Origin of the sequence: Plantactinospora sp. WMMB334, from assembly GCF_049179095.1 — a bacterium.
In the GTDB taxonomy this organism is placed as follows: domain Bacteria; phylum Actinomycetota; class Actinomycetes; order Mycobacteriales; family Micromonosporaceae; genus Plantactinospora.
Genome location: NZ_JBMHME010000002.1, coordinates 633,058 through 863,743 on the forward strand (window position 1 = coordinate 633,058; position 230,686 = coordinate 863,743).

The window sequence follows — 230,686 nt, forward strand, 5'->3', positions numbered from 1 at the left end:
GCAGGGACGCGGACGATCGCCGTACTCTCCGCACCGAAACGGTGCAGCTGCCGGCGCTCGCCTGGCAGTACGCCGATGGCGCCTGGGCCACGATCGAGTCGGACAACATCGGTGAGCGGGGTGTGCCGGCGCAGATCCAGCAGCAGCTCGCCGAACGGTTCGCCGTGGGCCAGCCGACGCAGGCGCGGCTGCCCTACCGGGCGAGCTACCTGCCGGCGGGATGGCAGCTGGTCAGTGCCGGTCGCAGCCTGGTGCCGGGCGACACCGCGGTGTCGCTCGCGCAGTACGCCAGGCAGGCGCCCGACGTCGGCTCCCTGACGACCCGGGTCGACCTCGACGATCCGGAGGCGCCGTACCTGCGGGTCAGCGTCGCGCCGGTGGAGACCGAGGGACCATACGCGCACCCGGTGACGCCGCCATGCTCCACGGAGGGGCACTTCTGCGACGTGAAGATCGACAGCCGGTACTACGCGGAGGTCCACGACCAGTCCGGCACGCTGTCGACGGACGAGATCGAGAAGATCGCCGAGGGTCTGGAGTTCGCCGATCCCGCCGAGCCGGGCGGCTGGTATCCCGTGGCCGGCGGCTGATCCGGGCGGGACCCGTCCGGTTCGCCGCCCTTGACCGGTCCGGGCTCGGTGCCGTACCCCGGCCGAGCCCGGACCGGCGCCTCGGCCGAGCCCGGACCGGATGTCCTCAGTAGACCCACACCGCCGCGCCGATCGGCAGCCGGTCGCGCTGCCAGAGCCGATCGATGGCCGGCAGTGACACCCGGACGCGGCCGTGCGAGGCCGGGTGCGGCGGCACGTCCGGGTAGCCGTGCACCGCGATGCCGTCCTCGTGGAAGTACTTCGACCGGTAGAGCCGGCCGAGCGGCCCGGGGTCCCACCCCTCCACCTGCCGGGAACCGCCCCTTGGCCCGGCCGTTCCCGGACGGCACCCGCGGCGGCGCCGGTCAGCTCTTGACGGAGCCGGCCATCAGGCCGCCGATGAACCAGCGGCCGAGCAGTACGTAGATCACCAGGTTGGGCAGCGAGGTGATGAACGCGCCGGCCATCGAGGCCGCGTAGTCCGGGGACTGGGCGCCGGCCAACGCGTTCAGGGCGATCGTGATCGGTCCGTTGCGGGTGTTGGAGAGGAAGATCGCGAAGAGGAAGTCGTTCCAGGCGGAGGTGAACTGCCAGATGATCGCCACCACGAAACCCGGGGCGGAGAGCGGCAGGATGACCGACCAGAACGTCCGCAGCACGCCGGCACCGTCCACCCGGCCGGCCTCGACCAGGTCCTCCGGGATGGTGGTGGCGTAGTAGTTGCGGAAGATCAGCGTGCAGATCGGGATGCCGTAGACGCAGTGCACGAAGACCAGCGTCGGGATGCCGGGCGGCAGGCCGATCGTCGTGACGATCTCCCGCAGCGGGATCATCACCGCCTGGTACGGGATGAACATGCCGAAGAGGATCAGCGTGAACACCACGTCGGCGCCGGGAAAGCGCCAGCGGGAGAGCACGAAGCCGTTCGCCGCGCCGAGCAGCGACGAGATGACGGCCACCGGCGCGGCGAGCGCGACCGTGCGCAGGAACGAGGGACGTAGCGCGTCCCACGCCTTCGCCCAGGATTCCAGGGTCCACTCCCGGGGCAGGTTCCACTGCCCGGAGACGCCGATCTCGGCACCCGACTTGAAGCTCGTCACCACCAGCACGTACGCGGGCATCAGGACGACCATCAGGAAGAAGAGCACCAGGGCGTACTTGACCAGCCGCCCGGCGGCGGTCATCGGCGCCCGGCGGCCGGCGCGGGTGCCCCGGGCCGGTGGGCGGCGGACCGCGGCGGGCGGCGGCGCGGGGTTCGTCGTGGCGGTCATGAGCGCCTCTCCGCCCGGTTGACGTAGCGCAGGTACGGCACGACCACCACCGCCACGATGAGCAGCAGGATCACGCTGATCGCGGCGGCCTTGGCGTAGTCGCTGGTGAGCAGCGCCTGCCAGACGTAGACGGCCGGCACCTCGGTCAGCCACTGTGCGCCGGAGACGCTCATGATCAGGTCGAACATCTTCATGGACATGTGGCCGACGATGATCAGTGCCGAGAGCGCGACCGGGGTGAGCTGCGGGAAGATCACCCGCCGGTAGAGCTGGAAGGTGGAGGCGCCGTCGACGGCCGCGGCCTCACGCAGCTCGTGCGGTATGCCACGGAAGCCGGCCAGGAACAGGGCCATCACATACCCGGCTATCTGCCAGATCGCCGGCATCGCCATCGCCGACATGCCCCAGGTCGGGTTGGTCCACCACTCGCTCCGCAGGAAATCCAGGTGCATCGCCTGGAAGAGCCAGTTGAGCCCGCCGGCCCGCTCGCCGGTGCTCGGGTTCATCAGCCACCGCCACACCACCCCGGAGGCGACGAAGCTGATCGCCATCGGGAAGAGGTACACGGTGCGGAAAAAGCCCTCGCCGCGTACGCCCCGCTCGAGCAGGAAGGCCCAGAGCAGGCCCAGCAGCATGGCGCCGGCCAGGAAGACCACGGTGAAGACGGCGAGGTTCCGCAGCGAGTGCACGAACCTGCCGTTGATGTCCTCGGTGAAGAGATAGACGTAGTTGTCCAGCCCGACGAAGCCGCGTGAACCGAGCGCGTCGTGCTGGTCCGAGAGGGAGACTTTGACCGTCCAGCCGATCAGGCCGTAGACGAAGATCGCCAGCAGTATCAGCGAGGGCGATATCAGCAGGAGGCCGGGCCCCCACTGACGCACGTTCCGCATCGGGCAACTCCTGGTATGGGTGGAGAGGTGGGCGGCGTGCGCGGGCGGGGCGGTGCACCGCCCGCCCCACCCGCGAGGTCAGCCGGCGCCGTACCGGGTCGCGGCCTGCGCCAGCGCGTCCTGGAGCGCGCCCGCGTCCCGGTCGGTGGAGAACTTCGCCACGGCGGAGTTGGCCGCCTCCAACATGCCCTGCGAGCAGGCCGAGCCGTGCGCGCAGGACGGCACGGGCGTGGCCGTCCTCCAGTCGGCCATCGCGGTCTGCTGGTACGCCGGGTAGTTCGCCGGGTCGGCGTCGGTACGCGCCGGGATGGAACCCTTCTTGGTGTTGAACTCCCGCTGGCCGTCGCTGCTGCCGACCGTGCGCAGCCAGCACCGCGCGCCCTCCGGGTTGGGGGCGCCGCGCGGCAGGGTGAACGAGTCGGCCAACCACTGGAAGGTCTCGCCGTTGCCGGGGAACGTGAAGTAGCCGTAGTCGCGGAACCCCTTCGCGTCGAGGTCGGCGGCCTCCCAGTCACCCATCAGCTGGAAACCTGCCTGGCCGTTCATCAGCAGCCGTTCCGCGTCGGTCCAGTCCAGCGCGTCCCGGTCGCCGTTGGCGTAGCCGAGCAGCCGGTCGTAGTCGGCGATCGCCCGGGTGACGTCGGCGCCGCGCCAGTCGGTGCCGCCGTCCCAGAGGCCGGTGAACCTCTGCGGGCCCAGGTCGGTGATGAGCACCGTCTCCAGCAGCATCAGCTGGGTCCAGTCCGTACCGACCGCCAGCGGGGCGCTGACGCCGTTGGCCCTGACCGCGTCCAGCGCGGCGATGAACCCGGCCATCGTGGTCGGGGTCTCGGTGACGCCGGCATCGGTGAGTACCTGCTTGTTCGTCCACACCACGTTGGCCCGGTGGATGTTCGCCGGCACCGAATAGATCTTGCCGTCGTAGGTGAGGTTCTCGATGAGTCCGTCCGGGAACGCCTCCCGGAGACCCCATTCGTCGTAGCCGGCGCTGAGGTCCTCGAGCTGGCCGGCCGTGATGTAGTCCACCAGCTCCGCGCCCGCGTGCGCCTGGAAGGTGTCCGGCGGGGAACCGGTCTGCAGGCGCGAGGCGAGCACCTGTTTGGCGTTCGCTCCGGCGCCGCCGGCAACCGCGCCGTTCTCGAAGGTCTGTGCCGGGCACTGGTCGTCGAAGACGCCGACGAGCGCGTCGAGCCCGGCCTTCTCGCCGCCGTCGGCCCACCAGGTGAAGACCTCGACCGCGTTGTCGTCACCGCCCCCCGCGTCGTCGCCGCAGGCGGTGAGCGCCAGCAGCGCGGCCATGGCCGCGGCCGTCATCGCGGTCAGTCGTGAAGATCGCATGGTCCCTCCCTGTCGTGGTGGGCGGGCCGCCTACCCCATGGGCAGCCGTTCCAACCATCGACGGATGTCGATGCATTGGAGTCCTCCGGCGGCCACCGCCGGGTACGCATGTTTCGGCTGTGACCGGGCGGGTAGCCGCGCCGGCGACCGTCCGGACTGAGCGGGGCGGGATGGCCCGGCCCGGATCACCCGTCCCCAGGACTCGAAGGAGAAGAGGTCATGGCAGACGAGAGGGCGACCCTGGTCCGGCTCCCGGACTCGGACCGCATGCTGGCCGACCCGGCCGAGGACGTCCGTGGTCGAAAGGTCCGGGACACCGACGGAGAGGAACTGGGCACGGTCGAGGAACTGCTGGTCGACGCCGGAGAGGGGCGGATCCGTTTCCTGCGCGTCGAGCACGGCGGGATCTTCGGCTTCGGCGCCACACCGTCCTTCATTCCGGTGGAGGCGGTCGAGGGCGTCTCCGACGACGAGGTGACGGTGGAGCAGGCGCGGGAGCGGGTGGCGGGCGCGCCCCGCTACGACCCCGACCTGGTCGACCAGCAGCCGTACTACGAGAGCCTCTACGGCTACTACGGCTACCCGCCGTTCTGGACCCCCGGTTACCTGTATTCCGGCTTCCCGTACCACCCGTCCCGTCCGGCGGCGACCGGGGAGGTGCGGCACGGCGGCACCCGAGGGTGACCCCGCGGAAAGGAGGTGGACGTCGATGACCGACCTGTCCGACGGGCCGGGCCGCCCGATCGGCAAGGTCCGCGCCGGCATGCGGGTCGTGGACGCCGAAGGGGAGATGGTGGGCACCGTCACCCAGGTCACCGTCGGCGACAGGCCGGCGGGCGGCGGCATCCGGCCCGACCGGGAGACGGACGGCTGGGCCGCGGGCGTGTTCGGCGGGGACGCACCCGACCTGCAACACCACCAGGCCGAGCGGTTGATGGCCGGCGGCTACCTGCGGGTGATCGGCACCGGGGTGCACGGCGTGGACCGCTACGTCGCGGCCGACCAGATCTCCGAGGTCGACGACCCGACGGTGTTTCTCCGGGTGGGCCGTGACCAGCTCATGGCGGAGCACTGACGGCGGAGCAACGACGGCGGAGCACTGACGGCGCGGGCGTGGCTCAGCGCCGCGCCTCCTCGGCGCGGTGCCGGGCCGGCCCCGCCGCCTGGGTGAGGTTGAGCGCGGTGTTCACCAACTGCAGGTGCGACAGGGCCTGCGGAAAGTTGCCGACCAGGCGCGCGGCGTCCACGTCGTACTCCTCGGCGAGCAGGCCGACGTCGTTGCCGACCTCCAGCAGGCGTTCGAAGGTGGCCCGGGCGCGGCCGAGGTCGCCGCGAAGCAGGTAGTTGTCGGCGAGCCAGAAGCTGGCGGCGAGGAACGCGCCCTCGCCGGGCGGAAGGCCGTCCGCCCCGGTGTCCCGGCCGTGCCCCGCTCCGGGGTGGGGCTCGTGCCGGTAGCGCTGGACGAAGCCGTCCCGGCACAGGTCCCGCTCGATGGCGGCGACGGTGCCGACGATCCGGGGGTCGGTGGCCGGCAGGAAGCCGACGGGTGCCATCAGCAGCAGCGCGGCGTCGACCTCCGGTGAGCCGTACGAGCGGGTGAAGGTGTTGCGGCCCGCGTCGTACCCCTTGGCGCAGACCTCGTCGAAGATCTCGGCGCGCAGCCGACGCCATCGCGGCACCGGCCCGTCCAGGTCGAACCGCTCCACGTCCTTGACGGCGCGGTCCGCCGCCACCCACGCCATCACCTTCGAGTGGGTGAAGTGCCGGCGCGGCCCACGGATCTCCCAGATGCCCTCGTCGGGATCGCTCCAGCGCGACTCCAGGAAGTCCAGCAGATCCCGTTGCACCCGCCAGGCGTCCGGATCGGGCTCGATGCCGCTGGACCGGGCCTGGTGCAGGGCGTCCATCAGTTCCCCGTACACGTCGAGCTGGAACTGGCCGGCGGCGGCGTTGCCGATCCGCACCGGTGTGGAACCGGCGTATCCGGGCAGCCAGTCCAGCTCCATCTCGGTCAGGCGTCGCTCGCCGTGCAGGCCGTACATGATCTGCATCTGGTCCGGGCGCCCCGCGACCGCGCGGAGCAGCCACTCCCGCCACGCCACCGCCTCCCGGGTGTATCCGGCGTCGAGGAAGGCGAGCAGCGTGAAGGTGGCGTCGCGGATCCAGCAGTACCGGTAGTCCCAGTTGCGGACGCCGCCGAGTCGCTCGGGCAGCGAGGTGGTGGGCGCGGCGAGGATCCCGCCGGTCGGCGCGTAGGTGAGCGCCTTCAGCGTGAGCAGCGACCGGATCAACGGGTCCCGGTACCGGCCGCCCACGGTGCACCGGTCCGCCCAGCCCTGCCACCAGTTCCGGGCGCCCGCGATGGCGGCGGCGGCGGGCGGGACCGGTCCGGCGGACTCACCGTGCCGCAGGTACGTCAGGCACAGGTCGACGGAGTCGCCCGCGTGCAGCCGGAAGTGCCCGGAGAGGGTGCCGTCCCGGAACTGGAGCGGCACGGGCGAGTCGACGGCGACCGTGTGCGGGCCGGCGATGGCCGTGACCCGGTCGCCGTCCCGGCGCAGCCACGGCTCGGTGAGCCCGTAGTCGAACCGTAGCCGTATCTCGGTCTCCACCTCGACACTGCCCCGCACTCCCTCGACCCGCCGGATCAGACTGTCGTGCGCGCCCTCCACGGGCATGCAGTCGGTCACCCGTACGGCGCCGCCCTCGGTGGTGAAGTCGGTGGCCAGTACGAGGCTGTCGCCGAGATAGCGTCTGGTCGCGCCGGTCCGGCCGGCGGGTGACAGGCTCCAGCGCCCATGCGCCGGCTCGCCGAGCAGCGCGGCGAAACAGGCGTCCGAATCGAAGCGCGGCAGGCAGAGCCAGTCGACGCTGCCGTCGCGGCCGATCAGGGCCCCGGTCCGGGTGTTGCCGACGAACGCGTAATCCTCCAGCGGCAGGGACATCTCCCCATCCTCTCCAAGCGGTGACCGACCGGTGGTCCTTTCCGGGCAGCGGTCACGCGGTGCCGGGTCCGGTGCCGGGTGGCGTTGCCGGTTCGGGCCCGGTGCCGGTGTCGGGGTTGGTCTCGGTCTCGGTGTCGGTGTCGGCGGACAGGTGTTCGCGGAGCTGCTCCAGGGACTGGCGGATCAACCGGGAGACATGCATCTGGGACATCCCGACACGGGCGGCGATCTGCGTCTGCGACAGGTTCTCGAAGAACCGCAGATACATGATCGTCCTTTCGCGTTCGGGCAGGGTGCAGAGCGCGGGATGGACGACCAGACGGGCCTCGGCCCGCCGGTAGCTCGGGTCGTCGTCGCCGACCCCGTCGAGCAGGACCTCCGTGCGTACGCCGGGCCCGTCCAGCGACAGGGCGTCGTGGCAGGTGGCCGCGTAGAGGCCGTCGATGAGTTCCTCCTCGGCGACGGCCAGGTGGTCCGCGAGCTCCGCGAGGGTGGGCGAGCGGTGCAGACGTTGCGCCAGCACGTCGGAGGCGGCGGCGATCCGCCGGCGTAGCTCCTGGAACCGGCGGGGCACGTGCACCATCCAGGTGAAGTCCCGGAAGTGCCGTTTGACCTCGCCCAGGATGGTGGGGATGGCGAAGCCGAGGAAGTGCTCGCCCACCGCCGGGTCGTACCGGTCGACGGCGTTGACCAGCGCGAGGGCCGCCACCTGGCAGAGGTCCTCCAAGGGCTCGCCGTGGTTGCGGTAGCGGCGCACCAGCCGGTGCGCGATCGGCAGGCTCAGCGTGATCACCTGTTCGCGCAGGCGTGCCCGGGTCTCGGAGCCGGGCGGCTCGGCGCACATGCGGTGCAGCAGGCGATCGATCCTCGCCTCGGTGCGGGCACGCTCGGTCGCATCGAACCGGCTGGGTCGTGGGGCGGTCGGGCGGGCGGCGGTGGCCGCGCGCGGGGTGACGGCGGTGGTCATGGGGTACTCCTGCGGGCAGCGGCCGGCGTCCTCGGCGCGCGCGGGGGCGCGGTGTCGAGGTGACGCCCGGCCGGAAGGGCCGTGGGCAGGGGCACCCTGGTCTCGAGTGCCGTCAGGCGGCGGACGGCGCGCTGCCGAACCCGCTCGCCTGTCGAGTCGACCGCTCGGAGCGTCGTGCTCCGGGGAATCGGAGCGTCGTGCTCCGGGGAACTCGTGCTCCGGCGGCTCCACCGAACGCTATCCCATCCGACGCCCGGGGCGGGCCACGGCCGCCCGCTGTCACACAGCTGTCACAGAACCGTGCGGTCGCGTATGCACGGACCGCCGTCCGTCGGCCGTCTGCGCGCCGGGCTCCCAGTCGCTGGCCCGCGCCGGGCGGTGCGGTTGCCGGAGAAGTCCCTGTTACACACCTGTGATGCGATTGTGCCGGCAACTACACGTTATCCCGGCCTTCACCGGGAAAACCTTTCTGCGAGGAAACCTCGTCGAGGGGGAGACCTTCCGAAGGGATTGCAGGAGGCACCGCGAAGCAGCCTTCCGGCGCGCCAGGAGGGAGACGCACCTTGTCCGACCGGGAGAATGCGGCGCGTTCGTTGGAGGCCACGGTGGCACGGCTCCGTGCCGAGGTCGCCGGGCTGCGGCGGGCGATGCGGCACCGCGCCATGATCGAGCAGGCCAAGGGCGTCATGGCGGCCCGGCTCGGCGTACCGCCGGAGCAGGCGTTCGACCACCTGCTACGGCTGTCCCAGGACACGAACACCAAGGTCACCGGGGTGGCCGCCGCCGTGGTGGGCACCGCCACCCCCGAGCCGGCGTCCCCGGCACCCGAGCCGGTGGTAGCCGAGGAGTTGCGGATACGGGTGGCCGAGGAACTGTCGCTCCGGCAGCCCCGCCGGCCGGTGCCGCCGCAGGCGCGTCCCCCGGCGGTGGAGGCGCTGCACAGCCACCACCAGATCGTCGGGGCGCGGGCGGCGGCGGCGCGGGACTACGACGAACTCGCCGAGGCGCTGGTGCCGGCGACACCAGGCTGGCCGCAGCCGCGGGCGGTGCTGATCTGCGGGCTGGAGCCGGACGGCGCACTGCGCCTGCTCGGTGGGCACGGGATGACCGTGGTGCAGCGGTCGCAGTGGAAGCGCATGCCGCCGCAGTTGGAGGTTCCGGTGACCCGGGCGGTGCGCTGCCGGGCACCGGTCGTCGCGAACACCCCGGGCGAGGTCAAGCAGGAGTTCCCGGCGCTGGCCGACAGCAGCGACCCGCCGTCGGCGGCGCTGGCGTTGCCGCTGACGGACGGCGACGAGGTGATCGGCAGCGTCGGCCTGAGCTGGTCCGGCCCGTTGGAGCTGGAGGCCGGCGCGGAGCGCTATCTGTTCGCGTTGGCCGGCCCGGTCGGCGCGCGTGCCCGGGAACTGGCGGCCGGCCCGGAGAGCTTCCCGGAGTTCGGCGAGCCGTGGCTGCCCATCCCGCTGGAGGCGATGCACAACCCGGCGGTACTGCTGAGCCCGCTGCGGACCGGCTCCCCGGTCGCCGCCGACTTCCGGGTGAGCCGGGCGAACACGTACGCGCAGGCGCTCTGCCGGGAGGCCGGGATCGACCTGGCCGGCGCGACACTGCTCTCGCTGTTCCCGTACGCGGGCAGCCAGGACCTTCTGACCGCCTGCCGGGAGGCGCTGGCCGGGACGTCGCTGCGCCATCTGGACCCGGTCCGGCTGCGCCCGGCGGACCTGTGCGGCCGGGCCAGCGACAGCCTCAGCGCCCGGATCGCCGCGGTAGCGGACAAGGTACTGCTGGTGTGGCATCCGCACACGACGGCGGAGTCCAGTTACGAGCAGCTGCTGCGGGCCGAGGCGGTCTCCGGGGTCGGCTCGTTCCGCCGGGATCCGTCGGACGGCGTGCTGCACCTCTCGCCGTACCTGCGGGAACTTCTCGGTGTCGACGACGGGGGACTCAGCACGCTCGACACGGTCGTCGACAAGCTGCACCCGGCGGACCGGGCGGCGGCACGACGGCTGCTGGCGGAGCCGCCGGCCGGGAACGGCGACGTGCGGGCGAATCAGGAGTTCCGTGGGACCGGACGGCTCGCCGGCCGGTCGCTGCGGGTCGGCGTGGAGTCGCCCGGAAGTGGCGCGGGTGACGCGGCGATGCTCGTCGGCACGGTCCAGGACGTCACCGAGGAGCGGCTGCTGCGGGCGCGGATGCGCCAGCACGACGTGGTCCTGGCCGGACAACGCCGGGCGGCCGCCGCCCGGGACGGCCGCGCCGCGGCCACGCTGCCGGCACCGGAGCCACTGGCCGGCCCGGACGTGATCGCGGACGGCGCCGGCACACCGGCGCGGCGGAGCGCCGGTGCCCACTGGTACGACGCCGCGGAGCTGCCCGGCGGCGACATCTTGCTGGTGGTGGGACACGTGCCGGGGGAGGAGACCGAGGCCGTGGTCGATGCCGGGCGGGTGCGGCAGGCGCTCCGCTCGTACGCGCTGGTGCGGCAGGAACCGGCCGAGATCCTCGCATCCGCCAACGCCCTGCTCCGGTTCGACCGTCCCGGGCTGACGGCCGGCGTCGTGCTGGCCCGGTACACCCCGGCCGGCCGCTGCCTCCGCTGGGCGGCCGCCGGGCGGGCAGCCCCGGTTCACTTCCGAGGCAGAGACCCCGGCTCCGTGCTGGCCGGCACCGTCGGCCCGCCGCTGGGCACCGACCCGGCAGCCGCGTACCGGGAGGGGACGCTGGCGGTCCGCTCCGGCGACCGCCTGCTGCTACACACCCATGGACTGGCGCACCGGCCGCCGGGGGACCGGTCATCGCTGCTGGATCGGATCGTCCACGCCGGAGCCCGGATCCGGCCGGAGGCGGTCACCGCCCTGCTCGACGGGGCCGCCCACGGCGACGACCTCTGCGTGCTGCTCGCCCGCTTCCGCACCGGCAGCGCCGGCCCCACCGACACCGGCAGCGCCAGCGCCGGCAGCGGGGCCGCCGGCAGCGGGGGCGCTGGCAGCGGGGGCGCTGGCAGCGGGGGCGCTGGCAGCGGGGGCGCTGGCAGCGGGGGCGCTGGCAGCGGGGCCGCCGGCAGCGGGGGCGCTGGCAGGTCTGGCGGCACCGGCGGCGCCCGCCGGCGGTGAGCTGGCCTACCGGCGCCGCCTGACGCCGGTCCGGAACCGGACCTCCAGGAAGGAAACCTCCGCAGGCTCGGCGAAGTGCCGACCGTCCACGGGATCCTGACGTACGAACCGGGGCACTCCCACCCGGACGGCCACGTCGAACGGGCCCTCGCCGGGCACCCTGGCGTTGGTTCCGTACTGGTGCAGGAACGGGTGCCACAGGAAGGGCAGGTCGGTGGTGAACAGCCCGTCCCCGTCGGAGAGGACGGTGAGAGTGACGTCGAGCTGTGGCACGAACCGGCCGTCACCGGCGTCGGCGACCACGACCGTCAGGTGGGTGTTCGCGCCGGGGGGCGGCTCGGTCCAGACGAGCCGGCCGTCCCGGGCCGCGTACGTGCCCTCGGCGGCCCCGGTGCTGAAGCCGATCAGGTAGCCGCCGGCACGGGCCTCCCGGATGCCGTTCTCGACAGCCATCGCCTCGACCGCCAGCCGGTACGCCTCGCCCTGGACGGCGGCGATGTCCAACTGGCGCGGAATGATCTCGTCACCGGTCCGCATCGGGGGTGTCGCCGGGTCATCCATCAGCCAAACCTCCGCTCCTTCGATGGGCGGACCTGCGACTAACCTCCACCGGACGAGCCAAACACGATCCTCCGGCGGACGGTCGCACGTGATGGCATGATTGCCGGCCGTCGGGTCGGTCCTCGCCGGGGCATCAAGACCGCTAACATTTGCTCTGCGATTGGCGTGTCCTTCGGCGTAATGCGCCGAATTGTCGGATGCTAGGGGCAGTACCGATCACCCAGGGTGGGTTGCATGGAACCTTCGGCCGAGAGTGCTCACTTCGACCTTGTCGATCTGACCGGCGTGAGCCTGGCCAAGCTCAACGAGTTGCCGCAGACCGTCTTCGTCGGCTCGTTGCGGAGGATCCTCGAAGACATCGAAGAGCCCCACGACGTGGTGGCCGGGTGGAACTCGGCCATGTAGGCCATGCCGCCAGTGCCTCCCCGACCACCCGCCACGAACCGGCCCACGGAGCCGACCCGCTCGACGCCGCCGGCTGTCCGTGCGGAGGGGCGAGGGGTTCCGTTCCGCGAATACGTCGTCAAGTTGCAGTCGCGCTGCAACCTGGCCTGTGACTACTGCTACATGTACGAGTTGGCCGACCAGAGCGCCCGCAGGGCGCCCGCGATCATGGACGGTGCCGTTTTCGACCGTGCCTGCGAGCGGATCGCCGAGCACGCCGGCACGCACGGACTCGCCGGGGTACGAGTAGTGTTCCACGGCGGAGAGCCGATGCTCGCCGGCTCCGCGCTGCTGGCGGAGCGGGCCGGCCGGCTGCGTACGACATTGCCGGAGCGGACCGTCGCCGAGGTCGCGGTGCAGACCAACGGCGTGCTGTTGACCGACGCCGACCTGGATCGGCTCGCCGCCGCCGGGATACGCGTCGGGGTGAGCCTCGACGGCGGTCGGGCCGCCAACGACCGGCACCGGCGCTACCGCGACGGGCGAAGCAGCTTTCCGGCGGTGGACCGGGCCCTGCGGATGCTACGTGCCCGGCCGGAGGTCTTCGCCGGCATCCTCTGCGTGGTGGACGTCGAGAACGACCCGGTGCACACCTACGAGGCACTGCTGGAATACGACCCGCCGATTGTGGACTTCCTGCTGCCGCACGCGCACTGGGACCGTCCGCCCCCCGGTTGGCACCCCGGCACCACCCGGTACGGCGACTGGCTGATCGCGGTCTTCGACCGGCAGTACGGCGCACCCGTGCAGGAGACCAGGGTGCGCCTCTTCGAGGAGCTGATCCGCCTGTCGTTCGGTGCCCCCAGCCGGACCGAGACGGTGGGACTGAGTCCCGTCGCCACCGTGGTGATCAATGTGGACGGCGCCTACGAGCAGGTCGACACGTTACGGTCGACGTACCCGGGCGCCGTCCGTACCGACCTGACCGTCTTCGCCGATCCCCTCGACGCCGCGATGCACCATCCGCAGGTGCGCGCGCGCCAGGCCGGGGCGGCGGGACTTGCCGACGACTGCCGGCGGTGTGCCGTGCATCTGGTCTGCGGCGGGGGCTACTACCCTCACCGCTACCGTGCGGCGTCCGGCTTCGCCAACCCCTCGGTGTACTGCGCGGACCTGGAGCGGCTGATTCGCCACGTCGTGGCGCGGCTCCGCAGTGATCTGACCGGCCTGAGGGATGGTACCCATGCACACGCATCACCTGGCTGACGCCGAACTCGACCAACTGGGCCGCGGCCTGGCCGACCCGGCGCTCATCGACCGGCTGCGCGCCGGCCAGCTGAGCAAGCGGATGCTGCATCTGCGACTGCTGCTGGACGGGCTGCCGGAGCGGAGCCCCGTACACGAGCACTTCGCGCTCCTGGTCGCCGCGACCCGCCGCCGGCCCGAGCTCGGGCCGGCCGCCCTCGCCCACCCGCACCTGGGCACCTGGCTGGCCGAGCAGCTCCGGCGGCTGCGTCGTGGCCGGGACGGCGCGGCCGCACCGGCGGATCTCGACTATCTCGGCGGCGTGGCGGTGGAGGCGGCGGCCCGCGCCGGCCTGGACTTCGACCTGACCCTCACCCCGCGCGACGGCACGCTCGTGCTCCCCGGCCGGGGAATGGCCCGGGTCGACCCGTCGGGGCCGGCAGTCGTCCGCCACCGTGACGGCGTCCTGCGGGTCGGGGCGGCGACCGTACCCGCCGAACCGGGACGCGACACGGAGAACTGGCTGGCGGTGCGGACGCTGCGGGCCGAGAGCGAAGGACTCGACGTAACGCTGCTCCTCGACGACCTGGACCCGTTCCGGGACCGGCACCAACTCGGCGCGGCCGCCCGGCTCGACGAGGTCGAGGTACGGCACTGGCAAACCGCGCTCACCTCGGCGTGGTCGATGCTGACCCGGCACCATCGCCAATACGCCGAAGGCATCGCCGCCGGCCTGACCACGGTGGTGCCGCTGGACGCGCCGCACAGCACCGCCGGGGTGAACGTGACAAGCATGGACGCCTTCGGTGCCACGGCGATGACCCGGCCCGCCGACGGCATCGCCCTCGGGCTCGGCCTGGTGCACGAGTTCCAGCACGCGAAGCTCGGTGCCGTGCTCGACGTCGTCGAGCTGTACCAGCGGGACGAGCGACCCCGCTACTACGCGCCCTGGCGCGACGACCCCCGGCCGCTCGGTGCCGTCCTCCAGGGCGTGTACGCGTTCCTGGCGGTCACCGACTTCTGGCGGGTCCAGCGCACCGTCCTGACCGGAGGCCCGGCCCAGCTCGCGGAGGCCGAGTTCGTCCGCTGGCGGGACAGGGTCTGGCGGACCCATGACACCCTCGTCAGGGCGGACCGGTTCACCGCACCCGGACGGCGATTCCTCACGGCGATGCGGGCGGTGCAGGAGCTGTGGTGGAGCGAACCGGCCTCGCCGCTGGCACAGCAGTTGGCCCGGGACGCCGCCGCCGACCACTGGGTGGGCTGGCGGCTGCGCAACCGGCGGCCGGACCGGGCGGCCGTGCTCCGGCTCGCCGACCTCTTCGATGCCGGAGAGCCGTGCCCGGCCCGCTGGGTGGAGGTGCGCGTCGAACCCCGGGCGGAGCGGCTGCTCACCTTCAGTGCCCGGCTGGACCTGACCCGGCTCGGGCTGACCGATCCGGCGCGGTTCGCCGCACTCTGCCGGGAGCCGGACCCGGGCTTCTCCGTCGGCGACCTGGCGCTGGTCGGCGGCGACCTGGCAGCGGCCCGGGACGCGTACCGGGCGCAGATCGCGGTGGGCGAGGATCCGCTGGACGCGTGGATCGGCCTGATCCTGGCCTGCCAGCGCGACGAACGGTATCCGGTGCGGCTCGACTCTCCCGAACTCTGCCTCGCCGTGCACACCGAACTGCGCCGCCGGGGCCGCGAGGCCGACCCGCTGGAGCTGGCCCGCTGGCTGGAGCCGGTGACCTGCGACGAGGACGGCGCGGGCGAGCGGACCTGGGGACCGCTCGTCCAGCCACGCCGTACGCCTGTCGCCGCTACGTCGGAGGCGGCTCCAGATCGCAGTTGAGCCGGTTCTCCTCGGTCAGCGCGATCGTGTTGGGGTGGGTGTCGCCGAGGACCCGGCGGAACGTGGGTAGCACCGAGCGGCGCAGCTCCTGTGCCGCGGCCCGGTCGCCGTCGGCGGTGAGACTCGTCGCCAGGTTGTTGGCGACCGCCAGCGTGTCGGGGTGGTCGGGGCCGAGGAGTTGCCGGAGCAGTTCGTAGTCCTGCTCGTCGGTGCGGCGGGCCGCCGGGTAGTCACCCTGGTGGTAGAGGCAGTTGCCGAGGTTGATCCGGGCGGCCAGCGTGTACGGGTGGTCCGCCCCGGCCACCGCCGTGAAGCGCTGCACCATGTCCTTGTTCAGCTCGTACGCCCGGTCCGTCTCCCCGCTCTTGCGCAGGAAGATGGCGACGTTGCTCCCGTACGCGAGCGTGAAGAGGTGGTTGTCGCCCATGGTCTGCCGGTACCACTCGTACACCGGCTGGGCGCGGTGCAGCGCCGCCTCGTCGTTGCCGAGCGCGGAGTCGTCGCAGGCGAGGTTCATCGCGCATGCCTGGACGTCGGGGTGGTCCGGGCCCTGGAAGAGCCGCCGCGAGCGGTTCAGCGTCTCCTCGCTCAGGGCGTGCGCCTGCGCGAACTTTCCGATCTTCCGTAGCGTCACGGCGTAGTTCTTGATAGCCCGTAGCGTCTCCGGGTGCTCCTCGCCGAGCACCTCCCGGTGCGCCTCCACGGTCTGCTCCAGCACCCGGCGCGACTCGTGCAGGTCGCCGATGTCGCGCAGGTCGCGTCCGTAGTTGCCGGCACTGTAGAGGGTATTGGGGTGCCGGTCGCCGAGCACGGCGCGGCGCCGGTTGAAGGTGTCCTCGTCGAGTTGCAGGGCCCGGCGCAGGTCACCGACCAGCCGCAGCGACACGGCGAGGTTGTGCGCCGCGTTCAGCGCAAGCGGGTTGAACTCGCCGAAGACGTCCCGGGCCAGCGGCTCGGTCTGCTCGTCGAGGTCGCGCGCCTCGACGAAGCGGCCCAGCGCGCGCAGGTCGCCGGCGAGGCTGCCGGCCGCCATCAGCGTGTACGGGTGGTCGCCGCCGAGCGTGCGGAGCAGCCGCTGGTGCACGTCCTGGTCGATCTCGTGCGCGGCCGGATACTGCGCCCGCAGCCGCAGCACGTTGGCGAGGTGGAAGCGCATCAGCAGCGTCTGCGGGTCGTCCGCGCCGAACCGTTGCTGCCACTGCGCGATGCTGGCGGTGGCCAGCTCCTCGCAGGTGGTGTAGTCGACGCGTTTCCAGAGGTAACGCGCCATGTCAAGAAGCAGTTGGCGCACCTCGGGCTGTTCGGAGCCCATCGTGCCCGGCGGCACGATGTGCGGCCACAGGTCCGAGTAGAGGGTCCAGTTCTCCGGCCGGTCCGGGTCCTTCCGGTTTGCGGCCGCAAGGATCGCGTGCACGTGCTCGCGGTTGCCGGCCGCCTCCTCCGGTGGCAGCGAGGCCCGGATCACCGCCTGGACCAGCGGGTGCAACTGGATGCTCGTCTGCCCGGTGTCGTCGGAGTCACCGGCCCGCCGCCACTGGTCGGCCCGGACGCCGGACCGCCCGGCCTCGATCCGGGCCAGCGCGTACCGGCCGATCTCCCGGATCGCCCTCCCCATCAGCACCGGGTCGCGCAGCGTCGGGTCGTACGGCACCAGCACCGACACGAAGCGCTCGCTGTAGACCAGCCACATCGGGATCGGCTCGGCGGCGAAGAACGCGCAGATCTCAAGGAGCTTCGCCGAGGCCGGGCTCCGCTCGCGCAGGCTCTCCAGTGAAACCAGCCACGGTTGTGCACCGGTCTCCTGGTAATCAGGTGGCAGCTCCTCGGAGAGCATCTGCGGGAGCTGGCGTTCGAGCCGCTCGAGGTACTGCTCCACCGGTTCGCCGGTGGTCGCCAGCCAGGCCCCGGCCTGCTCGACGGCGAGCGGCAGGTCGCCGAGGCGCCTGGCGACCACGGAAGCCTCGGACTCGGAGAGGTGATTCGCCCGGCGCCGGAGGAACGCGGTGCTCTCCATCGGGCTGAAGACTCCCACTTCCACCGTCTTCGCCTTTTCGGCCCACGCCTGGTTACGGGTGGTCACCAGAGTGTGCCCGGGCCCCTGCGGAAGGATGTCCCGCAGTTCGGCGGGATCCTCCGCGTTGTCGAGAACAATGAGCCACCGCCGGTACGGCTGGCCCCGGCGCAGCGCGTTGAGCACGTCGGTCACCCGCTCGGAGACGCTGCTGCCGGCCGCCACGCCGAGCTGCTCGGCGAGTTCGGCCAGCGAGGCGCGTACCACGCTCGGCTGCCGGGCAGAGATCCACCACACCACGTCGTAGTCGGCGCGGAACCGGTGCGCGTACTCCAGGGCGGTCTGGGTCTTGCCCACCCCGCCGAGACCGTACAGTGCCTGGGGCAGCACCACGGTCTCCGTGGTGGACAACCGGTTGCGGATGTCCTCGAGCAGAGCCCGGCGGCCGTGGAAGGCGACGTTACGCGGGGGCACGTTCCAGATCGGCGGCTCGGAGTTGGGAAAGCGGTGGCGTTGTCCGACGCCCGGCTCGGGCGCGGACTCGTCCCGGCGCTGCGGCCGGGGGCGGTCGAATGCCTCCATCAGCCGTTCGCGGGCCCGTTCCTCGCTCAGCCCGGCGAGTTCGACCGGCTCGCGTTCGGTGAACGGGGCGGGCATCCGGGCGTTGTCGAGCCGGACCGCGACCAGGTAGCGGCGACTGTCCAGCGGCTCCCGGTCGATGGTCTTGTTCCACAGCTCGGCCGCGTTGGGGGACTGCACATAGTCCTGGGAGAGCAGGATTATGATCTGCCCCGCGCCCTCCGGTCCGCTGACGTCGGTTTCCACGCCGGCGGCGGAGAAGTCCACCTCCCGCATGATCACCCGCAGGCCGGTCTTGGTCAGCTCGCCGGCGATCCACTCCGCCCACATCCGGTCCACCGCCGCATAGCTGATCAGCAGATCCGTCCCGGTACCGGCGCGCACCCGCTCGAAGGCCGGCAGCCAGCGTCGGCGCTGGCGTTCCTCCATCGGGGTCAGTTGCGCCACGCGGCCGTTGCTGACTTCCCGGGTCAGGCGCTCGTATGCGGCGAGCAGGGTGCCTTCCTGCCGGGACCGGTCCCCGAACGGCGCGAGGATCTCCTCGTACGCGTAGAAGGGCTTGTACGGGATCTCGATGTCGCCCCAGTACTCGTCGCTCTCCTCTGCGGTCAGCCGGGGCAGAAAGGTTGCGAAGCTGCGCCGGGCGTGATCCCGGCCGGCCTCGAGCTTGACCTGCTCGGCGTCCTCCACCCGCATCGGCACGGGCAGCAGCCGGGTCTTCCTGCCATCGCGCTGGCGCATGATCGAGCGAGCCACCGCCACCGCACCGTCGATGCTCTGCTCGTTCATCGTGAATGAGGCGACCACGGTATCGGGCAGCCGGACCGTGCAGATGCCGGCGCCGTCACCGACCCCGGTGCGGCTGTCGACGAGCACGTAGTCGTAGTTGTCCCGCATGCTCTTCGCGAGTGCGTCGAGGAAGACGTTCCCGCCGAGCCGTTCGAAGAACGCGGACCAGTCGAAGGTGACGACCGCCGTGGTGTACGTCGAATCCTGCCGCCCAGCGGGAAGCAGGTCGAGGTAACCGGCCTTGCGGCGCTCCTCGCCCGGACCCGCCGGGGGTGGCTCGAAGTTCCAGTCCAGCGAAACCGCGAAGCGCAGCACGTCGGAATAGGCCGAGATCCAGCCCGGATCCTCGTTGTCGGCGAGCGGCTCGAGCATCGCGTCGGCGTAGTCGCGGACCATGTCGATCACACCGCGCGACGATTGAAGGTGCTTGTCGAGCAGGAAGGGATGGAAATAGCGGTGCAAGCCCGGCGACTCCAGATCCCAGTCAACGGCGAGGACCCGTTGACCGGAACTGGCGAGGATCCAGGCCACATTGGCCAAGGCCATCGTCCGGCCCGCCCCGCCCTTGTACGAGTAGAACGTGATAATGCTGCCGGGAGGTCTCGGACCGCTTCCTGGCGTGGTCGTGTTCGCGGATGTCACCTGCACACCTTCTGTCAGCTCGGATTCATCCAGGGGCCGTCCACACGTGCGTGTTCGGTGCTCACCGGCCCCTCCAGCACTCGCTTCACCGTACCCACGCTGTGCACGCGGTTCCGCGCGGCCTCGAGGACGTCGGGAAGTGCTTGGCCAAAGGCCACGTGGGTCGGGATCGCCGAGCGGTACAGTTCGTCGTCGTTGGCCAATTTGCCGAACATGCCCCGGCATGCCATCGACAGATCCGGCCACTGCTGGCGGGTTTCCGGGTCGTCGCGGCTTTTCGGGATGAGAACCGCGGTGATCGGCACCCGGTCGTTTCCCCCGCTCGTCAGGGCACGCTGTATTTCGTCGAACCGGGTCACCCAGGCGTCGACCAGCAGCACGATGATCTGGTTGTGCCGGTGCGCGTGCGCGGCTCGGATCGAAAGCTCGTCCAGGCTGGCTACCCGGACATTGACGCTGTGAGTCTCGGCGATCCTGCACGCGTACTCGACAAGCGGGCTCAACAGCGGTGGCCGGTATGGCGCCCAGTCGATGGCGCGGTCGCCGTACACGTCGAGCGCGGTGCGCACGGTGCCCATGTCGACGCGTGGCAGTGCCACCACGACGATGTGTGTCGTAAACGGCCTATCGTCCAGGCTCGAATCGCCATCCGACTCCCAGAGATTACGGTGAAAGGCGCTCGGCAGGGTCGCGAAATCGGCCGCCGCAACACTCTCGGCCAACCGGTGCGTCTCCACGCTGTTGACGATCTGCTCGGCTAGTTCGAACGTGAACGCGCGGTAGTCGTCCCGGAGCCGTTGCAGTCGCATGAGCTGTCGAATGCCCAACTGCCGGTAGGTGTCGCCGAGCGCGTCGGAGAAGTATTGGATGGGCTCGGCGACCGGGTGCATCTTCGACGGTACGGTCGGAACCCACATCAGTGGTTTGAGGAGCGAGGAGTCTGCCTTTGTTACCGACTCATAGCGATGTGTGCGGTCGGCGAATGCCTGCCACTCCTGGCCGCAGGACGGACTCTTGAAGTAGCGCGGCGACATGAGTGCGAGAAATGATCGGCATGAGGAGAGCGCTTCGGAGAGCTGTCGGGGCCAACGCTCGCCCACCTGGATGCTCCGATCGACGAAGCCGACCACCGCATCGCCGGGCAAACCGGCCCGGAGTCGCACTTCCTTGCTGAGGTCCTGAAAGAAGCGCTGGACAAGTTCATCCTCCTCACCTCGCGCGTAACTGAGGAAGAAGTAGAGCACTTGACCTCCGAGGGTGCGTGGCCCGTGGCCGGGCAGATCTGAATTGGTGATCCATCCTCACTGTGCGGGGGCGTGGCGCCGAGTATAGAGGGTCCCGTCACCGGGTACGGGTACGCGAATTGATCAATAACGGCTGGTGAAAGAACGAACCGAAACCGATCAAGAACGGGTGGGGCGGACGGCCGGCCTCGGGAAGTGACCTGTGCGCATACTGTCGAGCGGGTGCACCGATGGGGCACGGAGCACCGGGTCGCCGACACGGGAGGGCGGTGAAGCGGTCCGGGTCGGGTTGGCAGCGCCCGGCGGCACCCTCGGCTAATGAGGGAACCGCGTCCAGGTCACGGCGTGGTGGGCCCGCTGCCGTACCGGAAATCGTCCGTCGAGCCGTACGCGGCCAGCCCCATCGCCGAGAGTGAATCGTGCCCCGCGTTGCCGGCGACGAACGCCCGGAACGTGGCGTGCGCCGGCTCCGGCAGATGGCGCCGGACATCGTCGAGAATCCGACTCAGGGTGCTGCCGAGGATCCGCGCGCTGTGGCTCACCGCGGCGAGGACGACGAGATTGTCCCGGGGGTCCGGCAGCCGGGCGTCCGCCATGCCGAGCGCCACGACCGCCCGGCGCAGCGGGAGGACCGATCCGGTCCGGACCGCGATCGCCGCCATCCGCTGCCCGTACGCGCTGAGCACGCCCGCCGCCCTCGGCCGGACCGCCTCCAGCATCCGCCGCCGCTCGCCCGCCGGAGCCCCGAGATAGTCGAGAACCACGGACTCCACCACGGCGTCCCGCCCGTCCGGCAGCCCGACCGCAAGATAGCCGTCGAACTGCCGGCCGAGCAGGTGCGTCACCGTGGGTCTCGACATCACCCGCCGATTCCTACCGCGGCGGTGGGACGAGGTGGTCGCCCTGCCACCGGTATCCGTTGTCCAGCAGTTGCTGGATCTCCCGCGCGAAGGTGGACGGCTCGTGCCGACCCTTGTGCCAGTAGTTTCCCTTGGTCAGCGAGCCCACGTAGACCGTACCGCGCTGGTTGACGATCGACTGGATCCAGGCGTCGTTGAACTGGGCGTTCCACATCGGACGCGGGATGTCGAAGAAGGCGTGTCCCGGCCATTCCCGCACGACGGCGTTCTCCGGCCAGCGGCCGATGACCGGTATCCCCTGGCTCGGATGCCACCGGTACTGCGCCGGCAGCACGTCGACCGGCGCGGGCACCGGCGCCCACACGTAGTCGCGGCAGGAGTTGTGCACCAGTACCGCACCGGCACCCCTGCCCACGTAGTAGGTGTGGTGCACGGCGACGGTGAGGTTGTGCACGGTGGCCGGCTCGGTCCGGTGCCCGGTCCGGGTGATCTGGACCCAGCTTCCGGCGCCGGTCCGCAACCACTGCCCGACGCGCAACTCGCCCGCCTCCACCCACTGCCGGAGGTCGGCCACCCAGAACGGATGTTCGGCGGTGGCCCGCAGCGTCGTCGGGGCCACGCCGCCCCGGCCGTCGGGATCGACCGTGACCTCGACCAGGCGTTTGACGCCGGCACCGGTGAGGATGTCGGTGACCGGCTCGGCGCTGGTGGTGCCGGTGGCGGGATCGGTGGCGAGCACCCGGTCGCCGACCCGGACCTGCTCGATCGGGCGGCTCGTGCCGTCGGCGAGCAGCACCGGCGTACCGGCGGTGAAGCTGTTGCGGCCGCAGAGCTTGATCGCCGAGACGAGCCGGGCGAAGGCGCCGTTCTGGGCCTGCGCCTCGACCGCGGCCCGCTCCAGCATCGCCGCCGTACGCACGCTGACCGCCGTACCGGCGACCACGCCGACACCGGCCGTCGGCAGGCCGACGAGTTCCGGCGCCAGGATCGGGGTGAACGCCTGTAGCAGGGCGGCGCAGACACCGACGCAGTAGGCGATCCCGACCGCGACGGCCACCCCGGCGAGCACCGCGATCTCGGCCGCCGCCAGTGCCGTGAAGAGCGCGGTCGCCATGGTCAGGACCGCGGTGACCAGGGTCAGCTCCTGGTTCAGCTCGAACTGTGGGTTCAGCACGTCCCGCAGGCAGGCGTCGTACGCCTGGCTGCCCTCCTGGTAGAGCAGCTCGCAGACGCCTGCGTTGAGGTAGGCGACCTTGGCCGGATCCTTGACGATCTTCTCGACGTTGCTGAGGCAGGTCTCCTTGTCGATGTTCACCGCCTCGCACCGCAGACCCTGCTGGTACGCCCACGCCGCCACCTCGTCGGCGGCGGCCTGCTTCGCGGCGTGGAACGCCTCCGCGTACGCGGCCCGGGCCTGCTCGGCGTCCTTCTGCGCCGCGATCGCCGCGTGGTACGCGTTCGTGGCGGAGGTGAACGCCTCCGAGGCGTAGCTGGCGGCGTGCTCGGCGGAGGCGTGCGCCCAGGCCGCCGAGCGGGCGGCCCGCCTCGCGGAGGCGTTGGCCGAGTTCGCCGCCGCGACGGCGGTCCGGGCCGAGGCGGCGGCGCGGTTCGCGGCCTCCTGCGCCCGCGCGGCCGACTGCTGCGCCCGCCGGGCGTGGTCGGCGGCCCGCGCGGCAGACTCGGCCGCCTGCCGGGCGTAGTCGGCGGCCCTGCCGGCCTCGTTCCGGGCGGTGGCCGCCGTGGCCTGCGCCTCCAACGCGCTCTGCACCGCGACCGCGGCCACCTCGGCGGCCTGGGCCAGCAGCGCGGAAACCACCTCGTCGTGCGCGGCCGCGTCCTGGTCGCGCTGCGCAGCCGCATGCCGCTCGACATCCAGGAAGTGGGCCAGGAAGGCGGGTGGTCCGTCCAGCGCGATCTGCGCGGCGGCCTTGAGTTCCGGGCCGCCGCCGGCGGCGGCCAGGATCTGGTTGACTTCGACCCGCTGGTCGGCCGCTGCCGCAGTGAACCGGCCGACCTCCAGGAACTGCCGCAGCGCCTCGCCGGTGCCCGCGTCCAGCGCCCGCTGCGCGTGTTCCACCGTGACCACGTCGCCGGCGTCCCGGGCCGCCGCCTGCACCTGGTTGACCGCCAGCCGGTCCTCGGCGGCACGCCCCGGATAGTCGCGGGTGCGGAGAAACTCCGCGACGTCCGCGTCCGAGCCGTCCAGCGCCGCCTGTGCGCCGGCCCGCATCGCCGGGCTGCCGGTGGCCATCAGGCCGGAGAGGGTCGCCCGGTCGTCCTGGCCGGCCGCTGCCACGACCCCGGCGTGCACGAACTCCAGCGCGATCGCGTCGGCGCCGGCCAGCGCGTCGAGGGCCGCCGCCCGGGTCCAGGCCCCGTCGGCGCCGGCCAGCGCGAGGGCGACCTGCCGCGCGCCGCGTACCGCCACCGCTTCGGGCGTCGCCGGGTCGGTCGCCTCGGCGATCAGCCGGTCGACCTCCGCCGAGCGGCGGGCCGCCTGCGCGGCGTCCCAACCGGCCCGGACCTCCAGCCGGTTCACCTCGGCGGCGGCGGCGAGCGCGGCCTCACGGCCCTGCTCGGTGCTGATCCTCAGGCGTTCGGCGTCGGCGGCGCGGGCCGCCTCGTACACCACGTTGGCCTGGGTGGCCGCGTCGACGGCGGCCTCCGCGGCCCGTACCGCCGCGTTGGCGTGGTTGGTGGCCCGGACCGCCGCCTCGGCCGCGTTTCCGGCGTGGTCGGCCGCGTCCTCGGCGGCGGCCGCGGCGGCGTTCGCGTTCGCGGCCGCGCGGTTGGCCGCGTCCCGGGCCGCGAACGCCGCGTTCGCGGCGGTGCCGGCGAAGGCGACGGCCGCCTGTGCCGCCCGGGTCGCCCGATCCGCGTTGGCCCTGGCCCGGGCGGCGGCGGCCCGGGCCACCGAGGCGTCGGCACCGGCGCTGGCCGCGAAGTTGCCCGCCTCGATCGCCGCCTCGGCCGAGTCGGCCGCGTGCTGGCCGGCCGAGGCGGCCGCCGACGCCGCCTCCCCGGCGTGCCGGGCCGCCACCCCGGCCGCGGCCGCCGCCTCGGCCGCCCGCTGCGCCCCGACGGCGATGTCCCGGGCGTAACCGGCGATGGCGCGCGCCTGGCTCGCCTTTGACGCGTCCGTCGCGGCCAGCGCCGCCGAGTGGTACGCCCGGGACGCCGCCTGCCCGGCCCGGGACGCGGCCGTGGCCGCCCGCGCCGCGGCACCGGCGGCCACCCGGGCCGCCGCGCTCGCCGCCCGTGCCGCGCCGACCGCCTGCTGGGCCGCGTGCGCCGCCCGGTCCGCCGCGTCGGCGGCGCGCCGGGAGGCGGCCGCCGCCTCGACCGCGTCGTCCTGGGCCCGGGCGGTCGCCTCCGCCGCCGCCCGCGCCGCCTGTCGGGCCGCCGCCGCCTCCGCCACCGCCCGATCCGCCTCGGCCCGGGCCGCCCGGGTCTCCGCCTCGGCGCGGGCGCCCGCCACCTCCGCCGCGCGGACCAGGTCGGTCAGCGTCTGCGTCTCCTGGTCGCGGGCTGCCGCCACCGCCCAGTCGACGTCGATGAACCTGGTCAGCGCCTCGACGGTGCCGGCGTCCAGCGCCCGCTGCGCGCCGATGCGCACCTGCGGGCCACCGGTCGACAGGATCTGGTTGACCCGCAGCCGCTGGTCGGTCAGGTGCGGCTGCCGCCACCCCGAGTCCAGGAAGGTACCGAGCGCCGCCGGGTCCGTCGCGTCCAGCGCCCGCTGCGCGGCCGCCCGCAGCTGCGCGCCGCCGGAGGCCATCATCTGGTCGACGCGTACCCGCTGGTCGGTCCACCAGGGTTGCTGCCAGCCGGACTCCAGGAAGGCGCCGAGCGCCGCCGGGTCGGTCGCGTCCAGCGCACGCTGGGCGGCACCGCGTACCGCCGGGCCGCCGACGGCCATCATCTGGTTGACGCCGAGCCGGTCGTCGACCCGGCCGCGCTGGCTCCAGCCGGAGTCCAGGAAGGCGCAGATGTCCGCGTCGCCGCCGAGCAGCGCCTGCTCGGCGGCGACGCGCACCTGCGAGCCACCGGTGCGCCAGGCCATCACCACGGCGTCCCGGTCGCAGCCGGTGGCCGGCGGGTCGGCCTTGGCGGGCGCGGTACGCGGCACGCCGACCAGGGCGAGCAGGACGGCGAGCACCGTCAGGGCGGCGACCGCGGGGCGACCGCGATCCGTGCGGACCGGTGTGCTGCTCATCGTGATCACGTCTCCTCGACGTCGACCGGGTCAGGCGGGGACCCGCAGCTCCAGCAGGGTCGTCGGTTCGTTGTTCGGGTCGGCGCCGATGCCGACCTGGGTGCTGCCGGACGGGTTGACGGTCACCGGGGTCGCCGGGCCGGAGTCCGTGGTCACGACGGCGGTCATCGGATGGCCGTGCCCCGGCTGCTGCCCGTCACCGCGGATCTCGTAGACCCCGGGCACCTCCAGCACCAGCCGCCCGACCGGCGCGGTCACCCTGAAGCAGATCAGGCCGGCAGCGTCCGGCCCGATCTGTTCGGTGGTCCAGACCTTGACGACGCCGACGTTGCCCACCGGCGGGGTCGCGCAGTCGGCGAGCAGGATGTGGCCGTCACCGGAGACGAGCCGCACGTTCAGCGACGCCAGGATCGCCGCCGCGTCCGGATAGCCGAAGTGCTCCACGATGGAGGTCTCGTCGTCGGCGGCGGGCGACACCGTCACCGGCATCAGCGGGGCCAGCTCCCGCCCCCGACCCACCACCCAGGCGGTGTGCCCGCCCGGCCGGTAGAGCAGCAGGTGGTTCGGGCCGCCGGAGTGCTCGTCGTCGAAGGCGACGATCCGGTCCCTGCTGTCGGCCAGGTCGTAGCCGCCGATCCCGGCGTTGCTGCTGAAGACGGCGTTGAAGGCGTTGCCGGTGCCGTGCCGGAGGACGAAGGCCGTGCTGGCGCCGGGGCGGTAGAGCACGAGCTCCCCGCAAACGCACGGCCGGGTGGGCAACCCCACCCGCCCGACCCGATGATGCGAGCACCGAACCGCGGCGCGGCTTCATCTCGGCTTCATTGCCGTGTCACGAGAGCAAGTCAGGAGGTGAGCGACGGCGGCGCCGGTGACCAGGATGGACGGGCACCAGCGCACGACGTGCGTCCGGCCGTGACGGCCGTGGCGACGATCCGGGGAGCCGTGCCACCGGGAGGATGAGATGCCCATCGAGGACCTCGATCCGCAGAAGCTGGACGCCCGCGAGCTCGCCCTGCTCGTCAAGGCGACCTCGACCGAGGAGCTGCGGGAGCTCATGCGTGGGAGCCGGCGCCGGGCCGTGCTGGACACGGTGCTCGCGCGGATGCCGGGCGTGTTCCGGGGCGACCGGGCCGGCGACACATCGGCGGTGGTGCACTGGAGGATCGGCGACGGCCCGGACGGTGCCGTGGACGTCTACGAGATCGTCATCGACGATGGCGCCTGCGCGCTGTCGACGGCACCGCAGCGGCAGCCGAAGCTCACGCTGACCGTCGGCGCGGTCGACTTCCTCCGCATGGTCACCGGGAATGCCCACCCGGTGACGCTGGCGATGAAGGGAAAGCTGAAGACGAAGGGCGACCTCGCCCTGACCGCGAGGTTTCCACAGCTGTTCGACATTCCGCGGGTCTAGGGCTCCGGCGTCAATTCTCTCCGCTGGCGTCGGCGGCTCTGTCTGGGTGTCGATTACGCCCGTAGGGCCGCAAGACCGGAGATGCGGCGGGCTCGGACCGCGTGCCAGGGTGATTCCAACGAGAATGCGCCGGCAATCGGCCGGCATTTCGTGTGTAACGCGGTGGGAGGCGAGACGAGAATGACGATTACCGGGCCCGCGACAGCGGCCGCAGAAGCAGACCGTGCAGCGATAGCGGCGGTCCCCGCCCGTATGGTGGAGATCTGGGCGAAGCACGATGCCGAGGCATTTGCCGAGCTTTTCACACCGGAGGGCGTCCTCATTCTTCCCGGGGTCTACCGGAAGGGGCACGACGAGATCCGCGCATTCATGGCGGCGGAGTACGCCGGCGCCTACCGGGGCACCCGTGTGACGGGTCAGCCCGTCGAGGTCATCCCGCTCGCGCCCGGCGCGGTGGCGCTGACCACAGTGGGTGGGGTACTGGCGCCGGGTGAGTCGGAACTCTCCGCCGAGGCGGCCATCCGGGCGTCCTGGATCCTGGTGAAGCGCGGTGACGCGTGGCTGTTGGCGGTCTACCACAACTGCCCGCGCGACCCGGCCCGATAGCCCAGGAGCGCCCGAGAGCCCAGGAGCGCCCGGCAGCTCGGGAGCGCCCGGCAGCTCTGAATCCGCCCGACAGCCCAGGAGAGGTGGCAGACGCATGAACGAGACAGGAGTGGTCCCGGACCTCGTCGCAGAGGGCGACGACGTGGACCGCATGGTGCGGGGGCTCGACGCGCCCGAGTGGAGGCTGCCGACCCCGGCGCCGGGCTGGACGATCGCCCACCAGATCGCCCACCTGGCCGCCACCTTCCGGATGGCGGCGCTGGCGGTGGCGGATCCGGACCGGTTCACCGCGATGACGGCGCGGCTCGGTGGCGACTTCGACGCCAACGTGGCGCACGCGTTGGCGGAGTTTCTGGCCGAGCCGCCGGACGTGCTGTTGACCCGCTGGCGTGCCGAGCGCGCCCGTGCGGAGCAGGCTCTGTCGGCCGTGCCGCCGGACCACGTCGTACCCTGGCTCGTCCGCCCGCTGCCCGCGGCGGTGCTCGCCTCGGCCGGTCTCATGGAGCTGTTCGGGCACGGCCAGGACATCGCCGACGCACTCGGCGCACGGCGGGAGCACAGCGACCGCGTCGGTCACCTGGTCGCCTTCGCGGTGCGCACCTGGGACTTCGGCTACCAGGCGCGCGGCCTCACCACTCCGGACGTCGCGCTCCGCTTCGAGCTCACCGCGCCCTCGGGCACGGTGTGGACGTTCGGCCCGGCCGGTGGCGAGAACCGGATCAGCGGCCCGGCGGTCGACTTCTGCCTGCTCGTGACCAGGCGCCGGCACCGCGACGATCTCGGCCTGACGGCGACGGGCGCGGAGGCCGACCGGTGGCTCGACATCGCGCAGGCGTACCGCGGGCCGGCCGGTCCGGGGCGGCGTCCCGGCCAGTTCGCGACGCCGGTGGGGTGAATCGACGCGGTGCATCGAGGTCGCCCGCGCCCTACCGGTGCGCGGGCGACGCCGCGTCGAACAGCTCGGCCGCGAAGTGTTCCTGCGCCATCCGGCGCACGGTCGCGAGCGCGGCGTCGAGCAGAACCATCCGGATCACCGCGGCGGCCCGGTCGGCGCTGGCGCTCTTCGACGGGAGCAGGTCGAGCTCCTGGAGGACGAGCCGCTCGGCCGCGGCCGCGTACGGGCTGAAGAATTCCATGTCGCAGTCGCAGCCGAGATGGCGCAGTGTCACCACCACGTGCGCCAGCCTGCCGGCCACCTCCGGGTCGACCTGCCAGCCCAGCCTCTGGATGAATCCGTCGACGTCGGAGCGGACGCCGCCGATCCCGTTGACGGTGTCGAGGGGCGGCTGCTCCGGAAAGCGTGCGCGGTTGACGACCGCGTACAGGGCCGGAACCGACAGCTTTTCGTCGTTAATGGCTGCGAGCAGCTCGCCGATGGTGGATAGGTCGAGCTGTCCGATGTTCGTGAAGGCCCTGATGAGACGGATCCGGTACAGGTGTCTCTCGTCGTACTCGGCCTGGTTCCGCTGGGTCGGTACGCCTCTGGGGAGCAGGCCCCTGCGTAGGTAGAATTTGATCGTGGCAACTGGGACTCCGGTCCGCCGGCTGAGGTCGGAGATGCGCATCAAGCCCCCCGCAGGTGTTGCTTATGGTTCCTGTGGTGCCGCACCGCACCTGGCTGAGCTCGCCAAGATTATCAGTGACGTCAATACGTTCCTTTGCGTTGGTATTGATGGCCTTGCCCGGAATGATGATTTCCATCCGGGTGGCGTCTTCGGTGGTGGGCCGGGCCGCCGTGCCGGGGGACGGGTCGGGGCCAGGAGTTGCGGCCAGTGCCGTGTTCCGGGCGTCGAGCAGGGCCAGCAGCACGGGTGGGTCCAGCGTGCCCGCCGGCTTGAGGGCCAGGTCTGCCTGGATGAACGTGTCGCGACCGATGGTCAGCGGACCGTTCGTGGCGACGGAGACCGAGCCGTCCGCGCCGTCCGGCTCGCCGATCGCCGCTCGCGGATCGCCGGTCACCTCCTGGGCCAGCAGATACCACATCCCGGGCGGCACGCTGTCGAACCGGTACTGGCCCGGCCCGGACAGAATCGCACACCGCACCGGCCGCCCCTGGGGAATTCGGTCGGGGAAGAGTCCGACGAAGATGAGACTGCCTTTTTCCTGATGAGCGGGCCACACGCGTCCGGAGACCCGGCCGGACGAACGTCCGTCCATAGTGGCGTGCGGATCGAGAGATATGTGCGGCGCGAAGCCAGCCCGCTTGCGGTAGGCTGTCGGCGACATTCCCACACTTCTGCTGAAACGGGTACTGAAGGTGCCGACGCTGTTGTACCCGACGCGGACACTGATGTCTGCTACATTTAACGTTGTTGACACCAGCAGATCTTTTGCCCGTTGCAATCGCAGAGCCGACAGGAAGCGACCAGGAGAGACGCCGGTGGCGCGCTGGAATATCCGGGTAAAGTGGAACTTGCTGAACATCGCGGCCCTCGCGATGTCGTCCACAGTGAGCTGTTCTCCGAGGTTCTCGCGCATAGCGGCGATAGCGCGTCCCACGGCCTGCTCGATCGGGTCGTCCACCCCTGCTCCTCTCGAAATCTCGAATGGTCGCCTTTTATCGAGTTACCCAAAAAGCGTCGGCAGTGGCCGAACCAGCAGAGAGGTCGAGAGCAGACAAGGCATGACGGCCCCGGCCGCCCGTCGGCGTCAGTCAGTGGGTAGATAACAGAACGATTGTCGAAGCTCCTGGCCCCCGGTGCTTCAGGCTTCCTTGCCCCCGTCGATGAGTTGCGCCACATCGAGGTTAACTTAACGAGCCCCGTCGCAGCAACACCATGATTTACGAACATCTATGCTTTGCGCAATCGCGAAGTGGAAATTGGATAGCGGTGCGCACCGCTTCGCGGGGCGTAGCTGCCGTGTCATCTTCTGGAAACGTCCAGGTCAATTCTGCCGTCCCGCCGGCGGTGCCGACTCGGCCCGCCACAACCTGGCGCCGATGGCACGGGCCGCGGCGAAGCTGGCCCACGACGTGAATTGGACCAGCCCCGCCTCGTCGAGACCGCTGCGGACCTCGTCGACCAACTCGCCGGTCACCCGGTAGGGAGCGAACGCGGTGAGCAGGCCGAGCCGGGCGGTCGCCCGCTCACGCCGCGGCACGCCCCCGATCGCCTCGTCCAGCCAGGCCGGCGCGCGGAGCCCCGGTTCGACGCCGACCCGGCCGGCCAGCGTGGTCAGCACCAGCCCTCGTACCCCGGCGGTCGCGGTCCGCCGCCCGCCCTCCTCGAAGGCGGCGGCGGCCCGGGCGAAGGCCGCCGCGATCGGCGGCCGACCGGCGGCCCAGGACAGCTCCGGCGGGAGTGGCGCGTCGGGCAGCAGATCCAGCGAGGTGCCCGGCGCGGGACGCCGGCGCGCCAGGCCCCCCATGACCAACCTGGCACCCCGTCGCACCACGCCCAGCGCCGGAGCCGGCACCGGCGGCAGCGGCGACTCGGTAAGGAAGAGGCTGACCATCCGGTTGAGGTAGTGGAAGGTCACCGCCACCCCGATGACCTCCGGCGCATGCCCGGGCGGAAAGGGTGCCGGCCGGCCGGTGGCCTCCGGCGTCCCGCTCGCCGCGGCCCAGCCGACCAGCTCGCGCAGGCGCGGGTCGGCGACCGCATCGGGCCGGCCGGCGACGACGGCGGCGGCGTCCCGCCCGGACGACAGGCCCGCCAACGCCGCCCCGTGCACCTCGACGCAGTACGGGCACCGGTTGGCCACCGACACCGCCGCCGCCACCGCCTCCTTAACCGACCGGCCGACCAGGCCACCCGCCAGCAGTGACTCCCGCAGCATCAGCCAGCTCGCCGCGAGTGCCGGCGGTGCGGGCGCGTGCAGCCCGATCGGCGGTGCCACCATGCCGAAGTCGGCCTCCATCTGCCGGTACACCTCGGCCACCAGGCCACTCTCGGCACCCGGTGCGACCGGGGTGACGTGCCGGATGTGCGCCGTGGACGCCCGGCGCGCGACGCGTGCGAACAGCGATCCCACGGCGCACCCCCGTCATGCCGTCCGGGCCAGGGCAACCGGCGAGGTCGTGCCGGTGCCGGGTCCGGGTGCGCCGTACCGCACGGCGACACCCCGCTCCTGGGCCGCCCGCACCACGCCGGGCATCGCCCGCTCGGCCAGCGCCGCGATGGTGAGCGCCGGGTTCACCGTCAACGCCCCCGGCACCGCCGAGCCGTCGGTGACGAAGATGCCGGGATGCCCGCGCAACTCGTGCCGGTCGTCGAGCGCCGAGGTCTCCGGGTCGTCCCCTATCCGGCAGGATGCCAGCGGATGCACGGTGTACGCGCCGACCAGGTCGTTGGTCCACGGTGCCACCCGCGCCAGGCCGTCGCGTTCGAGGATGTCCTTCACCTCCGCGTCAGCGAGCGACCAGCCACGCCAGGTGTTGGGGGTGGGCCGGTACCGCAGCGGCCCGTCACCCAGCATCTGCATCGAGAGCCGGTGCGCGTTGCCGGTCTCCGGCGGCGGCCCGAAGACACCCTCGTTGTCGTCCTCGGACATCGTGAAGACGGTCAGCCACGACTGCCAGTGCCGCAGCATCTCCTTCTTCTCCAGACCGAACCAGGACGGACCGGTGGCGCCGGGCACCTGGGCCAGGATGGTGCCGAGCCCGGGCGGGAAGTACAACTGCTCCAGCGAGAAGCGCTCGTACTCCGGCAGTCGCCCGTCCAGCCGGTCCCAACTCGCCACCGTCGGTCCGCGGCCGATCTGGTACGCCGCGTAGGCGTGTCCGCCCGGCCGCGACAGTCCCAGCACCTCACGCACCCGGTCCTCGTCGAAGACGGCCGTGTTGAGGCGTTCGCCGTTGCCGGAGAAATACCGGCCTACCGCGTGCGGCATCGGGCCGAGGGCGGCCTCCGAGCGCTGCAGGATCACCGGTGTCGCGCCGGCACCCGCCGCGAGGACGACGAGCTTGGCGTCGATCGCGCCGCTGTCGTGCAGGATCCGGTAGTCCTCGGTGTCGACGATCCGGTAATGCACCCGGTAGCCGCCGTCGTCGTTCCTGCTCAACTGCTGGACCTCGTGCAGCGGCCGGATCTCGGCGCCGTGGGCGAGCGCGGCCGGCAGGTAGTTCAGCAACAGCGACCGCTTGGCGTCGAACCGGCAGCCGGCCATCATCCAGTTGCAGTTGACGCACTCGTCCAGGTCGACGGCGGCGGGCGGCGGGTTGGCGGTGCGGCCGGCGTGCGCACAGGCCGCCGCGAAGAGGCCGCCCGCGTACGGGACCCTGTCCCAGGACTGCTGCGTGATCGGCAACGCCTCGGCGACCCGGTCGTACCAGGGGTCGAGCCGCTCCCGGCTGATGGTCGCCGGCCACATCCGGCGGCCGATGCTGCCGTGCCGTTCGAAGACGAACCGCGGCGCCCGGGGCATCGTGGCGAAGTAGACGACGCTGCCGCCACCGACACAGTTGCCACTGAGCACGCTCATCCCGTCGCCGACCACGAAGTCGAAGACCCGGGTGTACGACGAGCCGAGCTTGTAGTCGTGGTCGAACTCCTCCGCCCTGAGCCAGGGTCCGCGTTCCAGGACCACGACGCGGGCTCCACCGGCGGCCAGATGGTAGGCCGCGATGGCGCCGCCGAAGCCGCTGCCGATCACGACCACGTCCGTCGACTCCGTAGCTGTTGTCATGCTGGATCACCTGTCACCGTCGTCTGCGGATGATGTGGGGCCAGAGCCCGTCCGTACGAGTACTCCGGAAACCGGAAAAGACCTTCGGCATCCGGCGGAAAATAGCCGATCGTCAACAGTCCGGGGTGCCTGTCGGCGAATGCCTCGGCGGTGCTGATGTGCGCGGCGCTGTCGAATGCCATGTTGCTGAAAAGTGCCAGAGCCACCCACATCTGCTTTTCGGGATGCTCGGGTGAGGTGAGTTCCCGCACCAGCGCGGTGCGGTGTGCGAAGGGCAGTGCGACGAAGGCGGGTACCTCCTCGTCGAGGCGGAGGCCGTGCGTCGCGGCGTAGCCGGCGGCGTGGTCGTTCAGGGTGTAGACCAGCGAGTCCAACGCCTCCGCCAGCCCGCCTCCGGGCTGTTCGAGCAGGTCGAGTGCGCCGGCGGCGACGGCGCCGCCGGTCGAATCGGCGCCCGCGACGGCCCGGTCGTCGGGCGACCGTTTCGGCCCCGGGACGATGGTGTCGGCGAACGCCTCTATGGTGGCGGTGCGGGCCGGTCCCGCGTCGTGTTCGTCGGGCTGCACGGCATTTTCTCCTCTCGTGAGGGAGTCTGTCGTGGATTTGAAAGACGGGCCCGGATGGTCGGGACATTCCGGTCCGTCAGTCGACAATCCTCCCGATACGGGGGTGGGAAATCATCTTCTGCGTTGCGCTGGCCACGGGCGCCGGAAAGCCGTGCTTCGGGGCCGCGACAGCGCACGGCGGAAGACGGAATTTCGACAGGGCCGCGCCACGATGGGATGAGCTGTCCACGTTATCGGATTAGGAGCACGGTATGCCGATGCTCGGTTCGCTGCGCCGTTTGGCGTTGACGCCGTCCTTCGCCGGGGTGGGTTTCTCCGCACGCGGCTTCCCGGTCCGGGCCACCGATGCGACCCGCCGGCTGGAGGCGATTCCGCAGGCGGTGCTCTGCGGCTTCGAGTGGGCGATCGAGGTGCGGGCCGGCTGGGAGGTGGAACGCCGGCTGGAGATGGTGGAACCCGAGCTGCGGGGGTTCGCGTACGAGGGTGCCGCGATGGCGTACACGGTGCGCGACGCGATGGCGGGCGGTCGTGGTCACCGGGCGCGGGACCTGCTGCGCGGCGCCGGCCGGCCGCACACCTTCCTCACGTACATCGGCATCGGTTTCGCGATGGCCCGGCTGCCGCGGTTCCTGTGGCGCAACGTGCTGCCCGACCTGAACGGGGTGCCGTACTACCCGACCATGAGCTGGCTGGCCGTCGACGGGTACGGCTTCGACCGGGCCTACTTCGAGACCGAGCGCTGGGTCACCCGGCAGGGCCGGCCGGCGCCGTACCCGTGGCAGGGGCGGGCCGACTACTTTCCCCGCGCCGTCGACCAGGGCATCGGCCGCGCGCTCTGGTTCATCCACGGTGGAGTGTCGCCGGACGTGGCCGCGGCCGTGCGGCGCTTCGCCACCGGCCGCCAGGCCGACCTGTGGAGCGGTGTCGGCCTGGCGGCCACCTTTGCCGGCGGCAGCGACGCGGACGGCCTCGCGGTGCTGCGCCGGGCGGCCGGTGACCGGCTCCCGCAGCTGGCGCAGGGCGCGGTCTTCGCGGCCAAGGCCCGGGACTTCGCCGGCTTCGTGCCGGCACACACCGGGCTGGCCACCGGGGTCCTCACCGGGATGACCGTCCCGGCCGCGGCTGCGCTCGCCGACGACGTGGCGGCGGACGGCTTCGCCGCCGGCCCCGAGCCCGCCTACGAGATCTGGCGGCAGCGGGTCGAGGCGCAGCTGGCGTCCCTCCTGCACGGCACGCCGAGCGAACGGTAGCGCCGGGTGGCGCCGGCCCGTACCGTCACGGCGCGAGCGGCCGGCGCAGCCACAGCAACGCCAGTACGCCGAACGCGACGAGCCCGTCGACCACGAGCAGGAACGCGCTGACCGGATCGATCTCGTGCGAATGACCGCCGGTGGGTATGACGGCCCGCAGCGGTGCGGGCGGCTCTCCGGTGCCGACACTGAAGCGCAGCAGGCCGGAGGCCGCACCGCCGTCGGTGAACTCGACGTGGTAGGCGACGACCACGTCGCCCGGGGCGTCGACCTCGATCGGCTGCCAGACGGTCCGGCCGGGCCCCACCACCGGGCTGCCGCCGGTCAGGGCGGAGCCGCTACCGTCCAGGACGGAGACGTGGGCCTCCGCCGGTGGTTCGGAGAAGGTCAACCGTACGCCGCGGGGCCCGGCGGAGAGTACCGCCTGGTCCCGCGGCTCGCTCGAGACGAGGCCGCCCTGGGCGTCGGCGGCCGCCGGCGCCGCCAGCAGGACGGCGCCGGCGAGACCGAGCAGGGCCAGCGCGAAGGCTGCGGCGGCGCGGGACGGCATGACCGGTCAGGCCGCCGACGGCGCGGGTTCGCGGGAGCTGCTCCGGGCGACACAGCTGCACGTGGTCGCGGCCAGCTCGGCCCGGTTCGGGCGCAGGTGCAGGTACATCGCGATCATCATCGGGATGAACACCACCGAGTTGTAGAAGAGGTGCAGCTCGACCCGGGCGAGGACCAACTGGACGACGCTGGTCGGCTGGGCCGCACCGAAGAACGTGACCCCGGCCTGTGCCTGGACGAGCAGCAGCAGGTGTTCGATGTGGTGCCAGAACTGGATGACCAGCGCCACCGTCCACCACGTCCGGGCGCGCCCGACGAAGCCCGGCCGCAGCAGGAAGAGACCCACCAGCATGACGAGCGCGTAGCCGTAGTGCAGCCATTCGGAGGTGACCAGCCAGGGGAAGAACTGCCCCAGCACCCCGCGCGCCTGTGGTCGTGGCATGCCGAGCACCCAGATCTGGTACGCCTGCACCAGGTGTTCGGCCCAGTGCGCGATGACGACGAAGAGGTAGAGATTCAACGCCGCCCTGTGATGGCTTCCGTTGATCCGGGCGATCGGTCCAGATGGCGGGGCGACCGCCGAACCGCTGACCATGGGTGTCTCCTCCCGCGGTGAACTACCGGTTCCGGCCGACCGTAGCCGCCACCTCGGGGCCGCCCGTTCTCTCAGGTTGCTCAGTGCCGGGCGGCCGGAGCGCATCCTGGGAGAACACCGTCGCGCTCCGTCACCGCATGCTGTCGATTACGGGAAGAGTCGGGTACCGCAGGGGAGGCGCGATGACCCGCCGGATGACCGCCGAGGCCGGACGAGCCGAGGCGACGGATACGACGGACACGACGGATACGACGGGGACGCGGGGAACGACGGGGAGCGCACGCCCGGCACCGCGCGCGACCTCCATGTTGGTCAACGGCCACGTTCCGCGCCGGCGGTGGCTCGTGCTCGGGTTGAGCGTCCTCGGTGGCTTCCTGCTCACCGTGGTCTGGTCCGCGGAGTTCGTCGACCGGACGATCGGCGACGGCGTGGCGGACTCGCTGCTCGGCCACGACGCCCGGGAGACCCCGATCGCCGGCATCGGCGCCGGGTTGGCGTTCGCCCTCGTCTCCGGACTCGCCGGCACCTTCACCGCCTGCAACATCGCCGCGTTCGGTGCGGTGGCTCCGATGCTCGGCACGGGTGGGCGCTGGAGCCGGCTGCGGCACATGTTCGCGCCACTGGGTTGGCTGTCGGTGGGAATGATCGCGGTATCGGCCAGCTACGGTGTGGTCGTCGGGCTGGTCGGCACCGCGATGCCGCAGTTCTCGACGGCCGCGAACACCCCCGGCGGACTCTCCGCCCGCAGCGTCCAGTCGCTGCTGGTCTTCGGCGTCATCGGTCTCGCCATGACCTACCTGGGCCTCGCCGCCCTCGGCATCGTCCCCGACCCGTTCGCGCGGGTCTCGCGGCGCTTCCCGAACGCGCCGATGGTCTTCCTGGGTGCGCTGATCGGCGGGTTCCTCATCGGACGCCCCTTCGCGCTGTTCCGGCAGATGTTCCGGGACGCGGCGGAGAGCGGCAACCCGCTCTACGGCGCGCTCGCGTTCACGTTGCAGTCGATCGGCAACATCCTGGTGATGGCGGTGCTCTTCGCCATCGTGGCGTTGGTCAGCGGATCGGGCCTGCGGCGGTGGCTCGCGGCCAGGCCGAGCCGGATCGCCACCGTCACCGCGGTCGCGCTCCTGGTGGCCGGCGTCTTCACCTTCCTGTACTGGGACGTCCGGCTGCTGGCCCGCCGCGAGATCATCCCCTGGTACCCGACCGCGCCGTGGGCGTAGCGACGTCGGCGCACCGGCGGTAGGTCATCGAGGGCGCAGGAGGGGAAAATGGTTGCCGGTCGGGTCATCTCGTCTGTCGTCCAGCGGCAGGTCAAGTACGTCAGGACCGTGCCACCCGCGAACGCCGACGGGCTGGTCGCGGCGGTCTACCGGCAGGTGGCGGAGGAGATGCGGCTGGTGGTGCCGCCGGTCCTGCTGCACTCGCCCGCGCCGGAGGCGCTGGCCGGGTACTGGATGTTGATGCGGGAGCCGTTGCTGGCCGGGGGCGCCGTCGACCGGCTCGGCAAGGAGGCGGTCGCGGCGGCCGTGTCGGTGGCGAACATCTGCCCGTACTGCGTCGACATGCACAGCATCGGCATCTACGACCTCGCCAGCGAGCACGACGCGGAGGCCGTCGCAGGCGACCGGGTGGACGAGGTCGCCGACCCCCGGATCCGGGAGCTGGCGGCGTGGGCCCGGACCGCGCACCAGCCGGACGAGGCGGCGGTACGGCCGACGTTCTCGCCGGCCGAGCGCGCCGAGCTGGTGGGGGTGACGGTGGGCTTCCACTACCTCGGCCGCATGGTCAACGTCTTCCTGGCGAACTTCCTCATCCCGCCGAGGCTGGGCCCGCGGGCCCGCCGTCGGGTCAAGCACGGGATCAGCCTGCTGCTCAGCGCCTCCCTGCGGGAGGTGCATCCGGCGGGCCGCTCGGTGCCGCTGCTGCCGGCGGCGCCACTTCCGCCGGACGCCGGCTGGGCGACCGGGCGACCGGAGATCGCCGAGGCGGTGGCCCGGTCGTACGCCGCCTTCGAGCGCGGCGGCGAGCGGACCCTGTCAACGGCGGTGCGGCAGCTCGTGACCGACCGGCTCGCCGGCTGGCGGGGTGAGGAGGCGGGCCTGAGCCGCCAGTGGTGCGAGCGGCTCGTCGCCGGACTACCGGCGGTCGACCGGGCCGCCGGGCGCCTGGCACTGCTGACCGCGTTCGCCTCCCACCAGGTGGACGAGGACACCGTGCGGGAGTTCCGCCAGACCGAGCCGCGGGACGCCGCCCTGGTCGAGGCGGCAGCCTGGGCGAGCTACGCCGCCGCGCGGCGGATCGGCGCCCTGCACGTCGCCGACCGCGTTCACTGATTCCCGCCGACCAATTATTTCCGCGGGCGCCGCCATTCCTGGTAACCGGGTGTCGGCCTGCTCGGAAACAATGACGAGAGCATCTCTGAAGAAAACCGCAGCAAGGCGGAAGAAGACTCGATTCGGTTGCTCTGCGAAGCTTGGTCGCAAACCACCGACCAACGGCCACCGAAATGCCTTGGGGGTAGAGTTGACAAGTGTTTGGCGAGGGCTGCGGCGGCGCATTCTGACCCCGAGTACCTCAGCAACCAGGCTGGACGTACGCGGCTTCCACGAGAAGGACGCGGCCTCCAAGGAATTGCTGGAGACGATAGGGCGTACCTTTCTGACCGGCTTCTCGCACGCGGCGGAGGCGCGTACCGCGAGCGAGGCGGAAGTGGGACTCGAACGGGTCGCGATGCGCTTTCGTGGATTCGCGTACGAGGGTGCCGCGATGGGTTTCGCCATTCGCGACGCAATGCCGTTCAGTCGTGGTGACAATGTCTCCCGATTCCTCGCCGGGCGGGGACACTGGCACCTCTACATGGCCTATGTCGGCATCGGCTGGGCAATGGCGCGGCTGCCCCGGGCGCGCTGGTCGCGGGTCGTGCCGACCGACCCGGTCCTGCGCTGGCTCGCGCTGGACGGGTACGGCTTCCACCAGGCGTACTTCCACACCCGGCGGTACGTGCACGAGCGCTACCAGCACGACCGCTTCCCGTGGCCGGCCGACGGCCCCCGGTGGTACGCGAGCCGGGTGCTGGACCAGGGCGTCGGCCGGGCGCTCTGGTTCGTCTGCGGCACCGCCCCCGATCTCGTCGTCAGGACGATCGAGACGTTTCCGCGGCACCGGTGGCCGGACCTGTACTCCGGCGCCGGCCTCGCGGCCACCTATGCCGGTGGGGCGGACGAGTCCGAGCTGAGGATCCTGTGGGACGCGGCCGGAGAGTGCCGCCCCCAGCTCGCCCAGGGCGCCGCCTTCGCCGCCGCCGCCCGGATGCGCGCCGACCTGGTCGTGCCGCACAACGAGGTCGCCGCCCGGGTCTTCTGCGGCATGTCCACGGTGGAGGCCGCCCGGCTGAGCGACGGGAACCGCCCGGATGCCCCGGTGCCCGGCGACGAGCCGGCCTACGAGGTGTGGCGGCGGCGCATCGCCAACGAGTTCGTCTCTATCGGAAGGTGCTAGCACATGGCGCACAAAGCTGGCTGGCTGCGCAGGCAGCTGCCCGGGATCGTCGCGGTCGCCCTGATGGCGACGCTGTTCCAGGCGGCCCGGCTACCCACCGCCTCCTCCGCCGAACTGGAGAGCATGGCGAGCCGGTTCGGGTTCACACCGTACGCGGTGGCGATGCCGGGCGGCTTCCCCCAGCAGACCGTCCGCAGGGTGAACAAGGACTACCGGCACATCGACGCCTGGATCTCCTCGGTCGGCGCCGGCATCGCCATGAACGACCTCGACGGCGACGGGCTCGCCAACGACCTCTGCATCAGCGACCCGCGCATCGACCAGGTCGTGGTGACGCCGGTGCCGGGTGCGCGGGCGGACCGGTACGCCCCGTTCGCGGTGGACCTCGCGGCGGTGCCCGCCGCACGGGCGTCGGCGCCGATGGGGTGCGTCCCGGGTGACTTCAACGAGGACGGGCGGATGGACCTGCTCGTCTACCTGTGGGGACGTACGCCGATCCTCTACCTGGCCCGGTCCGGCGCCACCGTCCTCGACCCGTCGGCCTACCAGGCGGTCGAGCTGGTGCCCGGGGCGAGCGGGCGCGGGTACGCCGGCCCGCTCTGGAACACCAACACGGCCGCGGTGGACGACTTCGACGGCGACGGCCACCTCGACATCTATGTCGGCAACTACTTCCCGCACGGTCCGGTGCTGGACGACACCAAGGCCGGCGGGGTGGCGATGAACCGCTCGATGTCGCACGCGTTCAACGGCGGCGAGGACTACCTCTTCCGGTGGACCGGCGCGACCTCGGGGGCGCAGCCCACGGTGACCTACGAGATGGTCCCGGACGCGCTGCCGCGAGACGTCTCCAAGGGCTGGGCGCTGGCGTCCGGCGCCAACGACTTCGACGGCGACAACCTGCCGGAGCTCTATCTGGCGCACGACTTCGGCCCGGACCGCCTGCTCTACAACCAGTCCACCCCCGGGCAGTTCAAGTTCTCGGCCGTCAAGGCGCCCCGGGAGCCGTTCGTGCCCAACTCCAAGCGGGTGGGTGCGGACTCCTTCAAGGGCATGGGCGTCGACTTCGGCGACATCGACGGCGACGGTCTCTACGACATCTTCGTCAGCAACATCACCACCACCTTCGGGCTGGAGGAGAGCCACTTCACGTTCGTGAACACCGCACAGAACGTCGACGACCTGCGCGCGCGGTTCGACGACGGGAAGGCGCCCTTCGAGGACCGGAGCGCGCCGCTCGGCCTCGCCTGGTCCGGCTGGGGCTGGGACGTGAAGCTGGCCGACTTCGACAACAGCGGCGAGTTGCAGGTGGCCCAGACCACCGGCTTCCTCAAGGGCGAGGTCAACCGTTGGCCCCAGCTCCAGGAGCTGGCGATGACCAACGACGGCCTGCTCGAACACCCGTCCTTCTGGCCTCGGCTCGAAGCGGGCGACGACATCGGTGGTGCCCAGCGCCTGCACTTCTTCGTGAAGGACCGGGACGGGCGCTACACCAACCTGGCCGAGCAGCTCGGCCTCGGGGTGCCGGTGCCGACCCGGGGCATCGCCACCGGCGACGCCGACGGCGACGGCCGGCTCGACTTCGCCGTCGCCCGGCAGTGGGACGCGCCGGTCTTCTACCGCAATCAGAGCCCGTCCCCGGGCGCCTTCCTGGGGCTGCGGCTCACCCACCCGGCCGCACCGACGACCGGCACCACCGGCACGACGGGCGGGACCGGCGCGCCGTCGGCCGCCGGCGGTGCCGACGCGGCGGTGCCGTCCGGCGCCGCCGAGCCGGCGACGGCCCCGGAGCCGGCGGACGCGCTGCCGGCACCCGGGTCCCCGGTGGTGGGCGCGCAGGTGACGGTCACCACCGAGGACGGGCGGACGCTGCTCGGCCGGGTGGACGGCGGCAGCGGGCACGCCGGCAAGCGCAGCCACGAGGTGCACATCGGGCTCGGCCGCGACGTCAGCGGACCCGTGCGGGTCCACCTGCAGTGGCGGGACCGCGCCGGGCAGGTGCACCGACAGGACCTTCGACTGGAGCCGGGCTGGCACGCGCTCGAGCTCGGTACCCAAGCGCTGGAGAGGTAGACGGAGATGGCCGAGAAGACCAAGAATCCACCCCGGCACGACCCGAAGGTGATCAAGGCGCTGCGCAACTTCGCCATCTCGATCACCGTGTTCAACATCCTCGGCTACACGGTCTTCGGCTTCGAGCAGCCCTGGACCTGGCCGTTCATCGCCATCCTGACCGGATACACGATCGAGATCGTGCTTGAGGTCATCGGCGCCCGGTCGGAGGGCCGGGCCCCCCGGTTCCTGGGCGGCGGGGTACGCGGAATGGTCGAGTTCCTCTACCCGGCGCACATCACCAGCCTCGCGCTCAACATGCTGATCTACGTCAACGACCGGCTGCTGCCGATGATGTTCGGCATCGCCGTGGCGATCGGCGCCAAGTGGGTGCTGCGGGCGCCGGTACGCGGCCGGCTGCGGCACTACATGAACCCGTCGAACTTCGGGATCACGATGATCCTGCTGCTCTTCCCCTGGGCGAGCGTCGCGCCGCCGTACCACTTCACCGAACACGTCGGCGGCGTGGTGGACTGGATCATCCCGGCGGTGATCATCCTCGGCGGCACGATGATCAACGGGATACTCACCGGCCGGATGTGGCTGATCCTGGGCTGGCTCGGCGCGTTCGCGCTACAGGCGGTCTTCCGGGGGCTCGTCCTGGACACCTCGATCACCGCCGCGCTGGCGATGATGACCGGCGTCGCCTTCGTGCTCTTCACCAACTACATGGTCACCGACCCCGGCACCAGCCCGTCCCGCCCGGCCTCGCAGATCGCCTTCGGCGCCGGGGTGGCCGTGGTCTACGGCTTCCTCACCGGCGCCGGCATCGCGTACGGGATCTTCTTCGCCACGGCGATCGTCTGCCTGGTCCGGGGCGGCTTCCTCTGGTCGGTCCACTTCGTCAACCAGGCCCGCGAGCAGCGGGAGGCGGCGGCCACCGCCGCGGCCGAGGCCGTGGTCGCGCCCGTCGAGGTGGCTCCCTCCCCGAACGGCCGGGAACCCGTCGCGGAGCCGGCCGGCACCGGGCCCGCCGGCAAGGAGGTGGTGACCGCATGACCAGGATCGCCGTCGTCGGCATGGCGTGCCAGTACCCGGACGCCACGTCGCCGAAGGAGCTGTGGGAGAACGCACTCGCCGGGCGACGCGCCTTCCGGCGCCTCCCCGACCAGCGGATGCGGCTGGAGGACTACTACGACGCGGATCCGACGGCACCGGACCGCTTCTACGCGAGGACGGCGGCGGTCATCGAGGGCTACCGGTTCGACCGGATCGCCTACAAGATCGCCGGAAGCACCTACCGTTCCACCGACCTGACCCACTGGCTGGCGCTGGACACGGCCGCCCGGGCACTCGCCGACGCGGGCTTCCCGATGGCCGAGGGGCTGCCGCGCGAGCGCACCGGAGTGGTCGTCGGCAACACGTTGACCGGCGAGTTCTCCCGCGCCAACCAGCTGCGGCTGCGCTGGCCCTACGTCCGGCGGATGGTCGCCGCCGCCCTGAAGGACCAGGACTGGGACGACGACCAGCTCTCGACCTTCCTGGACGACTTCGAGGAGACCTTCAAGAGCCCGTTCCCGGCCATCGACGAGGACACCCTCGCCGGTGGGCTCTCCAACACCATCGCCGGGCGGATCTGCAACCACTTCGACCTCAAGGGTGGCGGCTACACCGTCGACGGCGCCTGCTCCTCATCGCTGCTCTCGGTCGCCACCGCCTGCAAGACCCTGGTCGACGGCGAGGTCGACGTCGCGGTCGCCGGCGGGGTGGACCTGTCGATCGACCCGTTCGAGATCATCGGGTTCGCCAAGACCGGCGCCCTGGCCCGGCACGAGATGCGGGTCTACGACCGCAGGTCCAACGGCTTCTGGCCGGGCGAGGGCTGCGGCATGGTCGTGCTGATGCGCGAGAAGGAGGCACGGCGGGCCGGGCACCGGGTCTACGCCACCGTCGCCGGCTGGGGCATCTCGTCGGACGGCAAGGGCGGCATCACCCGGCCCGAGGTGAGCGGCTACCAGCTCGCCCTGCGCCGCGCGTACGAGCGGGCCGGTTTCGGCATCGAGACCGTCGGGCTCTTCGAAGGGCACGGCACCGGCACCGAGGTCGGCGACGCGACCGAGCTCACGGCGCTCTCCCTGGCCCGGCGCGCGGCGGACGCCGGGGCACCGCCGGCCGTGATCAGCTCGATCAAGGGAATGATCGGGCACACCAAGGCGGCGGCCGGGGTGGCCGGCCTGATCAAGGCCGCGATGGCCGTGCACCACCAGGTGCTTCCGCCGGCCATCGGCTGTGTCGAGCCGCACGAGCTCCTCGACGAGGAGGCGGCGGCGCTGCGGGTGCTGCGCCAGGCCGAGCCGTGGCCGGCCGGCACCACCGTGCGGGCCGGGGTCACCGCCATGGGCTTCGGCGGGATCAACACGCACATCGTGCTCGACCAGAGCGATCGGGCGCGCCGGGTGCCCTTCGACACCCGCACCCGGGCGCTCGCCTCCTCAGTGCAGGACGTGGAACTGCTGGTCGTCGACGGCGGCACCCCGGCGGAACTGCGTACCCGGTTGGGACAGGTGCGCGACTTCGTGCCGACCCTGGCGTACGCCCAGCTCGCCGACCTCGCCGCCACCCTGCACCGGGAGCTGCGTGGCGGGCCGTACCGGGCGGCCGTGGTGGTCTCCTCGCCCGACGACGCGCAGCGGCGGCTGGGCGGCCTCTGCGAGGCGCTGGACGCCGGCGAGACCAGCCTCTTCACCGCGGACGGGCGGGGCTTCCTCGGCCACGCCAGCGGGCCGGGCCGGATCGCCTTCCTCTTCCCCGGCCAGGGCTCCGGCCGGGGCACCAGCGGCGGTGCGCTGCGCCGCCGCTTCGCCGAGGTGGCCGAGGTGTACGCCTCGGCGGCGCTTCCCGAGGGCGGGGACATGGTGGCGACCTCGGTCGCCCAGCCCCGGATCGTCACCGGCTCGGCGGCGGGACTGCGCGCGCTGTCGATGCTCGGTGTCGAGGCCGCCGCCGCCGTCGGGCACAGCCTCGGCGAGATCTCGGCGCTGCACTGGGCCGGCGCGCTCGACGAGGAGGCCCTGCTGCGGATCGCCTCGGTGCGCGGCCGGACCATGGCCGAGCACAGCGCCTCGGGCACCATGGTCGGGATCAGCGAGTCCCCGGAGGCGGTGCAGCCGCTGCTGACCGGCCTGCCGGTGGTGATCGCCGCCTACAACGGTCCACAACAGACGGTGGTCGCCGGCACCGCGCCGGACCTCGAGGAGCTGGGCCGTCGGGCCGACGCCGCCGGGATCGGCTGGCGCCGGCTCTCCGTCTCGCACGCGTTCCACTCGCCGCTGGTCGCGCCCGCCGCCGAGGTCTTCGCCGGACGGCTCGCCGAGGAGCGGGTCGGCCCGGTCGGGCGGCGGATCGTCTCCACGGTCACCGGCGAGCCACTCGCGCCGGAGACCGACGTGCCGGCGCTGCTGCGCCGCCAGATCACCGACCCGGTCCTCTTCACCCAGGCGGTGAAGCTGGCGGCGAAGGACACCGACCTCTTCGTGGAGGTCGGTCCCGGCCGGGTGCTCAGCGGGCTGGCGGCGGCGTCCACCGACACACCGGCGGTGGCGCTGGACACCGACGACGAGTCGCTCGCCGGACTGCTCGCGGTGCTGGGCGCGGCGTACGTGGTCGGCGCGGCACCGGTGCACGCCGGACTCTTCCACGGCCGTCTCGTCCGGCCGCTCCAGGTCGGCGCCGAGTTCACCTTCTTCGCCAGCCCCTGCGAGGCGGCGCCGCCGATCAGCCTGCGCAGTGCCGTCCGCCGCACGGCGCCGGCCGAGGCCCCGGCCGCGCCCGACTCCGTGGAGCACACCGGAGAGTCGATAGTGGAGCTGTTCCGCCGGCTCGCGGCGGAGCGGGCCGAGCTGCCGCTGGAGCTGGTCCGGGAGGAGAGCCGGCTCCTCGACGACCTGCACCTGAGCTCGATCACGGTCGGGCAGCTCGTCAACCAGGTGGCCCAGCAGGTCGCCGTGGCCGCCCCGCAGGGGCCGACGAACTTCGCCACCGCGACCGTGCGCGAGCTGGCCGACGCGCTGGCGGAGCTGGCCGAGACCGCGCCGGGCGGAGACGCCGGTCCGTCCACCGTGGTGGCCGGCGCCGCGGCCTGGTCCCGGGCGTTCCGGGTCGACCTCGACGAGGCCGGGCCGCCGCCGCGCGGCGAGCCCGAGGCCAGCGGCCGGTGGCGGGTGTACGCACCCGCCGACAGCACGCTCGCCGAGCCGCTGCGGCACGCGCTGGAGCGCGCCGACGTCGGCTCCGGTGTCCTGGTCTGCCTGCCGCCGGACTGCGCCGAAGAGCACCTCGAGTCGGCCCTGCTCGGCGCGAAGGCGGCCGCCACCGGCACCGCCGGCAGCCGGTTCGTGCTGGTGCAACACGGCCGGGGCGCGGCCGGCCTGGCAAAGACGCTCCGGCTGGAGGCGCCGCAGGTGCGTACCACGATCGTGCACGTGCCGCCGGCACCGGAGGCGGTCGACCGGGTCGTCGCCGAGGTGCGCGGCACCACCAGGTTCGCCGAGGCGTACTACGACGCGGCCGGGACCCGGCGGGTGCCGACCCTGCGCCCGATGCCGGTACGCCCGACCCGGGTCGGCCAGCCGCTCGACGGTGGGGACGTGCTGCTGGTCAGCGGCGGCGGCAAGGGCATCACCGCCGAGTGCGCGCTGGCGCTGGCCACCGACACCGGTGCGACGCTGGCGATCCTCGGCCGCTCCGACCCGGCGGACGACCCCGAGCTGGCGGCGAACCTGGAGCGGATGGCGGCGGCCGGCGTACGGCTGCACTACGCCCGCGCCGACGTGACCGACGCGGCCCAGGTGCGGCAGGCCGTCGCCGAGGTGACCGCCGTGCTCGGCCCGGTCACCGCCGTGCTGCACGGCGCGGGCCGCAACGAGCCGGCGGCGCTGACCAGTCTCGACGCCGAGGCGTTCCGCCGCACCTTCGCGCCGAAGATCGACGGCCTCCGGGCGGTGCTCGACGCGGTCGACCCCGGCCGGCTGCGGCTGCTCGTCACCTTCGGCAGCATCATCGGCCGCGCCGGGCTGCGCGGCGAGGCGCACTACGCCACCGCCAACGAGTGGCTCGCCGACCTCACCGCCGAGGTGGCGGCCCGGAATCCCGGCTGCCGCGCCCTCTGCCTGGAGTGGTCGGTCTGGTCCGGGGTGGGGATGGGGGAGCGGCTCTCCGTGGTGGAGGGGCTGTACCGGGACGGCATCACCCCGATCACCCCCGACGACGGCGTACGCCTGATGCGCCGGCTGCTCGCCGACCCGGACGCCCCCGCCGTGGTGGTGGTCAGCGGCCGGACCGACGGGATCGACACCGTCCGCCGGGACGTCCCCGAGCTGCCGCTGCGGCGCTTCGTCGACCGCCCGCTGGTCCGCTACCACGGCGTCGAGCTGGTCACCGAGGTGGAGCTGAACCCGGGCACCGACCGCTACCTCGGCGACCACCTCCTGGACGGCAACCTCCTCTTCCCGGCGGTCTTCGGGATGGAGGCGATGACCCAGGTGGCGGGGGCGGTCACCGGGCGGGACACCGTGCCGGTGCTGGAGGAGGTCGAGTTCCCGCGCCCGATCGTGGTGCCGCCGGACGGCAGCACGACGATCCGGATCGCCGCGACGGTCGTCGACGACGACACCGTGGCGGTCGTGATCCGCAGCGCCGAGACCGACTTCGCCGCCGACCACTTCCACGCCCGGCTCCGCTACACCAGCGACCCGGTGGCCGAGGGCCCGCCGGAGCAGGTCGGCGACGGGCTGCCACCGGTGCCGCTGGAGCCGGACCGGGACCTCTACGGCGACACGCTCTTCCAGGGCAAGCGGTTCCACCGGCTGCGGCGTTACCACCGGGCCGCTGCCCGGCACGTCGACGCCGACCTGGCGGTCGACCCGACGGTCGACTGGATCGCGCCGTTCCTCCCCGGTGAACGGCTGCTCGCCGACCCCGGCATGCGGGACGCGCTCATGCACGGCAACCAGGTCTGCGTGCCGCACGGCACGCTGCTGCCGGCCGGCATCGACCGGGTCCACCCCGCCGGGCAGGCCCTGGACGAGGTCGACGAGCTGCGGTTCTGCGCCACGGAGCGCAGCCGCGACGGCGACACCTACGTCTACGACATCGCGGTGCGCACCCCGGACGGCACGGTCGTCGAGCGGTGGGAGGGGCTGCGGCTGCGCGCCGTACGGAAGAAGGACGGTCGGGGTCCGTGGGTCGCGCCGCTGCTCGGCCCGTACCTGGAACGGGCCCTGGAGGACGTCGTCGGCGCCCGGATCGGGGTCGCGGTGGAGCCGGAGCCGGCGGCGCCGGCCGGCCGGGACCGCCGGCACACCGCGGTGGCCGCGGGCCGGGCCCTCGGCGGCCCGGTGGAGGTCCGGTACCGCCCGGACGGGCGGCCCGAGGTCGACGGCGACCGGACGATCTCGGTCGCGCACGGCGCGGGGGTGACGCTCTGCGTCGCCGCCTCCGGGATCCTCGGCTGCGACGTCGAGCCGGTGGCCGAACGGGACCCGGCGGACTGGCGGGCGCTGCTCGGCCGGCACACCGGTCTCGCCGAGCTGGCCGGCACGGAGCTGGGTGAGGACACGCACACCGCCGCCACCCGGATCTGGACGGCCCTGGAATGCCTCGCCAAGGCGGGCCTGCCGGCGAACGCCCCGCTCACCCTGGGCGCGGTACGCCGCGACGGGTGGCTGGTGATCGCCTCCGGCACGCTGCGGATCGCCACCCTCGCGACGCGCCTGCACGGCGTCGCCGCGCCGGTGGTGGTCGCGGTACTGACCGACGGGTGGTCGTGACGGTATGGACACGTACGACGGGTGGTCGTGACGATGGACAAGTACTACGAGTACCTGCACACCGTGGGGTTCGAGGAGACGAACCTCGTCGGGAACGTCTACTACGTCAACTACCTGCGCTGGCAGGGCCGGTGCCGGGAGATGTTCCTCAAGGAACGGGCCCCGGACGTCCTGGCGGAGCTCCAGGCCGACCTGAAGCTCTTCACGTTGCGGGTCGACTGCGAGTTCTTCGCCGAGATCACCGCCTTCGACGAGCTCGCCGTCCGGATGCGGCTGGTGGACCTGGCGCAGACCCAGATCGAGTTCGGCTTCGACTACCTGCGGCTGGACCCGGGCGGCGGGGAGACCCTGGTCGCCCGGGGGCGGCAGCGGGTGGCCTGCATGCGGGGGCCGAACGGCGCCACCGCGCCGGCCCGGGTGCCGGAGTCGCTGACCCGGGCGCTGGACGCGTACCTGCCGGCGGGGAGTCAGCCATGACGATCCAGGCAGGCAAGTCCGTCGACGCCCAGTCGTTGCGCCGGGCGTGCGGGGCGTTCGCCACCGGCGTCACCGTGGTCACCGTCGGCGGCGGGGTGCCGCACGGCATGACGGCGAACTCCTTCGCCTCGGTGTCGCTGGAGCCGCCGCTGTTGCTGGTCTGCATCGACCGAAAGGCGATCATGCACGGCTGTCTCGACGGCACGAGGTCGTTCGGGGTATCCGTGCTCGCCGCCGACCAGGAGGCCGTCGCCCGGTACTTCGCCGACCGGCGGCGGCCGCTGGGCGCCGCCCAGTTCGACTCCGTCGACTGGTGCCCCGGACCGGTGACCGGCGCGCCGTTGATCTCCGGTGCGCTGGCGCACTTCGAGTGCGACGTCTGGCGCAGCTACGACGGCGGCGACCACACCATCTATCTCGGCAGCGTGCTCTCGGTCGGGCAGCCGGAGGGCGCCGACGCGCTGGTGTTCCTGCGCGGCCGCTTCGACCGGACCGGCCCGGCGGCCCGTGGCACCGGGGTGAGCGAGGTGAGCACGCCGTGTCCCTGACCGTCCCCGTCCGGGTTCCGCCGGGCCCGCCGGCCCGGTCCGCGCCGAAGCTGCTCTGGAAGCTGGTCCGGGACCGGCTCGGACTGATGTCCTCGGCGGCCTCGGCGTACGGCGACGCCGTGCGGATCGCCATGGGCCCCAAGGTGCTCTACTTCTTCAACCATCCCGACCACGCGAAGTACGTGCTGGCGGACAACCCCGGCAACTACCACAAGGGACTCGGGCTGGCCCAGGCGAAGCGGGCGCTCGGGGACGGGCTGCTGACCAGCGAGGGCGAGCTGTGGCGCAAGCAGCGTACGGTGATCCAGCCCGTCTTCCAGCACCGGCGGATCGCCCGGCAGGCCGGGGTGATCGCCGAGGAGGCGGCGGAGCTGCTGGCCCGGCTCCGGGCACACCGGGGCAGCGGTCGACCCGTCGACGTCGTACGCGAGATGACCGGGCTGACCCTCGGCGTGCTCGGCCGGACCCTGCTCGACGCCGACCTCGGCGCCTTCCGCTCGCTCGGCCACGCCTTCGAGTCGATGCAGGACCAGGCGATGTTCGAGATGGTGTCGATGAGCGCCGTGCCGATGTGGGTGCCGCTGCCGCACCAGCTCCGGTTCCGGCGGGCCCGTGCCGAGCTGCAACGGATCGTCGACGAACTGGTCCGGGAGCGGACCCGGGACCCCTCCGGGGACGACGCGCTCTCCCGGCTGGTCGTCTCCACCTCCGGGGAGCGCGACCCGGCCGTCGGCCGGCGGCGGATGCGCGACGAACTGGTCACGCTGCTGCTCGCCGGCCACGAGACCACGGCCAGCACGCTCGGCTGGACGTTCCACCTGCTCGACCGGCACCCGCAGGTGCGGGAGCGGGTCCGGGCCGAGGCCCGGGAGGTACTCGGGGACCGGCTGCCGGAATACGAGGACCTGCACGGGCTCCGCTACACCTCGATGGTGGTCGAGGAGGTGATGCGGCTCTACCCGCCGGTGTGGATGCTCTCCCGGCTGGCGCAGGAGGCGGACGAGGTGGGCGGCTACCGGGTGCCGGCCGGCGCCGACGTGCTGATCTGCCCGTACACCCTGCACCGGCATCCGGCGTTCTGGGACGACCCGGAGCGGTTCGACCCGGAGCGGTTCGACCCGGCCCGCGCCCAGCCGGGGCACCGGCCCCGGTACGCGTACATCCCGTTCGGGGCCGGTCCGCGGTTCTGCGTCGGCAACCACCTGGGGATGATGGAGGCGGTCTTCGTGGTCGCCATGGTCGCCCGGGACCTGCGGCTCAGTCAGGTGCCCGGCTACCGGGTGGTGCCCGAGCCGATGCTCTCGCTGCGGATCCGGGGCGGACTCCCGATGACCGTGCACGCCGCCTGACCGGCGCCTCGCACGGCTCGTACCCATATCGAGGATGCTCGACCTATCGGCCGGCCGGCCGGGACTGGACGATGCGACGTGCTGGTGATGGTAACCGGAGGCACCGGATTCCTGGGCTCCCACTCGGTGGCGGAGATCCTGCGCGCGGGTCACCGGGTGCGCCTGCTGGTCCGCGACCCGGCCACGGTCGCCCCCGCCCTCGGGCCGCTCGGCGTCGACCCGGACGGTCCCGAGGTGTTCCGGGGCGACGTGACCGACCCGGACGCCGTCGCCCGGGCGGTGCGGGGCTGCGACGCGGTGCTGCACGCCGCCTCGGTCTACAGCTTCGACAGCCGGGACCGGGCCGCGATGCGGGCGGTCAACGTCCGCGGCACCGAGCTCGTGCTCGACGCCGCGGTGGCGGCCGGCGCCGACCCCGTCGTGTACGTGTCGAGCTTCGCCGCCCTGCTCCCGGCCGCCTCGGCGCCGCTGCACCCCGGGTCTCCGGTCGGGGCGCCGCGCGAGGCGTACATGGCGACCAAGGCCCGCGCGGAGGAGGTGGCCCGGCGGGCGCAGCGGGCCGGTGCCCCGGTGGTGATCACCTATCCGCTGGCCACCCTCGGCCCGGACGACCCGAAGCGGGGCGACCAGGCCACCCGGGTCCGCAACGCCCTGCGCGGCCTGATGCCGATGTGGCCGTCGGGCGGCTTCCCGGTCGGCGACGTCCGGGACGTGGCCCGGCTGCACGCCGCCGTGCTGACGCCGGGCCGGGGACCCCGCCGGTTCCTCGCCCAGGGCCGGTACGTCAGCACCCGCGAGTTCGTCCGGGTGCTGCGCCGGGTCACCGGCCGCACGCTGCCCGCGCTGCACCTCCCGGCCGCTGCCATGCTGCCGGTCGGTGCGCTGACCGACCTCGTCCAGCGGCTGGTGCCGGCGCACATCCCGGCGGAGTACGGCGCCATCTACACCTGCCGGGTCGGCCGCGACGTCGACACCACCGCCACGGACCGGCTCCTCGGCCCGGCACACACCACCTTCGAGACCACGCTGCGCGACACCGTCCGCTGGCTGCACCGGGCCGGGCACCTCCCGGACCGGCTCGCCGGCACGGCCGCCGTACTGGAGGCGACGTGATCATTTCCGACGGACAGTGGCGGGAGACCCGGGACGCGATGCTGCGGGCCGGTGACGGGTTCGCGGAGCTGCTCGACGCCGCGCCGGACCCGGCGGCCCGGGCGACCCGGTCGTGGTCGGTGGCACAGACGGCCGCGCACATGGTCTCGCTCGCCTGGGCCTGCGAGACCATGGTCGAGCCCGGCGCCGCCGCCCGGGACGCCGCGCTGGAGCGGCAGCTCCGGGCGACCCAGGTCGACACCGTCCGGGACTTCAACGACCTGCTGCTGCGCCGGTACGTCCTGGAACGTGACCTCGCCCCGCTGGCGGACCGGCTCCGCGAGCACGTCCGGGTGGTGCTCCGGGCCACGGACGGGCGCGATCCGACCGAGGCGGTCGACTGGCTGGGCGAGTCCCGGCTCCCGCTCGGCGGCCTGCTGGCGCACCTGACCAACGAGCTGCTGATCCACGGCTGGGACATCGCCCGGGCCGGCTCCCTGCCGTGGCGGATCCCGCCCCGCGACGCCGGCCTCTTCATCGAGCTCTTCCTCGCCGGCGTCACCTCGTACGGCTACGGCGCCCTGCTCGACGGCACGGCACCACCGCCGCCCCGGCGGATCGCCGTGCAGTTCCGGTCCCGTCACACCAGCCCGGTCACGATGGTCCTGGACGGCACCGGCCGGCACCCGGGCAACCGGGGTCGGGTGACGATCGCCGAGCCGGGCCCCGGCGACGACGTGCGGCTCTCCTTCCACCCGCCCACGCTGAACCTGGTGCTCTTCGGCCGGATGTCCCGGCTGCGGGCGGCGCTGACCGGCCAGCTCGTCGTACGCGGCCCGCGCCCGTGGCTGCTGCCGGCCTTCCTGCGCACCGTCCACATGCCGGACAACTGACCGACCCCACATGCCGGACAACTGACCGAATCCACATGCCGGAGAGCCGACCGACTCCACACCACATGGCGGAGAGCTGACCGGCCGGGCCGCGCACGACGGTGCCACGGTGTCACCGAGGTGACACCGTGGCACCTTGTCCGATGCGGAGCTGCCGCGTGCGATGCGGAGCTACCGCGCCACCAACCGGGCGAACGCGCGGAGGTCGTCGACGAAGAGGTCGGGCTCCTCCAGGGCGGCGAAGTGGCCACCCCGGTCGAACTCGTGCCACTGCACGATGTTCGGGAACGCCGCCTCGGCGAAGCGCCGGACCGGCCGGGCCGAGTCGCGGGGGAAGACGGCCACGCCGAGCGGCACGGGCAGCGGCGGCGGCGCGGCCGGCGGGGTCGGCGCGGTCGGCAGCTGGTCGGCCGTCTCGTAGTAGAACTGGGCGGAGGAGCCGGCGGTCGCGGTCAGCCAGTAGACCATGACGTTGGTCAGGATCCTGTCCCGGTCGATCGCGTCCTCGGGAACCTTCGCCGAGTCGCTCCACTCCCGGAACTTCTCCACGATCCAGGCGAGCTGCCCGACCGGCGAGTCGGTGAGGCCGTACGCCAGCGTCTGCGGGCGGGTGGCCTGGAGCAGCATGTAGCCGGAGCCGTCGGCGAGGAACCTCGCCAGCAGCTCCAGGCGTTCCCGGTCGCCGGGTGCGAGGCCCGCCAGCGCCGCGGGGTCCGGCGGGGGAGCGGTGAAGAGGAAGTTCACGTGCGCCCCGGCGACGTGCTCGGCGTCGAGCCCGGCGAGGGTGAGCGTGATCCAGGAACCCACGTCGCCGCCCTGCGGGATGTACCGCTGGTAGCCGAGACGCCGCATCAGCTCCGCCCACGCGGCGGCGATCCGGGGGACGTTCCAGCCCGGCTCGCGGGCCGGTCCGGAGAATCCGAAGCCGGGCAGGGCCGGGATGACCAGGTGGAAGGCGTCGGCCGGATCCCCGCCGTGCGCCCGGGGGTCGGTGAGCGGGCCGATGACGTCGAGGAACTCGACGACGGAACCGGGCCAGCCGTGGCTGATCAGCAGGGGCACCGCGGTCGGCTCCGGCGAGCGGACGTGCAGGAAGTGCACGTTGGCTCCGTCGATCTCGGTGGTGAACTGCGGGTACGAGTTCAGCTTCGCCTCCGCCGCCCGCCAGTCGTAGCTGGTGCGCCAGTAATCGGCCAGCTCCCTGAGGTAGTCCAGCGGTACGCCCCGGTCCCATCCGCAGTCGGGCATCTCGGCCGGCCAGCGGGTGTCGGCCAGCCGACGTGCCAGGTCGTCCAGGTCGGCCTGCGGGACCGCGATCCGGAAGGGTTTCATGCGCTCACCCGGCCATAGAGGTGGACCGGGACGTCGCGGCGGCCGTTCATGATGAAGGTGCCCTGCGGTTCGAGCTGGTCCTTCGGCGTCGCCAGCTCGAGGTGGGGGAAGCGGTCGAAGAGCGCCGGCAGCATGATCAGGGTCGCCAGCTTGGCCAGCCGGGCGCCGAGGCAGTAGTGCACGCCGTGGCCGAAGGAGAGGTGCGTCTTGTCCCTGCGGGTGGCGTCGAAGACGCAGGCGGTCTCGCCGTGCAGCTCCGGGTCCCGGCCGAGCCCGGCGTAGTCGATCATCACCGGGTCGCCCTGCTCGATCGTCACGCCGCCGATCTCGAAGCGCTCGGTGGCGAAGCGGAACGGCAGGTGCGCGACGGGGGACTCCACCCGCAGGGTCTCCTCCATCACGTCGTTCCAGGACACCTCCCCGGCCGTCAGCCTGGCGCGCAACGAAGGATCGTCGAGGACCGCGACGATGGCGTGGCTGAGGGAGTTGACCATGGTCTCCGAGCCGGCGCCGAGCATCAGGTGCAGCGTCCCGATCAGCTCGTCGTCGGTCAGCCGCCCGCCGTCCTCGTCCCGGGCCGCGATCAGCGCGGTGGTGAGGTCGTCGCCGGGGAACTGCCGCTTGTGCACCACGAGATCGGCGATCGCCTTGGTCCACTGGTCGACGTTGGCGGCCGCCTCCTCCGGGGTGATCCTGGTGTCCACGTTGACGTGCCCGCCGCGCAGCACGTCGGCACGGGACTCCTCCGGCACGCCGAAGAGGTCACACATCATGATCGCCGGAAGCGCCTGGCAGTACCGGGTCTTCAGGTCCACGACCTCGTCGGGGCCGGCGGTGGCCAGCGCGTCGAGGAGCTCCTTCGCCGTCGTCTCCAGCTGCGGCGCCATGGCCTCGACCCGGCGGGTCGTGAACGCCTTGAGGAGCAGCCCGCGCAGCCGGGTGTGGTCGGCACCGTCGTGGGTGGCCATGTTGTCCATGACCGCCCAGGTGATCAGCGGCCAGTCCGGCGGGATCTCCCCGTCGATGAACGCGGGCCAGCTCCGGCGCGGGTTCTTGGAGAACCGCTCGTCGATGAGAATCTGCTTGGCGAGTTCGTAGCTGTGCACCGACCAGGCGAGGACGCCACCCGGGAGTTCCACCCGGGCGATGGGACCTTGCTCGCGCAGCCGATCGGTTTCCGCGTGGGTGTCCTGACCCTGCGGGTCGAGGACGTAGGGGCAGACAGCCTGTTCCATGGTCGGTACCTCCCGTGGCCGATCCGCGTCGTCAACCGGATGTGAGCAGCGGGCACCGGGAATCAGGAAGACCGCGGTCGCTCCTGCGCCGCTCGATCGGTGCCCGGATGCCCGGATCGCTCGATCACGTCTTCACCATAGACGCCGGTCAGTGTGGATCATTCTTCCAACTTGCTGGCCTGCCGGCCGCGCCGACCGCGCCCGACCGGGGCCCGTGACCAGGCCGGTCGTTGCATCATGGAGCCATGGAAACCGACGGCGGCCTCGCCGACCTGCTGCGCCGGTCGGCGCCCCAGGTGCTCGCCACGCTCGTGCGCCGGCACGGCGACTTCGACGCCTGCGAGGACGCGGTCCAGGAGGCGCTGCTGGCAGCCGCGCTGCAGTGGCCCGTGGAGGGTGTGCCGGAGAGCCCTCGCGGGTGGCTGACCACCGTGGCGGCGCGCCGCCTCACCGACCAGTACCGCAGCGAGGTCGCCCGCCGGCGCAGGGAGGCGACGACGGCGGCGCGGCTGCCGGCGGACGAGCAGTGGGTGCCCGGCCCGGACGCCGAACGCCCGGAGGACCAGGACGACACCCTGCGACTCCTCTTCCTCTGCTGCCACCCCTCGCTCTCCGCACCGGCCCAGGCAGCGCTGACGCTGCGCGCCGTCGGCGGCCTGAGCACGGAGCAGATCGCCAGGGCGTTCCTGACCAGCGAGTCGACCATGGCGCAGCGGATCCGCCGGGCCAAGCAGCGGATCAGGGCCAGCGGCATCCCGTTCCAGCTGCCACCCGGGCAGGAGCTGCCCGACCGGCTGCGGGTCGTGCTGCACGTGCTCTATCTGATCTTCAACGAGGGTTACACCGCGACCTCCGGGCCGCAGTTGCAGCGCGGCGAACTGACCGGGGAGGCCATCCGGCTGACCCGGGAGGTGCACCGGCTCCGGCCGGCGGCCGGCGAGGTCGCCGGGTTGCTGGCGCTGATGCTGCTCACCGACGCCCGGCGCGCGGCGCGTACCCGGGTGGACGGCACGCTGATCCCGCTCAGCGAGCAGGATCGCAGCCGCTGGGACCAGGCCGCCATCCGGGAGGGGATATCGCTGCTGACCAGCACCCTGCCGACCGGACCGGCCGGGCCGTACCAGCTCCAGGCCGCGATCGCGGCCGTGCACGCGGAGGCGGCGCGCGCCGAGGAGACCGACTGGCCGCAGATTCTCGCCCTCTACGACCTGCTGCAGCGGGTCTCGCCGAGCCCGGTGGTGGCGTTGAACCGCACCGTGGCGGTGGCGATGGTGCACGGCCCGCAGGCGGCGCTCGGCCTGCTCGGCGGGCTCGCCGCCGACGGCCGGCTCGCCGGGCACCACCGGCTGGAGGCGACCCGGGCGCACCTGCTGGAGATGGCGGGCGACCACCCGGCCGCGCAGACGTGTTACCGGCTGGCGGCGCGCCGGACGGCGAGCCTGCTGGAGCGGCGCTACCTGGAGGACCGGGCGGCCCGCCTGGTGGGCGGGGAGGCGCGGTAGCGGTTTCCGGCGTGGGGTGTCGTCACCGGCCCCCGGCCGCCGTCACCCGTGCCAGAACGGCCGCAACTCCACGGTGCCGATCTGGGCGCCGGGATGGGCGGACGCCACCTGGACCGCCTCCTCGAGGCTGGCGCACTCGATGACGTCGAAGCCGGCCAACTGCTCCTTCGTCTCGGCGAACGGGCCGTCCGAGACCAGCAGCTCACCGTCGCGTACCCGCACCGTCGTGGCCTCGCTGGTCGGGCGGAGGCGGTCGCCGATCACCCGTACGCCGCGGGCCTGCAGGTCCTGAACCCACGCGGTCGCGGCCCTGACCTCTGCCTCGGCCGCCTCCGGGCTCGGCTGGACGGACTCGTCGACGCACACCATCAACAGGTACTTCACCGTCGCCACCCTTCGTGAAGGTCAGGTCACCGCCGGGAGGCTATCAGCTTCCGGCGCCCCCCGGAGACCGGACACGTGCGGCGTATCCGCGTGACAGCAACGGCGAAGATGCGCGGCATCCGGCCGTGGTGTGACAGTCGCCTGGACGGTGGCGGAGCCCCGGGAGGTCCCCCTTGAACGAACATGTCGGTGACCGGGCGGTGGTGCTGGGCGGGAGTGTCGCAGGACTCTTCGCCGCCCGGGTCCTCGCGGACTTCTACCGCACGGTGACGGTGGTGGACCGTGACCAGTTGGTCGGCGCGACCGGTCCGCGCCGTGCCGTGCCGCAGGGACACCACATCCACGGACTGCTCGCCAGGGGCCAGCAGATCCTGGAGGAGCTGTTTCCGGGCTTCACCAAGGAGATGGCCGCCGGTGGCGTCCCGACCCGCGACTTCGGTACCAGCCTGGGCTGGCACTTCAACGGGCGGATGATCCGCAAGGTGGAGACCGACCTGGTCTGCATCTCGCCCGGGCGCTGGCTGCTGGAGGAGCGGATGCGGGCCAGGGTCGGCGAACTGTCCAATGTCGCCTTCCTGGACCGGACCGACGTCGTCGGGCTGGAGGCGAGCCCGGACGGCGGCCGGATCACCGGTGTCTCGGTGCACCGGCGCGACGACGACGGGCCCGGCGGCCGCCAGTCGCTTCCGGCGGACCTGGTCGTCGACGCCACGGGGCGTGGCTCGCGAACCCCGCGCTGGCTGGCCGAGCTGGGCTATCCCCGGGTCGAGGAGGAACAGGTCCGGATGGACCTGACCTACACGACGTGCGACTTCAAGGCGCCGCTGGCGACGGACCCGATCGGCGACGACATCGCGATCATCTCGGTCGCGACCCCCGGCAACCCGCGCGGGGCGACCTTCGCCCGGCTGCCCGGTCGCTACTCGGTCTCGCTCAACGGGATTCTCGGCGACCGGGCACCCACCGATCCGGAGGGTTTCCTCGAGTACGTCCGCTCGCTCCCGGTGCCGCAGATCTTCGAGTCGGTCCGCCGGGCGGAGCCGCTGACGACCCCGGTCTCCTTCCACTTCCCCAGCAGCATCCGCCGCCGCTACGAGCGGCTGGCGCGGTTGCCGGAGGGGCTGCTCGCGCTGGGTGACGCGGCGTGCGTCTTCAACCCGATCTACGCCCAGGGGATGACGGTGGCGGCGATCGGGGCGGTCGTGCTGCGCCAGTACCTCGCCGGCGGCGCGCGGCGGCCGCAGCGGTACTTCCGCGACCTGGCCCGGGCGATCGACCCGCCCTGGGACATGTCCGCCGGCGGTGACCTCGGCTTTCCGGGCGTCGCCGGCCGCCGCACCCTCAAGGTGCGGATGGGGAACGCCTACATGCCCCGGTTGCAGCGGGCGGCCACCGAGGACGCGGTCGTCTCGCACGCCTTCATGCGGGTGGCCGGTCTCGTCGACCGGCCGGAGACCCTGATGCGACCCGCGATGGTCTCGCGGGTGTTGTTTCCGGCCCTGCGCCGGTCGAACGGAGGTTGAGCCGGCCCGTCGGCCGCCGCCAGCACCGTCGCTGCGCCGACCGTCGTGCCGATCGGTGTAACGAGGAGGAGCGGAGATGGAACCAGCCGGGGTAACCGCAACACCCGCCGGGCACGGCGAGCGCGACCCGCGTCGCTGGAGCGCGCTCGTCGTGCTCTGCTGCGCCAGCTTCATGGTGATTCTCGACTCGCAGATCGTCATCGTCGGCATGCCGGCGATCCAGTCGGCGCTGGCCCTGGAGGCCAGCGCGGCGCAGTGGATCCTCACCGCCAACCTGCTCACCTTCGGAGGTCTGCTGCTGCTCGGCGGACGCTCGGCGGACCTGCTGGGCCGGCGCAGGATCTTCATGGCCGGCCTGATCGGCTTCCTGCTCACCTCGCTGATCTCCGGTTTCGCCTGGAACGCCGAGGTGATGATCGCGGCCCGGGCCGTGCACGGGGTCTCGTCGGCGATGATGGTGCCGAGCGCGCTGTCGATCCTCATGCGCACCTTCGAGGAGGGGGCCGAGCGCAACAAGGCGATCGCCGCCTGGTCGGCCGTGGGCGGCATCGGCGCCACCACCGCCATGCTGGTCGGTGGCTGGCTCACCAGCAACCTCGGCTGGGAGTCGGTGTTCCTGGTCAACGTGCCGGTGGTGCTGGTCCTGCTGCTGGTCAGCCCGCTGGTGCTGCGGGAGAGCCGGGACCACGGGCGGCGCCGGACGTTCGACTTCGCCGGCGCGCTGACCAGCACCGCGGCGCTGGTCGCGCTGGTCTACGCGATCTCCGAGGCGCCGGCGGCGGGCTGGTCGAGCATGCGGACCACCGGCCTGCTCGCCCTGGTCGTCGTCCTCGGCGTCACCTTCGTCGGGATCGAGGCGCGGTCCAGTGCGCCGCTGGTGCCGCTGCGCACCCTGCGGATGCGGACGGTCGCGACGGGGAACCTGCTGATGGCCGTCGTCGCGATGCTGGTCTTCTCGCTCTCCTTCCTCTCCTCCCTCTACGGGCAGCAGGTGCTCGGCTACTCGGCCATCGAGTACGGCTTCCTGGGCTCGATCATGCCGGTGATGGCCGTCGTGGGCGCGTACGTCGGGCAGGCGGTGGTCACCCGGCGCGGGTTCCGGCCGGCCGCCGTACCCGGTGTGGTGATGCTCGGCGCCGCGTGCGCCCTGTTGATCATGATCAACGTTCGGGGTGACTACCTCGGCGACCTCTTCTTCCCCTTCGTGATCTTCGGTCTCGGCCTGGGCGTCGCGCACACGACCGCCTCGATCGTCGCGCTCACCGGGGTCGCGGAGGCGGAGTCCGGCCTGGCCTCCGGGCTGGTGCACGCCGCGTTCCAGGTCGGCGGCGGGTTCGGTATCGCCATCGTGTCGACGGTGGCCGTCTCCTTCTCCACCGGGGCCGACCAGCCCAGCGCGCTCACCAACGGTTTCCGGGCCGGCTTCGTCGCCTGCGTGGTCTTCGCGGTGGTCGCGCTCGCCTTCGCGCTGGCACTTCCGGCCCGCCGGGTGGCGGCACCCGCCCCGGCGGACGACGAGATCCGACCCGCGCCGGTCGCCGGAGCGTAGTCCGGCCGCCGGTGTGTAGTCCGGCCGCCGGTGTGTAGTCCGGCCGCCGGTGTGTAGGCCGGTCGTCGGAGCGTAGTCCGCACAGGACTCTGCGGGGCCGCAGGACGTCCGCCGGAAACTCCTCCCGGTTGTCGTCCTCCGGCCCCTCGGCTCCGACCTACCTATGAAAGCCCGTCGAGGCGCAGGAGGAGAGCGAGATGAGCGACGTACAGGTGGCGTCGAGGGAAGACTGGCTGGTCGCCCGCAGGCAACTGCTGGCCGACGAGGAGGAGGCCGCCCGCCGGCTGGCGGAGGTGGCCGCGCAGCGGCGCGCGCTGCCGGCGGTGCGGCTGGAGAAGAAGTACGTCTTCGACGGCCCGGACGGCAAGGTCGAGCTGCTCGACCTCTTCGCCGGGCGCCGCCAGTTGATCGTCTACCACTTCATGTTCGATCCGGCCTGGGAGCACGGCTGCAAGTTCTGCTCGTACCTGGTCGACAACATCGGACACCTGTCGCACCTGCACGCCCGGGACACCGCGCTCGCGCTGGTGTCCCGCGCGCCGTTCGCGAAGATCGAATCGTTCCGGGCCCGGATGGGCTGGGGCGTGCCGTGGTATTCCTCCCACGGCAGCGACTTCAACTACGACTTCCACGTCACCCTGGACGAGGCGGTGGCTCCGGTCGAGTACAACTTCCAGGACCGGGCCACGCTGGAGCGGACCGGGGGGCCGACCGAGGGCGAGGCGGGCGGACTCAGCGTCTTCGTCCAGGAGGGCGGCGCGGTCTACCACACCTACTCGACCTACGGGGAGGGCGCCGCGCTGCTGCACGGCATCGACAACTACCTGGAGCTCACCCCGCAGGGCCGTCCGCTCATCCAGGACAAGGCCGGCTGGCTGCGCCACCACGACCGCTACTGAGGATGTGGTCCCACCTATGAGCGATCACCTTCTCGAGGCGGCGGAGGCGGAGGAGCGGCAGCCGATCGGCGCCGCCGTGGCGGCCCGGGCCCGCTGGGCCGTCACGGCCGTGTTCTTCGTCAACGGGCTGCTGATGACCAGCTACATTGCCCGGCTGCCGGGGTTGAAGGCCGAGCACCGGCTCAGCGACGGCGAGCTCGGTCTGATCCTGACGGTCTACGGCGTGGCCGCAGTGCTCACGATGCAGTTCGTCGGGGTCTTCGTGGCCCGGTTCGGCAGCGCCCGCGTCATCCGGTCGACCCTGGTCGGCCTGCCGGTGGTCCTGGTCGCGGTGGGCCTGGCCGGCGACGCCCTCCAGCTCGCCGCGGCGGTGCTCGTGCTGGGCACGGTGATGGGGGTCCTGGACGTCGCCATGAACGCCCACGCCGTCGCGGTGGAACGGGTGCGGGGCCGTCCGATCATGAACGGCTGCCATGCGGCCTGGAGCGTCAGCGCGGCGACCGGCTCGCTGCTGGCCGCCGGGTTCACCCGGGCCGGCGTCTCGCCGACCGGCCACTTCCTGGCGGTCGGCGCGGTGCTCCTGGTCGTCGGCCTGCTGATCACCGCATGGCTGCTGCCGCCCTCGGCCGACCACGTCCCGCGCTCCCCGGACCGCAAGCGGGTACGGGTGGGCTGGCGGGCCGGCTGGACCAGGACGCTGCTGCTCTTCGGCGTGATGGGCTTCGTCACGATGGTCTCCGAGGCCACCGTGATCAGCTGGAGCGGCGTCTTCCTGCACGACTACCACGGTGCGACGCTCGCGCTCGCCCCGCTGGGCCTCACCGCGTTCACCGCCTGCCAGACGGCCGGCCGGCTCGTCGGTGACCGGCTGCACGTGCGCTACGGGGCGCCGGCGCTCTTCCGTGCCGGCGGCGTCGTGGCCGTCTGTGGCCTCGTGGCCGTCCTGCTGGCCCCGTCGCCGGGGGCCGCCATCGCCGGCTTCGGGCTGCTCGGTCTCGGCGGGTCGGTGTTGCTGCCCCTGGTCTTCAGCGCGGTCGGGCACGCCGGCGGCGACGGACCGGGAGCGGCGACGTTCATCTCCCGGTTCAGCACCTTCACCTACGCGGGCATCCTCATCGGTCCCGCGATGGTGGGGTGGTCCGCCGAGCTGGTCGGCCTCGGCTGGACCCTCGCCGGGCTCGTGCCGTTGCTGGTCGGCGTGGTGCTCAACGCCCGGTTGATCGCCTTCGCCGACCGCGACCGTCCGGTGCCGGCGGCGACCTGACGGGTCACGCATTGCGCACTCGGGAAGGTGCGTGCTTGGTGCCGAAATGTCACGTTACTAAGTGGGCCGGCCGGGTCGGCCGGCCCACTTCTGCCGGAGGTCTCAGGAGGTCATGGTGTTGAGAACCGACGTTCCACCGAGGACGGAGAAGGACGTTCCGTCAGGGCTGGAAACCGCCGTTCCGCAGGGAGTGGAACTTGTCCGGCGGACCGAGGAACTCGTACCCCTGTTGCGGTCGCACGCGGCCTGGACGGACCAGCACAGGCGGCTACACGACGAGGTCATCGAGGCGATGTCGGCCGCCGGGATCTTCCGGATGCGGGTGCCCGCCCGCTACGGCGGGTACGAGAGCGACGCCGGCACCGTCCTCGAGGTGATCAGCCGGATCAGCGGCAGCGACGGCTCGGCCGGGTGGAACGCGGCCGTGTGGTCGATCAGCAACTGGATCGCCGGCCTCTTCCCCGACGAGGCGCAGGACGAGGTCTTCGCCGAGCCGGACGTGCGGGTCTGCGGGGTGCTCAGCCCGACCGCCGGCGCCGAGCCGACCGAGGGCGGCATCGTGGTCAACGGACAGTGGCGGTTCATCAGCGGCGCGCTGCACAGCCAGTGGCAGGCGATCCTCGCCATGGGACCCGCTCCCGACGGCTCGCAGTGGCCGCTGCTGGCGTTGGTCCCGATGTCGGAGCTGGAGATCGTCGACGACTGGCACACCGCCGGGCTGCGGGGCACGGGCAGCGTCACCACGGTCGCGAAGCGGGTCTTCGTGCCGCAACACCGGATCATGCCGATGGTGGCGATCCTCTCCGAGCAGTACGCCTCGCAGCGCAACGCCGGGTCGCCGCTGTTCCGCCAGCCGCTGATCCCGACCGGCTGCGCCACCTTCGCCGCGACCGCGGTCGGACTGGCGAAGGCCGCCCTGGAGGCGTTCCTCGACCGGCTCGGCGAGCGGAAGATCACCTACACCGAGTACACCAGCCAGCGGGACGCGCCGATCACCCACTTCCAGGTAGCCGAGGCGGCCACGAAGATCGACGAGGCCGAGTTCCACGGCCGGCGGCTGACGGATCTGCTGGACGGGAAGTACGCCACCGGTGAGGCGTGGCAGCTCGTCGACCGGGTGCGGGCCCGCGCCGGCCTCGGTCGCGTCTTCCAGCTGACCAGGGAGGCGGTCGGGGTGCTGAAGACCGGCAGCGGCGGCACGTCCATCTACGACGACGTGCCGATCCAGCGCATCGACCGGGACATCCAGACGCTCAACATGCACGCGCTGATGCACCCGAACACCAACGCGGAGCTGTACGGGCGGATCCTCTGCGGGCTCCCGCCGAACACCATGTACCTCTGACCCCGGGACACACCGGACGAGCAGGGAGGGCTGGCGCAGGCGCCAGCCCTCCTGTCGTCGTGTACGGCCCGGCAGGACCTCCGTGCCGCTCAGCTGAAGCAGCGGACCTCGCGCCCGACGCGGTGCGCCTCGGCCAGCAGCCGGTCCTTCCAGCGGTCCCAGAGACCGGCGAGCCGGGACGTGATGACCACGACGTCGACGGAGCGCTCGGCCAGCGGGGTACGCAGGCCGAGCGCGTGGTGGCCGGCGTGCCGCCCGTCGCGTACGGCCCGGTCCAGCAGCTCCCGGTCGAAGTCCATGACCGTGGCCGGCCGCAGGGAGTCCGGGAGGTGGCCGCCCGCGCCGACGACCGCCACCGTGCCGGTCGGCGAGCTGCCGCGCAACGCCTGCTCGATCTCGGCGGCCACGTCCAGGTCGCGCACCTCCCGGGTGTGCCGGAGCAGGTCGGTGTAGTCGTCCTCCCACGGCCAGAAGAGGTCGTCGTCGACGAGCGCCCAGCCGATCTCGATGACCGGCTCCGGATGCCGGGCCACCAGGCGGAGCATGTTCCGCTTGAACTGGTCGAGCTGCTCGCGCCGCTTGCGCTCCTGCAACCCCTCGATCACCCACGCCGAGCGGTCGAACCGGATCGGCAGCCCCCTGCGGTGCAGCAGGTAGCCGAGTTCCAGGTCCTCGACGGCCCAGCCGCGGTGGCCCTCGTCGAAGCCGCCCACCGCCCAGAAGTCGTCGGCACGCACCGAACAGTTGATGGTCCAGAAGACCTGCCACGGGATGCTGCGCCGCTCCAGGTCGTCACCGCACCGCGCGAGTATCCCCTCCCGGAGGTCGAGGAACTCCGGCACCTCGCCGTAGCGGCGTACCGCCTCCTCCGGCGGGTACTGCCGGACGATGTCCGGCACCTCCCACATCGGAGCCTCCGGGTTGTATCCGTAGGCGTACCCGAGCAGGGCGCAGCGCGCCGCGTCGTCCTGGTGGGCGAGGAAGTGCCGCCGGACGAAGTCGGGCCCGGGCAGCGCCCCGGTGTCCAGGAAGACCAGGATCGGCGACGAGGCCAGCCGCGCCCCCTCGTTCCGGGCGAGGGCCACCCGGTTGTCCTCGTCGGCCTGGAAGTGGTATTTCAGGCGCAGCCGGTCCGAGAAGGACCGCGCCACCGACGCCGAGTCGTCCGACGACCCGTCGTCGGAGACCACGACCTCGAACTCCGGCGTGCCCGGCCGCTGCCGGGTCAGCTGGAGCAGCGTGTCGTGCAGTTGGTCGCGTCGGTTGTAGGTGGGGATGACGACCGAGACCTGGGGATCGGTTACGGGTGACGTCACGGCGGGATTCCCTCCGGTTAGATTCCAGCGCGTCCGGACGATCAGAACCTGAGCAGGACCTTGCCCAGGTAGGCGCCGTCGAGCAGGGACGTGATGGCGGGGATCAACTGGTCGAGACCGTCGACGAAGGTCTCGTGCAGCACCACCCTGCCGTCGCGGACCAGCGGAGGGAACTCGCGTTCGAACTCGGGCAGCAGGTCCAGGTGGTCGTTGGTGGTGAAGCCGATCAGGTTCAGCCGCTTGCCGATGACCATCTGCATCGTGCGGTGCCCGTGCGGGCGGCCGGTGCTGTGCTCCTCCGAGCTTCCGCAGAGCAGGATCCGGCCGTGTGGGCGCATGGCGTTGAAGGCGCTGTCGAGTTGCCAGCCGCCGACGTTGTCGTAGTAGACGTCGACCCCGCCGAGCTTCTCCGGCCAGCCGTCGTGGTAGTCGAACGCCTCGTCGTAGCCGAGCTTCTCGGTGACGAACCGCGCCTTCTCGGCGGAGCCGACGCTGCCGACGACCCGGGCGGCCCCGTAGATCCGGGCCAGTTGCCCGACCACGCTGCCGACCGCGCCGGCCGCGCTGGAGACCACCACGGTGTCGCCCTTCTCGATGCCGATCCGGCGCACCCCGCAGTACGACACGATCGCCGAGCTGAGATGGTGCGAGATCGACGGGTACCGGCTGGTGTCGAGGACGGTGAACTCCTTGGCGTCGGCGACCGCGTACTCCCGCCACGCCATGTGGTGCAGGACCACGTCGCCGACCCGGAGGTCGGGGCCGGCCGACTCCACCACCTCACCGATGGCGTGCCCCCACATCGGCTCGCCGAGCTGGAAGTGCGGCACGTGCAGATCGCTCAGGTCACGCATCCGCTGGAGCAGGCCGGGGTCGATCGCCATGTACATGTTGCGGACAACGGCCTGCCCCGGGCCCGGTGCCGGCACCGGCACCTCGACCATGGCCACCTCACCGGGCACCGGCAGGTCGTCGGGGGGGCGGGCGATCAGATGGATCTCACGGCTGACGGTCACGGTCGGCTCTTCCCTCCGAGACGGGGCACGTCGCAGAGCGCGGCGGCGCGAACACTCACGGAAATGAGAATATCGACGTGCCGGATCTGACCAACTTCGAAAAAGCGCAGTTGCCCGCCGGCGTCGGCGACGAGGACGCCGGCGGTGCCGGCCTGCGACCCGGCGGTCAGGATCCCCAGTACGGGACCCAGACACTCTCCGGGCTGAAGCCGCCGAAACTGGCCAGGCTGGAGTTGCCGGCCACCTGGTACGGGCCGCCGAGGCAGTCGTCGTTCATGAACATCGCGGCGCTGCCGCTGTGGGTGTTGACCGCCGAGTGGGCCCGGTCGGCCCAGCCGCGATCGACCAGGCTGACACAGGTGCCGCCAGGGACGAGCGATGTCAACGGCAACATCTCGCCGGTGAAGTTGGAGCCCTCGTAGAGACAGAGCGAGCGGGACGGACAGGGATCCGCGCGGTGCGCGGACGCCGGGCCGGCCGTGGCCGCCGTCGCGGTGGCGAGCAGGGTCACCACCGAGACCGTCGTGACCAGCAGCGCCGAGCGCAGGTTTCCGGTCGACACGGTTACCTCCTTCATATCGCCGTTGACTGAAAAACCGGATCAGTCGGCTCGACCGGCCGGCGACCCGGCCAGACACACCGGGAGCGTCCACGGCTGGCAGAAGGTGCGCGTGACCGGAGGATGCCGACCCTGTCGCCGGTACTCCAGAATCGTCGTATCGAACCGAACGGCGAGGCACCTCCTGGCGTGCGCTTGCCGCGCAGGCAATCGCGTCAGACGCGGTCGTCGTTGAGGACGCTGCTGCACCGGCGGATCGTCCCGAGGTGCAGCCGTCCGGTCAGGGCGGGTGGCAGCAGCCGGCCGGCGAGCCGGGCCGGTGCCGCCGGTGGCGCGTTGGTGATCTCGCTCGCCGCCAGCCGGGAGATCCGGCGTACCCGGCGGCTCCGGATCCGCTCGTACCGGCGCAGGGCGGTGACCGGGTCACCGGGTGTGCGCAGCGCGCGGCGCAGCAGCCAGGCGTCCTCCAGGGCCTGGTTGGCGCCCTGGGCCTGCGACGGCGGAAACGCGTGCGCGGCGTCGCCGAGCAGGGTCGACGGGCCGGTGCCCCAGCGGGTCGGCACCTGGTGCAGGACGTGCGGGTATGCCTGCACGTCCGACTCGGCGAGCCCGGCCAGCAGTTCACCGACCGGCTCGGCATAGGAGGCGAACCTGCCACGCAGCCACTCCAGCACCGGCCGGTCGGCGGGCGCCGGCACGGGTACGTCGAACCACCACTGCAGCAGTCCGCCGCCGGCCGGCATCAGACCGCAGAGCCCGGCCGGGCCGACGAGGCAGCGGGCGGTCACCCCGCCGGCCAGCCCGGGTAGTGCCATGGTCAGGCCCTGCCAGCTCACCCAACCGTTCCGGCTCGCGGGTGCCGGGTCCAGCACCACCCGACGCACCGCGGAGCGGTAGCCGTCGGCACCGACCAGCACGTCCCCGGTGAGCACGTTGCCGGTCGGCGCGTCTCCGGTGGGCGCGTCTCCGCCGTCCGGGTGCCGGGTGGGCGCGTCTCCGCCGTCCGCGTCCCTGGTGGGCGCGTCCCTGGTGGGCGTGTCTCCGGCGGGCGCGTCCCTGGTGGGCGCGTCTCCGGCGGGCGCGGGCCGGGCCAGGCCGGTGACGGTCACGCCGCCGGTCACCACTCGCAGGTCGGAGACGGCGCATCCGTAGCGCACGGTCCCGGGCGGCAGGGCCCCGGTGAACCGGTCGAGGATCGCGGCGCGGGGCACGGTGGCCACGCCGTAGCCGGTGCGGCGGCGCATCACCCGCAGATCCGCACGCCCGAAGGGGCGGCCCTGCGGGGTGTGGAACTCCAGGGTCTCGACGTCGCCACCGAGCCCGTCGAGCGGCACCCCGAGGTCGGCGGCCGCCGCCGCGCCGTTGCTGAAGATCGTCACCGCCGCGCCGTCGGTGCGCGGTCCCGGTGCCCTTTCCAGCACCCGGACCCGGTGCCCGTCGGCCACCAGACCGTTCGCCAGGGCCAGCCCGCCGATGCCCGCACCGACGATGATCACCTCCACGACGACACCCCCGTCCATCGCGATCCGTTCCACTACGATCGTTGTACTACGGATGGTGTCATAGTATCGGGGCGTGCCACCACCCAACCAGCGCCGCCGGGCGGCCCTCGCGGACGCCGCCATCGCGCTGCTCGCCGAGTCCGGCGTGCACGGCGTCACCCACCGGGCGGTCGAGAGGCGGGCCGGACTCCCCACCGGCACGGCCTCCAACTACTTCCGCAGCCGGGAGGCGCTGCTGGTCGCGGCGGCCGAGCGGGTCGGTGAGCTGCACTACGCCGACATGGACGCGGCCGGATCGACGTACCGGCCGCCGCCGGCCGCCGGTACCCGGGAGCGCGCGGCGGAGCTGATCGCCGGATCACTGCTCACGGCCGCTACCGTGCACCGGGACCGCTACCTGGCGATCTTCGAACTTCGGCTGGAGAGCCTCCGCCGGCCGGCCCTCGCCGACGTGCTGCACGGCCTGCTCCGGCGCTCGGTCGCCGTCACCACCGGACACCATGCCGACCTCGGCCTCCAGATCCCGCCGGAGGCCGTGCCGACGCTCGTCACGCTCTACGGTGGGGCGCTGTTCACCCTGGTGAGCAGCGCGCCGGACGAGATCACTCCGGAGCGGACCCGGGAGGTGGCGACAGCGATCGTCCGGGCCGCTCTCGGCTGAGCTCCGGACCCGGAGCGGCGGCGCCCGGAGCGGCGGCGGCGAGAAAGTCGGCGAGCACCTCGGTGTGGGTGGAGAAGGCCAGCTCGGCCGGGGCGGTGAGGACCAGCCACTCGGTGGCCTCCTCCGTCGGGGTCGAGGCGGGCAGCGCCTCGGCGGACCGCGTCGGCAACACGCCGAAGACCATGATGGTGCCGCCCGACGGGGCGCTGTGCACCGCGTACGGCCGTACCGTCTCGGCGGCGGCGATCAGGCCGGTCTCCTCGCGGAGCTCCCGGACCAGCGCGTCGCGCCAGTCCTCGCCGTACTCGATGAAGCCGCCCGGGAGCGCCAGCAGCCCCAGCCCCGGCTCGATGGCCCGGCGCTGCACCACCACGCCGACGCCGTCGGCGGTCGACACCGGCAGGATCGCCACCGCCACCGGAGCCGGATTGCGCCAGGTCGTCTCGCCGCAGCCGGCACAGACCCTGGGCCAGTCCACCGCCGGATAGGCGGCGCCGCAGTACGAGCAGTGCGAGTGTGCGACAGCGGTCACGGGGAACGAGGTTACCGGGCGGGGGATCCCCGCCGCCGCCGTGCCGGAGCCGACCCCGGCGGGTCGGGTCCCGGCGGGTCGGGCCCCGGCGGGAGAGCGGACGCGGCGACCGGATGCGGCTATCGTGCGGGAAACGATCAACGTTTGATGATCGGGGTGTGCCGGTGGGATGGCTCCGGCTCGTGGCCGACCGGTTCCGCCAGGGCTGGCTGGGAGTGGTCGAGGCGACACTGGCCGCGACCGTCTCCTGGGCGGTCGCGGCGGCGCTGCTCGGCCATCCGCAACCCTTCTTCGCCCCGGCGGCGGCGCTGATCGTGCTCGGCCAGGCCCGGGGGCAGCGGATGCGCCGGGCCGTGGAGGTGGTGCTCGGGGTCGCGGCCGGAGTGCTCGTCGCCGACCTCGTGGTGCAGGCGCTCGGCCGGACCACCTGGACCGTGCTGACCGTCGTGCTGCTCACCGTCGGGCTCGCCGTGGCGATCGGCGCGAGCAGCGTCTCCGTGGTGCAGGCCACGGTCTCCGCCCTCTACCTGGTGACGGTGCCGCCGTCGACCGACGCGCTGGTGCCGTTCCGGTTCGTCGACGCGCTGATCGGCGGGCTCGTCGCGCTCGTCGCGAGCCAACTGTTCAGCGCCCGGCAGCCGCTCGCCCCACTGCTGGCCGAGGCACGGCAGACCTTCGCCGCGCTGGCGGAGCTGCTCACCGGGATCAGCGAGGCGCTGGACCACGACGACGAGCCGGCCGCGGTGGCGGCGCTGCACCGGGCCCGCCAACTGGACGCGGCCGTGGACCGGCTCCAGACGGCGGTGCTGGCGGCCGGAGAGGCGTTGCGCCTGCACCTGCGGCGGCGCCGGCACATCGGGCGGGTGCACGCGCTGGAGGCGTCGAGCCGGCAGGTCGACTACGCCGTACGCAACCTGCGGGTGCTGGCCCGGGCCGCGGTGGCGCTGACCCGGCTGCCGGTGGCGAACCCGCCGGAACTCGGCGCCGCACTGCGCTGCCTCGCCGAGGCGGTACGCCGCGCCGGCGAGGCGCTCGCGGCCGACCTGACCGGGCAGGACGAGGCGGCCGACCGGTACGCCGAGGAGACCGACGTCGCCGCGCTCGACGCGGTACGCACGGCCGGGCGGCTGCTGCTCACCCCGGAACCGCCGCTGCCGATCATCATGATCGTGGGGCAGATCCGGGCGACCGCGATCGACCTGCTCCGAGGCGTGGGCGCGGACGACGTCGCGGTGCTGGCCCGGGTCGACGAGGCTCTGGGACTGCCCCCGCTGTAGACGGGGCTCTGGGACTGCGCCCGCTGTAGGGGACTGCTCCCGCTGTAGGGGCCCGTCCGTCCCCGCTGTAGGGGACCGCCACCGCTGCGCGGCGATGCCGGGTCATCCGGCCGGCGCATGCCGGCGTACCGCCAGCAGCGCGACGTCGTCGACGGGCTGTTCGACCGCCAGGGTGGTCATCACGGTGACGCAGACCGACTCGGCCGGCCCGGGGTGGATGGCGGCGCGCAGCCGGTCCAACCCGACGTCGATGAGCTCGTTCCGCCGCTCGATCAGCCCGTCGGTGTAGCAGACCAGGACGGCGCCGGGCGGAAACTCGACCGAGGTGCTGCGGCGGTGCTTCGGGCGTCCGATGCCGAGCGGCAGGTCGACCGGGAGGGGGACGGTGTCGACCGGCTCTCCGGGGGTGGCCAGTATGGGCGGCAGGTGACCGGCCAGCGAAACGCGCATTTCCGTCCGGTCCGGGCTGACCAGCGTGTAGAGCACCGTGGCGAGCTTGCCCGCCTCGAAATGCTGGATCTTGTGATCGAGCCGGGTCAGCGCGTCGGCGGGGTCGTCACACTCCAGGGCGTAGGCGCGCAGCGCGCTGCGCAGCCGTCCCATCACCACGGCCGCCGGCAGCCCGTGTCCGGAGACGTCGCCGACGACGATGCCGAGCCAGCCGGTGGGGAGGCTGAAGACGTCGTACCAGTCGCCGCCGATCCCGGTGTGGTGCCCGGGCACGTACCGGGCGGCCATGTCGACGCCGGCCGCCTCGGGTAGCCGGGTCGGCAGCAGGCTGCGTTGCAGGGCGAGCGCGGCCGTCCGGTCGATGTTGCCCAGCCGGGCCTGGCTGGCCAGGCTGGCGCGGTCGGCGACCAGTTGCAGCAGCCGGATGTCGTCGGCGTTGAACCGTCGTGGTGTGAGGCCGCCGACGTGCAGCACACCGACGAGTTCGGTGCCGGCGAACATGGGCACGCCGAGCATCGACCGGATGCCCTTCTCGTGCAGCAGCGGGTTGACCACCGTGGCCGGGGTGACCTCCTCGAGCACCACGGGCTGCTTGTCCTGGGCGACCCGGCCGGCGAACCCTTGGCCGACCGCGACCCGGAAACCCTGCCGGACCTCCTCCTCCAACCCCTTGGCGGCGGTGGCCACGAGCTGCTGGGCGTGCTGGTCGAGGAGCAGGATCGTGGCGGTGTCCACCTGGAGGAGGCCGCAGATCCGCGCCAGCAGCTCGTCGAAGAGGTCTTCCACCTCGAGCCGGGACAGTGTCGAGTCGGTCACCGCCTCGATCCGGCGCAGCCGTTCGTCGGCGCCGGAGTCATCCGCCTCGATCACGCCGGAAAGCGTAGCCTCTGCCGAGGGGTAGCGGTGCTGCTGGACGGTCGGTTCGGCGTGGACCGGCCCGGCGCGGCCGGAGAACGGACATAGCCGACGGGAACCCCCGTGATCCAGGAATCCCGGGACGACTGGTCGGGCCGAGCCGGCTTCGGAGAGCGGTTGATTCGGGTGTCGGTCCGGCGATCCGGCGCCGCGCGGTTAGGGTGGCGGCAGATCGTCCCGATCGACAGTTGCCAACCTGCCGGAGGAGGCGGAGGCCCGATGCGGCTTGGCCTACAGATCCCCAATTTCACCTGGCCGAACGGTCCGGCCGAGCTCGGCGCCGACCTGGCCGCCGTGGCCCGGACGGCAGATCGGGTCGGCTTCGACTGCGTCGCCGTGATGGACCACTACTTCCAGATCCCGGCGGTCGGTCCGAGCGAGGCCGACATGCTGGAGGCGTACACCACGCTCGGGTTTCTCGCCGCACACACCGAGCGGGCCACCCTGCTGACCCTGGTCACCGGGGCGCACCACCGGCCGCCGGGCCTGCTCGCGAAGATCCTGACGACCCTGGACGTTCTCTCCGGCGGGCGGGCGATGCTCGGCATCGGGGCCGGCTGGAACGAGGAGGAGTCGCGCGGGCTCGGCTTCCCGTTCCCGCCGCTCGCCGAGCGCTTCGAGTTGCTCGAGGAGACCCTGCGGTTCCTGCTCCAGATGTGGTCCGACGACGACGGACCGTTCCGCGGCCGGCACGTCCGGGCCGAGCGCCTGCTCAACTCGCCGCAGTCGCTGTCCCGGCCGCACCCGCCGATCATGATCGGCGGAGGCGGGGAGAGGAAGACCCTGCGGCTGGTCGCCAGGTACGCCCAGGCGTGCAACCTGTTCAACAGCCCGGAGCTGGCGCACAAGCTCACGGTGCTGCGGGAGCACTGCGAGCGGGAGGGGCGCGACTACGACACCATCACCAAGACGGTCTACCAGTTCATGGACGTCGGGGAGAACGGCGAGAAGACGAGCGAGCTGATCGACGAGCTGCGCCGGCTGAGCGAGCTCGGCTTCGACATGGCCATCGGCGCCGTACCGCAGCTGCCCCGGCTGGACGTGCTGGAGCGGATCGGCGCCGACGTCATCCCGGTGGTGCGGGAGTTCTGAGCGCTACCGCCCGGGCGGTAGCGCCGAACCGGTCCGCCTCGGCCGGTTACTATCCTGATCTCAGCGGCCTGTCGCGGGAGCGACGCCGGACGGCTTTCCCGACCCGCGGCGTCCGGTTCCCGGGCCCGACCAGATGATCGAGGAGGGGCGCCGGTGGCGGCCTTGGAACGTACTCTTGTCCTGCTCAAGCCCGACGCGGTGGCGCGCGGGCTGACCGGCCGGCTGGTGCAGCGGTTCGAGGACGCCGGCCTCAAGATCGTCGGCCTCAAGATGAGGCAGCTGGACGCGGACTTCACCCGCCGGCACTACTTCGACCTGGAGGAGCGGTTCGGTGAGGGCGTCTACGCGGCCACCGCCGCCTACATGCAGCAAGGGCCGGTGGTGGCGCTCCTGCTGGAGGGGGTCGAGGCGGTGGCCAACGTCCGCCGCATGATCGGACCGACCTTCCCCGGCCAGGCGGCGCCGGGCACCATCCGGGGCGACTTCGCCCACATGTCCAAGGCGTACGCGGAGTCGAGCGGCAAGGCCGTCGCCAACCTGGTGCACGCCTCGGGCAGCGTCGACGAGGCGAAGTACGAGTCGGAGCTCTGGTTCGGCGACGACGAGCAGTTCGACTACCAGGGCACCGCCGAGCGCTACGTCTTCTGACGGAGCCCTCGCGCTACCCGCCCCGGGTCCGCCTCGACCGCGTTCCGCCCTTCCGTGCCTCGTCCGCGCCGTCGCGGACGAGGCACGCGGCTGGGTGGTCGGGACCACCCGGGGCCGCGGGTCAGCCGGCGCTGGCCGCCGTCACGGCACGGTGGCTGCGCATGGCGTGCTCGACCACCGCGATCAACACCTCCTTGCCGGACTTTCGTGACCGGGCGTCACAGAGCACGACGGGTACACCCGGATCGAGACTCAGCGCCTGGGTGACCTCGTCGAGCTCATAGCGCCGGGCGCCGTCGAAGCAGTTCACCGCCACGACGAACGGCGTGCCGTGCTTCTCGAAATAGTCGACCGACGGGAAGCAGTCGGCCAATCGGCGGGTGTCGGCGAGCACCACCGCGCCGAGCGCACCCAGCGCCAGTTCGTCCCAGACGAACCAGAACCGGTCCTGTCCGGGAGTGCCGAAGAGATAGAGCACCAGGTCGTCGGTGATGCTGATCCGGCCGAAATCCATCGCCACCGTGGTGGTGGTCTTCGTCTCGACGCCGGAGAGGTCGTCGACGCTGTGCCCCTCCTCGGTGAGGACCTCCTCGGTGCGCAGCGGCCGGGTCTCGCTGACCGCGCCGACCAGGGTGGTCTTGCCGACGCCGAAACCTCCGGCGATCAAGATCTTGACGGCGGTCGGCATCCGGTCCGGGGACGTCCCGGTCCGGTCGACACCGTCAGAGTGCGCGTAGTCCATTGATCACCTGTTCGAAGATGCTGTCATCGGTCAGGACCGGCGCCGGCCGCGGCTCGGCCACCCGGACGAGCCGGTGTTCCAGGAGGTCGCCGAGGAGTACCCGGATGGTCCCGAGAGGAAGGTCCAGATGTGCCGCGACCTCGGCGACGGAGAGCCGCCGCCGGCAGAGCGCGACGATCGCCAGGTGCTCCGGCCCGAGCCCGACATCCCGGGAGGAGATCGTCCGCGCCGTGCTGACCTGTGAGATCAGGTCGAACTTGCCGCTCACCGGCCGGGCCCGACCCCGGGTCACCGCGTAGGGCCGGACCACCGGGCCGGCGTGGTCGTCGACCCAGTGGATTTCCGGAGGTTCCTCGTTCTCGGTCATCGCCGGGGCTCACTGCCGGTGGACCGGTGCGTCGGGTGTCCGGGTGCTGGAGGCCAGGTACTTGCCGGCCCGGGTCACCAGCATGGCCATCTCGTACGCGATCAGCCCCACGTCCGCGTCCTCGGCGGCGAGTACGGCGAGACAGGCGCCGTGCCCGGCGGCGGTGACGAAGAGAAACGCCGAGCGCATCTCGATGATCGTCTGTTGTACCGGCCCACCGCCGAATCTCCTTCCGGCGCCCCGGGCCAGGCTCTGCACGCCCGACGCCACCGCGGCCAGATGTTCCGCGTCGTCCCGGTCGATCTCGCGCGACGAAGCCATCAGCAGTCCGTCGACGGAGAGCAGGATCGCGTGCCGGGTCTGTTTCACCCGGCCGACCAGATCGTCGAGGAGCCAGGTCAGGTCGAGGTTGGACGCTGTTTTCTGCACGGGTTCGTCCCTTTCTCTGCCGGTGATATCGCCATCTCGCCAGACGTGGCCGGTCAGGCCTCGGGCGGAGCCGCCCCGGCGCCGCTACCGTCGTCCAGCGGGGGTACGGCGCTGGACCGTCCGCGCCGGGTACCCGATTGATAGGAACTCATCATCCGGCGGATCTGCTCGGGAGTCCGGGGAGTGTGTTCCTCGGCCGGCTCCGGTTCGGTCCGCTCGCCACCGTCCCGCAGGGCGGGGGCGAGGTTCGCCTGCCGCACCCGGACCGGCAGGCCGGACCGGGTCAGCGAGGCTGATCCGCTCGTGACTGTCGATCCGGCGCTCGTCGGGGATGTTCCCGGGCCTGCCGGGGCCGATCCCCGGGCGGGCGAAAAGCCTGTGCGGGCCGCCGCTGCTGCCGGGTCGGCCGGTGCGATGCCCTCCAGCGCATTCGTCGACCCGGTGGCGACCCGCTCCGACCTGCGGCCGGCATCCCATCGCGACCCCTGCGCCGGCTCCCCGGCGGCGTCGCGCTCCGGGTGCCGTGCCGACCCTCGAACCGGGTCCCGGCCCGGATGACGCCCCGGGTCCTGCCCCGACGCGTGCCCCGGCTCCCACCCGGCGGCGTGTGCCGGCTCCCGGTCGGGCCGGCCGCCGGGCTCCTGGTCCGGCAGGCGGCCGGGCTCCTGGCCGGGCGGTCGCCGGAGGTTTCCCCCGATCGCGCTCGCCGCCAGCCGCTCGACCGGCATCGACCCGGCGGCGGGCTCGCCCTCCGCGCTGCGGTCCGTGATCAGGGCGATCGGGATCAGCACCACGGCGGTGATCCCGCCGTACGGCGAGTCCTTCAACCGGACCCGGATGCCGTGCCGCTCGGTGAGCCGGCTGACCACGTAGAGGCCGAGTTGGGCGGCACCGCCGATGTGGGTGAACTCGTGCTGGGTGGCGATCCGTTCGTTGGCGGCGGCCCGATCCTCGGCGCTCATGCCCAGACCGCGGTCCTCGATCTCGATCGCGAAGCCGTTGGCGACCAATTGGCCGCCGACGTGCACGTCGGTCTGCGGGGGCGAGAAGGAGAGCGCGTTCTCGATCAGCTCGGCGATCAGGTGGATCACGTCACCGACGGCCCGGCCCGCGAGGTCCACGGCACCGACCGGCAGCACGCTGACCCGGGCGTAGTCCTCGACCTCGGCCACCGCGCCACGCAGGACGTCGATCATCGGGACGTTCCGTCGCCAGGCCCGGCCCGGCGTCGCCCCGGAGAGCACGATCAGGTTTTCCGCGTTGCGGCGCATCCGGGTGGCGAGGTGGTCCACCCGGAACAGGTCCTCCAGCTCCTCCGGGTCGTTCTCCCGCCGCTCCATCGTGTCCAGCAGGGTGAGCTGCCGGTGGATCAGCGCCTGCGTACGCCGGGCCAGGCTGAGGAAGATGTCCCGGACGCCCCGGCGCAACTGGGCCTGCTCCACGGCGATGCGTACGGCGGTCTCCTGTGCGACGTTGAACGCGTGGGCCACCTGCCCGATCTCGTCCGGGCCGACCGTGAGCGGTGGCGCCTCCTTGTCGATGTCGACCGGTTCACCCCGGCCGAGCCGGGCGACCAGGTCCGGCAGCCGCTCGTTGGCGAGCCTGAGCGCCGCCAGGCGGAGCCGTTCGAGCTGGCGGACCATCGAGCGCGCGGTGTTCATCGAGATGATGACGGCGGCGAGCCCGAGGAAGAACATGACCAGCATCCGGACCACGATGCCGATCGCGCCTGGGGCGTCCGCCCGGACCAACTCGTCACCGCCGGCGACCTGCAACCGGAGCAGTTCGGCCAGCCCGGGGTCGACCGTGCCGCGCCACTCGTCGGCCGGGACCGCGGGGCGGCCGTTCGGGCGTCCTTCCTGGACGATCCGGTCCTCGACGGCACGGAGAACGGCGACCGGCCCCGCACGGAGTGCCTGGCGGTATCGGTCCTGGTCGGCCTGGGGCAGCTCGGCGACCGCCTCGTCCGCGATCAGTCGCTCGGCGCCGATCAGCTGGATCACCTGGGCGTGTTCGGACTCGCTGATCCGGTTGGCGGCGTACGCGCCGGTGAGCAGCGCGTCCGCCTGGGAGGCGAGCTCGCGCGCCCTGGTGAACCTGATCAGGTTCTCCGCGCGGCGGTCGACGTCACCGGCGTCCAGGTTGCCGAGCGAGCCGTAGACCCGGAAGATCGATCCGATCGCCTCGGTGAACGCCTGCGCGGCGGTCTGCCGGTCGATGCGGCGGGCGTCGATCGCCTCCCGTACGGCGGCCAGTCCGTCCAGTTCGACAAGTGCCCGGGCGACCCGCCGATCGAGTTCGGGTCGGGCCGCCAGCTTGGCGAACCAGGTCTGGGCCGCCGCCCGGAAGGTCGTCACATCCGCCCGGACCCTGCGGCGCTCCACCTCCAGGGATTCCCGGGGCGGCGCCTGCGGGGCCCCCAGGTAGCCGAGGGAGAGCCGGCGCTCGTCCTGCAGGTGCAGGATCAGTGGCTCGGTCGGCGCGTACACCTGGGCGTCGAGAGTCTGCACCCAGACCAGGTTGAGCCCGTCGCGGAGGGTGACCCACGCGCCGAACGCCCAGAGCGCGAGCAGGGTGAGCAGCAGGGCGACGACTTTGGTACGCAGGCGCGAAGCAGGAAAGCCCATTACACCGTCCCGTACCGGTCGAAGGCGATTGATCGACTACTCACCAGGTTTCTGGTGTCGCGGGCACCCTGGGTCGCATCCACGATCTTTGAGTACCCGGCGCACGCTAGCAGTGCCCGGTGTGATGCCTCAACCCCCGGTTTAGACGAAGATCACCTTTTTGGCCCGTACCGCGCGGTTGGCCTGCTGACAGGCGTTGCCTGTGCGGCGCGACGGCCGACGCGCCCCGCCCTGGGTCGGTATCCATTGATAACCTCCGTTGAGATTGAGTTACCCGGATTGCTCTCTTCCGGGCCAAAGGTTGATCGGGGGCGGTGGATGGTCGACCGGCGGCTGCACCACCATCTGGTGACCTGGCTCGGCCAGTGGCCCGCCGGTGGGGGTCTGGACGTGGTCGGCTCCGAGCGCCGGGTCCAACCCGGCTGGGACGGGCAGCCGCATCCGGTCGTGGGGGTCGGCAGCCCGCACGGGGCCGTACTCTCCGTGCCACCGGCCCGGGTCGCCGCGGTACGGGCGCTGCGACCCCGGCCGATCGCGGCGCTGCTCTCCGCGCTGCCCGCCGCGCTGGGCCTGCCGGGCTGGTCGGGCTACCGGGCGGTGTTCCGCTACACGCTCGCCCCGGCACCGCTGCCCGACGGCGGTGAGTGGGTCGACGCCGGGGATCCGATGGTGCCGCCATGGCTGCGGCCGTTCGGTGGCGATGTGCTGGTGATGCGGGATTCCGCCGGAGCCTATCTCGCCGGGGTGGGCGTCAAACGGCACGACGGTTACGGGCACGAACTCGCCGTCGGCACCGAACCGGCCGGGCGGGGGCGTGGACTGGCGCGTCGGCTGGTGGCCCAGGCGGCGCGGCGGGTGCTGGACGAGGGTGCCGTGCCGACGTACCTGCACGACCCGGGCAACGTCGCCTCGGCCCGGGTCGCCCGGGCGGCCGGCTTCGACGACCGTGGCTGGTCCGCCTACGGCCTGATGAAGCGGGACCAGCCGACACCCGGGTGAGGTCGCCGCTCCGGCCGGTCATCCGCCGACCCTCGGCGCGGTGAGCGTGGAGCCGCGGACCGTGGACCCGCGCCCCCGGGGTCCACGGTCCGCGTCCTCTCCCAGGCCGAGGTCCACGCCGTGACGCGGGCTCGCGGTTCCGGTAACGCTACGTATCGCCTGCGGCCCCGACAAGCCTGCGGCGGACCCGTCCGACGTGCCCGTTCGGTGGATCCGCGCGGACAACGATCAAGATATGTAACCTGCGGTAATGCGTTCTCCGCTCGGACGTGGCCCGGTCGGCTCCTCGAACGGAACGCGTTCACGCGACGCCGGCTACGCCTGGACCACGTTGAGACGGTCCAGATCGGAGCGACGGCTGGGCGTCAGGTGGTGAGGCGGAGGGCTTCGGCGGCGGCGCGGCCGTTGGCGTGGCTGGCGCCGTAGGTGGTGACGAAGGCGCGTACGCCCGCCGGTCGCCACGCGGAGGGCCAGCCCATCTCGACCACGGTCACCGGGTGGCCGGCGGCCAGCGTCTCGATCAGCTCGGGCCCGCCCGGCAGCCGGTGCAGATGGCGGCCGACCAGCACGATCGGCCGCCCGGCGGCCCGGTCCCGCAGCACCGCCGGGTCGGTCTCCGCCGCCACGACCCGGAGCTGTTCGGTGCCGTTCAGGTGTGGTCCGAGCCCCCACGGCACCCGGCCCTCGGCGATGGTGGAGGCGGCGAAGAGCTGCACCACGAGGGGCGCACCGAGCCCGTCGACGCTGCCCTCGATCCTGACCGCCCGCCGTGCGGCGGTCCGGGCCGCCTCCGCGGACTCCTCCCGCGCGGCGGCGTACCCGGGATCGGTGCCGGCGGCCCGGACCGGTGCGGCGGCCCGGGTCCACGCGGCGAGCGCGGCGGTGCGCTCCACGGCCTGCTCGACCCGGTCGAGGGCGAGGCGGCCGTCGCCCAGCGCGGCCACGATCTCGGCGACCACCAGCTCGACCAGGTCGGCGTCGACCTGGGCGCCGATGCAGAGCAGGTCCGCGCCGGCGGCCAGGGCCCGGACGGCACCCGGCCCGATGCCGCCGGCGGCCACCGCCGCGCCCTGCATCTCCAGCGCGTCGGTCAGCACCACGCCGGTGAAGCCGTACTCTCCGCGCAGCAGGTCGCCGAGGACGGCGGGGCTGAAGGTCGCCGGTGCGTCGCCGGTGAGCGCGGGCACCCGGATGTGCGCGGTCATGATCGCCCTGGCGCCCGCGCCGATCACGGCCGCGAAGGGTGGCAGGTCGCGGCGGCGCAGCAGCTCCACCGGTACGTCCACGGTGGGCAGTTCGAGGTGGGAGTCGGCGATCGTCGCGCCGTGCCCGGGGAAGTGCTTGGCACAGGCGGCCACACCGGCGGACTGGAGCCCGGCGACCGCGGCGGCGGCGTGCTCGGCGACCCGGTCCGGGTCGGCGCCGAAGGCCCGGGTGCCGATGATCGGGTTGTCGTCGGCGGTGTTGACGTCGACCGTCGGTGCGAGGTCGACATTGATCCCGACCGCCAGCAGGTCGTTGCCGATGGCGTGGTAGACCCGTCCGGTCAGCGCGACGTCGTGCACCCGGCCGAGCGCGGCGTTGCCCGGGTACGGGCTGCCGGTGGCGTGCGCCAGCCGGGTGACGTCGCCGCCCTCCTCGTCGATCGCGATCAGCACGTCCGGCCGGGCCTGCCGCAGCGCGGCGGTGGTGGCGGCGACCTGGTCGGGGTGCTCGATGTTGCGGCCGAAGAGGGTGTGCCCGGCCAGCCCTTCGGCGAGCAGGTCGAGCGCCCAGCCGGGTGGGGTGGTGCCGGGGAAGGCGGCGAGCAGCGTACCCAGCGCCAGCCGGCGGATTCCTGGATCGGTCGGCACGTCTCTCCCCCTTCGGCCCTTTTCCCGGGTCCGAGTGTCGCATCGAGCTGGACCATCTCGTGGCCCAGCGTTACCGGATCGGCTTAGCACTCCCGGCTCGCCGGCCCATTACGCTACGGCTACTCCTCCGAAGGTTAGCTTAGCTATTAAGAAAGCTTCTTAAAGAAGAGGGACACTGCATGGCAAGCACCCGGCTACCTGGTACACCGCGCCTGCTCCGCGCGCTCAACGACCGCGCGGCGCTGGAGCTGCTGCTCGAGCGGGGGCCGCTCACCCGGGCGCAGTTGGGCGAGTTGACGGGGTTGTCCAAGGTCACTGCTTCCCAGCTCGTGGAACGCCTGGAGGAGCGGGGACTGGTCAGCCGGGTCGGCGAGCAGGCCGGCGGGCGCGGCCCGAACGCGCAGCTCTATGCCGTACGGCCGGGGACCGCGCACGTTGTCGGGGTCGACGTCGAGTCGGACCGGGTGGTGGCGGCCTGCGCCGACATCACCGGCGAGGTGACGGGTCGGGTGGAGCAGTCCACCCGGGACACCGACGATCCGGTGGGCGTGGTGCACAACGCGGTGGTCCAGGCGGCGAGCGACGCCGGAGCCCAGCTGGCCACCGTACGCCGGGTGGTGCTCGGCACACCCGGCCTGGTCGACCCGGCCACCGGCGACATCACCTTCGCGTTCAACCTGCCGCGCTGGCACCGGGGTCTGCTCGCCGCGCTCCGCGAGGACCTGCACACCCCGGTGGTCTTCGAGAACGACGTCAACCTGGCCGCGGTCGCCGAGGCGGAGTCCGGCGCGGCGCGCGGTGTCGAGGACTTCGTGCTGGTCTGGCTCGGCGTCGGCGTCGGCCTGGCCATCGTGCTGAACGGCCGGCTGCACCACGGCAGCACCGGCGCGGCCGGCGAGATCGGCTACCTGCCGGTGCCCGGCGCGCCCATTCCCCGGGACGCCTCCCGGCGGGCGAAGCCGGCCTTCGGTCAGATCGCCGGCTCCGACGCGGTACGCGCGGTGGCCCGGGAGCACGGCTTCCGGGCCGGTACGGCGGCGGACGCGATCCGGGCCGCCATCGCCGCCGGCACCGAGGGCGGGCCCGTGCTCGACGAGGTTGCCCGCCGGCTCGCGCTCGGGGTGGCCGGCAGTTGCGTGGTGCTCGACCCGCCGCTGGTGGTGCTCGCCGGCGAGGTCGGCCAGGCCGGCGGCACCGCGCTGGCCGAGCGGGTGCAGCACGAGGTCGCGGCGATCACGCTGGTCACGCCCCGGGTGGTGCCCACCGAGCTGACCGAGGAACCGGTGCTGCGCGGCGCCCTCCGGGTGGCGCTCGACGCCGTCCGGGACGAGGTGTTCGGCTCCACCCTCGGCTGACCGTCCGGATGCTGCTCGCCGTGCGTCCGGCGCTGCGTGGTTGGATGGTCGGGTGCGTGATGATCCGGTTTCCGTCTCCGCCGACTCTGCCTCCGGCCCCGACTCCGGTTCGCCGGCACCGGTGCCACCGGACGTCGTGATCGACTTTCACCAGGTCGGGGTGTCGCGTTCCGGTGCCGCCCTGTTGCACGACGTGACGTGGCGGGTCCGGCCGGACGAGCGCTGGGTGGTCCTCGGCCCCAACGGCGCGGGAAAGACCACCGTGCTCAACCTGATCTCCGGGCGGCTGCACCCGACCACCGGTCTGGTGCACACGCTCGGCGAGCGGATCGGGCGTACCGACCTGACCGAGCTGCGTACCCGGATCGGGTTGAGCACCGCCGCGCTGGCCGAACGGGTCCCGACCGGCGAGCGGGTCCGCGACGTGGTGCTGACCGCCGCCTGGGCGGTGGTCGGCCGCTGGCGGGAGCGGTACGACGAGATGGACGAGACGCGCGCCAACGCCCTTCTCGACCAGTTCGGCGTGCTGGGCCTCGCCGACCGGGCGTACGGAACCCTCTCGGAGGGTGAGCGGAAGCGGACCCAGATCGCCCGCGCGTTGATGACCGACCCCGAGTTGCTGCTGCTCGACGAGCCGGCGGCCGGGCTCGACCTCGGCGGCCGGGAGGACCTGGTGGCAAGGCTCGCCGCCCTGGCCCACGACCCGGACGCTCCGGCGATGGTGCTGGTCACCCACCATGTGGAGGAGATCCCGTCGGGTTTCACCCACGCCCTGCTGCTCCGCGAGGGCGGTGTGGTGGCGCGGGGACCGCTCGCCGGGACGGTCACCGGTGAATACCTTTCCAAGACGTTCGGCGTGCCGCTGGTGGTGGAGCGCTCCGGCGACCGCTTCACGGCCCGCGCCGCCTGACTCACCGCCAAGCCCTCGCTCCCGCCCCTGCCCCGGCCCTGCCCCCGCTCCCGCCCCGTCGCCGCCCGCCGGGCCGGCCTGGGCGGGGCTGCCTGGCGAAACGTGGGATCTCCCGGAGCTCAGCGGGTGGTGGCGGCTCGGATCATGGGAAGCAGGGTCTCGGCCGCCAGGGTGATCTGGGCCACCGCGAGCTGGGCGTCGCGGGGCGGGACGAAGACCACCGCGTCCGCGCTCGCCTCCCGGAGCCGGATCACCGACGCCGCGCACTGCTCGGCGGTGCCGGCCGTGGTGAACCGGTCGAGATAGTGCTCGGGAAGGGCTACCGCCAGCGCAGCTGCCCCGGTGGCCGGCCCGGTGGCAGCCCCGGCGGAGGTGCCGGTCGGGCGTGAGGCGCTGCCGGCGCCGGTCGTGGTGGCCAGCATGCCGGCGATCTCGTCGGCCAGGTCGGCATCGGCCGGCGGCAGCGCCCAGCCGTGCGCGAGTTGGGCGGCGAACTCGCGTCGCGCGCTGGCCCGGGCCTCGTCGAAGTCCAGGTGGGCGTAGACGGTGAGCCGGTGGTCGTCGGTGCGGCCGGCCTCGCGGCGCCCCTCGTCGACAAGTCCCCGGGCCCACCGGACATACGCCGGACTGGCGCCCTCGGCCAGGATCGTGCCGTCCGCCACCCGGCCGGAGAGCCGCAGCGACCTCTCGGCGCGTACGCCCGTGTAGATCGGGGGCGGCTGCTCCGGCGGAAACTCCAACGCCACCTCGTCGAGCCGGGCGTGCCGGCCGGTGACGGTGACCCGTTTCCCGGCCAGCAGGGCGCGTACCGCCGCGACCGTCTCCTCCAGCGCCGCGAGCGGGGACGGGTGGGCGGCGCCGACCTGCCGGACCCAGGCCGGCATCCCGTGCCCGAACCCGGGGAGGATGCGGCCGGGGAAGAGCCGGGCGAGGTTGGCGAGCTCCATGGCGGCGAGCGCGGGGTTGCGGAACGCCGCCGGCAGGATGCCGATGCCGATCCTGAGCCGCTCCGTCACCGCCGCGGCGACGGCGGCGCCGGAGACCGCACCACCGAAGAAGCAGTCCTCGACGAGCCACAGCTCGTCGTAGCCGAGCCGCTCCACCAGCCGGGCGTACGCCGGAAGCTGCTCGGGGGCGGTGTCACAGCGGTACATCACTCCGACCGGCATCTCTCCCATGCCTGGCAGCCTGCCAGAAGAGTCCGACGACGGCCGCCTCTAGACTGAAGCCCTTTCCAACCTGAACTGCGCGGCGCCCGTGCCCCGAGCCTCGCCCCCGGCCACGACGGCCGCAGCGGGAGGCGGCAGAGTTTCCCGGGCGGTCGCCGAACCGGGAGGTGCCGCCGGTGAGCCGGCCACGGGTCGTAGTCATGGGCAGCGCGAACATGGACCTGGTGGTGACCACCGGTTCGCTGCCGAAGCCCGGTGAGACCGTCTTCGGCACCGACTTCGTGATGGTGACCGGTGGCAAGGGCGCCAACCAGGCGATCGCGGCCACCCGGGCCGGAGCCGACACGGCTCTGCTCGGCGCGATCGGCTCGGATTCGTTCGGCGTGACGCTCAAGGCCCGGATCTCGGCCGCCGGGGTGGACACCGAGCGGGTCAGGGTGGTCTACGGCGCCTCCGGGGTGGCGGTCGTCACCGTCGACGGCGAAGGGGAGAACACGGTCGTGGTCACCCCCGCCGCGAACTCGGCGTTCACCGGGCTGACGGAGGACGAGCTGACCGCCGTACGCGGGGCGGACGTGCTCGTCGCGCAGCTGGAGATTCCCGTCGCCACGGTGACCGCGGCGGCCCGTGCCGCCCGTGCCGCCGGCACCCGGGTCGTGCTGAACGCGGCTCCCGCCCAGCCGGTGCCGGTCGAGCTGTTGGACTCGGTCGACCTGCTCGTGGTCAACGAGGCGGAGGCACGGGCGATCACCGGCTGCGGCCGGGAGAACCCGGCGGCGCTGCTCGCGACGGCGCCGCGCGCCGTGCTGACCCTGGGCCGGCACGGCGCCTGGTACGGCGACCGGGACGGCACCGCCGTGCACGTACCGGCGGTCACGGTCGAGCTGGTGGACTCCACGGCGGCCGGTGACGCCTTCACCGGCGCCCTGGCGGTGGCCTGGGGCGAGGGCCGGGAGCTGGTCGACGCGGTGCGCTGGGCGAGCGCTGCCGGTGCCGCCTGCGCCCGCCGGCTCGGTGCCTCGGTCTCGTTGCCGCTGCGGGCCGAGATCGACGCGCTCTACGTCCCCGCCACGTGACCGGACCGGGCCGCGCGATAACTCTCCGCCGCTTGATCCGGTGGAGCAGGATGGAAGCATGGTGCGACTCGTGCTCAACCTGCTCTGGCTGATCTTCGGCAGCGGCATCGCCCTCGCCATCGGGTACGGGATTGCGGCGCTGATCTGCTTCGTGCTGATCGTGACCATCCCGTTCGGAGTCGCCGCGCTGCGGCTCGCCTACTACTCGCTCTGGCCGTTCGGCCGGACCCTGGTGGCCAAGCCCGGCGCCGGACTCGGCTCGGGGCTGGCCAACGTGCTCTGGGTGGTGCTGGCCGGCTGGTGGCTGGCCCTGGCGCACATCGTCGCCGGGATCGCGCTCTGCCTCACGATCATCGGTATCCCGTTCGGCATCGCCAACTTCAAGCTGGTGCCGGCGGCGTTCTGGCCGCTCGGCCGCGAGGTGGTGGAGGTCGACGACCTGCGCCGCCCGGGAGTCGCCGCGCCGGCCTGACCGGACCGGGGGCCCACACCCCCGGAGTCTCCGCCGGGTGCTCTCAGGGCGAATCCTGCCGGGGCAACGACGCCCGGCTGCGGCGCAGGAAGTCCTGCTCGACGGCGTTGCCGGTCAGGGCCGCTGCCGCGTCGTACGCGGCGGCGGCCTCCGGATAGCGGCCCAGCCGGCGCAGCAGGTCGGCCCGGACCGCGTGGAACACATGGTAGTTGCCGAGCCTGACGTCGCCGGACCCGTGAGCGCCGATGCCGGGAGCGGGGGATCCTGCGGCGCCGATGCCGGGAGCGGGGGATCCTGCGGCGCCGGTGTCGAGGGCGCCGGATCCCGGTGCACCGGATCGGAGGTCGTCGACCATGGCCAGCGCTACGGCCGGCCCGGTGACCTCGGCGACCGCGACCGCCCGGTTGAGCGCCACGACCGGGCTGGGAGCCAGCGCGAGCAGGTGGTCGTAGAGCTGGACGATCTGGGTCCAGTCCGTCCCGGCGGCGGTTGCCGCGTCGCTGTGCACCGCGTTGATCGCCGCCTGGATCTGGTACGGCCCGGGCCGGTCGCGCCGCAGGCAGCGCCGTACGAGTGCCTGCCCCTCGGCGATCAGTCGCTGGTCCCAGCCGGAACGGTCCTGTTCGGAGAGGCGGACGAGCTCGCCCCCCGGGCCGGTGCGGCTCGGCCGGCGGGACTCGACCAGCAGCATCAGGGCGAGCAGCCCGAGCACCTCGGGTTCGTCCGGCATCAACTCGGCGAGCAGCCGACCGAGCCGGATCGCCTCCGCGGCAAGGTCGGGCCGGTCGAGCCGCTCGCCGGAGCTGGCGGTGTATCCCTCGTTGAAGATGAGGTACAGCACGGCGAGCACGGCCTGGAGCCGGTCGGGCAGGTCCGCCTCCACCGGTATCCGGTAGGGGATGCGCGCGTCGCGGATCTTGCCTTTGGCGCGCACCAGCCGCTGCGCCATCGTCGGCTCGGGCACGAGGAAGGCGTGTGCGATCTGCGCGGTGGTCAACCCGCCGAGGAGGCGTAGCGTCAGGGCGACCCGGGCGGCGGGGGAGAGCGCCGGATGGCAACAGGTGAAGATCAGGCGTAGCCGCTCGTCCCGCACGGGACCTCCCTCGCCCGGTGCGCTCTCCAGGAGGGCGGCGGCCCGGGCGTGCCGCTCCGGGCGGGAGGCCTCCCGGCGGAGCCGGTCGATCGCCCGGTTCCGGGCGGTGGTGATGATCCAGCCGGCCGGGCTCGGTGGAGTGCCGTCGACGGGCCACCGCCGGGTCGCCGCGGCGAACGCGTCCTGCACCGCGTCCTCGGCGACGTCGATGTCGCCGAAGACACGGATCAGGACGGCGACCGCGCGGCCGTACTCGGCGCGGAACACCCGTTCGATCTCCGCCGCGGTCGCCCGTCTGCCGGCGGGAGGTTCAGGCACCGGGCGGATCGCAGCTGTCGGCCTCGTCGGCCAGCGGTCGTACCTCGATCGGCAGCAGGCCGATCGCGCGGGCGAGCCTGCCGCCCCACTCCAGCGCCGCGTCGAGATCGGGGGCCCGGATGACGGTGAACCCGCCGAGGTGCTCCTTGCCCTCGGTGTACGGCCCGTCGGTCATCAGCACGTCGCCGTCGCGCGGCCGGAGCACCGTCGCGCTGCTCGCCGGGTGCAGTCCGGCGGAGAAGACCCAGGCTCCGGCCGCCTTCATCTCCCGGTTCAGGGCCGCCAGGTTCTCCATGATCGGGTCCAGCACCTCCGGTCCCGGTGTGCCTCCGTCGCCCTGGTAGATGCTGAGCAGGTACTGCGGCATGTCCGAGCCTCCTGATCGGCGCCGCCGGCACCGTACCGGCGGCCTCTCCACCTCTACACGAACGGCGACCGCCCGGATCGACACGGCCACCGGAGAATTCTGGACCGGCCTGCCGGCGTCATCATAGTGACACTGAGCAGGGACGAAACGTTTTTGTAACGAGCTGTTGACGGCTCGTGCGGATACGGGACGCGGCAGGGAGGAACAGTGACGGACGGATCCACGGACATTCGGGTGGTGGTGGTCGGCAGCACCAACCTGGATCTGGTGGTGTCGACCCCGACGTTGCCCCGGCCCGGCGAGACGGTGCTCGGCGGTGCGCTGCGCACCGTTCCCGGCGGCAAGGGCGCCAACCAGGCGGTGGCGGCGGCCCGGGCCGGCGCCCGGTGCGACTTCGTCGGCGCGGTCGGGCAGGACGGCTTCGCCGCCCAGCTCCGGGCCAACCTGGCGGAGGCGGGGGTGGAGCTGCGGCGGCTGCGCAGCGTGCCCGGCCCCTCCGGGGTGGCGCTGATCGCGGTCGATGCCGACGCCGAAAACCTGATCGTGGTGGCACCGGGCGCGAACGGCGCGCTGACAAGTCTCGACGCGGACGACCGGACCGCGGTGGCAGCCGCGGACGTGCTGCTCTGCCAGTTGGAGGTGCCGCTGTCGGCGGTTGCCCGGGCAGCCAGCTGGGCCCGGGAAGCCGGTACGACGGTGGTGCTGAACGCGGCACCCGCCCGGCCGCTTCCGGCGGAGCTGCTCGACGCGGTCGACGTGCTCGTGGTCAACCAGATGGAGGGGGCGACGGTGGCCGGCCTCGGTGCCGACACCGCCGTCGACGCCCTGTTGGACGCCCTCCTGGAGCAGGTCCCCCGGGTGGTGCTGACGCTCGGCGCCCGGGGCGCGTGCTACGCCGACCGGTCCGGCCTGCGGCTGACCGTCGAGGCGCCGACGGTCGAGGCGGTGGACACCACCGCCGCCGGAGACGCGTTCACCGGCGCGTTCGCGGTGGCCTGGGCGGAGCAGCGCCGGCCGGCTGAGCGCCCTGGGCCGGTCGAGCGGCGTGGGCCGGTCGAGCGCCCTGGGCCGGTCGAGCGGCGGGGGCCGGTCGACCCGGTGGCGGTGGGGGTGGCGCTGCGTTGGGCCTGCGCGGCCGGCGCCGCCTGCGCGCGGCGCCCCGGTGCCTCCACGGCGCTGCCCACCCGAGACGAGATCGACGCCCTCTACGCAGCGAGCTACGACGACGCGCGGAGTCACCCGGGGCAGGTGGCTTTACGCAGACGGCTCGAGCCGTGATTCTCGTCCGATTGCGGCAGTGGCGGCACTTGACCGGCGGTGCCGGCCTATCCGTCGATGACGTCGTCGACGGTGGTGGCGTTGCCGGCCCGGCGCAGCCAGGCGTCGAGCTGGGCCAGATCGGTGCAGGCGAGGACCCGCTCACGAACCTCGGCGGGCACCGCCACACCCCGCCCCTCCAGCACGGTCCTCCAACGGCGCCACGTACAACTTCCACGTCCGCCGCTTCCCCGAATCCCACCCACGCTGGATCTCCACCACCACCGCCAGCAACGGCCGGTCCGCCGGATCACAGAACAACAACATCCCGTCCGCGTGGTACGTCCGCGGCACCAACACCCGCACATCAGTCGCATGCGTTCGCGCATGGTGATAGTCCGGCACCTTCACGTCGAACACATGCGTCAACAACCACGCCACCAGACCCGGATCCAACTTCGCCAGGGCCACCGGGGACTCATGCTCCGCACTCGGCATGCCGGGCACCCTACGAAACCGGTACGACACCCCACGTCATATCCAAGCGGCTCGTCGCGGCCGGCGCTCCAACGTGGCGTGGCAGCTCCCGTCGCGAACGGCAACGGCTGGTCGGGGCCGGCACGCTCGATGCGACGGTGTCAGCGTGGCGCGGACCCGAGCCCGGCGACGAAGTGCGACCAGGCCGGCTCCGCGAAGGCGAGCAGCGGCCCGCCCGAGTCCTTCGAGTCCCGTACGCCGACAGTCCCGCTCGCGAACCGCACCTCGACGCAGGCCGCGTTGTCGGAGCTGTAGGAGGACCTGCGCCAGTCCCGCTCGGGAGTCCGCTCGTCAGGGGTCACGTCATCTCCTCGGCGATCCGCCGGATCAGCGCCAGCGACTCGTCCGAGCTCAACGCGCGCTCCAGGGTCTCCTCGAAGGTGATGACGTAGTCGGCGACCCGGTCCGACTGGTCGATGATGTCGCTGGAGGTCAGGATCTCCTGCCAGACCAGCTCCGGCAGCCGGGGCGACGGGAAGGAGAGGATCTGGAACGGTCCGCCGAGGGCCGGATAGGCGCCGACGGTGAACGGCATCACCCGGATCTGCACCTGTTCCGGGCGCTCGGTGACCAGGGTGACCAGGTGCCGGAGCTGCTCACGCATCACCGCCGGCCCGCCGACCTGCTGCCGCAGCACGCCCTCGGCGAGCACGGTGCTGAACCGGATCGGGTTGTCGCCGGTCAGCCGCGCCTGCCGGGCCATCCGGGCGGCGATCCGCCGGTTGACCTCGGTGAGCCGCACGTAGGTGTTGCCGCCGCGCATCACCGCGCGGGCGTACGCCTCGGTCTGCAGCAGACCGTGCAGCAGCTCGCTGTGATAGCTACGGATCTGGTCGGCGCCGGCCTCGTAGCCGAGGAACCGCAGAAACTCGGCCGGGAAGAGCTGCGAATACTGGTGCCACCAGGCGCGTCCGGTGGCGGCGACCCGGAGCCGTTCCAGCTCGGCCGCCTCGTCGGGGTCGATCTCGTAGACCTGCACGAACTGGGCCAGCCGGTCGACCGGAAGTCGGACAAGGATGATGACCGATGGTAGCCGGCGGGTGGGCTCGCAATCATTCCTTGATATAAACCCGATCATCGTTGATGCTGGTCAGGTGGAATTCTGACGGCAAAGGGGAGCGACGACCGGAACAGGCAGGTGGGTTTTCGAGGACCCAGCGGTGCGGCACGCCTTCACCATCTCCCAGTTGATCGGCTCCGGCACCCGCGACGAGCGGTACGACCTGCTCGGTGTCGTCGAGGTCAACGTGGGCTACCGGGGGCCGGAGCCACTGGCCGCGCACCTGCGGACCTGGGCGGTCGCCACGCTGACCGCCGGGCCGTACGGGTTCGGTCGCTACTACGCCTCGCTCGATCTTCTCGACGAGGACGGCGAGCCGGCGCAGGTCATCGCCGAGGAGGACATCGACTGGTCCGGCAGCACCCTCCTGGTTCCGGCGAGCTGACCGTCACCGCTCGGAGCGCTGCCTTTCGCGCCGAACCGTGAGCCCGTGAGCCCGGTATGAAGCCGGGTTGAAGCGGGCCGGTGTGACGGTGGTCGCGGTCAACGGACCATCAGGCACACGAGGAAGGAGAACCGGTCATGACTAATGTCCGGTGGCGACGTCCACTCCGGCTGGCGTCGATGGCGTCTGTCGTGCTGGCGGCGGTCGCGGTGGCGGTGACGGCCTTCGCACCGTCGAGCAGTGCGGCGACCGAGCGGGAGGAGTGCCAGATCGTGCTCGGCGCCGCCCCGGCGCCCGGCGCCGCGTCGCCGGTGCTGTCCCGCGAATGCAGCGGCTCGGAAGGGCAGTTGGTCGCACCCGCGGCCGACACCCTGCTCATGGTCTGGTACGAGGGCTACAACTACGGGGGGCTGTCCACAAAGGTGTACGGCTCCGGCGGCCCGTGCGACACGGGGGGCTACGGCATCGCCTACGTGGGCGACGACTGGAACGACAGGATCCGGTCGTACAAGGTCTTCAACAACTGCAACTACTCGGCGACCTTCCAGCACCAGAACTGGGGCGGCATCTGCTTCGAGGGGTACGGCACCGTGCCGTCGAGGGCTCCGGTCACCAGTTCGGTCTGGATCTCCAGCGGCAGCTTCGCCTGGGATCTCTGCGACTGACCACCGCCGAGCACGGCCGGACGCGGGAGAACGCCGGACGACCGGCTTCTCCCGCGCCGGACCCTCGTCGCCCGGCAACAACCATCCTCGTCGTCCCGCAGACTCGTCCAGCGGACGACTCCGGTCACCCCTCCGGGCTGTGCTGCTCGATGGCGCGCTGGACGGCCCGGTAGATCTGGCCGAACCGCAGCGCGTCCGACGTACGGAGCAGCAGCACCTCGTGGCCGGCGTACTGCACCCACAGCTCCTGCACCCGCACGCCGCGCTCGTAGGATCGGTCGAGCCAGTAGAGCGGCAGTTCCAGGAACGGATACAGGGCCAGCGCCCCGACGACGCAGACCGCGAGCACGAGCGCCGCGAGCTTCCACTCGCCCCGGTCCTGTGCCGAATATGCCAGCGCCAGCACGCAGATCATCGCGACCAGCGGTGGGATCGACAGCAGGAAGATGAGTGCGCCCCGCCCGAGCAGCCGGCCCCGGGTCCGGGCCGTGCCCCGGGCACGGGCGTGCCAGACGTACGACACCTCGGCGACCGGCACCGGAGCGAGCCCGTTGACGTGGATGGTGTCGGAGGTTACCCGTACCGTGTCGTCCCGGTAATAGAGCGTCACCGTTCCAGCAAAGCGCGCCCACCGACCGCCCGGCTACCGCCGGGAAGAGTCGGATTCGGGTCAGCTCCCGTGGAGGAAGCGTCGGCGCCGCGTTCAGCGGCGGGCAGGGCTGGCGCTGGCCTGCTCGACGGCGCGTTCCAGGGCCCGGTAGATCCGGCCGAACCGCAGCGCGTCACCGGTGGTCAGCAGCCGGACCGGCGCACCGCGCCACTGTGCCCAGATCTCCCGCCGGTACGCGCCCCGGGTGTAGGTGCGGTCGACGTGTTCGAGCAGGTAGTCGGCGACCGGAGCCACGGCCAGCCCGACCAGGACGGAGGCGCCGACGATCGCGATGGAGACGGTGAGCGAGGTGTGCAGGCGTACCGCGATCAACAGGCCGAGCGCGGCGGCGACCAGCGGGCCGACGATGGCGGCGAGCAGCACACCCCGGCCGGCGAGGTTGCCCCAGGAGCGACCGCCGCGGACGTGCCAGACCTGGTCGACCTCGGTCAACGGGTACGACCGGCCGTCGATCCGGATCGCCTTGGAGGTGATCCGTACCCGTCGGTCGTCGTAGTAGGTGATCATCACCATCCCGCCCCGGTTGACGTTCGAGGTGTTTCGAAAAGCTGGACCTGGTCGAGGTTACCCCGCGCCGGAAGGCGCGAATCCCACCTCGACGGTCGGAACCGTCGACCACCCGTTCGGGTGCCACCGCCCGAAACGGCGCCGCCGGTCTCCCCGGCGGGACGCCGTCGTGGCCGGCCCCGGCGGTGACCTCCGGCTCCGAACGCCCGTTAGGGTGGGCCTCGCGACTTCGACGTGGAGGTGGGCTGTGGGCGACTTCGTCCGGGTGGAGACCAGCGAGGGTATCGGCACGATCCGGCTGGACCGGCCGCCGATGAACGCCCTGAACACCGGAGTCCAGGAGGAGTTGCGCGCCGCCGCCACCGAGGTCTCCGCCGACCCGGACGTCCGCGCGGTCATCGTGTACGGCGGGGAGCAGGTCTTCGCGGCCGGCGCGGACATCAAGGAGATGGCCGACATGTCGTACGTCGACATGGCGGCGCGGGCCACCGACCTCTCCGGCGCGCTCGGTGCGCTGGCCCGGATCCCGAAGCCGGTGGTGGCGGCGATCACCGGGTACGCCCTCGGTGGCGGCTGCGAACTCGCGCTCGCCTGTGACTGGCGGGTGGTCGCCGAGGACGCGAAGCTCGGCCAGCCGGAGATCAGGCTCGGCATCATCCCCGGTGCCGGCGGCACCCAGCGGCTGGCCCGACTGGTCGGCCCGGCCCGGGCCAAGGATCTGATCATGTCCGGTCGGATGGTCGACGCTGCCGAGGCGCTCCGGATCGGCCTCGCCGACCGGGTGGTCCCGGCCGACCAGGTGTACGCCGAGGCGGTGGCGCTGGTCCGGCCGTACCTGACCGGCCCGGCCCAGGCGCTGCGGGCGGCGAAGCTGGCCGTCGACGGCGGGCTGGAGATGGATCTCGCCTCCGGGCTGGCCTGGGAGAGCCAGCTCTTCGCCGCGCTCTTCGCCACCGACGACCGCCGGGAGGGGATGGCCGCCTTCGTCGAGAAGCGCCGTCCCGACTTCACCGGCCGCTGAGTCCGGGCCGGTCTGCCGAGTCCGGGCCGGCCCGCCGCCGGCGCGTGTTGTTCACGTTCTACGTGACTGGCCGGTAACCTCGCACCGACGACCCCACGGAGCAGCGAGCAGAACCACGCGGCGACGGGCGGAAACCCACGGCGTACGACGGGAGCGGCGATGACCGGACGGATCGAAGGACACGGCGGCGACCTGGCCCTGGCGGCCCTGCGGGCGTACGGCGTATCGGAGATGTTCACCCTCTCCGGCGGCCACGTCTTCCCGCTCTACGACGCGGCGCACCGTACCGACTTTCCGATCTACGACGTCCGGCACGAGCAGTCGGCCGTCTTCGCCGCCGAGGCGGTCGCCAAGCTGCAACGCCGGCCGGGGCTGGCCGTGCTCACCGCCGGCCCCGGGGTGACCAACGGCATCTCCGGGCTGACCAGCGCGTTCTTCAACGCCTCCCCGGTGCTGGTGCTCGGCGGCCGGGCCCCGGCCTTCCGCTGGGGCGCGGGCAGCCTCCAGGAGATCGACCACGTGCCGCTGGTCGCCCCGGTGACCAAGCACGCCGGCACGGTCTGGTCGACCGACGACGTACCGGGCGCGGTGGCCGGGGCGCTGACCGAGGCGCTCACCCCGCACCGGGGGCCCGTCTTCCTCGACCTGCCACTCGAAGTGATCTTCTCGACCGGTGAGGTCGACGTCCCGGCCGGCCCGGCGATCGCACCCGTCGAGCCGGACCCGGACGAGGTGGCGAAGGCCGCCCGGCTGATCGCCGCAGCCGAACGCCCGGTCCTGATCGCCGGCTCCGACGTCTACGCCGGTAACGCCGTCGAGGCCCTCCGGGCCGCCGCCGAGGCGCTCCGGGTGCCGGTCTTCACCAACGGGATGGGCCGGGGCGCACTGCCCCCCAACCACCCGCTCGGCTTCGCCAAGGCCCGCCGGGCGGCACTCGGCGGTGCCGACCTGGTCGTGGTGGTCGGCACCGCGCTCGACTTCCGGCTCGGCTTCGGCGACTTCGGCGACGCCGCGGTCGTACACGTGGTCGATGCGCCGACCCAGCGGGCCGGGCACGTCGAGCCGGCGGTCTGCCCCGCCGGTGACCTGCGGCTGATCCTCACCGCCTTCGCCGAGCACCCCGGCGACCGGACCGACCACGAGTCGTGGATCGCCGAGCTGCGTACCGCCGAGGAGGCCGCCCGGGCGAAGGACGCGGCGGCGATGGCGGCCGAGAGCGACCCGATCAAGCCGGCCCGGGTCTACGGCGAGCTGCGCCGGGTGCTCGCCCCGGACGCGGTCACCATCGGCGACGGCGGCGACTTCGTCTCGTACGCCGGCCGCTACCTCGAACCCGCCCAGCCCGGCACCTGGCTCGACCCCGGCCCGTACGGCTGCCTCGGCACCGGCATGGGCTACGCGATGGGGGCCCGGGTCAGCTACCCCGACCGGCAGATCTGCGTGCTGATGGGCGACGGTGCGGCCGGCTTCTCGCTGATGGACGTCGAGTCGCTGGTCCGGCAGAACCTGCCGGTGGTGATCGTGGTCGGCAACAACGGCATCTGGGGCCTGGAGAAGCACCCGATGCGCGGCATGTACGGCTACGACGTCGCCGCCGACCTCCAGCCGGAGCTGCGCTACGACCAGGTGGTGACCGCGCTCGGCGGTGCCGGCGAGACGGTGGCGAAGGCGGCCGACCTGGGGCCGGCGCTGGAGCGGGCGTTCGACGCCGGAGTGCCGTACCTGGTCAACGTGCTGACCGACCCGGCCGACGCCTACCCCCGCTCGTCCAACCTCGCCTGAGGTGTAAGGAAGGGCCCCTGCTTATCGTTTTCTGTCGTAGAAGGGCCCCCTGCTAACACCTCGGCACCGGCGCCGGCGCTGGCGGTCAACGGGACCGGTCGGGGGAGTCGGTCCACCAGTCGGCCGGGCCGAAGGGTGGCGCCCGGAGCCCGGCCTCCTCCGCCGCCTCGACCTGGCTCGTGGCGGCGGACTGTGGCAGCCAGCCTGCCGTGTCGAGCCGTGGCGTCCGTACCGTCGGGTCGAGCGCCGTGGCCAGGTCGGGCTGGGCCGGTGGTCCGGCGGTGACGGGCTCGGCGACCACGGTCAGCTCGGTGACCCGCAGCGGCGGTTCCGTACCGCCCGCTGCCGGGTCGCCGGCCGCCCGCCCGCCCGAGGCGGGCCGATCCGGGTCACGGGCCAGGAGGAGCGGTAGCAGCAGTACGCCGAGGACGAACGGTGCCGCCATGTAGCGGGCGGCCTGCGCGTGGTTGACCAGGAGCACCGAGAGCTGGTTGCCGAGGCTCAGCGTGGCGAGCGCCAGCAGGGCCCGGTCCCGGCGGCGCCAGGCCAGCAGACCGATCGTCAGGTACGCCAGATAGGCCCAGGTCGCCCCGCGCCACAGCAGCCACTCGGGCTGGCCGACCCGGCGGGAGAGCACGTCCGCGACATCGCTGATCCGCTCGCCGAGCGGCCGGCTGTACGCGACGGCCAGCACCTCCTCGCGCTGGAACCGCTGATCCCGCTCCAGATACACCGGCAGTGCCCAGGCGGTCGGGTTGGCGTGCAGGCCGCCGGCGGGGGTGGGACGCCAGGCGATCGAGCTGCGGCAGACCCGGGCCGCCAGGACCGTCTCCGGTGCGCGCCGGGCCAGTCGCCACCACGCCGACAGCAGTTCGCCGCGGTGTGCCGCGGCGGCCCGGCGGTCGAAGTCGGGATGGTAGACGGTCGGGTCGACGGTGTGGCAGTTCGCCGACCGCTGCCAGTGTGCGAGCGGCGCCACCTGTGCCAGCAGGGTCAGGTCGGCGGCGGGAAACTCGGACGGCTTCTCGGCGTAGCCGACAGCCAGGTCGGCGAGGAACGTCTCGAAGGCCACAAGGGACTCGGTGTCGCGTGTTCCGAGCGCGGGAAGCAGGGCCCAGTTGGTCAGCAGCGCGACCGTGGCCGCCACCGTCCCGGCGAGCAGGACCCGGAGCGCCGTTCCACGCAGCAGCACCGCCAGCAGGACGCTGACGATCGCCACCACCACGAAGCCGTTCTGCCGGAACAGGCAGATCAGGGTCAACTCGCCGAGGAGGGCCCAGAACAGCCCTCGGGACTGCGGCCGGTCCCGGGGCTCCGGCCGGGCGCCTGCGGCCGTACGCCGTCCGGCCCGGCGCGCCAGGACACCGGCACCGTGCCGGACAACCGTTCCGGTGTGCCGGGTGGCCGTTCGGCGGGCGTCCGGCCAATGTCCGGCGCCACTCCCGGCATCCCCGGCAGGTGCGCCGGTTGGGGTGGAGCGGCGGCGGGCCAGGAGCCGGGCCACCGTGCCGAGCAGGAAGACGTGGCAGATGACGAACGGCACGTCCTTCCAGACGCAGACGGCGAAGGTGCCGACCGGAGGCAGCGCGACGAGGAGCACCGCCGCCGTGACCCAGCCCCCGGCCGGACCGCCGAGCCGGCGCAGACCGGTTACCGCGTACGCCAGGCCGGCAGCCAGGGCGGTGGTCTGCACCAGGGTCAGCGCGCCGATCCCGCCGGTGAGCTGCACCGACAACCAGACCAGTGCGGTGTAGCCGACGGGGTGGTGGGTGTTCCAGTCGCCGGTGGTGGCCTGCCAGACGTGGTGGAGCGAGTCCGGGCTGAACAGACCGGGATAGCGGGCCGCCCACCAGAAGAGCAACACCGCCTGGGCCAGTACGAAGGTCAGTGCCCCGAGCCTGACGGGATGCCCCCCGAGCCGCTCCGGCCGGCGGTCGTCGCGCTCCGGCGACCCGTCCACCGGCCATGCCGGCCCAGCCACCACCCCGTGTGTCATGCCTGTCGTCCTTCGCCCCGGGCGCGCGACCGCGCCGACCAGCGGTGCGAGGGGTGGTGGCACCGATCGGGCCATGGTACGGCCGCCACCTGCCACGGATCCCCGGAACGGCCGACTCCGTGCCCGCGCGGGTGCCGCTGGCGGACCGGCGCCGCAGCGGCCGTCTGCCAGCGCCGGATCGCCGGTGTCAGCGCCGAGTCAGCGTCTCGTCAGACTCACGGCGCGGCCGTCAGCGCCGATCCGACGGGCTTCCGGGTCGGAGGGCGCGGCTCGGGTCTGAAGGTGCGGCCCGGGTCAGCGGGTGCGGGTCGGGTCTGAAGGTGCGGCCCGGGTCAGCGGGTGCGGGTCGGGTCTGAAGGTGCGGCCCGGGTCAGCGGGTGCGGGTCGGGTCTGAAGGTGCGGCCCGGGTCAGCGGGTGCGGGTCGGGTCTGAAGGTGCGGCCCGGGTCAGCGGGCGCGGCTCGGGTCTGAAGGTGCGGCCCGGCCCGGATCAGCCGGCGGCTCCGGCCTGGTCACCCGGCTCCGTCCGGCCCTCGGGGCGGGGCGGCTGGTCCTCCCGGCGCCGCAGTTCCTCCTCGCGTCGCCGTAGGTCCCGTTCCCAGCGGTCGAGCAGCTCGCGGTCCTGTTTCGACCGCTCGCTGTCGAGGGAGCGGAGGAACTCCGGATCGTCGTCCGGGGCGAGGGGCACGCGGCGGTCCGGGCCGGCGGAGGGCCGGCCACCGGCCGGCCGCATTCCGAATGTCGGACGTCCGGCGCTCTGCGGCCGCCCGGCGACGAACCAGGCGATCGAACCGACGAGCGGGAAGAACAGGATGATCAGCACCCAGGCGAACCGGGGAAGTGCACGGATCTCGTCGTCTTCGGCCGAGAGGCAACTGATCAGGGCGAAGACGGCCAGGACGAGCTGTATGACGGCGAGGAGCGCGTAGAGGCGGACCATCTCGCCATGATGACGCACCGGACGCCCTCAGCGCATCGACGCCAGCACCAGGAGCAGGCCGAGTCCGGCGAAACCGGCGGTGACCAGGGCGGTCATCGGCAGCGTGCGGGCGTGCCGGGCGCGTCTGCCGGCGAGGTGCGGAAAGGTCACCACGAGCACGACGAGCCAGCCCAGTCCGGCCAGGGCGGCGACCACCGTGCCGAGGGGGCCACCCGACAGCGCCAGCCGGGCGGTGAGCACCGCCACCACGCCGACCGCCAGGGCGGTACGCCGCCAGGCGAGCCGGGTCCGCTCGGTGGCCAGCCCGGCGTCCCGCCCCGGCGGCCGGCGCCGCGGGTTCGCCGGTTCCGGCCGGCGCCGTGGGTTCGCCGGTTCCGGCCGGCGCCGCGGGTTCGCCGGTTCCGGGTGGCGCCGCGGGTTCATTGGTTCCGGGCGGCCTGGATCAGCACCGCCACGACCAGCAGGGTGGCGCCGATCCCGACCAGCAGGGCGAGTACGGCGGGAAACCGCGACGCGGGCAACTCCTCGCCGAGCCGGATGGCACGTTCGGTACGCGCCCAGTGGTCCACCGCCCGGACCGCGACCGTTCCGCCGAGCAGCAGCAGCGACACGGCCAGCGCCTCGCGCAGGTGCGGGACGGGCATCGGGGGGAGGAACTGCGCGACGGCCAGCCCGCCGGCGATCAGCGCCAGCCCGGTACGCAGCCAGGCCAGGAAGGTGCGCTCGTTGGCGAGCGAGAAGCGGTAGTCCGGCGTCTCGCCGACCTCTCGCAGCTCCTGCGGGTCGAACCACCGCCTGATCGCCCGGTACACGTTCGGAGGTTATCGGGTGGACATCGCCCGTAGCCTGGGCGGGTGACAGACCTCGACGCCGGGTTGCTGCGGACCGCCTACGACAGCCAGTTGCGGGCCCGGCCGCCGGAGCCGGTGCCGCCGGGGGTGACGGTGGACCGGGACGGCCCGCTGCTGCGGATCCAGGGGCTGGACCGGGGCGGCTTCCTGACGTACCGGGATCTGGGCGGCCTGACCGGGGCGGCGCTGGACGGGTTGATCGCCCGGCAGCGCGACCACTTCGCCGCCCTGGGTCTGCCGGTCGAGTGGAAGCTGCACGGCCACGACGAGCCGGCCGACCTCGCCGACCGGCTGGTCGCCGCCGGCTTCGCGCCGGAGGAGCGGGAGACCGTGGTGGTCGGCCCGGTCGCCTCGCTGGCGGCGACGCTGCCGGCGCCGCCCGAGGGCGTACGCCTCCGTGAGGTGACCGACCGCGCGGACCTGGACCGGATCGCGGAGCTGAAGGTGTGGGTCTGGAACAACGACGGGAACGGCGGCAGCGACGGTAGCGGCGACAACGACGACAGCGGCGGTGCCGACGGTTCCTGGCTGGCCGACGGGCTGGAGCGGGAGCTCGCCGCCGGTGCCGCCCTGGACCAGCCGCCGCTGACCATCGTGGTCGCCGAGACCGACGACGAGCTGGTCAGCGCCGGCTGGGTACGGTTCGTCACCGGGACGAGGTTCGCCACCCTGTGGGGCGGCTCCACGCTGTCGCACTGGCGCCGCCGGGGGATCTACCGGGCGCTGCTCGCCTACCGGGCCCGGCTCGCCGAGGCGCGTGGCTTCAGCCTCCTGCAGGTGGACGCCTCGGAGCAGAGCCGGCCGATTCTCCAGCGGCTCGGCTTCGTCGAGGTCACCACGACCACGCCCTACGTCTACACTCCGAAGCCGTGACGCAACCGCTGACCGAGGAGGAGCGGGCGACCCTGAAGTGTGCCGCGTTCGGTGCGGTCTTTCTGGTGTCCAGCGCCGAGCCGGGCGCCTACGCCATGCTCAAGGAGAGCCTCGCGGCGTCGAACGCCTTCGCCGGCACCACGGGGCTGGTCCGGGAGCTGCTCACCACCGGTGCCCTGCCCCGGCTGCCCGGCGGGTCGCCGGCCGAGGCTCCGGCCGCGGTGCTGCCGGCGTTGCGCCGGTCGGTGGAGATCCTCCGGGCCAAGGCCCCGGGCGAGGTGGCCACCTTTCGGTCGGCGGTGTTGCGGGCCGCCGAGGAGGTGGCCCGGGCCCACGACGGGATCAGCCCGAGCGAGGCGGCCGTGATGGCGACCGTCCGCGAGGCGCTCGGCGCCTCGGGCTGACACGCCGAGTCTGCGGGGGCGCGCCCGTGAGCCGGGTCACTCCGGGCCATCGGAGGTCCTATGCTACTTGCGGGTAACATTGCTTGTTGACAACGCCACACCCCTCCCGGGTACCCGGCAGTCGGTTGTCTGTTGACCGATCGTTAAGGAAGGCGGGAGGCTGCTCCGGAGCAACCCGGCGGGACCGGCACGATCAGCGGAGCACGATCAGCGGAGATCGCCATTCACAGGAGGGTCGTCGTAGCGCGATGAACATCGTCGTACTCGTCAAGCAGGTGCCCGACTCGGGCGCGGACCGCAACCTGCGCAGTGACGACAACACCGTCGACCGGGGGTCGGCAAACAACGTCATCAACGAGATGGACGAGTACGCCATCGAGGAGGCGTTGCGGATCAAGGAGGCCTCCGGCGGTGAGGTGACCGTGCTGACCATGGGTCCGGAGAAGGCCGCCGAGTCGATCCGCAAGGCGCTGTCGATGGGGCCGGACAAGGCCGTACACGTGCTCGACGACGCCCTGCACGGCTCCTGCGCGGTGGCCACCTCCAGGGTGCTCGCCGCCGCGCTCGGCCAGCTCGGTGCCGACCTGGTGCTCTGCGGCGCCGAGTCGACCGACGGCCGGGTGCAGGTGATGCCGCACATGCTCGCCGAGCGGCTCGGCATCGCCGCGCTGACCGGCGCCCGCAAGCTGACCGTCGACGGCGGCAACCTCACGGTGGAGCGGCAGACCGAGGAGGGCTACGAGGTGGTGAGCGCCGCGACTCCGGCCGTGGTCTCGGTCTGGGACACCATCAACGAGCCCCGCTACCCGTCCTTCAAGGGAATCATGGCGGCGAAGAAGAAGCCGGTGCAGACGCTCTCCCTCGCCGACCTGGGCGTCGCCGCCGACGAGGTCGGCCTCGCCGGTGCCACCAGCACGGTAGTGGAGCACAGCCGCCGACCGGCCCGGACCGGCGGCGAGCGCTTCACCGACGACGGCGCCGGTGGGACGAAACTGGTCGAGTTCCTCACCGCCGAGAAGTTCGTCTGAGCGCGACCGGGAATCAGGAGGAATGATCATGGCTGAGGTTCTCGTCGTCGTCGAGGCCACCCGGGAGTTCGGGGTGAAGAAGGTCACGCTCGAACTGCTCACCCTCGCCCGCGAGCTGGGCACGCCGGCCGCGGTGGTGCTCGGTGGTCCCGGTGCCGCGGCCGCGCTCGGCGACAAGCTGGGCGAGTACGGCGCGGAGAAGATCTACGCCGCCGAGCACGAGGAGATCGACGGCTACCTGGTGGCACCGAAGGCGACCGTGCTGGCCGAGCTGGTCCGCCGGGTGCAGCCGGCCGCCGTGCTCCTCGCGTCCAGCCAGGAGGGCAAGGAGATCGCCGCCCGGCTGGCGGTCAAGCTGGACAACGGCGTCCTGACCGACGTGGTCGGACTGGCCGCCGACGGCACCGCCACGCAGGTCGCCTTCGCCGGCTCGACGATCGTCACCTCCCGGGTGACCCGGGGCCTGCCGCTGGTGACCCTGCGACCCAACTCGGTGACTCCGAGCCCGGCTCCCGCCACCCCCGCCGTCGAGCGGCTCGATGTCGCACTCGGCGACGCCGACCGGCTCGCCCGGGTCGTGGAGCGGGTGGCCGAGCAGAAGGGGAGCCGGCCGGAGCTGACCGAGGCCTCGGTGGTGGTCTCCGGCGGGCGGGGCGTGGGCAACGCCGACAACTTCAAGCTGGTGGAGGAGCTGGCCGACCTGCTCGGCGGCGCGGTCGGCGCGTCCCGGGCCGCCGTCGACTCCGGCTTCTACCCGCACCAGTTCCAGGTGGGCCAGACCGGCAAGACGGTCTCCCCGCAGCTCTACGTGGCCCTCGGCATCTCCGGCGCGATCCAGCACCGGGCCGGCATGCAGACCTCGAAGACGATCGTCGCGGTGAACAAGGACGCCGAGGCGCCGATCTTCGAACTGGCCGACTTCGGCGTGGTCGGGGACCTGTTCAAGGTCGTACCGCAGGCGGCCGAGGAGATCCGCAAGCGGCGGTGACCGGGCTACTGTGACCTCCGCTACCCGGCCGGGCCCTTCGCAGGGCGCCCGGCCGGGTCCGGTCGCTGGCCGGGGCGGAGCCGCTGGTGTCCCGCCGCTGGCCAGGGCGGAGCCGTACCGGCCGGGGCGGAGTCGCAGGTCTCCCGTCGCTGGCCAGGGCGGAGTCGCAGGGCGCCGGCACGACAGCGCTGCGCCGGCCCGCCCCGTGACCGGCGGGATCCGCTCCCGGCGGCCCGGCGGGATCCGCTCCCGGCGGCCCGGCGGGATCCGCTCCCCGCGGCCCGGCGGGATCCGCTCCCCGCAGCCCGGCGGGATCCGCTTCCGGCGGCCCGGTGGGCGACCACCACCCGGGCACTAGGCTGGACGCCGATGACTTACCTGGATCACGCCGCCACCACTCCGATGCTCGACGAGGCGTTGGAGGCCTACGTGGCAACCGCGCGCGAGGTCGGCAACCCGTCGTCGCTGCACGCCGCCGGCCGCTGTGCCCGACGCCGGGTGGAGGAGTCCCGCGAGCGGATCGCCGCCGCGCTGGGCGCCCGCCCCTCCGAGGTCGTCTTCACCGGGGGCGGGACCGAGAGCGACAACCTCGCGGTCAAGGGCATCTTCTGGGCCCGGCGGGCCGCCGACCCGGGCCGGACCCGGGTGGTGGCGAGCGCGGTGGAGCACCACGCCGTGCTGGACTCGGTCGAGTGGCTGGCCGCCCGGGACGGGGCCACCGCGAGCTGGCTGCCGGTGGACCGGATGGGTCGGCTCGACCCGGACCGGCTGGCTGCCGAACTCGACACACACGCCGACGAGGTCGCCCTGATCACCGCGATGTGGGCGAACAACGAGGTCGGCAGCGTCCAGCCGATCGCCGCGCTCGCCGAGGTGGCCGCCGCGTACGGCGTTCCGTTCCACACCGACGCGGTGCAGGCGGTCGGCCAGGTGCCGGTCGACTTCGCCGCCAGCGGGGTGGCCGCGCTCACCGTCAGCGGGCACAAGCTGGGCGGTCCCGTCGGGGTCGGCGCGTTGCTGCTCGGCCGGGACGTCGCCTGCACACCCGTGCTGCACGGTGGCGGGCAGGAGCGGGACGTCCGCTCCGGCACCCTCGACGCGGCCGGGATCGTGGCCTTCGCCGTCGCGGTGGAGACGGCGGTCAAGACCCAGCAGGAGTACGCGGCCCGGCTCGCCGCGCTCCGCGACGACCTGGTGGCCCGGGTCCGGCAGGCGGTGCCGGAGGCGGTCTACAACGGCGAGCCGACCGAACGGCTCCCCGGCAACGCGCACTTCTCCTTTCCCGGCTGCGAGGGCGACGCCCTGCTGATGCTCCTCGACGCGCAGGGGATCGCCTGCTCGACCGGGTCGGCCTGCTCGGCCGGGGTGGCGCAGCCCTCGCACGTGTTGCTGGCGATGGGTGCCGACGACGACCGGGCCCGGTCGTCGCTGCGTTTCTCGCTCGGGCACACCTCGACCGCCGCCGACATCGACGCGCTGGTCGCCGCGCTCCCCGGGGTGGTGGAGCGGGCCCGCCGCGCCGGGTCGGTCAAGTCCGCCCGGAGCTGACGGCTGCTCCGCCCGGAGCTGACGGCTGCTCCGCCCGGAGCTGACGGCTGCGAGGGGACGCTTTCCGACCGGCTACCCTCGTCAGGGTGAGGGTACTGGCAGCGATGTCCGGCGGGGTCGACTCGGCGGTGGCCGCCGCACGGGCGGTGGAGGCCGGACACGACGTCACCGGCGTGCACCTGGCGCTGGCCCGCAACCCGCAGACGTACCGGACCGGGGCCCGGGGCTGCTGCACGCTGGAGGACTCCCGGGACGCGCGGCGGGCCGCGGACGTGCTCGGCATTCCCTTCTACGTCTGGGACCTGGCCGACCGGTTCCACGACGACGTGGTGGAGACCTTCGTCGCCGAGTACGCGGCCGGGCGCACCCCGAACCCCTGCCTGCGCTGCAACGAGAAGATCAAGTTCGCCGCGGTGCTGGACCGGGCGGTGGCGCTCGGCTTCGACGCGGTGGTCACCGGTCACCACGCCCGGCTCGGCCCCGACGGGCTGCTCCGGCGCAGTGTCGACCTCGCCAAGGACCAGTCGTACGTGCTGGCGGTGCTCACCCGGGAGCAGCTCGACCGGTCGGTCTTCCCGCTCGGTGACTCGACCAAGGCCCAGGTGCGCGCCGAGGCGGCCCGGCGGGGTCTCGCCGTCGCCGACAAGCCTGACTCGCACGACATCTGCTTCATCGCCGACGGCGACACCCGGCGGTTCCTCGCCGACCGGCTCGGCGAGACTCCCGGCGAGATCGTCGACGCCCGCACGGGTGCCGTGGTCGGCGCGCACAGCGGGGCGTACGCGTACACGGTGGGGCAGCGCAAGGGGCTGTCGCTCGGCGTACCGGCCCCGGATGGCAGGCCGCGCTACGTGCTCTCGATCACCCCGAAGACCAACACCGTGACGGTGGGCCCGGCCGAGGCGCTTGAGGTCGCCACGGTGACCGGTGAGCGTCCGGTCTGGACCGGAGGCGTGCGGCCGACCGGCCCGGTCGACTGCGAGGTGCAGTTGCGGGCACACGGCCAGGTCGTGCCGGCGACGGTCCGGCTCGACGGCGGCATTCTGCGCGCCGAGCTGGGCGAGCCGGTCCGCGGGGTCGCGGCCGGCCAGGCGGTCGTGGCATACCGGCCCGATCCGGCCGGCGACGTCGTGCTCGGCTCCGCCACCATCAGCGCCGCCGCCTGATCGACCCGTTCCAGCGGGGAGACCCCGGCGGCCGGGGAAGGCTGGCGCCCGACGGGCTCTGGCGGTTGCCCGAGAAACTCTCCGTCGGCGGAGGCCGAGACGCCGAAGCATGGTACGAATAAGGGGCGTACCAGGCAAGGCGGACGAATTGGCGGAAGAGCAGCGGCCGGCGCGGCCGGGACCGGAGCGGCTGCTGCGACGCCGTGCTCACTCCCGGCAGGCGTCCTTCCTCGAACTCTTCTTCGACCTGGCCTTCATCGTCTCGTTCGCCCTGCTCTCGGCCCGACTGGTCGAGCATCTCACCTGGCGCAACGCCGGGCAGACGGCGATCCTGCTGGCCGCCATCTGGTGGATCTGGGTCGCCACCGCCTGGTCGACCGACTGGTACGACCCCAATCAGCCCCTGATCCGGGGACTCGTTCTCGGCGTGATGGTGGGCGGGCTCCTGATGAGCGCCGCCATCCCGCATGCGTACGGCTCGTTCGGTCTGGTCTTCGCCGGGACGTACGCGCTAATCCACCTCGGCCGGGCCGCGCTGCTGCTCCCGGCGCTGCGGGGACACCCGATCCAGCGGCGGAGCATCGTGGTCGCGATCTGGTTCGGGCTCTCCGCGATTCTCTGGATCATCGGTGGCTTCCTCACCGGGCCGATGAGACTGGTCTTCTGGCTGGCCGCGATCCTGACCGACTATCTCGTCGCCTCCCAGGGCTGGCCGGTGCCATGGCTCGGGCGGGTGTCGCCGGCCCAGCTACGGGTGGTCGGTGAGCATCTCTCCGAGCGGTACCGGCAGATCTTCATCGTGGCGCTCGGCGAGGTCATCCTGGTCAGCGGCCTGACCTACACCCGGGAGGGGTTGGGCATCGTCCGGATGCTGGCGTTCGTCGTGATCTTCCTCAACACCGTCCTGATGCTCTGGATGTACTTCGTGCCGGTCAGCGGGTGGCTCGGCGGGGCGATCGAGCGCAACCAGCCCCGGGGTGGGGTCTACGCGGCGTACTGCCACGCGATCATGATCGCCGGAGTCGTGCTCACGGCGGTCGGCGCCGAGATAATGATCATTCATCCGCTCGGTGCGGCGCGGACCTCCTGGACGCTGGCGATCGTCGGTGGCGCGGCACTCTTCCTGCTCGGACGGATCCTGATGGGCATGCTGGTCTACGCGCATCCGGTCTGGCGCAGCGCAGGGGCGCTGGTGCTGATCCTCGCCGGCACACCGGGCCTGGTCCGGCTCCCGCCACTGGCGGTGGGCGCGGTCGTCCATGCCGTCCTGCTGGGCCTGGTCCTCGTCTACCTGTACGCGGGCGGCAGCCACGTCGACAGGCGCGAGGCCGAGCGGCAGCGGGACGAACTGGAGCGGGAGGAGGAGCGGGCGGAGCTGGATCCGCCGGCTCCGGGTAGCCTGCCGGCGTGACCGATCGAGAGCAGACGGCGGAACCGGAGCGCGGGACCGGACGGGTGCGGGAGACCGGACCGGCCTGGCCGTGGCCGGCCGGGGCGGCGACCGGGATCGGGTCGATGCCCGGTACCGACATCGCCGAGGCGCAGCGGATCGCGCTCGGCGAGCTGCCGGTGCCGTACCTGCCCGAGCTGCCCGCCCGGGGGCCCGGCGCCGACCTGGTCGGCCGGAGCGCCGGGCTGCTGGTCGACCTCCCCGTCGAGTTGTACGCGGCCCGCTGGCGGATCGCGGGCCGGCCGGGTCGGGACCTGCGCCGCGCCCTGGACCTGCTGGAACGCGACCTCGACCAGATGACCGAGCAGGCCGGCGAGTTCACCGGGACCTTCAAGATCCAGGCGGCGGGCCCGCTCACCCTGGCGGCCGAGATCGAGTTGCCGGTCGGCGGCCGGATGCTCCGGGACCCGGGCGCGGTCCGGGAGCTCACCGCGTCGCTCGCCGAGGGCCTGCGCGGGCACGTGGCGCAGGTCCGCCGCCGGCTGCCCCGGGCCACGGTGCTGCTGCAACTGGACGAGCCGGCGCTGCCGGCAGTGCTGGCCGGGCGGGTCCCGACCGAGAGCGGGCTGGGTGCGTACCGGGCGGTCGGGTCGGGTACCGCGACCGGGCTGCTCCGGAGCGTGGTCTCGGCGGTCGAGGCGCCGGTCGTGCTGCACTGCTGCGCCCCGGACGTACCGCTGGACCTGGTCCGGGCCACCGGCGCGGTCGCGGTCGCGCTCGATCTGGCCCTGCTGGACCGGCTCGACCCGGTCGGCGAGGCGATCGACGCCGGGCTGGGCCTCTTCGCCGGCGCTGCCCCGACACTGCCGCCGCCGGACCGGGGCGCGCCGTCGTCGGACGGGCGCGCGCCGTCGTCGGCACGGGTCGCCGATCGGGTACGCCAGCTCTGGGACCGGCTCGGCTTCCCCCGGGCCCGGCTGGCGGAGCAGGTCGTGGTGACCCCGGCCTGCGGGCTGGCCGGTGCCACCGACGAGTACGCCCGTACCGTCCTGACGGCCTGCCGGGACGCCGGCCGACGGCTCGCCGAGGAGTAGGTTTCCCTGTCGTAGGTGGCGGGCAGGATGTGCCGCATGATTGGTGAACTCCGCACCGTCGTGATCGACTGCCCGGATCCGCGGGCCCTGGCCGGCTTCTACTCCGAGCTGCTCGGGCTGCCCGTCAACGATCGTGGCGCCGACGACGAGGACGGCTGGACGGTGCTCGGCGGCGAGCCCGGGCAGCACCCCCGGCTCGCCTTCCAGCGGGCGGTCAACCTCCGCGAACCGCGCTGGCCCGACCCGGACCGGCCGCAACAGTTCCACCTGGACGTCACGGTCGACGATATCGAGGCGGCCGAGGCCAAGGTGCTGGCGCTCGGCGCCACCCGGCTGCCCGGCTCGGGCGGCGGCTGGCGGGTCTACGCGGATCCGGTCGGCCACCCGTTCTGCCTCTGCTGGGACGACTGACCGCCAGAGGTCCCGCCCGACGGCAGCCGGGCCGGCTCGCCGAGGGATTGTCGGCGCGGGACCGCCTCCGGGAAGATGACGGCCATGGACGATCCGGCTGCCGTGCCGACCGCATCAGCCGCCGGGACCGGGCCAGCCGCCGGGACCGGGCCAGCCGCCGGGACCGGGCCAGCCGCCGGGACCGGGCCAGCCGCCGGGACCGGGCCAGCCGCCGGGACCGGGCCAGCCGCCGGGACCGGGCCAGCCGCCGCGACCGGGCCAGCCGCCGCGACCCGTTCCGCCCTGGCCTCCGGGTCGCTCTTCGGGCTGGCCTACGGCGACGCCCTCGGGGGGCCGACGGAGTTTCTGCCGGTGGCCGAGATCCGGCGACGCTACGGTCCGGACGGTCCGCGTGACCTGGTCGGGCGGCCGGCCCGGGTCACCGACGACACCCAGCTTGGGCTGGCGGTCGGCTGGGCGTTGCACGACGCCGGTCCGGCGGCCACCCCCGATGCGCTGGAGCCGCTGCTCCGGCAACGCTTCGTGGCCTGGGCGCGGAGCCCGGAGAACGACCGCGCCCCCGGGATGACCTGCCTGCGGGCCTGCGCCGGACTGGCCGAGGAGGTGCCCTGGCAGCAGGCGACGGTGGCCGGCTCCAAGGGCTGCGGCGCCAACATGCGGGTCACCCCGGTCGGCCTGGTGCCCGGATACGACCTGGAGACCCTTGCCGGGATCGCCCAGCTGCAGGCCGGGCTGACCCACGGTCACCCGACCGGACTGGCCGCGAGCGAGCTGACCGCGTATGCGGTGCGGGTGCTGCGCGACGGCGCCGCGCCCACCGACCTGCCCGACCTGCTGCGTGACCGGGCCGAGCGGCAACGCGCCGTCTACCGGGCGGAGTGGCTCGGCGACCTCTGGCGGCAGCCCGACACCGACGATCCGGTGACCTTCATCCGGCAGGGCTGGGCCGAGTGCCTGGGCGCGCTCGACCGGCTCGACGCCGCGTTGGCCCGGCCGGACGACGGCGCCGACCCGTGCGAGGCCACCGGGGCGGGCTGGATCGCCGAGGAGGCGCTGGCCACCGCCCTGCTCTGTGCGATCCGGCACGCCGACGACCCGGTCACGGCTCTGGCCCGCGCCGCCACCACCTCCGGCGACTCCGACTCCATCGCCTGCCTGACCGGTGCCTTCCTCGGCGCGGCGCACGGGATGTCGGCCTGGCCCGCCGGCTGGCGCCACCGCATCGAGTACGCCGACCAGCTCGGCACCCTCGGCACGGCCTGGGACTGAACCTCCCCCCGGCACCGCACCGCACCGCCCCCCGCCGCACCGCCCCCGCTGCGCCGCGCTGCGCTGTGGGTGGGTGGTTAGGAAGGGGCCCTTCTTCTACAGAAAGCGATAACGGGGGGCCCTTCCTTGCACCTTTGGGCGGTTACGGTTGCGGGAGGTTCGAGGAGGTCAGGGAGTGTCCGAGGAAGCGATCCCGCAGCAGGTCAGCCGCGAGCAGGAGGCGGCGGCCGGCGAGGAGCCGACGGCCGAGGCGCGGGACCGGCACGCCGAGCTGAGCACCGAGATCACCGACCATCAGTACCGCTACTACGTGCTGGACGCGCCGACCGTCTCGGACGCGGAGTTCGACGCGCTGCTGCGCGAGTTGGAGGCACTGGAAGAGCGCTATCCGGCGCTGCGTACCCCGGAGTCGCCGACCCAGCGGGTCGGCGGCACCTTCTCCACGCTCTTCACGCCGGTCCCGCACATCGAGCGGATGATGTCGCTGGACAACGCCTTCACCCGGGAGCAGTTGGCCGCGTGGATGCAGCGGATCGAGCGGGACGCCGGTGAGGCGGTCGACTTCCTCTGCGAGCTGAAGGTCGACGGGCTGGCGATCAACCTCACCTACGAGCGCGGCCGGCTGGTCCGGGCCGCCACCCGGGGCGACACCCGGATCGGCGAGGACGTCACCGCCAACGTACGCACCCTGGAGGAGGTGCCGGAGAAGCTGACCGACGGCGACGCGCCCGTACCCGAGCTGCTGGAGGTGCGGGGCGAGATCTACTTCCCGGTGGCCGCCTTCGCCGACCTGAACGCGGGGCTGGTCGAGCAGGGGAAGGCGCCCTTCGCCAACCCGCGCAACGCGGCGGCGGGGAGCCTGCGGCAGAAGGATCCGAGGATCACCGCGAGCCGGCCGCTGCGGATGGTCGTGCACGGGCTGGGGGCGCGGGAGGGGTTCGCGCCGGTCGCGCAGTCCGAGGCGTACGCGGCGCTGCGCGGCTGGGGGCTGCCGACCAGCGACCGCTGGCGGGTGGTGCCGGACCTGGCCGGGATCGAGGAGTACATCGACCACTACGCCGCGCACCGGCACGACGTCGAGCACGAGATCGACGGGGTGGTGGTCAAGGTCGACCCGGTGGCGGTCCAGGGCCGGCTCGGCTCGACCAGCCGGGCACCCCGGTGGGCGATCGCCTTCAAGTACCCGCCGGAGGAGGTCACCACCGAGCTGCTCGGCATCGAGGTCAACGTCGGCCGGACCGGCCGGGTGACCCCGTTCGCCGAGTTGCGGCCGGTGAAGGTGGCCGGCTCCACGGTGGCCAGGGCCACCCTGCACAACGCGCACGAGGTGGAGCGCAAGGGCGTGCTGATCGGCGACACGGTGGTGGTCCGCAAGGCCGGCGACGTGATCCCGGAGGTGTTGGGGCCGATCGTGGAGCTGCGGCCGGCGGACGCCCGGACGTTCGTGATGCCCGAGCGGTGCCCGGCCTGCGGCACCGCGCTGGCGCCCTCCCGGGAGGGCGACGTCGACATCCGCTGCCCGAACGCCCGGAGCTGCCCGGCGCAGCTCCGCGAGCGGATCTTCTATCTGGCCGGCCGGGAGGCGTTCGACATCGAGGTGCTCGGCTTCAAGGCGGTGGGCGCGCTGCTCGACGCCGGGGTGATCGGCGACGAGGGCGACATCTTCGACCTGGACGCCGAGCGGCTGTCCCGGGTGCCGTTCTTCGTCCGCAAGGACGGCACGCTGGGGCGCAACGCGGAGAAGCTGCTGGAGAGCCTGGCGGCGGCGAAGGACCGGCCGCTGTCCCGGGTGCTGGTGGCGCTCTCGATCCGGCACGTCGGCCCGACCGCCGCCGAGGCGCTGGCCCGGGAGTTCGGCTCGGTCGCGGCGATCGAGGCGGCCGGCGAGGAGGAACTGTCGGCGGTGGACGGTGTCGGCCCGACGATCGCGGTCAGCCTGCGGGAGTGGTTCGACGTGGACTGGCACCGCGAGGTGGTGCGCAAGTGGACCGAGGCGGGCGTACGGATGGCCGAGGAGCGGGTCGAGGAGGGGCCGCGCCCGCTGGAGGGGTTGACCGTGGTGGTGACCGGGACGCTGTCGGCGTACACCCGGGACCGGGCGGCCGAGGAGGTGCGGGTCCGGGGCGGCAAAATCAGCGGGTCGGTGTCGAAGAAGACCGACTTCGTGGTGGTCGGCGAGAACCCGGGATCGAAGGCGGAGAAGGCCGCCGCGCTGAAGGTGCCTATGCTCGACGAGGCCGGCTTCGCCGCGCTGCTCGCCGAGGGGCCGGAGGCGGCGGGTACGCTCGCAATCAGTGACAATCAGTAATTGGAAGATCGGCGTTGGGTAACAGAATCGATTGGTCGAGATGCGGCGTATTTCAAGTTAGTCACGACTAGACCCGATTCGCGTCTGTCGCCTCCGCGTGGACCGGGTCGGGGCGTTTCATGGGAGACACGCCGCGCGGCACTGGCCGCGCCCTGACCGAGAGGCCGGGAGGTCCCATGGAGGCCGCCGCGCTGCGGAACTCCGTCCCTCCAGATCGGACGGGGCCGTTCTTCGGCTTCGTCTGGGCGGTCGTGGCCCTGGCCGCCGGGGTCTCCGCCGGGTCGCTGCTCGCCCTCCCCGGCGACCTGACCCGGCTGCCGCTGGCATTCTGGCTGATGGCGGCCCTCGCGATCAGCTTCGACGCCCGGCCGTTCAGCCCGCACGCCGAGCGGCGCAGCATGTCGGTCTTTCCGTCGATCTGCTTCACCTTCGCCATCGCGCTGGAGTGGGGTCCGGGCCCCGCCATCGTCGTGCAGGCCGCCGCCGTGCTGGTCTCCGGCTGGCGGATGCGGTACGCACCCTGGCGCACCGTCTTCAACATCGCCCAGTACGCCTGCGCCCTCGTCGCCGCCGACGCCGTCGTCCGGCTCGCGCCCGGCGGCGGCTTCGGGGCGGGTGGGCGGCTCAGGCCGCTCGACGTCGTCGTCGCGGTCGGTGCGGCCGGCGCCTGGCTGACCGTCAACCACGGACTGGTCGCCACCGCCGTCCGGCTGCGCTTCGGCGGCCGGTGGTGGAGCCGGATCCGGCAGGGTCTCGGCTTCGAACTGCTCGCCACCGGGTCGCTGCTGCTGCTCGGCCCGGTGCTCGTCGCCGCCGCCCGGACCAGCCCGGCGCTGGTGCCGATGATGGTGCTGCCGCTCTACGCGGTCTCCCGGATGGCCCGGCTCTCCGCCGAGCGGGAGCAGCTCGCCCGGCGGGACCCGCTGACCGGGCTGGCCAACCGGGAGGCGCTGCGCGTCGAGGTGACCGAGCAACTCGCGATGCACGCCGAGCCGGCCGGCCGGGAAGGGCCGGCCGGACGGGAGGGGCGGGCCGGCCGGGAGGGGCCGGGCGGCCACCTGGCGCTGCTCCTGCTCGACCTGGACCGCTTCAAGCACGTCAACGACGCTCTCGGGCACGCCGTCGGGGACCGGCTGCTGGTCGAGGTCGCCGCCCGGCTGACCGCGGCGGTACGCCCGCCGCACGTGATCGCCCGGCTCGGCGGGGACGAGTTCGCGATCCTGGCCACCCGGCTCGACGGGGTGGCCGGCGCCCGGCAGGTCGCCGACCGGGTGGTCGCCGAGCTGACCGACCCGGTGCCGCTGGACGGGCTGCCGCTGGATGTCGGCGGCTCCATCGGGATCGCGCTCTATCCGGAGCACGGCGACGACTTCGCCACCCTGATGCGCCACGCCGACGTGGCGATGTACGACGCGAAACACCGGGGCGACCCGGTCGCCGTCTACGCCGCCGAGTCCGACCACAACTCGGCGGAGCGGCTGAGCCTCCTGGCCGACCTGCGCCGGGTCCTGGAGGGCGGCGCCGACGACGCGGGGGAGATCACCCTCTACTACCAGCCACAGGTCGCGATCGCCACCGGCGAGGTGGTCGGGGTGGAGGCGCTGCTGCGCTGGCGGCACCCCCGGCGCGGCATGGTCGACCCCGAGGAGTTGATCCGGGTCGCCGAGCAGAGCGCGGTGATGCGGCTGCTCACCCGCCGGGTCGTCGACGACGTGGTGGAGCAGCTCGCCAAGTGGTCCGCCGCCGGGCTGGAGCTGCGGGCGTCGGTCAACGTCAGCGTCCGCGACCTGCACACCGGGGAGATCGTCGACCAGATCGCGGAGCGGCTGCCCGAGTACGGCGTACCGCCGTCGCGGATCCAGCTCGAGCTGACCGAGGGGGCGCTGATGGCCGACCCGCGCCGGGTGCTGGCCACCATCTCCCGGCTGGACCGGCTCGGGGTGGCGATCTCGCTCGACGACTTCGGCACCGGGTACTCGTCGATGCAGCACCTGCGCCGGCTGCCGCTGGCCGAGGTGAAGGTCGACCGTTCCTTCGTACTCGGGATGGTGGCCGACGCCGACGACGCGGCGATCGTCCGGTCGATGATCGAGCTGGCCGGCGCCCTGGGGTTGCGGGTCGTCGCCGAGGGGGTGGAGGACGAGCGCACCTGGCGACTGCTGCACGCCGCCGGCTGCGAGGCCGCGCAGGGCTGGTTCTTCGCCCGGCCGATGCCGGCGGAGGACCTGGTCACCTGGCTGGCCCGGTACCGGCCGGTCAGCCCGACCACCCGGCTCGGCACGGGTGCGGACGCCCCCGGCAGCCCGCCGGAGGCGGCGGGCCGACCGCGCCCGGCGCCCGACGCGGCGGGACGGCTGCATCCGAGCGTGGAGTGAGCGTGCCGGGAGGCGGTTTCGGGGGAGTGTGCCGGAATGCGGTTCGGGGGAGCGTGCCGGAAAGCGGCTTCGGGGGAGTCGGAGGCGGCACGGGTCGGGGTCACAAATAGACTCGCTCAGGTCACGGCGCGCGTGCCACACCGCGCCGGGAAGTCGACGGCGGAAGCTGATGCTGTCCAGCCCGCCGGCGTAGACGTCACCGCATGAAGGGGGCACCGATGTCCGCCATCTCCCGCGAGGAGGTCGCGCACCTGGCGCGACTGTCGCGGCTCGCCGTCACCGAGGAGGAGCTGGAGACCTTCGCCGGCCAGCTCGACGTGATCCTCCAGGCCGTCGCGCGGGTCGGCGAGGTGGCCGCCGCGGACATCCCGCCGACCTCCCACTCCGTGCCGCTGACCAACGTGCTCCGCGACGACGTGGTGGTGCCCGGGTTGACCCGGGACGAGGCGCTCTCCGGGGCGCCGGACAGCGAGGAGGACCGGTTCCGGGTGCCGCGCATCCTGGACGGGGACGAACCGCCCAGCCCACGTGGCGAGGGCGCGGCGGAAGGGAACGGGTGACCACCGTGGCTGACGTGACCAGGATGACCGCGACCGAGATCGCGGCCCTCATCGCCGGCGGCGAGGCGTCGGCGGTCGAGGTGACCCGGGCACACCTGGACCGGATCGCCGCCGTCGACGAGCGGGTGCACGCCTTCCTGCACGTCGACACCGACGGCGCGCTGGCCGCCGCCCGCGAGGTCGACGCGAGGCGCGCCGCCGGGGAGGAGCTGGGGCCGCTGGCCGGGGTGCCGGTGGCGGTCAAGGACGTGCTCACCACCAGGGGCGTGCCGACCACCGTCGGGTCGAAGATCCTCCAGGGCTGGCGCCCGCCGTACGACTCGACGATCGTGCAGCGGCTCCGGGCGGCCGGCACGGTGCTGCTGGGCAAGACCAACATGGACGAGTTCGCGATGGGCTCCTCCACCGAATACTCGGCGTACGGGCCGACCGGCAACCCGTGGGACCTGGGCCGGATCCCGGGTGGCTCGGGCGGGGGCAGCGCGGCGGCACTGGCCGCGTACGAGGCGCCGCTGACGATCGGCTCCGACACCGGCGGCTCGATCCGGCAGCCGGGGGCGGTGACCGGCACCGTCGGGGCGAAGCCGACCTACGGCGGCACCTCGCGGTACGGCCTGGTCGCCTTCTCGTCGTCGCTGGACACCCCCGGCCCGTGCGCGCGTACGGTGCTGGACGCGGCACTGCTGCACGAGGTGATCGGCGGGCACGACCCGCGCGACTCGACCTCGATCCCGGCCCCGGTGCCGGACGTGGTCGCCGCCGCCCGGGCCGGTGCCGGCGGCGACCTGACCGGAGTGAAGGTGGGCCTGGTCACCGAGTTCTCCGGCGAGGGCGCCGAGCCGGGCGTGACGGCCGCCTTCCGGGACGCCGTCGACGCGCTGACCAAGCTCGGCGCCGAGGTCGTCGAGGTCTCCTGCCCGCACTTCCAGTACGCGCTGCCGGCGTACTACCTGATCGCCCCGAGCGAGTGCTCCTCCAACCTGGCCCGCTTCGACGGGGTGCGGTTCGGGCTGCGGGTCGGCGACGACGGCAACCGCGGGCTGGAGGAGGTCATGTCGCTGACCCGGGACGCCGGCTTCGGCCCCGAGGTCAAGCGGCGGATCATGATCGGCACGTACGCGCTCTCCTCCGGCTACTACGACGCCTACTACGGGCAGGCGCAGAAGGTGCGTACGCTGATCACCCGCGACTTCACCGCCGCCTTCGAGCAGGCCGACGTGCTGATCTCGCCGACCACGCCGTTCGTGGCGTTCCCGTTCGGCTCGCGGACGTCGGATCCCTACCAGATGTACCTGGCCGACCTCTTCACCATCCCGACCAACCTCTACGGCGGGCCGGGCATCTCGGTGCCGTGCGGGCTGTCGGAAGGGCTGCCGGTCGGGTTGCAGATCATGGCGCCGACGATGGCGGACGACCGGATGTACCGGGTCGGCGCCGCGCTGGAGTCCGTGATCGGCACCCTCACCCCGCCGGAGCTCTAGGCGGTCGGTCCGCGGCCTGCGACAGGGCCAGATCTTGACGACTTCTCGCACCTCCCGCGACAAGAAGTCGTCAAGATCTGGAGCCGCCCTCACCAGGCCAGCTCAGGAGAGCGCCTTGTTGCGCATGCTGACGATCAGCGCGGCGGCTTCCGAGGCGGCGGGGACGGTGCCGGAATACCACCGGACGGAGGGGTCCGGCGCCGCGACGCGCTCGCCGGGCCGGCCGCGCCGGTAGATCGACAGGGTGCCGTCGTCGGACTCGTGCACCCGGACGACGTCGGTCCAGGGCAGCGTCGGCGCCTCCGACGGCTGTAGCCCGGCGGCGGACGGCGAGGTCCCGTCGGTCCCGGTGACGATGATCCCGTTCCTGGTCAGGACGAGGTTGCCGAAGGTCGTACCCTTCCGGTGACGCACTCCTGCCCTGGCCCGGGCGCTCGGCCGACCGGCGCGGTGGTCCTCGACGGCGTGCCGGGAGTCAGCGCCGGAGTGCACCGGCCGGGAGTCAGCGGTTGACGAGCGCCTCCGGTTCTGCGGACCGGTCCTGGGCGCCGCCGTGGGCGGGCGTGGGCGGGTCCGGCAGGTCGGCGCCGTCGAGTTCCGTGACGTCGTCGTCGACGGTGGGTGGGTCCGATAGCTGCGAGTCGTCGGCGACGGAGCGCATCTCCGGCAACTGTCCGGCGGAGACCACCGGTACCGCCGCCCCGGTCGTCGGGGGAGCCGGCAGAGGCTCACCGAGGAAGACCCGGCGGACCACCCGCTCCGACGCGCGACCGTCGTCCAGATAGCAGAAGCGCTGCCGGAACACCCTCCGGGCCGAGGTCGCCCGCTCGCCGAAGACCTCGCCGGAGCGGAACAGCTCGACCAGCTCCTCCTCGGTACGGGCTGCCACCCCCGGCCCCTCCGCGAAGACGTCGAGGTACGCCCCCCGGCTGGTCCGGTAGGTGTCCCAGTCCGCCGCGAAGATCACCAGCGGTCGGTCCAGCACCGCGTAGTCGAACATCACGGAGGAGTAGTCGGTGATCAACACGTCGGCGGCGAGATAGATGTCCTCGACCCGGGGATGGTCGCAGAGGTCCCGGACCCGGGGATGGTCGCCGGCCACGATGGTGCGGTCGAAGTGGTGCCCCCGGACCAGCAGCACCGTCTCGTCGGAGAGCTGGTCGGCGAAACGCCCGACGTTCAACAGGGCGTCGCTGCCGAACTCGTAGTCGCGGTACGTCGGCAGGTACGCGACGGCGAGCTGCCCCGGCGCCAGCCCGAGCCGCTCCCGGGCCGCCGCGACGTCCTCCCCGGTGGCGTTGGCGAGCACGTCGTTACGCGGGTAGCCGGTCTCCAGGGTCTCGTAGCCGCACGGGTAGGCCCGCTCCCAGATCTCGCTGGTGTAGGCGTTCGGGCTGATGCTGTAGGTCCAGCGGTCGCAGCGCTCCAGCAGCCAGTCCATGTTCATCCCCCGGATGCCGGCGGGGAACTTCAGCTGGTCGACCCCCATCGCCTTCACCGGGGTGCCGTGGTTTGTCGACAGGTGCACCGCGCCGGGCCGCTTGACGACCCAGCCGGGGTAGTTGACGTTCGAGACCAGATATCCGGCCCGGGCGAGGGCCCGGAGGTGTCGGAGCGTGCCGATCGTCACCGTCTCGACGCCGGGCGGCACGGCCTGCTCCTGGCCCGGGTTGACCTCCCACACGCCCCGCATCCCGGGGGCCAGCTCGGTCATCTTCTCGTGGATCGCGGCCGGGTTGCAGCCGTAGCCGCTGCCCCAGTACGAGGAGAAGACCGCCAGCTTCTCGTCGAGCGGCCGGTGCGTCTGGAGTCGGTGGTACAGCATCCTGAGCCGGGTGCGCAGCCGGACCACCTGCTGCACCCTCCTGAGCTGGCTCCCGATGCGGCGGCGCAGCTTGAGAATCGTCCGCAGCACCAGCCAGGGTGCGTAGCCGCGGCGGGCGACGAGGAGATGCTTGACCCGGCCCCGCCCGCCCGGCCTCGCGTAGCCGGCGGCGGGCAGGTGCCGGGCGTAGGCACTCGCCAGTGCCGCGAAGAACTCCCGCTGCTGGGAGCGGGCGACCCGTTCCGGGTTCTCCAGGACGAGCAGGCACTGGAACATCATCCGTTCGAAGACCAGGGTCCGGAACGGCGCCGCGCGTTCGCCGATGCCGTCGAGCTGCGCGAACAACCGGTCGTACTGGTCGAAGACCTCGAAGTGCCGGTATCCGGGGGTGGAGGTGATCGCACCGCGACGCCGCTGCCGGTAGTAGACGCAGACGCGTTCGAGCACGGTGATCCGGTCCGCGAGGATCAGCACCGGAAAGCCGACCGGAACGTCCTCGTAGAGGCCGGTCGGGAAGGCGATCTCGTGCCGCACGAGGAAGTCGCGCCGGAAGATCTTGTTCCAGGCGACGTGGAACAGCTTGATCATGTTGGGGTGCTCGGCGAGCGTGAAGACAGGCGGCAGCGCCTCGGCGCGGACCAGGGCCGTCAGGGTGCTGTGCCGGCTGCTGTTGTTCCACCAGACCTTGGCGTAGTCGACCACCAGCACGTCCGGCTCCACCGCGCGCAGCCGGTCCGCGACGGCGGCGAGCGCGCCGGGCGCGATCCAGTCGTCGCTGTCGACGAACCAGACGTACTCGCCCGTCGCGTGGCGTAACCCGACGTTGCGCGCCTCACCCAGACCGACGTTCTCGGTCAGGTGGACCACGCGGAGCCGGCTGTCGCGGGCGGCGTACTCGTCGAGAATCGCTCCACAGTGGTCCGGGGAGCAATCGTCCACGGCGATCACTTCGATGTCCGTGAAGCGTTGCCGCAGGATCGAGTCGAGGCAGTCGCGAAGGTATGCCTGGACCCGGTAGACGGGAAGGACGATGGTCAGCAGGGGCATCTGACGGGCACCTTTCTGGGCCCGGCCACCCTCGCCCAATCCGGCTACCGGCCCGTCACGGTTACGTGAACGTTGTGTGACGGCAAACATGGATAAGACGCCCGATGACGTCCAGGTGAACGGCGTGGCGGGACCGGCCTTACCCGCCCGTTGATGCCAGGACCTGCAATAGGGTCGGCGTGCAGTGGTCGGTCCACGAACGGGAGACGGCAATGCCGCACGGCACCATCGATCTGGCCGACGACGAGCAGACCGACTCACTCTCCGAACTGGTGATGACCTGGGGGCGGGGCTGGGCCGTCTCCCGGGGGACGCCCGCGCCGGTCGAGGTGCCCGGCGGCTTCCGGGTCGAGGTGGGTTCGCCAGGTCATCGGGTACGCCACGTGCTGCACACCTACGACGCCGACTCGCTCGGCCGGCTGGCCCGGGAACTCACCGCCCCGGGCCACTGGATCAAGGCGGTTGGCGACCCGGAGGAGTTCCACTCCGCCCTGCCCGACGGCTGGACGGCGGCCAGCGTCAACCACCTGATGACTGTCGCGTTCCGTGCGGAGCCGGTCGAGCAGCCGACGCCGTACACGATCGAGGTCCAGACCGGGCGCGACGGCGATCTCGTCGTCGCGGTGGTGCGCGATGCGGACGGAGCAACGGCGGCATCCGGGCGTCTGGGGCGGGCCGGGGAGTACGGCACCGTGGACAAGATCGAGACCGCGCCGGAGCACCGGCGACGCGGGCTCGGCAGCGTGCTGATGCGGGCGCTCGGCGACCGGGCGGCGGCGCTCGGCCTGCGTACCGGGGTCCTGGTCGCCACCGACGAGGGGCGCGCCCTCTACGGCACCCTCGGCTGGACCGTGCGCTCGCAGGTCCCGGCGGCGTACCGCCCGGAGGTGCTGCCATCCCGTTGACCCGTCGGGGCGGCCCGCCAACCGGCACGGCGGGGCACTCCGGTATGCCGAGAAGCAGGGTGAGGTCGTCCCTGTCGCCCACGGCACGCTGGGCGAGGCCGCGTGGTGCGGCGGTCGAGCGCCGCGAGGTCTTCGTCCGCACGGCCGGCCTGCGCCGGGTGCCGCCACCGCCCGCGCGGACGGGCGCCGTCCGTGCCGGCGCAACCCGGTAGGGGCCGGCGGCGGCCGTATACGGTACGAGGGTTGCGGCGGGGCGGTCCGGTGGAAGGCGGCGGCAGGTGCGGCTGTACGTGGGGTGCGCGATGTGGACACTGAAGGCGTGGCAGGGGCGTTTCCTGCCGCACCCGTCCCCGGCGCACGAGCGGCTGCGCCACTACGCCGGCTGGTGCAACGCGGTCGAGGGGAACACGACCTTCTACGCGACGCCGGCCCGGGAGACAGTGGCGTCGTGGGCCCGGCAGACCGATCCCGACTTCCGGTTCGTGGTCAAGCTGCCGAAGGTCGTCACCCACGAGCGCCGGCTCGCCGACGCGGACGAACCGCTCCGGGTCTTCCTCGACGCGATCGAGCCGCTCGGCTCCCGGGCGCACGCCCTCTGGATCCAGTTGCCGGGCTCGTTCGGGCCCGCCGACGTCGGCACGCTGGCCCGATTCCTGCGCCGGCTGCCCCGCGCGCACCGGTACGCCGTCGAGGTCCGCCACCCCGCCTTCTTCACCGAGCCGGCCGCGTCGGCGCTGCTCGAAGGCGTGCTCACCGGGGCGGCGGCCGAATGGGTGCCCTTCGACACCACCGCGCTCTTCCGGGAGCCGCCGACCAGTGACGCCGAGCGGGACGCCTGGACCAAGAAGCCGCGCGTGCCGCGCCGGTCGGACGCGCTGACCGACCGGCCGATCGTCCGCTACCTCGGCCGGGACGACGAGGCGCGGACGGTCGAGGGCTGGCAGCACTGGGTCGGGGTCGTGGCGGGATGGCTGCGCGAGGGACGCTCCCCGACCGTCTTCGTGCACACCCCGGACAATGCCGGGGCGCCCGCGCTCGCCCGGCGCTTCCACGCGGAGGTACGGGCCCGGGTGCCGGGCGTCGAGGCGCTGCCCGAGCCGCTGCCGGTCGAGCCCCTCACCCTCTTCTGACACGTCGACCACCCCGGCGTCAAGATCTTCGGAAAGTTGTGGTTCGCGCCGAACCACAGCTTCCCAAGATCTTGTGCGCTCCTCCGGGCGCCGGCTCAACCTGACCGTCCGCGACGCCCCCGGCGCCGGGGCTCGTGCCCGGCGCCAGGGCTCCGGCGTTCCGGACCCGCTGGTCAGGGCTGGAGGAACCAGGGGCTGGTGTACGCCACACCCCAGTCGTTGCACGGGTGGTTCGCCGGCCCGGGGCTGCCGTTCGGCTGGCTCGGGTCGGAGACGCGCAGCACCACCCAGTGCCCGTCGGCGATGTCCAGCGGGACGGTGAACTGGACGACGCCCCGGCCGGCCTCGATGTCGACCACCTGCGGCACCACCGGGGCGGAGGTGCCGGGGCGGAGGACCTGGACCCGCAACGGCTTGCCGACCCAGTCCGGTCCCCGGTCGAGGTCGACCGAGAAGGTGACGTCGGCCCGGCCCACCGGCAGGACGCCGCCCATCCGTACCCCGTTGGCGGTGGCGTCGAGGCGCAGCCCGGAAACGCGGGTGGCGAAGAAGCGGCGGGCCCGCATCGCGGCCAGCACCTCCTGCCGGGTGTTCTGGGTGACCCAGAGACCGGTCCGGCCCTTGCCCTCCGGGAAGCCCCAGTTGGTGCCGTGCTCGTCGGAGACACCGGTGAGGCCGGGTCGCCAGCCGGCGTTGAGGCAGGCGACCAGCGGCGAGGTCTGGCCGCTGCCCCAGCCGTCGAAGAGGTAGTCGTCGCCCCGGTTGAACATCTCCAGCCCGATCATCGGCTCACGGGCCCCGGCGACGTACCGGAAGTTGTCGAAGCGGCCGATCTCCCGGCCGGGGTGGTTGAAGCCGGCGACCCCGCCCGAGCTGCCGATCCAGCTGTAGAGCCGGCTCATGCTCGACGACTGGAGCAGGTCGGTGTAGTTGCCGGTGAACCAGACGTTGACGTGCCCGAGCAGCGGGTGCGACCACTCGAAGCCCCGGATCGCGGTGTACCGGCCCGGATCGTCGGCGGCGTCGGCCAGCTGGCCGGTGCGGTCCCACTCCGAGCGGGAGAGTCCTTCGATCGAGAAGAGCGTGGTGTGGTCGGTGAGCGCGGCGACGTCCAGCCCGGCGTCCCGCATCGAGGCGAAGGCGAGCGCCGGGTCACCGTCGCCGTCGGACATCAGGGTGTGGTTGTGCAGGTCGGCATGGACCAGCGTGGTGCCCTGGGTGATCAGGGACGCCCGGGAGGCGCCGGTGCCCGGCGTCTGGTTCGGCCCGGCCGCGAGGCCGGTGGCGGCGGCGTGTGCGGTGCCTGGGCCGGCAGCCAGGGTGAGCAGTCCGCCGGCGGCCGCGATCAGCGTACGCCGGCTCGTGCCGGAGTGGGTGTGGGTGTGCCCGGTGTCGGCAGGGGTGGAAGTCATGCGGGACAGTGCATATGGCTGCCGGCAACGCGGAGATAGCCGCAGTCGACCGGACGGTTAAGAGTCTCTATCGACCAGTCGATCGACCAGCGGCCGGACCGCTCGCGGTGGGCGGGCAGTCTCCGGCACGCTGATCCACTAGGGTGCCGTGCATGACTGGCGGTTCAGGTGACGGGTTCACGGTAGACCCGACGGCGCTGGAGGCGTTCTCCAGGACCAGCTTCGCCCGGGCGGACGACTTCGACGAGATCCGTGGCCGGCTCCGGGACGGCGCCGTCGGGCGTTCCTCCTTCGGCATCATGCCCGCCTCCTTCACCCTCTACGACCAGTACGAGTCGTGCCTGGACGAGTGTCTCCAGGCCCTGGCGGACGGGGGCGAGGTGATGGAGGTGATCGCCGACGCGGTCCTCGCCGAGCGGGACGCGTACCTGAACAGCGACGCCGCCGCGCAGGGCCGGTTCGGCGGCTGACCGGCCAGGCCCAGACCAGCACCGAACGACCGAGGAGGGCGAGTGTCGACCGTCGCGCTCGAACGCAGCAGGACCTACTTCGAGCAGTTCGTCGGCTCCGTGCCGGAACCGCTCCAGGGGTTCACCCGGACCGTGCTCTCCCCCTTCGAGCAGCTTCTCGAACAGGTGGCCGGCGACCCGGACGACCTGATGCGGGGCGCGGAACGCTGCCTCGCCGCGTCGCAGGACGTACTCGGCATCGCGGCCCAGCAGCAGGCCGACCGGGCGGCGCTCCAGCCGCCGGCCTGGAGCGGCCCCGCACAGCAGGCGTTCCAGACCGGACTGGCCAACGTCGAGGAAACCGTCCGGCAGCTCGCCGAGGGGCTGAACGCCGCCAAGGAGGTGCTGGTCGAGGCGGCCAACGCGGCCGTCGACGCGTTCAACCTGCTCTGTGAGCTGATCTTCGAGTTCCTCGTCGCCTTCCTGATCGAGGCGATCATCGCCGCCGCGGCGGCGTTCCTCAGCTTCGGCGCGTCGATCGCCGCCTTCGTCGTACGCTGGCTCGCCCGGCTGGCGATGACCCTGGGCCGGGGCGCCCGGATCGTCAGCAAGCTGGTCCGGATCCTGGTGAAGCTTGCCCGCAGGCTGGACGACGTCAAGGCGCTGCTCACCCGCTACCGCCAGCGGGTGATGGAGCTGCGCAAGCTGAAGAAGGAGTACGCCATCTGGAAGCAACAGGGGCGTACCGCGCAGGGCCGTGCCATCATGGCGGAGCACGCTCTCAAGGTCGGTGTGCCCCGCTTCGTCTTCAACCAGGTCTCGCCGGTCAACCTGAGCGGCAAGGGCGGTGCGGCGCTGGACACCGCGGTCGGCATCCACGACATCTCGGACGGCCGGAAGGATCGCAACTACGCGACCGACGGCACCTACCGGGAGGACATCGGCCCCTACACCAGGAGCGTGCAGAATCTGATCGACTCGGTGGGCTGACCGGGCGAGGGCAGGAGGGGACGACGTGGAATATCCCGCGCTGGACCGGCTGGAGCATCTTGCGAACAGCCTGGACGGTCTGCAGTTCCAGCTCAACCGGCGGATCGAGGAGCTACAGGCGGAGCCGCTCGAACTGGAGAGCGAGAGCGGCGCCGTACGGGTGGCGGTCGACCACGGCGGCCGGGTGGACCGGGTCGACATCACCTCGCGGGGCATGCGCTACAGCCCGGACCAGCTCGGCGCGGAGATCACCGGCACGATCCGGCGGGCGCAGCGGGAGGCGACCCGGCGGTTGCAGGACTCCATGCGGGAGGTGCTGGGCAGCGCCGCCGACGACTATCCGCTGGGCTGACCCGTGGGCACCGACCACCGCCATCGCTACGCCGACGCGGTCACCAGCAAGCTCGACCCGGGTGAGGCGATCCTCGCGCTGAGCGAGGCGAGGCGCCCGCACGGCCCGGCTCCGGACCCGCCGCCCCGGCCGCCGGACCCGGCCCCCGGCGACGGGGCGAAGGTCGCCGGGGCAGGACTGGCCGACGTCGTGCTCAGCGGCGTCGAGGCGGTCGACAACCTCGGTGGCGGCGGCCCGACCGACTGGCTGATCCGATCGCTGTTCGGACGCGCCGCGCACGGCGGGCACGACTCGGTCGCCGCCGACTACGTCCGGGCCGTGCCGACCGACGAACGGCTGCTGGTGGTCGTCACCGACCGGCGTCTGCGGGTCTTCCGCGTCGGTCGCAACAGCACCGAGATACGCCCGTTCGGCGTACCGGCGAGGCCGGTGGCGGCGGCGAAGCTCAAGCCACTGTGGTCGGTGCGGCGTGCGGAGGTCGCCGGGGCGCGGCGGCGCTGGCACCGGCTGCACGGCGCCCGACTCCGGGTGACCTTCCGGGACGGCTCCTGGCTGGAACTGACCGGCCCGCTCTGCCTGGGCCGCCACCGGGCCGGCGACCTGCGCGACGCTCTCGGTGGCGGCTCCGCCGGAGGAGGCCGGCCGTGATGGCGTTGGCAACGCGCCGGCACTGCTATATCGACAGGCTAACTAGGTAGACGTACGATTTAGCAGTGGTCGATGATCGGTGGCCGGGCGACTGGCTGCGGGGAGTGCTCGAGCTGTGCGTGCTGGGCGCACTCGCCGACGGACCCACCTACGGCTACGCGATCGCCCAGCGGCTCGAGCGGGCCGGCCTCGGGGTGGTCCGGGGTGGCACCCTCTATCCGCTGCTGGCCCGGCTCCAGGCGGAGACGCTGGTCGAGGCCCACTGGCAGGCGGGCGAGGGCGGGCCGGGCCGGAAGTACTTCACCCTGACCACGGCCGGGCGGACGGAACTCGCCGCCCGCGCCGCGCTCTGGGCCCGCTTCGTCGACCGGACATGGCGACTGCTCCCCCCAGCCGAGGAGATCCGACATGAGCAGACGTAGCCCCGCCGACGACTGGCGCGCCGAGTTCCGCACCGAGGCCAGGCTCCGCGAGGTGTCCGGGGCGGAGATCGGCGAGGCGCTCGCCGAGGTCGACACCTTCTGCGCGGACTCCGGTGAGGACCCGTACGACACCTTCGGCGACCCGGCGGAATACGCCGAGGTGCTCGCCGCACGGTCACCGGCGACCGGGCACCCCTCAGGCGGGCCACGACCACACCGGACGGGCGTGCTCATGGCGTGCGGGACCCTGGCCGGTGTGATGTCGGTGCTCACCGGGGTCGACGCGATCAGGCGGGACAGCCCCGGCACGGTCACCACCGGCCAGCTCGTCTCCTTCGTGGCGGGCGTGGCGGGGATCGTCCTCATCACCTGGTTCCTGCTCCGGCCCGGACGGCGGCACCGACGTGGTTTCGACTGGCGGTTGGGGCTTGCCGCCGCGGTGGGAATCGGCATCACCGCCTATCCGCAGGTGGTCTGGAAGCAGCCACTGCTGCACGCACCCGGCTGGGTGCTGCTCGGCGCGGGACTGCTGGTGTTGGCGCTCGGCTGGTGGCCGCTGCTCTCCGGCCGCGTGCTCGCCGACCTGGAGATCGATCCCCGTACCGGTAGCGAATCGGCACCCGGCCCGAAATGGCTGCTGGGCGTCGTCCGCTGGGGCCTGCCGGTCGCGTTGTGCTGCGTGGTGGTCATCGCCGTCCTGATCAGGAGCGTCGGACCCGGATAGAGCTGCCGGCGGAGGTGGGATCGGCACCGTGGCCGCTGCCCGGTACTCCGTCCGGGGTAGCCCCTGCTCGCGGCGCGTACCCGGCGGTGTCGGCAGGTGGACGACGCCGTCGGGAGCCGGTCGCTCTAGCGTCGATCCCACGAGTTTCCTGGCCAGGTCCGCGAGGCCCCGGGCCACAGCCGTGACTTGCCGGGCCAGGATCGCGGGCTCCGGGGTCACGGCCGTGACTTGCCGGGCCCCAGGGTCGCGGGTTACCGGAAAGGCCGTGAGCTTGCGGAGAAGGGCGACGGAGATGGCGTCGATGATCAATCGGTGGTCGGGCCGGATCCGGTCGGCCTGGACAGCACGGACCCTGGCGGCACAACGTGGCTCCGGCGACGGTCGTATGCCGGTCGGGCGCCGGCCGGTCGGGGAGGACCTCGGTCTGATCGGTCTGACCCTGGTCGGCGTGCCGGTCGGCACCGCCGTGGCCGGTGCGCCGATCACCCACGGCGGCACCTGGCCGTTGGCCGCCTGGCTCGGCCTGTTCCTGCTGCTCCGCCGCCGCTGGCCGGTGGTGGCGCTGCTGGCCAGCCTGGCGGCGATCATCGCGTTCCGGGTCGCCGAGCTGACCGGGGCCGGCTGGGTCTGGCCGGCCACGGTGATCTTCTTCCTGGTGGCGGCCGACGACAACCCTCGCCGGCACGGCCTGCGCTGGGCGGTCGGTGCCGGCCTGTTCCAACTGACCTTCGCGGTCGACTGGCAGTGGACGGTCGAGGGTCAGGATCCGCAGCGGGCGATCGGTGAGATCGGCGGGGAGGCGCTCGGCCTGGCCCTGACGGTCGCGGTCGCGGTCGCGTACCGGAACTGGCTGCGCTGGCGCGCCGAAGTCGCCGCCGGGCTGGCCCGCGCCGAACAGGAGCGGCGGCTGGAGGCGGGACGCCGGGCCGCCGAGGAACGGCTGCAGATCGCCCGCGAGCTGCACGACGTGGTGGCGCACACGCTGACCGTGGTGGGCGTGCAGTTGCGGGTGGTGGACGAGGCGCTGGACGACTCCACCGACGAGGCGCGGGCCGCGCTGCGTACCGCCCAGGAGGTCCGGGCCAGGGCGGTGGCCGACCTGCGGTCCCTGATCGACGTGTTGCGCGGCCCGGGCGAGCGGGCTGTCGACGGCGGCGGCGCACCGGCGCCGCAGGCCGACCTGGACGGTCTCGCCGAACTCGCCGCCCGGACCCGGGCCAGCGGACTGGCGGTCGTCCTCGACGTCACCGGCGATCCCGGCACGCTCACCGCGCCGGTGGCGTTGGCCTGCTACCGCGTGATCCAGGAGGCGCTGACCAACACGGTGAAACACGCGGGCGCCCGGCGGGTCACGGTCCGTCTGGAGATCGACCCCCGCTCGGTACGGCTGGACATCGTCGACGACGGCACCGGCGTCGGTCGGTTCGTCGGCGAGGGCAGCGGCCCGGCCGCGGCGCCGGGGCACGGCATCGCCGGGATGCGGGAGCGGGTCGCCGCGCTCGGCGGCACCCTCACCGCCGGAGCGGTCGAGGGCGGCGGGTACGCGGTGCGGGCGGCGATACCTGTGGCAGGCTTCCGGCCGTGACGATCCGGGTACTCCTCGCCGACGACCAGTCCCTGGTGCGGGCCGGCTTCCGCAGCCTGCTCGCTCGGGGCCGGGACATCGAGGTGGTGGGGGAGGCCGCCAGCGGCGACGAGGCGGTCCGGCTGACCCGTGCGCTGCACCCGGACGTGGTGCTGATGGACATCCGGATGCCGGGCCTGGACGGCCTCGCCGCCACCGGGCGGATCGTCGCCGACCCGGCGACGTCGGGCTGCCGGGTCGTCATCCTGACCACCTTCGAGACCGACGAGTACGTCTTCGCCGCCCTGCGGGCCGGGGCCAGCGGGTTCCTCAGCAAGGAGGTCGAGCCGGCGCAGTTGCGCCAGGCGGTCGCGGTGGTGGCGGCCGGCGAGGCGCTGCTCTCGCCGAGCGTCACCCGCCGGGTCATCGAACAGTTCGCGCACCGCCCGGTGGCGGCGACCGACACCGGGGCACGGCTGGCGGTGCTGACCGACCGGGAACGCGAGGTGCTCCGGCTGGTCGCCACCGGCCTCTCCAACGAGCAGATCGCCGGGCGGCTCTTCATCAGCCCGCTGACCGCCAAGACCCACATCAGCCGGGCGATCGCCAAGCTCGCCGTCCGGGACCGGGTGCAGTTGGTCATCCTGGCGTACGAGACCGGTCTCGTACGCCCCGGCGCCGCACCGGATCCGCCGGGTTGACCGGCCGCAGCAGCGACTAGGCTTGCAGGGTTCTGTCCGGATGCCGCCGGGGGGCCGGCGCCGCCCCGAGAGCTGGAGTTGTGATGAGCACGACCGTCCTGCCCTCGTACGACGACGTCGTCGAGCGCTACGCCCCGGTGATCGGCCTGGAGACCCACGTCGAGCTGGGCACGAAGACCAAGATGTTCTGCGGCTGCCCGACCGACTTCGGTGGCGAGCCGAACACCCGGGTCTGCCCGGTCTGCCTCGGGCTGCCCGGCTCCCTGCCGGTGGCCAACCGGGCGGCGATCGAGGCGACCATCCGGATCGGCCTCGCGCTGAACTGCTCGATCGCGTCGTGGAGCCGGTTCGCCCGGAAGAACTACTTCTATCCCGACATGCCGAAGAACTTCCAGATCAGCCAGTACGACGAACCGCTCTGCGTGGACGGCTGGCTCGACGTGGAGGTGGCGGGCGAGCTGGTCCGGATCGGCATCGAACGGGTGCACCTGGAGGAGGACACCGGCAAGACCCTGCACGTCGGCGGCGCCACCGGGCGGATCCACGGCGCGACCGAGTCGCTCGTCGACTACAACCGGGCCGGCATCCCGCTGGTCGAGATCGTCACCAAGCCGATCCCCGGCACCGGCGCGCTGGCCCCGGTCGTGGCCCGGGCGTACGTCACCGAGCTGCGCGACGTGATCCGCTCGCTCGGCGTCTCCGACGTCCGGATGGAGGAGGGCTCGCTGCGCTGCGACGTGAACACGTCGCTCACTCCGGCCGGCTCGGCCGAGTGGGGCACCCGCACCGAGACCAAGAACGTCAACTCGCTGCGCTCCGTCGAGCGGGCGGTCCGCTCCGAGATGCTGCGCCAGGCGGCCGTGCTGGACGGCGGTGGCCGGATTGTCCAGGAGACCCGGCACTTCCACGAGGACACCGGGGACACCACGCCGGGCCGCTCCAAGGAGACCGCCACCGACTACCGCTACTTCCCCGAGCCGGACCTGGTGCCGCTGGCTCCGGACCCGGCCTGGGTGGCGGAGCTGAAGGCCGCGCTGCCGGAGCTGCCCCGGGTGCACCGGCGGCGGTTGCAGCAGGAGTGGGGCCTGAACGACCACGACATGCAGTCGGTGATCAACGCGGGTGCGGTCGAGCTGATCGAGGAGACCGTCGCCGCCGGCACCACCCCGGCCGGTGCCCGGAAGTGGTGGCTGGGTGAGCTGTCCCGGCGGGCCAACGAGGCAGGCGTCGAACTCTCCGCCGTCGGCGCCACCCCGGCCCAGGTGGCCGAGCTGCAGCGGCTGGTCGACGCGGGCAAGCTCAACGACAAGCTGGCCCGTACCGTGCTGGAGGGCGTGGTGGCCGGCGAGGGCTCGCCGAGCGAGATCATGAGCGCCCGTGGCCTGGAGGTCGTCTCCGACACCGGTGCGCTGACCGCCGCCGTGGACGAGGCGATCGCGGCCAACCCGGAGATCGCGGCCAAGGTGCGGGACGGCAAGGTGGCCGCGGCCGGCGCGCTGGTCGGTGCCGTGATGAAGAGCACCCGGGGCGCGGACGCCAAGACCGTACGCTCGCTGATCCTTACCCGCCTCGGCGTGTAAGGAAGGGCGCGTAAGGAAGGGCCCCCGCTTATCGCATTCTGTTGTAGCGGGGGCCCTTCCTAACAGCTGTCAGCCGGTGGGCTGTGGGGCGCCCGCCGGTGCGCCGGGGCTGGGCGGCGACGGCACGGAGCCACCGGGCGGGGTCGGGGTCCCCGACGGGGTCGCCGTCGGGGTCGGCGGTTCGGGTTCGTCGACCACGTGCCGCACCAGGTTGACCTGTGCCTCGCCGGTGCCGCCGAGCGTGATGTCGTCGTACGCCTGAAGTGCCCGCTGCTGGTCGAAGTAGAGCACGGACATCGCCAGCGGGGTCGGCTTGTCACCCTCCAGCCCGCGCAGCCCGGCCCCGCCGGTGGAGCCCTGCACCATGAGCTGGGTCGGCATCGCGTCCGGCACCTGGGGCAGCTCGCGGACCTCGCGGTTGTGGGTGTGCCCGGCCAGCACCAGCGGTACGACGCCGGAGAGCGGCTCGGCCGATGCCGGATCGTGCACCAGGGCGATGTCGACCGGCCTGTTGTAGGCCCGGATCGTCGCGGCGAGCTGCTCGCCGGCCCCGGTCACCTGGTCGACGGTCTCGGGCAGGGCGCCGGACCCGGCCGGCGAGGTCTCCTTGTCGGGCGTGAACCGGGGATCGGCGATACCGGCGATTGTCAACCCGGCGACGGTGATGATCTGGCTGTCCAGCACGATGGCGTTCGGCTGCCGGGCGACCGCCTCGGCGGTGGCCGCCGAGTCGTGGTTGCCCCGGATGAAGACGTAGGGCACCTGTAGCAGGCCGATGGAGCCGACGAAGGACGCCTCCGGCTCGCTGCCCCAGTCGGTGATGTCCCCGGTGTCGATCACGACATCGATCTTGAACTGCTCGACCACCGTCCGGATCACCTGCCAGGCGGCCGGGTTCAGGTGCAGGTCGGAGACGTGCAGCACGCGTACGGTGCCCTGCTCCTGCTCGAAGATCGGCAGGGTGGAGACGGTGGTGTAGAGCTGGCTGACGTTGCCGATCATCCGCTGGAGCTGCTCGGCGTACCGGCCGTAGTCGTTGGCGATCCGTCGGGCGTCGCCGACCACCGCCGGGGCGTTGACCAGCAGCCCTTCGTATCTGGGCTCCTCGATCGAGTCCGGCCGGAAGGAGAGCGCCGCGATCCCGAGGCTGCCGCCGGTGATCACCAACGCGAGCGCGCCGGACCAGGCGACCCGCCGGGTACGCCGGAAGACCAGCGCGGCCAGGATCATGCTGGCCAGGACGGAGACCGCGACCGTGCGTACGCCGACCCGGATCACCCCGCTGGTCACGTCGGAGACGGCGGACTGGCTGGCCCGGCTGATGCTCGCCGGGTCACCGATCAGCGCCTCGGTGCGCCCCTGGTCGAGCGACCCGAGTCGCACCGAGAGGTGCGCCGGGCCGGTGTGGCTGCTGAGCTGGAGCGCGCCGAGCGGCGGGATGGTGACGGTGGTGCCGCCGTCGAGCGACGGGGTGATCGCCATTTCCGCCCGGAACGGCCCGATGTCGGTCTGCATCCGGCCGCCGAGCAGGGAACCGACGACGATGCCGGCCACCGTGACGATGACGACCGCCAGTGCCGCCCCGATCCGGCGGCTCGGTCCGGCGGTCAGCGCGGTGCGGGTGCCCCGTACGGCGGCATGCGGCCAGCGCAGCACACGCCGGACCGCCGGAGGAAGCGTGCCTCCGACGGTCCGGGTGTCGTTCCTCCGCCTGTCCATGCTCAATCATCACCTGCCCAAAACGACATATCCAAAACCCATCGCAGGTCGCACCCCATTCCATCGGGCGTATGAGGTTGGTCTCCGCCCCGGCCCCACCCCGGCCCGGCCCGGGCCGCTCGTGGCCGGGTCCGTCGTGAGCGGGGCGGGTCGTCAGCTCTTTCCGGCCGTGCCGCCGGAGAGGACCAGCCGGAAGATCCGGTCGTCCTCCGGGGCCGGGTCGCGCTTGCCGTCGTGGTTGGAGGTGGAGAACCAGAGGGAGCCGTCGGGCGCGGCCACCACGGCGCGGAGCCGGCCGTACTCGCCGACCAGCAGCGGGCGCGGCTGACCGAGTACGGCACCGGCCGCGGTGAGCTCCACCAGCCAGAGGCGCTCGCCCCGCAGGCACGCCGCCACCAGTACCCGTTCGATCATGGCCGCGCCGGAGCAGGACGCCTCGGCGGTGGTCCAGGTGACGAGGGGCTCGGTGTACTTCTCGGCGTCGGCGCCGCCTCCGCTGGTGCCCTCGACCTCGGGCCAGCCGTAGTTCTTGCCGGGCTCGATCCGGTTGATCTCGTCCCACCGGTTCTGACCGAACTCGGTGGCGTAGAGCCGCTTGCTGGCGTCCCAGGCGATGCCCTGCACGTTCCGGTGGCCGTACGACCAGATCAGCGAGTTCGGGAACGGGTTGCCGGGTGCGGGCCTGCCGTCGGGTGTCATCCGGAGGATCTTGCCGCCGAGGCTCTTGAGATCCTGTGCCAACCCTCGCTCCGAGGCGTCCCCGGTGGTGGCGTAGAGGTGGCCGTCCGGGCCGAAGGCGAGCCGCCCACCGTTGTGGATGCCGGAGAGCGGGATTCCGGTGACGATCGGCGCCGGCTCGGCACCCAGGGTCAGCCTGGCGATCCGGTTGTCCTCGGTCGTCGAATAGTAGACAAAGACCGTTTTGTCCTGCTGGTACGCCGGCGACACCGCGATGCCGAGCAGGCCGCCCTCGCCGTCCGCGTCGACCTCGTCGAGGGTCTGCACCGTGGTGACCTTGAGCCCGTTCGTGTCGGACTCGGGACCGACCTTGAGGATCTTGGCAGTGTCCCGCTCGGTCACGAGCGCGCCGCCGTCCGGCAGGAACGCGATCCCCCACGGAATCCGCAGCCCGCTGGCGAGCACGGTGGCGGCGACCTGCTGGCCGTTGCCACCCTGGGTGGGTGTGACGGACGGGGTGGGAAAGTTCGGGGGTTCGCCGGCCGGGTCCGGCTCCGGCTCGCCGAACGAACAGCCGGTGGTCACGAACACGGCCGCCGCGGAGAGCGCGACCGCCGCGCGCCGACGGCGAAGTCTGGGGTACGGGCGAGCGCTCACCCGGCCCAGCGTAGCCGGATCCGATGCCCCGCAGTCGAGCCGCTCGGCCACCGCGTCGATCTTCGGGCGTTCGCGCCGCTGAGCGTGCCCCCGAGCGCTGTCCGTGGGCGCCGACCGGAGCGGTGACCGTGTCCCCGGCCCCTGGAGGGCGACCGCCCGCCTCCCGGTGCCGAGGGCTATCGTCGGCCCCCGTGAAGGTCTGGATCCCCCACCCCGAGGGCCGGGAGCTGCTCGGCGAGATTCCCGACGACGTCACCGTGGAGATCGCGCCGGCGCCGGACCGGCTGCCGTCGGAGCCGGCCGGAGTCCGGTTCTGGGTGCCGCCCTTCCTCGCGCAGGCCGCCGCGGTGCCGCTCGCGGCCGACCTGCCCGACCTGCGCGTCGTGCAACTGCTCTCCGCCGGGGCGGAGGTCTGGGCCGGCCGGCTGCCCGCACGGGTCGTCCTCTGCGACGCGCGCGGCGTGCACGACTCGTCCACCTCGGAGTGGGTGGTGACCGCGATTCTGTCCCACTTTCGGCGGTTCCCGGTCTTCGCGCGGGCCCAGGCCCGGCACGAGTGGTCCTACGACCAGGTCAACCCGACCGACGAACTGGCCGGGAAACGGGTGCTCGTCGTCGGCGCGGGTTCGATCGGAGCGGCCACCCGGGCGCGGCTGGCACCCTTCGAGGTCGGCCTGACCATGGTCGCCCGGACGGCCCGCCCCACCGAGGGGGTGTACGGCGTCGGCGACCTGCCGGCGCTGCTGCCGGAGGCGGACGTCGTGGTGCTGCTGGTGCCGCTCACCGACGCGACCCGGGGCCTGGTCGGCGCCGCGTTCCTCGCCGCCATGCCGGACGGTGCCCTGCTGGTCAACGCCGCCCGTGGACCGGTGGTCGACACCGACGCCCTGCTCGCGGAGGTGGGCACCGGGCGGATCGCGGCGGCGCTGGACGTCACCGAGCCCGAGCCGCTGCCGACCGGGCACCCGCTCTGGGACCTGCCCAACGTGCTGCTCACCCCGCACGTCGCCGGTTCGGTACGCGGCCTGGTGCCGCGCGCCTACCGGCTGGCCGGCGAGCAGTTGCGCCGCTTCGTCGCCGGAACGCCGCTGATCAACGAGGTGGTCGACGGCTACTGACCGGCCGGGTCGGGACGCTCCCGGGTCTCGGCGGTGCCGGCGAGCGGCTGACCGCTCGCGGCGACCAGGTCGGGCAGGTCAGCGGCCCGGACCGCCGGAAGCGTCGTCGTCCGCCCGTCCCGGAGCCGGACCACCGCCTGGCCGCGCGGATCGGAGGCCAGTTCCACGATCTCCGACCAGGCGATCCTGCGCTGGCCCAGCAGGGCCCGGACACGCACGCCGGCGGGGTCGGCGTCGGTGCCGGCCCGCCAGGCCCACACTCCGACCGCTACCGGCACGAGCAGCAGCGGCAGGAGGAACCAACGGGAGGTGGCCAGCGGTAGGGCACCCAGGAACGCGAGGACCGCGGCCACCCAGATCGCCTGGTTGTGCCGGAAGCGGAGCGTGTCGGTGGTACCCACCCGGCGATTTTCGCACTCCGTGGGCGACCGTGTGGAAGGGGCCTCCACCGGCCGGGCCGAGCGCAGCCGACCGGCCGGGGCGGGTGATGTCGGCCGGGCGGAGGCGGGTGAGGTCGGCCGGGTGAACCGAGTGGCGTCGGCCGGGCGGACCGAGTGGCGTCGGTCGGGCGGACCGAGTGGCGTCGGCCGGGTGGATGGAACCGCTGGCCGGGCCGGGGTGGAGCGGACCTGCCCGGCTGGGGCAAGATGCTCCAGAGCAACCCGGAGTGGAAGATCCCTACCATTACGTAACCATGCCCCCGGCCGATCGTTGGGGGATTGACAGGAATGGTTCGCCGTCCCGGTCGGACCTGACCCCGCACCACGTCCGTGCCCCCTCTGCGAAGGCATCCCGCCATGTTCGTGGCGCACATCCCGGACGAACGAGCCCGCCGGCTCGTCGTCCGCACCACCGAGACCGGCACCCCACTGCTTGCCGTGGGCGTACTGCTCGCCGGTCATCTCGGCGCGATCCCGCCGTACGCCGCCGTCGCGCTCGCCGTCGGCCTGGCCGCCGCCCTGGCCGCCGCCCGGCTGATCCGGCTGGCTCTCCGGCTGCACCGCGGCAGCACCGGTTTCGGCCCGTGCCGCGGCGCCGGCTTCCTCGGCTTCGGCCTGGTCGCCAGCGCGCTCTCGTCGTTCGCGCTCTTTCTGGCCCCGGCGGGAAGCCGGTCGACGGTGGCGCTCGGTGGCCTGCTGCTGGCGCTCGCCTGCTACCTGCTCGGCATGATGCTGCTGCCCGGCGCGGCCGGCACGGTTCCGGTCCGGCTGCGCCGCGCCTTCGACGGGCTGAGCCTCGGCATCAGCCTCGCCTTCTCGGCCTGGGTGATCCCGCCGCAGGGTGGGCTGCCGCCGCTCGCCATGGGCGCCGCGTTCTCCGCCGTCGTCGGGTTGCCGGTCATCATCATCACCACGCTGCGGGCGTACCAGCACCGTCGCTCGGCCGCGCTCTGCGGCACCGGTGCCGGGCTGGCGGTCGTCGGGCACTCGCTGATCGCGGTGCTTGTCGACTACGGCGCGCCGACGACGACAGTGCCGCTGGTCGCTGTCTCGCTGGTCGCCGGTCCGACGCTGATCGCCGCCGGTGCCCGGCGGGCCCGGCCGGCGGCCGAACAGACCGCAAGCCCGACCGAGCCGCAGACGAACCTCACCGCCTACCCGCTGCTGACCATCCCGGCGCTGCTGGCGACCCTCTCGGCGCTCTGGCACCTGATCGTCGTCGGCTCCTTCGACCACACCTCCATCCTGCTGGGACTGGCCGTCATCCCGACCCTGGTGGTCCGGGAGGTCCTGGTGATGCTCGACATCCGTCGGTACGCCAAGCGCCTGACCGAGCAGGAGGCGCACTTCCGCTCGCTGGTCTCCGGGGCGAACGACCTGACCATGATCGTCGGCGAGGATCTGATCATCCGCTGGCAGTCGCCGGCCGCGGCCCGGCTCTTCGGGCTCGCCGACGCCGATGTCGTGGGGCGGGCGTTTCCCAACCTGATGCATCCGGACGACGCCGCCGACGTCACCCGGGTGCTCACCGACATGCTCGCCGGTCGGGAGGTGCCGACCGGAAGCCCGCAGTTGGTCACCGCCCGGTTGCGGGACGGGCACGGGGCCTGGCGGGACACCGAGTCCACCGTCAGCGACCAGCGGGCGGTGCCCGAGGTGGCCGCACTGGTGGTGCACGTCCGGGACGTCAGCGAGCGGCAGCGCCTGGAGCGCAGGCTGAACGAGCTGGCCTTCACCGACGAGCTCACCGGGCTGGCCAACCGGCGGGAGCTGATGCGCACCATCGTCACCCAGCGGTCGGTCAAGGGTCACACCGGTGCGCTGCTCGTGATCGACCTGCACGGCATGTCCGGGATCAACGACGCGCACGGGCGGCAGATGGGCGACGCCGTGCTCGCCGAGGCGGGTCGGCGGCTGAGGAGCGGAGCCGGCACCGACGACCTGGTGGCCCGGCTGGGCGGGGACGAGTTCGCGGTGGTGACGGCGGACCGGCCGGTGCTCGCGTACGCGATGGGGACCCGGCTGCTGACGGCGCTGACCGAGTCCTACCAGATGCCCGGCGCGGTGCTGCACCTCGGCGCCAGCATCGGACTCGCCGACCTCTGCGGCGAGGACGGCGTCGACGACGTGCTGCGCCGGGCCGACCTGGCCCGGCTGCGTGCCCGGCAGCTCGGCCGCAACCGGGTGGAGTGGTACGACGACGAGTTGGAGGAGCAGTTCACCCGGCGGCTCGACCTGGAGCGTGAGCTGCCCGGTGCGGTGCAGCGGGGTGAACTGGATCTCGTCTACCAGCCGGTGCTCGACCTCGACGACGAGCAGCCGGTGGGGACCGAGGCGCTGCTGCGCTGGCGCAACCCGGCGCTCGGCACCGTGCTCCCGGCCGAACTCCTGCCGGTGGCCGAGGACCTGATGCTGGTGGAGGAGCTGGGTCGCTGGGTGCTGGAGACGGCCTGCCGGCAGATGGCGACCTGGTCGCACCAGCCGCGACGGCTCTGGATGTCGGTCAACATCTCCGCGCGGGAGCTGGCCTCGCCCGACTTCATCCGCCGGGTGAGCACCGCCCTGGCGGAGCACCGGGTCGAGCCGGACCGGCTGGTGCTGGAGATCTCCGAACCCCGGGGCGGCGCGGACGTGCCGGCGGTGGTCAACCAGCTCGCCGGGTTGCGGGCGCTGGGCGTCCGGACCGCGCTCGACGACTTCGGCAGCGGGCAGGCGTCGCTGGCCCAGCTCCGCCGGCTGCCGGTGGACTTCCTCAAGGTCGACCGGACCCTGGTGACCGAGGGCGGCACCCGGGGTGGTGAGGCCCGACCCTTCATCGACGTGCTGGTCAATCTCGGCAGGCGGTTCGGGCTGGAGATCATCGCCGAGGGCCTGGAGTCGCCGGGGCAGGTGGACCAGGCCCGCAGGGCGGGCTGCAAGCTCGGCCAGGGGTACGCGCTGTCCCGACCCGCTCCCGCGGAGCGGGTCGAGGCGTACCTGGAGGAGTTTCCCAGCCCGTCCCGCTGATCGGCGGCGGAGTGGTCAGCCGGCCGCGTAGCCCGGCATCGGGTACGCGGCCAGCAGGTCGCGGACCTCCCCGGCGATCCGGTCGAGGGCCGCCTCGTCGTCCTTGACCGCCGCCGTGACCGCCTCGTCCATCCAGGCCGCCACCTGCGGCATCTGCTCCTCGGTCAGCCCCCGGGTGGTCAGTGCCGGCGTGCCGAGCCGGATGCCGGAGGGGTCGAAGGGCTTGCGCGGGTCGTACGGCACGGTGTTGTAGTTGAGCTCGATGCCGGCCCGGTCCAGCGCCTGCGCCGCCGGCTTGCCGGCGATCCCCTTGCTGGTCAGGTCGGCGAGGATCAGGTGGTTGTCGGTGCCGCCGGAGGAGAGGGTGAAGCCCCGCTCGACGAGTGCCGCCGCCAGCGCCCTGGCGTTGGTGACCACCTGGGCGGCGTACCGGCGGAACTCGTCGGTGCCGGCCTCCCGCAGCGCGACCGCGATGCCGGCGGTGGTGTGGTTGTGCGGGCCGCCCTGGAGGCCGGGGAAGACCGCCTTGTCGACGGCGGCGGCGTGCTCGGCGGTCGTCATGATCATGGCGCCGCGCGGGCCCCGGAGGGTCTTGTGCGTGGTCGTGGTGACCACGTCGGCGTGCCCGACCGGCGACGGGTGGGCACCACCCGCGACCAGGCCGGCGATGTGCGCGATGTCGGCGACCAGCACCGCGCCGACCTCGCGGGCGATCTCGGCGAAGCCGGCGAAGTCGATGGTGCGCGGCACCGCCGTCCCGCCGCAGAAGATCAGCTTGGGCCGCTCGCGCCGGGCCAGGTCGCGCACCTCGTCGAGGTCGATCCGGCCGGTCTCCGCCGAGACGCCGTAGCGGACCGGGTGGAACCACTTTCCGGTGGCCGAGACCGACCAGCCGTGCGTGAGGTGGCCGCCCATCGGCAGCGCCATGCCCAGCACCGTGTCACCGGGGGAGAGGAACGCCAGGTAGACCGCGAGGTTGGCCGGCGAGCCCGAGTAAGGCTGCACGTTGGCGTGCGCGACCCCGAAGAGTTCCCGGGCGCGGCTCACCGCGAGCGTCTCGATCGGGTCGATGTACTGCTGACCCTCGTAGTAGCGGCGGCCGGGGTAGCCCTCGGAGTATTTGTTGGTCAGCACCGTGCCGCTGGCCTCGAGGACGGCGGTCGAGACGTAGTTCTCCGAGGCGATCATCCGCAGCTTGTCGTGCTGCCGGGTCGACTCGGCCTCGATCAGCTTCGCCAGCTCCGGGTCGGCGGCGGTCAGGCTCGGGATCGGTGGTACGTGCACGTCGTCGTCCTCCTGGCTGGGGCTCCCCGGCTGGGTCTCCGCCTGCGGCCGATGCTATCGGTAGCCGGGTCGGCGGCCGCGGCCGGCGCCCGCACTCCGGTCATCCCGGTGCGGGTCCGCTCACGCCTGGCGGGGCGGCGCGGTGCTGCCGCGCGGGATGAGATGGGCGGTCTCGTCCTGGAAGTCGCCGAGCGGCCTGCCGGCGATGGCGGCGAGGAGCCGGCTCGCGGCATGCGCCCCGTACGCCGGGATGTCCCGGCTGAGCGCGGTCAGCGCGGGATGGACGAGCTGGCACAGCGGGGAGTCGTCCCAGGCGACGACGGAGAGGTCGGAGGGCACGGCCAGGCCCATCTCCTGGGCCACCGAGAGACCGGCGATCGCCATGACGTCGTTGTCGTAGACGATGGCCGTCGGCCGGTCGGCGGAGCTGAGCAGCCGTCGGGTGGCCCGGGCGCCCTCCTCGCCGGTGTAGTCGGAGGGGACGGTGACCGTACGCGAGAGGCCCAGCCGGCGGCAGACGGTGCCGAACGCCTCGGTGCGGATCTCGGTGTGCAGCAGGCCGGGCAGCCCGCCGACCCGGGCGATCCGGCGGTGGCCGAGTGCCACCAGGTATTCGAGCACCTCGGTCAGGGCGGCGCCGTCGTCGGACCAGACGTGCGCCAGCCCGCCGCCGTGCCCGGGACCGCCGATCACCACGGCCGGCAGATGCAACTCCTCCAGCACCGGCACCCGCCGGTCGTCGAGCCGCAGGTCGCAGACGAGGACGCCGTCCACCCGCCGCTCGCCCCACCAGCGCCGGTAGACGGCGATCTCGGTCTCGGGGCTGTCGACGACCTGGAGGGTCAGCGCGTAGGACCGGGCGGAGAGTTCGGCCTCGACGCCACTTATCAGCTCCATGAAGAAGGGCTCGATGCCGAGGGTGCGGGCGGGCCGGCAGAGCGCCAGCCCGACCGCGTTGGCGCTGGCCCCGGAGAGTGCCCGGGCGGCGCTGTTGGGGTTGAACCCGATCTCCTGGGCGATGGCGAGAATGCGTTGCCGGGTGGCGTCGGAGACACCGGGCTGCCCGTTCAGGGCGTAGGAGACGGCGCCCTTGGATACCCCGGCCCGGCGGGCCACATCCGCGATCGTCGGCCGCTTCACCCGGCGCTCCTTTGTCTGGACGACCCGGCCGGCGGTGGGGTGGCCGGGTCACCGTGCGCGTCGCGTCGTGGTGCCGTGCGACGACGTGGTGTCGCGCGACCGGGAGGGCTCGCGCCAGCCACGGAGGAAACTTTCCCGGTTAAGCATAGCGAGAGGGCAATCTTGCCGGTAGCGCGGACTGGTCGATTCACTATCGGGACCGCCTCCGGATATGGCGAGGTGAAAACGCCGTGAGTGTGGCTGTGGGCGCGGCTCTTGCCGTACGTGCCTGGCCTTTTCGGGCCGAATTCGCGGCCGTTGACATGGTGGAGAGGCGCCCGTACGGTGACTTTGCTTATCCGGTTCAGTCGACACATGTCGATACCTGGAGTTCGCCCCACCTGCACCGACCGGGTCGACGGTGGCGTCCTCCATCAGGAAAGGCGTGCCCGGGCTCAGGTGCGGTCGCGCCCAGAAAGTTGAGGTGCCCGTGACGTCCTGGCAGAGCCTGCACGAGGGATGGACACTGACAGCGGTCCGCGGTGCGGACGTCCCGGAGGCGGTGGCGTCGGCCCGGATCCCGGCCACCGTGCCCGGCTGCGTGCACACCGACCTGCTCGCCGCCGGTCTCATCCCGGATCCCTACCTCGACGAGCACGAACTGACCCTCAACTGGATCGGCCGCACCGACTGGTGCTACGAGACCGTCTTCCGGTGGGACGGCGGCGCCGGTGATGCCCGGGACGGCGGCGCCGGTGATGCCCGGGACGGCGTCGACGCCGACCGGGTCGAGTTGATGTGCGCCGGCCTCGACACGGTCGCCACGGTCACGCTCAACGACGTCGAGATCGGCCGGACCGCCAACATGCACCGCAGCTACCGCTTCGATGTCGGCGGCCTGTTGCGGGCCGGCGACAACGTGCTGCGGGTGCGGTTCGACTCCGCGTACCGGCATGCCGAGGCGGAGCAGCGGCGACTCGGCGACCGGCCGAACGCGTATCCGACGCCGTTCAACTTCATCCGCAAGATGGCCTGCAACTTCGGCTGGGACTGGGGACCGGAGCTGGTCACCGCCGGCATCTGGCAGGAGATCGGGCTGCGGACCTGGCGGACCGCCCGGCTGGCCGAGGTCCGCCCGCTGGTCACGGTCGTCGACGCCGAGGGTCGGGTCAGCGTACGCGTGGCGGTCGAGCTGGCCGGCGACGGTGCTGCCGCCGACGGTGCCACCCCGGCCGCGCCGCTCACCCTCCGGGCCGGCGTCGCCGGCCAGGTGGCCGAGACGACTCTAGCCGCCGGCCAACGCGAGGCCGAGCTGAGCCTCACCGTCGCCGACCCCGAGCTGTGGTGGCCCCGGGGGTACGGCGAGCAGCCCCGCTATCCGCTGACCGTCACCCTGCACGCCGGTGACCGCGAACTGGACGCCTGGCAGCGGAAGGTCGGCTTCCGCTCGGTGCGCCTGGAGACCACGCCCGACGAACACGGCTCGGCCTTCACCGTCGTCGTCAACGACCTGCCGATCTTCGCCCGTGGCGTCAACTGGATCCCGGACGACTGCTTCCCGCACCGGGTGACCCGGCAGCGCTACGCGCGGCGCCTCGGCCAGGCCTGCGAGGCGAACGTCAACTTCCTCCGGGTCTGGGGCGGCGGCCGGTACGAGTCCGAGGACTTCTACGACCTCGCCGACGAGCTGGGGCTGCTCGTCGGGCAGGACTTCCTCTTCGCCTGCGCGGCCTATCCCGAGGAGGAGCCGCTCGCCGGTGAGATCCGGGCCGAGGCGGCCGAGCAGGTCGTCCGGCTGGCCAGCCATCCGAGCCTGGTGCTCTGGTTCGGCAACAACGAGAACATCTGGGGCTGGCACGACTGGGGCTGGCAGGCGGAGCTGGCCGGGCGGAGCTGGGGCGCCGGCTACTACTTCGAGCTGCTGCCCGGGATCGTGGCCGACCTCGACCCGGCCCGGCCGTACTGGCCGGGCAGCCCGTGGTCCGGACGGCCGGAGATCCACCCGAACGACCCGGCACACGGCAGCACGCACATCTGGACGGTCTGGAACCAGCTCGACTACCTGCACTACCGCGACTACCTGCCCCGGTTCGTCGCCGAGTTCGGCTGGCAGGGCCCGGCCAGCTACGCCACGCTGCGCCGGGCGATCTCCGACCCACGCGGACTGGCCGAGGACTCACCCGCGATGGCGCACCGGCAGAAGGCCGGAGACGGCCGCCTCAAGCTGGCCCGAGGGCTCGCGGCACACCTGCCGGCGCCACGTGACTTCGACGACTGGCACTACCTGACCCAGCTCAACCAGGCGCGGGCGATCAGCGTCGGGGTCGAGCACCTGCGGTCGTACCGGCCGATCTGCATGGGCAGCGTCGTCTGGCAGCTCAACGACTGCTGGCCGGTCACCTCCTGGGCCGCCGTCGACGGTGACGGCCGCCGCAAGCCCCTCTGGTACGCGCTGCGTCGCGCCTATGCCGACCGGCTGCTCACCATCCAGCCGAGGCAGGGCGGGCTGGCCCTGGTCGCGGTCAACGACGGCGGCACGCCCTGGACCGGCCGGGTGGACGTACGCCGGCTGACCCTGGCCGGCGAGCCGAGGGGCAAGGCGTCGGTCGAGCTGTCCGTGCCGCCGTACTCGGAATTCACCTGGCCGCTCCCGGCGGAGGTCGCCGCCGCCGACGACCCCCGCGCCGAGCTGCTGGTCGCCGACCCCGGCGGTGACGGCGAGCGGGCTTTCTGGTTCTTCGCCCCCGACCGCGACCTCCGCTACCCGCCCGCCGAGTACGACGCCACGCTCGAACCGTCCCAGGAGGGCGTCGTGCGGGTCCGGGTGACCGCCCGGACGATCCTGCGCGACCTGCTGCTCGCCCCGGACCGCCTCGACCCGGCGGCCGAGGTCGACGAGGCGCTGGTCACGCTCCTGCCGGGGGAGTCGACCACCTTCACCGTTCGGTCCACGGCACCGCTGGACCCGGCGGCGCTCACCACCCGCCCCGTGCTGCGCTGCGTCAACGACATGCTGCCGCAGCCCTGATCCGTCGCCCTGGTTCTCGCTCTGATCCGCACCCCTGTTCCCGGACCCCGCTCCCGGAAGGATCACCACCGCCATGAAGCGCCACCTCCCGCTGCTGGCGCTGGCCGGGCTGCTGCTCGCGGCCTCGCCGGCACCCGCCTCCGCCGCCCCGGCCGGCGCCGGGCAACCTGCCGGCTCCGGCGCGTCCACGGCCGGCTTCGTCGTCCGCAAGGGCGATCAGCTCATGCTCGACGGCAGGCGGTTCCGGTTCGCCGGGACCAACAACTACTACCTGATGTACAAGTCCCGGCCCATGGTCGACGACGTCCTCGCCGACGCGAAGGCGGCCGGCTTCACCGTGCTGCGGCACTGGGGCTTCCTCGACATCGGCACCCCGGGCGGGACCGACTCGGTCGCCGGACCGGCCGACGGGGTCTACTTCCAGTACTGGGACGGCACGAAGCCGGCCTACCACGACGGGCCGGACGGGCTGGAACGCCTCGACTACGTCCTCTACGCCGCCCGGCGGGCCGGGATCAAACTGGTGATCCCGCTGACCAACAACTGGCGCGACTTCGGCGGCATGGACCAGTACGTCCGCTGGCGTGGCGGGCAGTACCACGACGACTTCTACACCGACCCGGTGATCAGGGGCTGGTACAAGGACTGGATCTCGCACGTGCTCAACCGGACCAACACGCTGACCGGGGTGGCGTACAAGGACGATCCGACGGTGATGACCTGGGAGCTGGGCAACGAGCCGAGGTGCAAGGGCTCCGGGGTACATCCGACGTCACCGGCCTGCACCCCGGCCGTGCTGACCGGCTGGGCCGACGAGATGACCCGGCACCTCAAGTCGATCGACCGCCGGCACCTGGCCAGCGTCGGCGACGAGGGCTTCTACTGTGACGATCCGGCCAGCTCGGACTGGACCGTCAACTGTGGCGAGGGCGTCGACTCGATCGCCCTGACCCGGCTGCCGGCGGTGGACGTCGTCTCGTACCACCTCTATCCCGACCACTGGGGCAGGGACGCGGCCTGGGGCGCCGAGTGGATCGAACGGCACAACCGGGACGCGCGGCGGCTCGGCAAGCCGGTGATGCTCGGCGAGTTCGGCTACCTCGACAAGACGACCCGGAACCCGGTCTACCAACAGTGGACGGACGCCTTCATCGGCAGCGGTGGCACCGGTTTCCTCTACTGGATCCTCTCCGGCATCCAGGACGACGGCACCCGCTATCCGGACTACGACGGCTACACCGTCTACTGCCCGAGCCCGGTCTGCACCACACTGGGCAACGCCGGTGAGGAACTAGGAGACCACTGAATAATCCGGCGTGCCGTCATCCCACTTGATCGGGTTTGATCGATAATGGGTAGGTGCAGGGTCGTTCTGAGTCTGGGCCGCAGTTGTGGGACACGGCGGCGCTGGTTGGGCATCTGGTGCCGGCGGGCAGTGTGTACGCCCTGCTGGCCGAGCATCGTGACGTGTTGTTCCCGGACGGGATGTTCACCGATCTGTTCCCGTCCGGGCGGGGCCGGCCGTCGCTGCCCGGCGCGGTGATCGCCTCGGTGCTGGTGCTGCAGACCCTGCAGGACTACTCCGACCCGGAAGCGGTCCAGGCGGTGCGCTGCGACCTGCGCTGGAAGGTGGCCTGCGGGCTGCCGATCGACCACGCGGGTTTCCATCCCACGACGTTGACGGTGTGGCGGCAGCGGCTACGTGCTTCCGGGCGCCCAGACCGGATCTTCGACGCGGTCCGGCAGGTCGTCGCCCAGACCGGGGTGCTCAAGGGCAAGACCCGCCGGGCTCTGGACTCGGTGGTCTTCGACGACGCGGTCGCCACCCAGGACACCATCACCCAGCTGATCGCCGCGATGCGCCGGGTCCGCCGCGAGGTGCCCGGCGCCGCCGTGGTGATCGCGGAACGCTGTCACTCCCATGACTGGGACGATCCGGGCAAGCCCCGGATCGTCTGGGACGACAAGAGCGCCCGTGATGCTCTGGTGTCGGCGCTGGTCAACGACGCACTGATCGTCGTTGACGCGTTCACCGGCACGAAACTGGACGAGTCCGCCGAGCAGGCCCTGGCCCTGCTGGCGCTGGTCGCCGGGCAGGACGTGGAGCCGGCCGACGGCTCGGACGGCACCGACGGCCGGTGGCGTATCGCCCGCCGGGTCGCCCCCGAGCGGGTGATCTCGGTCGTCGATCCGCAGGCCCGGCACGTGCACAAGACCGTCCATCACCGCCAGGACGGCTTCAAGGGTCACGTCGCGGTCGAGCCGGACACCGGTCTGTTCACCGGCGCTGACCTGACCGAAGCCGCCGGCACGGACAATCATGAAGCGGTGGTCGGGCTGAACCTGCTCGCCCACGACCCCGACCTGAGCAGCGTCGAGGATCTCGAAGTCCTGGGTGACACCGCTTACGGCACCGGTGAGGCCCGAGCCGGCCTGACCGCAGCCGGTCACACCCCGATCATCAAGCCCGCCCCATTGCGCCCCGCGGTCGAGGGCGGGTTCACCATCGATGACTTCACCGTCGACGAACTGGCCGGCACAGTGACCTGCCCGAACGGCCTGATCCGACGACTGACCGCGAAACGCACCGCCACATTCGGCGCCGGCTGCCGCGGCTGCCCGCTACGACAGCGATGCACCACCGCCAAAGACGGCCGCTCGATCAGCCTGCACCCCCATGACCAGGTACTACGCGCCGCCCGCGCCCGATGGGCCAGCAACCAGCATCTGCGTGACACCTACCGCCGGCACCGGCCCATGGTCGAACGCTCCATCGCCTGGCTCATCGGCCCGAAAGGCCGCTGCCGCAAACTGCGCTACCGCGGCACCGCCGCGAACGCCTGGTGGCTGCGCACCCGCATCGCCGGACTCAACCTACGCCGCTTGCTCAACCTCGGCCTCACCCGCCAGCCCACCGGCTGGGCCCTGGCCTGAACCACCCCGACCGGGACTTCCCGACAGCCCACACCACCTCACAAGCTGCCTCAACGACGGGGAAGACAAGCCCGCAGCCCAGCCACGCGCTGTGACCACCGCCGCAAGACGGCCTCTTGAGACACCTTCCCCGTCACCTCCGACCACCGCCTCCCCAAAACCCGGGATTGTTCAGTGATCTCCTAGTCCGGGGCCAGCGCTCCCGGCCGCCGGTCGCCGACCACGACACGGCGGTGACCGAGGCGGGTGCCCCGGTCACCCTGAACCCGGCGGCCAACGACATCGCGTACCGGACGAGGGTCCGGCCGGCCAGCATCGACCTCGACCCGGCCACCGTCGGCCAGCAGCGCTCGGTGACCGTGTCGGGTGGCGGATTCGCCCTGGACCCGGCGACCGGAGTGGTCACCTTCACCCCGGCGGACGGCTTCCAGGGCCGCACCGCCGCCCACTACACCATCCGCGACCAGGCCGGGCGTACCTCGAACGTGGCCGACCTGTCGGTGACGGTCAAGCCGGCACCGGGTGACCCGATCCTGATCGCCTCCTGGGAGAGCGGTGTCGAGGGCTGGGCGCCCGGCAACTGGCAGACCGACGCCGGCACGGTCGCCCAGACCCCCGACTTCCACACCCACGGTGCGGCCGGGCTGCGGGTCGCCGCGACCGGCGGCGGCTGGTTCGGGGTGACCCTGCCCGAGCCGGTGGACCTGTCGGCCAAGGCGACCCTGCGCTACGACCTGCGGGTCGACCCCACGATCGGCACCTCGACATCCATCGCCGTGCAGACCGGGGACGGCTGGGCCTGGTGCCAGTCCACCTTCGGCTGGCTGTCGCAGGGCACCGAGACGACCGTGACAATCGACCTGCTCACCGAGATGTCCTGTGACACGGCGGCGCTGGCCGACGTACGCGGGATCCTGATCTGGGTCAGCCCCGGCACCCACGACCTCGACCACCTCCGCGCGGAATGACGTGAAAGGCGGGGGCCCTTCCTATCGCATTCTGTATAGGAAGGGCCCCCGCCTAACCGCCTCGGCGGTTGTTGACCGGCTCAGTGGTTGGCGCAGTAGCCGACGCTGAAGGTGCTGGCGCCCGGCTTCAGGGTCCTGTTCCAGGCATCGCCGTGGATCCGGTAGCTGCCGTCGTCCTGGAGCTGCCGGGCGAAGTTCCAGGCCGTGTAGATCTGGCCGGTGAGTGCGACGTAGCCGTACCAGTCGACGGGCTTGTCGGTGGTGTTGGTGGCGACGATCGTCGCGCAGTAGCCGCCGCCGCTGTCCGAGTTCCACTGGGTGACGTTCTCGACCGTGATGTCGACGTTGCCGTCGGCGGGGCCGACCAACCGGCCCACTCCCCAGCGCGAGGTGGTCTGGTAACCGGTGCCCAACTGGTCGGCCCAGTTCCGGATCGCGGTACGGGTGCCGCCGGTGGCGTCGTTGACCTGGAAGTCCAGGCCGTGGAAGGTGCCGAGGCCGCCGTACTCCAGCAGGCTGATCGCCGCCTCGACGGTGTACCCGGTGTCGGTGCGGACCGCCGCGCTGGTCAGCCGGCCGCGCTGGAACGCCTCGTCACCGGTGCCGAACGAGACGCCGTTCTCCGCGTTGATCCGGATCTGGGTGTCGTCGTAGCGGTAGGGGCCGTTCTTGGCATTGCCGCCGTCGACGTAGATCTCCACCGAGTCCCGGGTCCAGGGGTCGGAGCCGGAGACATCCACGACCGGGTCGGCGACCTCGGCGAGCACGTAGAGCGTCTGGTCCCGCCACAGGGTCCGGACCGTGGCGGTCGCGCCGTCCGTGCCCGAGACCGCCTTCGCGGTGGTGACCGCGCGGGCGTCGGCCCAGGCGGTGTCCACTGCGCCGTCGATCACCGGCGCCGTACGCGCCTGGGTGACCTCCAGGTAGGACAGCTCCTCGACCAGGGCCAGGGTGCCCAGCGCGCCCGGTGCGTTCCAGGTGGCCGTGCGACCGTCGTCGCCGACCCGGACGTCCAGGGTGAGCGTGTCGCCCTCGGCCGCGTCGGTGAGCGGCAGGTGGGCGACGATGTCGTAGCCGCCGTCGCGTTCCGTCGCCACGGCGGGCACGTCCCCGCTGCCGTCCCGGGCCACCGTGTACGTCTGGTCGCCAAGCACGAAGCTGACCTGGTCGCCGGCCGAGGCGGCGGCGTCGGAGACCGTGACGAAGGCCGTCAGATGGTCCGGCGCCCAGCGGAGTTGGAACTGCGCCAGGTCCTCCACCGGGTGCAGCGGAAGCTTGCGCCAGGTGAGGTCGGAGGTGGCGGTGTCGGAGAGGGCGACGTCACCGGCGAAGACGTTCGCCGTACGCAGCCGGGCCGGAAGCTCACCGTCCACCGCCCCGTGGTACGCGGGCTTGGCCCGGAGGTTGTCGTCGAAGATCAGCGGGGCACCGTTGCCGACCCGCCAGGAACGGCCGTCGGTGAGGCCCCACACGGTGACCACGAACAGGTCGTCCGCGTACGTCCGGAAGATCCGGAAGGCGTCCCGGAAGTAGTAGCCCTGCTCGATCAGGTTCGCCCTCGTCACCGGGGTACCGGTGGTGACGTCGAGTTCGGTGACGGCCTGGATCACCGGCAGCTCCTCGAAGGCGGCCAGCGCGGCCCCGAGGTTGGCGGTCGGGGTGGCCAGCGACACGTGGAACTGGTGGCCCACGCCGTCGACCGGCACCCCACGCGCGAGCAGCCGCTGCACCAGTGCCTTGTACCGCCCCTGCTTGCCGAGCTGCTCGGTGTTGTAGTCGTTGATGAACAGGGTGACCGGGTCGGCGCCGGCAACCGCGTGGACGTCGTTGAACGCCTCGTCCGCGTACTGGAACGCGAGGTCGATGTACTCCTCGCCGAGGATCCGGTACCACTCGCTGCGGCGCAGGCCGTCGCTGAACTCGCCGCTGTCGGCGACGACCTCGTTGACGACGTCGAAGGCCCGCATCGGGTTGGTGGCGGAGCCGAAGGGACCGTACCGGTCACTCAGCGACTCGGCGACGGCGAAGACGTGCGTCCGCAGCCGGTCGCGGAGGAGCTGCCGGTGCGCCGCCGACGCGCTGAGCGGGGCGCCGGCCTCGTCCTGGAAGAACCAGGCCGGGGTCTGGCTGTGCCAGACGAGCACGTGACCGTAGAGGCCCAGGTCGTTGTCCCGGGCGAAGTCCATCAGCGCGATCGCCTGGTCGTGCGGGCGGAAGGTGCGCTCCGCGTCGTACCACGCCTCCGGCTTCATGTGGTTCTCCGGCGTGATGTGGTTGAAGTGCCGGGTCAGCAGCTGGGCGGCGGCGCCCACCGTCTCGCGGCTGTCGATCGCGACGCCGACCGGGAAGTCGGTGGTCTCGTGCAGCGGCGGAAGGTCCTCGATGACCGGCGGCTCCGGCACCCGTACGACGATGTCGTCGACGAGGAAGTCGCTGGTGTTCCCGGTATCGCCGTTCTGCCAGCGGGACTCGAAGTAGAGCTGCGCGCTGTCGGCCGCCGGCATCGTGAAGCTCGCGGTCACCTCGGTCCAGCCGGTGTTGGTGATCCCGTCGAACTGGGCGAGCGTGCTGAACGACTGGCTGCCGCCGCTCGTGCTGGCGAGGCTGAGCCAGATCTCGTCCGTCGGCTGCCCCTCGGCGAACCGCAGCCACGCGCCGAACTCGTAGGTCACGCCGGTCTCGAGGAGGGCGCCCACGTCGCGGCCGATGCCGGCGCCCTGGTTCACCCGGTCGCTGACCAGGGCCGCGGCCTCCCCGCCGTGCGCGACGTCGGTCAGCCCGACCGTCGGGGCGCCGGGGCCGCCGTCGCGCGGCCCCCATCCGTCGAGCCCGTCCTCGAAGTCGGTGTCGATCACGACCGTGCCGGGTTCCGGCCCGCCCTCCGGGGTGGTGATGCTGATGTCGTCCAGGAGGTAGGGCGTGGTGCCCTCGGCCTCGACGTAGAGGGTGGCCGCGGCCAGGCCCGTGGGCATGGTGTAGCTGCCGCCGATCCGTACCCAGGTCTCCGCCGTGGTGGGGACGTTGTCGCCGACCCAGGTGTAGGTGTTGTCACCGCCGCCGGCCGGGGTGGCCTCCATGGTGAAGTGCACGCCCGCCGGCCCGGTGGTGCCGGCCGGAAGTTTCGCCCACGCGCTGATAACGTACGTCGTACCGGGCTCGAATCTCGCGGCCGCGTCGATCGCCGTGCCCTGCCAGTTCGCGGTACGGCCGGTGACCGAAAGGCTATTCGCGCTCTCGTGCCCCTCCGCCGTTATCTCGAGCGTGACGGCTCCGCGCGGCCCCCACGGTGCGTAGGAACCCGATTCGAAATCGTTTGCCAGGACGACCCGGTCGGCGGCCTGGGCCGGGGCGGCGAGCGCGACCGACCCGGCCATGGTGAGCAGTAAAGATGCGACAAATGCGGTTGTTCTTCGGGATGGTTCTGCCGGTCTATGTCCGATGTGCATCAGGGGCTCCCTATCCGGGCGGGACGGCGTGGTGGCGGTGTCTCCGAATCGCTTTCGCGGATCCAGTCGCGCGAATGTTAGCCGGGTGACGCGGGCTAGTCGAGATGCCCTGTCCGACCGGACGTCATCTCTGCACCGGACGGTCGACGGACCGAAAGTTTCGGTGAGTTGGCTGTCGACGTTTCGGAGCGAGGCGGCGGTCGACGGGTGACACGTCCGGACGCTGGACGGTGGCGTACCCCTCGTCCCGGCGGCTCGGTCCCGGCGCGCTCCGTGGTAGCTTCGGCCCCAGCGTCGCGTGCCGGTGGCAGACCGTGTCAGGCATGGAGGCGCCGGACCGAAGGGGACACGACGATGCCTGTCGTCCCTTCGCCCTCCACCTGTGGGTGAGGGCGAGCAGACCAGGCTGGTGGCCTGGAGTCGAGAGTTGCGCCGCGTCCACGGACGGCTCCGCGAAGCACTGGCGGTCACCCGGCAGGCCGTGCCCGACGGCGAGCCGGCGGAGCCGGCGACCAGGGACCTGTTGCTGTTCTGTCACGGGTTCTGCACGGCGCTGACCGCGCATCACGAGGGTGAGGACCGGGATCTCTTCCCGGCGATCGCCGAGCGGCATCCCGAGCTGCGGGAGACGCTGCGCTATCTGCGGCAGGACCACTCGATGATCGCGCACCTGCTGGGTGCTCTCCAGGCCGCCGTGGCTCGGGCCGCTCCGCCGGAGGAGCTGGACCGGCACCTGGAGGGCGTCGCGGCGATCATGGAGTCCCACTTCCGGTACGAGGAACGCCAGCTCCTGACGGTGCTGGAGACACTCGCCCTGGACACGGATCCCGAGGCCGTGCTCGGACCGCTGTGACCGTCGGGACGCGGGCAGGACTCTCGCGCCCACTACGAGCCGAACACCTGTTGCCACAGGTAGTACGCCGCGAAGCCGGCGAAGAAGACGATCGCGATCACCACGAGCGCGCTGGCCGCCCAGCCCGCCCGTACCGCGGACGGCAGCGTACGCCGGTTGAGCCAGAGGACGAGCGCCGCGACCAGCGGGATGTGCACGGCCTCGATGGAACCGGCCACGGTGAGCAGGGCCACCGGGTCACCGAAGATGACGAAGACCGCGAACGGCAGCACCGCGAGCCACCCGACGACGGCGACCCGACCGATGACCGCCGGGCCGGCCCACGGCGCGTCCGCGAGCCGCGACGGCAGCACCTTCCGGATGCCGTCGGTGTACAGCCGCTTCCAGCCGTCGATGTTGGTGAGCGTGGCCGTCCAGAACGCCGAGATGAGACCCACCACCATCAGCCAGAACCCGGCACTGCCGAAGACCTCGCTGAAGAGCGTCGTCAAATCGTGGGCGACGTCGGCCTCCGCCGGCACGATGCCCTCCGGACGCAGCAGCTCCGCACCGAGGATGAGGAACGCGACGGTGATGACTCCCACACCCACCACGGCGAACGTCGAGTCGAGGGTCATGGTCCGCAGCCACTGCCGCACCCGGGCCACCTGGCCGGCGTCCAGGCCGCGCGGGTCGAGGCGGCCCGGATCGTCGAGCGCGCCGACGCCCACGCCCTTTGCCGCGACCCAGTACGAATACCACATGAGCCCGGCGGCGCCGTTGGAGAGGAAACCCAGCCAGGGCAGGATGTCGGCGACCACGAGATCCTCCGGCACCGTGGGCAGCACCCCGGACGCGGCCTCGCCGAGGTCGGGGCCGACGAGCACGGCGGCGACCACGACGCCGATCGCCAGCAGCAGCCCGATGACCCGGGACACCCACTCCACCCCGGTGTAGTGACCGAAGAGCACCAGGCCGGCCGCGGCCCCGATGACCACCCCGGTCCAGAGCTCGATCGGGCCGGGGACGGCCAGCGTGAAAGCGCTGCCGGCGGCGCTCGCGATGCCGGCGATCGCCGCGACGCCGACCACCAGTTGTGGCACCAGGATCACCCACAGGGCCCAGCCGCGCGGGCCCGGCAGGTCGGCCATGCCGCTGAGCAGCCGCCGACCGGTCACCACGCTGTAGCGCCCGATCTCCCGGGTGACGAAGAGCTTGAGCGTCAGCGCCGCGATCAGCGCCCACATCAGCGCATAGCCGTACTGGGCGCCGACCCGGGGCGTGAAGAGCAGCTCGCCGGTGGCGAGGGCGGCGAGCGCCCAGAGCACGCCCGGTCCGATGTAGCCGAGTCTGGCCCGCCCGGTGGGCGGCTCCGGCACGTCCACCACGCCGCTGTCACGATCGCTGACCGATGTCTCCGCCATCACCCGTACCCTTCGATTGCCGTCTTCTCCTGGACGCTGCTCCTGCCGTCCCATACCCACCCGGGCCGGCGCCTACCGGGTCGGCCACCGAAGGCCCGACGGTCGTCGCGCCGGAATGTGGGGCGCGGGAGGCGATCGGGCCACCGCCATCGGATGATCTGCGCCGCGAGGGCACCGTCCAGGTCGGAGCATTCCGCCGCAACGGGGGATCGGTGGCGGCACATCGGGCCAGTGATCGCCGGTAATGTGCGGGGAGCCCGTCGTAGGGGAGGCGATCCGGCACGTGACTGTGGCACCCGCGTTCCAGCAGATAGGCGACTACCGGCTCGTCCGCCCGCTCGGGTCGGGTGGGATGGGCGACGTCTACTTTGGTGTGTCGCCGACGGCGGACCGGGTCGCGGTGAAGGTGATCCGGCAGCATCTGCTCACCGATCCGACGATCCGGAAGCGGTTCGCGGCCGAGGTGGAGAGCCTGCGGGTCGTCTGGGGGTCGCGGGTCGCCCGCCTGGAGGCCGCCGACCCGCTCGGCGATCCCGCCTGGCTGGCGGTCGAATACGTGCCCGGCTCGACCCTGTCGCAGCACGTCGAGCAGCACGATCCGCTGCCGCTGCCGCTGGTGGCGATGATCGGGGCGATGCTCGCCGACGGCCTGGACCGGGTGCACCAGGCCGGTCTGGTGCACCGGGACCTGAAACCGCAGAACATCATCCTCGGCCGGGACGGGCCGGTGCTCATCGACTTCGGCCTGGCGGTCCTCACCGAGCGGGGTGACTACCTGACCGACCCGGGTGCGGTGGTCGGGTCTCCGCACTACATGTCGCCGGAGCGGATCAACGGCGAGCGGGGCCAGGCCGCCGGCTCGGACATCTACGGGCTGGCCGCGACGCTGGTCTTCGCGCTCACCGGGCACCACCTCTATGCCGCCGCCGGTGGGGTGCACGGGTTGCTGCTCCAGATCACCGACCCGGACGTGCTGCCGGATCTCTCCGGCGTGCCGGCCGAGGTGGCGCCGCTGCTCGGGGCGATGCTGGCGCACGATCCGTCCGCCCGGCCCAGCCTCTCCGTGGTACGCACCCGGCTGCTCGCGGTCGCCACCTCCGGTGGCGTACCCGTGATCGAGATGCGGCGCCGGGTCGGCGAGCTGACCTTCGACGGCAGCACCGAGATCATGGTGCCGCCGGAGTTCGCCGACCCGATCCAGGACCCGGAGGACGTGACCACGGGCGACGGCGGCAGCGACGACGGTGACGACGACGCCGCCGGCAGCCGTGCGGACGGCGGGCCGGACACCCAGTTCGACCCCGACCCGCCCCGGCGCCTGCCGACGACGCTTGTCGACCCGGACCCGCCGGACCGGCCACGGGCCGAGGTGGGCTGGCTGACCGACCGGCTGCGCCAGCAGTACGCCCGACGCGGCACCCTCTGACCACACCGCGAGAGCCGCGTCCCCCTGACAACAGCAGAATCCCTCCCCGCGAAGGACGCCCCCACCCATGACGCCTCCGCCCGCTGCTTCCGCCACCCCGCAGTACGCGCCCGGCTCACGCATCCTGGTCCGCGACGAGGAATGGCTGGTCCGGACCGCCCGGCCGGTCCGGGACGGCACGATGCTGGTCAAGGCCGTCGGAGTCTCCGAGTTCGTCCAGGACGTCGAGGCGACGTTCTTCTCCGAGCTGGACGAGATCCGGGCGATGGTGCCGGAGGAGACCAGACTCGTCCAGGACACCTCGGCACGGTTCCGGCGCAGCCGGCTGTTCCTGGAGGCGGTGCTCCGGCGTACCCCGTTGGCGCAGTCGGAGCGCGGCCTGGCACTGGCCGACCGGTTCCTGCTGGATCCGCTGACCTACCAGCAGCGGCCGGCGGAGCTGGCACTGGCCGGGCTGCGGCCCGGATCCTGCTCGCCGACGTGGTCGGGCTCGGCAAGACCCTGGAGATCGGGCTGATTCTGGCCGAGCTGATCCGGCGCGGTCGGGGTGACCGGATCCTGGTGGTCTCGCCGCAGCAGGTCCTCGAACAGTTCCAGCGGGAGCTGTGGACGCGGTTCGCGATCCCGCTGGTGCGGCTGGACTCGACCGGCATCCAGCGGATCCAGCAGGAGATCCCGGCCGGGCGGAACCCGTTCACCTACTTCAAGCGGGCGATCATCTCGGTCGACACCCTCAAGGACGCCGGCCAGTTCGGGCACCACCTCGACGCGATCGAGTGGGACGCGGTGGTGATCGACGAGTCACACAACCTGATCAACAAGGGCACCAAGCGCAACGAGCTGGCCCGCCGGCTCGCCGCCCGGACCGACGCGCTGCTGCTGGCCAGCGCCACCCCGCACAACGGCGACAAGCGGTCCTTCGCCGAGCTGATCTCGCTGCTCGACCCGACCGCGATCACCGACCCCGACGACTATTCGGCGGCGGACATCGCCCACCTCTACCTGCGCCGGACGAAGATCAGCCCGGAGGTACGGGACCAGATCGGCACCCGCTGGGCCGACCGTGGGCCGTCCCGGGCCCTGCACTGCCCGGCCAGCGACGCCGAGGAGCGGATCTTCGCCGAGCTGACCGAGGTGTGGTTGGCCGGCGAGTGGACCGACGGGCCGATCCGGGGGCAGGAGCGGCTCTTCCCGTACACCCTGTTGAAGTCCTTCCTCTCCTCGCACGTCGCGCTCGCCGCGACGGTGCGGAACCGGTCGGCGAAGGCGGCGGGTCGGGAGCGGATGGCGTTGGACCGGCTCGCGGAGCTGACCGCGGCGATCACCGACGACGACTCCGGCAAGCTGGCCACGCTGGTCGAGGTGCTGCGTGACGAGATCGGCGTCGGGCCGGGCAGCCCGGTCCGGGCGGTCGTCTTCTCCGAGCGGGTGCCGACACTGAAGTGGCTGGCCGAGGTGGTGCCGCGCCGGCTCGGCCTGAAACCCTCGGCGGTACGCGTCCTGCACGGCGGGCTCACCGACACCGAGGAACAGCAGGTGTTGCAGGAGTTCGAGCTGGCCGGCAGCGGGGTCCGGCTGCTCTTCACCGGCGACGTCGCCTCCGAGGGGGTCAACCTGCACCAGCAGTGCCACCACCTGGTGCACTACGACATCCCGTGGAGCCTGATCCGGATCGAGCAGCGCAACGGCCGGATCGACAGGTACGGCCAGCGGCACGAGCCGCAGTTCCGGGCGCTGATCCTCACCTCGAACGTGCCGGGCGCCAAGGACGACCGGACGGTGGCGGAGAAGCTGCTCGACCGGGAGGAAGCGGCGCACCGCAGCCTCGGCAGCGTCGAGGCGATGACCGGCCAGTACGACGCCCGGCTGGAGGAGGACCGGCTGGTCCGGGACCTGCTGGAGGGCAAGACGGTCGACGAGTCGTACGCCGCCGGTGCCGCCGAGGTCGACGTGCTCGCCGACCTGATGGCGGCGGTGGGCGAGGCGCCGGTCGGCGCGGAGCCGGAGCGGGTGCAGGTGCCGAGGCTCTTCGCCGCGACCGGCGACTTCGTCGACACCGCGCTCGCCGAGCTCTACGACGACCGGCCCGACGACCGGATCGGGCTGCGCCGGGAGGAGGAGCTGATGTCGTTCCTCGCCCCGGCCGACCTGGTGCACCGGCTCGGCGACCTGCCCCGGTCCTATCTGCGGGCGCATGCCGAGGGGGAGGAGCTGCGGTTGAAGGTGACCGTCGACCGGCGGCTCGCCCAGCGGAAACTGGACGAGGCCCGGCAGTCGACGACACCGGCGTGGCCGGAGATCGCCTTCCTCAGCGACGTCCATCCGATGGTGGAATGGCTTGTCGACAAGGTGCTGTCCCGGCTCGGCCGGCAGCAGGCGCTGGTGCTGACGGCGGCGGTGCCGGAGCCGGTCTTCCTGGTCCAGGGCGTCTACTGCAACCGGCTCGGCCAGCCGACGGTGGTGGAGTGGATGGCGGTCTCCGGGCTGCCGGACGCGCCAAAGGTCGGCCCGATGCTCGACGCGCTGGCCGACGCGAAGGTCGGGCCGGACATGGCCAACCCGGGCCGGCCCGTCCCGCTCGACCGCCTCGAAGCGCTGGTCCCGGCCGCCGCCGACGCGGCCCGGGTCGACCTGGCCGCCCGGCGTGCCGAATGGGACGCCGAGATCGCCGCCCCGCTGCGCGAGCACCGCCGCAAGCTGGAGCGCTTCGCGCAGGCCAGCCTCTTCGGCGAGCTGGCGCCGGCTCAGCGGGAGCGCCGCCGGCAGCGGGTGTCCCGCACCGTACGGGAGCAGACCGACCTGGTCACCCGGCTGGAAACCGTCGGCGAGCCGCTGCTGCGGGTGCTCGCCGTCCTGGTCGCCGACGACGCCCGGGAGGGGCTGGCATGAGTTTCGAGTCGCTCACCAACCGGGGCGAGTATCTTTCGGCGCACTACCTGGCCGAGGTGCTGCCCACCACCCTCAAGGGTGGGCTCGTCAAGCGGTGGGCGGAGCAGGAGCGGGGCGGTCGGGTGACGCCGAGGGCCGGGCTGCGCGGCTTCCGGCGCGACTACTTCGACCGGAAAATCGAGCTGGCCGACCCGGAGCTGTTCGACCCGGAGCGGCTGCGGAAGCTGCACTTCGAGCTGCTGAAGGCGCTCGGCTTCGGCGACCCGCAACGGCAGACGATCACGGTCGAGCGGGCCGGGCAGGAGCAGGAGATCCCGGTCGCGCACGCCGAGCTGCTCGGCGGCGCCGGGCACGGCATCGTCGCGCTGGACTGCGGCTGGGCGGTCGACACCGACGCCGCCCAGGACCCGACCGAGGCGGGGCGGCTGCTCGACCCGGTCGAGCTGACCGGCGGCGGCGAGCGACTTGAAACCGGGGCCAAGCTCGCCTCCTGGCTCTTCGCCGCCGAGGACCCGCCACGATATGTGCTGATCATGAGCGGTGGGGTGGTCACCCTCGCCGACCGGAGCGTCTGGGGCGAGGGCCGTTACCTGGCGGTCAGCCTCGACGTGGCGTACGGCCGGAACGACGAACGGGAGCTGGACGTCGTCGCGGCGCTCTTCGGCGCGGACTCGCTGCGCCCGCCCGCCGAGGGCGGCAGCGAGCCGCTGGCGGAGCTGGTCGCCGGCTCCCGGCAGCACGCGGTCGGGGTCAGCGGCGAGCTGCGCGAAGGGCTGCGTACCTCGGTCGAGCTGATCGCCAACGAGGTGCTGGACCGGATCCGCCAGGCCGGCTACCGGCCGGAGCAGGTCGCCGACCTGGACGAGCTGGCCCGCGACCTGAGCCGGGAGGCGCTGCGCTACCTCTACCGGATCCTCTTCCTGCTCTACGCCGAGGCCCGGCCCGAGCTGGGGGTGCTGCCGGTCAACGATCCCGAGTACGTCTCCGGCTACAGCCTGGCCCGGCTCGGTGACCTGATCTCGCGGCGGCTGCCGCCCTCGGCCGAGGAGGGCTTCCACCTCTACGAGTCGCTGGACCTGCTCTGCCGGATGGTCAACGAGGGGCACCGGCCGCGCGGGGCGGGCGAGGCGGTTGGCGAGCTGACGAGTGAGGATGTGGGGCTGCGGTTCGAGCCGATGCGCTCCGACCTGTTCCTGCCGGAGGCGATTCGGCTGATCGGCCGGCAGATCCCGCAGCCGGGCAGCGACGAGGACGACCCGGATGGGCCGAGGCTGGACACCCGGCTGCGCAACCGCACCCTCTATCAGGTGCTCCGGCGCCTGATGATCACCAAGGGCGGCAAGCGGAGGCGTGGCGGCTTCATCTCGTACGCCCAGTTGGGGATCAACCAGCTCGGCGCGGTCTACGAGGGGCTGATGTCGTACACCGGGTTCGTCGCCACCGAGCGACTGTATGAGGTGGCGAAGCACGGCGACCCGAAGGACGGCTCGTGGATGATCCCCGAGTCGAAGGTGGACGACTACGACGACGACGTCTTCGTCTTGAAGGAAAACCCGGTCACCGGGGCGAAGAGCCGGATCCCGTACGAGCCGGGCTCGTTCGTCTATCGGCTTGCCGGGCGAAACCGGCAGACCAGCGCCTCCTACTACACCCCGCAGTCGTTGACCGAGGTCACCGTCCAGCTCGCGCTGAAATACCGGATCGAGGAGGCTGGCGACGGGCTGCGCGCCCGGGACCTGCTGGACTGGACGATCTGCGAGCCGGCGCTCGGTTCCGGCGCCTTCCTCAACGAGGCGATCAACCAGGTGGCCGCCGAATACCTGCGGCGGCGCCAGGAGGAGCTGGAGACCGCCCTCGAACCGGAGGACTATCACCTGGAGTTGCAGCGGGTGAAGGCGTACATCGCGCTGCACAACTGCTATGGCGTCGACCTGAACCGGACCGCGGTCGAGCTGGCCGAGGTGTCGTTGTGGTTGAACGTGATGCACGCCGGGTTGCAGGCACCCTGGTTCGGGCTGCACCTCAAGCGGGGCAACTCGCTGATCGGTGGCGGGCGGCGGCTCTATCGGCCCGAACAGCTCGCCGACAAGTCGTGGCTGCACACGGCGCCGGAGGACCGACCGTTCCGCGACGGAGCGATCGAGCCGGGCACCATCCACCACTTCCTGCTTCCGGCCGACGGCTGGGGCGCGGTCGCGGGGGAGAAGGAGGCCCGCGAGCTGGCGCCGGCCGAAACCGAAAAGCTGAAACGATGGCGTACGGCGATGAAGCGCGTGCCGTCGGCCAAGGGGACGAGGAAACAGCCGTCGCAGGTGGCGCGGTTGCAGGCGCTGGCCGGGCGGGTCGAGTTCCTGTGGAAGCTGGTCGGGCGGCGGCTGGAGATCTCGGAGCGGGAGATCCGACGGGACATCGCGGTGTGGGAGGTGGAGCCGGAGCGGCCGTTGCCGGCGGCCGACGGGGCGGTGCCCAGGGAGAAGATCCTGGCCGACCTGACGGCGGCCGGTACGCCGTACTGGCGGTTGAAGACCGTAATGGACGCCTGGTGCGCGCTGTGGTTCTGGCCGCTGGACGCCGCTGAGCTGCTCGACGGGTCGGCCGAGGTGTATCCGGCCGAGCCGGTCGAGGTCACGCACGTCCGGGAGGTGCCGGCGTACGACGATCCGGTGTCGTACGAGAAGCAGGACCTGTTCGGGGCGGTCGAACCGCAGCAGTTGAAGATGCCGAGCCGGCCGACCGGGACCCGGAAGGTGAGCTTCGCCGAACAGTTGCGTCGACCGGTGCCGCTGGCGAACCTGGACGGCTGGCTCACCTTTGCCGAGGCGCTGCTCGGGCGGGCCGACATCCAGGGCGATTCGCTACCCGGCCAGTTCTCGACTCTGCCAGAGCTGGGCGAGTACGAGGGTCGGCTTGAGGGCGTAATGGGGATGGAGAACCCCTCCCGACTGGAAGAACGCTTCCCCTGGCTGCACACTGCGACCCGGATCGCCGAAGAGCAGGGCTTCTTTCACTGGGAACTGACCTTCGCGCAGGCGTTCGGCAGGGGCGGCTTCGACCTCCAGGTCGGCAACCCGCCGTGGGTGCGTCTGGATTGGCGAGAAGATGTCGTGTTAGCTGAACTTAATCCCTGGTTTCGCATGACTACAAATGCGTCAAGGGAGACGTGGAATGCGAGAAAGCTATCCATATTCCAAGAAGAAGCCAGTCGCCTCTACCTCCTTGCAGAAATAACGGGGAACACGGGCATTGTTGGCATGCTGGGTCATCAATCTACATATCCGCTGTTGGCTGGCACGCGTCCGGACCTCTATCGCGCATTCATGTGTCAGACGTGGCGACATATATCCAGGAGTGGGACTGTCGGGCTAGTCCATCCGGACACACACTTTAGTGGGTCAAAGGAGGGCACGCTTCGCGCCGCCGCCTACCGTGCTCTTAGGATGCATGCCCACTTCCAGAATATGCGCCTAATTTTCGCGGAGATCGACTGGAAAATCCAGTTTGGGATTCACGTCTATGGCAAACCGCGTGATCGTGCGAGCTTCACGCATGTAAGTTGGCTTTTCGCTCCGGAAACGCTGCGCAAATCGCTCGTTCACGATGGAAAAGGGGAGCTTCCGGGAATAAAGCAAGACGGATCATGGGACCTGCGGCCCCACGCGGCGAGGCTCGTTGATATCGACGATCAAGTGTTGTCTGAGTGGCAGATGCTTGTGGTGGATGCTGACGTTCCTCCAGGGCAGACGAGGCTGCTCTATCCTGTTACTACTGCTGAGCAGGGTGCAATTTCTGCCTTGGCGGCATCTGGTAGACGCCTCGCTGATTCGAGGCCTTTCATTAGTAGTGGATACAACGAGAGCAATGCGAGGGCTGATGGCCTAATTAAGTGGGATGGGTTCGAGCCTGACGACTGGTCCGAAGTCATCCTGCAAGGTCCCCATCTGGGGGTGGCTACCCCCTTGTTTAAGAATCCACGTATTCCAAGCAGGAGCAATAAGGATTACGACAGTTGGTGGCTTGTCGACTGTCCTACTAATGCAGTGCCCCGTAGCAACTATAGAAGGTCTGTAGATCGGGCAACGTACGAGCAGGCCCAGGACACGTGGGATGGACGAAGGTACACAGAGTACTACCGCTTGACATGGCGAGAGATGATCCCCCTTGGCAACGAACGTAGTCTGTTTGCCGCACTAATTCCGCCTGGGCCGGCTCACATTCACGCTGTTCGCTCAATGGCGCTGCGTACCAACCTGGAAACCGCTTTGCAGTCGGGGTTCTGGGCTTCGTTGCCATTCGATTATGCGTTGCGAATATCTGGACGTGGCCATCTTGACGTGAACGATGCTCACCTGATGCCCGCACCCAGCCCAGATCATCCCCTGGCCGGGGCATTGCTGCTCCGTGCACTGCGCCTCAACTGTATCACTTCAGCCTACTCGTCTCTCTGGAGTGAGCTGTTCGATCCGGGTTGGTTAGACCGGGAGGGATGGGTTGTGCGGTGGCAGGATTTGACTGAAGCTCCTCGACTGGGTGAAGTGTCCTCGGTTTGGGATTACACGACGCCCCTGCGGACTGAACGTTCGCGACGCGCGGCCCTCGTTGAGATCGATTCGCTTGTTTCGGTATGGCTTGGCATGGATGCCGAAGAGCTCGTATCGATCTATAGGTCAAGATTTGCTGTGTTGGCCGGCTACGAATCCGCGATGTGGTTCGATAGTGCGGGCCGCAGGGTCACCCGTGACTATTACGCTCAAGGTGTGGGGCAACCGGCCGATGCCTATGTGCGGCTGATGAGCCACTTGAATGATCCGGAGCGACATCCGGTGCCGGAGGGGTACGAGGCACCGTTCTATAAGGCGGATCGGGCGAACGAGTATCGCGAGGCGCACGCCGAGTTCAGTCGGCGACTCGCTGGGTGCGCTCAGGCTGATTGCTGAGCATGCGTAATAACGTGAAGAGGAACACGGGCCGTGCCCCGAGGCCTAGAGCGAGCCTGCTTTCGGCATGACGACGACCTGTGGTGAGCCAGGCCGATGGCCCACAGGCCATGCGTGGGCGAAATTTATGCGCAAGAGGTCGAATCGGCCTACTTTATGAACGCTCCTCCTAGTGTCGGGTAGCTGATATCTAAACGTGAGACCGCACGTAATGATTGCCTGACTGACAACCTAAGGGGCAACTCACTCCAAACGAGTCGATTTGGACATTCTTGAGGATGGTGGCCGACATGACTAACCCGCTCAGGTCGCTCGAAGTTCGAGAGGTGGTGCTGCACATTGTGCCGCAAGCTGGACGAGGGGATCAGCTACAGCTAAGCGATGCGTTGTGCGTTCTGCAAGAGGGCGTCCGAGGCGAGCTACAGGGGCGCATTCGTGGACAGTTATCCTCCATCGGTAGACAAGTGGTTGAGGACCCGAAGTCGGATTCCGATGTGCCGGAGGTGGTACGAAACTACCTGCAAGATCCCGCAGCGGATTTGATACCAGCTTCTAAGCGCCTGGCTGAATTATTGCGCGATGTCCAGAAGGGCAATGCCTCGGCTGGAATGTTGATGGTAGCTCAGTGCTTAGTTCTGGACGCGCCAGCGCTATTGATCGTCAAGTTCGAGCAGGAAAAAGGCCTGCGGGCCCAGCCGAAGGACGATAATGGTCGGACAGTCTTCGACATGCAATTCCTGAATGATCTGTTCTTGACGAACAAGTCGAAGGTCTTCAAGGTGGGTCTCTTCTCGCTTGCTGAGCCGGCGACAGGGACGCTGGCTGGTTGGGCTGCGGATAAGCAGAATTCTGGCGGGAAGGTGGCCACGTACTTCCTTGAAGCTTATCTCGGATGTCAGCACCTTGAAGAGCCCGAGGAATTGACGCGGCGATTCTATGATGAGAGCCTTGAGTGGATCAACAAGCATGTCGAAACGCCAAGTCGGCGTTCGCGATACGTGATAGCCGTAATGGCGGAGATGCAAAGCGAGCGAGATAGTATCGCGGTGGACAGATTTGCGGAAACGCATCTCGATCCGGTAGAAGATGCCGACCGGTATGAGCAATTCCTGAGAGCGCGCGGTGTTCCGCGATTCTTTCAGAAGGCGACGGCGCAGGTGCAGTCGAGATTGGAGCAGATGCAGATCGGCTTCTCCAACGGAATCACGGTAGTGTTTCCAATTTCTGCACTTGAGGACGGCAGTGTGGAAATCGAAGAGCTGAGCGATACCCAGAGCCAAGTGACTTTGACAGGCGAAACTCGAGAAGCCAAGCCGCGAGCTCGGCGTCCCCGTAGTGCGCCTGTAGAAGGAGAACTCCAAGGTGCTGACGTCGAAGCTTGAGGAGGCCCGTCTGCGATATGTTCAAGAGCGACCGATATATGAGAGCGTTGCAAAAGCCATGGCGGCCGAGGTGCGCCATGAAGCTTACCGCAAACGGCTAGATTGTCTTGTAAGTAGCAGGGCAAAGGAGGTCAGTAGCTTTGTAAAGAAGGCACTTACCGACAAACGAGTGCAGAATCCATACGATGACGTATACGACAAGGCTGGCGTCCGTGTTGTGGTCGCGCATGGGTTTGACATCGACGTTACCTTGCAGATCCTACGCGAACTCTTCGGCGAGCCAAGTTACTTAGCTGATGATCGACACGAGGATCTACCGGAAGATCAGCTACGTTACCCACGCATCCATGCCCAGATGGTCGTGCCCGAAGTGCTGGCTTTGTCCCTGAATGCAGGTGCTCCGATGAGCTGCGAGTTTCAGATTAGGACAGAGGCGTCTAACCTTTGGTCCCGGATGTCGCATTCGTTGCTGTATAAGCCGGAAATTTCTCTGCCGAAGAGTGTCAGGCGGTCGTTGTATCGTCTACTCGCGCTCATCGAGCTCTTCGACAGCGAAGTTCAGCGGGCGGTGGCGGCGATGAAGTCTGACCCAGACCGAGAACTCAACCAACTAGTTGCGCAGCTTGAGCGCATCTTTCTTGCGTTTTGTGGCGCTGACTTCAATGCTCACCTAACCCGGGATGTTGCGGGCTTGATACTGCAAACGCTTAGACCAGAGGTGCAGGCGGATTATTGTGATGTTCTGGCGGAATTTGCAAAGCGTAAACGTCTCGACCTGGAAGCTACCTACAGAGACTACGGCCCGAATAGCGAGCCGGGTCGACTAGGAAGCTATCTACTGGCGAGCCAGCCAGAAAGCATAGCCATATTTGAGCGCTTGGAAAGCGCCCCGAGAGCCATTTCCGCTTTGTGGAAAAAGACGGATATACCGGAGGATCTTTTGGATCAAATGAAGGATCTCTGGGCCGCCTAGTTCGGCAACTGACTGAGCGCCCTGCCTCGCTCTTCGTCCCATTTCTGCAGTTGTCGGACGGTCTTTTTGAATCTCCGGTCAGAGATGGCTTCTCCTTCGTTGCTGATGCGGTCAAGCTGGCTCTGTATTTCCGTCAGCACTTTCTTTGGGTCTCCCCTGTCCTTCCTGGGGATCGCCAAGGTCGCCTCGAGGCTCCGTCGGATGTTCCCATATTGGGCGCCCAGATTCTTGTGCTTTTCGCCTCGCTCGGGGAGTCTCAGATTGAGTTGGATAGCACCCGAGACGGCGGCCAATAGACCTACAACCCCGGTTACGATTTTCATGTTCGCTGGGGCGGCATTGGATATCGTCGCCAATGCGGAGGTCCCTAATGCTGTAGTAAGAGCGATGGTGGGTACTGCAATCGCGTAGTGTGCTCGCCGATAGGCTTTGCCGGCACCATGATGCGAGTGTTGCCCTTCGCGGGTGCGTCTCTTCCACGTGCGCAAGAGCGCCTCGACCTGTGACCATTCTTCGTCTGACGCGTCCGAAGCATCCTGCGCGTGTGTGCTCTTGACTTCCTTGATGCTGGGCATTCGGTCCTCCATGGTTGCCTGACGAGGGCGTGCGGGAGCCACATGCGGGCGTGCTCACCGCCTGTCGATCGAACGGTAAACGAATAGAAGCAGAACGGCGCAGCCGTGGCCGCCGAGGTTCTCGTTGCCTAGACTGCCCTGGCCGTCGGGATGGTAATGGCTTGCCACGCAAGTGAGGCAGAACTTGCAGGTCATTGCCTAGATCGACAGTGGCCTTGCCGATGACGGGCTCACCGCGCTTTGATCTCTCTGATCGATTGAGGTCGGTCACGTACCTTGGCGTGCTCCGCCCAATCTTGACCTCGACACCCGACCGTGTCGCGGATGTGCGCCACTTACATGACTGACTTGCCCCTGCCGCAGTCTCTCGGTGTCGTCACCGTGATGCCTACTCACGTTCGGCTACAAAGACGCCGACGCCCTCGAGTGTCTCGGTCAGTCCGGTAGCCCGAAGGATCATCATGGCCTTGCCGACTACGGTGTCCGAGACGCCGTAGTCCTTACAGAGCTGTGACCGGCTGGGCAACTTCGTGCCTGGCGGCCACTCTCCCGAATCGATCTTCTGACGTAGCTCGTCTGCGAGCACCTGGTACTGCTGCTTGGGCATACACACTCCCCGGATGGCATGCCCATTCGATCACGGATGCACCTCCAACCTCAACCGGTTGTGCCTAATCCTTGACCTACAACCGCTACCGACTGTAGGTTCGTCGCGACGCCTCCGGATGGCACTGGGGTGTCACCTCCCGGTCGGGGCGGGCAGCTTGTACGGGTTGTCCGTCCCGGCTTCTGACACGCCCTGCCGCCGTACGTGTTGCCGCGCCTGCAGCGGTGGGGCGTGGTGGCCCCGGCTGGGGTGGCAACCCGAAGGTCGGGCCGGGGCCACCCCATCACGTCCTGTTTCCCGAGAGGCTGGTGAGAGGTCATGCGTGATCTGCTCCGGTGGTTGTTCCGGAGGGAGGGCCGGCAGGGGCAGCCGCTGCGGCGCCTCGGCTCGGCGTACCGGTCGGCGGCGTACCGGTCGGCGGCGTACCGGCCGTTGTTGCCGTCGCAGGTGCGGATGCGCCGGTTCACCCCGGTCGGCTTCGCTCGGCGGGGAGTCGATCCAGACGAGGTGACCGAGTTCCTGGAGCAAGTCGCCGCCGACCTCGCCAGGGCGTACGCCGAATTGGCCGGTGTCCGGGAGCAGAACGCCCGGATCAAGGACGCGTTGCGGCGGTGGCAGTCCCGGCAGGTGCAGTCGGCGCACGGATTGGCGCGGCGCTGATGGCCGGACCTCCGGTGGTGCAGTGCCGGTCGTGTGACGGCCTCTCCTTCACCCTCGACCCGTGCCGCTGCACCTACGGCGGCAACCGCCTCCTGGTCGACGAAAGCGCGAGCGAGCCGGCCCGGCGGTCGGCGGGTGAGGCGTACCAGGACTGCCTGGAGTGTCACGGGGTCGGCACAGTCGGCCGGCCCTGCCACCCCTGCCGGCAGACCGGGCGGCGCCGCGCCCAACTCGTGCTCAGCATGGCAAACCTGGACACCGGTGCGGTGGCCTCGGCAAACGTCGTACCCGGGGTGGTGGAGCCGGCGCCGTGGCCCGGCGACGGCGGCGGAAGCTGGCATCTGCCGCTCGCCCCGCTGCTCCGCGACCTGGCCGCCGCCGTCGGTGTCGGCGCCGGCTCGTGGACGGATGTCCGCCAGCCCGGTGATCCGGACGGGCCGCTCGTCATGCTGCCCCGCGCATGGCGGCCGGAGCACTCGGCGGCGGTCCGGGAGGCGTTGGAGGCCGAGGCGATCGCCGGGGAGAGCGCCGACGCATGGCGGCTCTATCTCGGCCGGTCAGCGGTAGCTCCGTCCCGGGACGCGGCGGCCGAGCTGGGCCGGCTCTGCCGGTTGGCCGACCTGCTCTGCCTGGACCTGGTGGTCGAGGCCCGCCGCCTGATCGCCACCGACGGGCTGACCTGGGCGATCCGGTTCGAGGTGCCGGGCGGGCCGGTCCCGTCCGAGGCCCGGGGCTACGCCGACGACCTGACCGCCGCGATCAGCACCACGACAATCCTCGACGCCTGCGACGGCCTGGAGGAGCGCGGCCTGACCGCCCCCGCCCACCATCTCGCCATCGGGCAGCCGCCACCCGACCCACCCACGATCGACCTGGACCAGCTCGAACGGCGGATCCTCGCCGACTGTCTCGACCTTGTCACCGGCGACCCGACCGCCGGGGCGCAGGCGATCTGGCGGGACGGCCGCTGGTGGCACACCAGCCTGCGTACCGCCGGGACCACGGAAACGCTCACCGAGTGGTCGACCGGGCAGATCTACAGCCGGCGTGCGACGAAGCTGCGCCGGGGCTGGGAGCCGCCGGCACCGTCGTGGCAGGACTCGCCCATCCCGTACGTCGACTGCCCCGACTGCGACCCGCACAGTCGACTCCGGCGCTGCGACTGTCGACTCGGCACCGACCGCGCCGACCCCGACTGCCCGAAGTGCGCCGGCTCCGGCCGCAGCCCGTCACTGCTGCGCTGCTACACCTGCCGGGGCACCCGTCGAGTCCACTCCGAGGCGGCTATCACGATCACCGATCTGGCCGGTCGGGTCGTACACCTCAGTTGGCGCAGCGACGCGTCCGGCTGGCGTACCGGTGAATTCGCCTGGCAGGACGACCCCGCCGGCCGGGCCGCCGATCGGGCCGGACCCGGCGGCGACGGCCGGGCCGGGCCGGCGGGGGAGGAGACCTGGCGGACCGGCCGGCGGGTGCCGGCGCCGCACGTGGCAACCCACCCCGGCGGCAAGCCGCTGCACCAGCTCCCCGACCACTTCCGGCTCGCCGGCTGGGCTGACCACTTCGGCGTACGACCGGAAGACCTGGTCGAACTCGACGGCGGCGGCGGCCTCGACCACGACCTTCGGGACGGCACCGTCACCCTGCACCGGCCCGACGCCGACCCGCTGACCGAATATCTCCGCTGCGCCGCCCGGGGCCAACCCGGCGGCCGGCGGTTCGTGCTGGCCCGACGGCCCGACGTGCCGCCCCTGGCCGAGCTGGTCCGGCTCGTCCTCGGACTGCGCCTGACGATCACGATCACCCTCACCGACCACATCCGCAATGCCGGCGACCTGCGCCTCATCCAGGGCGAAAGCTGGGACGTCACCATCAGCGTCCCCGGTCGACTGCCCGCCCCGGCCGACCCGCCCACCTATTCCACCCCGGAAGCCGCGACCGCGCACTGCCTCGAATTTCTCGAACTCGCCATCGCCGGCAACGTCCCCGACAACCCAGACGAGGCGATCCCGGTGCCACAAACTCCGACCCCGATCGTCGTCGACGACCCCGTACCCCTGCTCCGCCGGCTCGCCCGCCACCACCCCGGGCAACCCGTCGCCGTGCACTACGACGGCGTCACCTGCCACGTCTGGCTCCGCGAGCGCGACGACGTACGCCAGCTCGCCACCGCGCCCACCCTGCCCGCCGCCATCGGCGCCCTCGGCCTCTGACCGACCGCCGCCTCCGCGTTGCCATTCAACCTGCGGGAGGGGACTTCATCGACCGCGCGGTTACTCTTCTGACCGGTCGGCCTGTCCCCGATCTCGACGAACCTGCGAGCGTCATCGTGAGAGCCGCACCACTGGCGAGCGCCGACACGGTCGCGACCGGTGCGCCAATTCCCATGCTGGGGCAGGACGCCGGGACCAGCCCGAAAGAAGCAGAGGTCGGATCAAACGAGGACCGGCGGCCCGCAGACACACCCGAAGAGGGACTACCCGAATGATGGCTGATCGACCGATCAAGGGAGAGACGCCAGGTGACGGCCGAGATCACCTCGGGGCAGGAGCCGGCCGTCAGGCCGGCGGATGCGGTCATGGATGAGCAGTTATCGCGATGCTGGTCGATCGGGCTCGTGGTGACGGGCTAAAGCTGACCGGTGAGGGTGGACTGCAGCAGTTGACCAAGCTGGCCCTCGAGTCGGCACTGGACGGTGAAATCACACCGACCACGTCGGCTACGACAAGCACGACCCCCCGGATGCCGGCCGCTCGCGCCACCGTCGGGAGGTCGGCGCTGGTGTGGTGGTTCTGGACGTCGACGCGACCCTGCTGGCGGCGCACAGTGATAAGGACGGCGGCGGACAAGACCCACAAACGCACTTTCGGGTTCCATCCCCTCCTCGTCACCTGTGACAACACTGGGGAGATGCTGGCTATCCAGCTCCGGCCGGGTAACGCGGGGGCGAACACCGCCGCCGATCACCTGCACGTGCTGACTGAGGCGTTCACACAGGTCCCCGCCGCCCACCGGCGGCATCTGCTGGTGCGGGCCGACTCGGCCGGCGCCACCCACGCCGTGCTCGACTGGCTCACCGCGCAGGACGCGAAGCGGGGCCGAACGGTCGAGTACTCGATCGGCTGGTCCGTCGGTGAGGCGGAACGCCAGGCGATCACCCAGGTTCCGACCACGGGCTGGACACCAGCGATCAACGCCGACGGTGGCCTCCGCGACGGCGCGCACGTGGCAGAGGTGACCAGACTGCTCACCCTGACCGGCTGGCCGGCCGGGATGCGGGTCATCGTCCGCTGTGGACGGCCACACCCCGGCGCTCAGCTGACGCTGTTCGAGGAACGCGACGGCTGGCGTTACACCACGTTCGTCACCAACACCACCCTCGGCGCCCAGCAGTGGCTGGAGGCCCGCCACCGCGCCCACGCCCGTGTGGAGGACCGGATCCGCTGCGCCAAGGACACCGGCCTGCGCCGGCTGCCGTCCCGCGAGTTCGCCATCAACCAGGCATGGTGCACCCTCACCGCGATCGCCACCGACCTGATCGCCTGGCTGCAACTCCTCGCCCTGACCGGCGACCTGGCCCGCTGCGAACCGAAAACGCTGCGCTACCGCGTGCTGCACACCGCCGCGCGTCTGGTCCACGGTCAACGCCGCCGACGGCTACGCATCCCAGCCACCTGGCCCTGGGCCGACCAGATCACCGCCGCGTTCACCCGGATCGCGGCCATCCCCGCCCCCGGCTGACCACCACAGCCACCGCCCCAACAACCCCAGGAGACCACGCTCACCCGGCGCGACAGCCGGCCCACCACCACACCCGCCCACCATCAACATCGACCCATAGCGATGGAGCCAGGCGGATCGCGCCAACACGTCAACGCCGCGAATGATCGAGGCTAGACATCCGAGGCTGACGCCCGCCGCGACGTATTCAGGTGGATCGCCTTCTACAACCACCGACGCCGCCACTCCGCACTCGGCTACCTCAGCCCCGCTGCCTACGAACGGACCCCTCACACCAGACTACGCCGCATCAGGTAGCGGCATAATCCGGTGTCCACATCCCGGGGAACCTCAACATCGTTGATGGTCACGCCGACGCGCCGTACGTGATCAACCAGACCCGAACCGACGACAGACCCCAGCCATTCAACGGCGTAATAGCTACGTCGCGCCCTCTCTCTTCAGCATTTCCTGCAGCAAGGCGTGTCGGAATTGATACACCGGCCCCGCCTGTCTCAGCACCTGTCGGTCGTGCGCTTTTTGCAGCAGAGTCATGAATTTGACTCGGCGACCGCGCAACGCGAGTATGATCTCTGCAACCGCGAGCGTGCGACTCGGCCCCTTAGCGGTTATCGCGAACGTTGTCACGAATACCGGAAGGGCGACAATAAGGCCAACCCTCCAGTTGCTCAATAATGTATACATGGAACCCGAAAGGAGGAAGAGCATTACAGCGCAGATCAATCCGGCAACAAGAGCCCGATTGCGGTCCGCTCGATATGATTCCATGAAGGCAAATGTGTTAACGGACGGTACCGACTCGATGACCAACCGAAGCAGCTTTACGATGGCACCGTAAGGGAATCCGATACCGAATCCCAATAGAAAGCCGAAGCCATATCCGTTATCGAAAGAGAACTTTGTCAGTGATCCTATAAGCACGCCGCTGCCGAATCCGGTGACGGCTCCGGCGGCCAGAACCGTTCCGATCTCACCGGAAGTCATCGGTCGCAGATTAAGTCTTGCAATCCTATACGTTTCAGGAATCGGAAGATGTATACAGGCAAGTGCACCCACGATCGCACTGAGAAATGCAAGATAAATGGTAAGTGGCGTCGGGAGAGGAGTAGGAACGAAGCAGGACAAAGCTGTCGCGATCAACGCACCTGCTGCAGCTCGGTGAATGGTGGGCCCATGTCGGTAGTTCGGATGATACTTCCTGTTTCCGACCACCCAAAGTCCGATCTCTGGCCACCTCAGGTCATTGCCAGTCATTCGTGACGCAATCCACGCTAGCCAATAGGTGGCATACCGACGTTGTTTGACGGACGGATAAGCTATGACGAAGACTTGACGAAGGAGGTGCTGTAGCAACATTTCTGATGTGCCGTACAGCTCAGTATCGAGTAAGATTTTAGGATCAGAATCTCGATATGCGTCGCGCGCCAGGCTAAGCGCAAGGGGGGATCGCAACGTTCGAGTGGTAACACTGGTAGGATTGTCGACCAATTGAGTGGTAAAGTTCTCCCAGACGAGGCGGCGATTACCTACCTGCTCCGCCAAGAGAAATTCGCGAGCATGTTCGGGCTCCACTGACAGTAGATCGATAACGGCAGCTCCCCAGAGTCGATCCTTTCGAGAGGCAGATTGATATTCCTCTCCTCGGCTACTCAGGACAATACGGAAACCAGCTCCCACCCGATCAATCTCAGTAATCGCCTGGCCCTGCATTTTGCTAGGCATCTCATCGAGACCATCCAGAAAGAGGGCAATACGACCGGCGTGTAGCAGTCGCTCCACGGTGCGCTGGCCGCCATATGCGCTGAGTCCGGGGTAATCCTCTACTATTTCGCGAGCGATCCAGTTAGACAAAGTCGAGATTGTTGGATTCCAACTACTTAAAGTCAACAATATCGGTATCGGAATATCCGCTTCGCCTTTGTGGTTTTCTAGAATGTCGATAAGCAGGAGAAGCATTGCCGTTGTCTTACCGGCACCAGCGCCCCCAAGTATTACAATGCGGCTCGGCGCTTGTGGCCTCTGGTACAAGTCCCCACGCAAACGGGTCACGATTCCAGCAGTCAGGACGGAGGCCTGCTTCTGTTTGCGATTGGGGCGCGCACTACCGATTGCAATACGTTTCTGAGGAACGATTGCCGCAAGGCTTTCCGGGCGAGGTGCCACCGAATGATCTCCCCACCTCCAACGCACCGCCGCAGGGACCGGTGTCGTAATCTTGCGAACTTTTGCTTCGTTTCGCCAATACCTGAGCGTTTCCTCGGCAAGGTGATCGAGTGCGTCCTGAAACTTTCCGCGCGTGGCAACCGACGATGCGCCTGATGATTTCCGTACACTTACGGCGGTCATCACGGCGAGCGAGGCTCCGACCACACTCGCAATACCGCCAACAACGTTGGCATTGTCGACCAACCAGTCCGCAGATCGGCCGGTGAACATCCACCATATGCCAGAGAAGCAGAGAAGCGCAACTGCAGCGCTCGACAGAATTTGCACCCGACCCATAGTGTTGATTATTCCCTAACGGTTCAGGTGTGTGTCAATAAAAATCTGGTCGATAAAGATCGAGTAACCATGGCAACATGGACGACTGACGATCTTGACTGCAGTAATGGATCACATCGCTGTCAACGTAACACCCGGCTGCAAGTGATCCGGTGACGCGCGATGGCATCACAACGCCCTTCGTGTGGTCGCATCGGCCCTTCGTGGCGGCAGGCACCGACGCCTTCGGCTGCGCATCGCGGCCAGCGATATTGGGGCGCTTCATCGTGATGGCGCTGGTCACGGTGGGTGCCGGAAGCTGGTGGTGACATAGCTCGACCACAATCTCCGCAAGGCACAGTGACCCTGCACCAACCCGACGCCGACCTGCTGACCGAATATCTGTGCTGGGCCGCCCGGGGCCAACCCGGCGGCCGGCTCTTCATCCTTGCCCGCCGGCCCGACGTGCCGTCCCCGGCCGAGCTGGCCCGGCCCATCCTCGGGCTGCGCCTCCGTCGCCGTCCACTATGACGGCGTCACCTGCCACGTCTGGCTCCGCGAACGCGACGACGTACGCCAGGTCGCCCACCGCGCCCACCCTGCCCGCCGCCATCGGCGCCCTCGGCCTCTGATCTGACCAGCTCCGCCGCGCCGGCGCCCGAGAGAAAGCTGGCGTCATCGACACCCGGCCGCGACGGCTCCTACCTGACCACCTTGACCGAGCGAGATAGCTCTATCCAATTCAATCAATTTCGAGTGGATGGGGTCACGGATGAGGCGTCTCCTCGCCATACTCGTCGGCTTCGCGCTGACAATGGGCGCGCAGGCAACCGCATCGGCGGCCACTGGAGCCGGCTTACCGACCAATCCCGGCGCGGTGGCAGATGTGGCGCCGCTCGCGGTCTGGACCGACTGGGACGGCAACCACATCACCTCGGCGGCGAACTGTGAGGCGCGCCGCCAATACATCTCCAGGACCTACAACATCAGCTTGAGTAGCCTGCGACGTCAGCGGCGGAATGTCGGTCTGCCGCCGTGCACGCTCTGGCGTTGGATTCTCCAGGTCAGGTCGGTGGACTCGCTCGCTCGCCCCCACGATCCGGTGACGGTCGCCGCGTCGGCGGCAGCGCTATGCTGAGCCGTGCCCACGGACTCTGACGAATACCCGCCGTGGTTGTCCCTCGTCGTGGAAGAGGGGCAACCGGGGCGGGCGGCAGGCCGGTTCGTCGATGCCGGTAGGCAGCCGTTTCTGGCGCCAACTGGCGAAGACGCGGACGGTGCGGTGGGAGTCCCCCTCGTATTCGACGGCGCCCGCCCGAACATCGCGGAATTCGGGGATCGATGGGTCAGCGTGACGGGCGTGCTACGGGATCTGCGCCTGCATGTCAGCACCCTTACCCGTGGTGGCGCCGGATCGGCTGCCCCGGCGGCGGAGGTGGCTGGTGGTGGTGACGATTCGGCTCGGCGGAGCCGGACTGTCGAACAAGAGGCGTCGGCTGAACGTGATTTTCCGATGGAGCGGCGGCTCCCGGCCGAGACACGGTTGATCGAGCAAGGGCTTCTGGTCGACGCGTGGACCGAGGAGGAAACGGGACGACGGATCGCCCTGGCCACCGATCCCGAATCGGTCAGAGTCGCGTTGGCGCCACATCACCCAGGTCTGATCGAGGTGATCCCCAGTCGTTGGGACCTGCGGCTTCTCGACGATATCCGGTCGCAGGTGCCGGACGAGATCCTGCTGGCCTTCGGCAGTTCGGTGGGAAACGATCACCAACTACGCCTGGCGATGACCCTGCTGCACCTCCCGGCGGCGGTGGCGCAACGGCTGGCCGGCTACCCAGCCGACGCGCTCGACGTCCGGGTGCTCATCCGGCCGGCGCCGGGGACCGGCTGACCAGCGCCGCCCCCGTCGCCGCCCAACCCTGGGGGCGGCGGACTTCATCGACCGCTCGGTTGCTCCGCTGACTGGTAGGTCCGTCCTGACCTCATGGTACGTCCCCAGGGCGGCCTGACCGGATCGCTTGGCCACGGTGAACATCGACGATATCTGGTGTCCTCCGGGCCACGACTGTGTCAACGGACGCAAGGATCGCGGCGCACAGCCCAAGCACGGCGCGACGGCTCGACGTGATTGGGTAGCGATCGGCCGGCTATAACGTGCCGAACGCTACCCAATCATGCCCGCATCCGGTGGTGGGAGGCGTGGTGGGCGGTGTGGACGAGGGCGGTGCCCGGACCGGCAGGCGGCGGCCCGCCGATCGCGGCCCGGATGTTGCCGACCGCGGTTGCCACGATCACGATCGTGGCAACCCGCTCTGCCGGTTCGAGATCCCCTATAGTCGCCAGGTGCACGTGGAGCAGGTCCGGCAGGCTTATGCGTCCATTGCGGAGCGCTACATCGCGCTCTTCGGCACAAGGCAGCAGGTACACGCCGACGACCTCGCCTTCATCAGGCGACACCTGGCGGGCCGACCTGGCGCGGTGCTGGACGCGGGCTGTGGGCCAGGCCATCTCACCGACTACCTTCGCTCGCTGGGCGTCGATGCAACGGGCGTCGACGTCGTCCCCGAGTTCATCGCCCACGCACAGGCGGCCCACCCGAGCGGTAGCTACCAACTCGGGTCGTTCGAGAATCTGGCCGTTGCCAACCACACCGTCGCCGGCATCCTGGCCTGGGGCTCCCTGATCCATCTGCCGCCGAAAGAGCTCGACGACGTGCTCGCCGAGTTCCGCCGAGCCATGGCCCCGGCCGGCACGATGGTGGTTGCCATCTTCGTGGGTGACGAGGTCGAGACCTTCGACCACAAGGTGGTGACCGCCTATCGCTGGCCCGTCGACGAGTTCTCCGAGCGGCTGGCACGAGCCGGCTTCACGGAGGTTGACCGCCTGCGGCGGCCCGGCGACGGCACCCATCGGCCATATGCCGCCATCGCAGCGCGGACGGGCGGCGGTAGGCGGTAGCAGAGCAGGCGTGTCAGCTACGTGAGGAGCCTTGGCAGAGCCGGGACCGGACGAGGGCGCCGGCCATCAGCGCCGACGGCGTCGAGGCTCGGGAGCCTGCGGCAGGCGTGAGCGCTTGCCGGTCATTCTGTCGCCGCCACGGTGCCTGCCGTTACGAGACCTAGCCGTTACCGCGACGACCGTCAGATCGACGGCGTCAGGCCGCGCTGGATGTCGGTGGGGGTGGCGCCGTAGAGATCGGGCCGGTTCACCCCGAGCTGGCCGATCACCTTGCGCGCGGCGGCGACGTCCTGCTGTAGCCGGGTGAGGGCGTCCGCGACCTTGGTCTCGTCCTCGACGAACTTCTCGTTCTGCTTGGTCAGCGCCCGCTGCACCGCCACGGCGACGTCCTGGGCGGTGGTGCCGCCGAGTTCGACGGGCTCCTTGTCGCTGCCGACCTCCAGCCCCTGCGCCAGGGTGCTGGTCGAGATGATCACCGCGCCGATCCAGGCGGCGATGCCGCCCGTGGTGGCGATGAGGGTGCCGGCGGCGATGCCGACCAGGGTGCTCCACGCGTAGCTCTTGGCGGACTTGCCGCCCGCGCCGAGATCTCCCAGCGCGGCGATCGCCTTGTCCAGCAGGTCGAGGACGGCCTTCCGCTGAGCGATCTTGCTGATCTTGTTGGCCTCCAGCAGCTCCTTGGAGATCCGGGCCGCCGCGGCCTGACATGCCTGCCCGTTCTCCAGCGGTGCGACGAAGTTGCTGATGAAGGTCTGCTGGAACGAGCCTTCCCAGTGATTTTCCATCTGGTCGCGGACGGTCTGCAGCCCGGTGAGCCCGAGATCACGGTTGCCCAGCTTCCCGGACTCGGTTGCGGCCCCACCGAATATCTCGGCGATTTTCCCGAGGTTGTCGATCGCGGAGTTGGCCTCGTCCGGGTCCGGCGTCAGATAGCCCTCGAAGGTGGGGACGACCCAGGCGTAGTGCTCGTGCTCGATCGCGTGCTGCCACTCCCGGATCTCCGCCTCGGTGATCAGCCGCTCGCTGTTCGGCAGGCCGGGGCCTTCGTTGATGATGACGGAGAAGCCCCCGGAGGTGACGGTCAACGCCGGCCTGTCCGGGTTGGCCCTGTTGTATTCCTCCAGGAGTGCGTCGAGGTAGGAGTTCATGTCCTGCAGGGTCTGCCGGACGAACTCCTGACGCAGCCGCTCCGCCTTCTGGGTCAGCGCTGGATTGAAGTTCGCGTTCGTGTACGCGGACGGTGTGTCGGCGTTACCCACAAGTCTTCGGCCCCTCCGTGAACAACCGCTTCAGTTGCCGCCTGTCGTGCGCCGGTCGGCCCGGGATCGGCCGTGTCTGTCGGTCAGGAGGTGCCGGGTGGTCCCTCGACCTGGATCGGCGTGCCCGGATCGTCCTCGGATCCCGGTGCCGGCGGCGCGACGGCGGGATCGGTGGAGTTCCGATAGGGATCCGCGAGAATGCTCCGCAACTCGCCGGCCGCCTGCGCGTCGGACGCCTCGTATGCCAATCGTGCCTGCCGGACCGCGGCGGCACCGTCCATCACCACGCCGCCGATCTCGGCGTACATGTCCTGCAACTCGTCCCGCAGGGTGTTCCACATGGTCAGCGCGAAGGTCAGCCCGGCAGCACCGCTCGCCCCGGCGACCAGACGATTCGAGTCGTAGTAGACGTCCGCGACGCGGGGCAGCAGGGCCTCGGAGACCCGCCACAACGCGTACAGGTCACCACCGGTGACATCTTCCGGCACCACCATCACCCCCGTCGATGATCAGCCCAAACTCTACGGCAACAACGCTACGAGCGGCGCCTCGGTCATGCTCGGCGGCGGCGGGACACCGCCAGCGCCGCCACGGTGACCACGAGCGCCACGACGATGGCGAGCGCGATCGCCAGCACCCACCACTGTCGCCACCAATCACCGTCGGCGGTCGAATCCCCACCCGACAGCTCCGGGAGATCCAGCCGGTAGACCTTGTTGAGTCGAGGGTCCGCCAGGTAGCCGACCCGGTCGTCCACCATGGTCAGTGTGCCCACGAACGACGGATTGGCGAGCAGGGTCTCCACCCTGCCGTCCGGGTAGAACCGGTACAGGCCCTCGTCGCTCGACAGATACACGGCATTGCCGGTGGCGGCCACGTGCAGATTGCCACGCCAGGCGCCGGCGGGGATCGAGGCGCCCTGGGAATCGGAGTAGGACCATCGGCTGTCACCGTCCCGGACCACCGCGCGCATCCGCGTGCCCGACAGCCCGTACAGCAGGGTGCTTGCCACCCACCGGTCGCCCCCGGCGCCGGCGGCCGTCGAGATCGGTGCGTAGGGGAAGGTGAACGAACCGGCCTCACCACCCGCCACCAGCCCGACGTCACCACTGCCGACAAGGGTGTCGATGAGACCGTCGGCCCCGATCCGGCGGACCCGGTAGTTGCGCAGATCACCGAAGACCAGGGCGCCGTCGCTCCCGACGTCGATGCCGGTGACGTCGCGAAGCTGGGCCTCGACCGCCGGTCCTCCGTCACCGGCGAACCCGGCGCCGTTACCCCCCGCCACCAGGGTGACGTCACCGCCTTCGGAGAGCGAGAGAATGCGGAAGTTGCCGCTGTCGCCGATGTGGACGGTCCCGGTCGCACCAACCCCCAGACTGGCCGGATAGCGCAGCGTGACCTCGGATCCGGAAACCGTGGCGCCCGCCCGCACGGGTGTCTCCGGTGTCTCCTGCCCCGGCCGGCCCCGGCCCGCGACGGTGCTGATTCCGCCGTCGGTGGAGATGGCCCGGACGACCCAGTTCTCCGTGTCGGCCACATAGACGACGCCGTCCGGCCCGACCGCTATCCCGCCGGGCTTGTTCAGCGCCGCCGCGACGGCGGGACCGCCATCGCCGGAATAGCCCGCCTCACCGCTGCCGGCGTAGAGGGTCGCCGTCGCGCTGTCAGCCAGGGCCGGCGCGGGCGCGCTGACCATTGCCACCACGACGAGCGTCGCAGCGAGTCCGCGCGCAGATCGTTTCATGGACTAGTCTTAACACAGACCCGCACCGAGGGTTGCCCTGCTCCTCGGGCGTTGCGGAGGCCGGGTTCAGCCGTGGAATCGCCCCTGGCCGGGCGCCCGGGAGTTCCGGAGATGTGCCGGCTCAGCCGACCGGCGGCGGGGCGGCCGGTGGGGGCGTGACCAGCGAAACGGGGAGACGTGACCGGACCAGCCCTCGAACGCAGACCGGAGATCTCCGCCTCGTCGCCCGACGGTGCGATCTGGGCGGTGACCACCGACGGCACGGACCTGCGGATCAGCTTCAGCTACGCGGCCTTCGGGCGCTACACCGACGCCGACCTCGCGCACCAGTTGAGCCGCCTCGGCCAGGCGATGTGGGTCGCCTTCCAGCGGTCCCAGGACGACCTCCACGAGCGACGGTTGGCATCCTTCCGCACCGCTCCCCGCCCGAGCGCTGCGCCCGAACCGACTCCGGGGCAGGTCGCCTACACGGAGGCGCTCCACGAGGTGGTCGCGGTCGGCACGTCACCGGACGGCGCCATCGTCGTCCGCACCACCGGCGCCCTCTACTGGACCGTGGAGTTCCCGGACGGCACCCTGGCCAGGCTGGGCGAGGCGGCTTTCGTGTCCCAGCTCACCGCGGCAGTGCAGGCGATGCTGGCCGACCGGGAGAAGAGGATCGCGACCCTGAAGGCGGAGTTTCTCGACCTGGGCGTGCCGAGGCGCTGGACCGAGCTGCTGGACCAGCTCCGCAGCCAGAACCGCGCCAGGGACAACCGACGCTGAAGTGCTCGGGCTCTTGCCAGGCACGTCCGGCGCATGAGCGTCTGCGAGGGACGCCAGGCGCAAGCCCTTCCAGAGGCGCCGTCAGGCGGGTGGCGGCACCGGAGCCTGTAGTGCCTCGCGGGGTGGCGTGGGCGCCGCCTCGGTCTTGCCCGTGATGAAGAGCGCGGTGATGGGCACGGAGCCGACCAGCAGGATCGTCATGCCCTGCACCGGAGCCTGCTGGTTGAGGAACTCCACGGTCACCCGGGTGATCAGGACGAGTGCGCCGAACCCCAGCAGGACCCGGACGAGTCTCAACCACCAGTTCGCCCACTGCCGGCGTCGCGCGGATCGCTCCTGGCTGTGCCGATGTTCCATGTCGCGGCGGACGAGCTCCATCAGGGCATCCATCGCCTTTGCCGGATCGGGATGCTGCTTGGAGATCCGTTCCCAGGCCTGTTCGGTCTGGAACCAGCCCGCGCCGTCAGACGCGCGCACCTGCTCTGTCACCCGGCCGGGTCCTTTCCGATGCCATGGAGGGGAAGTGCATCGATCGGGTCAGCTGGCCCGCCGTTGCCGAGGCGGCACTGCCGGTGCCGTGCAGGCCGGCGCATGCCGGTCGATCGAGGTGAGAGTCTCGCCAAGGAGCTGTCCCACTCGTTCGACGCTCTGGTTCACGCGCTCCACGGACTTGTCACGCGCGACGTTCACCGGCACCGGATGTGGGAGTTGGAGGTCGAGCGCCCGCACGAGGAACGGCCACGCGCGCCTGACGAACTGGGCCACGGCCCTGAACGCGCTGAGGAACAACAGGATGGGATATGTCAGCAGGATCAGCCCGGCGCCGACAATCTGACTGGGGCGTGCGCGTTCCAGGCGTACGTCGACGGAGCCGCTGATCACCGGAAGCTGCAGCTTGACCACTGTCGATCGTGCGGCGGACCGGGGGCGTTGATCGATCTGCGGGTGCTCGTCGGTGAAGTCGATATACCAGGACGGTAGCGCGGCGGTGATCGCCACATGCCTGCCCATCCGGTATTCCACGTCGCCTCCGATCGATTGGAGGCGCCAGAGTACCGCACAAAAGTGATCGACTTCGACATTGATGATGTGTCCGATGTTCGTCATCTGCATGACGAGCTCCAGGTCAGACTTGCTGACGGAAAGGGGGCCGGAGCGCGCGTGCAGACATGATCAATAGATTGACTGCTATCGTCAGGCGCGGTATAGCGGAAAGGGATCTGGGATGGTGAATCCGGATGGATTCGGTACCGACACAGACGTCCTACGCAACTATGCGAACCATCTCGATCAGGTCGCGGGTGATCTCAAGCCGTTGCAGGAAAGGTTGCCCTGAGAGTACGACCGCAGCGACCGGGGCGCTGCCGGCCGGACCGGGGCGGCTGGCCGATGACCCTCGCACTGCCGGAGGCGGCATACGTCCTCAGCGGGGTTGCCCGACTGGTCGGCGTCGACGACCCGATCACGATGCTCAAGGAGTTCCAGCAGTTCGTCGACACGGACGAACTTCGACGCGCGGCAACCGAGGTCTGGGGCACCAGTCCTGCCTCCGCGCCGACCTCAGCGGCGCTGGACGAGCACGCCGAGCGGCTGGTGGACGAGTTCCTGCGTACGGTCGAAGACCGCTGGCAGGGCGGCGCCAGCGAGGCGTACGAACGCTACCTCGGCGAGGTCAGGGCGGCGCTGCACCAGGAGGCCGACAGCATCCCGATCGTCGGCGGCGCGCTCGTGATGGTGGCGGACGGGATCGAGCTCACCTGGCTGGAGATGGTCGGCGCGGTGCTGACCGCCGTCGGCCTGATTCTCAGCGTGGCGAGCCTGGTCGGAGCCGGCAACATCATCGTGTCGTTGCTCGGGCTGATCGGCGGGCTCGCGTCCGGAGTCATCACCTACCTGTCGATGGCGAGGCCGCGCGTCGAGCTGTTGGCGAAGCACGAGAGCACGCTCGACGGCAAGGGCCGGCACTCGACCTTGCCCGTCGACGCGTTGCCCAGCATCGACGGCCGTTCGTGGGGATGGACACCGAAGACCGCGGATCCGAACACCTGGGAGCAGATGTGCGTGAGGATCTTGCCGCCCGACTCGACGAGATGGTGCACAACTTCGAGGCGACCCGGGCCCGCATCCTGGAGGCCGGTGACGCTGTTTCGCGGCTTCGGGTGACGCGACAGAGCCACGACCGGTTGGTCGAGGTCACCATCGGCCCCGACCGGGAGGTGCTGGACCTCCACATCGCCGACTCGGCCCTCCGCCGGGGTGACGGTCGCGCCATTGCCCAGACGGTCCTGTCGCTGATCGCCGAGGCGCAGGCCGAGTTCAGCCAGACCGCCCAGGCGGAATATCAACGGATCACCGGCCTCCGCATCGACCCCGGTGCTCTGGAGGGCCGGGACGGTCCGGCCGTGCTCGGCCGGCTCTCCCGCGAGCTGTTCGGTGGATGACGGCCAGGTCTTCCGGAGCGCGCCGCGCATCCCGGACGAGGGCCAACCGCTCATCCTGCGTCGCAGGGCGCTGGTGTGGGTACTGGCTATGCAACCGGTCGTCTGGCTGGGCGTCCTGTCGCCGCTGTGCATCCCGGTCGTCAACCCTTCCGCAACGCCGTGGACGCTGCTGGTGCTGGTCCTGCCCTTCCTGATCGTGGCGCTCTTCGCCATCCTGCGCGTCCTGTCCAGGGTGACCGGAGTCTGGCTCGCCGCCGACCCTGGCGGGGTCTGGGTGCGGGCACGGAGTCGTAGCGGTACGGACGCCTTCGCGATCCGGGTGCCATGGGATCACGTCGAGTCGGTCTTCGCGCTCCGGACCAGTCGCACGGGGATGTCCGGCGGACCCTGGACGCTGGTGGTCCGGGTGAAGGATCTGCCCGTCACCCTACGGCCGCCCGATCAGCGGGACGCCGACCGCTGGACGTTCACGGTGAGCATGTGGCTGTCGAACTACTCGGCCCGGGAGGCGATCGACGTGCTCGCCAGGCTAGCCGGGGAACGGACCCCGATCGGTTGAGTATGCGCCCGGGTGGCGCCCGCGTCAGGTGTTGAAGGTGCGGATCAGGTCCAGGAAGTACTTCAGCCGGTGCACGTCGGCCGGCTTCACCGGATCCGGGTTGAAGTGCATCACCCGGTTGCGGACCTGCCGGATCTCGTCGAGTCGCGTGATGAAGACCGTCCGGTCGAGCGGCCAGCCGAGCGCCTGCCAGCACTCGGGATTCTTGATCACGGACTGGTACTGCCCCATCGTCATGTGGTCGAACGACCTGAGGTTCTTCTTGCCCCCGCACGCCTGCTGGGCGGTCTCCAGGTCGAAGGTGTTCTGGATCAGGCGGCGCAGCTCCTGGTCGATCTCGCCGATCAGCAGGAACGGCCTGGCGGTCTCGTCGTACTTCTGCACCACGTCCGCCGCGGTGATGATCCCGCTGATGGTGCCGTCGAAGTCCCGGACGAAGACGAACTCCTCCCGCCGCAGGTCAGCTATTGCGTCGAGCAGGCGTACGTCGTAGTTGAAGACCTTGGCCGGAGTGATCATGCTGCCCAGGGTCGCGTCCGGGGCGGCGTGCTGGGCCTGGGCGATCGACTTCCAGCTCACCGCGCCGTGCAGCTCGTTCGGAGGGGTGAGCACGGCGAGCTGGGAGAAGTCGTTCAGCCGCATGATGGTGATGGCCTGCTGCACGGAGGCCGAGGGGGAGACGGAGACCAGCAACTCGTCATTGGAGAGCAGGTTGCCCAGGGTCAGGCCGATGTCGGCGGACGCCTCGTCGGTCAGCTCCGCCTGGAGCGTGCCGGTGTCCTGCCCGGCCGGCGCAGCGCTGCCGCTCTCGTCGCCGGGAGCCGGCAGGGTCACCAGCTCCACGGGGCGGTCGAGGTTGACCGCCCGGAACTCCGGCGCGGTGACAAGACCGTGGTTGGCCAGGTCGGCGTCGATCTGCTGGTTGGAGTCGCGGTCCCGGTCCTCGAAGCCCCAGAGCCGGAGAAGCTCGCGTACGGTCAACCGCACCGGATCACCGGTCTCGGCCCGCCGGGACGCCTCGTTCAGCATGGCGAACCGTCGGCGTACGGCCTCCCGGTCGACCGGGTCCTCGGACTCGTCCGCGATGGTCGGGTCGTCGGCGACGGATTGCAGCAGTTGCCGCCGCAGCTCGTGCAGGAACGGCCCGGTCGTGTCGAGGCGCCAGGCGTACCAGCCGTGCACGGCCCGGCCGGAGTTGACCGCCGTGGCGGCCCCCGACGGCGTGCTGAACTCGCGGCCGTCGGAGAGCCTGATCCGCCCCCGAGCGGTGATGGCAGCCTTGTGCACCTGGTCGGAGTGCGGAAGACGGTAGGACAGGACCTGGTCCGGCTTGACCATTTCCGCGTCGAGCAGGTCCGAGATCCGGACCCGCCGCCCGTTGATCAACGGATGCCGGCGGCGGGGCGACTCAGCTGTCATTCCAGTCTGCTCCAGGGGTGGGCGCCCGACCGAGGCCGACGGCACGGGGTGCGAGTGCTGCTCACATCGCCCGTGATACTGGTGAGCGGATCGATCCGATGTCTAGGCTTCGGTCACCTTCTTGACGAAGGCCAGCCAACTGGCGCTCTTGGCGAACCATGGTGGAGTCAGCAGTTCGAGGGCCGCGGCCTTCTCGGCGATCAGCGCGCTGTCGGCCTCGGCGTACGTCTTGAAGGTGGCCGGCTTCGACCCGCTGGGCAGCAGCGCCTTCTTCAGTTCCTCCTTGGCGTTGCGGATCCTGCCGAGGTCACGGCCCGCGTACTCCGTCGGTATCCGCCATGAGGGGCGTACCGCCTTGAGGGCGTTGGGGAAGAGGAACCACCAGGTCTCGGTCTCCCAGGCCGGCACGACGGCGTGGACCGGCCACGGGAGGCCCGAATAGCACTCCTCGATCTTTTTGATCAACCGCTCGTGCGCGGGTTCGACGGCGTCCGCGTCCTCATGCATGAAGACGCACCGGATCGGTTGCCGAGCGTGGACAGCGCGGAGCAGGGCGCCGTCGCGTTGGGCCTTGCTCGGCAACCGCTGCGGAGGGACGTTCTTGACCAGCGCCATCGGCTTGCGGAGGGTTTGTATGCCGGCCGCGAGGTCGGGGCGGAGCGCCGCGACAAGGATCCTGATGGCTTGGCGGTCGTGGTCGTCTTCACCCAGGATCACCACTCCGCGCGGTGGGGCACCACGTCGGCCCGTCATTCAGGGCAGCCTCCCAGCGCGCCGGTGAACCAGAGTTCACCGAGCCCGATCTCCCCGTGCAACTCTGCCTCCATCCGTCGGACCACCTCCGGCTCGATCGCCGGTATCCGGGAAGCGGCGTCCTCGCCGCGCTCGCAGACGATCAACTCGCCAGGTCTCAGCCGGTTGACCAGAGCCGGCGAATGGGTGGCGATGAGGAACTGCGTCCGCTCCGAGGCCTGCCGCAGCAATTCGACCAGTCGATCCAGTACGTGCGGATGCAACCCGTGGTCGATTTCTTCGATGCAGGTCAGTCGCGGTGGTGCCGGGTCGTACAGCAGGGCGAGCAGCGCCAGCGCGCGAATCGATCCGTAGGAGGCCTCCTGGAGAGTCGTCGAACCCGGCAGGCCTTCCTCGATCAGGTTGAGCACGGTCCCCTCGCCCGCACCGCCGATCGTCTCGAAGTCGAGATCCGCGAGCCCTGGTATGAACCGCCGGGCGTCCTGGACCAGGGCCGCGAACCGCTCGGGATGAGAATCGGCCATGTAGGCCAGGAAGGCCGCCAGATTCGTCCCGTCGTTGTCCAGGCGTTGGCTCAGCCGCTGTGTGGCCGGTCGACGGGCGGCAGTGACGTCGACATCGAAGACCCGGAAACTGGCGAACAGGTCCGCCAGTGCCTCCACCTGCTCACCGCCATCCTCCGGGCTCAGCTTCGGGAGTGTCGCCAACCCGAGGGAACCTTCACGCAGGCTTGCGGTGCTCTCCTTGCCACCGACATTGAAGGTGATCTCGCTTCCCTTGACCTCGATCCTCCTCCCCGGGCCGGCCGTGCGCTTGAACATGAACGCCTCTGAGCGGCGGAGATAGAATCTGTCCCGTACGTGCTCTCGCAGGCTCGGACTCCGACTGCTTCTGCGGAGCTGGCCGAGCGAGAACTCCAGTGAGTAGTTGTCGGTGGTGCGCGTGTTGCTGTTCTTCGTAACCGCGGCCTCGACCTCTATGGATATGGCATTCCCGGGTGTCGACCCTCGGAACAGGATCCGCTCGAAGCCGCCGCGACGGTCGAGGGCCGGCCCGAGGTCGTCCCTGATCGCGTCTCCGAGGAAGGCGATAACGTCGAGGAGATTGGATTTCCCCGCGCCGTTCGGCCCCACCAGTACGTTGAGCGCCGCGAGCCGCACCTCCACGGCACGGAGGCTCCGGAAGTTGTTCACCTTGAGCCTGAGCAGGTACGGCGGACGCTTGACAGCCACGACGGGAGCCTACTGGGTCGATCGTCCCCATGGCGGCAGGTCGGCTGCGAAGGTGCCGGACATACTCACCCGGGAGCAGGACCGGTTCCCACCGGAGGCGGCCCGCCGCAGGCCGTTCGGGCGTCCACGATAGACGGAATCATGACAGAGTGATCTAGACATAGACGAGTAGCATGCCTGCGGTGAGTTGCTCATGAGGCCGACGATCGCCGCCGACACCCTTCGCAGGACGCTCACCCAATATCTCACCACCACCTTCGGGCTGACCGACGAACCGGTCCGGCAGGGGTTGGAGGCGTTTCTCACCCACCCCGAGCAGGGCATCTTCCGGGGGCCGTACCTGCGGATCCGCACCCCGTTCCGGCCGGCCGACGCCGACTGGCGGTCCGCGCTCGAATGGGCGCCCGCCGGCTTCACGCCCCACCTGCACCAGGCGAAGGCGTTCGCCCGACTCTCCACACTCGACAAAACTGCCGAGCCGACCCTGATCACCACCGGCACCGGCTCCGGCAAGACCGAGGCGTTCCTGATCCCGCTGCTCGACCACTGCCAGCGGGTCCGGCGGCACCAGGGCCCGGGGGTCAAGGCGATCCTGCTCTATCCGATGAACGCGCTCGCCACCGACCAGACCAAGCGGCTCAACGACCTGCTGGTCGAAAATGACGCACTGCACCAGGTGACCGCCGGCCTCTACATCGGCGACGTCGCCGCCGTCGAGTATCCCCGGGTGCTCACCAGGCGCTCCGAGATGCGGCGCACCCCACCCGACATCCTGATCACCAACTACAAGATGCTCGACCTGCTGCTGCAACGCGCCGACGACCTGCCGCTGTGGGAGGGCGCCGAGCCGGCGTACGTCGTACTCGACGAGTTCCACACCTACGACGGCGCCCAGGGCACCGACGTGGCCATCCTGCTGCGGCGGCTCGCCGCCGCGCTCGGCCGGTCGACCCCGGAGCGCCCGCTCGGCGCGATCTGCCCGGTGGCCACCTCCGCGACCCTCGGCTCCGGGCTCGGCTCCGACGGTGCCCGGGACGGCCGGACGGCGATCCGGGAGGTTGCCGAGCAGGTCTTCGGGGTGCCCTTCGCCCCGGAGTCGCTGATCGGCGAGGACCGCTACGAGCCGGCCGAGTTCGTCACCGAACAGGACTTCGACCTGCCACTGCCCGACCCGGAGGAGATCGCCGCGCTCGACGGGCGCGACCCGGCACGCCTCACCGACCAGGTCGCCGAACTGCTCCTGGGCAGGGCGTCGGGGACGGCGACGGCCGACCCGGCCCGGCTCGGCGCGCTGCTGCGCCGGCACCCGTTGACCCGGGCGGTGCTCGACTCGCTCGGCACCGAGCCGCGCACCTTCGCCGAGGTCATCGAGGTGCTGCCGCGCAAGAACGCCACCGGCTGGGGCAGCGCGATGAAGACCCGGCCGGAGGTCACCGCGCGGGCGCTCGCCCGGTTCGTCGGCCTGCTGGCCCGCGCGGAGAACCCGGACGCACCCGGACGCCCGCTGCTCAACATCGAGACCCACCTCTGGGTGCGCGCGGTCTCCCGGCTGCTGCGCGGCGTCGGCCCGGAAACCACCTTCGGCTGGTACGGCGAACCGGAACGCGACGCCGACCCGTTCGCCCCGGAGATCGACCGGGTGGTGGCGGACAACCGCTACCGGCGACTGCCCGCCATCTACTGCCGGCACTGCGGGCGCTCCGGCTGGGCCGCGCTCTCGCCGGAGAAGGACCCGCAGGAGCTGGAGGTCGACCCGGACCGGATCTACCGGGGCTCGGTCGGCCGGGACAAGCGCCGGATCCGGGCGTTCGTCGCGGCCACCGAAGACGAGATCCAGCACCGCGACCGCGGCCTGCTGGTGCTGGAACACGGCCGCCGGGTCCGCCCGTTCGACCCCGTCCGGGACCGGGCCGGCCGGCTCGGCGACGAGTCGGTCGTCGTCCTCGGCGACCTGCTCGGGCCCGACGCCGCGGAGAAGGACCGCTGCCCCTCCTGCGAACTCGACCACGGCATCCGCTATCTCGGCGCCGGCCTGGCCACCCTCGCCTCGGTGGCGATCACCCAACTCTTCACCGGCGGCGAGCTGGTCGGCGCCGAGCGCAGGACACTGCTCTTCAACGACTCGGTGCAGGACGCCGCACACCGGGCCGGCTTCGTCGCCAACCGGTCGTACGCGTTCTCGCTGCGCTCGCTGCTGGCCAGCCGGCTCCGCCCCGGCGAGCCGGTCGGGCTGGACGAGCTGATCGTGCGGATGGTCGACGCCGCCGTCGAGCCGGAGATCCTCTGCACCGTCGTCCCGCCCGACCTGCACGACCAGCCCGGCGTCGACGCCCTGCTGGCCGGGGAGAACGTCCGGGACCGGAAGGCGTGGACGCTTGTCGCCGAGCGGCTCGCCTTCGCCGCCGTGCTGGAGACCGGGCTGCGGGCCAGGCAGGGCCGGACGCTGGAGTTGACCCGTACCGTCGCGGTCGAGGTGGTGCTCGACGACCCGGGCGCGGCGGCGGCGCTGTGCCGGGACGTACACCTGACCGGGCCGGCGGCGGGCGGCGGCCCGCTGCCGGACGAGGCCCGCTACCTCGCCTTCCTGCGCGGCCTGTTGGAGCGGCTGCGGATGCGGGGGGCGGTCTACCACGAGTGGCTGGTGCCCTACCTGCGGCGCGGCGGTGCCCGCTGGCAGATCTGGGGCGGCCGGCCGGAGGGGATGCCGGCGTTTCCACGCGGGCTCTCCGGGCCGGCGTTCCTGCTCGCCACCCCGAAGACCCGGTCCGAGTTCGACGCGGTCACCGCCAAGGGCACCTGGTATCAGGACTGGGCCGGCCGGTGTCTCGGCCTGGACCAGGCGGGCGCCGCCGGATATCTTGCCCGGCTGCTGCCGGCGCTGGCCGCCGCCGGCATCGTCGCGGACCGGGACACCGAGGACGGCAACCGGGTGTACGGGCTGCTCCCCGGCCACCTCCGGGTGACGCTGCTGGACGACACCTCGGCGGTCCGGGCCGGGGTCGGCTGCGACACCTGCCACTGGCAGCAGACCGAGCACCCGGACCGGGTGGCCGACTGGACCGGGCAGCCGTGCCGGCAGTACCGCTGCGGCGGCCGGCTGCGACCCGCGCCGGACGCCACCGCCCCGGACGACTACTACCGGCGGCTCTATCTGGAGAGTCCGGTGTTCCGGGTGGTCACCGGCGAGCACACCGGCATGCTCACCCGGGCACAGCGGGAGACCGTCGAGGAACGCTTCCGCGCCGGGACCCGCTACACCGACCCGAACGTGCTCGCCTGCACCCCCACCCTGGAGATGGGGATCGACATCGGCGCCCTCTCCACGGTGCTGCTCGCGTCGCTGCCGGCCGGGCCGGCGAACTACGTCCAGCGGGCCGGCCGGGCCGGCCGGCGCAGCGGCAACGCCCTGGTGCTCACCCTGGTCGGGCGCTCCGACCGGGACCGCTACTACCTCACCGAGCCGCGCAACATGGTCGCCGGCCAGATCGTGCCACCCGGCTGCTTCCTCTCCGCCGTGGAGATCCTGCGCCGGCAGTACCTGGCACACCTGATCGACCTGGCCGCCCGGGGCCGGCTGCCCGGTGTGCTGCCGCTGCCCCGGCGCGCGCACCTGCTCTTCGGCGCCACCGGCTGGCTGGCCACGCTCGCCGAGGCCGGGCAGCGGGACGGCGCCCGGCTCGTCGAGGGGTTCCTCGGGCTCTTCGGCGACAAGGTCTCGGACGTCGCCGCCGACCAGCTCCGGCACTTCGCCGACGCCGGGCTGACCGACCGGGTGAAGCGGGCCGACGAGACCTGGGAGGACCGGCGCGGTGACCTGCAACGGCGGCTGACCGGCATCGACGCCGTCGCCGGCACGCTGGTGAAGAGCGACCCGGACCACGCCCGCGAGCTGAAGATGCTCCGGTCGGAAGCCCGCGAGGTGCGCAGGCTGCTGCAGCGGATCGCCAGCGCCGCCGCGCACGGCACCCTCGTCGAGTTCGGCCTGCTGCCCAACTACGCCCTGATCGACCACCGGACGCTGCTGGACGCCACCCTCACCTGGGAGGAGAAGATGCCGGACGGCAGTCGACGGTTCCACACCGAGTTGCGCGAGTACGACCGTCCGGCCCGGCAGGGCCTGGTCGAGATCGCCCCCGGCAACACCTACTACGTGCGCGGCTACAAGCACGAGATCTCCGGGCTGGACCTCGGCCCGGTGAACCGGCCGGCGTACGAGCGGTGGCGGATCTGTGCCCGCTGCGGCTACGCCCGCACCCACCTCGCCCGGGAGGACACCAGCCCGTGCCCGCGCTGCGGCGACGAGGGCCTCGCCGACCAGAGCCGCCTCTTCACCGTGCTGCGACCGACCCGGGTGCTCACCCGGGACCGCCGGGACGACGCGCGGATCCGGGACGACAGCGACGACCGGGACCGCCGGTTCTACGTGACACCGATCACCGTCGACGTCGACCCCGGCCGGATCGACTCGTCGTGGCGGCACACCGGCGACACCTTCGGGGTCGACTACACCCGGGACGCGACCATCCGGCACTACAACCTCGGCGCCCAGCGCTACGACCGGGCCGGCGAGTACTTCGGCGGGGACGAGGTGCGGATCAACCCGTTCCACACCTGCGACTCCTGCGGCGGCACCACCGTCGACGGGCAGCCGACGGTGAGCCAGGAGATCGCCGCGCACCTCGCCGGCTCGGCGGTGGCGAAGGAGGCCGAACACCACCGGCCCTGGTGCCCGCACCGCCGGTCGCCCGGCACCGCCCGGCACGTACCGCTGATCCTCGCCCACGAGCTGCGCACCGAGGCGCTGCGCATCCTGATCCCGGCGGTGACCGCGCTGGTGGAGGAGCGGGTCGTCTCGTTCGCCGCCGCCGTGCGGCTCGGCGTCGCCGCCGAGTACGGCGGGGATCCGGCCCACCTGCGGGTGCTCCGCGGCACCATGCCCGACGCGCAGAGCGGGGCGACCCGCAACCACGTGATCGTCTACGACACGCAGCCGCAGGGCACCGGTTATCTGCACCGGCTCGCCGACCCGGAGCAGTTCCGGTGGATCCTCGCCCGCGCCCGGCAGATCATCGGCAACTGTGTCTGCCGGCACGAGGGGCGGGCCGCCTGCCACCGGTGCCTGCTGCGGTACGCCCGGGACAGCGAGTTCAACCTGATGAGCCGGGACGAGGCGCTGGGCATGCTGAGCCGGCTGCTCGACACCTGGGCGGTACGGTCCGGCACCCGCAGCACCGACGAGATCTCGCTGATCCACCAGGTGGAGAGCGAGCTGGAGACGCGGTTCCTCAACAAGCTGCTGGCCTGGGCCGGCGAGCCGGGCTCCGGGGTACGCGTCGAGCGGCGCACCGACCACGACGGTGCCCGGATCGCCGACCTGCGGTTCACCGCCCCGGACGGGGTGGACGTCACGCACTGGCAGATGAAGTTGCAGAACACGATCCGGGGCACCCGGCCGGACGTGCACTTCCGCCGGCTCGACGCCTCCTCGCCGGAGATCGCGGTCTATCTCGACGGGTTCAAGTACCACGCGTCGCCGCAGTACAACCGGCTCGCCGACGACGCCGAGAAGCGCAACCGGCTCCGGGCGCACGACTTCTTCGTCTTCGGGATCACCTGGGGCGACGTCGACGGCTGGCGGGGCGGGAAGGACGGCACGGGGGCGGTCTGGGAGCCGTACGGCGGGCTGGCCAGGCAGCGCGCCCGGGACCTCTACCGGCAGTCCGTGCCGGAGGCCGATCCCGCCGACCTGGAACGGTACGTCTGGACCAACCCGGTCGACCTGCTGCTGCGGTTCCTGGCCGAGCCCGACCCGCGGCGGTGGCGGCGTCGGGCCGAGGCCGCCCTGGCCGGGCTGCTGGTCCAGGCGACGGAGAAGCCCAGCACGGCCGACTCCGCCGGCATCGGGGAACGGATCATGGCGTCCCTGCGGGGCGAGGCGCTGCCGCCGGCCCGGCCGGGCCGGATCACGCTGGTCCGGTCGGTCGACGCGGCCGGCTGTCCGGTCACCATCGTGGTGGACGGTCGCGGCACGGAGCGGATCTGGTCGGCGCTGACGGTGGTCGACGACCGGCCGGAGGCGGTCGACGCCGGCACCGACGACGGGCGCGAGCGGCACCGGCGCCGGTGGACGGGCTGGCTGGCCTGGAGCAACATCATCCAGTTTCTGACCGGCGGCGGCGGCGACGGCGCCCAGCTCGCCCGGACCGCCCTGGACGACTTCGACCCCGCCTCGATGGCGGTGACCGAGGGCACCGGGCTCCGGCTCACCCAGCGGCCGACGCCGGTCGACGCCGAGACCGCCACCTGGCTCGGGCTCTCGCCGGAGGCGACACCGCCGGACGACGTCACCGACACCGACTCACCCTGGGCGGAGGTGCTGCACTACCTCAACCGGGACGAGTCCGGCCTGGAGTCGCTGGTGCAGGCGCTGATCCGCCGCGACCTGCCGGCGCCTGTCGTCGGCTACGAACTCGGCGACCAGGGCTGGCAGGCCGAGCTCGCCTGGCCGGACGAGCGGGTCGCGGTCGTGCTCTCCGGCGCCGCCGAGGATCCGGAGGTGCACGACCGGGACGGCGCGTACGCCGACGCCGGCTGGCACGTCCGGACCGCGCGGGAGTGGTCGGCGGACGAGTTGACCGACCGGCTCGGCACGGGGAGTGGGCTCGGCACGAGGAGTGGGGGAGAACGTCAGTGATGGCCAAGGCCGCGACGCTGCGGATGCTGGACCGGGCCGACAAGGAGGTCATGAAGCTCTCCCGGGCGGAGATCGGGGCCGTCTACGAGTTCATGCACAAGTTCCGGCACAACCCGGGCAGCCCGGGGCTGCGGCTGAAACAGCTCTCCGGCAGCTCCCGGCTCTGGTCCGCGCGGATCAACCAGGACCACCGCGCGCTACTGCTGCACATCGCCGAGCAGGACTACCTGCTCGTCGCGATCCGGCACCGCCGGGACGTCTACGAGAACCTGGACCGCTACTCGTACCGGATCAACCGGGTGACCGGCGGCATCGAGGTGATCGACCTGGAGCCGGTCGGGGACAGCATCGTCGGCCGGGTCGTCTCACCGGACTCGTCGGTGGCCGTGCCGGAGGTCGCCCCGCCGAGCCACCCGGCTGCGGAGGCGGCTCCGCTGTTCGCGAGCTTCACGGACGCACAACTCGTCGCGCTGGGAGTCGCCGAACCGCTCCTGCCGCAGATCCGCGACCTGACCAGCGAGACCGGGCTGCTGGAGCTGGCCGAGCGGGCTCCGCAGCTCACCGCCGACGTGCTGCTGTCGCTGCACGACGGGAAGTCGTACGAGCACGTGCGCACCCACATCACCGAGCCGGTACGGGCGGAGGAGGCGGTCGACCCCGACGACTACCGGCGGGCGGTGGAACGGCCGGCCACCCAGGTCTCCTCCGACGACGAGGCGTTGCAGGCGATGCTCGCCGAGTCGTTCGACCGCTGGCAGATCTTCCTCCACCCCACGCAGCGGAAACTCGTCGAAAAGCGGTACAACGGCCCCACCCGGGTGGGCGGCGGCCCGGGGACCGGCAAGACGATCGTGGCCCTGCACCGGGTCGCCCACCTGGTCCGGCAGTTGCCGCCCGGGGCCGACAGGCCGGTCCTGCTGACCACCTTCAACCGGAATCTCGCGGCGGACCTGCGGACGCGGCTGATCGCCCTCGGTGGGCAGGAGCTGGTGTCCCGGGTGGACATCGTCAACATCGACCGGTTGGCCAGCCGGGTCGTCGCCGAGGCGAAGGCGGGAGCGGAGAGGCGGATCGTCGACGACAACACCGTTCCCGACCTCTGGCAGCAGTACCTGCTGGAAACCGGGGAGTCCGGGTGGGACGCGGAGTTCCTGGCCGCCGAGTGGACCCAGGTGATCCTCGGCCAGGTGCTCGGCTCCCGCACCGACTACTTCCAGGCACGTCGCCCCGGCCGGGGCCGCGCGCTCAGCCGGGCGGAACGTGACCAGATCTGGCGGCTCACCGAACGGTTCACCAAGTGGCTCGACGACCAGGGCAGATGGACCTGGCGGCAGGTGGCCGAACGGGCGGCCCGGCTGGAGATGGACCGCGCCGCGCGGAGCGCGGGCCTGCCGGCGGAGGATTCGGGCGGCTTCCTGCGACACCGCTACCGGCACATCGTGGTGGACGAGGCGCAGGACCTCAGCGCCGCACACTGGAAGATGCTGCGCGCGATGGTCGCCGCCGGCCCCGACGACCTGTTCCTGACCGGCGACACTCACCAGCGGATCTACGACAACCACGTGACGTTGAGCAGCCTCGGCGTCAACATCCGGGGCCGGTCCGCCCGGCTCACCCTGAGCTACCGGACCACCCGCCAGATCCTCGCGGCGGCTCTGGAGATCATGAGTGGCGAGACGTACGACGACCTCGACGGCGGTGCGGAGGACCTCGCCGGCTACCGGTCGCTGCTCCGTGGCGGCCTGCCGACCTTCCGGGGCGCGGCGTCCTGGCACCAGGAGCGCGAGCTGATCGTCGAGCAGGTGACGGCCTGGGGGAGGCCGGCGGACGGGTCGGTGGCGGTAGCCGTACCGACCCGGGAGTTCGCGGCAGAGGTCGCGAGCCGGCTGGAGGCCGACGGCATCGCGGCGGTGGAGATCGGTCCGGACGGGCCGAAACGGCCGGACGGGGTTCATGTCGGCACCATGCACCGGTTCAAGGGGCTGGAATACCAGCGGATGATCATCGCCGGGGTCGGCGACGGTCTCGTCCCCCGGCAGGCGATCGGCCGCTACCGGGCGACCGATCCCCGGCGCTACCAGCGGGAACGGCAGCGTGACCGGTCCCTGCTCTTCGTCGCCGCCACCCGGGCCCGCGACGAGCTGGCCGTCTTCTGGCACGGCACACCCAGCCCGTTCCTCACCAGCCGGTTGGTGCGGCCGTCCCTGATCAGCCAGTCCTGACCAACCGGTCAGCAATCATCCCGGGTCATTCCGCGAAAACGCCCCTACAGTCGAAGGATGCGGAGTCTGGCGGTCTCGCGGTGACGGCGGCGCCCGGTGGTGGGGCGGATGTCCACGTGCTCGCTGGCGGAGCGGACCTCCAGCAGCCGACCCCGGCGGTCGAGAAGCCGGCGGTCGAGAAGCCGGCCGTCGAGAATCCGGCGGGCCGGTGGCGGGCCGGGCGCCTGCGTCGGAACATGCTCGTCGGCGCGGTGCTGGCCTGGGCCGTGGCGATCACGGCGCTGCTCTTTCTCCGCACCGGCGACCAGCGGGAGACGCCGGGCGCCGCCGTGCCGTCGGCATCGCCGTCGGCGTCGGAGGGGCCGTTGAGCGTGGCAGAGGTCTACCGCACGCTGCTCCCCTCGGTGGTGCTGATCCAGGCGACGACGGGCGGGAACTCCGCGGGAGGCGCCGGCAGCACGACCGGGTCGGCGACCGGCACCGGCGTCATCGTGAACGCGGACGGCACCATCCTGACCGCGGCGCACGTCGTCGACGGCGGCGGCACGATCACCGTGACGTACGCCGACGGCACCGAGACGGCGGCCGTGGTCGCCGGCGCCGACGCCGCGCAGGACATCGCGACCCTGACCCCGGCGAGGCTGCCGGAGACGGTCGTGCCGGCGGTCCTCGGCGGCGGCGCGGCGGTCGGCGACGACGTGGTGGCGATCGGCAACCCGCTCGGGCTGACCGCGAGCACCACCAGCGGGGTCGTCTCCGGCCTGGACCGGGTCGCCCGGGGGGAGGCGGCGCGGATATCCGGCCTCATCCAGTTCGACGCGGCGGTCAACCCGGGCAGCTCGGGCGGCCCGCTCGTGAACGACCAGGGCCAGGTGGTCGGCGTCGTCGTGGCGCTCGCCAACCCCACCGACGCCGGCACCTTCATCGGCATCGGCTTCGCCGTCCCGATCGGGGCGGCGCTCGGCGCCGGCCAGGGCGACGGGCAGGTGCCTCCGCTGTGACACGTCACCCGACCACACCCCATCCGAGCACAGGACCGAGGACGGATCGATGAACATGCCGGCAAGCGGCGCCGGGAAGTGGGCCGAGGCGGGGAGCGTACCGGCCTCCGCCGGCCCGATCGAAAAGGTGCTCTACGAGGTCAAGAAGACCATCGTCGGCCAGGACCAGCTCCTCGAACGACTGATCGTGGCGCTGCTCGCCCGGGGGCACATCCTCGTCGAGGGCGTACCCGGGCTGGCCAAGACGCTCGCGGTGAAGTCGCTGGCCGAGGCGATCGGCGGGGAGTTCCACCGGGTGCAGTTCACCCCCGACCTGGTGCCCGCCGACATCCTCGGCACCCGGGTCTACCACCAGCCGACCGGCGAGTTCCAGGTCTCGCTCGGGCCGGTCTTCACCAACCTGCTCCTGGCCGACGAGATCAACCGGGCGCCGGCCAAGGTGCAGAGCGCGCTGCTGGAGGTGATGCAGGAGCGGCAGGTCACGATCGGCCGGGAGACCCGCCCGGTGCCGAACCCGTTCCTGGTGATGGCCACGCAGAACCCGATCGAGTCCGAGGGGGTCTATCCGCTGCCGGAGGCGCAGGTCGACCGCTTCATGATGAAGGTGGTCGTCGACTACCCGAGCGTGACCGAGGAGTTCGTCGTCGTCGAGCGGGCGCTCGCCCCGGCCGCCGCGATCGGGCGCATCATCGACCCGCCGACCCTCGTCGGGCTCCAGCGGGAGGCCGACCGTGTCTACGTCGACCCGTCGCTCATCGAGTACGCGGTCCAGCTCGCCCACGCCAGCCGCGATCCGGGCCGGGTCGGCCTGACCGACCTGGCCCGCTACGTGACCTTCGGCGCCAGCCCGCGTTCCTCGATCAGCCTGGTGCTCGCCGCCCGCGCCCTCGCCTACGTCCGGGGCCGGGAGTACGCCGTACCCGAGGATCTCACCGACCTCGCCCTGGACGTGCTGCGGCACCGGCTCGTCCTCTCCTACGAGGCCCTCTCCGACGAGGTCACCACCGATCTGATCCTGTCGAAGATCCTGGCGAACGTGGCGGTGCCGGAGCCCGCCGGTCGCGGTCGCTGACCGATGGCCACCGTCCCCGACCGGCTGCTGCGGCGCCTGGAGTGGCGGCTCCGCCGCCGCCTCGACGGGCGCCTCCAGGGCGGTTACCGCACGGTGTGGCAGGGCGCCGGCATCGACTTCACCGACCTGCGCGCCTACACGCCGGAGGACGACGTCCGGCACATCGACTGGAACGTCACGGCCCGGCTGGACGAGCCGTACGTCCGGCAGTACACGGAGGACCGGGAACTGACCGCCTGGCTGGTCGTCGACCGCTCCGCCTCGATGCGCTTCGGCCGCCCCCGGGACGCGGCCGGCGGCGGCGCGGGGCACGGTGGCGCGGCCGGCAACGGTAGGGGTCAGGGCAACAGTAGGGGTCAGGGCAACGGTACGGGTCAGGGCAAGGAGTCCGTGGCGACCGAGCTGGCGGTCGGGCTGGGCCGGCTGGTGGCGCAGGGCGGCAACCGGGTCGGCGCGATCCTCTACGACAACGACGCCCACCGGGTGATCCCACCCCGGACCGGCCGCGACCAGGTCCTGCGCATCGCACACGAACTGCTGCGCCCGCGGCCGGCCACCGGCCCCGGCGCCACCACCGACCTGGCCGCGATGCTGCGCCTCGCCGCCACCACCGTCGCGCGCCGCCGCAGCCTGGTCTTCGTGCTCTCCGACTTCATCGGCGACCCGGACTGGGAGCGCCCGCTCACCATGCTGACCCACCGTCACGAGGTGGTGGTGATCCGGGTGCTCGACCCGGCGGAACTCGAGCTTCCCGACCTCGGCCTGATCCTGGTCGAGGACGCCGAAACCGGTGAGCAGCTTCTCGTGGACACCAGCGACCCCCTGCTGCGGGGGCGTCTCACCGGCCAGGTCGACGCGCGTGAGGAGGCACTGGCGGAGGGGATGCGACGGGCCGGGGTGGAAGTCCGGCACGTCGGCACCGACGAGGACGCGCTCGCCGTGCTCGTCGGCATGGCCCGCCACTCCGGACGGAGGCGCCGGTGACCTTCCAGCAGCCACTCGTACTCGCCGTCGCCGTACTGGTCACCGCCGCCGCGACGGCCGGCTACGTGGCGCTGCAGCGCCGCCGTGGCGCGGCGCTGGCCGCCGCCGGCCTCGGGGTCCCGGCCGGTCGTGGTGCGCGGTGGGCCGCGCTGCGCCGCCACCTGCCGTACGCGCTGCTCCTCGCCGCCCTGCCGATCCTGCTGGTGGGGCTGGCCCGCCCGCAGGCCGAGATGGTCGTGCCACGGGCCGCCGGCACGGTGGTGCTGGCGTTCGACGTCTCCAACAGCATGTCCGCCGAGGACGTGGCACCGAACCGGCTCGCCGCCGCGCAGTCCGCCGCGATCGGCTTCGTCGAGGAGCAGCCGGACTCGGTCGACGTGGCCGTGCTGGCCTTCGGCGAGCAGGCGCTGCTGACCCAGGAGCCGACCGCCGACCACACCGCTGCGGTGGCCGCGATCAGGCGGCTCGCCGCCAGTGGCGGCACCGCCCTCGGGCAGGCGATCCTCGTCGCGCTCGGCACCATCACCGGTCGGCCGGTCAGCCTGCCCGCCGACGGGGCGGCCGTGACGACGGAGCAGCTCGGCTACTGGCCCTCGGCGACGATCGTGGTCTTCTCCGACGGCCAGCAGACCGGTGGGCCGGACGCGGTGGCCGCGGCCGAACTCGCCGCCGCCGCCGGGGTACGCATCCAGACCGTCGGGGTCGGCACCGTGCGGGGCGCCACCGTCGAGGTCGACGGCTACCAGCTCGGCACCGCGCTGGACGAGACGCTGCTGACCGCGGTCGCGCAGACCACCGGCGGCGCGCACCACCCGGCCGGTGACGAGGCCACGCTGGCCGACACGACCAGATCGCTCGACCTGCGGCTGACCACCCGCACGGAGCCGGTCGAGCTGACCGCGCCGTTCGCCGGTGCCGCCCTGCTGCTGCTGACGGTCGGTGGACTGCTCGGCATCCGCTGGCACGGAAGGATCGTCTGATGTCGTTCGACTGGCCGTGGGCGCTGATCGCGCTGCTGGTCGCGCCGCTGCTGCCGGCGGTCCGGTGGTGGCTGAACCGGCGGCGCAAGCGGGTCGCCGTCACCGTCTCCAGCGTGGCGCTGATCCGGGCCGCGCTGCCCGGCCCCGTGTCGTGGCGCCGCCGGGTCCCGGTCCTCCTCTTCCTCACCGGGCTCCTCGCGCTGGCGGCGGGGCTGGCCCGGCCGCAGGCGACGGTCGCCGTACCGTCGAACGACACCTCGATCCTGCTGGCGATCGACGTCTCCGGCTCGATGTGCAGCACCGACATCGCGCCCAACCGGCTGGCCGTGGCGAGCGACGCGGCCCGGGACTTCATCGAGGCGCAGGCGGGGGACACCCCGATCGGCCTGGTCGCGTTCTCCGGGATCGCCGGCCTGGTGGTGCCGCCCACCACCGACAGGGACGCCCTGCTCGACGCCATCGACACCCTCAGGACCGCCAGGGGTACGGCGATCGGCCAGGCGATCCTGACCGCCATCGACGCGATCGCGGAGACCAACCCGAACGTCGCCGCCACCGGCGTCGACCTCGGTGACGTCGCCCCCGACGCCCTCGGCGACTACCAGCCCGACACCATCGTCGTACTCACCGACGGCTCGAACACCACAGGCGTCGCTCCGGTCACCGCCGCCGAACAGGCCGCCGCGCGCCGGGTCCGCGTCTACACCATCGGGTTCGGCACCACCGACCCCGCGCCGATGGTCTGCACCGCCGACCAGATCAGCGATGACTCCTACTTCGGCCGCCGGTCACGAGGCGACCTGCCGGCCTGGACGGGGCGGAGCCGTTACCTGGATCTCGACGAGGAGGCGCTGACCCGGGTCGCGGACATCTCGGGCGGGCGCTACTTCCGGGCGGAGGACGCCGACGAGCTGACCGACGTCCTCGCCGACCTGCCCCGGGAGTTCGGCCTGCACGAGCAGGACGTCGAGATCAGTGTCTGGTTCGCGCTCGCCGGCGGGGTGCTGGCCTTCGCCGGCGCCGGGCTCGCCCTCTGGTGGAACCGGGTCCCCGGCCGCCCGGCATCCGGCACGACCACGCCGGCCGCGTTCCGGCGGCGCGAAGGATCCTTCCCCGGCTGACTCCTATCTGGCGCCCTGCCGTCCATCCAGGAAGTGGGCCAGGAAGCCGGGGTCCGCCCACCGGGTGCCCGGACGGGCCGGCGATCGGTGCCCGGACGAGCCGCGCAACCTCGTCGCGCCCTGGCACGTGTTGGAACTGCCTGCCCGACAACGGCTGGTGGCGGGCGGAGGGAAGGACAGTGTGACTTCAGTGACGGCACAGGAGGACGCCGTGCCCGCCATCGACGTCCAGCGGGACTTCGACGAGTTCTATGCGGCGGCGTTCCCGGTCTTGAGATCACAGCTCTTCGCGTACCTGGGCGACCGGGCCGAGGCGCAGGACGTGGTGCAGGAGGCGTTCTGCCGGGCCTTCGCCAGATGGCAGAAGATCAGCGGATACCAGGATCCCTTCGCCTGGGTGCGCAGGGTCGCCTGGAACCTGGCCACGAGTCGCCTGCGCCGCCGCAGAACCGCCCTGAACTTCCTGCGAAAACAGCGCGTCGAGTACGCCGCCGGGCCCTCACCCGACCGGGTGGCCCTGGTGGCGGCGCTGGCGAAGATTCCGGCGCAGCTGCGCAGGGCCGTGGTGCTGCACTACATCGGAGGGCTGACGGTCGCGGAGATCGCCGAGCAGACCGACGCGGCCGAGGGAACGGTCAAGAGTTGGCTGAGCCGGGGCCGCGCGGCACTGGGAGCGCAGTTGGCGGAGGGCAGGGAAGGCGGGAACGATGTCTGAGTCCTACGACAACCTGATCGACGACGCACTCGGCGACTTCCACGCCGTCGAGGCGGCGGCTGCCGGGCCGGTGCCGGCCGCCGGCACGGTACGGGCGACGGTCCGGCACCGCCGCCGGGTACGCCTCGGCACACTCGGCGTGCTCGCCGCGACAGTGGTCGCCGTACCCGTCACGGCGTTCGCCACCAACCTGCATCGGGACAATTCGCCGCCCACTCCGGCGGTCTCGGACCGGCCGAGCCCCACGGCGCCGGTCACACCCACACCGGGCGCGTCGGCGTCACCGTCGTCGCCGACGCCGGCACCGCCGGTCGATGGCCGGATCACCCTCGGGGAGTTGAGCCGGACGGAGGTCGAGATTCCTCCGTTCCGGACCGCGCTCTGTCCGGACACCAGGGTGAAGCTGCCGGCGAAGGAGTCCGGTGCGATGTACGACCGGTGGGTGGAGAAGGTGGTGCACACCGACCTCGACGGTGACACCGCCCTGGAGACGGCCGCGCTGCTCTTCTGCCGGACCGGCGAGGCACCGGACAGCCAGGTGGTGGGCTTCGACCGCGACGCCTCCGGGAGGATCCGCACCCTGGGGTTGATCGTCGGGCAGGAGGAGATGCTGAACATCCGCGACATCGGCGCCCGCCCCGGTGGCGGCATCGTCGCCGATGTCACGGACATGATCGCCTGTTGCGGCCTCCCGGCCTCTCTCGAGCGCCGGCAACAGCGTGAGTACGCGTGGGACGGGTCGAGGTTCACGCAGGTCGGCGGCGCGACCAGCTGGGGCGACCCGAGCCTTGTGACCGATCTGGAGGTGCTGGTCGGCGACGTGGTGCTGGGGCCGGTGAGGGACGGGAAGCGGTTCGGCACCGCGACCGTGACCGTGCGGAACAACGGACCCCGGGCGTCCGGACGGTTCCGGGTGGGATTCGGTGACTGCACCTTCGACTGCGCCGCGTTCCCCGACTGGGCCTGGGGCGACCACGGCGCCTACCAGCCGCCGTTGGAACCGGGCCGGAGTGTCAGTGTCAGGGTCGAGGGCGGTTTCGACCCGGACACTCCGGGCGGCGCGATCACGGCGACGCTGCGGGTGGTCGGCAGGAGCGACGGGAACAGGGTGGACGACACCGATCCGACCAACAACACGGCGATGTTCCAGGTCCGGATCGGCTGACCTGCCCCGCTCCGGCCCGACCCGGATCCCCGCGTCGGCGGGGTCCACGGTCGGGCCGGAGCGCGTACCGCGAAGGCGTCAAAATAGTACATGATCGCTATAAGGTATTCATACCTGCTAAAGGTAGAATTGCCCCGGGACAGCGACTAACACCCCTCTTCCGATTAATCATCTCGTAACACGCATTTACCATGCCGCAATCGGTCGGCAACGTTCTCTGCCGTCGTGCCGGCGGCGGAGCCGGAGGAGGCAGCATGTCGCCCACGTCGATCAGCCCGGCCCGGGCATCCGCCCGGTTCCGCTCCTGGCTCACCGGAGACCTGCGGTACGACCTGCCGGCATCGCTCGTCGTCTTCCTGGTCGCGGTGCCGCTCTCCCTCGGCATCGCCGCCGCCTCCGGCGCCCCGGTGGCCGCCGGACTGATCGCGGCGGTGGTCGGTGGGGTGGTGGCCGGTCTCTTCGGCGGTTCGGCGCTCCAGGTCACCGGCCCGGCGGCCGGGCTGACCGTCGTGGTGGCGGAGCTGGTGATCCGGTTCGGCTGGGCGGCCACCTGCGCGATCACCGTCGCGGCCGGGCTGGTGCAGATCGCGTTCGGGCTGTGCCGGATCGCGCGGACCGCGCTCGCCCTCTCGCCGGCGATCGTGCACGGCATGCTCGCCGGCATCGGCATCACCATCGTGCTCGGCCAACTGCACGTCCTGCTCGGCGGCGAACCGGGCAGTACGCCGATCCGCAACCTCCTCGACCTGCCCGCCCAGCTCGCCACCAGGCACGACCACGCCACGCTGATCGGGCTGACCGTGATCGGATTGCTGCTGCTCTGGCCCCGGCTTCCGGCGCCGGTCCGCCGGATACCCGGCCCGCTCGTCGCCGTCACCGCAGCCACCCTCGCCGCGCTCGTCTGGGGCGACGTCGACCTGGCCAGGGTGGAGATGCCCGGATCGCTGCTGGCCGCCGTGCATCTGCCGACCCTGCCCGACGGCAACTGGCCGGCCGTCGCCGCCGCGGTGCTCACCGTCGCCGTGATCGCCAGCGTGGAGAGCCTGCTCTCGGCCACGGCCGTCGACCGGCTGGCCGCCACCCGGGCCACCCCGGGCGCCGGCCCGGCCCGGCCGACCAACCTGGACCGGGAGATGATCGGCCAGGGCCTGGCCAACAGCGCATCCGGGCTGCTCGGCGGACTGCCCGTCACCGGCGTCATCGTGCGCAGCTCCACCAACGTCCACGCCGGAGCCCGGAACCGCGGCTCCGCCGTCCTGCACGGGGTCTGGGTACTGCTCTTCGCGGTGCTGCTCGTGGTGCTCGTCGAGCGGATCCCGATGGCGGCGCTCGCCGGGCTGCTCGTCGTGGTCGGCATGCAACTCGTGAAGATCTCCGACATTCGGCGGGTACGCCGGCACCGCGAGCTGGCCGTCTATGTCGCGACCGCGCTCGGCGTCGTGCTGCTCAACCTGCTCGAAGGCGTACTCATCGGACTCGTCCTGGCGGTCGTGCTGATCCTGCGGCGGGTGGTCTGGGCGAAGGTGCACGCCGAGCGCGGCCCGGCCCGGCCCTCCGGTCGTGAGCACTGGTCCGTGCATGTGGAGGGCACGCTCAGCTTCCTCGCCATCCCACGCCTCTCCGCCGTCCTCGGCCGGGTGCCGCCGGGCAGCACCGTCGACCTGGAACTCGCCACCGACTTCCTGGACCACGCGGCCTTCGACCACCTCGACTGGTGGGTACGCCAGCACGAGGCCACCGGCGGGACCGTGCACCTCGACGAGGTGGGTCCGGCGGCCCTGCGGGGAGACCAGCCCCGCCCGTTGCGCCGGATACACGCGCTGGTGCCGCCGCGCTGGTTCTCGCCCTGGACGAGCTGGCAGGCCCGGCACTCCGACGGCGCGAGCTATGCCGACGATGACGACGGTGACGGTGCCGGCGGTGTCGACGGTGACGGTGCCGGCGGTGTCGACGGTGACGGTGCCGGCGGTGTCGACGGTGACGGTGTTGACGGTGCCGGCGGTGACGGCGGTGACGGTGTCGGCGGTGACGGTGTCGGCGGTGTGGGCGGTGTGGGCGGTTCGTCAGGTGCCGGCCGGCCGGCGTTCTCCGATGCCGCGTCCCTCCGCCCGCTCCATGCCGGGATGCGGGAGTACCACCGCCGCTCGGCCGCCCGGCTGCTGCCCTTCCTCGCCGAGCTGGGCGGCCGGCACGCACCGCACAGCCTCTTTCTGACCTGCGCCGACGCCCGGATCGTGCCCAACGTGATCACCAGCAGTGGCCCGGGCGACCTCTTCACGGTGCGCAACGTCGGCAACCTGATGCCCACCGACCAGCACGCGGAGTCCTCGGTCGCCGCAGCCGTCTCGTACGCCGTCGACGTCCTGCAGGTGCGGGTGCTGCTGGTCTGCGGCCACTCCGGATGTGGCGCCATGCACGGGCTGCTCGGCGGGCGGGGCGGGGAGGAGAGCGCGCTCGGCCGATGGCTGCGGTGGGGGCTGCCGAGCCTGGAGGCGTGGCGGGCGGGTCACCCGGTCGGGTTCGCCGCCGCCGACCAGGCACGTCCCGAGGTCGACCAGTTGGCGATGGTCAACGTCGCACGCCAGGTCGCGGTGCTCCGGGAGTTTCTCGCCACCCGCGAGGCCGGTGCGACGAAGGTGTCGGTGCAGGGCCTGTTCTTCGACATCCCGACCGGACTGCTGCTCCTCCTCGACGAGCGGCGGCAGCGGTTCAGCACGCCGCCCGAACAGGAGCTGGAGACCACCGGCGCCGGCTTCGCGCGTCCCTAGGTCCTGCCGCGCCGCAGGCCCCCGGCCGGGCCGATCGGGAAGGGGCGACGCCACCGGCCCGGTCCGCAGAGTGGTAGCTGGCCGGACGGGTCGGCTTCGGTCGGGGCCAGCGGGCATGATTGCGGGTGGCGCGCTGGCCGATCCGGAGCCGGCGACGTACGACCGGGAGACAGGACGACATGCCCACTACTGCCGACACGACCATCGCAGCCCTCCGCTCGGGCCACGACGAGCTCGCGGCACTGGTCCGCGACCTCGGCCCGACCGACCTGACCAGGTCGTCCGGTGCCAGCGAGTGGCAGGTGTCCCAGGTGCTCAGCCATCTCGGCAGTGGCGCCGAGATCAGCGAGGCGGCCCTCGACGCGGCGCTGCGCGGTGCCCCCGCCCCGGACGCCGACTTCAACAAGCAGGTCTGGGTCCGCTGGGACGCGATGACCCCGATCGAGCACGCCGAAGGATTCCTCGACGCCAACCGGCGGCTGGTCGAGCGGTACGAGTCGCTGGACGCCGCCACCCGGGAGAGCGTACGGATCGACCTCGGCTTCCTGCCCGACCCGGTCGACCTCGGCACCGCCACCGGGATGCGGCTCAGCGAGTTCGCCCTGCACCAGTGGGACGTGGAGGTCGGCTTCAACCGGTTTGCCACGGTGGCGCCGGAGGCGGTGCCGCTGCTGCTGGACCAGCTCGACGGCCTGCTCGGCCTGATGGGGCGGCCGGACACGATCGCCGATCTGCCGGTGGAGCTGGCGTTGCGGCTGAGCGACCCGGACCGCTCCCTGGGGCTGCGGCTGGCCGACCGGGTCTCGCTGGCGGGGGCACCGGAACGGCCGGCCGGCGAGATCGCCGGGCCGGCGGAGGCGTTCCTGCGGCTGGCCGCCGGCCGGCTGGCCCCGGAGCACACACCCGGGACGATGACCGTGACCGGCCCGCTCGACCTGGACGACCTGCGCCGGGTCTTCCCCGGCTACTGACCGCGGGGCGGCCGAGCCGCTGGCCCGGGGGACGGCTGCGGGCCGTCCCCCGACGCGGGGCGAGCCGGCTCACCGACGGGCGGGCCGGCCCGGTCGGCTCACTCCGGGACGCGCCGGTAGGCACCGTCGCTGGCCGAGGTCGCCATCGAGGCGTACGCGCGCAGCGCGGCGGATACCGGCCGGGACCGGTCAACCGGGGTGTACGGCCGCTCCCGCTTCTCCTGCGCGATCCGGCGCGCCTCCAGCACCTCCGGCGCCACCGCGAGCGCGATGCTCCGGCCCGGGATGTCGATGACGATCTCGTCGCCGGGCTCGACCAGTGCGATCAGCCCGCCACCGGCCGCCTCCGGTGAGACGTGCCCGATGGAGAGCCCGGAGGTGCCGCCGGAGAAGCGGCCGTCGGTGATCAGCGCGCACTCCCGGCCGAGCCCGCGGCCCTTGAGGAACGAGGTGGGGTAGAGCATCTCCTGCATCCCCGGCCCGCCCTTCGGGCCCTCGTAGCGGATCACCACCACGTCTCCGGCGACGACCTGCTTGCCGAGGATCGCGTCGACGGCGGCCTCCTGCGACTCGTACACCTTGGCCGGGCCCCGGAAGGTGAGGCACTCGGCCGGCACCCCGGCGGTCTTGACCACCGCGCCCTCCGGGGCGAGGTTGCCGTGCAGGATCGCCAGCCCGCCGTCGGCGGTGTAGGCGTGCTCCCGGTCGCGGATGCAGCCCCCGGCCGCGTCGGTGTCCAGGGTGGACCAGCGGTTGGCGGTGGAGAACGGCTCGGTGGTGCGCACCCCGCCCGGGGCGGCGTGGAAGAGGTCGATCGCCTCGCGGCTCGGGCTGCCGCCCCGGACGTCCCAGGCGGCCAGCCAGCCGTCCAGGTCGGCCGAGTGCACCGCGTGCACGTCCCGGCGCAGCAGCCCGGCCCGGTCCAGCTCGCCGAGGATCGCCGGGATGCCGCCGGCCCGGTGCACGTCCTCCATGTGGTATTTCGGCGAGTTCGGCGCGACCTTGGCCAGGCAGGGGACGCGGCGGGAGATCTCGTCGATGTCGGCGACGCCGAAGTCGAGCTCCGCCTCCCGGGCGGCGGCAAGCAGGTGCAGCACGGTGTTGGTGGAGCCGCCCATCGCCACGTCCAGGGCGACCGCGTTCTCGAACGCGGCCCGGGAGGCGATCGCGCGCGGCAGCACCGAGGCGTCGTCCCCGGCGTACCAGCGGTTGGCGATCTCCACGACGAGCCGGCCGGCCTGCTCGAAGAGCGCCCGGCGCGCGGCGTGGGTGGCCAGCGTCGAGCCGTTGCCGGGCAGTGCCAGGCCGATCGCCTCGGTGAGGCAGTTCATCGAGTTGGCGGTGAACATGCCGGAGCAGGAGCCGCAGGTCGGGCAGGCGGAGCGCTCGATCGCGCCGAGCTGGTCGTCGGTGACCGCGTCGTTCGACGAGGCGATCATCGCGTCGATGAGGTCGATCTTGTCGTGCACGATGCCCTCGATCGCCACCGTCTTGCCGGCCTCCATCGGCCCGCCGGAGACGAAGACGGTCGGGATGTCGAGCCGGAGCGCGGCGAGCAGCATCCCCGGGGTGATCTTGTCGCAGTTGGAGATGCAGACCAGGGCATCCGCGCAGTGCGCGTTGACCATGTATTCGACCGCGTCGGCGATCAGCTCCCGGCTCGGCAGCGAGTAGAGCATGCCGCCGTGCCCCATCGCGATGCCGTCGTCGACCGCGATCGTGTTGAACTCCCGGCCGACCCCACCGGCCTCCGCCACCGCGTCCGCGACCAGGCCGCCGAGATCCTTGAGGTGCACGTGGCCGGGCACGAACTGGGTGAAACTGTTGGCGATGGCGACGATCGGCTTGCCGAAGTCGTCGTCGGTCATCCCGGTCGCCCGCCACAGGGCGCGGGCACCGGCCATCGTCCGGCCGTGCGTGGAGGTCTTCGACCGCAGCTCAGGCATCTGACCAGTGTGGCACTCCCGCCCACACCCCGCCGCCCCCGAGCCCCACCCCGCCCAACCACCGGGACACCGAAGGTGTAAGGAAGGGCCCCCGCTACAACAGAAAACGATAAGCGGGGGCCCTTCCTTCCCCCGATGCCCGAATGGGCGGGTTGTGCCTCTGATCGAGTAACCGGCGCGCGCTCCCCCATGGAGTGGGGTCGATCCGGCAGAGTGAACGCGTGCAACTCGCCTCCGGTGTGTCGGTCCTCGCCGTGGTGACCGGCCTTGCGTCCAGCTTCGGGCCGGTCATGCTGGCGTTCTCGGCGCAGCGGCACGCCGGCGCGCGCCGGGTCGGCTGCTGGCTGCTGGCCGCCGGCGGTGCGCTGGCGGCGGCAAGCGCCGGCCTGGGGATGTTCGTGGTGGTCACGCTCGCCGATCAGTGGAGCCGGGAGCAGGACCAGCGGACCGCGCTGGGCACCGTCGTCGCCGCCGGGATGGCGGCGGGCGCGGCGCTGCTCTGCGCCGGCCTGCTCCGGTTGCCCGGTGTCGCCGAGAGCGGTGCGGCGGTCCTCCGGCTGGTCCTGGACGGGCTGGTGATCGGGGCGGCGCTCTGGTTCGTCGGCTGGGTACTGCTCGCCGAGCCGACCCGGGTGCTCGGTGACCTGACTCCGCGAGGTTGCCCGGCGATCCTGACGGCGACGGTCACGGCGGCGGTGGCGGTGGGACTGGCCTTCATCGTCGGCGTCCGGGTCCGGGCGCCGAGGGGCGGGCTGTTGCTGGCCGGCGCGGGAGTGATCGTGGTGGCCGGGGGCGGGCTGGCCATCTCGGCCGGGGTCTCCCAGGCCGGCCCGGTGGTCGCGCTGGTCGGTGCGGTGCTGCTCCCGTTCGGGCTGCTGATGATCGCCCTTGCCGGGCGGGCGTCGGCACCGGTGGGGGGTCCGGACGGCGACCTCATCCGGCGGGGTACGTCGTACGCCTTCCTGCCGATGGTGGCGATGGCGGTCTCCGCCCTCTACCACCTGGTGGTCGGCGGCAACTTCACGATCTTCGCGGTGGTGGCCGGCATCGTGGAGGGGTTCGCGCTGGTCTTCCGGCAGTCCCTGGCCCTCAACGACGTACGCGCCTACGCCGGGCGGCTCGCCGAGCGGGAGGCGCACTTCCGGGAGCTGGCGCACACCGACCCGCTGACCGGGCTGGCCAACCGCCGGGGCCTGCTCCGGGCGGTGCAACGGCAGGCCGGCGGGGAGGAGCCCTGCGTGCTGCTCGGCCTGGACCTCGACGGCTTCAAGAACGTCAACGACATGCGCGGGCACGACGTCGGTGACGCGGTGCTGATCGAGGTCGGGCGGCGGCTGCGGAGCAACCTGCGCCCCGGTGACCTGGCGGCCCGGCTCGGCGGCGACGAGTTCGCGGTGCTGATGCGGGGCCGGCCGGCCGAGGCGGAGCGGGTCGCCGAGCGGCTGCTCGGGGTCGTCGGTTCGGCGTACCGGCACGAGCTCGGGTCGGTCTTCCTGTCGGTGAGCATCGGGGTGGCCGACGGTGCCGAGGCGGCGGACGTGGAGACCCTGCTGCGCAACGCCGACCTGGCCCTGCGCTACGCCAAGCAACGCGGCAAGAACCGCGTCGAGCGGTACGACGTGGCCTACGACAACCTGCTCCGCCGGCGCACCACGCTGGAGCACGAGCTGCGGGGCGCGATCGAGCGGGACGAGCTCTACCTGGCCTTCCAGCCGGTGGTGGCGGTCCCCTCGGTCCGGCCGGTCGGTGCGGAGGCGCTGCTGCGCTGGCACCACCCGGAGTTGGGCAACGTGGGGCCCGACGAGTTCATCCCGCTCGCCGAGGAGTGCGGGATGATCGCCAAGCTCGGCGCCTGGGTGCTGCACCGTGCCTGTCACCAGCTCTCCATCTGGCTCGCCGCCGGGCACGACGTCTGGGTCTCGGTAAACGTCTCGCCCCGGGAGCTGCACGCCCCGGAGTACGTCGTCCAGGTCACCGAGGCGCTGCGCGCGCACCGGGTGCCGCCGCAGCGGCTGGTGCTGGAGGTGACCGAGCACGCCGTGGCGACCGACCTGGACGAGCTGATCCGGCGGTTGCGGACGTTGCGGCGGACCGGGGTGCGGATCGCGCTGGACGACTTCGGCGCCGGCTACTCGTCGCTGGGGCAGCTCCGTCGGCTGCCGCTCGACATCCTCAAGATCGACCACAGCCTGGTCGCCGGCCCGGAACCGGTACGGCCGCCGGGCGGCCCGGCCTTCGCCCCGATGGTCGACGTGGTGATGCGGCTCGGCCACCAGCTCGGCCTGGAGGTGATCGCCGAGGGGGTGACCAACCCGACCGAGCTGGCCGCCGTGGTCGAGGCCGGCTGCCGCTTCGGGCAGGGCCAGCTCTTCGGCTGGGGGGTGCCGGCCGAGCACCTGGAGGCGATGCTGGAGGCGGCCAGCCCGCCGGAGGGGAACGGGTCGGAGTCGCCCATCCCGGGGGCCCCGGGCGGCGGGGCGGCCGACGGCACCCCGGGGGGCCGGGGCGGCGGGGCGGCCGACGGCACTCCGGGGAAGGGGCCGAACCGCACCGCCGGCAACCGGGCGGCACCCCGGCAGCGCCGGCCGAACGACACGGGTCCGAAAACGGATTCGGCCCAGAATGCGGGATCAGTTGACTCAGGGCGTGAGATGCGTCAGGCTTAGCCGCATGTCTGTGACTAGGTCCTTTCGAGTACTTATCTGAGCGCACTCTCGACTCTCGAGAGTGCGCAGGCCCCGTGCATCCGGCACGAGGGCCGTTTTTATTGGCCACGTACCTCGTTGGCAGGGCGGTCACCCTCGTCGGGCGTACCGGACCCTGCCGGTTCGTGCGGCCGGCCCGCCGGAGATCGCCAGCCGGGGCGGGGCCCGCTCGCACCCCACTGCCTCGAAAGACCACTGCTCCGAGCCGAAGGCCTGAATAGCCATGACGAGACCCACGCCCGAGACCCTCGCCAACAGCGCGCGCCGGCACCGCTCCGCCGCTGCGGCCGAGGGCGGCAGCGACCCCTCCGACCAGTTCCCCCGCCGGCTCCGCCCCGGTGCCCAGCCGGCCGGCGAGCACTCCGGTCCGCCCGGTGAGCCGGCCGCCCGCACCGTCGCCGGTGCCGGCCAGGTGGTGGCGCCGGTCCAGGTCAGCGGGGCCGGTTCGCTGGTGAAGTCGCTGGAGGCGCTCGGCGTCGAGGTCGCGTTCGGCATTCCCGGCGGGGCGATCCTGCCGGCGTACGACCCGCTCTACGACTCGGCGGTCCGGCACATCCTGGTCCGGCACGAGCAGGGTGCCGGGCACGCCGCCACCGGCTACGCGCAGGCGACCGGCCGGGTCGGTGTCTGCATCGCCACCTCGGGGCCGGGCGCCACCAACCTGGTCACGCCGATCGCGGACGCGTACATGGACTCGGTGCCGATGGTGGCGATCACCGGTCAGGTGGCGCGCCCGGCGATCGGTACGGACGCCTTCCAGGAGGCCGACATCCAGGGGATCACCCTGCCGATCACCAAGCACAACTTCCTGGTGCAGACCGCCGAGGAGCTCCCGCGGATCCTGGCCGAGGCGTTCCACCTCGCCGCCACCGGCCGGCCCGGCCCGGTGCTGGTGGACATTCCGAAGGACGTCCTGCAGGCGCAGACCACCTTTTCCTGGCCGCCCACCCTGGACCTGCCGGGCTACCGGCCGACCCTGCACCCGCACGGCAAGCAGATCCGTGAGGCGGCCCGGCTGATGACCACGGCCCGCCGCCCGGTGCTCTACGTCGGCGGCGGCGTGCTCAAGGCCGGCGCCACCGATGGGCTGCGCAAGCTGGCCGAGCTGACCGGCATCCCGGTGCTGACCACGCTGATGGCCCGGGGCGCCTTCCCGGACTCGCACCCGCAGCACCTGGGCATGCCCGGCATGCACGGCACGGTCGCCGCGGTCTACGCCCTGCAGAAGTCGGACCTGATCGTGGCGCTGGGCGCCAGGTTCGACGACCGGGTGACCGGCAAGCTGGACTCGTTCGCCCCGGGGGCGGCGATCGTGCACGCCGACATCGACCCGGCGGAGATCGGCAAGAACCGCGCGGCCGACGTGCCGATCGTCGGCGACGCCAAACACGTGATCGAGGAGCTGATCGAGGCGGTCCGGGCGGCCACGACGGGACATCCGGCGGCCGACCGGACGGAGTGGTGGGCGCAACTCGACGACCTGCGGGAGCGCTATCCGCTCGGCTACGACGAGCCGACCGACGGCACCCTGGCCCCGCAGTACGTGATCGAGCGGCTGGGCGCGATCGCCGGCCCGGAGGCGATCTACGTCGCCGGGGTCGGCCAGCACCAGATGTGGGCCTCCCAGTTCATCTCCTACGAGAAGCCGCACACCTGGCTCAACTCCGGCGGCCTCGGCACGATGGGCTACGCCGTGCCGGCGGCGATGGGTGCGAAGGTCGGCAGGCCGGAGGCCACGGTCTGGGCGGTCGACGGTGACGGCTGCTTCCAGATGACCAACCAGGAGCTGGCGACCTGCGCCCTGGAGGGGATCCCGGTCAAGATCGCGGTGATCAACAACGGTAACCTGGGCATGGTCCGGCAGTGGCAGACGCTCTTCTACGGCGAGCGCTACTCCAACACCGAGCTGGGCACCCACAAGCACCGCATCCCCGATTTCGTCAAACTGGCCGAGGCGCTCGGCTGCGTCGGGCTGCGCTGCGAGAGCAGGGCCGACGTGGACAAGACCATCAAGGCGGCGATGGAGATCAACGACGCACCCGTGGTGATCGACTTCGTGGTCGGCAAGGATGCCATGGTCTGGCCGATGGTGGCCGCCGGCACCAGCAACGACGAGATCATGTTCGCCCGTGGGGTCCGCCCCGCCTTCGACGACGACGAGCTGTGAGGCAGTTGGAGATGAGCAGGCACACGCTGTCCGTGCTGGTGGAGAACAAGCCCGGTGTCCTGGCCCGGGTGAGCGGACTCTTCTCCCGCCGGGGATTCAACATCGACTCGCTCGCCGTCGGTGAGACGGAGAACCCGGACGTCTCCCGGATCACCATCGTGGTCAACGCGCACTCCTCGCCGCTGGAGCAGGTGACCAAGCAGCTCAACAAGCTGGTCAACGTGCTGAAGATCGTGGAGCTGGACCCGTCGGTCTCGGTCGCCCGGGAGCTGGTGCTGGTCAAGGTCCGGGCCGACCGCTCGCAGCGGGCCCAGGTGCTGGAGACGGTGAACCTGTTCCGGGCCCGGGTGGTGGACGTCGCACCGGACACCCTCACCATCGAGGCGACCGGCACCGTCGACAAGCTGGACGCGCTGCTGCGCGATCTCGAACCGTTCGGAATCAAGGAAATGGTGCAGTCGGGTCTGGTGGCGATCGGCCGGGGCTCCCGCTCGATCACCACCGGTTCGGCGCTGCGGGCCGCCTGAGCACGGCGGATGCCGCACAACGATTGGCAACGGCGGGCCCGTCCGGGTCGCGCCGCAGGAGAGGAAAGTCATGACCGCTGAGGTGTTCTACGACGACGACGCCGACCTGTCGCTCATCCAGAGCAAGAAGGTCGCGGTGCTCGGGTACGGCAGCCAGGGCCACGCCCACGCGCTGTCGCTGCGCGACTCGGGCGTCGACGTGGTGATCGGTCTGCCGGAGGGCTCGAAGAGCCGGGCCAAGGCGCAGGAGCAGGGCCTGCGGGTGCTGACCCCGGCCGAGGCGTCGGCCGAGGCCGACGTGATCATGGTGTTGGCGCCGGACACCGCGCAGCGGTCGCTCTACGCCGAGGCCATCGCGCCGAACCTGAGCGCGGGCAAGGCGCTCTTCTTCGGCCACGGCCTCAACATCCGGTACGGCTTCATCACGCCCCCGGCCGACGTCGACGTGGCGATGGTCGCCCCGAAGGGCCCGGGTCACCTGGTCCGCCGGCAGTACGTCGACGGCAAGGGCGTGCCCTGCCTGGTCGCGGTGGAGCAGGACGCCACCGGCACCGCCTTCCCGCTCGCGCTCGCCTACACCAGGGCGATCGGCGGCACCCGGGCCGGTGCGATCCGCACCACCTTCAAGGAGGAGACCGAGACCGACCTCTTCGGCGAGCAGGCGGTGCTCTGCGGCGGCGCCTCCGCGCTGGTGCAGACCGGTTTCGAGGTGCTGACCGAGGCCGGCTACGCACCCGAGGTGGCGTACTTCGAGTGCCTGCACGAGCTGAAGCTGATCGTCGACCTGATGTACGAGGGCGGCATCGCCCGGATGCGCTACAGCGTCTCCGACACCGCCGAGTACGGCGACTACTCGCGCGGCCCGCGCGTGGTCGACGCCCGGGTCAAGGACGAGATGCGTAAGATCCTCTCGGAGATCCAGTCCGGCGAGTTCGCCCGGGAGTGGATCGCCGAGGACGACGCGGGCCGGCCGAACTTCACCAAGTGGCGGGCCGAGGGTGCGGCGCACCCGATCGAGGAGACCGGCAAGAAGCTGCGCGGCATGATGAGCTGGGTCGACCGGCCGATCACCGAGACGGCCTGACGCGGCGGGCCGCTCCGGGTCGGCGCGTGCCGGCCCGGGGCGGCACCCGCGAGCGGGAGATCCACTGCGTTACCGGATCTTCCCCCGGCGCGTTACCGGATCATTGCCATTCCACGTCCAATCGGTGCGTCCGGGATCGTGGTCAGGAAATGGCCGGCGGTTACGCGCCGTTAATGCGTCCGCTCGGGTACTGTCGCCGCATGCGTCTGGAGCAATCGCACCGCACCGAGCGTTTCGGCGCCGTTCGCATCCACGAACTTCAGCGTGTCCTACAGCTGGACTCGGGAGACGCCACGGGGTCCACCAGCGAGGGGATCGTCTCGCAGGCGGCGATGCGCGCGATCGAGCGGCAGATGGTGATAGTCATTCCCTGCATGAATGAGACACGCAGAGTAATCGAAGGCGTGCTCTCGGGGATACCGCACGACTGCCTGATCGTGTTGGTCTCGAACAGCGCCCGACATCCGGTCGATCGCTACGAGATGGAGGCGCAGACCCTGGAGCAGCACTGCCGGGTGACCGAGCGGCCGGCGGTGATGGTGCACCAGCGGGACCCGGGACTGGCCGCCGCGTTCAAGGCCGCCGGCATGCCCGAGCTGATCGACGACGCCGGGCTGGTCCGGGCCGGCAAGGGCGAGGCGATGCTGATCGGCATGGCCGTCGCCGCGCTGACCGGCCGGAAATACCTCGGCTATATCGACGCTGACAACTATGTGCCGGGTGCCGTGCACGAGTACGTCAAGGTGTACGCCGCCGGCCTGCACCTGGCCGCCAATCCGTACGCGATGGTCCGGATCTCCTGGCACTCGAAGCCGAAACTCCGGGACGGCCGGCTCTTCTTCAGCCGGCGCGGCCGGAGTTCCGAGATCACCAACGAGTTCCTCAACCGGCTGGTGGCCGAATACTCCGGCTTCGGGACCGAAGTGATCGCCACCGGCAATGCCGGCGAACACGCCCTCAGCCTCGACCTCGGGCTGCGGATGCGGCTGGCCGGTGGCTTCGCCGTCGAGCCGTTCGAGTTCGTGGAGCTCTTCGAGCAGTTCGGCGGGTTGCTCGACACCGCGCATCCAGAGGTGATGACGAGTTCCGTCCCGGTGCTCCAGATCGAGACCCGCAACCCGCACTTCCACGACAACAAGGGCGAGGACCACGTGCAGGGCATGCGGATGCAGGCGCTGAACGTGCTCTACCACTCGCCGGTCTCGCTGCCCCCGGTCCGCCAGGCGATCCTCGACTTCATGGTCGCCCAGCAGGCGCTCGCCCCCGGCGAGGAGCCGCCCCGGGAGCGGATCTACCCGCCGGTCGGCTCGCTCGCGCTGGACCTGCTCCGCGACGTGCTGGAGTCGGAGGCGGGCACCTTCCGCCAGCTCGGCACCCGCTCGCTTGTCGCCCAGCCCAGGTCGCACCCCGAGTGGCCCGAGCACCACGTGGCCGTCTCGGGCTGACCGCTCCGCCGGCCGGGGGCGGGCACGCCTCGGCGCCGGGGTCCGTCGGTCGGGGCGGGCACGCTGCGGCGCAGGGTCCGTCGGCCGAGGCGCACGTCGGGGCGTCGGCCGGGGTGTGCCGGGTGTGGCCGCCCGGCGGCGCCGGCCGGTGTCGCCGCGGGAGCGGGCCGGTGGCCGTGCGGGACCGGGCCGGTGGCCGTGCGGGAGCGGGCCGGTGGCCGTGCGGGAGCGGGCCGGTGGCCGTGCGGGAGCGGGCCGGTGGCCGTGCGGGACCGGATCTGTCGGGTTTCCGCGCCGGTGCGCAGGTGGGGAAGGCTTGTGAGGGCACTCACGCGCATCCACCCCGCACGGTGCGCAGCAGGACGCCTACGATCGGCAGGAAGGTGCTCCGCACCGTGCGGCCGTCGTCCCGTTGGCCCGCACGTCGCTGACGCACCCGTTTGGCGCAAGCGCGGGACGCAGTGCGGCGCCCACGTGGCCACAGACCTCGCCCTGACGACACATACGAGGACCAATGACTCCCGTCGTACTGATCGCTGAAGAGCTCGCTCCCGCCGCCATCGATGTGCTCGCGCACGACTTCGACGTACGCCACGTCGACGGTACCGACCGCCCGGCCCTGCTCAGCGCACTCGCCGAGGCCGACGCGGTCATCGTACGCAGCGCCACCCAGATCGATGCCGAGGCCATCGCCGCAGCGCCCCGGCTCAGGGTGGTCGCCCGGGCGGGCGTCGGGCTCGACAACGTCGAGGTGGCGGCGGCGACCGCCCGGGGCGTAATGGTCGTCAACGCGCCGACCTCCAACATCGTCTCCGCCGCCGAGCAGGCGGTCGCGCTGCTGCTGGCGGTCGCCCGGAACACCGCCAGCGCCAGCGCCGCGCTGAAGGCGGGGGAGTGGAAGCGGTCCAAGTACACCGGCGTGGAGATCCAGGGCAAGACCGTCGGCGTGGTCGGGCTGGGCCGGATCGGCGTGCTCTTCGCGCAGCGCATCGCGGCGTTCGGCACCCGGATGATCGCGTACGACCCGTACGTGCAGCCGGCCCGGGCGGCGCAGCTCGGCGTACGCCTGGTGGGGCTGGAGGAACTGCTCCGGGAGAGCGACTTCATCTCCATCCACCTGCCGAAGACCCCGGAGACGGTCGGCCTGCTCGGCGAGAAGGAGCTCGCCATGGTCAAGCCCGGCGTCCGGATCGTGAACGCCGCCCGGGGCGGGCTGATCGACGAGCAGGCCCTGGCCGACGCGATCGCCGAGGGCCGGGTCGGCGGTGCCGGCATCGACGTCTACGCCAAGGAGCCCTGCACCGCCTCGCCGCTCTTCGCCTTCGACAACGTGGTGGCCACCCCGCACCTGGGTGCCTCGACCGCCGAGGCGCAGGACAAGGCCGGCCTCGCGGTGGCCCGCAGCGTGAAGCTCGCCCTGCAGGGCGAGTTCGTGCCGGACGCGGTGAACGTGCAGACCGGCGGCGTCGTCGCCGAGGACGTCCGGCCGCTGCTGCCGCTCGCCGAGAAGCTGGGCAAGGTCTTCACCGCGGTGGCCGGCGGCGTCGCCGCCAGCGTGACCGTCGAGGTACGCGGCGAGATCGTCTCGCACGACGTCTCGGTGTTGAAACTGGCCGCCACCAAGGGCCTCTTCACCTCCATCGTGGAGGAGCAGGTGAGCTACGTCAACGCGCCGCTGCTCGCCGCCGACCGGGGCGTCACGGTGGCGCTGACCACGCACGTGGAGACCATCGACCACCCGAACCTGGTGACCGTGCGCGGTGCGCTGCCGGACGGGCGTACCGTGTCGGTCTCCGGCACCGCCCTGCACACCGGCACCCGCGACGTGCTCAAGCTGACCGAAGTGGACGGCTTCGACCTGGAGCTCGGCGCGGACGGGATCCTGCTCTTCTTCCGCTACGGCGACCGGCCGGGCGTGGTCGGCGCCATCGGTTCGATCCTCGGCGAGGCGGGTGTCAACATCGCGGCGATGCAGGTGGCCCGGCGGGAGGCCGGCGGCGAGGCGCTGATGACCCTGACGGTCGACTCGGCGACCGCGGCGGAGCTGCTCAGCTCGGCGGCCGACTCGATCGGTGCGGTCGCGGCGAGCGCCGCGGACCTGCGCGACGACGAGGCGTGACGGCGGCGTGGCGGTTAGCTGACCGGCGGTAGCTGACCGGCGGTGGCCCACCGGCGGTGGCCGACCGGCGGTGGCTGACCGGCGGTGGCTGACCGGCGGTGGCTGACCGGCGGTGGCTGACCGGCGGTGGCCGACCGGCGGTGGCCGACCGGCGGTGGCCGACCGGCGGTGGCCGACCGGCGGTGGCCGACCGGCGGTAGCCCTCCGGTGACCGGAACGGGGCGGTCGTCCCTGCACCGCCCCGTTCCGGTCAGCCGCTCACCCTGGTCGGCGGCGGATAGACCGAGCCGTCCTGTGGGTCGAGCAGCATCAGGCCGTGTTCCGCGGCCAGCCGTTCGATGTCGAGGAGCACCTCGTCCGCACAGGACTCGGTCAGGTTCATCTCGACGTGGTCGGTGGCGACGTGCAGGGGAGTCACCGCCCACGGCGTGTCCGGCCCCGGCCGGTCCGGATATCCCGCGGTGATCGCCCGGTAGAACGACGATATCCGTGGCGCCGGTCGGCCCTCGGTATGGTGGCCCTGCCGGCACCGGCCGTGGGCCGCGCGTACGTCTTCGGCGGCGGCGTCCGGCGCGAGCGCCCACACGATCAGATCGAAGCTCACGCCGGACTCCCGTACGCCGCGTCGGTTGACAGATCAGCACTCATGGGCGTACAGGGTGCCACTTGCGCGGGGCAGCGTCGCAACATGGGCCGCCGACACGCGGACGGGCGACTCTTGCGGGGACTTGCATGCGGTCGATAGCGTATTGACGCGGATACCCGGCGAGTTCCTGGGCGTGGACTCGTCTTCGGGTGATGAGGCGTCGCGCCGGCCGGGTAGCCAGCACCCCCGTGTGCGCGAGCCACGCGCACTCGTCGCTGATCGGCCCCCGCGATCGTTGCCGAGATCGCGGGGGCCGATCGCGTTCACGGCTGCGCGGCATGCCCCCCGTTGAGGTGTTAGGAAGGGCCCCCGCTACAACAGAAAGCGATAAGCGGGGGCCCTTCCTTACAGGGCTTCGTAGCCGTCGGGGGTGGGGAACCAGGCGAGGCCGGGTCTGCCGGCGGCGAAGAGGGCGGTGGCGTAGCCGTCGGCGATCGAGAGGTCCGGGCCGATGACCGTGGCCGCGACCAGTTTGTCGGCGGGCTGGCCGGTGTGCGGGTCGACGACGTGGTCGCGCCGGCCAGCCACCCCGGAGGTGCCGATCGCGCCCGAGGTCATCTCCAGCATGGTCGGCTGCCGGTCGGCCCGGGTCGGGTGGTGCACCGCGATCCGCCAGGGGCCGCCGTGCGGCGCGTGGCCGCGTACCGTCAGGTCGGCGCCGCTGATCACCGCGTAGTCCTCGATGCCGGCGGCGCGCAGCCGCGCGGCGGCCCGCTCCACCGCCCAGCCCACCAGCAGCCCGCCGGGGTCGAAGCCGCCGGGGACCGCCCAGGCGTCGAACCAGCCGTCCGTGGCGGCGCGCATCGCGGCGCACCGGGCGACGATGTCGGCGAGCGGCGGGTAGGCGTCCGCGGAGATCTCGCCCCGGCGCAGCCGGGAGACCAGGCTGGCCGGCCGGACCGGGCTGTAGGTGAGGTCGATCGCCCGCAGTTCGGCGACGGCGTCCCGGAGGGCGTTGCCGACCTCGCGCCAGCCGGTGGCGCCGATCCCGTTCAGCACCAGCGTGTATTCGGCGATCGAGGTCTGTACGGTGTGCCGGGCGACCACCCGGTCGGTCAGCACCCCGCCCGGCCGGACGTTGCGCTGGCCCGCGCCGAGCCGCAGGTCGGGCCGTCCCCGGCCCGTGGCGGGGGTCGGCGGCAGGCTCCGGCTACGCTGGCCCCGTCCCCGGCCGCTTCCCGGGATTCGCATGTTCGTCCCCTGGATCCGCACGTTCCGCCCCCTGGATCGCGTCTGGATTCCGCCCCGGGACATCCCACCCCGCCCGGGGCCTCCGCGCTCACCGTAGGCAGCGAAGATGGTGGGAGCATGAGTGCCCGCTGAGAAGCTCCTGTGCAGTTCGTTGTCCATATGCTGGGAGCGGCGTACCGGGAGCCGGGACGGTCCCTTAACGTTCCTTAGACACGACGGAGGCAAGGGAGCTGGGGACGTGGCGGTGGCGCGGATCGCGGTGGTGGCCGGCGACGGGATCGGGCCGGAGGTGGTCGCGCAGGCCCGCAAGGTGCTCGACGCCGTGCTGCCCGGAGTCGAGGCCACCGAATACGACCTTGGCGCCGCACGTTACCACCGGACCGGTGAGGTGCTGCCCGACTCGGTCCTCGCCGAGTTGGCCACGCACGACGCGATCCTGCTCGGGGCGGTCGGCGATCCCACGGTGCCGCCCGGCGTGCTGGAGCGGGGCCTGCTGCTCAAGCTCCGTTTCGAGTTCGACCAGTACGTCAACCTCCGGCCGTCCCGGCTCTGGCCCGGCACCAGCGGCCCGCTGGCAAGCGTCAAGCCGAACGAGATCGACCTGGTGGTCGTCCGGGAGGGCACCGAGGGCCTCTACGCCGGTGCCGGCGGCACGCTGCACCGCGACAGCCCGGCCGAGATCGCCACCGAGGAGAGCCTGAACACCCGGCACGGCGTCGAGCGGGTGATCCGGGACGCCTTCGCCCGGGCGGGGCGCCGCGAGCGCCGCAAGGTCACCCTGGTGCACAAGACCAACGTGCTGACCCACGCCGGCTCGCTCTGGGCCCGGACCTTCGCCGCGGTCGCCGCCGGGCACCCGGAGATCGAGACGGAGTACCAGCACGTCGACGCCGCCGCGATGTTCCTGGTCACCCAGCCCCAGCGGTACGACGTGGTGGTCACCGACAACCTCTTCGGGGACATCCTGACCGACATCGCCGCCGCGGTCACCGGCGGGATCGGGCTGGCCGCCAGCGGCAGCATCAACCCCGAGCGGGCGTACCCGTCGATGTTCGAGCCGGTGCACGGTTCGGCGCCGGACATCGCCGGCCAGGGCGTGGCGGATCCGGCCGCTGCGGTGCTCTCCACCGCGCTGCTCCTGGACCACCTCGGCCACCCCGAGGCGGCCCGCCGGGTAACCGAGGCGGTCGCCGCCGAGCTGGCCGCCCGCACCTCGGGCTCGCCGCGGCGCACCGCCGACATCGGAGACCGGCTCGCCGCGCACGCGGCGTCCTGATCGATCCCCGCACGCGGCGTCCTGATCGATCGCCGTATCGGGCGTCCCGGGCGATCCCCGGCGGCGGACGCCGTTTTCGGGGGAAGTGCGGGTGGTGCGGCTCGCCGGTCGACCGGAGGGTCGAGATTTTAACGACCGTTCGGGTAGGTTTTCAGGCACGACTCCCATCCCGGCCCGCCCGTGCCCGGGCGCCGGCCCACTTCCTGGAGGTCAGCACGATGAGCGGTGGTGACAAGCTCGACTTCGAGATCCGTCCGAATCCTCAGCCGGTAGCCGCCGCCGAGCGCGCGGCGCTGATGGCCAACCCGGGATTCGGTCGGATCTTCACCGACCACATGGTCACGATCCGGTACGCCGAGGGCAAGGGCTGGTACGACGCCCGGGTCGAGGCGCGAACACCGATCCCGATGGACCCGGCGAGCGCGGTGCTGCACTACGCCCAGGAGATCTTCGAAGGGCTGAAGGCGTACGCCGCCGTGGACGGCTCGGTGACGATGTTCCGGCCGGACGCCAACGCGGCCCGGTTCAACGAGTCGGCCCGCCGGATGGCCATGCCCGAGCTGCCGGAGATGGTCTTCCTGGACTCGCTGCGGCATTTGGTGGAGATCGACCGGGCCTGGCTGCCGATGTCGGAGGAGGGCAGCCTCTACCTGCGGCCGTTCATGTTCGCCAACGAGGTCTTCCTCGGGGTCCGCCCCTCCAACGAATACCTCTACGTCGTGATCGCGTCGCCGGTCGGCTCCTACTTCGCCCGTGGCGTGCAGCCGGTCGACGTCTGGGTCTCGCCCACCTACACCCGCGCCGCGCCCGGCGGCACCGGCGAGGCCAAGTTCGGCGGCAACTACGCCGCCTCCCTGGTGGCCCTGGCGGAGGCGACCGACCACGGCTGCGACCAGGTGGTCTTCCTCGACGCCGTCCAGCGCCGGTACGTCGACGAACTCGGCGGCATGAACATCTTCTTCGTCTACGACGACGGCACCCTGGTCACCCCGCCGCTCGGCGGCACCATCCTGCGCGGCATCACCCGGGACGCGCTGATCACGCTGATCCGGCAGTCCGGCGGCACCGTCCTGGAGCGGCCGGTGGCCTTCGACGAGTGGCGGGCCGACGCCGCCAGTGGCCGGCTGCGGGAGGTCTTCGCCTGCGGCACGGCCGCGGTGATCACCCCGATCGGGCAGGTGCGCCACCCCGACGGCGAGTTCCGGATCGCCGACGGCAGTCCGGGGGAGGTCACCATGCGGCTCCGGCAGACCCTTGTCGACATCCAGCGGGGCCGGGCCGAGGGCCCCGACGGCTGGATCCAGCGGATCGGCTGAGCGCCGGCACGGCGGTAAGCCGATCCGGGCCGGTGCGACGGTAGCCAACCCGGGCCGGCGCGGCGGTCGCTAATCCAGCAGGTGGCCCCGGAGGGCGTCGATCCGCTCCGGGGCCAGGCCGGCGCCGATCAGATAGTCCGGCACCGATCCGTGCCGGTCACGCAGCTCGCCGAGGAAGAGGATCATCGCCTCGGCCGGCGAACCCAGGAACGGCGCCGGCAGCGGCGCCGCCTCCGGCATGCTGCTGGCCAGCCACTCGCTGAACCGGGCCGAGGCGGCGGTGCTCCGGGCGTAGTCCTCGGCGATGTCGGAGTCGGCGACGCCGAGCAGCGACAGGGTCAGCGCGCAGACCACGCCGGTCCGGTCCTTGCCGGCCACGCAGTGCACCAGCACCGGGGCGGCCTCGGCGTCGGCGACCACCTCGATCGCGGCGACCAGCCCGGCGGCACCGGTGGTGGCGAGGTCGCGGTAGCGGTCGGCGAGGTAACGGGCCATGCCGAGGTCCTCGGAGTACGCCGACTCCTCCCAGAGGGCGTGCTCCGGATGGATGTGCTGGTAGACCAGTCCGTCATAGGCCGGGACCCGGCCGTGCAGGTGCACCTCGGAGGGCCGGCGCAGGTCGATCACGGTGCGGATGCCGAGCGCCCCGAACGCCTCGCGGTCGGCACCGTCGATCCGGTGCGGCGAGTCGGACCGGTAGAGCCGCTGACGGCGGACCGGCCGGCCGTCGAGCCCGGGGACGCCACCGACGTCCCGGAAGTTGAAGAGCGTCTCGAAGGCCGTCGTACGAGCCGAAGTCAGATCCACACGCCCACCGTAGTGGGTGCGAGAAAGGCGTCCGCCCACCGCTTCGCATGGTGGACGGGGCTCATCCTGACCGGCCCCGGAGACGCCTGACCGGGCCCGGAGACGCCGCTGGCCGGCGGGGCGGGAAGCCCTGCCGGCCAGTCGACTGCGGGTCGCGCGTCACATGGCGCGGCCCGGCGGAACCGTCCAGCCCGACGAGCCGTACGTGCCGCCGTAGTAGCTACCGAGCTTCTCCCGGTAGGCCGGGTCCTCGTGGCCGGTGTCGTCGAACTCCGGAGCGGCCTTGATCTGGTCCTTGCTCCGGTCGACGTACACCTTCTGGCTGTCGTGGTCGACGTGGTTCACCACGCCGGCCGGCAACATGACCTTCTTGCCGAAGATCCACGGGCCGGTGTCGACCACCAGGTAGCTGGCGTTGACCTCGTGACTGGCGCCATCGATCTTGCCGATGCCGCCGTCGGTCGCCTCCACCTTGTAGCCCACCAGGTCGGCGCCGGTCACCCCGGCGTCGTCCCGGTAGCGCCACGGGTCGAACTCGCCCGAGGGCGTGCCGCCCGCGACGGCTCCACCGCCGCCATGGATCAGGGGATCCGGCGTCTGCTGCTGCGGGGTCGTCTGAGGATCGAGCCTGTCCACTGGCTATCACTCCTCTTCTCGACTGTCTCGACGTTCTCCGCTGTCGGCTGGGTCTGTACCCACGGTGGTCGATCCCTACACCTGGCGACGGTGGCCCCGGCACCCACCGGAGGGGGTGATCCCGCGATGTGGAATTCTTCTCCCACATCCTTGTGATCGTGGCAGAGTACGTTCCGTGACCTGCTCCGCCCTCATTATTGGCAGCTAGCGCGCCGGCATCCTCCCCGCCGAGCGCGCAGACCTCCCGCATTCGCGGGGGGTCATTTTGTTTGTCGGGCCAGGAGACGGGAGCAGGGGCCGCGCCCTTGACGAAGGAGATCAGATGACGTACCAGGTGTTCGACACGACGCTGCGCGACGGCGCCCAGCGGGAGGGGATCAGCTACTCGGTCGTCGACAAGCTGGCGGTGGCCCGGCTGCTCGACGAGTTCGGCGTCGGCTTCATCGAGGGCGGCTGGCCGGGTGCGATGCCGAAGGACACCGAATTCTTCCGTCGGGCCCGCACGGAACTGGAGCTCAGGCACGCCGTACTCGTGGCGTTCGGCTCCACCCGCAAGGCGGGGGTCGCGGTCGACGCCGACCCGCAGCTGCGGGCGCTGCTCGACGCGGAGACCCCGGCGGTCTGCCTGGTCGCGAAGTCCGACATCCGGCACGTCGAGCGGGCGCTGCGGACCACCCCGGCGGAGAACCTGGCGATGGTCCGGGACAGCGTGGCGCACCTGGTCGCGCAGGGGCGGCGGGCCTTCCTCGACTGTGAGCACTTCTTCGACGGCTTCCGGCACGACCCGGCGTACACGTCGGCGGTGGTGGAGACCGCCCTCGAAGCCGGCGCCGAGGTCGTGGTGATGTGCGACACCAACGGCGGGATGCTGCCGTCCCAGGTGACGGCGGCGATCGGCGCGCTGACCGAGCGGCTCGGGATCTCCCCGGCCCGGCTCGGCATCCACACCCAGAACGACACCGGCTGCGCGGTGGCGAACACCATCGCCGCGGTCGAGGCCGGGGTGCGGCACTTCCAGGGTACCGCCAACGGCTACGGCGAGCGGCCGGGCAACGCCGACCTCTTCGCCGTGGTCGCCAACCTGCAACTCAAGCTCGGGATGCCGGTCCTACCGGACGGGTGTCTCGGACAGATGGTGCGCGTCTCGCACGCCATCGCGGAGATCGCCAATATCGCCCCCGACACCCACCAGGCCTACGTCGGGGCCGCCGCCTTCGCCCACAAGGCGGGGCTGCACGCGAGTGCGATCAAGGTGGATCCGCTGCTCTACAACCATGTGGACCCGGCCGTGGTCGGGAACGACATGCGGATCCTGGTGACGGAGATGGCCGGCCGGGCCAGCATCGAGCTGAAGAGTCGCGAGCTCGGGCTGGACCTGGCCGACCATCCCGACGCCGCCGCGCGGGTCACCAAGCGGGTCAAGGAGATGGAGGCCGGCGGCTGGTCCTTCGAGGCCGCGGACGCCTCGTTCGAGCTGCTGGTCCGCGCCGAGCTGCCCGGGATGAGCGCACCCCGGCCGTTCGCGCTGGAGTCGTACCGGGTGCTGGTCGAGCACCGCGAGGACGGCGCGGTCGTCTCCGAGGCCACGGTGAAGCTCCGGGTACGCGGCGAGCGGGTGATCGCCACGGCGGAGGGGAACGGTCCGATCAACGCCCTGGACGAGGCGCTGCGGGTGGCGTTGCTGCGGCACTATCCGGAGCTGCGCGGCTTCGAGCTCGCCGACTACAAGGTGCGGATCCTGGAGGGCAGCCACGGCACCGGCGCGGTCACCCGGGTGCTGGTGGAGACGACGGACAGCGGCGGCGGGGACTGGACCACGGTGGGCGTGCATCCGAACGTGGTGGAGGCGAGCTGGCACGCCCTGGTCGACGCGCTGACCTACGGCGTCACGCGTACTCCGGCCGAGGTCTGAGGCGACGGCGTTCGTGCGGGGCGGCCCCGCCCGCGGTGACACACCCGCGGGCGGGGCCGCCCCTTTTCCGTGCCTCCGCGCTTTCCGTACGCGGCGGAAATAGAACGTGAATTGCGAGGGCGGTACGTAATGTCACTTCGCATTTTCGTGCCCGGTGACCGATCGTTGGTGAGCACGTTCCGGCACGCGTACGGGTGAAACCGCTATTGACCTGCTCCTTTGCTGAATGCTATCTTCGCTCATGGTTGTTGAGTGGCCACTCTAAGTAGTTGATGCTGGTGAGCGCGGGGCAATGAACGACGCGATCGGGCGTTCAACGAGCGAAACAATCGTGCGTCAAAGGCTGATGCAGGCCGCGTTCCTCGCCTGATCCATGACTGGGGGGTGTCCTTCGTGATTGTTGGGCGACGCCATTTCCGGTTGCGGGTCGGAGGACGCGGGCGTACCGGGACGGCAGGTCGGCACCAGATCTGACCGACTCCCACCGTCGTAAGACCATCACCATCCTGGGCAAAAGAAAGAGATGACGTCATGGCCAGAATCTTTGGACGCAAGACGGTCCTGCTCGCCGTGGGAGCGCTCGCGCTGACCCTGCTCGGCGGCGGTGTCGCTGTCGCCAAGCCGACCCCCGGCACCGATCCCGACGCGGTCCGGGTCGCCGGCAAGATGGTGGAGCAGCCACCGGTCACCCAGGCCGACATCGACCTGGCGAAGGCCGCCCTGAGGGACGGCGTGGGCATCCAGGCGTCGAGCGCGCAGCTCTTCGCCGTGGTCAGCGCCAACGGCGGCCTGATCCGGGGCAGCCAGGCCGTCTCGGCGACCTCGCTGGGTCTCGGCCTCTACCAGGTGGTCTTCGACGTGCCGGTGAACAACGGGGCGTTCGTGGGCACCATCGGGCTGACCGGCAGCGTCGGCACCTCACCCTCGGGCCTGATCTCCGTGGTCGGCCGGACCAACCTGGCGCAGGGCGTCTTCGTGCAGACCTGGAACGCCTCCAACCAGCCGGCCAACCGGAGCTTCCACCTCGGAGTGTTCCTTCCCTGATACCCCCGGTGCCCGCCGGCCTCCGTGTCTTCCCGAACAGACACGGAGGCCGGCGGCGTCCGGTGGCCCGCCCGCCCGATCCCTGATCGGCGGCAGCCGGATCACCCGCCGGGGCGGGGCGCCGGCAGGGTCAGTTCGGCCAGCACGGCACGGTGGTCGGAGCCCGGCAACCCCCACACCGCGACCCGATCCACGGCGATCCGCCGGTCCAGCAGGACATGGTCGATGGTGACCGGCGGGATCGGGTCCCCGTCGTACGGCCCCCAGGTGCCGGCCAGGCCGGCCCCGACCGCGTCGGCGGCGTCGACGTACCCGGTCGCCAGCAGATCGCGCAGCGGGGAGTGGTCGAGGGTGGCGTTGAAGTCGCCGGCCAGGATCCGCAGCGCTCCCTCCGGAGTGGCCGGTGGCTGCGCCCGCAGGTCCGCCCGCCACTCCGCCAGCCAGTCCAGGCTGGCGGGAGCCATCGGATGTGCCGACTCCACCAGCACCGCCGGCCCGGCCGGTGGCAGGACCGTCGCGTACGCCTGGGAGAAGCCGCCGGAGTTGCGGCGGGTCCCGGCGTCCCGGAGCGGATGCCGGGAGTAGAGCGCGGACCCGGTCGTCCCCACCTCCGGGTTGACCTGCCGGTGCGGCAGCAGCTCGGCCAGGCCGAGCCGGTCCAGCGACCGCTCGGCCGCCGGAGTGAACTCCTGCAACGCGAGCACGTCGACCGTCGAGGCCCGGACCAGGCCGACCAGCGGGGCCGGGTCGGCCGTCCCGGCGAGCAGGTTGGCGGTCAGCACCCGCAACGCCGTCCCGCCCGCGGCCGGTCGTGGATCCGGCAGGGCGCGGGGCAGGACCAGTGCCACCAGGACGGCCACGGCGGTCGCGGCGGCGCCCGCCGCCGCCCAGCGCCGGACGGCCAGGGCCACGCCGAGCGGGACCAGGCTCCCGGCCGCCACGTACGGAGTGAATGCCAGCAGTTGCACCAGCGGCCCCCGCTCCACCCCGGCGACCCGGATCGACGCCCAGCAGAACGCCGGTACGACAAGCGCCCAGCAGAGGCCGGTCAGCAGCGCCCGGCGGTGCCCCCGGGACCGGGCCCCGGACACCGGCTCCCGATCGAGATCCACACTCATGCCGGCACGTTAGCCGCCGGGTGTGCGGGGCCGGTGAAGAAGCCGTGCGGGTGTTCAGCCCGGGGTGGGCCAGGTGCTGGTGAGCACCCCGGTCAGCGCGTCGTACCGGTGGACCGTCGTCCGGTGCGGCCGCACCGTCCCGTGCTCCTTCACCTGGATGACCAGTACGCCGATCTTCACGTGGTCCCGGCTGACGACCGAGCGCCACGGCACGCCGTCCCGGGCGACGTCGACCTGATGCGAGAAGTCGCCGTCCGGGGCGGTGATCGAGTAACGGGGCCCGGCCGGCGGGTCGATGTCGAGCCCGCCGTCGGCCCGGATGGTGAGGGTGACGACCAGGTTGCCGTCGAGGTCGTGGATCCGCGCCGGGTCACCGGCGTGGTAGCGGCTGCGACCCTGACCCTGGACGTCCATCCCGTTGTAGAAGGTCCTGCCCCGCGCGTCGACCCAGAAGTGCGGCACGTGCGCGCGGGGCGCGCCGCGGCTGGCGCCGGGGTAGTAGGCGAGGTGCCAGTGCGGCGGGTTGTCCGGGTGCAGCACGTTGTTGGTCTCGAAGCCCATCAGCGAGAAGAAGTGCCCCCTGCGGCGGGCCTCGGCGACCAGCCCGGAGTCCCGTAGCACGGCCTCGCCGGCGACCATGTAGTTGATCACGGAGGCGGCCTGGGCCGCCGGCCACCCGTCGCCGCTCCACGGCCCGGCCATCCGGTCCGGGTCGTTGTGCTCGATCCGCCAGTGCAGCCCGCTGGCGGTGGAGGGGCTCAGGATGCTCCAGACCTGCAGGGTCGCCTGGTTGGCGTTTGCCGAGGGCCAGGTCACCGGGACGTCGAAGCTGATCCGGTACGGCGCACCCGGGTGCCGGCGTACCGGCAGGCGGGTGTCGGTGGCGACCACCGAGCCGATCCAACTCCCGGGCCAGTCGACGGTGACCGTCACCGCCTCGCGGCGCGGCCCCCGGATGAAGGAGTAGTACTCCGCCCGGCTGGCCACCTGGTGCGCGGCGCCGGGAACGAGCTCGTAGCCGGCGGGCAGGGTGATCTCGGGCGTGCCCGACTCGCCGGGGATCGCCTTCACCAGCCGGAACCCGGCGTAGCTCGGCGGGGGACCCTGGTCGGGCGCGGCGAGCGCGGGTGTCGCGAGGGCCACCGCCGAGACCGCCGGCAGCAGGAGCGCCGCCAGTAGGCGCGTCCCCCGGCGTCCCAGCGACACGGTGCCTCCCGGATTCGTCTCGTCCCGGCTTCATCGACCGGTTTGCGTGGCACCGATCCTATTGGTACCGGAGTGATGTCCGGCAACCCCTGTTGTTCTCCGGGCGGAAATCGTCACGACATCGGGGCGCCCAGGGTTTGCCGGCGGCGCTGTCCGGGAAGCCCGCACCGTGACGGACATGTCAGACACCGTGGCCACCCGCCCCAGTCCGGTCGAGACGGCTTCGGTCGGCCCCGAGCTGGAGCAGGCGCTCTTCCAGGTCAAGCGGGTGATCGTCGGGCAGGACAGGTTGGTGGAGCGGCTCTTCACCGCGTTGCTGGCCGACGGGCACTGCCTGCTGGAGGGGGTGCCGGGGGTGGCGAAGACCCTGGCGGCGCAGACCCTGGCGACGGCGGTGGGTGGGAGCTTCTCCCGGATCCAGTTCACGCCGGACCTGGTGCCGTCGGACATCGTGGGTACCCGGATCTACCGGGCGTCGGCGGAGAGTTTCGATGTGGAGCTGGGGCCGGTGATGGCGAACCTGGTGTTGGCCGACGAGATCAACCGGGCGCCGGCGAAGGTGCAGTCGGCGTTGTTGGAGGCGATGGCGGAGCGGCAGGTGTCGATCGGGGGGCGGAGTTATCCGGTGCCGGTGCCGTTTCTGGTGCTGGCGACGCAGAACCCGATCGAGTCGGAGGGGGTGTATCAGCTTCCGGAGGCGCAGCGGGACCGGTTCCTGCTGAAGGTCCTGGTCGACTATCCGACGGACGTCGACGAGCTGGCCATCCTCTACCGGATGAGCGCGGAACGGCCGACCGCGCGCGCCGTGCTCGACCCGCAGCGGCTGCGCGCCCTGCAGGACCGGGCCGGCCGGGTCTTCGTGCACCACGCGCTCGCCGAGTACGTCGTACGGCTGATCCTGGCCACCCGGAATCCCGCCCGGTTCGGGGTGCCGGAGGTGGCGCCGCTGCTCGCGTACGGTGCGAGTCCCCGGGCCACCCTCGGGCTGGTCGCCGCCGCCCGCGCCCAGGCCCTGCTGCGCGGCCGGGACTACGTGCTCCCCGACGACGTGCGCGAACTCGCCTCCGACGTGATCGCCCACCGGTTGGTGCTCTCCTTCGACGCCATCGCCGACGGGGTGCCCGCCGAGTCGGTGGTACGGCGGCTCGTCGAGGCCGTCCCGCCGCCCAGGATCGCGCCGTCCCGGCAGGAACACCGGCCCGGTATGGCGGTCGCGTGAACCGGCCCGGCCGGAACGGCGGCGCCGGATCCCTCCCGGGCGGGTCCGAGCCCACGCTGCGCCAACTCGTGCCCGAGCACCGGCTGCGCCGGCTGGAACTCGCCGTCACCCGCCGGCTCGACGGGCTGCTGCACGGCCAGCACCTCGGCCTGCTGCCGGGACCGGGCAGCGAGTTCAGCGGCGCCCGGGAATACCGGCCCGGCGAGGACGAGGTACGCCGGATGGACTGGGCGGTCACCGCCCGGACCACCCTGCCACACGTCCGCGAGGTCGACGCCGACCGGGAACTCACCACCTGGCTGCTTGTCGACTCCACCCCCAGCATGGACTTCGGCACCGCCGAGCTGGAGAAGCGGGAACTGGCGGTGGCGGCGGTCGCGGCGGTCGGCTTCCTCACCGCCGGGGTCGGCAACCGGCTCGGCGCGCACCTGCTCGACGCCGTCGGGATCCGCCGGCTACCGGCCCGGACCGGCCGGGCCCACCTGCTGAACCTGCTCACCAGACTTCTCGCGGCGCCACGCGGTGACCTGCCGGTGGCCGGATCCCCGTCGCTGGCCGACGCGGTGACCACGCTGCACCGGGCAAGCTCCGGCCGAGGGCTGGCGGTCGTCGTCTCCGACTTCCTCGACGGGCTGCCGGACGGCGAGACCGGCACCCCGGCCTGGGAGCGGGCGATGCGGCGACTCGCCGTACGCCACCAGGTGCTCGCGGTCGAGGTGGTCGACCCGCGCGAACTGGAGCTGCCGGACGTCGGCCTGCTCACCGTCATCGACCCGGAGACCGGCCGGCGCCGCGAGATCTCCACATCGGACCGCCGGCTCCGGGATCGGTTCGCCGCCGCGGCGGCCGACCAGCGGGAGCTGATCCGGCGGTCGCTCCGCCGGGCCGGCGCGGCGCACCTGCCGCTGCGCACCGACCGGGACTGGGTCACCGAGATCGTCCGGCACGTACACACCCAGCGGCGGCTGGCCGGTGCGGCCCGCCCGCCCGTTCCGGCGCTACGGGGAGGAGGCGCGGCATGACGTGGCAGTCTCCGGAGCGGCTCCTGCTGCTGCTCGGCGTGCTCGGGCTGGGCGTCTGGTACGTGCTGCTCCAGCGCCGCCGCAGCCGCTACGCCGTACGCTTCACCAACCTCCGCCTGCTGGACCGGGTGGCGCCGGACCGGCCCTCCTGGCGCCGGCACGTCCCGGCCGGGCTCTTCCTGGCCATGCTGGCGCTGCTGGTCGTCGGCTTCGCCCGGCCGGAGGCGGAGGTCCGGGT

Annotated in this window: 186 protein-coding genes and 4 pseudogenes (2 of these 190 running past the window's edge); 116 read left to right on the forward strand and 74 right to left on the reverse strand. The window is 71.7% G+C overall.

The features are described from left to right. Nucleotides 1-590, forward strand: partial view of a hypothetical protein gene (locus ACN27G_RS02720; protein WP_421491198.1) — the 3' portion only. 544 nt of this gene lie to the left of the window's left edge; 590 of the gene's 1,134 nt are visible here — the last part of the coding sequence; its start codon lies off the left edge, out of view; it ends in the stop codon at nucleotides 588-590. Between the two features lie 106 nt (nucleotides 591-696). Here ACN27G_RS02720 and ACN27G_RS02725 read toward each other — a convergent pair whose 3' ends face one another. The 4 genes from ACN27G_RS02725 to ACN27G_RS02740 form a co-directional block, all read right to left on the reverse strand. Then, nucleotides 697-897 (reverse strand): L,D-transpeptidase, encoded by a 201-nt coding sequence (locus ACN27G_RS02725; protein WP_421491199.1) that lies wholly within the window; start codon nucleotides 895-897, stop codon nucleotides 697-699. 58 nt (nucleotides 898-955) lie between these two features. Beyond that, entirely contained in the window at nucleotides 956-1,861 is a 906-nt protein-coding gene (locus ACN27G_RS02730) for a carbohydrate ABC transporter permease (protein WP_421491200.1), read from the reverse strand. Next, nucleotides 1,858-2,685 (reverse strand): carbohydrate ABC transporter permease, encoded by an 828-nt coding sequence (locus tag ACN27G_RS02735; RefSeq protein WP_421497205.1) that lies wholly within the window; start codon nucleotides 2,683-2,685, stop codon nucleotides 1,858-1,860. The genes ACN27G_RS02730 and ACN27G_RS02735 overlap by 4 nt, the downstream gene beginning before the upstream one ends. A gap of 144 nt (nucleotides 2,686-2,829) precedes the next feature. Next, entirely contained in the window at nucleotides 2,830-4,089 is a 1,260-nt protein-coding gene (locus ACN27G_RS02740; protein ID WP_421491201.1) for an ABC transporter substrate-binding protein, read from the reverse strand. A 219-nt stretch (nucleotides 4,090-4,308) separates the two neighbouring features. Between ACN27G_RS02740 and ACN27G_RS02745 the strand changes: the two genes are divergently transcribed. Beyond that, entirely contained in the window at nucleotides 4,309-4,773 is a 465-nt protein-coding gene (locus ACN27G_RS02745) for a PRC-barrel domain-containing protein (protein WP_421491202.1), read from the forward strand. 25 nt (nucleotides 4,774-4,798) lie between these two features. After that, nucleotides 4,799-5,164 (forward strand): hypothetical protein, encoded by a 366-nt coding sequence (locus tag ACN27G_RS02750; RefSeq protein WP_421491203.1) that lies wholly within the window; start codon nucleotides 4,799-4,801, stop codon nucleotides 5,162-5,164. A gap of 43 nt (nucleotides 5,165-5,207) precedes the next feature. Here the strand turns inward: ACN27G_RS02750 and ACN27G_RS02755 are convergent, their stop codons facing one another. Next, nucleotides 5,208-7,034 (reverse strand): glycoside hydrolase family 15 protein, encoded by a 1,827-nt coding sequence (locus ACN27G_RS02755; protein WP_421491204.1) that lies wholly within the window; start codon nucleotides 7,032-7,034, stop codon nucleotides 5,208-5,210. A gap of 52 nt (nucleotides 7,035-7,086) precedes the next feature. Beyond that, entirely contained in the window at nucleotides 7,087-8,001 is a 915-nt protein-coding gene (locus ACN27G_RS02760; protein WP_421491205.1) for a SigB/SigF/SigG family RNA polymerase sigma factor, read from the reverse strand. A 605-nt stretch (nucleotides 8,002-8,606) separates the two neighbouring features. Here ACN27G_RS02760 and ACN27G_RS02765 point away from each other — a divergent pair. Continuing rightward, entirely contained in the window at nucleotides 8,607-11,114 is a 2,508-nt protein-coding gene (locus tag ACN27G_RS02765) for a SpoIIE family protein phosphatase (protein WP_421491206.1), read from the forward strand. A gap of 6 nt (nucleotides 11,115-11,120) precedes the next feature. Here ACN27G_RS02765 and ACN27G_RS02770 read toward each other — a convergent pair whose 3' ends face one another. Next, on the reverse strand, nucleotides 11,121-11,675 hold the full coding sequence (locus ACN27G_RS02770) for a hypothetical protein (RefSeq protein ID WP_421491207.1): 555 nt from the start codon (nucleotides 11,673-11,675) through the stop codon (nucleotides 11,121-11,123). Nucleotides 11,676-11,909: 234 nt separating this feature from the next. Between ACN27G_RS02770 and fxsA the strand changes: the two genes are divergently transcribed. From fxsA to ACN27G_RS02785, 3 genes are read left to right on the forward strand one after another with little or no spacing between them, the layout of a single operon-like run. Further along, nucleotides 11,910-12,080 (forward strand): FxSxx-COOH cyclophane-containing RiPP peptide, encoded by a 171-nt coding sequence (gene fxsA, locus ACN27G_RS02775; protein WP_421491208.1) that lies wholly within the window; start codon nucleotides 11,910-11,912, stop codon nucleotides 12,078-12,080. A 12-nt stretch (nucleotides 12,081-12,092) separates the two neighbouring features. Continuing rightward, entirely contained in the window at nucleotides 12,093-13,325 is a 1,233-nt protein-coding gene (locus tag ACN27G_RS02780; protein WP_421497206.1) for an FxsB family cyclophane-forming radical SAM/SPASM peptide maturase, read from the forward strand. Next, nucleotides 13,303-15,138 (forward strand): HEXXH motif domain-containing protein, encoded by a 1,836-nt coding sequence (locus ACN27G_RS02785; RefSeq protein WP_421491209.1) that lies wholly within the window; start codon nucleotides 13,303-13,305, stop codon nucleotides 15,136-15,138. The genes ACN27G_RS02780 and ACN27G_RS02785 overlap by 23 nt, the downstream gene beginning before the upstream one ends. On the opposite strand, the gene fxsT is transcribed toward ACN27G_RS02785, so the two are convergent. From fxsT to ACN27G_RS02810, 5 genes are all read right to left on the reverse strand, one after another. Beyond that, the gene (fxsT, locus tag ACN27G_RS02790) at nucleotides 15,107-19,159 is read right to left on the reverse strand and encodes an FxSxx-COOH system tetratricopeptide repeat protein (RefSeq protein WP_421491210.1); all 4,053 of its coding nucleotides are present in this window, start codon (nucleotides 19,157-19,159) and stop codon (nucleotides 15,107-15,109) included. The genes ACN27G_RS02785 and fxsT overlap by 32 nt on opposite strands. A 14-nt stretch (nucleotides 19,160-19,173) precedes the next feature. Then, nucleotides 19,174-20,403, reverse strand: coding sequence for a TIR-like protein FxsC (locus ACN27G_RS02795; RefSeq protein WP_421491211.1), 1,230 nt, complete (start codon nucleotides 20,401-20,403; stop codon nucleotides 19,174-19,176). Between the two features lie 338 nt (nucleotides 20,404-20,741). Next, on the reverse strand, nucleotides 20,742-21,263 hold the full coding sequence (locus tag ACN27G_RS02800; protein ID WP_421491212.1) for a hypothetical protein: 522 nt from the start codon (nucleotides 21,261-21,263) through the stop codon (nucleotides 20,742-20,744). Between the two features lie 13 nt (nucleotides 21,264-21,276). Next, nucleotides 21,277-25,479, reverse strand: coding sequence for a polymorphic toxin-type HINT domain-containing protein (locus ACN27G_RS02805; RefSeq protein ID WP_421491213.1), 4,203 nt, complete (start codon nucleotides 25,477-25,479; stop codon nucleotides 21,277-21,279). Between the two features lie 30 nt (nucleotides 25,480-25,509). Then, nucleotides 25,510-26,205, reverse strand: coding sequence for a hypothetical protein (locus tag ACN27G_RS02810; protein WP_421491214.1), 696 nt, complete (start codon nucleotides 26,203-26,205; stop codon nucleotides 25,510-25,512). Nucleotides 26,206-26,440: 235 nt separating this feature from the next. Between ACN27G_RS02810 and ACN27G_RS02815 the strand changes: the two genes are divergently transcribed. The 3 genes from ACN27G_RS02815 (at nucleotide 26,441) to ACN27G_RS02825 (ending at nucleotide 28,391) form a co-directional block, all read left to right on the forward strand. Beyond that, complete coding sequence (locus ACN27G_RS02815) at nucleotides 26,441-26,890, forward strand: SCP2 sterol-binding domain-containing protein (RefSeq protein ID WP_421491215.1); 450 nt, start codon at nucleotides 26,441-26,443, stop codon at nucleotides 26,888-26,890. A 180-nt stretch (nucleotides 26,891-27,070) separates the two neighbouring features. Then, complete coding sequence (locus ACN27G_RS02820; protein WP_421491216.1) at nucleotides 27,071-27,496, forward strand: SgcJ/EcaC family oxidoreductase; 426 nt, start codon at nucleotides 27,071-27,073, stop codon at nucleotides 27,494-27,496. Between the two features lie 94 nt (nucleotides 27,497-27,590). Further along, entirely contained in the window at nucleotides 27,591-28,391 is an 801-nt protein-coding gene (locus ACN27G_RS02825) for a TIGR03084 family metal-binding protein (RefSeq protein ID WP_421491217.1), read from the forward strand. A 31-nt stretch (nucleotides 28,392-28,422) separates the two neighbouring features. Here the strand turns inward: ACN27G_RS02825 and ACN27G_RS02830 are convergent, their stop codons facing one another. From ACN27G_RS02830 to ACN27G_RS02855, 6 genes and pseudogenes are all read right to left on the reverse strand, one after another. Next, on the reverse strand, nucleotides 28,423-28,692 hold the full coding sequence (locus ACN27G_RS02830) for a hypothetical protein (RefSeq protein ID WP_421497618.1): 270 nt from the start codon (nucleotides 28,690-28,692) through the stop codon (nucleotides 28,423-28,425). Nucleotides 28,693-28,911: 219 nt separating this feature from the next. After that, a pseudogene (locus tag ACN27G_RS02835) lies at nucleotides 28,912-29,061 on the reverse strand (MerR family transcriptional regulator); the annotation flags it as partial. Nucleotides 29,062-29,236: 175 nt separating this feature from the next. Next, nucleotides 29,237-30,019 (reverse strand): annotated as a pseudogene (locus ACN27G_RS02840) (helix-turn-helix domain-containing protein); the annotation flags it as partial. A gap of 363 nt (nucleotides 30,020-30,382) precedes the next feature. After that, nucleotides 30,383-31,471, reverse strand: coding sequence for a carboxymuconolactone decarboxylase family protein (locus ACN27G_RS02845; RefSeq protein WP_421491218.1), 1,089 nt, complete (start codon nucleotides 31,469-31,471; stop codon nucleotides 30,383-30,385). A gap of 12 nt (nucleotides 31,472-31,483) precedes the next feature. Next, nucleotides 31,484-33,124, reverse strand: a complete 1,641-nt coding sequence (locus ACN27G_RS02850) for an FAD-dependent oxidoreductase (protein ID WP_421491219.1) — start codon at nucleotides 33,122-33,124, stop codon at nucleotides 31,484-31,486. Beyond that, nucleotides 33,121-33,690 carry a DUF5987 family protein gene (locus ACN27G_RS02855; RefSeq protein WP_421491220.1) on the reverse strand — a complete coding sequence of 190 codons (570 nt, stop codon included), beginning with the start codon at nucleotides 33,688-33,690 and terminating at the stop codon, nucleotides 33,121-33,123. Before ACN27G_RS02855 ends, ACN27G_RS02850 begins: the two co-directional genes overlap by 4 nt. Nucleotides 33,691-33,941: 251 nt before the next feature. Between ACN27G_RS02855 and ACN27G_RS02860 the strand changes: the two genes are divergently transcribed. Beyond that, nucleotides 33,942-34,940, forward strand: coding sequence for a DUF1702 family protein (locus ACN27G_RS02860; protein WP_421491221.1), 999 nt, complete (start codon nucleotides 33,942-33,944; stop codon nucleotides 34,938-34,940). Between the two features lie 25 nt (nucleotides 34,941-34,965). On the opposite strand, the gene ACN27G_RS02865 is transcribed toward ACN27G_RS02860, so the two are convergent. Further along, a complete protein-coding gene (locus tag ACN27G_RS02865; protein WP_421491222.1) occupies nucleotides 34,966-35,490 on the reverse strand; it encodes a copper resistance CopC family protein in 525 nt (174 codons plus the stop codon). Nucleotides 35,491-35,496: 6 nt separating this feature from the next. After that, nucleotides 35,497-36,084 (reverse strand): hypothetical protein, encoded by a 588-nt coding sequence (locus ACN27G_RS02870; protein WP_421491223.1) that lies wholly within the window; start codon nucleotides 36,082-36,084, stop codon nucleotides 35,497-35,499. 344 nt (nucleotides 36,085-36,428) lie between these two features. Between ACN27G_RS02870 and ACN27G_RS02875 the strand changes: the two genes are divergently transcribed. The 11 genes from ACN27G_RS02875 (at nucleotide 36,429) to ACN27G_RS02925 (ending at nucleotide 52,820) form a co-directional block, all read left to right on the forward strand. Continuing rightward, nucleotides 36,429-37,304 carry a hypothetical protein gene (locus ACN27G_RS02875; protein WP_421491224.1) on the forward strand — a complete coding sequence of 292 codons (876 nt, stop codon included), beginning with the start codon at nucleotides 36,429-36,431 and terminating at the stop codon, nucleotides 37,302-37,304. Between the two features lie 48 nt (nucleotides 37,305-37,352). Continuing rightward, nucleotides 37,353-38,417, forward strand: a complete 1,065-nt coding sequence (locus ACN27G_RS02880; protein WP_421491225.1) for a carboxymuconolactone decarboxylase family protein — start codon at nucleotides 37,353-37,355, stop codon at nucleotides 38,415-38,417. Nucleotides 38,418-38,607: 190 nt separating this feature from the next. Then, nucleotides 38,608-39,582 carry a DUF1702 family protein gene (locus tag ACN27G_RS02885; protein ID WP_421491226.1) on the forward strand — a complete coding sequence of 325 codons (975 nt, stop codon included), beginning with the start codon at nucleotides 38,608-38,610 and terminating at the stop codon, nucleotides 39,580-39,582. 3 nt (nucleotides 39,583-39,585) lie between these two features. Further along, entirely contained in the window at nucleotides 39,586-41,655 is a 2,070-nt protein-coding gene (locus ACN27G_RS02890) for a CRTAC1 family protein (protein ID WP_421491227.1), read from the forward strand. A 6-nt stretch (nucleotides 41,656-41,661) separates the two neighbouring features. Beyond that, nucleotides 41,662-42,693, forward strand: a complete 1,032-nt coding sequence (locus tag ACN27G_RS02895; RefSeq protein WP_421491228.1) for an enediyne biosynthesis protein — start codon at nucleotides 41,662-41,664, stop codon at nucleotides 42,691-42,693. After that, the gene (locus tag ACN27G_RS02900; RefSeq protein ID WP_421491229.1) at nucleotides 42,690-48,461 is read left to right on the forward strand and encodes a type I polyketide synthase; all 5,772 of its coding nucleotides are present in this window, start codon (nucleotides 42,690-42,692) and stop codon (nucleotides 48,459-48,461) included. The genes ACN27G_RS02895 and ACN27G_RS02900 overlap by 4 nt, the downstream gene beginning before the upstream one ends. Before the next feature lie 33 nt (nucleotides 48,462-48,494). Beyond that, nucleotides 48,495-48,938 carry an acyl-CoA thioesterase gene (locus ACN27G_RS02905; RefSeq protein ID WP_421497207.1) on the forward strand — a complete coding sequence of 148 codons (444 nt, stop codon included), beginning with the start codon at nucleotides 48,495-48,497 and terminating at the stop codon, nucleotides 48,936-48,938. After that, nucleotides 48,935-49,486 (forward strand): flavin reductase family protein, encoded by a 552-nt coding sequence (locus ACN27G_RS02910; protein WP_421491230.1) that lies wholly within the window; start codon nucleotides 48,935-48,937, stop codon nucleotides 49,484-49,486. The genes ACN27G_RS02905 and ACN27G_RS02910 overlap by 4 nt, the downstream gene beginning before the upstream one ends. Next, a complete protein-coding gene (locus ACN27G_RS02915; protein WP_421497208.1) occupies nucleotides 49,483-50,835 on the forward strand; it encodes a cytochrome P450 in 1,353 nt (450 codons plus the stop codon). Before ACN27G_RS02910 ends, ACN27G_RS02915 begins: the two co-directional genes overlap by 4 nt. Before the next feature lie 87 nt (nucleotides 50,836-50,922). Beyond that, entirely contained in the window at nucleotides 50,923-51,948 is a 1,026-nt protein-coding gene (locus tag ACN27G_RS02920) for an NAD-dependent epimerase/dehydratase family protein (RefSeq protein ID WP_421497209.1), read from the forward strand. Further along, complete coding sequence (locus ACN27G_RS02925) at nucleotides 51,945-52,820, forward strand: hypothetical protein (RefSeq protein ID WP_421491231.1); 876 nt, start codon at nucleotides 51,945-51,947, stop codon at nucleotides 52,818-52,820. The genes ACN27G_RS02920 and ACN27G_RS02925 overlap by 4 nt, the downstream gene beginning before the upstream one ends. Nucleotides 52,821-52,991: 171 nt before the next feature. On the opposite strand, the gene ACN27G_RS02930 is transcribed toward ACN27G_RS02925, so the two are convergent. Both ACN27G_RS02930 and ACN27G_RS02935 read right to left on the reverse strand, forming a co-directional pair. Next, nucleotides 52,992-54,152, reverse strand: coding sequence for an epoxide hydrolase family protein (locus tag ACN27G_RS02930; protein ID WP_421491232.1), 1,161 nt, complete (start codon nucleotides 54,150-54,152; stop codon nucleotides 52,992-52,994). Continuing rightward, on the reverse strand, nucleotides 54,149-55,387 hold the full coding sequence (locus ACN27G_RS02935; protein WP_421491233.1) for a cytochrome P450 family protein: 1,239 nt from the start codon (nucleotides 55,385-55,387) through the stop codon (nucleotides 54,149-54,151). Before ACN27G_RS02935 ends, ACN27G_RS02930 begins: the two co-directional genes overlap by 4 nt. Before the next feature lie 245 nt (nucleotides 55,388-55,632). On the opposite strand from ACN27G_RS02935, the gene ACN27G_RS02940 reads away from it, so the two are divergent. Continuing rightward, nucleotides 55,633-56,889 (forward strand): RNA polymerase sigma factor, encoded by a 1,257-nt coding sequence (locus ACN27G_RS02940; protein WP_421491234.1) that lies wholly within the window; start codon nucleotides 55,633-55,635, stop codon nucleotides 56,887-56,889. A 42-nt stretch (nucleotides 56,890-56,931) separates the two neighbouring features. Here the strand turns inward: ACN27G_RS02940 and ACN27G_RS02945 are convergent, their stop codons facing one another. Continuing rightward, a complete protein-coding gene (locus ACN27G_RS02945) occupies nucleotides 56,932-57,273 on the reverse strand; it encodes a YciI family protein (RefSeq protein ID WP_421491235.1) in 342 nt (113 codons plus the stop codon). A 173-nt stretch (nucleotides 57,274-57,446) separates the two neighbouring features. Between ACN27G_RS02945 and ACN27G_RS02950 the strand changes: the two genes are divergently transcribed. The 5 genes from ACN27G_RS02950 (at nucleotide 57,447) to ACN27G_RS02970 (ending at nucleotide 63,853) form a co-directional block, all read left to right on the forward strand. Beyond that, complete coding sequence (locus ACN27G_RS02950) at nucleotides 57,447-58,796, forward strand: FAD-dependent oxidoreductase (protein WP_421491236.1); 1,350 nt, start codon at nucleotides 57,447-57,449, stop codon at nucleotides 58,794-58,796. 76 nt (nucleotides 58,797-58,872) lie between these two features. Further along, a complete protein-coding gene (locus tag ACN27G_RS02955; RefSeq protein ID WP_421491237.1) occupies nucleotides 58,873-60,345 on the forward strand; it encodes an MFS transporter in 1,473 nt (490 codons plus the stop codon). A gap of 197 nt (nucleotides 60,346-60,542) precedes the next feature. Further along, a complete protein-coding gene (locus ACN27G_RS02960) occupies nucleotides 60,543-61,244 on the forward strand; it encodes a DUF899 domain-containing protein (protein ID WP_421491238.1) in 702 nt (233 codons plus the stop codon). 16 nt (nucleotides 61,245-61,260) lie between these two features. Next, nucleotides 61,261-62,508, forward strand: coding sequence for an MFS transporter (locus ACN27G_RS02965; RefSeq protein WP_421491239.1), 1,248 nt, complete (start codon nucleotides 61,261-61,263; stop codon nucleotides 62,506-62,508). A 166-nt stretch (nucleotides 62,509-62,674) separates the two neighbouring features. After that, nucleotides 62,675-63,853 carry an acyl-CoA dehydrogenase family protein gene (locus ACN27G_RS02970; RefSeq protein WP_421497210.1) on the forward strand — a complete coding sequence of 393 codons (1,179 nt, stop codon included), beginning with the start codon at nucleotides 62,675-62,677 and terminating at the stop codon, nucleotides 63,851-63,853. An 89-nt stretch (nucleotides 63,854-63,942) separates the two neighbouring features. On the opposite strand, the gene ACN27G_RS02975 is transcribed toward ACN27G_RS02970, so the two are convergent. The 4 genes from ACN27G_RS02975 to ACN27G_RS02990 form a co-directional block, all read right to left on the reverse strand. After that, nucleotides 63,943-65,169 (reverse strand): glycosyltransferase, encoded by a 1,227-nt coding sequence (locus ACN27G_RS02975; RefSeq protein ID WP_421491240.1) that lies wholly within the window; start codon nucleotides 65,167-65,169, stop codon nucleotides 63,943-63,945. Between the two features lie 41 nt (nucleotides 65,170-65,210). After that, complete coding sequence (locus tag ACN27G_RS02980) at nucleotides 65,211-66,185, reverse strand: zinc-binding dehydrogenase (protein WP_421491241.1); 975 nt, start codon at nucleotides 66,183-66,185, stop codon at nucleotides 65,211-65,213. A gap of 166 nt (nucleotides 66,186-66,351) precedes the next feature. Next, on the reverse strand, nucleotides 66,352-66,747 hold the full coding sequence (locus tag ACN27G_RS02985; RefSeq protein ID WP_421491242.1) for a peptidase inhibitor family I36 protein: 396 nt from the start codon (nucleotides 66,745-66,747) through the stop codon (nucleotides 66,352-66,354). Nucleotides 66,748-66,959: 212 nt separating this feature from the next. Continuing rightward, entirely contained in the window at nucleotides 66,960-68,279 is a 1,320-nt protein-coding gene (locus ACN27G_RS02990) for an FAD-dependent oxidoreductase (RefSeq protein ID WP_421491243.1), read from the reverse strand. Nucleotides 68,280-68,319: 40 nt separating this feature from the next. On the opposite strand from ACN27G_RS02990, the gene ACN27G_RS02995 reads away from it, so the two are divergent. Beyond that, complete coding sequence (locus tag ACN27G_RS02995) at nucleotides 68,320-68,907, forward strand: TetR/AcrR family transcriptional regulator (RefSeq protein WP_421491244.1); 588 nt, start codon at nucleotides 68,320-68,322, stop codon at nucleotides 68,905-68,907. On the opposite strand, the gene ACN27G_RS03000 is transcribed toward ACN27G_RS02995, so the two are convergent. Beyond that, on the reverse strand, nucleotides 68,849-69,439 hold the full coding sequence (locus ACN27G_RS03000) for an NUDIX domain-containing protein (RefSeq protein WP_421491245.1): 591 nt from the start codon (nucleotides 69,437-69,439) through the stop codon (nucleotides 68,849-68,851). The genes ACN27G_RS02995 and ACN27G_RS03000 overlap by 59 nt on opposite strands. 164 nt (nucleotides 69,440-69,603) lie before the next feature. Here ACN27G_RS03000 and ACN27G_RS03005 point away from each other — a divergent pair, with 164 nt between their 5' ends. After that, nucleotides 69,604-70,716 (forward strand): FUSC family protein, encoded by a 1,113-nt coding sequence (locus tag ACN27G_RS03005; protein ID WP_421491246.1) that lies wholly within the window; start codon nucleotides 69,604-69,606, stop codon nucleotides 70,714-70,716. A gap of 102 nt (nucleotides 70,717-70,818) precedes the next feature. On the opposite strand, the gene ACN27G_RS03010 is transcribed toward ACN27G_RS03005, so the two are convergent. After that, a complete protein-coding gene (locus ACN27G_RS03010; RefSeq protein ID WP_421491247.1) occupies nucleotides 70,819-72,036 on the reverse strand; it encodes a PP2C family protein-serine/threonine phosphatase in 1,218 nt (405 codons plus the stop codon). Between the two features lie 264 nt (nucleotides 72,037-72,300). On the opposite strand from ACN27G_RS03010, the gene ACN27G_RS03015 reads away from it, so the two are divergent. Both ACN27G_RS03015 and ACN27G_RS03020 read left to right on the forward strand, forming a co-directional pair. Next, on the forward strand, nucleotides 72,301-73,173 hold the full coding sequence (locus ACN27G_RS03015; RefSeq protein WP_421491248.1) for an LLM class F420-dependent oxidoreductase: 873 nt from the start codon (nucleotides 72,301-72,303) through the stop codon (nucleotides 73,171-73,173). Between the two features lie 153 nt (nucleotides 73,174-73,326). Continuing rightward, entirely contained in the window at nucleotides 73,327-73,821 is a 495-nt protein-coding gene (locus ACN27G_RS03020; RefSeq protein WP_421491249.1) for a nucleoside-diphosphate kinase, read from the forward strand. A 121-nt stretch (nucleotides 73,822-73,942) separates the two neighbouring features. Here the strand turns inward: ACN27G_RS03020 and ACN27G_RS03025 are convergent, their stop codons facing one another. Genes ACN27G_RS03025 through ACN27G_RS03040 form a run of 4 tightly spaced genes read right to left on the reverse strand, consistent with a single transcriptional unit; the run spans nucleotide 73,943 to nucleotide 77,986 of the window. After that, nucleotides 73,943-74,563 carry a GTP-binding protein gene (locus ACN27G_RS03025; RefSeq protein WP_421491250.1) on the reverse strand — a complete coding sequence of 207 codons (621 nt, stop codon included), beginning with the start codon at nucleotides 74,561-74,563 and terminating at the stop codon, nucleotides 73,943-73,945. Further along, nucleotides 74,544-74,930, reverse strand: coding sequence for a DUF742 domain-containing protein (locus tag ACN27G_RS03030; protein WP_421491251.1), 387 nt, complete (start codon nucleotides 74,928-74,930; stop codon nucleotides 74,544-74,546). Before ACN27G_RS03030 ends, ACN27G_RS03025 begins: the two co-directional genes overlap by 20 nt. A 9-nt stretch (nucleotides 74,931-74,939) precedes the next feature. Then, the gene (locus tag ACN27G_RS03035; RefSeq protein ID WP_421491252.1) at nucleotides 74,940-75,359 is read right to left on the reverse strand and encodes a roadblock/LC7 domain-containing protein; all 420 of its coding nucleotides are present in this window, start codon (nucleotides 75,357-75,359) and stop codon (nucleotides 74,940-74,942) included. A 53-nt stretch (nucleotides 75,360-75,412) separates the two neighbouring features. Then, nucleotides 75,413-77,986, reverse strand: coding sequence for a nitrate- and nitrite sensing domain-containing protein (locus ACN27G_RS03040; RefSeq protein WP_421491253.1), 2,574 nt, complete (start codon nucleotides 77,984-77,986; stop codon nucleotides 75,413-75,415). Between the two features lie 318 nt (nucleotides 77,987-78,304). Between ACN27G_RS03040 and ACN27G_RS03045 the strand changes: the two genes are divergently transcribed. Continuing rightward, entirely contained in the window at nucleotides 78,305-78,985 is a 681-nt protein-coding gene (locus ACN27G_RS03045) for a GNAT family N-acetyltransferase (protein ID WP_421491254.1), read from the forward strand. Between the two features lie 365 nt (nucleotides 78,986-79,350). Here the strand turns inward: ACN27G_RS03045 and ACN27G_RS03050 are convergent, their stop codons facing one another. Further along, a complete protein-coding gene (locus ACN27G_RS03050) occupies nucleotides 79,351-80,838 on the reverse strand; it encodes a glycoside hydrolase family 3 protein (RefSeq protein ID WP_421491255.1) in 1,488 nt (495 codons plus the stop codon). Between the two features lie 179 nt (nucleotides 80,839-81,017). Between ACN27G_RS03050 and ACN27G_RS03055 the strand changes: the two genes are divergently transcribed. Both ACN27G_RS03055 and ACN27G_RS03060 read left to right on the forward strand, forming a co-directional pair. Beyond that, complete coding sequence (locus ACN27G_RS03055; protein WP_421491256.1) at nucleotides 81,018-82,193, forward strand: ROK family transcriptional regulator; 1,176 nt, start codon at nucleotides 81,018-81,020, stop codon at nucleotides 82,191-82,193. A 52-nt stretch (nucleotides 82,194-82,245) separates the two neighbouring features. Then, nucleotides 82,246-83,103: an ABC transporter ATP-binding protein gene (locus tag ACN27G_RS03060; protein WP_421491257.1), complete on the forward strand. Its 858-nt coding sequence runs from the start codon at nucleotides 82,246-82,248 to the stop codon at nucleotides 83,101-83,103. A gap of 119 nt (nucleotides 83,104-83,222) precedes the next feature. Here ACN27G_RS03060 and ACN27G_RS03065 read toward each other — a convergent pair whose 3' ends face one another. After that, nucleotides 83,223-84,281 (reverse strand): LLM class flavin-dependent oxidoreductase, encoded by a 1,059-nt coding sequence (locus ACN27G_RS03065; protein WP_421491258.1) that lies wholly within the window; start codon nucleotides 84,279-84,281, stop codon nucleotides 83,223-83,225. 167 nt (nucleotides 84,282-84,448) lie between these two features. On the opposite strand from ACN27G_RS03065, the gene ACN27G_RS03070 reads away from it, so the two are divergent. Next, on the forward strand, nucleotides 84,449-85,348 hold the full coding sequence (locus tag ACN27G_RS03070; protein ID WP_421491259.1) for a ribokinase: 900 nt from the start codon (nucleotides 84,449-84,451) through the stop codon (nucleotides 85,346-85,348). A 58-nt stretch (nucleotides 85,349-85,406) separates the two neighbouring features. Beyond that, nucleotides 85,407-85,820, forward strand: coding sequence for a YccF domain-containing protein (locus ACN27G_RS03075; protein WP_421491260.1), 414 nt, complete (start codon nucleotides 85,407-85,409; stop codon nucleotides 85,818-85,820). A 43-nt stretch (nucleotides 85,821-85,863) separates the two neighbouring features. On the opposite strand, the gene ACN27G_RS03080 is transcribed toward ACN27G_RS03075, so the two are convergent. Beyond that, entirely contained in the window at nucleotides 85,864-87,231 is a 1,368-nt protein-coding gene (locus ACN27G_RS03080) for an RNA polymerase sigma factor (protein WP_421491261.1), read from the reverse strand. Then, nucleotides 87,224-87,598, reverse strand: coding sequence for a YciI family protein (locus ACN27G_RS03085; RefSeq protein WP_421491262.1), 375 nt, complete (start codon nucleotides 87,596-87,598; stop codon nucleotides 87,224-87,226). The genes ACN27G_RS03080 and ACN27G_RS03085 overlap by 8 nt, the downstream gene beginning before the upstream one ends. Before the next feature lie 207 nt (nucleotides 87,599-87,805). Between ACN27G_RS03085 and ACN27G_RS03090 the strand changes: the two genes are divergently transcribed. Continuing rightward, nucleotides 87,806-88,876, forward strand: coding sequence for a ribokinase (locus tag ACN27G_RS03090; RefSeq protein WP_421491263.1), 1,071 nt, complete (start codon nucleotides 87,806-87,808; stop codon nucleotides 88,874-88,876). Nucleotides 88,877-89,493: 617 nt separating this feature from the next. On the opposite strand, the gene ACN27G_RS03095 is transcribed toward ACN27G_RS03090, so the two are convergent. Together ACN27G_RS03095 and ACN27G_RS03100 are read right to left on the reverse strand one after the other, a co-directional pair. Beyond that, on the reverse strand, nucleotides 89,494-89,694 hold the full coding sequence (locus tag ACN27G_RS03095; RefSeq protein ID WP_421491264.1) for a DUF397 domain-containing protein: 201 nt from the start codon (nucleotides 89,692-89,694) through the stop codon (nucleotides 89,494-89,496). After that, on the reverse strand, nucleotides 89,691-90,371 hold the full coding sequence (locus tag ACN27G_RS03100) for a DUF5753 domain-containing protein (protein WP_421491265.1): 681 nt from the start codon (nucleotides 90,369-90,371) through the stop codon (nucleotides 89,691-89,693). The genes ACN27G_RS03095 and ACN27G_RS03100 overlap by 4 nt, the downstream gene beginning before the upstream one ends. A gap of 181 nt (nucleotides 90,372-90,552) precedes the next feature. Between ACN27G_RS03100 and ACN27G_RS03105 the strand changes: the two genes are divergently transcribed. Together ACN27G_RS03105 and ACN27G_RS03110 are read left to right on the forward strand one after the other, a co-directional pair. After that, complete coding sequence (locus ACN27G_RS03105; RefSeq protein WP_421491266.1) at nucleotides 90,553-90,837, forward strand: hypothetical protein; 285 nt, start codon at nucleotides 90,553-90,555, stop codon at nucleotides 90,835-90,837. A gap of 137 nt (nucleotides 90,838-90,974) precedes the next feature. Continuing rightward, nucleotides 90,975-91,502, forward strand: a complete 528-nt coding sequence (locus ACN27G_RS03110; protein ID WP_421491267.1) for a hypothetical protein — start codon at nucleotides 90,975-90,977, stop codon at nucleotides 91,500-91,502. Nucleotides 91,503-91,626: 124 nt separating this feature from the next. On the opposite strand, the gene ACN27G_RS03115 is transcribed toward ACN27G_RS03110, so the two are convergent. Both ACN27G_RS03115 and ACN27G_RS03120 read right to left on the reverse strand, forming a co-directional pair. Then, nucleotides 91,627-92,112 carry a DUF6232 family protein gene (locus ACN27G_RS03115; protein ID WP_421491268.1) on the reverse strand — a complete coding sequence of 162 codons (486 nt, stop codon included), beginning with the start codon at nucleotides 92,110-92,112 and terminating at the stop codon, nucleotides 91,627-91,629. Between the two features lie 93 nt (nucleotides 92,113-92,205). Beyond that, nucleotides 92,206-92,685 carry a DUF6232 family protein gene (locus ACN27G_RS03120; RefSeq protein WP_421491269.1) on the reverse strand — a complete coding sequence of 160 codons (480 nt, stop codon included), beginning with the start codon at nucleotides 92,683-92,685 and terminating at the stop codon, nucleotides 92,206-92,208. A gap of 241 nt (nucleotides 92,686-92,926) precedes the next feature. Here ACN27G_RS03120 and ACN27G_RS03125 point away from each other — a divergent pair, with 241 nt between their 5' ends. Together ACN27G_RS03125 and ACN27G_RS03130 are read left to right on the forward strand one after the other, a co-directional pair. Then, nucleotides 92,927-93,700, forward strand: a complete 774-nt coding sequence (locus tag ACN27G_RS03125; protein ID WP_421491270.1) for an enoyl-CoA hydratase/isomerase family protein — start codon at nucleotides 92,927-92,929, stop codon at nucleotides 93,698-93,700. A gap of 159 nt (nucleotides 93,701-93,859) precedes the next feature. Beyond that, entirely contained in the window at nucleotides 93,860-95,482 is a 1,623-nt protein-coding gene (locus ACN27G_RS03130) for an acetolactate synthase (protein ID WP_421491271.1), read from the forward strand. Between the two features lie 85 nt (nucleotides 95,483-95,567). Here the strand turns inward: ACN27G_RS03130 and ACN27G_RS03135 are convergent, their stop codons facing one another. The 4 genes from ACN27G_RS03135 to ACN27G_RS03150 all read right to left on the reverse strand — a co-directional run bounded on the left by ACN27G_RS03135 (nucleotide 95,568) and on the right by ACN27G_RS03150 (nucleotide 99,229). Beyond that, nucleotides 95,568-97,478 carry a hypothetical protein gene (locus ACN27G_RS03135; RefSeq protein ID WP_421491272.1) on the reverse strand — a complete coding sequence of 637 codons (1,911 nt, stop codon included), beginning with the start codon at nucleotides 97,476-97,478 and terminating at the stop codon, nucleotides 95,568-95,570. A 489-nt stretch (nucleotides 97,479-97,967) separates the two neighbouring features. After that, on the reverse strand, nucleotides 97,968-98,417 hold the full coding sequence (locus ACN27G_RS03140) for a PLD nuclease N-terminal domain-containing protein (RefSeq protein WP_421491273.1): 450 nt from the start codon (nucleotides 98,415-98,417) through the stop codon (nucleotides 97,968-97,970). Nucleotides 98,418-98,444: 27 nt separating this feature from the next. Next, the gene (locus tag ACN27G_RS03145) at nucleotides 98,445-98,840 is read right to left on the reverse strand and encodes a DUF202 domain-containing protein (protein WP_421491274.1); all 396 of its coding nucleotides are present in this window, start codon (nucleotides 98,838-98,840) and stop codon (nucleotides 98,445-98,447) included. Next, a complete protein-coding gene (locus ACN27G_RS03150) occupies nucleotides 98,837-99,229 on the reverse strand; it encodes a YidH family protein (RefSeq protein WP_421491275.1) in 393 nt (130 codons plus the stop codon). The genes ACN27G_RS03145 and ACN27G_RS03150 overlap by 4 nt, the downstream gene beginning before the upstream one ends. Nucleotides 99,230-99,271: 42 nt before the next feature. Between ACN27G_RS03150 and ACN27G_RS03155 the strand changes: the two genes are divergently transcribed. The 14 genes from ACN27G_RS03155 to gatA all read left to right on the forward strand — a co-directional run bounded on the left by ACN27G_RS03155 (nucleotide 99,272) and on the right by gatA (nucleotide 116,163). Further along, nucleotides 99,272-100,141 carry a GNAT family N-acetyltransferase gene (locus ACN27G_RS03155; RefSeq protein WP_421491276.1) on the forward strand — a complete coding sequence of 290 codons (870 nt, stop codon included), beginning with the start codon at nucleotides 99,272-99,274 and terminating at the stop codon, nucleotides 100,139-100,141. Next, nucleotides 100,138-100,545, forward strand: coding sequence for a hypothetical protein (locus ACN27G_RS03160; RefSeq protein WP_421491277.1), 408 nt, complete (start codon nucleotides 100,138-100,140; stop codon nucleotides 100,543-100,545). Before ACN27G_RS03155 ends, ACN27G_RS03160 begins: the two co-directional genes overlap by 4 nt. Nucleotides 100,546-100,793: 248 nt before the next feature. After that, on the forward strand, nucleotides 100,794-101,573 hold the full coding sequence (locus ACN27G_RS03165) for an electron transfer flavoprotein subunit beta/FixA family protein (RefSeq protein ID WP_421491278.1): 780 nt from the start codon (nucleotides 100,794-100,796) through the stop codon (nucleotides 101,571-101,573). 28 nt (nucleotides 101,574-101,601) lie between these two features. Next, nucleotides 101,602-102,561, forward strand: coding sequence for an electron transfer flavoprotein subunit alpha/FixB family protein (locus tag ACN27G_RS03170; protein ID WP_421491279.1), 960 nt, complete (start codon nucleotides 101,602-101,604; stop codon nucleotides 102,559-102,561). Between the two features lie 369 nt (nucleotides 102,562-102,930). Then, the gene (locus tag ACN27G_RS03175) at nucleotides 102,931-104,109 is read left to right on the forward strand and encodes a cysteine desulfurase family protein (protein ID WP_421491280.1); all 1,179 of its coding nucleotides are present in this window, start codon (nucleotides 102,931-102,933) and stop codon (nucleotides 104,107-104,109) included. Between the two features lie 86 nt (nucleotides 104,110-104,195). Next, nucleotides 104,196-105,275: a tRNA 2-thiouridine(34) synthase MnmA gene (gene mnmA / locus ACN27G_RS03180; RefSeq protein ID WP_421491281.1), complete on the forward strand. Its 1,080-nt coding sequence runs from the start codon at nucleotides 104,196-104,198 to the stop codon at nucleotides 105,273-105,275. Between the two features lie 148 nt (nucleotides 105,276-105,423). Next, entirely contained in the window at nucleotides 105,424-106,686 is a 1,263-nt protein-coding gene (locus ACN27G_RS03185) for a low temperature requirement protein A (protein ID WP_421491282.1), read from the forward strand. Nucleotides 106,687-106,730: 44 nt separating this feature from the next. Continuing rightward, nucleotides 106,731-107,759, forward strand: a complete 1,029-nt coding sequence (locus tag ACN27G_RS03190) for a methionine synthase (RefSeq protein WP_421497211.1) — start codon at nucleotides 106,731-106,733, stop codon at nucleotides 107,757-107,759. Nucleotides 107,760-107,795: 36 nt separating this feature from the next. Next, the gene (locus ACN27G_RS03195) at nucleotides 107,796-108,170 is read left to right on the forward strand and encodes a VOC family protein (protein WP_421491283.1); all 375 of its coding nucleotides are present in this window, start codon (nucleotides 107,796-107,798) and stop codon (nucleotides 108,168-108,170) included. Nucleotides 108,171-108,452: 282 nt separating this feature from the next. After that, on the forward strand, nucleotides 108,453-109,439 hold the full coding sequence (locus ACN27G_RS03200) for an ADP-ribosylglycohydrolase family protein (protein ID WP_421497212.1): 987 nt from the start codon (nucleotides 108,453-108,455) through the stop codon (nucleotides 109,437-109,439). Nucleotides 109,440-109,614: 175 nt separating this feature from the next. Further along, complete coding sequence (ligA, locus tag ACN27G_RS03205; RefSeq protein WP_421491284.1) at nucleotides 109,615-111,747, forward strand: NAD-dependent DNA ligase LigA; 2,133 nt, start codon at nucleotides 109,615-109,617, stop codon at nucleotides 111,745-111,747. A gap of 176 nt (nucleotides 111,748-111,923) precedes the next feature. Further along, the gene (locus tag ACN27G_RS03210) at nucleotides 111,924-114,122 is read left to right on the forward strand and encodes a putative bifunctional diguanylate cyclase/phosphodiesterase (protein WP_421491285.1); all 2,199 of its coding nucleotides are present in this window, start codon (nucleotides 111,924-111,926) and stop codon (nucleotides 114,120-114,122) included. Nucleotides 114,123-114,340: 218 nt separating this feature from the next. Then, nucleotides 114,341-114,682: an Asp-tRNA(Asn)/Glu-tRNA(Gln) amidotransferase subunit GatC gene (gene gatC / locus ACN27G_RS03215; protein WP_421491286.1), complete on the forward strand. Its 342-nt coding sequence runs from the start codon at nucleotides 114,341-114,343 to the stop codon at nucleotides 114,680-114,682. A gap of 23 nt (nucleotides 114,683-114,705) precedes the next feature. Continuing rightward, nucleotides 114,706-116,163 (forward strand): Asp-tRNA(Asn)/Glu-tRNA(Gln) amidotransferase subunit GatA, encoded by a 1,458-nt coding sequence (gatA, locus tag ACN27G_RS03220; protein ID WP_421497213.1) that lies wholly within the window; start codon nucleotides 114,706-114,708, stop codon nucleotides 116,161-116,163. Nucleotides 116,164-116,265: 102 nt separating this feature from the next. On the opposite strand, the gene ACN27G_RS03225 is transcribed toward gatA, so the two are convergent. Both ACN27G_RS03225 and ACN27G_RS03230 read right to left on the reverse strand, forming a co-directional pair. Continuing rightward, nucleotides 116,266-116,655 (reverse strand): hypothetical protein, encoded by a 390-nt coding sequence (locus ACN27G_RS03225; protein ID WP_421491287.1) that lies wholly within the window; start codon nucleotides 116,653-116,655, stop codon nucleotides 116,266-116,268. A 10-nt stretch (nucleotides 116,656-116,665) separates the two neighbouring features. Then, nucleotides 116,666-119,035, reverse strand: a complete 2,370-nt coding sequence (locus ACN27G_RS03230) for a bifunctional glycosyltransferase/CDP-glycerol:glycerophosphate glycerophosphotransferase (RefSeq protein WP_421491288.1) — start codon at nucleotides 119,033-119,035, stop codon at nucleotides 116,666-116,668. Nucleotides 119,036-119,247: 212 nt separating this feature from the next. On the opposite strand from ACN27G_RS03230, the gene ACN27G_RS03235 reads away from it, so the two are divergent. Together ACN27G_RS03235 and ACN27G_RS03240 are read left to right on the forward strand one after the other, a co-directional pair. Continuing rightward, nucleotides 119,248-119,940 (forward strand): GNAT family N-acetyltransferase, encoded by a 693-nt coding sequence (locus tag ACN27G_RS03235; RefSeq protein WP_421491289.1) that lies wholly within the window; start codon nucleotides 119,248-119,250, stop codon nucleotides 119,938-119,940. A 302-nt stretch (nucleotides 119,941-120,242) separates the two neighbouring features. After that, nucleotides 120,243-121,070 (forward strand): DUF72 domain-containing protein, encoded by an 828-nt coding sequence (locus ACN27G_RS03240; protein WP_421497214.1) that lies wholly within the window; start codon nucleotides 120,243-120,245, stop codon nucleotides 121,068-121,070. Nucleotides 121,071-121,243: 173 nt separating this feature from the next. On the opposite strand, the gene ACN27G_RS03245 is transcribed toward ACN27G_RS03240, so the two are convergent. Further along, entirely contained in the window at nucleotides 121,244-122,482 is a 1,239-nt protein-coding gene (locus ACN27G_RS03245) for a CehA/McbA family metallohydrolase (protein WP_421491290.1), read from the reverse strand. A gap of 152 nt (nucleotides 122,483-122,634) precedes the next feature. On the opposite strand from ACN27G_RS03245, the gene ACN27G_RS03250 reads away from it, so the two are divergent. From ACN27G_RS03250 to gatB, 9 genes are all read left to right on the forward strand, one after another. Next, entirely contained in the window at nucleotides 122,635-122,952 is a 318-nt protein-coding gene (locus ACN27G_RS03250; RefSeq protein WP_421491291.1) for a hypothetical protein, read from the forward strand. 42 nt (nucleotides 122,953-122,994) lie between these two features. Next, entirely contained in the window at nucleotides 122,995-123,921 is a 927-nt protein-coding gene (locus ACN27G_RS03255) for a WXG100 family type VII secretion target (protein WP_421491292.1), read from the forward strand. Nucleotides 123,922-123,946: 25 nt separating this feature from the next. Next, nucleotides 123,947-124,273, forward strand: a complete 327-nt coding sequence (locus ACN27G_RS03260; RefSeq protein WP_421491293.1) for a YbaB/EbfC family nucleoid-associated protein — start codon at nucleotides 123,947-123,949, stop codon at nucleotides 124,271-124,273. 3 nt (nucleotides 124,274-124,276) lie between these two features. Next, nucleotides 124,277-124,921 (forward strand): hypothetical protein, encoded by a 645-nt coding sequence (locus ACN27G_RS03265; protein ID WP_421491294.1) that lies wholly within the window; start codon nucleotides 124,277-124,279, stop codon nucleotides 124,919-124,921. Nucleotides 124,922-124,986: 65 nt separating this feature from the next. After that, complete coding sequence (locus tag ACN27G_RS03270) at nucleotides 124,987-125,343, forward strand: PadR family transcriptional regulator (RefSeq protein WP_421491295.1); 357 nt, start codon at nucleotides 124,987-124,989, stop codon at nucleotides 125,341-125,343. Beyond that, nucleotides 125,330-126,067 carry a hypothetical protein gene (locus tag ACN27G_RS03275; protein ID WP_421491296.1) on the forward strand — a complete coding sequence of 246 codons (738 nt, stop codon included), beginning with the start codon at nucleotides 125,330-125,332 and terminating at the stop codon, nucleotides 126,065-126,067. Before ACN27G_RS03270 ends, ACN27G_RS03275 begins: the two co-directional genes overlap by 14 nt. A gap of 301 nt (nucleotides 126,068-126,368) precedes the next feature. Further along, nucleotides 126,369-127,652, forward strand: a complete 1,284-nt coding sequence (locus ACN27G_RS03280; protein ID WP_421491297.1) for a sensor histidine kinase — start codon at nucleotides 126,369-126,371, stop codon at nucleotides 127,650-127,652. Further along, nucleotides 127,649-128,332, forward strand: coding sequence for a response regulator (locus ACN27G_RS03285; RefSeq protein WP_421491298.1), 684 nt, complete (start codon nucleotides 127,649-127,651; stop codon nucleotides 128,330-128,332). Before ACN27G_RS03280 ends, ACN27G_RS03285 begins: the two co-directional genes overlap by 4 nt. An 83-nt stretch (nucleotides 128,333-128,415) precedes the next feature. Continuing rightward, on the forward strand, nucleotides 128,416-129,912 hold the full coding sequence (gatB, locus tag ACN27G_RS03290) for an Asp-tRNA(Asn)/Glu-tRNA(Gln) amidotransferase subunit GatB (RefSeq protein ID WP_421491299.1): 1,497 nt from the start codon (nucleotides 128,416-128,418) through the stop codon (nucleotides 129,910-129,912). Between the two features lie 69 nt (nucleotides 129,913-129,981). Here gatB and ACN27G_RS03295 read toward each other — a convergent pair whose 3' ends face one another. After that, the gene (locus tag ACN27G_RS03295; RefSeq protein ID WP_421491300.1) at nucleotides 129,982-131,631 is read right to left on the reverse strand and encodes a metallophosphoesterase family protein; all 1,650 of its coding nucleotides are present in this window, start codon (nucleotides 131,629-131,631) and stop codon (nucleotides 129,982-129,984) included. 153 nt (nucleotides 131,632-131,784) lie between these two features. Further along, a complete protein-coding gene (locus ACN27G_RS03300; RefSeq protein ID WP_421491301.1) occupies nucleotides 131,785-132,966 on the reverse strand; it encodes a PQQ-dependent sugar dehydrogenase in 1,182 nt (393 codons plus the stop codon). A gap of 191 nt (nucleotides 132,967-133,157) precedes the next feature. On the opposite strand from ACN27G_RS03300, the gene ACN27G_RS03305 reads away from it, so the two are divergent. Continuing rightward, nucleotides 133,158-134,084, forward strand: coding sequence for a 2-hydroxyacid dehydrogenase (locus tag ACN27G_RS03305; RefSeq protein WP_421491302.1), 927 nt, complete (start codon nucleotides 133,158-133,160; stop codon nucleotides 134,082-134,084). Here the strand turns inward: ACN27G_RS03305 and ACN27G_RS03310 are convergent. After that, nucleotides 134,078-134,485 carry a PH domain-containing protein gene (locus ACN27G_RS03310; protein ID WP_421491303.1) on the reverse strand — a complete coding sequence of 136 codons (408 nt, stop codon included), beginning with the start codon at nucleotides 134,483-134,485 and terminating at the stop codon, nucleotides 134,078-134,080. The two genes, ACN27G_RS03305 and ACN27G_RS03310, sit on opposite strands and share 7 nt — an antisense overlap. A gap of 396 nt (nucleotides 134,486-134,881) precedes the next feature. On the opposite strand from ACN27G_RS03310, the gene ACN27G_RS03315 reads away from it, so the two are divergent. Beyond that, nucleotides 134,882-137,530, forward strand: a complete 2,649-nt coding sequence (locus ACN27G_RS03315; protein WP_421491304.1) for a putative bifunctional diguanylate cyclase/phosphodiesterase — start codon at nucleotides 134,882-134,884, stop codon at nucleotides 137,528-137,530. A 15-nt stretch (nucleotides 137,531-137,545) separates the two neighbouring features. Here the strand turns inward: ACN27G_RS03315 and glyA are convergent, their stop codons facing one another. Further along, complete coding sequence (glyA, locus tag ACN27G_RS03320) at nucleotides 137,546-138,814, reverse strand: serine hydroxymethyltransferase (protein ID WP_421491305.1); 1,269 nt, start codon at nucleotides 138,812-138,814, stop codon at nucleotides 137,546-137,548. 120 nt (nucleotides 138,815-138,934) lie between these two features. Continuing rightward, nucleotides 138,935-139,954: a LacI family DNA-binding transcriptional regulator gene (locus ACN27G_RS03325; protein WP_421491306.1), complete on the reverse strand. Its 1,020-nt coding sequence runs from the start codon at nucleotides 139,952-139,954 to the stop codon at nucleotides 138,935-138,937. A 469-nt stretch (nucleotides 139,955-140,423) separates the two neighbouring features. Here ACN27G_RS03325 and ACN27G_RS03330 point away from each other — a divergent pair, with 469 nt between their 5' ends. The 4 genes from ACN27G_RS03330 (at nucleotide 140,424) to ACN27G_RS03345 (ending at nucleotide 146,863) form a co-directional block, all read left to right on the forward strand. Next, nucleotides 140,424-142,961, forward strand: coding sequence for a glycoside hydrolase family 2 protein (locus ACN27G_RS03330; RefSeq protein WP_421497215.1), 2,538 nt, complete (start codon nucleotides 140,424-140,426; stop codon nucleotides 142,959-142,961). A 73-nt stretch (nucleotides 142,962-143,034) separates the two neighbouring features. Beyond that, a complete protein-coding gene (locus tag ACN27G_RS03335) occupies nucleotides 143,035-144,267 on the forward strand; it encodes a glycoside hydrolase 5 family protein (RefSeq protein WP_421491307.1) in 1,233 nt (410 codons plus the stop codon). A 53-nt stretch (nucleotides 144,268-144,320) separates the two neighbouring features. Continuing rightward, nucleotides 144,321-145,895, forward strand: coding sequence for an IS1182 family transposase (locus ACN27G_RS03340; RefSeq protein ID WP_421491308.1), 1,575 nt, complete (start codon nucleotides 144,321-144,323; stop codon nucleotides 145,893-145,895). A gap of 167 nt (nucleotides 145,896-146,062) precedes the next feature. Next, nucleotides 146,063-146,863 (forward strand): Ig-like domain-containing protein, encoded by an 801-nt coding sequence (locus ACN27G_RS03345; protein ID WP_421491309.1) that lies wholly within the window; start codon nucleotides 146,063-146,065, stop codon nucleotides 146,861-146,863. Nucleotides 146,864-146,943: 80 nt separating this feature from the next. Here ACN27G_RS03345 and ACN27G_RS03350 read toward each other — a convergent pair whose 3' ends face one another. Further along, the gene (locus tag ACN27G_RS03350) at nucleotides 146,944-150,237 is read right to left on the reverse strand and encodes an endo-1,4-beta-xylanase (RefSeq protein WP_421491310.1); all 3,294 of its coding nucleotides are present in this window, start codon (nucleotides 150,235-150,237) and stop codon (nucleotides 146,944-146,946) included. Between the two features lie 454 nt (nucleotides 150,238-150,691). On the opposite strand from ACN27G_RS03350, the gene ACN27G_RS03355 reads away from it, so the two are divergent. Continuing rightward, the gene (locus tag ACN27G_RS03355) at nucleotides 150,692-151,162 is read left to right on the forward strand and encodes a hemerythrin domain-containing protein (protein ID WP_421491311.1); all 471 of its coding nucleotides are present in this window, start codon (nucleotides 150,692-150,694) and stop codon (nucleotides 151,160-151,162) included. Between the two features lie 32 nt (nucleotides 151,163-151,194). Here the strand turns inward: ACN27G_RS03355 and ACN27G_RS03360 are convergent, their stop codons facing one another. Further along, nucleotides 151,195-152,565 (reverse strand): Nramp family divalent metal transporter, encoded by a 1,371-nt coding sequence (locus tag ACN27G_RS03360; RefSeq protein WP_421491312.1) that lies wholly within the window; start codon nucleotides 152,563-152,565, stop codon nucleotides 151,195-151,197. 283 nt (nucleotides 152,566-152,848) lie between these two features. On the opposite strand from ACN27G_RS03360, the gene ACN27G_RS03365 reads away from it, so the two are divergent. The 6 genes from ACN27G_RS03365 to ACN27G_RS03390 all read left to right on the forward strand — a co-directional run bounded on the left by ACN27G_RS03365 (nucleotide 152,849) and on the right by ACN27G_RS03390 (nucleotide 164,169). After that, nucleotides 152,849-153,991 (forward strand): serine/threonine-protein kinase, encoded by a 1,143-nt coding sequence (locus ACN27G_RS03365; protein ID WP_421491313.1) that lies wholly within the window; start codon nucleotides 152,849-152,851, stop codon nucleotides 153,989-153,991. Nucleotides 153,992-154,058: 67 nt separating this feature from the next. Continuing rightward, nucleotides 154,059-154,508 carry a hypothetical protein gene (locus ACN27G_RS03370; protein ID WP_421491314.1) on the forward strand — a complete coding sequence of 150 codons (450 nt, stop codon included), beginning with the start codon at nucleotides 154,059-154,061 and terminating at the stop codon, nucleotides 154,506-154,508. After that, nucleotides 154,472-156,880: a helicase-related protein gene (locus tag ACN27G_RS03375; RefSeq protein WP_421491315.1), complete on the forward strand. Its 2,409-nt coding sequence runs from the start codon at nucleotides 154,472-154,474 to the stop codon at nucleotides 156,878-156,880. The genes ACN27G_RS03370 and ACN27G_RS03375 overlap by 37 nt, the downstream gene beginning before the upstream one ends. After that, the gene (locus tag ACN27G_RS03380) at nucleotides 156,877-161,814 is read left to right on the forward strand and encodes a class I SAM-dependent DNA methyltransferase (RefSeq protein WP_421491316.1); all 4,938 of its coding nucleotides are present in this window, start codon (nucleotides 156,877-156,879) and stop codon (nucleotides 161,812-161,814) included. The genes ACN27G_RS03375 and ACN27G_RS03380 overlap by 4 nt, the downstream gene beginning before the upstream one ends. A gap of 290 nt (nucleotides 161,815-162,104) precedes the next feature. Continuing rightward, the gene (locus tag ACN27G_RS03385; RefSeq protein ID WP_421491317.1) at nucleotides 162,105-163,196 is read left to right on the forward strand and encodes a nucleoid-associated protein; all 1,092 of its coding nucleotides are present in this window, start codon (nucleotides 162,105-162,107) and stop codon (nucleotides 163,194-163,196) included. Then, on the forward strand, nucleotides 163,177-164,169 hold the full coding sequence (locus ACN27G_RS03390; protein ID WP_421491318.1) for a hypothetical protein: 993 nt from the start codon (nucleotides 163,177-163,179) through the stop codon (nucleotides 164,167-164,169). The genes ACN27G_RS03385 and ACN27G_RS03390 overlap by 20 nt, the downstream gene beginning before the upstream one ends. On the opposite strand, the gene ACN27G_RS03395 is transcribed toward ACN27G_RS03390, so the two are convergent. Both ACN27G_RS03395 and ACN27G_RS03400 read right to left on the reverse strand, forming a co-directional pair. Further along, the gene (locus ACN27G_RS03395) at nucleotides 164,166-164,744 is read right to left on the reverse strand and encodes an SLATT domain-containing protein (RefSeq protein WP_421491319.1); all 579 of its coding nucleotides are present in this window, start codon (nucleotides 164,742-164,744) and stop codon (nucleotides 164,166-164,168) included. The two genes, ACN27G_RS03390 and ACN27G_RS03395, sit on opposite strands and share 4 nt — an antisense overlap. Before the next feature lie 388 nt (nucleotides 164,745-165,132). Beyond that, nucleotides 165,133-165,351, reverse strand: a complete 219-nt coding sequence (locus tag ACN27G_RS03400; protein ID WP_421491320.1) for a winged helix-turn-helix domain-containing protein — start codon at nucleotides 165,349-165,351, stop codon at nucleotides 165,133-165,135. Nucleotides 165,352-165,669: 318 nt separating this feature from the next. On the opposite strand from ACN27G_RS03400, the gene ACN27G_RS03405 reads away from it, so the two are divergent. The 4 genes and pseudogenes from ACN27G_RS03405 to ACN27G_RS03420 form a co-directional block, all read left to right on the forward strand. Beyond that, on the forward strand, nucleotides 165,670-166,011 hold the full coding sequence (locus ACN27G_RS03405; RefSeq protein WP_421491321.1) for a DivIVA domain-containing protein: 342 nt from the start codon (nucleotides 165,670-165,672) through the stop codon (nucleotides 166,009-166,011). After that, nucleotides 166,011-168,224, forward strand: coding sequence for a hypothetical protein (locus ACN27G_RS03410; RefSeq protein ID WP_421491322.1), 2,214 nt, complete (start codon nucleotides 166,011-166,013; stop codon nucleotides 168,222-168,224). Before ACN27G_RS03405 ends, ACN27G_RS03410 begins: the two co-directional genes overlap by 1 nt. A 552-nt stretch (nucleotides 168,225-168,776) precedes the next feature. After that, nucleotides 168,777-169,752, forward strand: a pseudogene (locus ACN27G_RS03415) (IS1380 family transposase); the annotation flags it as partial. A gap of 171 nt (nucleotides 169,753-169,923) precedes the next feature. Further along, nucleotides 169,924-170,049, forward strand: a pseudogene (locus tag ACN27G_RS03420) (integrase core domain-containing protein); the annotation flags it as partial. Nucleotides 170,050-170,172: 123 nt separating this feature from the next. Here ACN27G_RS03420 and ACN27G_RS03425 read toward each other — a convergent pair. After that, a complete protein-coding gene (locus ACN27G_RS03425; protein WP_421491323.1) occupies nucleotides 170,173-172,245 on the reverse strand; it encodes an NACHT domain-containing protein in 2,073 nt (690 codons plus the stop codon). A 43-nt stretch (nucleotides 172,246-172,288) separates the two neighbouring features. Beyond that, nucleotides 172,289-172,537, reverse strand: coding sequence for a hypothetical protein (locus ACN27G_RS03430; RefSeq protein ID WP_421491324.1), 249 nt, complete (start codon nucleotides 172,535-172,537; stop codon nucleotides 172,289-172,291). A gap of 56 nt (nucleotides 172,538-172,593) precedes the next feature. Between ACN27G_RS03430 and ACN27G_RS03435 the strand changes: the two genes are divergently transcribed. The 4 genes from ACN27G_RS03435 to ACN27G_RS03450 all read left to right on the forward strand — a co-directional run bounded on the left by ACN27G_RS03435 (nucleotide 172,594) and on the right by ACN27G_RS03450 (nucleotide 175,194). Continuing rightward, nucleotides 172,594-172,764, forward strand: a complete 171-nt coding sequence (locus tag ACN27G_RS03435) for a hypothetical protein (RefSeq protein WP_421491325.1) — start codon at nucleotides 172,594-172,596, stop codon at nucleotides 172,762-172,764. A 241-nt stretch (nucleotides 172,765-173,005) separates the two neighbouring features. Beyond that, nucleotides 173,006-173,371, forward strand: coding sequence for a hypothetical protein (locus ACN27G_RS03440; RefSeq protein ID WP_421491326.1), 366 nt, complete (start codon nucleotides 173,006-173,008; stop codon nucleotides 173,369-173,371). A gap of 36 nt (nucleotides 173,372-173,407) precedes the next feature. Further along, the gene (locus ACN27G_RS03445; protein WP_421491327.1) at nucleotides 173,408-174,127 is read left to right on the forward strand and encodes a hypothetical protein; all 720 of its coding nucleotides are present in this window, start codon (nucleotides 173,408-173,410) and stop codon (nucleotides 174,125-174,127) included. Nucleotides 174,128-174,579: 452 nt separating this feature from the next. Next, entirely contained in the window at nucleotides 174,580-175,194 is a 615-nt protein-coding gene (locus ACN27G_RS03450) for a class I SAM-dependent methyltransferase (RefSeq protein ID WP_421491328.1), read from the forward strand. 182 nt (nucleotides 175,195-175,376) lie between these two features. Here the strand turns inward: ACN27G_RS03450 and ACN27G_RS03455 are convergent, their stop codons facing one another. From ACN27G_RS03455 to ACN27G_RS03465, 3 genes are all read right to left on the reverse strand, one after another. After that, nucleotides 175,377-176,453 (reverse strand): hypothetical protein, encoded by a 1,077-nt coding sequence (locus ACN27G_RS03455; protein ID WP_421491329.1) that lies wholly within the window; start codon nucleotides 176,451-176,453, stop codon nucleotides 175,377-175,379. A gap of 83 nt (nucleotides 176,454-176,536) precedes the next feature. Beyond that, nucleotides 176,537-176,941 (reverse strand): hypothetical protein, encoded by a 405-nt coding sequence (locus ACN27G_RS03460; protein WP_421491330.1) that lies wholly within the window; start codon nucleotides 176,939-176,941, stop codon nucleotides 176,537-176,539. Nucleotides 176,942-177,006: 65 nt separating this feature from the next. Continuing rightward, nucleotides 177,007-178,200, reverse strand: a complete 1,194-nt coding sequence (locus ACN27G_RS03465; RefSeq protein WP_421491331.1) for a hypothetical protein — start codon at nucleotides 178,198-178,200, stop codon at nucleotides 177,007-177,009. Between the two features lie 177 nt (nucleotides 178,201-178,377). Here ACN27G_RS03465 and ACN27G_RS03470 point away from each other — a divergent pair, with 177 nt between their 5' ends. Then, nucleotides 178,378-178,965: a hypothetical protein gene (locus tag ACN27G_RS03470; protein ID WP_421491332.1), complete on the forward strand. Its 588-nt coding sequence runs from the start codon at nucleotides 178,378-178,380 to the stop codon at nucleotides 178,963-178,965. A gap of 81 nt (nucleotides 178,966-179,046) precedes the next feature. Here the strand turns inward: ACN27G_RS03470 and ACN27G_RS03475 are convergent, their stop codons facing one another. After that, nucleotides 179,047-179,454 (reverse strand): hypothetical protein, encoded by a 408-nt coding sequence (locus ACN27G_RS03475; RefSeq protein ID WP_421491333.1) that lies wholly within the window; start codon nucleotides 179,452-179,454, stop codon nucleotides 179,047-179,049. Nucleotides 179,455-179,502: 48 nt separating this feature from the next. Then, on the reverse strand, nucleotides 179,503-180,078 hold the full coding sequence (locus ACN27G_RS03480; RefSeq protein ID WP_421491334.1) for a hypothetical protein: 576 nt from the start codon (nucleotides 180,076-180,078) through the stop codon (nucleotides 179,503-179,505). Nucleotides 180,079-180,354: 276 nt separating this feature from the next. On the opposite strand from ACN27G_RS03480, the gene ACN27G_RS03485 reads away from it, so the two are divergent. The 3 genes from ACN27G_RS03485 to ACN27G_RS03495 are packed head-to-tail and all read left to right on the forward strand — an operon-like array spanning nucleotide 180,355 to nucleotide 181,965. Beyond that, complete coding sequence (locus tag ACN27G_RS03485) at nucleotides 180,355-181,128, forward strand: WXG100 family type VII secretion target (RefSeq protein ID WP_421491335.1); 774 nt, start codon at nucleotides 180,355-180,357, stop codon at nucleotides 181,126-181,128. Continuing rightward, nucleotides 181,125-181,406: a YbaB/EbfC family nucleoid-associated protein gene (locus ACN27G_RS03490; protein ID WP_421491336.1), complete on the forward strand. Its 282-nt coding sequence runs from the start codon at nucleotides 181,125-181,127 to the stop codon at nucleotides 181,404-181,406. Before ACN27G_RS03485 ends, ACN27G_RS03490 begins: the two co-directional genes overlap by 4 nt. Beyond that, nucleotides 181,399-181,965 (forward strand): hypothetical protein, encoded by a 567-nt coding sequence (locus ACN27G_RS03495; protein ID WP_421491337.1) that lies wholly within the window; start codon nucleotides 181,399-181,401, stop codon nucleotides 181,963-181,965. Before ACN27G_RS03490 ends, ACN27G_RS03495 begins: the two co-directional genes overlap by 8 nt. Nucleotides 181,966-181,989: 24 nt before the next feature. Here the strand turns inward: ACN27G_RS03495 and ACN27G_RS03500 are convergent, their stop codons facing one another. The 3 genes from ACN27G_RS03500 to ACN27G_RS03510 form a co-directional block, all read right to left on the reverse strand. Beyond that, a complete protein-coding gene (locus ACN27G_RS03500; protein WP_421491338.1) occupies nucleotides 181,990-183,384 on the reverse strand; it encodes a CBS domain-containing protein in 1,395 nt (464 codons plus the stop codon). 102 nt (nucleotides 183,385-183,486) lie between these two features. Further along, nucleotides 183,487-184,137, reverse strand: coding sequence for a hypothetical protein (locus ACN27G_RS03505; protein ID WP_421491339.1), 651 nt, complete (start codon nucleotides 184,135-184,137; stop codon nucleotides 183,487-183,489). Continuing rightward, on the reverse strand, nucleotides 184,134-185,369 hold the full coding sequence (locus ACN27G_RS03510; RefSeq protein ID WP_421491340.1) for an AAA family ATPase: 1,236 nt from the start codon (nucleotides 185,367-185,369) through the stop codon (nucleotides 184,134-184,136). Before ACN27G_RS03510 ends, ACN27G_RS03505 begins: the two co-directional genes overlap by 4 nt. A gap of 193 nt (nucleotides 185,370-185,562) precedes the next feature. Between ACN27G_RS03510 and ACN27G_RS03515 the strand changes: the two genes are divergently transcribed. The 11 genes from ACN27G_RS03515 (at nucleotide 185,563) to ACN27G_RS03565 (ending at nucleotide 205,062) form a co-directional block, all read left to right on the forward strand. Then, entirely contained in the window at nucleotides 185,563-192,063 is a 6,501-nt protein-coding gene (locus ACN27G_RS03515) for a DEAD/DEAH box helicase (RefSeq protein ID WP_421491341.1), read from the forward strand. Beyond that, the gene (locus tag ACN27G_RS03520; RefSeq protein ID WP_421491342.1) at nucleotides 192,063-194,285 is read left to right on the forward strand and encodes a UvrD-helicase domain-containing protein; all 2,223 of its coding nucleotides are present in this window, start codon (nucleotides 192,063-192,065) and stop codon (nucleotides 194,283-194,285) included. The genes ACN27G_RS03515 and ACN27G_RS03520 overlap by 1 nt, the downstream gene beginning before the upstream one ends. Before the next feature lie 116 nt (nucleotides 194,286-194,401). After that, on the forward strand, nucleotides 194,402-195,286 hold the full coding sequence (locus ACN27G_RS03525) for a S1C family serine protease (RefSeq protein ID WP_421491343.1): 885 nt from the start codon (nucleotides 194,402-194,404) through the stop codon (nucleotides 195,284-195,286). A gap of 49 nt (nucleotides 195,287-195,335) precedes the next feature. Then, on the forward strand, nucleotides 195,336-196,358 hold the full coding sequence (locus ACN27G_RS03530) for an AAA family ATPase (RefSeq protein WP_421491344.1): 1,023 nt from the start codon (nucleotides 195,336-195,338) through the stop codon (nucleotides 196,356-196,358). A 3-nt stretch (nucleotides 196,359-196,361) separates the two neighbouring features. Beyond that, nucleotides 196,362-197,342 (forward strand): DUF58 domain-containing protein, encoded by a 981-nt coding sequence (locus ACN27G_RS03535; RefSeq protein WP_421491345.1) that lies wholly within the window; start codon nucleotides 196,362-196,364, stop codon nucleotides 197,340-197,342. Continuing rightward, on the forward strand, nucleotides 197,339-198,322 hold the full coding sequence (locus ACN27G_RS03540; protein WP_421491346.1) for a VWA domain-containing protein: 984 nt from the start codon (nucleotides 197,339-197,341) through the stop codon (nucleotides 198,320-198,322). The genes ACN27G_RS03535 and ACN27G_RS03540 overlap by 4 nt, the downstream gene beginning before the upstream one ends. Then, entirely contained in the window at nucleotides 198,322-199,443 is a 1,122-nt protein-coding gene (locus ACN27G_RS03545; protein WP_421491347.1) for a VWA domain-containing protein, read from the forward strand. Before ACN27G_RS03540 ends, ACN27G_RS03545 begins: the two co-directional genes overlap by 1 nt. A gap of 211 nt (nucleotides 199,444-199,654) precedes the next feature. Next, the gene (locus ACN27G_RS03550) at nucleotides 199,655-200,158 is read left to right on the forward strand and encodes an RNA polymerase sigma factor (RefSeq protein WP_421491348.1); all 504 of its coding nucleotides are present in this window, start codon (nucleotides 199,655-199,657) and stop codon (nucleotides 200,156-200,158) included. Further along, nucleotides 200,151-201,323: a hypothetical protein gene (locus tag ACN27G_RS03555; RefSeq protein ID WP_421491349.1), complete on the forward strand. Its 1,173-nt coding sequence runs from the start codon at nucleotides 200,151-200,153 to the stop codon at nucleotides 201,321-201,323. Before ACN27G_RS03550 ends, ACN27G_RS03555 begins: the two co-directional genes overlap by 8 nt. Before the next feature lie 254 nt (nucleotides 201,324-201,577). Next, nucleotides 201,578-204,091 (forward strand): SulP family inorganic anion transporter, encoded by a 2,514-nt coding sequence (locus tag ACN27G_RS03560; protein WP_421491350.1) that lies wholly within the window; start codon nucleotides 201,578-201,580, stop codon nucleotides 204,089-204,091. Between the two features lie 179 nt (nucleotides 204,092-204,270). Then, nucleotides 204,271-205,062: a maleylpyruvate isomerase family mycothiol-dependent enzyme gene (locus ACN27G_RS03565; protein WP_421491351.1), complete on the forward strand. Its 792-nt coding sequence runs from the start codon at nucleotides 204,271-204,273 to the stop codon at nucleotides 205,060-205,062. Between the two features lie 98 nt (nucleotides 205,063-205,160). Here the strand turns inward: ACN27G_RS03565 and ilvD are convergent, their stop codons facing one another. Next, entirely contained in the window at nucleotides 205,161-207,008 is a 1,848-nt protein-coding gene (ilvD, locus tag ACN27G_RS03570) for a dihydroxy-acid dehydratase (protein WP_421491352.1), read from the reverse strand. A 290-nt stretch (nucleotides 207,009-207,298) separates the two neighbouring features. Between ilvD and ACN27G_RS03575 the strand changes: the two genes are divergently transcribed. From ACN27G_RS03575 to serA, 6 genes are all read left to right on the forward strand, one after another. After that, nucleotides 207,299-209,674 (forward strand): putative bifunctional diguanylate cyclase/phosphodiesterase, encoded by a 2,376-nt coding sequence (locus ACN27G_RS03575; RefSeq protein WP_421497216.1) that lies wholly within the window; start codon nucleotides 207,299-207,301, stop codon nucleotides 209,672-209,674. 262 nt (nucleotides 209,675-209,936) lie between these two features. Further along, on the forward strand, nucleotides 209,937-211,880 hold the full coding sequence (locus ACN27G_RS03580; protein ID WP_421491353.1) for an acetolactate synthase large subunit: 1,944 nt from the start codon (nucleotides 209,937-209,939) through the stop codon (nucleotides 211,878-211,880). A gap of 11 nt (nucleotides 211,881-211,891) precedes the next feature. Next, a complete protein-coding gene (gene ilvN, locus ACN27G_RS03585; protein ID WP_421491354.1) occupies nucleotides 211,892-212,407 on the forward strand; it encodes an acetolactate synthase small subunit in 516 nt (171 codons plus the stop codon). 70 nt (nucleotides 212,408-212,477) lie between these two features. Beyond that, complete coding sequence (gene ilvC / locus ACN27G_RS03590) at nucleotides 212,478-213,491, forward strand: ketol-acid reductoisomerase (protein ID WP_421491355.1); 1,014 nt, start codon at nucleotides 212,478-212,480, stop codon at nucleotides 213,489-213,491. A gap of 200 nt (nucleotides 213,492-213,691) precedes the next feature. Beyond that, on the forward strand, nucleotides 213,692-214,936 hold the full coding sequence (mpgS, locus tag ACN27G_RS03595; protein ID WP_421491356.1) for a mannosyl-3-phosphoglycerate synthase: 1,245 nt from the start codon (nucleotides 213,692-213,694) through the stop codon (nucleotides 214,934-214,936). A 514-nt stretch (nucleotides 214,937-215,450) separates the two neighbouring features. Next, nucleotides 215,451-217,055 (forward strand): phosphoglycerate dehydrogenase, encoded by a 1,605-nt coding sequence (gene serA, locus ACN27G_RS03600; RefSeq protein WP_421491357.1) that lies wholly within the window; start codon nucleotides 215,451-215,453, stop codon nucleotides 217,053-217,055. Nucleotides 217,056-217,305: 250 nt separating this feature from the next. Here serA and ACN27G_RS03605 read toward each other — a convergent pair whose 3' ends face one another. Both ACN27G_RS03605 and ACN27G_RS03610 read right to left on the reverse strand, forming a co-directional pair. Continuing rightward, nucleotides 217,306-217,659, reverse strand: a complete 354-nt coding sequence (locus ACN27G_RS03605) for a hypothetical protein (protein ID WP_421491358.1) — start codon at nucleotides 217,657-217,659, stop codon at nucleotides 217,306-217,308. A 387-nt stretch (nucleotides 217,660-218,046) separates the two neighbouring features. After that, nucleotides 218,047-218,892 carry an FAD:protein FMN transferase gene (locus ACN27G_RS03610; RefSeq protein WP_421491359.1) on the reverse strand — a complete coding sequence of 282 codons (846 nt, stop codon included), beginning with the start codon at nucleotides 218,890-218,892 and terminating at the stop codon, nucleotides 218,047-218,049. A gap of 244 nt (nucleotides 218,893-219,136) precedes the next feature. Between ACN27G_RS03610 and ACN27G_RS03615 the strand changes: the two genes are divergently transcribed. Further along, entirely contained in the window at nucleotides 219,137-220,168 is a 1,032-nt protein-coding gene (locus ACN27G_RS03615; RefSeq protein ID WP_421497217.1) for a 3-isopropylmalate dehydrogenase, read from the forward strand. Nucleotides 220,169-220,386: 218 nt separating this feature from the next. Then, the gene (locus ACN27G_RS03620) at nucleotides 220,387-221,484 is read left to right on the forward strand and encodes a branched-chain amino acid aminotransferase (protein WP_421491360.1); all 1,098 of its coding nucleotides are present in this window, start codon (nucleotides 220,387-220,389) and stop codon (nucleotides 221,482-221,484) included. Between the two features lie 69 nt (nucleotides 221,485-221,553). On the opposite strand, the gene ACN27G_RS03625 is transcribed toward ACN27G_RS03620, so the two are convergent. Next, a complete protein-coding gene (locus tag ACN27G_RS03625) occupies nucleotides 221,554-222,285 on the reverse strand; it encodes a tyrosine-protein phosphatase (protein ID WP_421497218.1) in 732 nt (243 codons plus the stop codon). 165 nt (nucleotides 222,286-222,450) lie between these two features. Then, a complete protein-coding gene (locus tag ACN27G_RS03630; RefSeq protein ID WP_421491361.1) occupies nucleotides 222,451-222,927 on the reverse strand; it encodes a PRC-barrel domain containing protein in 477 nt (158 codons plus the stop codon). A 322-nt stretch (nucleotides 222,928-223,249) separates the two neighbouring features. Between ACN27G_RS03630 and cimA the strand changes: the two genes are divergently transcribed. Further along, nucleotides 223,250-224,839: a citramalate synthase gene (gene cimA / locus ACN27G_RS03635; RefSeq protein ID WP_421491362.1), complete on the forward strand. Its 1,590-nt coding sequence runs from the start codon at nucleotides 223,250-223,252 to the stop codon at nucleotides 224,837-224,839. A 531-nt stretch (nucleotides 224,840-225,370) separates the two neighbouring features. Then, nucleotides 225,371-225,883 carry a hypothetical protein gene (locus ACN27G_RS03640; protein WP_421491363.1) on the forward strand — a complete coding sequence of 171 codons (513 nt, stop codon included), beginning with the start codon at nucleotides 225,371-225,373 and terminating at the stop codon, nucleotides 225,881-225,883. A 101-nt stretch (nucleotides 225,884-225,984) separates the two neighbouring features. On the opposite strand, the gene ACN27G_RS03645 is transcribed toward ACN27G_RS03640, so the two are convergent. Together ACN27G_RS03645 and ACN27G_RS03650 are read right to left on the reverse strand one after the other, a co-directional pair. Then, nucleotides 225,985-226,974 (reverse strand): endonuclease/exonuclease/phosphatase family protein, encoded by a 990-nt coding sequence (locus ACN27G_RS03645; RefSeq protein WP_421497219.1) that lies wholly within the window; start codon nucleotides 226,972-226,974, stop codon nucleotides 225,985-225,987. Between the two features lie 81 nt (nucleotides 226,975-227,055). Next, nucleotides 227,056-228,207, reverse strand: coding sequence for a hypothetical protein (locus ACN27G_RS03650; RefSeq protein WP_421491364.1), 1,152 nt, complete (start codon nucleotides 228,205-228,207; stop codon nucleotides 227,056-227,058). Nucleotides 228,208-228,376: 169 nt separating this feature from the next. On the opposite strand from ACN27G_RS03650, the gene ACN27G_RS03655 reads away from it, so the two are divergent. The 3 genes in view from ACN27G_RS03655 to ACN27G_RS03665 are tightly spaced (each overlapping or abutting the next) and all read left to right on the forward strand, a layout consistent with a single transcriptional unit that may run on beyond the window. After that, complete coding sequence (locus ACN27G_RS03655) at nucleotides 228,377-229,426, forward strand: AAA family ATPase (RefSeq protein WP_421491365.1); 1,050 nt, start codon at nucleotides 228,377-228,379, stop codon at nucleotides 229,424-229,426. Beyond that, the gene (locus ACN27G_RS03660) at nucleotides 229,423-230,448 is read left to right on the forward strand and encodes a DUF58 domain-containing protein (protein WP_421491366.1); all 1,026 of its coding nucleotides are present in this window, start codon (nucleotides 229,423-229,425) and stop codon (nucleotides 230,446-230,448) included. Before ACN27G_RS03655 ends, ACN27G_RS03660 begins: the two co-directional genes overlap by 4 nt. Continuing rightward, a protein-coding gene (locus ACN27G_RS03665) for a VWA domain-containing protein (protein WP_421491367.1) crosses the window boundary here: on the forward strand, nucleotides 230,445-230,686 show its start. Its footprint extends 718 nt past the window's final position; only the first 242 of its 960 coding nucleotides appear in the window; it begins with the start codon at nucleotides 230,445-230,447; its stop codon lies off the right edge, out of view. Before ACN27G_RS03660 ends, ACN27G_RS03665 begins: the two co-directional genes overlap by 4 nt.

Excerpts from the sequence above, each read along its gene's own strand:
- ACN27G_RS02730 (WP_421491200.1), bottom strand. The coding sequence starts at position 1,861 with ATGACCGCCACGACGAACCCCGCGCCGCCGCCCGCCGCGGTCCGCCGC.
- ACN27G_RS02740 (WP_421491201.1), bottom strand. The coding sequence starts at position 4,089 with ATGCGATCTTCACGACTGACCGCGATGACGGCCGCGGCCATGGCCGCG.
- ACN27G_RS02745 (WP_421491202.1), top strand. The coding sequence starts at position 4,309 with ATGGCAGACGAGAGGGCGACCCTGGTCCGGCTCCCGGACTCGGACCGC.
- ACN27G_RS02750 (WP_421491203.1), top strand. The coding sequence starts at position 4,799 with ATGACCGACCTGTCCGACGGGCCGGGCCGCCCGATCGGCAAGGTCCGC.
- ACN27G_RS02755 (WP_421491204.1), bottom strand. The coding sequence starts at position 7,034 with ATGTCCCTGCCGCTGGAGGATTACGCGTTCGTCGGCAACACCCGGACC.
- ACN27G_RS02760 (WP_421491205.1), bottom strand. The coding sequence starts at position 8,001 with ATGACCACCGCCGTCACCCCGCGCGCGGCCACCGCCGCCCGCCCGACC.
- ACN27G_RS02770 (WP_421491207.1), bottom strand. The coding sequence starts at position 11,675 with ATGGATGACCCGGCGACACCCCCGATGCGGACCGGTGACGAGATCATT.
- fxsA (WP_421491208.1), top strand. The coding sequence starts at position 11,910 with ATGGAACCTTCGGCCGAGAGTGCTCACTTCGACCTTGTCGATCTGACC.
- ACN27G_RS02785 (WP_421491209.1), top strand. The coding sequence starts at position 13,303 with ATGCACACGCATCACCTGGCTGACGCCGAACTCGACCAACTGGGCCGC.
- ACN27G_RS02800 (WP_421491212.1), bottom strand. The coding sequence starts at position 21,263 with ATGTCGAGACCCACGGTGACGCACCTGCTCGGCCGGCAGTTCGACGGC.
- ACN27G_RS02805 (WP_421491213.1), bottom strand. The coding sequence starts at position 25,479 with ATGAGCAGCACACCGGTCCGCACGGATCGCGGTCGCCCCGCGGTCGCC.
- ACN27G_RS02815 (WP_421491215.1), top strand. The coding sequence starts at position 26,441 with ATGCCCATCGAGGACCTCGATCCGCAGAAGCTGGACGCCCGCGAGCTC.
- ACN27G_RS02820 (WP_421491216.1), top strand. The coding sequence starts at position 27,071 with ATGACGATTACCGGGCCCGCGACAGCGGCCGCAGAAGCAGACCGTGCA.
- ACN27G_RS02825 (WP_421491217.1), top strand. The coding sequence starts at position 27,591 with ATGAACGAGACAGGAGTGGTCCCGGACCTCGTCGCAGAGGGCGACGAC.
- ACN27G_RS02850 (WP_421491219.1), bottom strand. The coding sequence starts at position 33,124 with ATGACAACAGCTACGGAGTCGACGGACGTGGTCGTGATCGGCAGCGGC.
- ACN27G_RS02860 (WP_421491221.1), top strand. The coding sequence starts at position 33,942 with ATGCCGATGCTCGGTTCGCTGCGCCGTTTGGCGTTGACGCCGTCCTTC.
- ACN27G_RS02865 (WP_421491222.1), bottom strand. The coding sequence starts at position 35,490 with ATGCCGTCCCGCGCCGCCGCAGCCTTCGCGCTGGCCCTGCTCGGTCTC.
- ACN27G_RS02870 (WP_421491223.1), bottom strand. The coding sequence starts at position 36,084 with ATGGTCAGCGGTTCGGCGGTCGCCCCGCCATCTGGACCGATCGCCCGG.
- ACN27G_RS02880 (WP_421491225.1), top strand. The coding sequence starts at position 37,353 with ATGGTTGCCGGTCGGGTCATCTCGTCTGTCGTCCAGCGGCAGGTCAAG.
- ACN27G_RS02890 (WP_421491227.1), top strand. The coding sequence starts at position 39,586 with ATGGCGCACAAAGCTGGCTGGCTGCGCAGGCAGCTGCCCGGGATCGTC.
- ACN27G_RS02895 (WP_421491228.1), top strand. The coding sequence starts at position 41,662 with ATGGCCGAGAAGACCAAGAATCCACCCCGGCACGACCCGAAGGTGATC.
- ACN27G_RS02900 (WP_421491229.1), top strand. The coding sequence starts at position 42,690 with ATGACCAGGATCGCCGTCGTCGGCATGGCGTGCCAGTACCCGGACGCC.
- ACN27G_RS02905 (WP_421497207.1), top strand. The coding sequence starts at position 48,495 with ATGGACAAGTACTACGAGTACCTGCACACCGTGGGGTTCGAGGAGACG.
- ACN27G_RS02910 (WP_421491230.1), top strand. The coding sequence starts at position 48,935 with ATGACGATCCAGGCAGGCAAGTCCGTCGACGCCCAGTCGTTGCGCCGG.
- ACN27G_RS02920 (WP_421497209.1), top strand. The coding sequence starts at position 50,923 with ATGGTAACCGGAGGCACCGGATTCCTGGGCTCCCACTCGGTGGCGGAG.
- ACN27G_RS02930 (WP_421491232.1), bottom strand. The coding sequence starts at position 54,152 with ATGAAACCCTTCCGGATCGCGGTCCCGCAGGCCGACCTGGACGACCTG.
- ACN27G_RS02935 (WP_421491233.1), bottom strand. The coding sequence starts at position 55,387 with ATGGAACAGGCTGTCTGCCCCTACGTCCTCGACCCGCAGGGTCAGGAC.
- ACN27G_RS02940 (WP_421491234.1), top strand. The coding sequence starts at position 55,633 with ATGGAAACCGACGGCGGCCTCGCCGACCTGCTGCGCCGGTCGGCGCCC.
- ACN27G_RS02955 (WP_421491237.1), top strand. The coding sequence starts at position 58,873 with ATGGAACCAGCCGGGGTAACCGCAACACCCGCCGGGCACGGCGAGCGC.
- ACN27G_RS02960 (WP_421491238.1), top strand. The coding sequence starts at position 60,543 with ATGAGCGACGTACAGGTGGCGTCGAGGGAAGACTGGCTGGTCGCCCGC.
- ACN27G_RS02965 (WP_421491239.1), top strand. The coding sequence starts at position 61,261 with ATGAGCGATCACCTTCTCGAGGCGGCGGAGGCGGAGGAGCGGCAGCCG.
- ACN27G_RS03015 (WP_421491248.1), top strand. The coding sequence starts at position 72,301 with ATGCGGCTTGGCCTACAGATCCCCAATTTCACCTGGCCGAACGGTCCG.
- ACN27G_RS03025 (WP_421491250.1), bottom strand. The coding sequence starts at position 74,563 with ATGGACTACGCGCACTCTGACGGTGTCGACCGGACCGGGACGTCCCCG.
- ACN27G_RS03030 (WP_421491251.1), bottom strand. The coding sequence starts at position 74,930 with ATGACCGAGAACGAGGAACCTCCGGAAATCCACTGGGTCGACGACCAC.
- ACN27G_RS03040 (WP_421491253.1), bottom strand. The coding sequence starts at position 77,986 with ATGGGCTTTCCTGCTTCGCGCCTGCGTACCAAAGTCGTCGCCCTGCTG.
- ACN27G_RS03045 (WP_421491254.1), top strand. The coding sequence starts at position 78,305 with ATGGTCGACCGGCGGCTGCACCACCATCTGGTGACCTGGCTCGGCCAG.
- ACN27G_RS03055 (WP_421491256.1), top strand. The coding sequence starts at position 81,018 with ATGGCAAGCACCCGGCTACCTGGTACACCGCGCCTGCTCCGCGCGCTC.
- ACN27G_RS03065 (WP_421491258.1), bottom strand. The coding sequence starts at position 84,281 with ATGGGAGAGATGCCGGTCGGAGTGATGTACCGCTGTGACACCGCCCCC.
- ACN27G_RS03075 (WP_421491260.1), top strand. The coding sequence starts at position 85,407 with ATGGTGCGACTCGTGCTCAACCTGCTCTGGCTGATCTTCGGCAGCGGC.
- ACN27G_RS03085 (WP_421491262.1), bottom strand. The coding sequence starts at position 87,598 with ATGCCGCAGTACCTGCTCAGCATCTACCAGGGCGACGGAGGCACACCG.
- ACN27G_RS03110 (WP_421491267.1), top strand. The coding sequence starts at position 90,975 with ATGACTAATGTCCGGTGGCGACGTCCACTCCGGCTGGCGTCGATGGCG.
- ACN27G_RS03120 (WP_421491269.1), bottom strand. The coding sequence starts at position 92,685 with ATGGTGATGATCACCTACTACGACGACCGACGGGTACGGATCACCTCC.
- ACN27G_RS03130 (WP_421491271.1), top strand. The coding sequence starts at position 93,860 with ATGACCGGACGGATCGAAGGACACGGCGGCGACCTGGCCCTGGCGGCC.
- ACN27G_RS03135 (WP_421491272.1), bottom strand. The coding sequence starts at position 97,478 with ATGACACACGGGGTGGTGGCTGGGCCGGCATGGCCGGTGGACGGGTCG.
- ACN27G_RS03140 (WP_421491273.1), bottom strand. The coding sequence starts at position 98,417 with ATGGTCCGCCTCTACGCGCTCCTCGCCGTCATACAGCTCGTCCTGGCC.
- ACN27G_RS03145 (WP_421491274.1), bottom strand. The coding sequence starts at position 98,840 with ATGAACCCGCGGCGCCACCCGGAACCGGCGAACCCGCGGCGCCGGCCG.
- ACN27G_RS03165 (WP_421491278.1), top strand. The coding sequence starts at position 100,794 with ATGAACATCGTCGTACTCGTCAAGCAGGTGCCCGACTCGGGCGCGGAC.
- ACN27G_RS03170 (WP_421491279.1), top strand. The coding sequence starts at position 101,602 with ATGGCTGAGGTTCTCGTCGTCGTCGAGGCCACCCGGGAGTTCGGGGTG.
- ACN27G_RS03175 (WP_421491280.1), top strand. The coding sequence starts at position 102,931 with ATGACTTACCTGGATCACGCCGCCACCACTCCGATGCTCGACGAGGCG.
- ACN27G_RS03195 (WP_421491283.1), top strand. The coding sequence starts at position 107,796 with ATGATTGGTGAACTCCGCACCGTCGTGATCGACTGCCCGGATCCGCGG.
- ACN27G_RS03210 (WP_421491285.1), top strand. The coding sequence starts at position 111,924 with ATGGAGGCCGCCGCGCTGCGGAACTCCGTCCCTCCAGATCGGACGGGG.
- gatC (WP_421491286.1), top strand. The coding sequence starts at position 114,341 with ATGTCCGCCATCTCCCGCGAGGAGGTCGCGCACCTGGCGCGACTGTCG.
- gatA (WP_421497213.1), top strand. The coding sequence starts at position 114,706 with ATGACCGCGACCGAGATCGCGGCCCTCATCGCCGGCGGCGAGGCGTCG.
- ACN27G_RS03230 (WP_421491288.1), bottom strand. The coding sequence starts at position 119,035 with ATGCCCCTGCTGACCATCGTCCTTCCCGTCTACCGGGTCCAGGCATAC.
- ACN27G_RS03235 (WP_421491289.1), top strand. The coding sequence starts at position 119,248 with ATGCCGCACGGCACCATCGATCTGGCCGACGACGAGCAGACCGACTCA.
- ACN27G_RS03240 (WP_421497214.1), top strand. The coding sequence starts at position 120,243 with ATGTGGACACTGAAGGCGTGGCAGGGGCGTTTCCTGCCGCACCCGTCC.
- ACN27G_RS03245 (WP_421491290.1), bottom strand. The coding sequence starts at position 122,482 with ATGACTTCCACCCCTGCCGACACCGGGCACACCCACACCCACTCCGGC.
- ACN27G_RS03250 (WP_421491291.1), top strand. The coding sequence starts at position 122,635 with ATGACTGGCGGTTCAGGTGACGGGTTCACGGTAGACCCGACGGCGCTG.
- ACN27G_RS03275 (WP_421491296.1), top strand. The coding sequence starts at position 125,330 with ATGAGCAGACGTAGCCCCGCCGACGACTGGCGCGCCGAGTTCCGCACC.
- ACN27G_RS03280 (WP_421491297.1), top strand. The coding sequence starts at position 126,369 with ATGATCAATCGGTGGTCGGGCCGGATCCGGTCGGCCTGGACAGCACGG.
- gatB (WP_421491299.1), top strand. The coding sequence starts at position 128,416 with ATGAGCACGACCGTCCTGCCCTCGTACGACGACGTCGTCGAGCGCTAC.
- ACN27G_RS03295 (WP_421491300.1), bottom strand. The coding sequence starts at position 131,631 with ATGGACAGGCGGAGGAACGACACCCGGACCGTCGGAGGCACGCTTCCT.
- ACN27G_RS03315 (WP_421491304.1), top strand. The coding sequence starts at position 134,882 with ATGTTCGTGGCGCACATCCCGGACGAACGAGCCCGCCGGCTCGTCGTC.
- ACN27G_RS03335 (WP_421491307.1), top strand. The coding sequence starts at position 143,035 with ATGAAGCGCCACCTCCCGCTGCTGGCGCTGGCCGGGCTGCTGCTCGCG.
- ACN27G_RS03350 (WP_421491310.1), bottom strand. The coding sequence starts at position 150,237 with ATGGCCGGGTCGGTCGCGCTCGCCGCCCCGGCCCAGGCCGCCGACCGG.
- ACN27G_RS03360 (WP_421491312.1), bottom strand. The coding sequence starts at position 152,565 with ATGGCGGAGACATCGGTCAGCGATCGTGACAGCGGCGTGGTGGACGTG.
- ACN27G_RS03370 (WP_421491314.1), top strand. The coding sequence starts at position 154,059 with ATGACGCCTCCGCCCGCTGCTTCCGCCACCCCGCAGTACGCGCCCGGC.
- ACN27G_RS03380 (WP_421491316.1), top strand. The coding sequence starts at position 156,877 with ATGAGTTTCGAGTCGCTCACCAACCGGGGCGAGTATCTTTCGGCGCAC.
- ACN27G_RS03385 (WP_421491317.1), top strand. The coding sequence starts at position 162,105 with ATGACTAACCCGCTCAGGTCGCTCGAAGTTCGAGAGGTGGTGCTGCAC.
- ACN27G_RS03395 (WP_421491319.1), bottom strand. The coding sequence starts at position 164,744 with ATGCCCAGCATCAAGGAAGTCAAGAGCACACACGCGCAGGATGCTTCG.
- ACN27G_RS03400 (WP_421491320.1), bottom strand. The coding sequence starts at position 165,351 with ATGCCCAAGCAGCAGTACCAGGTGCTCGCAGACGAGCTACGTCAGAAG.
- ACN27G_RS03405 (WP_421491321.1), top strand. The coding sequence starts at position 165,670 with ATGCGTGATCTGCTCCGGTGGTTGTTCCGGAGGGAGGGCCGGCAGGGG.
- ACN27G_RS03410 (WP_421491322.1), top strand. The coding sequence starts at position 166,011 with ATGGCCGGACCTCCGGTGGTGCAGTGCCGGTCGTGTGACGGCCTCTCC.
- ACN27G_RS03440 (WP_421491326.1), top strand. The coding sequence starts at position 173,006 with ATGAGGCGTCTCCTCGCCATACTCGTCGGCTTCGCGCTGACAATGGGC.
- ACN27G_RS03465 (WP_421491331.1), bottom strand. The coding sequence starts at position 178,200 with ATGAAACGATCTGCGCGCGGACTCGCTGCGACGCTCGTCGTGGTGGCA.
- ACN27G_RS03480 (WP_421491334.1), bottom strand. The coding sequence starts at position 180,078 with ATGCAGATGACGAACATCGGACACATCATCAATGTCGAAGTCGATCAC.
- ACN27G_RS03485 (WP_421491335.1), top strand. The coding sequence starts at position 180,355 with ATGACCCTCGCACTGCCGGAGGCGGCATACGTCCTCAGCGGGGTTGCC.
- ACN27G_RS03500 (WP_421491338.1), bottom strand. The coding sequence starts at position 183,384 with ATGACAGCTGAGTCGCCCCGCCGCCGGCATCCGTTGATCAACGGGCGG.
- ACN27G_RS03505 (WP_421491339.1), bottom strand. The coding sequence starts at position 184,137 with ATGACGGGCCGACGTGGTGCCCCACCGCGCGGAGTGGTGATCCTGGGT.
- ACN27G_RS03515 (WP_421491341.1), top strand. The coding sequence starts at position 185,563 with ATGAGGCCGACGATCGCCGCCGACACCCTTCGCAGGACGCTCACCCAA.
- ACN27G_RS03520 (WP_421491342.1), top strand. The coding sequence starts at position 192,063 with ATGGCCAAGGCCGCGACGCTGCGGATGCTGGACCGGGCCGACAAGGAG.
- ACN27G_RS03530 (WP_421491344.1), top strand. The coding sequence starts at position 195,336 with ATGAACATGCCGGCAAGCGGCGCCGGGAAGTGGGCCGAGGCGGGGAGC.
- ACN27G_RS03535 (WP_421491345.1), top strand. The coding sequence starts at position 196,362 with ATGGCCACCGTCCCCGACCGGCTGCTGCGGCGCCTGGAGTGGCGGCTC.
- ACN27G_RS03545 (WP_421491347.1), top strand. The coding sequence starts at position 198,322 with ATGTCGTTCGACTGGCCGTGGGCGCTGATCGCGCTGCTGGTCGCGCCG.
- ACN27G_RS03555 (WP_421491349.1), top strand. The coding sequence starts at position 200,151 with ATGTCTGAGTCCTACGACAACCTGATCGACGACGCACTCGGCGACTTC.
- ACN27G_RS03560 (WP_421491350.1), top strand. The coding sequence starts at position 201,578 with ATGTCGCCCACGTCGATCAGCCCGGCCCGGGCATCCGCCCGGTTCCGC.
- ACN27G_RS03565 (WP_421491351.1), top strand. The coding sequence starts at position 204,271 with ATGCCCACTACTGCCGACACGACCATCGCAGCCCTCCGCTCGGGCCAC.
- ilvD (WP_421491352.1), bottom strand. The coding sequence starts at position 207,008 with ATGCCTGAGCTGCGGTCGAAGACCTCCACGCACGGCCGGACGATGGCC.
- ACN27G_RS03575 (WP_421497216.1), top strand. The coding sequence starts at position 207,299 with ATGCTGGCGTTCTCGGCGCAGCGGCACGCCGGCGCGCGCCGGGTCGGC.
- ACN27G_RS03580 (WP_421491353.1), top strand. The coding sequence starts at position 209,937 with ATGACGAGACCCACGCCCGAGACCCTCGCCAACAGCGCGCGCCGGCAC.
- ilvN (WP_421491354.1), top strand. The coding sequence starts at position 211,892 with ATGAGCAGGCACACGCTGTCCGTGCTGGTGGAGAACAAGCCCGGTGTC.
- ilvC (WP_421491355.1), top strand. The coding sequence starts at position 212,478 with ATGACCGCTGAGGTGTTCTACGACGACGACGCCGACCTGTCGCTCATC.
- mpgS (WP_421491356.1), top strand. The coding sequence starts at position 213,692 with ATGCGTCTGGAGCAATCGCACCGCACCGAGCGTTTCGGCGCCGTTCGC.
- serA (WP_421491357.1), top strand. The coding sequence starts at position 215,451 with ATGACTCCCGTCGTACTGATCGCTGAAGAGCTCGCTCCCGCCGCCATC.
- ACN27G_RS03610 (WP_421491359.1), bottom strand. The coding sequence starts at position 218,892 with ATGCGAATCCCGGGAAGCGGCCGGGGACGGGGCCAGCGTAGCCGGAGC.
- ACN27G_RS03620 (WP_421491360.1), top strand. The coding sequence starts at position 220,387 with ATGAGCGGTGGTGACAAGCTCGACTTCGAGATCCGTCCGAATCCTCAG.
- cimA (WP_421491362.1), top strand. The coding sequence starts at position 223,250 with ATGACGTACCAGGTGTTCGACACGACGCTGCGCGACGGCGCCCAGCGG.
- ACN27G_RS03640 (WP_421491363.1), top strand. The coding sequence starts at position 225,371 with ATGGCCAGAATCTTTGGACGCAAGACGGTCCTGCTCGCCGTGGGAGCG.